This window comes from Streptomyces sp. NPDC044106, assembly GCF_056433985.1.
In genome coordinates this window covers 288,357-490,783 of the sequence record NZ_JBWKFZ010000005.1, presented here as the reverse complement: position 1 = coordinate 490,783, position 202,427 = coordinate 288,357, and the positions used below count along the sequence as shown (strand labels likewise).

154 protein-coding genes, 2 tRNA genes and 7 pseudogenes (1 of these 163 only partly in view) are annotated in these 202,427 nt (G+C 71.0%); 75 read left to right on the top strand and 88 right to left on the bottom strand.

Annotated features, from left to right (window positions below):
- Positions 1–90: 90 nt before the first annotated feature.
- Positions 91–1,986, bottom strand: coding sequence for an O-aminophenol oxidase PhsA (phsA, locus tag AC07DI_RS11710; protein WP_478903965.1), 1,896 nt, complete (start codon positions 1,984–1,986; stop codon positions 91–93).
- A gap of 210 nt (positions 1,987–2,196) precedes the next feature.
- Positions 2,197–4,362: a germacradienol/geosmin synthase Cyc2 gene (gene cyc2 / locus AC07DI_RS11705; protein ID WP_478903963.1), complete on the bottom strand. Its 2,166-nt coding sequence runs from the start codon at positions 4,360–4,362 to the stop codon at positions 2,197–2,199.
- A 215-nt stretch (positions 4,363–4,577) separates the two neighbouring features.
- On the opposite strand from cyc2, the gene AC07DI_RS11700 reads away from it, so the two are divergent.
- The 10 genes from AC07DI_RS11700 to AC07DI_RS11655 are packed head-to-tail and all read left to right on the top strand — an operon-like array spanning position 4,578 to position 23,173.
- Positions 4,578–5,063 (top strand): hypothetical protein, encoded by a 486-nt coding sequence (locus AC07DI_RS11700; RefSeq protein WP_478903962.1) that lies wholly within the window; start codon positions 4,578–4,580, stop codon positions 5,061–5,063.
- Positions 5,064–5,115: 52 nt separating this feature from the next.
- Positions 5,116–7,935: a tetratricopeptide repeat protein gene (locus AC07DI_RS11695; RefSeq protein ID WP_478903960.1), complete on the top strand. Its 2,820-nt coding sequence runs from the start codon at positions 5,116–5,118 to the stop codon at positions 7,933–7,935.
- Positions 7,936–7,939: 4 nt separating this feature from the next.
- The gene (locus tag AC07DI_RS11690) at positions 7,940–14,203 is read left to right on the top strand and encodes a CHAT domain-containing protein (RefSeq protein WP_478903959.1); all 6,264 of its coding nucleotides are present in this window, start codon (positions 7,940–7,942) and stop codon (positions 14,201–14,203) included.
- On the top strand, positions 14,200–14,559 hold the full coding sequence (locus AC07DI_RS11685; protein ID WP_478903958.1) for a hypothetical protein: 360 nt from the start codon (positions 14,200–14,202) through the stop codon (positions 14,557–14,559). Before AC07DI_RS11690 ends, AC07DI_RS11685 begins: the two co-directional genes overlap by 4 nt.
- Complete coding sequence (locus AC07DI_RS11680) at positions 14,552–14,992, top strand: nucleotide exchange factor GrpE (protein ID WP_478903956.1); 441 nt, start codon at positions 14,552–14,554, stop codon at positions 14,990–14,992. The genes AC07DI_RS11685 and AC07DI_RS11680 overlap by 8 nt, the downstream gene beginning before the upstream one ends.
- Positions 14,989–17,130: an Hsp70 family protein gene (locus AC07DI_RS11675; protein ID WP_478903955.1), complete on the top strand. Its 2,142-nt coding sequence runs from the start codon at positions 14,989–14,991 to the stop codon at positions 17,128–17,130. The genes AC07DI_RS11680 and AC07DI_RS11675 overlap by 4 nt, the downstream gene beginning before the upstream one ends.
- Entirely contained in the window at positions 17,127–19,127 is a 2,001-nt protein-coding gene (locus tag AC07DI_RS11670) for an Hsp70 family protein (RefSeq protein ID WP_478903954.1), read from the top strand. The genes AC07DI_RS11675 and AC07DI_RS11670 overlap by 4 nt, the downstream gene beginning before the upstream one ends.
- Positions 19,128–19,181: 54 nt before the next feature.
- The gene (locus tag AC07DI_RS11665) at positions 19,182–20,561 is read left to right on the top strand and encodes a hypothetical protein (RefSeq protein WP_478903952.1); all 1,380 of its coding nucleotides are present in this window, start codon (positions 19,182–19,184) and stop codon (positions 20,559–20,561) included.
- Complete coding sequence (locus AC07DI_RS11660; protein WP_384248559.1) at positions 20,558–21,052, top strand: hypothetical protein; 495 nt, start codon at positions 20,558–20,560, stop codon at positions 21,050–21,052. Before AC07DI_RS11665 ends, AC07DI_RS11660 begins: the two co-directional genes overlap by 4 nt.
- A 3-nt stretch (positions 21,053–21,055) precedes the next feature.
- Positions 21,056–23,173, top strand: coding sequence for a hypothetical protein (locus AC07DI_RS11655; RefSeq protein ID WP_478903951.1), 2,118 nt, complete (start codon positions 21,056–21,058; stop codon positions 23,171–23,173).
- On the opposite strand, the gene AC07DI_RS11650 is transcribed toward AC07DI_RS11655, so the two are convergent.
- The 4 genes from AC07DI_RS11650 to AC07DI_RS11635 form a co-directional block, all read right to left on the bottom strand.
- Positions 23,163–24,512 (bottom strand): protein kinase domain-containing protein, encoded by a 1,350-nt coding sequence (locus AC07DI_RS11650; protein WP_384248562.1) that lies wholly within the window; start codon positions 24,510–24,512, stop codon positions 23,163–23,165. The two genes, AC07DI_RS11655 and AC07DI_RS11650, sit on opposite strands and share 11 nt — an antisense overlap.
- Positions 24,506–25,423 carry a protein phosphatase 2C domain-containing protein gene (locus AC07DI_RS11645; protein WP_478903949.1) on the bottom strand — a complete coding sequence of 306 codons (918 nt, stop codon included), beginning with the start codon at positions 25,421–25,423 and terminating at the stop codon, positions 24,506–24,508. Before AC07DI_RS11645 ends, AC07DI_RS11650 begins: the two co-directional genes overlap by 7 nt.
- Positions 25,420–26,079: a vWA domain-containing protein gene (locus AC07DI_RS11640; protein WP_384248724.1), complete on the bottom strand. Its 660-nt coding sequence runs from the start codon at positions 26,077–26,079 to the stop codon at positions 25,420–25,422. The genes AC07DI_RS11645 and AC07DI_RS11640 overlap by 4 nt, the downstream gene beginning before the upstream one ends.
- Positions 26,080–26,216: 137 nt before the next feature.
- The gene (locus AC07DI_RS11635; RefSeq protein WP_478903947.1) at positions 26,217–28,601 is read right to left on the bottom strand and encodes a GTPase-associated protein 1-related protein; all 2,385 of its coding nucleotides are present in this window, start codon (positions 28,599–28,601) and stop codon (positions 26,217–26,219) included.
- A gap of 202 nt (positions 28,602–28,803) precedes the next feature.
- Here AC07DI_RS11635 and AC07DI_RS11630 point away from each other — a divergent pair, with 202 nt between their 5' ends.
- The 9 genes from AC07DI_RS11630 to AC07DI_RS11590 all read left to right on the top strand — a co-directional run bounded on the left by AC07DI_RS11630 (position 28,804) and on the right by AC07DI_RS11590 (position 40,099).
- Positions 28,804–29,679 carry an alpha/beta fold hydrolase gene (locus AC07DI_RS11630; protein WP_478903946.1) on the top strand — a complete coding sequence of 292 codons (876 nt, stop codon included), beginning with the start codon at positions 28,804–28,806 and terminating at the stop codon, positions 29,677–29,679.
- The gene (locus AC07DI_RS11625; protein ID WP_478903944.1) at positions 29,676–31,010 is read left to right on the top strand and encodes a cytochrome P450; all 1,335 of its coding nucleotides are present in this window, start codon (positions 29,676–29,678) and stop codon (positions 31,008–31,010) included. The genes AC07DI_RS11630 and AC07DI_RS11625 overlap by 4 nt, the downstream gene beginning before the upstream one ends.
- 181 nt (positions 31,011–31,191) lie before the next feature.
- Positions 31,192–32,256 carry a LacI family DNA-binding transcriptional regulator gene (locus AC07DI_RS11620; protein WP_478903942.1) on the top strand — a complete coding sequence of 355 codons (1,065 nt, stop codon included), beginning with the start codon at positions 31,192–31,194 and terminating at the stop codon, positions 32,254–32,256.
- The gene (locus tag AC07DI_RS11615; RefSeq protein ID WP_384248573.1) at positions 32,253–33,833 is read left to right on the top strand and encodes a sugar ABC transporter ATP-binding protein; all 1,581 of its coding nucleotides are present in this window, start codon (positions 32,253–32,255) and stop codon (positions 33,831–33,833) included. The genes AC07DI_RS11620 and AC07DI_RS11615 overlap by 4 nt, the downstream gene beginning before the upstream one ends.
- Positions 33,823–35,769 (top strand): ABC transporter permease/substrate-binding protein, encoded by a 1,947-nt coding sequence (locus AC07DI_RS11610; RefSeq protein WP_478903941.1) that lies wholly within the window; start codon positions 33,823–33,825, stop codon positions 35,767–35,769. The genes AC07DI_RS11615 and AC07DI_RS11610 overlap by 11 nt, the downstream gene beginning before the upstream one ends.
- Before the next feature lie 64 nt (positions 35,770–35,833).
- Positions 35,834–36,757 carry a ribokinase gene (locus tag AC07DI_RS11605; RefSeq protein WP_478903939.1) on the top strand — a complete coding sequence of 308 codons (924 nt, stop codon included), beginning with the start codon at positions 35,834–35,836 and terminating at the stop codon, positions 36,755–36,757.
- A complete protein-coding gene (gene rbsD, locus AC07DI_RS11600; RefSeq protein ID WP_478903938.1) occupies positions 36,754–37,143 on the top strand; it encodes a D-ribose pyranase in 390 nt (129 codons plus the stop codon). The genes AC07DI_RS11605 and rbsD overlap by 4 nt, the downstream gene beginning before the upstream one ends.
- A 196-nt stretch (positions 37,144–37,339) precedes the next feature.
- The gene (locus AC07DI_RS11595) at positions 37,340–38,686 is read left to right on the top strand and encodes a M28 family metallopeptidase (RefSeq protein ID WP_478903936.1); all 1,347 of its coding nucleotides are present in this window, start codon (positions 37,340–37,342) and stop codon (positions 38,684–38,686) included.
- Between the two features lie 255 nt (positions 38,687–38,941).
- Positions 38,942–40,099: a hypothetical protein gene (locus AC07DI_RS11590; RefSeq protein WP_478903935.1), complete on the top strand. Its 1,158-nt coding sequence runs from the start codon at positions 38,942–38,944 to the stop codon at positions 40,097–40,099.
- Positions 40,100–40,346: 247 nt separating this feature from the next.
- Here the strand turns inward: AC07DI_RS11590 and AC07DI_RS11585 are convergent, their stop codons facing one another.
- Positions 40,347–42,818, bottom strand: a complete 2,472-nt coding sequence (locus AC07DI_RS11585) for an ATP-binding protein (protein WP_478903933.1) — start codon at positions 42,816–42,818, stop codon at positions 40,347–40,349.
- A gap of 226 nt (positions 42,819–43,044) precedes the next feature.
- On the opposite strand from AC07DI_RS11585, the gene AC07DI_RS11580 reads away from it, so the two are divergent.
- Positions 43,045–46,092: an AfsR/SARP family transcriptional regulator gene (locus AC07DI_RS11580; protein ID WP_478903932.1), complete on the top strand. Its 3,048-nt coding sequence runs from the start codon at positions 43,045–43,047 to the stop codon at positions 46,090–46,092.
- A gap of 403 nt (positions 46,093–46,495) precedes the next feature.
- On the opposite strand, the gene msrB is transcribed toward AC07DI_RS11580, so the two are convergent.
- From msrB to AC07DI_RS11560, 4 genes are all read right to left on the bottom strand, one after another.
- Entirely contained in the window at positions 46,496–46,900 is a 405-nt protein-coding gene (msrB, locus tag AC07DI_RS11575) for a peptide-methionine (R)-S-oxide reductase MsrB (protein ID WP_478903930.1), read from the bottom strand.
- A 24-nt stretch (positions 46,901–46,924) separates the two neighbouring features.
- Positions 46,925–48,331: a UDP-N-acetylmuramate--L-alanine ligase gene (murC, locus tag AC07DI_RS11570; protein ID WP_478903929.1), complete on the bottom strand. Its 1,407-nt coding sequence runs from the start codon at positions 48,329–48,331 to the stop codon at positions 46,925–46,927.
- Positions 48,332–48,422: 91 nt separating this feature from the next.
- A complete protein-coding gene (locus AC07DI_RS11565) occupies positions 48,423–48,905 on the bottom strand; it encodes an indole-3-glycerol phosphate synthase (RefSeq protein WP_478903928.1) in 483 nt (160 codons plus the stop codon).
- A gap of 133 nt (positions 48,906–49,038) precedes the next feature.
- Complete coding sequence (locus AC07DI_RS11560) at positions 49,039–49,839, bottom strand: pyrimidine reductase family protein (RefSeq protein WP_478903927.1); 801 nt, start codon at positions 49,837–49,839, stop codon at positions 49,039–49,041.
- Between the two features lie 105 nt (positions 49,840–49,944).
- Here AC07DI_RS11560 and zapE point away from each other — a divergent pair, with 105 nt between their 5' ends.
- Positions 49,945–51,036, top strand: coding sequence for a cell division protein ZapE (gene zapE / locus AC07DI_RS11555; protein WP_478903925.1), 1,092 nt, complete (start codon positions 49,945–49,947; stop codon positions 51,034–51,036).
- 136 nt (positions 51,037–51,172) lie between these two features.
- On the top strand, positions 51,173–52,534 hold the full coding sequence (locus AC07DI_RS11550) for a PhoX family protein (protein ID WP_478903923.1): 1,362 nt from the start codon (positions 51,173–51,175) through the stop codon (positions 52,532–52,534).
- Between the two features lie 19 nt (positions 52,535–52,553).
- On the opposite strand, the pseudogene sph reads toward AC07DI_RS11550, so the two are convergent.
- The 3 genes and pseudogenes from sph to AC07DI_RS11535 all read right to left on the bottom strand — a co-directional run bounded on the left by sph (position 52,554) and on the right by AC07DI_RS11535 (position 54,857).
- Positions 52,554–53,514, bottom strand: a pseudogene (sph, locus tag AC07DI_RS11545) (sphingomyelin phosphodiesterase).
- Positions 53,515–53,823: 309 nt separating this feature from the next.
- Positions 53,824–54,033, bottom strand: coding sequence for a DUF397 domain-containing protein (locus AC07DI_RS11540; protein WP_384248598.1), 210 nt, complete (start codon positions 54,031–54,033; stop codon positions 53,824–53,826).
- A complete protein-coding gene (locus tag AC07DI_RS11535; protein WP_384248599.1) occupies positions 54,030–54,857 on the bottom strand; it encodes a helix-turn-helix domain-containing protein in 828 nt (275 codons plus the stop codon). Before AC07DI_RS11535 ends, AC07DI_RS11540 begins: the two co-directional genes overlap by 4 nt.
- 106 nt (positions 54,858–54,963) lie before the next feature.
- On the opposite strand from AC07DI_RS11535, the pseudogene AC07DI_RS11530 reads away from it, so the two are divergent.
- Positions 54,964–55,158, top strand: a pseudogene (locus AC07DI_RS11530) (hypothetical protein); the annotation flags it as partial.
- Positions 55,159–55,719: 561 nt separating this feature from the next.
- The gene (locus AC07DI_RS11525) at positions 55,720–56,532 is read left to right on the top strand and encodes a protein kinase family protein (protein ID WP_478903920.1); all 813 of its coding nucleotides are present in this window, start codon (positions 55,720–55,722) and stop codon (positions 56,530–56,532) included.
- 9 nt (positions 56,533–56,541) lie between these two features.
- Here the strand turns inward: AC07DI_RS11525 and AC07DI_RS11520 are convergent.
- The 3 genes and pseudogenes from AC07DI_RS11520 to AC07DI_RS11510 form a co-directional block, all read right to left on the bottom strand.
- Positions 56,542–56,946, bottom strand: a pseudogene (locus AC07DI_RS11520) (hypothetical protein); the annotation flags it as partial.
- A gap of 18 nt (positions 56,947–56,964) precedes the next feature.
- A tRNA-Ser gene (locus AC07DI_RS11515) sits at positions 56,965–57,038 on the bottom strand.
- Positions 57,039–57,093: 55 nt separating this feature from the next.
- Positions 57,094–57,170, bottom strand: a tRNA-Arg gene (locus AC07DI_RS11510).
- Between the two features lie 155 nt (positions 57,171–57,325).
- On the opposite strand from AC07DI_RS11510, the gene AC07DI_RS11505 reads away from it, so the two are divergent.
- The gene (locus AC07DI_RS11505) at positions 57,326–57,781 is read left to right on the top strand and encodes a hypothetical protein (protein ID WP_384248607.1); all 456 of its coding nucleotides are present in this window, start codon (positions 57,326–57,328) and stop codon (positions 57,779–57,781) included.
- A gap of 413 nt (positions 57,782–58,194) precedes the next feature.
- On the opposite strand, the gene AC07DI_RS11500 is transcribed toward AC07DI_RS11505, so the two are convergent.
- From AC07DI_RS11500 to AC07DI_RS11485, 4 genes are all read right to left on the bottom strand, one after another.
- The gene (locus AC07DI_RS11500) at positions 58,195–59,487 is read right to left on the bottom strand and encodes a recombinase family protein (protein WP_478903918.1); all 1,293 of its coding nucleotides are present in this window, start codon (positions 59,485–59,487) and stop codon (positions 58,195–58,197) included.
- Positions 59,488–59,817: 330 nt separating this feature from the next.
- Positions 59,818–59,997 (bottom strand): hypothetical protein, encoded by a 180-nt coding sequence (locus tag AC07DI_RS11495; protein WP_384248612.1) that lies wholly within the window; start codon positions 59,995–59,997, stop codon positions 59,818–59,820.
- 272 nt (positions 59,998–60,269) lie between these two features.
- Positions 60,270–61,331 (bottom strand): cytochrome P450, encoded by a 1,062-nt coding sequence (locus tag AC07DI_RS11490; RefSeq protein WP_478903916.1) that lies wholly within the window; start codon positions 61,329–61,331, stop codon positions 60,270–60,272.
- Between the two features lie 190 nt (positions 61,332–61,521).
- Positions 61,522–61,884 carry a tryptorubin family RiPP precursor gene (locus AC07DI_RS11485; protein WP_478903914.1) on the bottom strand — a complete coding sequence of 121 codons (363 nt, stop codon included), beginning with the start codon at positions 61,882–61,884 and terminating at the stop codon, positions 61,522–61,524.
- Positions 61,885–61,937: 53 nt separating this feature from the next.
- On the opposite strand from AC07DI_RS11485, the gene AC07DI_RS11480 reads away from it, so the two are divergent.
- Genes AC07DI_RS11480 through AC07DI_RS11470 form a run of 3 tightly spaced genes read left to right on the top strand, consistent with a single transcriptional unit; the run spans position 61,938 to position 63,879 of the window.
- On the top strand, positions 61,938–62,738 hold the full coding sequence (locus AC07DI_RS11480) for an alpha/beta fold hydrolase (RefSeq protein WP_478903912.1): 801 nt from the start codon (positions 61,938–61,940) through the stop codon (positions 62,736–62,738).
- An 18-nt stretch (positions 62,739–62,756) separates the two neighbouring features.
- On the top strand, positions 62,757–63,662 hold the full coding sequence (locus tag AC07DI_RS11475; RefSeq protein ID WP_478903910.1) for a polysaccharide deacetylase family protein: 906 nt from the start codon (positions 62,757–62,759) through the stop codon (positions 63,660–63,662).
- A gap of 10 nt (positions 63,663–63,672) precedes the next feature.
- Positions 63,673–63,879, top strand: coding sequence for a hypothetical protein (locus AC07DI_RS11470; RefSeq protein WP_478903908.1), 207 nt, complete (start codon positions 63,673–63,675; stop codon positions 63,877–63,879).
- A 57-nt stretch (positions 63,880–63,936) separates the two neighbouring features.
- On the opposite strand, the gene AC07DI_RS11465 is transcribed toward AC07DI_RS11470, so the two are convergent.
- Positions 63,937–64,605 carry an ABC transporter gene (locus AC07DI_RS11465; RefSeq protein ID WP_478903906.1) on the bottom strand — a complete coding sequence of 223 codons (669 nt, stop codon included), beginning with the start codon at positions 64,603–64,605 and terminating at the stop codon, positions 63,937–63,939.
- Positions 64,605–65,567 (bottom strand): ABC transporter ATP-binding protein, encoded by a 963-nt coding sequence (locus AC07DI_RS11460; RefSeq protein ID WP_478903904.1) that lies wholly within the window; start codon positions 65,565–65,567, stop codon positions 64,605–64,607. Before AC07DI_RS11460 ends, AC07DI_RS11465 begins: the two co-directional genes overlap by 1 nt.
- Before the next feature lie 90 nt (positions 65,568–65,657).
- On the opposite strand from AC07DI_RS11460, the gene AC07DI_RS11455 reads away from it, so the two are divergent.
- Positions 65,658–66,407, top strand: coding sequence for a peptidyl-tRNA hydrolase (locus tag AC07DI_RS11455; RefSeq protein ID WP_478903902.1), 750 nt, complete (start codon positions 65,658–65,660; stop codon positions 66,405–66,407).
- A gap of 28 nt (positions 66,408–66,435) precedes the next feature.
- Here AC07DI_RS11455 and AC07DI_RS11450 read toward each other — a convergent pair whose 3' ends face one another.
- Both AC07DI_RS11450 and AC07DI_RS11445 read right to left on the bottom strand, forming a co-directional pair.
- Complete coding sequence (locus AC07DI_RS11450; protein WP_478903900.1) at positions 66,436–66,828, bottom strand: darcynin family protein; 393 nt, start codon at positions 66,826–66,828, stop codon at positions 66,436–66,438.
- 101 nt (positions 66,829–66,929) lie between these two features.
- Positions 66,930–67,826: an NAD(P)H-binding protein gene (locus AC07DI_RS11445; RefSeq protein ID WP_478903899.1), complete on the bottom strand. Its 897-nt coding sequence runs from the start codon at positions 67,824–67,826 to the stop codon at positions 66,930–66,932.
- A 246-nt stretch (positions 67,827–68,072) separates the two neighbouring features.
- Here AC07DI_RS11445 and AC07DI_RS11440 point away from each other — a divergent pair, with 246 nt between their 5' ends.
- From AC07DI_RS11440 to AC07DI_RS11405, 8 genes and pseudogenes are all read left to right on the top strand, one after another.
- On the top strand, positions 68,073–68,735 hold the full coding sequence (locus tag AC07DI_RS11440; protein ID WP_478903897.1) for a TetR/AcrR family transcriptional regulator: 663 nt from the start codon (positions 68,073–68,075) through the stop codon (positions 68,733–68,735).
- Between the two features lie 148 nt (positions 68,736–68,883).
- Complete coding sequence (locus AC07DI_RS11435; RefSeq protein ID WP_478903895.1) at positions 68,884–69,564, top strand: TIGR03086 family metal-binding protein; 681 nt, start codon at positions 68,884–68,886, stop codon at positions 69,562–69,564.
- Positions 69,537–70,304, top strand: a complete 768-nt coding sequence (locus tag AC07DI_RS11430) for a DUF4142 domain-containing protein (RefSeq protein WP_478903893.1) — start codon at positions 69,537–69,539, stop codon at positions 70,302–70,304. Before AC07DI_RS11435 ends, AC07DI_RS11430 begins: the two co-directional genes overlap by 28 nt.
- Positions 70,305–70,408: 104 nt before the next feature.
- Positions 70,409–71,749 carry an MbnB/TglH/ChrH family RiPP precursor modification enzyme gene (locus AC07DI_RS11425; protein WP_478903891.1) on the top strand — a complete coding sequence of 447 codons (1,341 nt, stop codon included), beginning with the start codon at positions 70,409–70,411 and terminating at the stop codon, positions 71,747–71,749.
- A gap of 4 nt (positions 71,750–71,753) precedes the next feature.
- Positions 71,754–72,812: a TIGR04222 domain-containing membrane protein gene (locus AC07DI_RS11420; RefSeq protein ID WP_478903889.1), complete on the top strand. Its 1,059-nt coding sequence runs from the start codon at positions 71,754–71,756 to the stop codon at positions 72,810–72,812.
- Between the two features lie 142 nt (positions 72,813–72,954).
- A pseudogene (locus AC07DI_RS11415) lies at positions 72,955–73,692 on the top strand (DUF4142 domain-containing protein); the annotation flags it as partial.
- Between the two features lie 86 nt (positions 73,693–73,778).
- Complete coding sequence (locus AC07DI_RS11410; protein WP_478903887.1) at positions 73,779–74,552, top strand: TIGR04222 domain-containing membrane protein; 774 nt, start codon at positions 73,779–73,781, stop codon at positions 74,550–74,552.
- 111 nt (positions 74,553–74,663) lie between these two features.
- Complete coding sequence (locus tag AC07DI_RS11405; protein ID WP_478903885.1) at positions 74,664–76,265, top strand: alpha/beta hydrolase; 1,602 nt, start codon at positions 74,664–74,666, stop codon at positions 76,263–76,265.
- A gap of 76 nt (positions 76,266–76,341) precedes the next feature.
- On the opposite strand, the gene hemQ is transcribed toward AC07DI_RS11405, so the two are convergent.
- Positions 76,342–77,061, bottom strand: a complete 720-nt coding sequence (gene hemQ / locus AC07DI_RS11400) for a hydrogen peroxide-dependent heme synthase (protein WP_384262423.1) — start codon at positions 77,059–77,061, stop codon at positions 76,342–76,344.
- Positions 77,062–77,065: 4 nt separating this feature from the next.
- Positions 77,066–78,523: a protoporphyrinogen oxidase gene (gene hemG / locus AC07DI_RS11395; protein ID WP_478903883.1), complete on the bottom strand. Its 1,458-nt coding sequence runs from the start codon at positions 78,521–78,523 to the stop codon at positions 77,066–77,068.
- 151 nt (positions 78,524–78,674) lie between these two features.
- Here hemG and AC07DI_RS11390 point away from each other — a divergent pair, with 151 nt between their 5' ends.
- Positions 78,675–79,667 carry a DUF4349 domain-containing protein gene (locus AC07DI_RS11390; RefSeq protein ID WP_478903881.1) on the top strand — a complete coding sequence of 331 codons (993 nt, stop codon included), beginning with the start codon at positions 78,675–78,677 and terminating at the stop codon, positions 79,665–79,667.
- Positions 79,668–79,676: 9 nt separating this feature from the next.
- Positions 79,677–81,062, top strand: a complete 1,386-nt coding sequence (locus AC07DI_RS11385; protein ID WP_478903879.1) for an FAD-dependent oxidoreductase — start codon at positions 79,677–79,679, stop codon at positions 81,060–81,062.
- A 106-nt stretch (positions 81,063–81,168) separates the two neighbouring features.
- Here AC07DI_RS11385 and hemE read toward each other — a convergent pair whose 3' ends face one another.
- On the bottom strand, positions 81,169–82,242 hold the full coding sequence (gene hemE, locus AC07DI_RS11380; protein WP_384262434.1) for a uroporphyrinogen decarboxylase: 1,074 nt from the start codon (positions 82,240–82,242) through the stop codon (positions 81,169–81,171).
- Between the two features lie 85 nt (positions 82,243–82,327).
- On the opposite strand from hemE, the gene AC07DI_RS11375 reads away from it, so the two are divergent.
- The 5 genes from AC07DI_RS11375 (at position 82,328) to AC07DI_RS11355 (ending at position 89,029) form a co-directional block, all read left to right on the top strand.
- Positions 82,328–82,987 (top strand): DUF3000 domain-containing protein, encoded by a 660-nt coding sequence (locus tag AC07DI_RS11375; RefSeq protein WP_384262436.1) that lies wholly within the window; start codon positions 82,328–82,330, stop codon positions 82,985–82,987.
- Between the two features lie 301 nt (positions 82,988–83,288).
- The gene (locus AC07DI_RS11370) at positions 83,289–83,951 is read left to right on the top strand and encodes a response regulator transcription factor (RefSeq protein ID WP_030687574.1); all 663 of its coding nucleotides are present in this window, start codon (positions 83,289–83,291) and stop codon (positions 83,949–83,951) included.
- A 77-nt stretch (positions 83,952–84,028) separates the two neighbouring features.
- Entirely contained in the window at positions 84,029–85,306 is a 1,278-nt protein-coding gene (locus AC07DI_RS11365) for an HRDC domain-containing protein (protein ID WP_478903876.1), read from the top strand.
- Between the two features lie 358 nt (positions 85,307–85,664).
- Positions 85,665–86,891, top strand: a complete 1,227-nt coding sequence (locus AC07DI_RS11360; protein WP_384262442.1) for a thiolase family protein — start codon at positions 85,665–85,667, stop codon at positions 86,889–86,891.
- Entirely contained in the window at positions 86,888–89,029 is a 2,142-nt protein-coding gene (locus AC07DI_RS11355; RefSeq protein ID WP_478903874.1) for a 3-hydroxyacyl-CoA dehydrogenase NAD-binding domain-containing protein, read from the top strand. Before AC07DI_RS11360 ends, AC07DI_RS11355 begins: the two co-directional genes overlap by 4 nt.
- 68 nt (positions 89,030–89,097) lie before the next feature.
- Here AC07DI_RS11355 and AC07DI_RS11350 read toward each other — a convergent pair whose 3' ends face one another.
- Positions 89,098–90,168: a PLL family lectin gene (locus tag AC07DI_RS11350; RefSeq protein WP_478903872.1), complete on the bottom strand. Its 1,071-nt coding sequence runs from the start codon at positions 90,166–90,168 to the stop codon at positions 89,098–89,100.
- Positions 90,169–90,234: 66 nt separating this feature from the next.
- Between AC07DI_RS11350 and AC07DI_RS11345 the strand changes: the two genes are divergently transcribed.
- A complete protein-coding gene (locus AC07DI_RS11345; RefSeq protein ID WP_478903870.1) occupies positions 90,235–90,603 on the top strand; it encodes an NTP pyrophosphohydrolase in 369 nt (122 codons plus the stop codon).
- Positions 90,604–90,615: 12 nt separating this feature from the next.
- On the opposite strand, the gene AC07DI_RS11340 is transcribed toward AC07DI_RS11345, so the two are convergent.
- The 5 genes from AC07DI_RS11340 to AC07DI_RS11320 all read right to left on the bottom strand — a co-directional run bounded on the left by AC07DI_RS11340 (position 90,616) and on the right by AC07DI_RS11320 (position 97,571).
- Positions 90,616–91,686, bottom strand: coding sequence for a C40 family peptidase (locus tag AC07DI_RS11340; RefSeq protein WP_478903868.1), 1,071 nt, complete (start codon positions 91,684–91,686; stop codon positions 90,616–90,618).
- A 16-nt stretch (positions 91,687–91,702) separates the two neighbouring features.
- The gene (locus AC07DI_RS11335; RefSeq protein WP_055564848.1) at positions 91,703–92,185 is read right to left on the bottom strand and encodes a poly-gamma-glutamate biosynthesis protein PgsC/CapC; all 483 of its coding nucleotides are present in this window, start codon (positions 92,183–92,185) and stop codon (positions 91,703–91,705) included.
- Entirely contained in the window at positions 92,182–93,834 is a 1,653-nt protein-coding gene (gene pgsB, locus AC07DI_RS11330; protein WP_478903866.1) for a poly-gamma-glutamate synthase PgsB, read from the bottom strand. Before pgsB ends, AC07DI_RS11335 begins: the two co-directional genes overlap by 4 nt.
- Before the next feature lie 6 nt (positions 93,835–93,840).
- On the bottom strand, positions 93,841–96,078 hold the full coding sequence (locus tag AC07DI_RS11325) for a cache domain-containing protein (protein WP_478903986.1): 2,238 nt from the start codon (positions 96,076–96,078) through the stop codon (positions 93,841–93,843).
- A 293-nt stretch (positions 96,079–96,371) separates the two neighbouring features.
- Positions 96,372–97,571, bottom strand: coding sequence for a CapA family protein (locus AC07DI_RS11320; RefSeq protein ID WP_384262456.1), 1,200 nt, complete (start codon positions 97,569–97,571; stop codon positions 96,372–96,374).
- A gap of 23 nt (positions 97,572–97,594) precedes the next feature.
- On the opposite strand from AC07DI_RS11320, the gene AC07DI_RS11315 reads away from it, so the two are divergent.
- A complete protein-coding gene (locus AC07DI_RS11315) occupies positions 97,595–98,584 on the top strand; it encodes a hypothetical protein (protein WP_478903864.1) in 990 nt (329 codons plus the stop codon).
- On the opposite strand, the gene AC07DI_RS11310 is transcribed toward AC07DI_RS11315, so the two are convergent.
- The 7 genes from AC07DI_RS11310 to AC07DI_RS11280 all read right to left on the bottom strand — a co-directional run bounded on the left by AC07DI_RS11310 (position 98,556) and on the right by AC07DI_RS11280 (position 108,714).
- Entirely contained in the window at positions 98,556–100,076 is a 1,521-nt protein-coding gene (locus AC07DI_RS11310; protein WP_478903862.1) for an ArnT family glycosyltransferase, read from the bottom strand. The two genes, AC07DI_RS11315 and AC07DI_RS11310, sit on opposite strands and share 29 nt — an antisense overlap.
- 84 nt (positions 100,077–100,160) lie before the next feature.
- Entirely contained in the window at positions 100,161–101,687 is a 1,527-nt protein-coding gene (locus AC07DI_RS11305; protein ID WP_384262463.1) for an amino acid permease, read from the bottom strand.
- Positions 101,688–101,814: 127 nt separating this feature from the next.
- Positions 101,815–103,746 (bottom strand): 1-deoxy-D-xylulose-5-phosphate synthase, encoded by a 1,932-nt coding sequence (gene dxs, locus AC07DI_RS11300; RefSeq protein ID WP_384262465.1) that lies wholly within the window; start codon positions 103,744–103,746, stop codon positions 101,815–101,817.
- A 223-nt stretch (positions 103,747–103,969) separates the two neighbouring features.
- Positions 103,970–105,298: a sugar ABC transporter permease gene (locus tag AC07DI_RS11295; RefSeq protein WP_384262467.1), complete on the bottom strand. Its 1,329-nt coding sequence runs from the start codon at positions 105,296–105,298 to the stop codon at positions 103,970–103,972.
- Entirely contained in the window at positions 105,295–106,095 is an 801-nt protein-coding gene (locus tag AC07DI_RS11290; RefSeq protein ID WP_478903860.1) for an ATP-binding cassette domain-containing protein, read from the bottom strand. Before AC07DI_RS11290 ends, AC07DI_RS11295 begins: the two co-directional genes overlap by 4 nt.
- Before the next feature lie 202 nt (positions 106,096–106,297).
- The gene (locus AC07DI_RS11285; RefSeq protein ID WP_478903858.1) at positions 106,298–107,392 is read right to left on the bottom strand and encodes a substrate-binding domain-containing protein; all 1,095 of its coding nucleotides are present in this window, start codon (positions 107,390–107,392) and stop codon (positions 106,298–106,300) included.
- A 122-nt stretch (positions 107,393–107,514) separates the two neighbouring features.
- Complete coding sequence (locus AC07DI_RS11280) at positions 107,515–108,714, bottom strand: ROK family transcriptional regulator (RefSeq protein WP_384262473.1); 1,200 nt, start codon at positions 108,712–108,714, stop codon at positions 107,515–107,517.
- A gap of 377 nt (positions 108,715–109,091) precedes the next feature.
- Here AC07DI_RS11280 and AC07DI_RS11275 point away from each other — a divergent pair, with 377 nt between their 5' ends.
- On the top strand, positions 109,092–110,741 hold the full coding sequence (locus tag AC07DI_RS11275; RefSeq protein WP_478903856.1) for a protein kinase domain-containing protein: 1,650 nt from the start codon (positions 109,092–109,094) through the stop codon (positions 110,739–110,741).
- A gap of 54 nt (positions 110,742–110,795) precedes the next feature.
- Here the strand turns inward: AC07DI_RS11275 and AC07DI_RS11270 are convergent, their stop codons facing one another.
- The 8 genes from AC07DI_RS11270 to ngcE all read right to left on the bottom strand — a co-directional run bounded on the left by AC07DI_RS11270 (position 110,796) and on the right by ngcE (position 121,459).
- Positions 110,796–114,170, bottom strand: coding sequence for a CHAT domain-containing protein (locus AC07DI_RS11270; protein WP_478903854.1), 3,375 nt, complete (start codon positions 114,168–114,170; stop codon positions 110,796–110,798).
- Between the two features lie 30 nt (positions 114,171–114,200).
- Positions 114,201–114,689, bottom strand: coding sequence for a hypothetical protein (locus AC07DI_RS11265; protein ID WP_478903852.1), 489 nt, complete (start codon positions 114,687–114,689; stop codon positions 114,201–114,203).
- 41 nt (positions 114,690–114,730) lie between these two features.
- A complete protein-coding gene (locus AC07DI_RS11260; RefSeq protein ID WP_384257783.1) occupies positions 114,731–115,612 on the bottom strand; it encodes a carbohydrate ABC transporter permease in 882 nt (293 codons plus the stop codon).
- Positions 115,612–116,559 (bottom strand): carbohydrate ABC transporter permease, encoded by a 948-nt coding sequence (locus AC07DI_RS11255; RefSeq protein WP_478903851.1) that lies wholly within the window; start codon positions 116,557–116,559, stop codon positions 115,612–115,614. Before AC07DI_RS11255 ends, AC07DI_RS11260 begins: the two co-directional genes overlap by 1 nt.
- 61 nt (positions 116,560–116,620) lie before the next feature.
- Positions 116,621–117,883: an extracellular solute-binding protein gene (locus AC07DI_RS11250; protein WP_478903850.1), complete on the bottom strand. Its 1,263-nt coding sequence runs from the start codon at positions 117,881–117,883 to the stop codon at positions 116,621–116,623.
- A 149-nt stretch (positions 117,884–118,032) separates the two neighbouring features.
- Complete coding sequence (locus AC07DI_RS11245; RefSeq protein WP_478903848.1) at positions 118,033–118,929, bottom strand: carbohydrate ABC transporter permease; 897 nt, start codon at positions 118,927–118,929, stop codon at positions 118,033–118,035.
- A gap of 20 nt (positions 118,930–118,949) precedes the next feature.
- On the bottom strand, positions 118,950–119,864 hold the full coding sequence (locus AC07DI_RS11240) for a carbohydrate ABC transporter permease (RefSeq protein WP_478903984.1): 915 nt from the start codon (positions 119,862–119,864) through the stop codon (positions 118,950–118,952).
- A 158-nt stretch (positions 119,865–120,022) separates the two neighbouring features.
- The gene (ngcE, locus tag AC07DI_RS11235) at positions 120,023–121,459 is read right to left on the bottom strand and encodes an N-acetylglucosamine/diacetylchitobiose ABC transporter substrate-binding protein (RefSeq protein ID WP_478903846.1); all 1,437 of its coding nucleotides are present in this window, start codon (positions 121,457–121,459) and stop codon (positions 120,023–120,025) included.
- Positions 121,460–121,897: 438 nt separating this feature from the next.
- On the opposite strand from ngcE, the gene AC07DI_RS11230 reads away from it, so the two are divergent.
- Positions 121,898–125,794: a GH92 family glycosyl hydrolase gene (locus AC07DI_RS11230; RefSeq protein ID WP_478903844.1), complete on the top strand. Its 3,897-nt coding sequence runs from the start codon at positions 121,898–121,900 to the stop codon at positions 125,792–125,794.
- Between the two features lie 90 nt (positions 125,795–125,884).
- Here the strand turns inward: AC07DI_RS11230 and AC07DI_RS11225 are convergent, their stop codons facing one another.
- On the bottom strand, positions 125,885–126,400 hold the full coding sequence (locus AC07DI_RS11225) for an ATP-binding protein (protein ID WP_478903842.1): 516 nt from the start codon (positions 126,398–126,400) through the stop codon (positions 125,885–125,887).
- Positions 126,401–126,553: 153 nt separating this feature from the next.
- Between AC07DI_RS11225 and AC07DI_RS11220 the strand changes: the two genes are divergently transcribed.
- From AC07DI_RS11220 to AC07DI_RS11200, 5 genes are all read left to right on the top strand, one after another.
- Entirely contained in the window at positions 126,554–127,339 is a 786-nt protein-coding gene (locus tag AC07DI_RS11220; RefSeq protein ID WP_384257801.1) for a helix-turn-helix domain-containing protein, read from the top strand.
- On the top strand, positions 127,336–127,584 hold the full coding sequence (locus AC07DI_RS11215; protein WP_478903840.1) for a DUF397 domain-containing protein: 249 nt from the start codon (positions 127,336–127,338) through the stop codon (positions 127,582–127,584). Before AC07DI_RS11220 ends, AC07DI_RS11215 begins: the two co-directional genes overlap by 4 nt.
- Positions 127,585–127,672: 88 nt before the next feature.
- On the top strand, positions 127,673–128,056 hold the full coding sequence (locus tag AC07DI_RS11210) for a VOC family protein (protein WP_384257806.1): 384 nt from the start codon (positions 127,673–127,675) through the stop codon (positions 128,054–128,056).
- A gap of 199 nt (positions 128,057–128,255) precedes the next feature.
- A complete protein-coding gene (locus tag AC07DI_RS11205) occupies positions 128,256–128,819 on the top strand; it encodes a hypothetical protein (RefSeq protein ID WP_384257808.1) in 564 nt (187 codons plus the stop codon).
- Between the two features lie 22 nt (positions 128,820–128,841).
- On the top strand, positions 128,842–129,162 hold the full coding sequence (locus AC07DI_RS11200) for a hypothetical protein (RefSeq protein WP_384257811.1): 321 nt from the start codon (positions 128,842–128,844) through the stop codon (positions 129,160–129,162).
- A gap of 92 nt (positions 129,163–129,254) precedes the next feature.
- Here the strand turns inward: AC07DI_RS11200 and AC07DI_RS11195 are convergent, their stop codons facing one another.
- On the bottom strand, positions 129,255–130,409 hold the full coding sequence (locus AC07DI_RS11195; RefSeq protein ID WP_478903837.1) for a S1 family peptidase: 1,155 nt from the start codon (positions 130,407–130,409) through the stop codon (positions 129,255–129,257).
- Positions 130,410–130,896: 487 nt separating this feature from the next.
- Between AC07DI_RS11195 and AC07DI_RS11190 the strand changes: the two are divergent.
- The 3 genes and pseudogenes from AC07DI_RS11190 to AC07DI_RS11180 all read left to right on the top strand — a co-directional run.
- Positions 130,897–130,998, top strand: a pseudogene (locus AC07DI_RS11190) (DNA-binding response regulator); the annotation flags it as partial.
- 105 nt (positions 130,999–131,103) lie between these two features.
- Positions 131,104–132,402 (top strand): tetratricopeptide repeat protein, encoded by a 1,299-nt coding sequence (locus AC07DI_RS11185; protein WP_478903835.1) that lies wholly within the window; start codon positions 131,104–131,106, stop codon positions 132,400–132,402.
- Positions 132,399–133,532, top strand: a complete 1,134-nt coding sequence (locus AC07DI_RS11180; RefSeq protein WP_478903833.1) for a tetratricopeptide repeat protein — start codon at positions 132,399–132,401, stop codon at positions 133,530–133,532. Before AC07DI_RS11185 ends, AC07DI_RS11180 begins: the two co-directional genes overlap by 4 nt.
- A 436-nt stretch (positions 133,533–133,968) precedes the next feature.
- On the opposite strand, the pseudogene AC07DI_RS11175 reads toward AC07DI_RS11180, so the two are convergent.
- Together AC07DI_RS11175 and AC07DI_RS11170 are read right to left on the bottom strand one after the other, a co-directional pair.
- Positions 133,969–134,135: pseudogene (locus tag AC07DI_RS11175) on the bottom strand (S1 family peptidase); the annotation flags it as partial.
- Positions 134,136–134,166: 31 nt separating this feature from the next.
- Positions 134,167–134,958 (bottom strand): MerR family transcriptional regulator, encoded by a 792-nt coding sequence (locus AC07DI_RS11170; RefSeq protein WP_478903983.1) that lies wholly within the window; start codon positions 134,956–134,958, stop codon positions 134,167–134,169.
- Positions 134,959–134,990: 32 nt separating this feature from the next.
- Here AC07DI_RS11170 and AC07DI_RS11165 point away from each other — a divergent pair, with 32 nt between their 5' ends.
- The 3 genes from AC07DI_RS11165 to AC07DI_RS11155 all read left to right on the top strand — a co-directional run bounded on the left by AC07DI_RS11165 (position 134,991) and on the right by AC07DI_RS11155 (position 136,175).
- A complete protein-coding gene (locus tag AC07DI_RS11165; protein WP_478903981.1) occupies positions 134,991–135,458 on the top strand; it encodes a DUF6194 family protein in 468 nt (155 codons plus the stop codon).
- A gap of 94 nt (positions 135,459–135,552) precedes the next feature.
- On the top strand, positions 135,553–135,945 hold the full coding sequence (locus AC07DI_RS11160; RefSeq protein ID WP_478903831.1) for a VOC family protein: 393 nt from the start codon (positions 135,553–135,555) through the stop codon (positions 135,943–135,945).
- Complete coding sequence (locus tag AC07DI_RS11155; protein WP_478903829.1) at positions 135,930–136,175, top strand: hypothetical protein; 246 nt, start codon at positions 135,930–135,932, stop codon at positions 136,173–136,175. The genes AC07DI_RS11160 and AC07DI_RS11155 overlap by 16 nt, the downstream gene beginning before the upstream one ends.
- 80 nt (positions 136,176–136,255) lie before the next feature.
- Here the strand turns inward: AC07DI_RS11155 and acnA are convergent, their stop codons facing one another.
- Positions 136,256–138,970 (bottom strand): aconitate hydratase AcnA, encoded by a 2,715-nt coding sequence (gene acnA / locus AC07DI_RS11150; protein WP_478903827.1) that lies wholly within the window; start codon positions 138,968–138,970, stop codon positions 136,256–136,258.
- A 314-nt stretch (positions 138,971–139,284) separates the two neighbouring features.
- Complete coding sequence (locus AC07DI_RS11145; RefSeq protein ID WP_478903825.1) at positions 139,285–139,734, bottom strand: carboxymuconolactone decarboxylase family protein; 450 nt, start codon at positions 139,732–139,734, stop codon at positions 139,285–139,287.
- Between the two features lie 82 nt (positions 139,735–139,816).
- On the opposite strand from AC07DI_RS11145, the gene AC07DI_RS11140 reads away from it, so the two are divergent.
- Positions 139,817–140,695, top strand: a complete 879-nt coding sequence (locus AC07DI_RS11140) for a sigma-70 family RNA polymerase sigma factor (RefSeq protein ID WP_478903823.1) — start codon at positions 139,817–139,819, stop codon at positions 140,693–140,695.
- 16 nt (positions 140,696–140,711) lie between these two features.
- Here the strand turns inward: AC07DI_RS11140 and AC07DI_RS11135 are convergent, their stop codons facing one another.
- Positions 140,712–141,440, bottom strand: a complete 729-nt coding sequence (locus AC07DI_RS11135; protein ID WP_478903821.1) for a formylglycine-generating enzyme family protein — start codon at positions 141,438–141,440, stop codon at positions 140,712–140,714.
- An 80-nt stretch (positions 141,441–141,520) separates the two neighbouring features.
- Positions 141,521–142,534, bottom strand: coding sequence for a LacI family DNA-binding transcriptional regulator (locus AC07DI_RS11130; protein ID WP_478903819.1), 1,014 nt, complete (start codon positions 142,532–142,534; stop codon positions 141,521–141,523).
- Positions 142,535–142,626: 92 nt separating this feature from the next.
- On the opposite strand from AC07DI_RS11130, the gene AC07DI_RS11125 reads away from it, so the two are divergent.
- The 3 genes from AC07DI_RS11125 to AC07DI_RS11115 all read left to right on the top strand — a co-directional run bounded on the left by AC07DI_RS11125 (position 142,627) and on the right by AC07DI_RS11115 (position 147,421).
- Entirely contained in the window at positions 142,627–144,540 is a 1,914-nt protein-coding gene (locus AC07DI_RS11125) for an amidohydrolase (protein WP_478903817.1), read from the top strand.
- Positions 144,541–144,616: 76 nt separating this feature from the next.
- Entirely contained in the window at positions 144,617–146,146 is a 1,530-nt protein-coding gene (locus AC07DI_RS11120) for a helix-turn-helix domain-containing protein (RefSeq protein WP_478903815.1), read from the top strand.
- 393 nt (positions 146,147–146,539) lie between these two features.
- Positions 146,540–147,421 carry a hypothetical protein gene (locus AC07DI_RS11115; RefSeq protein WP_478903813.1) on the top strand — a complete coding sequence of 294 codons (882 nt, stop codon included), beginning with the start codon at positions 146,540–146,542 and terminating at the stop codon, positions 147,419–147,421.
- 99 nt (positions 147,422–147,520) lie between these two features.
- Here the strand turns inward: AC07DI_RS11115 and AC07DI_RS11110 are convergent, their stop codons facing one another.
- The 4 genes from AC07DI_RS11110 to AC07DI_RS11095 form a co-directional block, all read right to left on the bottom strand.
- On the bottom strand, positions 147,521–147,736 hold the full coding sequence (locus tag AC07DI_RS11110; RefSeq protein ID WP_478903811.1) for a hypothetical protein: 216 nt from the start codon (positions 147,734–147,736) through the stop codon (positions 147,521–147,523).
- A 356-nt stretch (positions 147,737–148,092) separates the two neighbouring features.
- Positions 148,093–148,965: a hypothetical protein gene (locus AC07DI_RS11105; protein ID WP_478903809.1), complete on the bottom strand. Its 873-nt coding sequence runs from the start codon at positions 148,963–148,965 to the stop codon at positions 148,093–148,095.
- A 216-nt stretch (positions 148,966–149,181) separates the two neighbouring features.
- Positions 149,182–149,694, bottom strand: coding sequence for an NUDIX domain-containing protein (locus AC07DI_RS11100; RefSeq protein ID WP_478903807.1), 513 nt, complete (start codon positions 149,692–149,694; stop codon positions 149,182–149,184).
- Entirely contained in the window at positions 149,691–150,950 is a 1,260-nt protein-coding gene (locus tag AC07DI_RS11095; protein ID WP_478903805.1) for an XRE family transcriptional regulator, read from the bottom strand. The genes AC07DI_RS11100 and AC07DI_RS11095 overlap by 4 nt, the downstream gene beginning before the upstream one ends.
- Before the next feature lie 336 nt (positions 150,951–151,286).
- On the opposite strand from AC07DI_RS11095, the gene AC07DI_RS11090 reads away from it, so the two are divergent.
- From AC07DI_RS11090 to fxlM, 5 genes are all read left to right on the top strand, one after another.
- A complete protein-coding gene (locus AC07DI_RS11090) occupies positions 151,287–151,712 on the top strand; it encodes an ATP-binding protein (protein WP_478903803.1) in 426 nt (141 codons plus the stop codon).
- A 146-nt stretch (positions 151,713–151,858) separates the two neighbouring features.
- A complete protein-coding gene (gene fxlA, locus AC07DI_RS11085) occupies positions 151,859–152,008 on the top strand; it encodes an FxLD family lanthipeptide (protein WP_327326638.1) in 150 nt (49 codons plus the stop codon).
- 73 nt (positions 152,009–152,081) lie between these two features.
- On the top strand, positions 152,082–155,096 hold the full coding sequence (locus tag AC07DI_RS11080) for a lantibiotic dehydratase (RefSeq protein WP_478903801.1): 3,015 nt from the start codon (positions 152,082–152,084) through the stop codon (positions 155,094–155,096).
- A complete protein-coding gene (locus AC07DI_RS11075; RefSeq protein WP_478903799.1) occupies positions 155,093–156,244 on the top strand; it encodes a lanthionine synthetase C family protein in 1,152 nt (383 codons plus the stop codon). The genes AC07DI_RS11080 and AC07DI_RS11075 overlap by 4 nt, the downstream gene beginning before the upstream one ends.
- A gap of 11 nt (positions 156,245–156,255) precedes the next feature.
- Positions 156,256–157,467, top strand: coding sequence for a methyltransferase, FxLD system (gene fxlM / locus AC07DI_RS11070; protein WP_478903797.1), 1,212 nt, complete (start codon positions 156,256–156,258; stop codon positions 157,465–157,467).
- Between the two features lie 57 nt (positions 157,468–157,524).
- Here the strand turns inward: fxlM and AC07DI_RS11065 are convergent, their stop codons facing one another.
- From AC07DI_RS11065 to AC07DI_RS11035, 7 genes are all read right to left on the bottom strand, one after another.
- Positions 157,525–158,685: a hypothetical protein gene (locus AC07DI_RS11065; RefSeq protein WP_478903795.1), complete on the bottom strand. Its 1,161-nt coding sequence runs from the start codon at positions 158,683–158,685 to the stop codon at positions 157,525–157,527.
- Complete coding sequence (locus tag AC07DI_RS11060) at positions 158,686–159,690, bottom strand: DNA-methyltransferase (RefSeq protein WP_478903793.1); 1,005 nt, start codon at positions 159,688–159,690, stop codon at positions 158,686–158,688.
- A gap of 758 nt (positions 159,691–160,448) precedes the next feature.
- Entirely contained in the window at positions 160,449–160,742 is a 294-nt protein-coding gene (locus AC07DI_RS11055) for a hypothetical protein (RefSeq protein WP_478903791.1), read from the bottom strand.
- 256 nt (positions 160,743–160,998) lie between these two features.
- A complete protein-coding gene (locus AC07DI_RS11050; RefSeq protein ID WP_478903789.1) occupies positions 160,999–161,277 on the bottom strand; it encodes a hypothetical protein in 279 nt (92 codons plus the stop codon).
- A gap of 201 nt (positions 161,278–161,478) precedes the next feature.
- Positions 161,479–161,685: a hypothetical protein gene (locus AC07DI_RS11045; RefSeq protein WP_478903787.1), complete on the bottom strand. Its 207-nt coding sequence runs from the start codon at positions 161,683–161,685 to the stop codon at positions 161,479–161,481.
- Positions 161,686–161,793: 108 nt separating this feature from the next.
- Positions 161,794–162,111 carry a hypothetical protein gene (locus AC07DI_RS11040; protein WP_478903988.1) on the bottom strand — a complete coding sequence of 106 codons (318 nt, stop codon included), beginning with the start codon at positions 162,109–162,111 and terminating at the stop codon, positions 161,794–161,796.
- Complete coding sequence (locus tag AC07DI_RS11035; RefSeq protein WP_478903785.1) at positions 162,014–162,373, bottom strand: helix-turn-helix domain-containing protein; 360 nt, start codon at positions 162,371–162,373, stop codon at positions 162,014–162,016. Before AC07DI_RS11035 ends, AC07DI_RS11040 begins: the two co-directional genes overlap by 98 nt.
- A 300-nt stretch (positions 162,374–162,673) precedes the next feature.
- Here AC07DI_RS11035 and AC07DI_RS11030 point away from each other — a divergent pair, with 300 nt between their 5' ends.
- On the top strand, positions 162,674–163,453 hold the full coding sequence (locus AC07DI_RS11030) for a hypothetical protein (protein WP_478903783.1): 780 nt from the start codon (positions 162,674–162,676) through the stop codon (positions 163,451–163,453).
- Positions 163,454–163,490: 37 nt separating this feature from the next.
- On the opposite strand, the gene AC07DI_RS11025 is transcribed toward AC07DI_RS11030, so the two are convergent.
- Entirely contained in the window at positions 163,491–163,706 is a 216-nt protein-coding gene (locus AC07DI_RS11025; RefSeq protein ID WP_478903979.1) for a helix-turn-helix transcriptional regulator, read from the bottom strand.
- 162 nt (positions 163,707–163,868) lie between these two features.
- Here AC07DI_RS11025 and AC07DI_RS11020 point away from each other — a divergent pair, with 162 nt between their 5' ends.
- Together AC07DI_RS11020 and AC07DI_RS11015 are read left to right on the top strand one after the other, a co-directional pair.
- Positions 163,869–164,714 carry a hypothetical protein gene (locus AC07DI_RS11020; RefSeq protein WP_478903781.1) on the top strand — a complete coding sequence of 282 codons (846 nt, stop codon included), beginning with the start codon at positions 163,869–163,871 and terminating at the stop codon, positions 164,712–164,714.
- 20 nt (positions 164,715–164,734) lie between these two features.
- Positions 164,735–165,142, top strand: a complete 408-nt coding sequence (locus tag AC07DI_RS11015; RefSeq protein ID WP_478903779.1) for a hypothetical protein — start codon at positions 164,735–164,737, stop codon at positions 165,140–165,142.
- Positions 165,143–165,274: 132 nt separating this feature from the next.
- Here the strand turns inward: AC07DI_RS11015 and mce are convergent, their stop codons facing one another.
- Positions 165,275–165,715 carry a methylmalonyl-CoA epimerase gene (mce, locus tag AC07DI_RS11010; protein WP_478903777.1) on the bottom strand — a complete coding sequence of 147 codons (441 nt, stop codon included), beginning with the start codon at positions 165,713–165,715 and terminating at the stop codon, positions 165,275–165,277.
- Positions 165,716–165,809: 94 nt separating this feature from the next.
- Positions 165,810–166,469 (bottom strand): peptide deformylase, encoded by a 660-nt coding sequence (gene def / locus AC07DI_RS11005; RefSeq protein WP_384257844.1) that lies wholly within the window; start codon positions 166,467–166,469, stop codon positions 165,810–165,812.
- A gap of 107 nt (positions 166,470–166,576) precedes the next feature.
- On the opposite strand from def, the gene AC07DI_RS11000 reads away from it, so the two are divergent.
- Positions 166,577–167,191 carry a helix-turn-helix domain-containing protein gene (locus tag AC07DI_RS11000; protein WP_478903775.1) on the top strand — a complete coding sequence of 205 codons (615 nt, stop codon included), beginning with the start codon at positions 166,577–166,579 and terminating at the stop codon, positions 167,189–167,191.
- Between the two features lie 81 nt (positions 167,192–167,272).
- On the opposite strand, the gene meaB is transcribed toward AC07DI_RS11000, so the two are convergent.
- The 16 genes and pseudogenes from meaB to AC07DI_RS10920 form a co-directional block, all read right to left on the bottom strand.
- A complete protein-coding gene (gene meaB, locus AC07DI_RS10995; protein ID WP_478903773.1) occupies positions 167,273–168,037 on the bottom strand; it encodes a methylmalonyl Co-A mutase-associated GTPase MeaB in 765 nt (254 codons plus the stop codon).
- A 2-nt stretch (positions 168,038–168,039) separates the two neighbouring features.
- A complete protein-coding gene (locus AC07DI_RS10990; protein WP_478903771.1) occupies positions 168,040–168,447 on the bottom strand; it encodes a cobalamin B12-binding domain-containing protein in 408 nt (135 codons plus the stop codon).
- Positions 168,448–168,491: 44 nt separating this feature from the next.
- The gene (gene ccrA, locus AC07DI_RS10985; RefSeq protein WP_478903769.1) at positions 168,492–169,814 is read right to left on the bottom strand and encodes a crotonyl-CoA carboxylase/reductase; all 1,323 of its coding nucleotides are present in this window, start codon (positions 169,812–169,814) and stop codon (positions 168,492–168,494) included.
- A gap of 2 nt (positions 169,815–169,816) precedes the next feature.
- On the bottom strand, positions 169,817–171,676 hold the full coding sequence (locus tag AC07DI_RS10980) for a condensation domain-containing protein (protein WP_478903767.1): 1,860 nt from the start codon (positions 171,674–171,676) through the stop codon (positions 169,817–169,819).
- A complete protein-coding gene (locus tag AC07DI_RS10975; RefSeq protein ID WP_384257859.1) occupies positions 171,673–173,253 on the bottom strand; it encodes an amino acid adenylation domain-containing protein in 1,581 nt (526 codons plus the stop codon). The genes AC07DI_RS10980 and AC07DI_RS10975 overlap by 4 nt, the downstream gene beginning before the upstream one ends.
- Positions 173,250–173,510 (bottom strand): acyl carrier protein, encoded by a 261-nt coding sequence (locus AC07DI_RS10970; RefSeq protein WP_384257861.1) that lies wholly within the window; start codon positions 173,508–173,510, stop codon positions 173,250–173,252. Before AC07DI_RS10970 ends, AC07DI_RS10975 begins: the two co-directional genes overlap by 4 nt.
- Positions 173,511–173,610: 100 nt before the next feature.
- On the bottom strand, positions 173,611–175,062 hold the full coding sequence (locus AC07DI_RS10965; RefSeq protein WP_384257864.1) for a methylmalonyl-CoA mutase family protein: 1,452 nt from the start codon (positions 175,060–175,062) through the stop codon (positions 173,611–173,613).
- Complete coding sequence (locus AC07DI_RS10960) at positions 175,046–189,946, bottom strand: non-ribosomal peptide synthetase (RefSeq protein WP_478903764.1); 14,901 nt, start codon at positions 189,944–189,946, stop codon at positions 175,046–175,048. The genes AC07DI_RS10965 and AC07DI_RS10960 overlap by 17 nt, the downstream gene beginning before the upstream one ends.
- A gap of 81 nt (positions 189,947–190,027) precedes the next feature.
- Positions 190,028–191,212: an NAD(P)/FAD-dependent oxidoreductase gene (locus AC07DI_RS10955; protein ID WP_384257868.1), complete on the bottom strand. Its 1,185-nt coding sequence runs from the start codon at positions 191,210–191,212 to the stop codon at positions 190,028–190,030.
- Positions 191,212–192,054 carry a dimethylargininase gene (ddaH, locus tag AC07DI_RS10950; RefSeq protein ID WP_384257871.1) on the bottom strand — a complete coding sequence of 281 codons (843 nt, stop codon included), beginning with the start codon at positions 192,052–192,054 and terminating at the stop codon, positions 191,212–191,214. The genes AC07DI_RS10955 and ddaH overlap by 1 nt, the downstream gene beginning before the upstream one ends.
- Positions 192,055–192,124: 70 nt before the next feature.
- On the bottom strand, positions 192,125–192,781 hold the full coding sequence (locus AC07DI_RS10945) for an FMN-binding negative transcriptional regulator (protein ID WP_384257873.1): 657 nt from the start codon (positions 192,779–192,781) through the stop codon (positions 192,125–192,127).
- A gap of 2 nt (positions 192,782–192,783) precedes the next feature.
- A complete protein-coding gene (locus AC07DI_RS10940; RefSeq protein WP_478903761.1) occupies positions 192,784–194,076 on the bottom strand; it encodes a lysine N(6)-hydroxylase/L-ornithine N(5)-oxygenase family protein in 1,293 nt (430 codons plus the stop codon).
- A 20-nt stretch (positions 194,077–194,096) separates the two neighbouring features.
- The gene (locus AC07DI_RS10935; RefSeq protein ID WP_384257878.1) at positions 194,097–194,318 is read right to left on the bottom strand and encodes an MbtH family protein; all 222 of its coding nucleotides are present in this window, start codon (positions 194,316–194,318) and stop codon (positions 194,097–194,099) included.
- A 657-nt stretch (positions 194,319–194,975) separates the two neighbouring features.
- Positions 194,976–195,728, bottom strand: a complete 753-nt coding sequence (locus tag AC07DI_RS10930; RefSeq protein ID WP_478903758.1) for a hypothetical protein — start codon at positions 195,726–195,728, stop codon at positions 194,976–194,978.
- Between the two features lie 149 nt (positions 195,729–195,877).
- A complete protein-coding gene (locus AC07DI_RS10925; protein ID WP_478903756.1) occupies positions 195,878–196,279 on the bottom strand; it encodes a RidA family protein in 402 nt (133 codons plus the stop codon).
- Positions 196,276–197,373: pseudogene (locus AC07DI_RS10920) on the bottom strand (acyl-CoA dehydrogenase family protein); the annotation flags it as partial. The pseudogene AC07DI_RS10920 and the gene AC07DI_RS10925, both read right to left, overlap by 4 nt.
- 547 nt (positions 197,374–197,920) lie before the next feature.
- Between AC07DI_RS10920 and AC07DI_RS10915 the strand changes: the two are divergent.
- Genes AC07DI_RS10915 through AC07DI_RS10905 form a run of 3 tightly spaced genes read left to right on the top strand, consistent with a single transcriptional unit; the run spans position 197,921 to position 201,013 of the window.
- Positions 197,921–199,564: an AMP-binding protein gene (locus AC07DI_RS10915; RefSeq protein WP_478903754.1), complete on the top strand. Its 1,644-nt coding sequence runs from the start codon at positions 197,921–197,923 to the stop codon at positions 199,562–199,564.
- Between the two features lie 9 nt (positions 199,565–199,573).
- Positions 199,574–200,389 (top strand): PaaX family transcriptional regulator, encoded by an 816-nt coding sequence (locus AC07DI_RS10910; protein WP_478903752.1) that lies wholly within the window; start codon positions 199,574–199,576, stop codon positions 200,387–200,389.
- A 51-nt stretch (positions 200,390–200,440) separates the two neighbouring features.
- Complete coding sequence (locus AC07DI_RS10905) at positions 200,441–201,013, top strand: HutD/Ves family protein (RefSeq protein ID WP_478903749.1); 573 nt, start codon at positions 200,441–200,443, stop codon at positions 201,011–201,013.
- Here AC07DI_RS10905 and AC07DI_RS10900 read toward each other — a convergent pair.
- On the bottom strand, positions 200,979–202,427 hold the 3' portion of the coding sequence (locus tag AC07DI_RS10900; protein ID WP_478903747.1) for a bifunctional salicylyl-CoA 5-hydroxylase/oxidoreductase. It continues 894 nt past the right edge of the window; 1,449 of the gene's 2,343 nt are visible here — the last part of the coding sequence; the start codon falls outside the window, past its right edge; it ends in the stop codon at positions 200,979–200,981. The two genes, AC07DI_RS10905 and AC07DI_RS10900, sit on opposite strands and share 35 nt — an antisense overlap.

Below are 202,427 nucleotides of genomic sequence, written 5' to 3'. Positions count from 1 at the left end.
ACAGCACGGCCCATTCATCATCGGAGAGTTCATGACGGCGCACCACGGCAAACATGATCCATCACGCAAGACGATCTTTGAAGACGCCCCCTAGGCCGAGTGATCTCCGTGACCGCCATGGCCCGCGCCGTGGTCGAACTTCATGGCCTCCTCCGGCATCACCACGAAGGGCCGCATCATCCCCATGTCCTCGTGCTCCAGGAAGTGGCAGTGGTACATGAAGCGGCCGTACGCCCCCTCGAACTTGCCCATGACGCGCAGCATCTGGCCGCCCGGAACGCGGAAGACGTCCTTCCAGCCGCGCTCGTTCGGTGCCAGGGGGATCGGCCGCCGCGGGTCGACGGCGACCGGGGCGCGGGTGCCGCCGATCGTGACGTCGAAGCCCGATACGTCGTACGTGTCCCGGCCGAGGAGCTGGAAGTCCGCCAGGTGTACGTGCATGGGGTGGGTCACGGGCGGGTTCACGGCGAGGTTCAGGAAGGTCCACTGTTCGTGGCTGCCCTCGGCGATGGTGATGCCGAGGCCGTCGTTGAACGTGCGGGCGATCCGGCGGTACGTCGTGACCTTGCCGCCCGCGTCCCGCAGTTGGATGATCCCCTCGGTCGGGACCTGGATGTCGCCCGGCTTGTCGACCGCGGCCATCTCCCAGATCTCCGGGTGTCCGCCGCCGCCCTTGGTGGCGGGCGGGGTCAGCACGATCAGCCGGTGCCCGTGCTGAATGTCGTGCGTGATCGGCCGGAACGAGCCCGAGAGGATCTCCGGCAGTTCGAAGGTGTCCGGTTCGCCGCCCTCCCCCACCCGGAACTCCATGACCTGCGGATAGCGCACGTCGTTCGCCACGTCGGGCACTCCGGGTGCCTGGGCGCGCCCCTTGTTGACCAGCCGCAGTCGCTGCCCGGCCAGCTCCCGGAAGTCGATGAGGAGGTCCATGCGCTCGGCCGGCGCGACGGTGAGCGTCGGCAGTGCCCCTTCGAAGTCGACCGGCACGGGGCGCGGCAGGAGTCCGCCGTCGCTGCCTATCTGGTGGAGGACGCCCCGCACGGGGTTGTCGTCCTCGTCGATCAGGACCAGGTCGTAGATGCGCGCGTTCGACGCGTTGACCAGGCGGAAGCGGTACCAGGCCGGGTCCACGTCGGCGTACGGCCAGATGCGGCCGTTGACCGTGGTGTACGGGCCGGTGAAGGGCAGCGTGACGGGCTTGCCGGTCTCCGGGTTCTTCGGGTCGATGATGGTGGTCTTGTGCAGGAGGCGGCCGTTCAGCCGGCCGTCGCCCTCGTCCGTGTCGAGGTTCCGGTCGGCGATGAGCAGCGGGATCTCCCGCTCTCCGCAGGGGAGTTGGAGGGCGTACTCCTCGTCGTCCCGGACGAGGTAGCTGCCGTACAGGCCCGCCATCACGTTCCACCGGGTGATGTTCATGGCGTGGTCGTGGTACCACCACTGGACCGCCCGGTGGTCGTTCGGATACTCGGAGAGCTGGGCGTCGCCGTACCCTACGGCGTTGTCCGCCCAGCCGTCGTTGCCGCCGCCGGTCCTGGCGCCGTGCAGATGGGTCACCGCCCAGGCGGGGAGGGCCGCCACGTCCTTGTTCGGCTCGACGCCCGCGCGGCCGGGCACGGTGCTGGGCGGCGGGTCCTTCTGCGGGTCGCCCGGCGAGGCCTCGACGGCCGTGACGGGGAACTCGCCGTGCGGAATGCGGTTGGTCCAGGCGACGCGGATCCGCTGCCCGCGCCGTACCTCGATGGTGGGGCCCGGCACCGAGCCGTCATACCCCCACATCAGAGTGGGCGGCAGCTGCGGGTGCAGGCGCACCCAGGTCGGCCGCAGCGCGATCTCCGTCTCCTCGCGTACGTCCGAGGAGACGGGCCGCAGCACCGGCGGGACGGTCAACGGAGCGACGAAAGGGGCCAGTTCGTCCGCCCCTGACGCCCTCTCCCCCGCTCCGTCACCCGTCACTTCTTCCGCGATGCGCTCAATGATGTCGGTCACGATCGAACACCCCCGTGTTCATCCCCCGTGGCGCGGCCGGTCAGCAGCCGCCTTCACCAAAGAAGACTTCTGGCGCCCCGGCGAAGTTCCGCGAACCCTTCATTCCGGATGAAACCACTCGAAGGGTGCCCTCCGGTCGGTTCCCGCCAGAGCTTTCGCCTGGGATCCCATCAGGGCCCCCGTAAGGGCTCCTGCCAGCCGCTTCGCGGGTCAGCGCAGACCGGTGATCGCCGGCACCCTCGGCGCCCGGTCGGGCACGAAGCCGTGCGCGCGCCGGGCGAGGTCGTCCGCGCCGTAACGCCGGCATTCGCGGTGCCAGTTCACGATGCCCGCCATCCAGTTCCGCAGATCCTCGACGTAACCGTCCATGGTCGTCCGCGCCTCTGCCGACAGGCCGAAGTCGTCGTACAGCACGGGGAATTCGCGCTCCGCGACGAACTCGAACTGCCGCATGCGCTGCGTCGTCAGGTCGTGGACGACGCGCAGTGCCGCCGGATAGTCGCAGCCGAAGAAGTTCTGCACGACCAGGATGCCGTTGTGGATCTCGCCCTCGTACTCGATCTCCTTCTGGTACGAGAAGATGTCGTTCACGAGCATGCTGTAATCCATCGCGGCGTTCTCCAGGGACCGCACCGGGCCGCTCCGGTAGATCTCCGGCGGTACGGAAGGGCCGTGGCCCATCCTGCACAGGCTCATGGTGAGGTCGGAGCCGAAGGTGGCGCGGCGCATCTCCAGGTAGTCGACCGGGTCGGGAATGCGGTTGTTCAGCTGGTTGAAGACCTCCCACACCCAGCTCTCCGTCATGACCGTCACGGCCTGCCGCAGCGACTGCCGCTGCTCGGCGGTCATGTCGCGGGTCGTGCGCACCCAGAGGTCGACGAGGCCGCGCTCCATGGCGTTCACGGGCGCCTGGACGGGCTCGCCCTCCAGGGTGAGGCACGCGACGAGGCGCTCGGTGGAGAGTTTCGCGGCGGCGAGATCGCGGCGGTGGCCGAAGACCAGCGGGTAGTAGTCGTCGCCGTAGGTGCCCCAGGCCAGCCACTGCGAGCTGAGGTCGAGGGCCTCCTGGGTGCCGTCGGGGTCGATTCCCGCGGAGCACAGCGGCAGGTCGTAGGCGTCGAGCTTGTCCTCGTCCCAGACGCCTTCCGCGAGGATTCCCATCGCGTGCGCCCAGCCCGTGAGCTGCCGCCGCGCGGCGTCGAGGCCCGGATTGAGCCGCAGCCGGAACGGCATGTGGAGGTCGGGGATCCGGGAAGGGCCCACCTTCTGGAACGGCACGTGCGTGAAGGCGCGCAGCCGCTCCGCCCCGGCCGCCGACAACAGGGCCCCCACATCGGTACCGCGGGTACCGATGCCGGTGGGGCCCGCGAGCGGCGAGGTGTCGAGCGCGCCCTCGTTCATGTACCGGCTGGAGCGCAGGTGCCATTCGTGGCCGCCGGACTGCCAGTCCACAAGACCTTGCGCGTACGCCGCGACCGCCGCGGCCTCGGGTGCGGTGAGGCCCTTCTCCAGGGCGAGGGCGGGTACTTCGGTGACCGCCGTGTGCTCGAACTGGTGCAGCCGTGAGGTCAGGATGTCGTTGACGGTGTCGGCGGCCTCCTGGGTCGTACAGCCGAAGAAGGTCTCAAGGACGAGCACGCCGTTGCTCAGCTCGCCCTCGTCCTGGACCTCGCGCTGGTACGAGAAGAGGTCGTTCCGCAGGTGGACGCCGTCGGCGAACGTCTCCATGAGGACGCGCAGCGGCCTGGAACCGGCGACGGCGGCGGGCACCTCGGCGGTCGCGTACTCGATGAGACCCGCCGACCAGGGGGCGCCGCCCACCTTGCGGCGCATCTCGATGTACTCCACGGGGTTGGCGATCCGCCCCTTGTCGATGTTGGAGAGCTCCCACATCGACTCGTTCAGCAGGTGCTCCGTCGACTCCGCGAAACGGCGGCGCCAGTCCTTGGACATCGCGGGCACCGTGCGCGCCCACAGGTCGGCGAGGCCCGCCTCGACGGGGTTCCGTGCCTCGGGCACGGGGGTCGAGAGGTCCATCGGCATGAAGAGGGGCAGGCGGTCCAGGTGGGCCTTGCCCGCCGACCGGTCGGGCGTGCGTTTGTACATGTCCAGGAAGTGGTCGTCGAAGAAGAACACCCACACGTACCAGTCGGTGATCAGCGACAGCGCGGGGCCGTCGCAGTCGGGGTGGGTGTACGCGCACAACAGGCCGTAGTCGTGCGCGTCGAGGTCGCTCTGCTCCCAGATGCCGGAGCCCTCCAGCATGCCCATGTCACGGGCCCACTGTGCGGAGTGGGCCCGCGCCTCCTCCAGGTGGGGGTTCAGGCGCGCGACGTACGGCATGTAGAAGTGCGGCAGTTCGAACGGCTGCGTCATGGCCCGGCCCTACCCGGGGCGTTCAACCACCATCCGCGCAGGGGCACATGATCGCACCATCGCGTGAATCGGGGGCGCGCCGCGAATGGTGGGGGCGTGCGGGGGCAGGGGGGCGGCGCGGGCCCGCCCAGTCTGCGCTGAATCACCGGTTTCCCCGCGTACGCATGACTCGCGCCTCTAGGCTGCCGTGCACGCCCCCGGAAGGAAGCACCTCCATGACCGATGCGCCGCTGCGAGCGGAGCTGCTCCTGGACCAAGAGGTCCCCGAGCACCTGCGCCGGGAGCTGGTCGCCGCGTTCGACGGGCTCGGCGCCCCGCCGGTACGGGTCCGCCGCGCCCTCGACCACCGAGGGGCTGCCGACATCCCCTGGATTGTCCTGGCGTCGCTGCCCCTGCAGGCGTTCCTCAGCGGCCTCGGGGCGGAGGCGGTCAAGGACGCGTACGCATCGTTCAGGGGTGTCGTACGCCGGACTGCGCGGCCCGCGACGCCCGCTGATCCCGGCGCCGGGCGCTGCGGGGTGCGGCCGGTCGTGCTGCAGGACGCGGCGAGCGGGCTCGACGTCGTGCTGGAGCCCGACCTGCCCGCCGAGGCGTACGAACGGCTCGTCGCGCTGGACCTGACCGGGTTCGCGGTCGGGCCCGTGCACTACGACCGGGCTCAGGGACGCTGGCGTTCGGTCCCTGACGAGGTCGTCGGCTGACCGGCCGACAGGAGGACGCGGCGGGCCGGCCGCCGCGGATCGGGGGCTGACTGTGACTGTGCGGACCGCGAGTACGGACCTGACCCGTGCCGAAGAGGCGTGCGTCGACGGGGAGGCGGCTCTGGCACGGGGCGACACCGCCGAGGCGGAGAGCCGCTTCGGCGCGGCGCTGGCGCTGGTGGCGTCGGGGGTGGTGGTGTCGGGGGTGGTGACGCCCGATGCCGGGGGCGGGCCCGCGGAGGGGGCGGCCACTGGACAGGAGGGCGCTCGCGGTGGCGCCGAGGATGGTGACCCTCCGGCGGGGGACGGTGGCGCGCGCGTCGCCGCGCGGGCCCGGACCGGTGTGGGGCGGGTGCGGCTCGCCCGTGGGGAGGGCGAGGACGCCGAGGCGGAATTCGAACGGGCACGCGCGCTGCGGCCCGTGGCGGCGGGTCCGTTGCACTGGCTGGGCTGCGCGGCGGCACACCGCGGGGACCTCGCGGCGGCCGAGCGCCACCTCAGCGCGTCCCTCGCCTGCGCCGTCCCGCACCCTCGCAGCCTCGTCCAGCGCGCCTACGTCCGGGCCCGCGCGGGCGACCGGGACTCCGCGCTGAGCGATCTGCGCGCCGCGACCCGGGCCGGGCAGCTGGACGACGAGGCCCGCTGGGTCCTCGCGTCCCTGTCGGACCGCCCCGCGCGCGAGGTGGCCCTGCGGCTGCGCCGGGCGGCGCTCACCGCGCTGACGGATTCCGGTGGCCTGCTTGGAGGAAGGGGTGGGCGACAGGGTCCGGTGGGGCGGGAGCCGGGCCGCCCTGGATGGGAGCCGGGCCGCCCTGGATGGGAACCGGGCCGCCCTGGATGGGAGCCGGGCCGTTCTGGATGGGAGCGGGCCGGGGAGCTGATTGAAGCGGCGTGGCGTCTTGAAGTGGGTTCTGCGGGCGGTGACCTGCGGCGGGCCGAGGGTGGGGAGGTGTGCGGTGCCTCCCCGGGGGCCGGGGGTGGGGAGTCGAGCGGCAGCCCTCGCGGCGCTGCGGGCGCGGAGTCGCGCGGCGCCTCTCGTGAGATCGGGCCCGGAGGGGGCGTAGGCGCCGAGCGGGCGGTGGACACCGGCCGGGGGGACGGAGACGCGCCGCCCGCCGTCGACGCCGTGGAGCCGGTCGGCACCGCAGGTGCGGCGGAAGCCCGGCAACCAGGCGGCCCCGCGCGGCAGCCGGAAGCCCGGCCAGGGGCCGACGCGCCACGAGGGAGCGAACCCGCACAACCGGCCAACGCCCCACACCCGACCCCAGCCCCACACCCGACCCCAGACCCACAACCGGCCAACGCCCCACAGCCGACCCCAGACCCACGACCACCCCAAGCCACCCCACAAGCCACCTCCCAGCCCACCACCACCCACCACACCCCCGCCCGGCCCTACGCCCCCCTGCACGCCGTAGCCCTGCTGCACAGTCGACGGCGTGCCGTTGCCGTCTCCCTGCTCGGGCAAGCCGTACAGCACGACCCCACCGATCACCGAACCACCCACGCTCTTGCCCTTGCCCTCCTCAACTCTCCCTCACAGGGCAGCAGTTCATCCTGGGAGTCATGTGTCGGCGCCTGGGCCTCGCTCCTGCACGACGACCGGTTCTGGGAGCACGTGCTCGGTGCCGCCGCCCGGCGGTACGGCGTCACCGTGGACGCCGGTCTCGTGCCCGTCCTGCGCGCCGGGCTGCACGAGGTGCTGGTGCGCCGCATGCCGGGTGACGACGACGCCGGGACGCGCGTCGCGCCGGGGCCGCTGCTCCAGCGCGAGGCCGACGCCGCGAAACTGCTCGCGGCCGTCGGCGGTTTCCCGTCCGCCGGTCGCGGCGGTGCGCCGCTGGTGTGCGGGCCGCTGCGCATCGCGGAGTTGGGCAAGTCCGCGGAGTTCGGCGCCTTCGCGGCGGCACAGGACGCGGCGGACCCGGTGAACCCGGTGAACCCGGTGAACCCCACGAAACCTACGAACCCCACGAACCCGGCGTACGCCACGGATACGGCGCACCCGCCCGCCACCGCGCCCTCCCCCGCCGCCCTCACCTACGCCTTCTCCGAACTCGGCTTCGCCCAGATCCTGTTGGGACTCGACAAGCCCGCCGACGCCCTCGCTGCCCTCGGCGAGCTCCGCTGCCCCGACTGCCGGGCGCGCGGCGGCCCCGGGGCGGCCGCCGTGTGCGAACCGGGTTGCGCGCGTTTCGACGAGTTGAACCCCGGCTACGCCGGACTCCCCCACAAACACCGCAGGCTCTCCCTCGACGCGCGCGGCCTCGCCTTGGAGGCGCGCCTCCGCATGGGCCGCGCCGCGCTGATCGCCGCCCGGCCGGACTTCGCGGCGGCCGCCACGTACTGGCGCCGCGCACTGGTGCACAGCAGGGAGATCGACCGGTACCGCGAGACCCAGTCCGCCATCGTCGGCATGGCACTCGGCGCGGCGCGCGCGGCGCACCGCGAAGGCCGGCTCAGCCACGCCGTGGCCACCCTCGACGCGACCCGCTCCGTCATCGGCGCCAACGAACGGGCTCGCCTGGAAGGCCAGTTGGCCCGCGTCCTCGCCGACCGCGGGATCTCCGTGGCCAACGACGGAGAGGCGTCGTTCGACCAGCCCGCCGCGGACCTGCGCCGCTCCGTCGCCTTCAACCCGCACCTCCTGCGCGCCCAGGTCAGCCTCGGCATCGTGCTCCGCTCCCTCGCCGCGACCCGCTGGACCTCCGGCAGCCTGTCGGGCGCGCGGACGACCCTGCGCGAGGCCATCGACCAACTGACCGCCGCCCTCGCCCACTTCCCCGACGACCCCGACCTCGAGGAGCAGCGGGAAGCCGCGGTCGCCGACCTCAACCACGTCATGTGGCAGCCCGACGAGAGCGAGCAGTGAGGCCGTGCTCGCCTACGAGGAACTGCGCATCCGGGTCCGCCGCGTCGGCGCGGCCCGCTATCTGCTGGCCGCCAACGGCCCGGCGTGCGGAGCCGAGGTGATCGCGGTCGGCGCTGAGCCCGCGGCGTTCCGTGAGCAGTGGGACCGGCTGATCACGGCGGAGCTCGGGCTCGGCCCGATGGGCGAGCAGCACACCGTGCCCCAGCTGCGGGATCTGGGACGCGGCGTGTTCCGGCTGCTGTTCGGGGGCGACGACGGGGAACCGGCGACGAAGGACGCCGCCGAGGGGGGCGGCACACGGGGAGAGGGACTGGGACGTGGAGAGGACGCGGACGCGGACGCGGACAAGCAAGGCGCCCGGGTCGGCGCGTGCGTCGAGGCCGCGTTCGACCGCGCCCAGCGGATGCGTCCGGCGCGCGGGCTGCGGATCCGCTTCGATCTGCCGCCCGAACTGCGCGACCTCCCCCTGGAGACGCTGTGCGCGCCGCCCGGCAGCCCGCAGCAGACGCTCGCACTCAACCACGGCTATTCGCTTGCCCGTTCGCTCCCCGGAGGGTCGCTGGGGCAGCGGCTGCCGGAAGCCGCCGACGAGCCCAGTGTGATCCGCCTCCTGGTGGCCTGCGCGTCACCCCGCGGCCTTGCCCCGTTGCGGGTAGCCGAAGAAGTGGCCGCGCTCCGCCAGGACCTTCCCGAAGTGGCCGTACAACTCACGGTGTTGGAGCGGACGACACGGGCACGTCTCGACGCGGCGCTCGGCACGCACTCCGAGCTGCCGACAGCCGTGCTGCTGATCGCGCACGGGTCGTACGACGAGGAGATCGGCAAGGGCGTGGTGGCGCTTGAGACGGGGAGCGGTGGCGTCGACCGGGTGCCCGCGGATCTGCTCAGCGCGACTCTGCTGAACGCACGGAGGCTCAGGCTCGTAGTGCTCAACCTCTGCTCCGGGGCGGACAGTTCGCACCTGGAGCCGTTCTCCGGGATCGCGCAGGCCCTGATCGGTGGCGGTGTGCCCGCCGTGGTGGCGATGCGGGGGCGGGTCAGTGACGTGTCGGCGGGCGCGTTCAGCCCCGAGCTGCTGAAGGGCATCGCGGCCAACAAGAGCGTCGACGAGGCGATGGCCGCCGCGCGGCTGCGCATCTACCACCAGCCGGAGCACACGGCCGTGGAGTGGGCGACGCCCGCGCTGTTCCTGCACGAGGGGTGCAGGCAGGGCTGGTTGTTCAAGGCGCGCGAGGTGCGGGACGACGAGTTCGGGGCGGGCGCGGTGGCGGATCCGCTGCGGGAGGGCGCGGACGCGCTGCGGACCTTCCAGAGCCCCGTCGGCCACGTCGGCTCTGCCGTCCTGATCGGCGCGGCCCGCTTCCAGCGCGACCTCGGGCACTGGGAGCAGGTGCAGGGGATCCTGCGGACGCCGACCCAGATCTACGCCGATGAGCAGCGGTACATGCGGGCCGAGGCGGCCTTCGAGCAGGCCTGGCCGGAGCTGGAGAAGCTGTGCGGGCTGCTCGCCGGGGAGCGTGACGCGGCGGGCGCGCGGGCACAGCTCGCCGTGGTGCGGTCGCGGCTGCCGGGCCCGGCGGCCGAGGCGCTCGCGTCGGAGGTCGAGGGGCTGAGCAGGGTCGCCGCGCTCGTCGAGGAGGCGCGGGCCGCCGAGGCGGTGGCCGACTGGACGACGGCCATCGGCCGTTACGAGGAGGTGCTCGCCGCCAGGCCCGGCGGGCTGCGGGACGTGTCCGAGCGGCTCGCGGTGGCGCGCGACGAGCTGCATGTGGCGCGGACGTGCGAGTCCGCGGAGCGGGCGCGGCGGGCGGGCGACTGGGGCACGGCAGCCCGGGCGTACGCCGCCGTCCTCGCGCTGCGCCCCGGCCACGGTACGGCGAAGGCCTGGGGCACCTATGTGGGCGGGCGGGCCGCCGAGGCGAGTGGGGACTGGCGGGCCGCGGAGTCCGCGTACGCCGCCTGCGCCGAGCTCGACGACGCGGTGGCCCGGGGGGCGTACGCGCGGGGGCGGGTGGCCGCGGAGGCCGGGGCGTGGGCCGCGGCGCGGGACGCCTTCGCGCAGGCCGGACCCGGCTGCCGTGCGTGGCAGGGGTACGCCGCGGGGCGGGCGGCCGAGGCGGCGGAGCTGTGGGGCGCGGCGGCGGAGGACTACGCGGTGGCCGACGGCTTCCTGGACAGTGCGGTACGCCTCTTGTACGCGCGCGGCCGGTGCGCGGCCGAGGCGGGCCGCTTCACCGAGGCGCTGACGGATCTGGCGGCGGCGGCCGAGCGGGACTGGGACACCGAACCGTTCCTCGGCGATCTGCGGTACCGCGTGTACGGGGTGGCGCGGGCCGCCGTGGAAGCGGGCGACTGGCCGACGGCGCTCACTCAACTGGCCCCGCTGCCGGAGGACTTCCGGCAGGCGCGGGCTCTGAGGCGTTACTCGGAGGGCCAGTTGGCGGCTGTCGCGGGTGACTGGAGCGCGGCGGCGGAGGCGTTCGGGGAGTGCGGGGTGGCGGCCGGGTGCGCCGTCGCGGGTGACACCGGGCCCCCGAGGAGCGAGGGGAACGGGCTTCGGCCCGGGGACGGCGGGGGCGGGGCGCGGGCAGAGGTGGGCGTTGCGGCGCCGGGCGGGGAGCGGGTGCGGGGCGGACCCGACGCGGTCGGCGCCTCGGCAGGCAACGGTGGACCACCGGACCACGGCCGCGCGCCGCGCGGCCCCGCCGTACCCGGCGCGCGAACACCGGACCCCGCCGGGCAACGGAGGCCGGACGCACCGGGAACACCCCGTGCGACCACCGAGAACGGCATGCCGCCCGACGAAGAGCACGCCTCATACCGACCGGACGCACCCCACCCGCAAACGCAGAACGGCGGACCACCCGACCACGAACGCGCGCCGCGCGGCCCCGCCGTACCCGGCGCGCGAGCAGCGGCCGACAGAGCGGCGGTCGCAACAGACGGTGCCCCGAACCGCGGCCGGGCCCCGGATGCGCCCAGCGGTCCGCCGGACCACGTGCCCGCCGACGCCGGTGACCTGTGCGCGTACTCCCGCGCGCGTCTGTGTCAGGCCGAGCAGCGGTGGGACGGCGCGCACGCACTGTTCGCCGGACTGCCGTCCGAGCTGCTCGACGTGGCCGACCAGGTGCTGTACTCCCGCGGGCGGGCCGCCGACGCGCGAGGCGAGTGGAACGGCGTCATCGACGGTTTCGGGCGGCTGCCCGACACGTACGCGGACGGCGAGGTGGGCGTCCGGCGCCTGTACGCACGCGCGCGCGTGGCCGCCGATCTGCGCGGCGACTGGGCGGCGGTCCTCAGCCTCCTCACCGGCGTACCCGACGCGGCCCGCGAGGGCGCGGTGGCCGCGCTCCGCCGCAAGGCCGAGGGCCGCCGGGCGGAGGAGAACGGCGACTGGGCGGCGGCGTGCGAGATCCACGGCCGCGCCTTCCCGTGCGGCCCGCCGGAACCTGCCGCCGCGACGCCGGATGCCACGACCCCGGACGGCCCCCACTCCGGGTCCGGCGCGGTATCCGCAGGAGCCGAAGCCCCCAGCACCCCCTCAACCGAAACCCCCGACCCCGAACCCCTCCACCTCTACCTCTACGCCCTCGCCCGCACCCACGAGCTGGCCGGGGAGTGGCGGGACGCGGTGCGGGTCTACGGGGCGATGGACGACGGCTGGGCCGATGTCGGTGTCCGGCTGCGGTACGTGCGGGCGCGGCTCGACGAGGAGGAGGCCGGGGACGGCGCGGCGTGGCAGCGTGTCGCCGACGCCTACGCGGCGCTGGAGGGGGACGGCGTGCCGGGCGTGGACGTCGCCGCGCGGGGGCGGTACGCGCGCGTGCGGGCCGCCGAGGCCGACGCGGACTGGGCCGGTGTGGCCGCCGAGGCCGACGCCCTGGGGACGCACCGTGACGCGCCCGCCGTGGCGGCGTACGCACGCGGCCGTCTCGCCGACGCGCACCAGGAGTGGCAGCGGGCCGCCGACGCCTTCCGGCAGTGTCCGGGGCACCGGGACGCCGACGCCCATCTGGCGTACGCGGAGGGGCGGTTGCTGGAGGCGGCCGGGCGGTGGAGCGCCGCTGTCGCCGCGTACGAGAGGGCGGGCGGCGCGCTCGACCGGGCCGACGTGCGGTGCCGCAGGCTGCGGCGGCTGATCGGTCTGCTGCCCTGGGCGGACGGGTTGACCGGCGCTCCGCTGGTCGCCGATCCCTTCGCCGTACGGGACCAGACATTCCCCTACCTCGCCCTGCGGGACGCGGGTGTCGACCCCGGCGCCTCCATGGACGCGGTCAAGAACGCCTCGTACGCCCTGCTCGAACGCGGCGCCATGTCGTGGCACGAGCGCGTCGCCCTGGAGCGGCTGCGGCTGCCGGGGCGGCGCCTCCAGCTCGACGCCCTGCTCTACCGCTGGCACTCCCCCGACGCGCTGCGCGCCGCACTCGCCGAGCTGTCGCCGGACGAGGACCCCGGCCTCCTCGACGCGCTGTGCGAACGCTCCCCGCAGGACGCGCCGTTGCTGCTGCTCCTCGCCCGGGACCGGGAGGCGGCCGCCGCCGAGTGGGAGCGGCGGCTCAGGGAGGCGCCCGGCGACATGGCCGTGCTGCACGGGCTCGCCGCCGCCCGGCTGTGGCAGGCGCAGGAGCTGGAGCAGAGCGGGGCGTGGGAGCACGCGGTACGGGCCTGGGAGTCGGCGCTCGCGTACTGGGCGACGCTGCTCAGCGACGACGAGTACTGGGACGGCTGGCGCGCCGAACGCGCCGCCGCCTACCGGCGCGATCTGACCCACGACGACATGGCGTCCCTGCGCTGGGAGCTCAGCCAGCACCTCTTCAGTCTCATGTCGGCGTACGAGCAGCGGCACACCGAGCAGGACCGGCCCCAACAGGCCGCCTCCTACCAGGCGTTGGCGGCGCTCCTGGAGTCCGAGCTGGGCGGCGCGCGCGTCCTCAAGGACGTGGGCGGCCTGCCGTCCGTGCCGGGCGCGGGCGCCACGCTGGCCTGCGGGCCGCGTTACCTGCGGCTGCTCGCCCTTCAGGAGCCGCTCGCCGAGCTCGCCGCGGGCCTGGACGCGGCGGCGCAGCAGGGCAAGGAGCCCGGCGAGTATCCGGTACGCGAACTGCGCTGGGCGTTCTCGGAGTTGGCCCAAAGCTTCGCCCTCTCCGAAGTACGCAAGTTCGAGGCCGCGCTGCGCTCCCTGCCCGCCTTCCGCACCCTGATCACGCTGCCGGACGACTGCGCGGGACCCGCCTCGCGGGCGGAGCACACCGGGGAGTGCCACCACTGCCGGGACTTCCTGCGGCGCAACCCCGCCTACGTCCGCCTCCCCCGGCGCCACGCGCGCCTTCTCCAGGACGGTGTCGAGCTCGCCGTGCACGTCCGCCTTGCACTCGCAAGGACGGCGCTGACCCGCGGCGACGGCGGCCTCGACGAGGCGCTGACGCAGTGGCAGGAGCTGGTACGGGTCTCCCGCAACGCCGGGATGCAGGCCCGCTCGAAGAAGGCCGTGATCCGCACCGTGCTCGGCCGCGTGGAGGCGCTCACCGACGAGGAGGGCCTCCAGCTCGGCCCCAGCCTGGACGAGGCGGTCACGCTCGTCGAGTCGGTCGTCGCCGCCCTGCACCCGCTCGACCGCGAGCTGCTGAGCCAACTGCACGCGAAACTGTCGGCGTTGCTGTCCATGCGCGGCGTGTGGCGCGGTTACACGCGCACCAAGCACGGCATGCGCTCCGACATGCCGGGCGCCGAGGCCGACCTGCGCCGGGCCCTCGCCCTGAACCCGGAGTCGAGCCACGCCCGCGACAATCTCGCGCGGGCCCTCGTCTTCACCCTCGACGAGCGGACGTACGAGGTGCCCGGGCGGCTGAAGCTGCTCCACGAAGCGCTCGGCCTCCTCGACGTGGGCCTGGGGCAGGCGCTGACGCACCGCTACCGCGAGACGCTCGGCGAGGCCCTCGACGAGATGGAGAAGCTCCTCACCCGGCATCTCGGCGTCGAGGGCATGGGCGACCTGATCCGCAGCGACGGACAGGAGACCCCGCCCGGCGACGACGAACTGCCCGCGTGGGCGGCCGAGTTGACCGGCAGGGCGGAGCGGGCGCTGCTCGGCGGCGACATCCTGTGGGCCCTGCACCACCTGATCCGCGCCACCCGCGCGGAGCCCACCGACAGCCGGATCAGACAGGCCCTGCTCGGCGCGGCGCAACGCTGGCTCGCCGAACTCGCCATCGGGACCGAGGCAGTGACCGGAGCACACGAGAACGAAGAAGGAGGCAGCGTCGCGTGATCGAGGACCCTTCCGGGGGACCCACCCCCTACGAAGTGCTCGCCCCGGCGGGCGTCACCCCCTGGACGTCCCACAAGGACATGCAGGACGTGTCCTTCGAGCTGCTGGCCCGGCATCTGATGACGCCCGTCACCCAGCAGGCGTGGGACGAGCTGCGCGGCGTGCGCCGCAGGCTGCTCAACGACCTGCTCATGTACGACGTGGACCTGGCGGCCGAACTGCCGCCGGCAGCCGCGGACGTCGATCGCGCGCTGGCCGCCGAGCCCCCTTCGCGGGCCCCGGCGCAGGACCCGTCCGGCCCCCTCCCCGAAGCCACCGCACGCCTCCTCGACGACCTGATCCGGTTCGATGTCTGACCCGGCGGCCCGGCTCGCCTACGAGCAGTACGAGCACGCCCGCGCGCTGGCCGCCCGCGACGCCGCCCACCGGGCGCTCACCGAACGGCTGTTGCTGCGCTGCGCCGACGTCCTGGACTCCTTCGACCGGCTCCTCGCCGACGGCGCGGCGAGCGATGTGGAGACGTATCGCGGAAGCATGGCACTGATCGCCGGGCAGTTGGAGAGGGACTTGGCCGAGGAGGGGCTCGAACGCGTCGGGCACGTCGGGGAGCGGGCCGAACCCGCCACGCACCACATCGCCGACGTGCGCCCCGCGCCGCCCGGCACGGACGGCGACGAGGTCCTGGAGGTCGTGCGGCGCGGGTATCGGTACCGGGGGCAAGTGCTGCGCGCCGCCCGGGTGGTCGTCGCCGTCGACGGCGGCACGGAGCAAGGGACGGAACGGGAATGAAGGCCATCGGCATCGACCTCGGCACCACCAACAGCGCGGTCGCCGCCCACGACCCGCACCGCGCGGGCATCGCGGTGCTGACCAACAGCAAGGGCGAGCGGCTGACACCGTCCGTCGTCGGCCTCGTGCACCGCGAAGGCAAGGACCAGCCGCTGGTCGGCGAGGACGCGCTGAACTGGGCGGTCAGGCAGCCCAAGGAGACCGTCGTCTCGGTGAAGCGCCTGATGGGCCGCGACCTCGCCGACACGCCGGTGGTGCAGGCGCGCGACCGGATGAGTTACGACATCGTGGCGGGCCCCGACGACGACCCGCGCGCGTACGTGCTGCTCGGCGGGCGTGCCCGCACTCCCGCGGAGATTTCGAGCGTGATCCTGGACAAGCTGGTCAGGGACGCCTCGCGGGTGCTCGGCGAACCCGTGACGCACGCCGTGATCACGGTGCCCGCCTACTTCAGGGACGCGCAGCGCGCCGCCACGCGCGAGGCCGCGGAGAAGGCGGGCCTGGTGGTGAAGAAGATCGTCGACGAGCCGACGGCTGCCGCGGTCGCCTTCGGCCTGCACAAGCCGGGCGGCGAGCGCAGCCGGGTGCTCGTCTACGACCTGGGCGGCGGCACCTTCGACATCTCGATCCTGAACACGGTCAAGGACAAGGAGGGCAGAAGCCAGTTCCAGGTCCTGCGGGCGGCCGGGGACATCTGGCTGGGCGGGGACGACTTCGACCTGGCGATCGTGGAGCGGATCATCACGTGGATGCGGGAGGAGCACCACGTGGACCCGGCCGGCGACAAGGCGTTCCTGTTCCAGGCGAAGAAGGCCGCCGAGCGCGCGAAGCGGGAGCTGAACGACCTGCCCGAGACGTACATCGTGATCCCGGCCGCGTACCGCAGCGAGAACGGCGTCCTTGACGTCGAGATGAAGCTGACGCGCGGCGAGTTCCAGGCGATGATCGCGCCTCTGGTCTCGCGGACCATGAGCCTGGTGCAGGAGTCCCTGGCCCGCTACGAACTCTCCACGGACGACATCTCCGACGTGCTCCTGGTGGGCGGCGGCACCCTCACGCGGCCCGTGTACGAGGCGGTCGAGGCGTTCTTCGGCGCGGGCAAGGTCCGCAGGAACATCAACCCCATGGAGTGTGTCGCGTTCGGCGCGGGGGTGCTCGCGGAGACGCTGAGCGGCGTCGAGTGCTCGGATCCGGAGTGCGCCAAGGTCAACGAGTACGGGGCGGAGGCCTGCACGGCCTGTGGCCGCAGCCTGGCCGACGGGCGCTCCAAGGGCAGGACAGGGCTGTACGAGTCGACGCCGATGGCGATGGGCATCGCCGCGATCAAGGGCAGCCAGCGCGACGTGTTCGTCGAGATCATCGAGGCGGGCTCGCCCTATCCGCTCTCCGAGCCCCGCAGGCGGACGTTCCACGCGACGGACAGCCGCCGCATCCGGGTGCCGGTCTACGAGGGCGACAGCAAGGTGGCGAGCGAGAACCACGAGCAGGGCGTGGTCGAGTTCGAGCTGCCGCAGGAGATCGAGATCAACCGCCAGGTGGACGTCTCCTTCAACTACTCGGAGGACCGGATCATCACGGTGAGGATCTCCGTGCGCGGCACGGACATGACCCTGGAGGCCACCCCCAACCGGGAGAAGCCGCGCACCCCGCCCCCGGAACCGGTCGAGGAGCTGGACAGCGCGGTGCTGCGCGAGCAGCTCGGCTACGCGGAGCGGGAGGCCGACCACTTCATGAGGCGGTACGGGCCCTACATCGAGCCGGTGCAGGCGATGAAGGTGCGCCGCGACATCGAGCAGGCGCAGCGGGCGGCGGCGATGGGCGACAGCGGCGAGTACAAGCGGCTGACCGAGCTGCTGCTCGACGACATGTACCGGCAGTGCGGCCTGGCGAGCCAGTTCCGGCAGGCGGAGCTCGCCTCGGAGGGCGCGCCGCCCGACACGGTCCGGCAGATCAACGAGGCGGTCGAGTACGTCAAACAGGCCCACCGGCAGGGCAACCGGGTGCAGACCGCCCAGCAGGCCCGCAACCTCGTGAACCTGGTGGCGGTCGCCCAGTCCGAACGGGCCGTGCCGACGCTGCCCGACAGGCCCGACTACGAGGGCATCCTGCGGTTCTCCGAAGATGCGGCGGGCGGATGACGCAGACCCGGCAGGACGGCCGGACCGTGCTGGGGGCGGCGCCCGTCAGCCTCGGCATCGACTTCGGCGCCACGGGCATCCGCGCGCTCCACGCGCTGCCGGACCGGCCGGGGCGGCGCCTGGCGCCGGAGTGGGGCGACGGGCCGTGGCTGCTGTGCGAGCCGGCCGAGGTGGGCGAACTGCCGGTGACGTTCCCGAGCCTCAAGAGCCGTCTCGGCAGCGGGCGTCCTGTGCACCTCGGCGGAAAGCCGGTCGACGCGGACCGGATCGTGGCGCGCCTGCTGCGGTCGGTGCGGGAGCGCGTGGAGGCGGCCGCGCCGGGGCGCGTGACCCAGACGGTGATCAGCGTGCCCGCGCACTTCGGTTCGGCGCAGCGGGCGGCGCTGCGGGACGCGGCGCACGGGGCGGGCCTCGAACCCACGCGGCTGATCAGCGACTCCATGGCCGCGGTGATCGGCCACATGACGGAGCGGGACAGCGGCACGTGCCTGGTCTACGGCATGGGGTACGAGGGGTTCGAGCTGGGCCTGATCCGCAGTGTGCGCGGGCACTTCCGCTCGCTCGGCTACGAGGGCGGGGCGACGTCGGGGGGGCGCGCGTTCGACGCGGAGACGCTGTCGTCGGCGGTCCGGCTGCTGCGCAGGAACCGGGGCGCGGGCTCGGTCACCGGGGTGGACGCGTCGGTGTGGCAGGACTTGCGCGCGCGGGGGCAGGAGGCGCGGGAGGCGCTCGGGGCGCCGGGCGGCCCCTCGGCGGCGGTGCTCGACCTGGAGCTCGGCGGCGGGCCCGCGCTGTGGGTACGGTTCGCGCGGCCCGATCTCGACACGTATCTGGAGCGCCATGTGGGCCGCACCCTGGACCGGGCGCAGGCGCTGCTCGACCAGTCGGGCATGACGTCGTCGGACGTCGACACGCTGCTGCTCGTGGGGGGCAACACCCTGATGGAGCAGGTCCGTTCGCGTCTTGCCGGGCTCGGCAGGCGGAGCGTGCAGGCGCCGCCCGAACTGCTCGCGCTCGGCGCGCTGAAACACGCGGTGCGGCTGGCGGGCGGCGCGGCCTCCTCCGGTCCCGCCGCCCTGGAGGAGGGCCCGCTGGAGCCGGACGCGTCGGCCCACGACACCCTCTCCGACGCCCCGCCGCTCACGGCGACGCTGGTGGTCGGGGAGGAGCGGGAGCCGGGGGGCGTACGGGGCGGGGACCGGGTGGAGACGGGTGTACGGGAGGGGGGCGCCGCGCGTGATCCGCGTGTCGACGCCGGCATGGGTCCCGTACGGGACCCACGGGTCGCGCACGACGGCGCCGGGGTCCGCGACGTGGAGCGGGCGCGGTGGCTCGTCCGGGAGGGGCGGCAGGGGGAGGCCGCGACGCTTCTGCGCGACGTCATCGCCGAGGCCACGGAACTCCTCGACGCCCTGGACCGCCCCGCGCCCCCGCCCGACCACCCACCGTCCGGCCACGCCCCGCCCGGTCCCCTGACGACGGGAACCGTCCCGCCCCAGCAGGACGGTCCCGCCACCGCACCGGCCCTCGACCCCGCCTCGCTGCACCGGCTCGCCCGCGCGCAGACCCTGCTCTCCCTCGGCCGGTACGAGCACGCCGTGCAGGCCGCGCACCGCGCCTGGCAGGATGCGGCGACGCGGCCGACGGGGGCCGACATGCTGGACGCGATGATCGACGTGCACTGTGCGGCCGCGATGGCCGACATGGCGCCCGAGCACTTCGCCGACGCCGAGCGGTGGCTCAACTGCGCGTACAACCACGATCCGACGAACGTACGAGTGCGCGGCCTCCTCGCCGAGCGCACCTTCCGGCATGCCGTGGAACTCGACCGGCGCGGGGAGCGGGATGAGGCGATTGAGACCTTGCGGAAGTGCCTGACATGGGACCCTGAACACGTCGACGCGGAAACGCTGTTGCGGCGACTGAACCGCGACGGCAGGAACCGCCGCGGCAGGGGGGACGTCCTCGGGCAGAGGCCCCTCGATCCGCCCCCGTAGGCACCCCGCGACAAAGCCCGGGGACGCGTCCCGCAAAGCCAGGGAGGGAACCGCTTGACGCCCGCACAACTGCTCGACAAGGCCCTGATCGTCAAGGAGCTGCGGCGCCTCGCGGGCCTGCCCGCGCTGGCGCCGCGCTCCGCCGAACTGACCGTCCTCCACCAGGACCTCGCCGGGTCCAACCAGCTCGACCGGTGGGCGGAGATCGACCTCGTCCGGGCCTACGTACGCCCCGAGAGCGTCCGGGCGGCCACCGGCCGGGCGCCGGGACGGCACGACCGGCTCCTCGAGGCGGCTCTCGGGGTGCTGGTCTTCGTGCCGCTCCTGATCACCTGGTTCGGCCTGCGGGAGGCCGTGCGCGCGTACGGGGAGCTCGCCAAGGACGATCCCAAGGAATCGACGCGCCCCTTCCTGCAACTGTGGCAGTCGGGTTTCGGAGGGCATCTGTCGGCGTTCGGGCGCTTCGAGAACGTCGCGCTGATGGCGGTCGTCCTGATCGCCCTGCTCGTCGCGCTGTCCGTGTGGCACGGGCGCGTACGGGTACGCACCGAACGCCACGAGGAGACACAGGACGCGGACGAGGACCGGCTCCTCGCGGAGCTCGCGTCGGTGCTCACCCGCACCCAGATGCTGCTCGCCCCGCACCGCGCCGCCTCCCCGCAGCAGTTCACCGCGCAGCTCACGAAGGCCGCGCAGACGATGCAGCTGGTGACCCACAAGGCGGAGCAGAGCCACAAGGCGCTCAACGACGCCACGACCTGCGTGGGTCAGGCCGTCAACGCGCTCAGCCAGGCGACGCGGGCCCTCACGACGGAGGTGCCGAAGCTCGGTGACGCGGCCCACCGCATCGACACCTCCCTGCGCGTCGGCACGACGGAGACCGTCAAGGCGGGCCGGGCCAACGCGGACGCGGCCCGCGGGATCGCCGATCACGTCAAGTCGGCGGGCAACACCGTCGAGGCCTCGCTCAAGGCCCTCATCGCGGCCCAGCAGTCGCTCGTCGTGAAGTCCGAGTCGGTGGCGAGGGCGACCGAACTGGCGTCGCAGGCCCTGGTGTCGAGCACCGGCCGCACCGGCGAGGCGGTGGAGGGCATGCGCGAGGCCACGGAGCGGTGGGACGCGGCCGCGGCCCACTGGCAGGACGCCGCGGCCCGTCTCGACGCCCGCATGGACGCGCTGGCGGGCGCGCTCGCCCCGAACGGGAACGGGGCTTACGGGACGAACGGCGGTACGCACGGGTACGCGTACAGCAGCCGCCTTCCCGATGGCAGGGCCGCCAACGGGGGCCCGAACGAGGGGAGTTCCGTCCCCGGGCCGAGCCGCCCCGTCGACCCGCCGGTGGATCCCGCACCCGACACCCCGCTCGATACCCCGCTCGATCCGCCGACGACCCGGCTGCCGCCACCCGCTCCGAGGGGCGGAGGCGCCGCGTGAGCCGAGGCCGGCGTCTGCGGCGGCGCGGCGGACGGCTCGGGATCGTCGTGCTCGCGGGGTGGCTCTTCGCCGATCTGCTGCTCGTGCTCGCACTGGTGTCGATGGGCGACCGCCCGGACCCGAGGGCCGACGACCGCCACGACAAGCCCACGCCGTCGAAGAGCGGTCCGCCCACCCCCACCCCGGTCGGGCCGCGCTCCGTGGACCGCCACCCGCAGGAGTTCGAGGTGGCGGGCGACGACAAGGGCGACATCGTCGAGCAGATCTCGAAGGACACCCGCAAGTGGCCGGGCCGCGAGGCGGCGCTCGTCCTCACCTTCGGCGGCAGCCCGAACGGCAACGCCTACGCCCACCGCGTCAACGGCCTGCTCGGCAGGGCCCGCCCCGAGATGTTCACCAGGAAGACGGCCACTGACGACTACCACAGCCTCGGCAGGCCCGCGGAGACCGCCGTGGTCCGTGTGTACTTCTACACGGCCCCGGGCGACTGAGCCATGGCGGTCCTGCGCCCCGGCGAAGACCCGGGAACGCGCGGCGCCCACGTGCCGCCGCCCGTCCTGCCCCGCTGCCCCGGCATGCGCGGGTATACCCAACTCCACGAAGCGCTACGGCAGTTGCGCTTCCGACACGCGGCGGACGTGCTGCGCGCGCCGGCCCCCGCCCCCGCCCACGACTCCGTCTTCGGGACGCTGCCGAGGGCCACCACGGACGACGGCTTCCGGATCCTCGACGGGCTCTGGTTCCCGGGCCGCGGCGGCATCTGGCACCGCGTCGACCTCGCGTTCGTCCGGCGGGCGCGCGGTCAGTGGCTGTCCTCGTCGGACCCGCGCGCCGACACGGCGGCGGCCCTGGTGGACACGCTGGAGACCCTGGTGCGGGACGACGCGATGGGGCTGCGGCGCCTGGTCCTGTGGGAGCTCTGCTGTCTGCTCAGGGACGGCGGCGAACGGCCCGGCGAGGCCGAGGCCACCGCCCTCGGCGTGCACCGCGCCGACGCGGGCCCGCTCGCCGCCGCCGTCGCCGCGGGCTTCCCCGTGAACGGCCCGGCCCGGCACGCCGCCGAGACCCTCAACGACATCTGGCCCGGGGTGCGGCTGCGCGAGGCCGAGCGGACCATGGCCCGGCTGCCGCGCGCCTCGGAGTACCCGGACGGGCCGGACGACCACCGCCTCGCCGCACTCGTCGACGCCGTCCGCGCGCGGTCCGCCGAGGTCACCCGGCTCACCGCGGAGGGCGCCGCGGCCGAGGCCACCGGCGCGCCGCGCACCGCCACCGGCGCCTGGCTCGCCGCGCTCCGCCTGGCCGCGGACGACCCGGACGCCCGGACGGGCCTGCTGCGGGCGGCCACCCTGCTCGCCGACAGCTCCCAGGCCCCGCCGGGTTCGGCGGTGGCGGCCGTGGCCGAGGAGCGTGCCGTACGCCTGGCCTGGTGCGCGCCGCCGCGCCGCGCGGACGGCGTCTCGTACCGCGTCCTGCGCTTCCCCGACGGCGCCCCGCACCTGGCGGCCGAGACGGTCGCGGCAGGGAGCGACCTCGGCGCCGTCGACGCGGACGCGCCCGTCGGCCGCTCCCTCCGGTACGCCGTAGTCCCGCTGCGCCGGGGCCGCGTCGCCGGCGTCCCGCGCGTCAGTGCCCCCGTGCTGCTCACCCCGGTCGTCACGGAACTGCGCGGCACCGTCGTGCCCGGCGGGGTGCGGCTGAGCTGGCGGCCCGATCCTGCGGCGGCCGAGGTGCGGGTGACCCGGTCGGGCACCCGGGAGGACACCGACGGCTGGGGCGGGTCCTCGCTCGTACGGGTGGACTGCGAGCTCGACCGGCTGCTCGACGTGCCGCTGGCGCCGGGAACGTACACGTACGAGGTGCGCTGCGGCTACCGCGACCCGGACGGCGACCTGGTGTGGTCCCGCGGGGTGACGGTCGCCGCCCGCGCCGAGCGGTGGCCCTCGCCGGTGGAGGAGCTCACCGTGCGCCGGCACGCGGACGGCGGGCGGGTCACCATCGCGTGGCGGCCCCCGCAGCTCGGCGACGGCCTGCTCCTGCCGTGGACCGGGAGCCCGGTCGCACCGGGCACGGACGTCTCCGGGCTCGTCGGCCGGGCGGACCGGATCCCGGCGACCGCGTCGGGCACCGAAGCGTGCGCCGAGCTGCTGCCGCCGCCCCGGCAGCGGGTCCGGGTGACGGCGGTGAGCGTCCTCGGCGAGCGGGCCGTCTCCGGACCGAGCGTCGTCATCGAACACCCGGCGGCCATCGGCCGTCTGACGGTACGTCGGGTTGCCGACGACCGGGCCGAGCTGTACTTCGACTGGCCGGAGCCCGCCGTCCTGGTGCGCGCGGCGTGGACCGACGGGCAGCGCGGCGGCGAACGGCGGGTGGCCCGCAGCGCGCACCGCGCGGAACGCGTCGTCGTTCTCCCGGTGTCCGCCGGGGAGTGCGTCGTCACCGTGACGCCGCTGCCCCGCCCCGACGCCGTGGCGATCGGCACGGAACCGGCCCGCGCGGTCCTGCCCGCGGCGCCTTTGCCACCGCCGCCGCCCGCGCCGACGTGGTGGCGGGCGTGGTGGTGGCGGCGCCGACGCCGCCGCCGACGCCCCTTCCCCGCCCCTACTCCTTGACCACGGCCTCCGTCCCGCCGCCGAACTCGATCAGCAGACCCGACCGCAGCGCGATCGTCTTGCCCGGGTCGACGTCGCGCACCGTCCCGTCGTCCTTGCGCGCCGTCCACACGGACCCGGTGCGGTTGGTGAGGCCGAACCTGCCGCGCTGCTGCGGGTGTTCGGTCACCTCGCCGACCACGGCGGAGAAGTCGTGCCGGTCGGGGTCCTCGCGCAGGTGGTGGGCGTAGACGCGGGCGCTCGGGGCGAGCCGGATGCCGCGCCTGGTGCGGAGCGTGCCGGTGCCGGTGACCAGTTCCAGGCGGGGCGGCAGCGTCAGGACGGTGCGGCACTTCCAGCAGGGCGGAGGCGCGCCGTCGGGCTGTGTCAGGTTCTGCTTGCCGCACACGGCGCACTGGGTGATGGCGTCGAGGACCTGGCTGAGCGCGTCGCGCCACTGCGACTCGCGCACCCGCAGCTTGGGGCTGCGCAGGCCGTCCGTGAACGTCCGGATGAACAGGTCGCGCAGGATCTGCGGCAGCGCGCCCCAGGTCGCCTCGACCGTCGGCTGCTCGCCGGGCACCGGACGGTTGCGGGTGTCGGCCGGATCGTAGACGAAGACCGGGTCGGTGCCGTACAGGCGGCGTTTGGCGGCCTCGTCCATGCAGCGGATGTTGAGCGCGAGGGCGCCGTTGAACGGGTGGTCGTTCATCAGGAGCAGGAATAGCAGCACGGCCAGGGAGTGCAGGTCGCTCTGGGTGCCGGGCTGTGTGCCCTTGTCGCCCCGGACCAGCTCCGGCGCCATGAAGTCCATGGTGCCCGCGACGGCGGCCTCGGCACCCTCGACCACCGCGTTGTCGTTGTCGCAGACCAGGACGGAGCCGTCGCCCGGGTCGAAGAAGATGTTGCCCCAGTTGATGTCGCGGTAGGCGATGCCGCGGGAGTGCAGGGCGCGGTAGGCCTCGACGGTGTGCAGCGCCACGGTCACCAGGGTGCGCATCGTCGCGGAGGCCACGGAGGGGTCGCGGCGGAACAGCGCGGGCAGATCGCGGAAGCGTGCGGGGCGTACGTCCATGAGGTAGCCGAAGCCGGGCTGCTCGCCCTCGGGGTCCATCACGATGGCGGTGGGCCACAGGAAGCGGGGGTCGTCCCAGCCCTTGGCGATGAGGCCTTCGAGGATCTCCCGCTGGCGGGCGTCGGCGAGCTGGGGGTAGTACCACTTCACCGCCCGGTCGCCGGTGGGGGTCTGGACCCGGTAGACCTCGCCCTGGCCGCCGGAGCCGAAGAGCTCCGCGACCTTCAGCGTCTCCCCCGACTCGGCCACCAGGGTCTTTCCGGCGGCGAGCATGCCGTTCACCATTCTGTTCCTCTCTGCCCTTGACGTTCGTCGCTGCGTTTTGAGGACACCGTTATGGCGCCCACGAGGGTGGTGTCGTCCCCGGAGAACTTGGCGGCCCGCCGCAGCCAGTCCGGGAGCTGGGCCTGTACCGCCGCCACGCCCTGTCCGGCGGCGCGGCTGCCGAGGCCGGTGGCGAAGTCCAGGAAACCCTGGTGGTCGGCGAAGCTCTTGGAGAGCCCGTCGGTGGACAGCAGTACGCACGGTGGCGCGCCGCCGGTGAAGGGCTGCCAGTGCAGGCGCATCTTGCGCCAGGGTTCGGGCTCGCAGAGCGAGTCGGTCTCGTCACCCATGTCGGGTCCGGTGGAGAGCGGGGTGTGCGGGGTACCGCCGCCGTCCACGAGCACGAGGTCACCGTCACCCAACTGCCAGCAGAACAGCATGTGTTCGGTGAGTACGGCGCCGATGAGGGTGCTGCCGTAGGCGGCGAGGTCGGGCCGCGGGCGTTCCGGGGTCCCGGAGTGCGCCGCCCGGAGCAGTCCGCGGGCGCCGTGCGCGGGCGAGCTGGCGTCGTACCACCGGGCGCGTTCGTGCCAGCGGTGGCCCACCTGCTGCGGCAGGCGGCGCGCCTCCTCGCGCAGCACGGGCCATCCCGCGGCGTCGTCCCCGACGCGCGCCGCCTCGTGGGCGAACGCCCGCGCGCACGCCGTGAACTCCTCGACCGCCCACTGCGCCCCGAGGTCGCTGCGGAAGTGCGCGGCGCTGCCGTGCCCGTCGGCGACCGCGAGGACGACCGCGTGGCCCCCGGCGGCGGGCAGCGCCGCGCTGCGGTCCTGGCTGTACCTCTTCGCCACGCCCTTGACCGCGCCGTCGAGCAGCGCCCACGGCGCGGCCGGCGCCGGGCCCGGTTCGGTCGTCTCCTCAAGGCCGGTCACCAGATGTCGTCTTCGCCCTTGGTCAGCGACGGGACGTCGATCGGCGTCGTGGGCTTGGTGCCGTCGTCGAGCTTCGGGGTGGAGGCGTTGGTGACGACCGCGGTGGACATCCAGCGGATGGCGGCGGCGAGCTGGCGGGGGTTCTTCGCCTGGAGGGGCTCCAGTTCGGGGTTGCCGAGGAACTCCTTGAGCATGCTCTTGTCCGCGTCGTCGCCGATGGCCACCGCGACGCGCACGGCGCGCTTGCCCCACGGCGTGTTGTCGATGGCACGCAGCCCCGCCCGCCAGTCGTCGGTGGGCTGCCCGTCGGAGGCGAGGGCGAGCACCGGGGGCAGGGCGCGCTGCGGCATCGGCGGGGTCTGCAGGGCGCCCGCCGCGAGCTTGAAGGCGGCGCCCATGTCCGTGCCGCCGTAGATGTGCACGTCCTCCCAGGAGAACTGGTCCACCGGGGTGGGCGCGCCGACGTGCCAGCTGGCACCGCTGGCGAAGGTGATGGCGCGCACGAGGAGGGAGGCAGCGGGGTTGGACTGGGCGGCCTGCTGCATTTCGGGGATGGCCTCGCGGATGGCGAAGTTGAGTTCGCCGATCTTGCCGTTGACGCCCATGGACCCCGAACAGTCGAGCATCCAGATGAAGTGCACGGGGCGGCTCGCCATACTGCCGCCGGGGAAGTTGTCGACGACGGTCTCGCTGGTGTCGCTCACGCTGGTCCTTTCGTGGAGTGAGAGGGATTGGTGGGGCGGCGGGGCCGCCGCGGGCGGCCGGTCCGCGCTCGCCGCGGGGTGGTGCACGGTCAGTTCCGCTCCTGGGCCACCCGGTGGCGCCACGCGGTCCACTCCTGGACGTCCTGCTCCTCCCGCTGGAGGACGGTGGCCACCTGTCCGAGGTGGTGCTCGTCGAGGTGTCCGAGGACGGGTGCGAGGGCCCGGTCGAGGAGCTCTTCGGCGACCGCGCGCCACTCCGCGGTGACGCCGTGCCGCCGACGGGGCCGCCACAGGTAGTAGTACGCCGCCAACTCGGCCGGTCTGCCGGGGAGTTCGCGGGTCATACGCGCGCACCGCTCGTCGTCCAGTGCCTCCGCGCGGTAGGCCTCCAGCAGGTCGGGGCCCGCGACGAGGAGAATCGGCAGTCCGTGCGGGCACGCGTCGAGCGGGTTGGCCCGGGCGAGGGCGCGGCCCACCCGTTCGTCGACGCCCCGGCGCAGCACCGTACCGAGCGGTGACACTTTGCGGCGCAGCTTTCTGAGGCGTTCGGCGGACGTACCGTTCAGGGGCAGCCGGCCGTCGAGGAGGTCCTGGGCGGTCACGAGCAGTTCGGCGGTGTCGCGGTCCTGGGCGCCCAGCTTGGAGTCGTGCCGCATCTTCCGGGCGAACTCGACCAGTTCGACGTCGCAGTCGTCCGGCTCCTTGAGCCAGCCCATGACGCGGCGGCCGAGGTCGGCCTCGATGATCAGGCGGGGCGTGCAGGTGCGGGCCACCCAGGGCTGGTCGGCGCGGTCCGGCGAGCCGTTGCGCCACACGATGCGCCACAGCAGCCGCAGCGTCGCGACGTCCTCGACCCGGTGCCCGGCGAGGAACTCGGTGAGCCGTTCGAAGAGTTCGGCGCCCCGCAGGTGGTCCGGGGGGCCGCTCCAGTGCGCGGCGGCAGCGGCGAGGCGGATGGTGAGCGGCGCGTCCTCGATGTTGCTCCGCAGCCAGTCGCCCTGGGGGGAGTCGGCGAGCGCGAACAGGCGGTCCAGCTTGCGTTCGGTGAAGTCCACGAGGAGGAGCCGGAACACCCGGCGGGTGAAGGCGACATGGCCGAGTGCGGTCAGGACCTCGACGGCCTGCGCGCAGTCGCGCCGCTCGGGGTGGAGCAGGGCGTCCGCGAGCCGGTCCATGGCCTCGGCGAGGCCGGGCCCGCCGTCGGCCCCCACGGCGAGGGCGAGCCGGAGCGGCTCGGTCCAGCTGGTGACGGGGCCGCGGAGCCGGGCGCGCAGGGCGTCGTCGGCACGGCTCCCGTACTCCTCGCGCAGCTCCCGCCACGCCTCCTGGCCGAGCGGCAGGCCTTCGAAGCCGGCCAGGTCGGGCAGGTCGTCGCGGCCGCGGGATGCGTCGAGCCGGTGTCTGACGAGGGCGAGGGCGAGGGGGCGCGCCGCGAGGGCGTGGTCGCCGTCGAGGCCGCGGCAGAGGCGGTCGAGTTCGTCGAGCGTGTGCGGGTCGCTCTCGCCCCTGCGCACGGACCGGGCGAAGGCGTCGAAGACGGCGGCCAGGGACGCACCGCTCAGGCCCGCGAGTTCGGCGCCGGAAGGGGCGCCCGTTCCGCCGGTGCCCGGCTCGCCCTCGTACGCGCCCAGGAGGAGTGGCAGGAGCGCGAAGGGGTCGTCGGGCCGTGCCGTCGCGCCGGGCACCGGGCGCGGCGGGTTCCCCGCGAGCCACCGCTCGGCCGTCAGCCGGGCCCAGGCGTCGGGCTCGGCGGGCGGCGGGCTCTCCGGCCCGCCCGTGCTGTCGTGCACGCGGTACAGGTACTCGACGGTCGCGTCGTCGGAGCGGTCGAACACCACGTCCGGGCCGATGCCGACGATCTGCTGCGGGGCGCGGCGCGGGTCGGTGGTCCACGTCGTGAACGTCAACGCGGGGACGTACGCCTCGGGCAGTGAGGCGCAGGCGAGCGCGACCCAGCGGGCCACGGTCTCCGCGTCCTCCTCCACGAGGACGATCTGCCGCCCCGCCGGGTCCTCGAAGAGCCGGCGCACATCGGTGAGGAAGGGCGCGACGCGGTCGGCGCGCGCCCTGGCGAACTCCACGAGGAGCCCCGGGTCGAAGTGCGCCTGGCGCACGGGCAGCCCGGACTCGACGAACCCGGCGCCCAGCGTGTCGTCGCCGCTCCGCTCCCAGCCGTCGGCGCGCCAGGTGTCGATCGGCCACGCGGGCCCGGGGCCCGGGGTGTCGGCGCTCAGGTGCAGCACTTCCACACGCTGTTCCGGAAGGCCGGTGCACAGGAGCCGTCCGCCGTCCGGGAGGAGGCTGTAGCTCAGTTCGCCGCCCGCGCCCATGACACGCTCGACGGCCGCTCCCAACTCCTGTGTTTCCTCGCACGGTTGCTGCTCGGAGCCGGCCGGATCCGCGAGGATCAGGCGGGGGGCTCCGATGTCGTCCGGCTCCTGCTCGAACCGGTAACTGAGGCGACGGATGGCCATGCCACATTCTGACCACCCGCGGCACCCGCCCGCAGGCCGTCCGCCAAGTTCACCCCCGCACCGGCGCGCACCCGTCGCCCCCGGAGTCGAACGCCCTGCCGAACCACGGGCACCCTTGCGCGCCGCCGGGGTTGGGGACACCGTGGTCACGGTCCCGCACCCGGCCGGGGCCCGCCCCGCCCCGTCGGCGATCGGAGCCACAGTGACCCCCTTCCCGCTCCCCCACACCCTGCTCGGCGAGGGCCCGCACAAGGTGATCGCGGTGCACGGCTGGTTCGCCGACCGGACGGCGTACGGGCCGGTGCTCGCGGATCTCGACGGCGGTGCGTTCCAGTACGCGGTGGTGGATCTGCGCGGGTACGGCGAGGCCAAGGACGCCCCCGGCGCGTACACGACGAGCGAGGGCGCAGCGGACGTGCTCGGGCTGGCAGGACGGCTCGGCTGGGAGCGGTTCTCGCTCGTCGGGCACTCCATGGGCGCCGGCGTCGTGCAGCGCGTCCTGGCCGCGGCGCCACAGCGGGTGCGCCGCCTCGTCGGGGTATCACCGGTACCGGCAACCGGCCTCCAACTGCCGCCCGACCAATGGGAGTTGTTCGCGGGCGCCGCGCACACCCCGGAGAACCGCCGCACCATCATCGACATCACCACGGGTGGCGTACGCCCCCGGGCCTGGCTGGACCGGATGGTGCGCCGCTCCCTCGCGGTCAGCGACGCCAAGGCGTTCCGCGCCTGGCTGGACTCCTGGGCGTGCGACGACTTCCACGCCGAGGTCGCGGGGTCGCCGGTCGCGGCACTCGCCGTCACCGGGGCGCTGGACCCCGCGCTCTCCGCGGACCTCATGCGCGGCACGTGGCTGCGCCACTACCCGCGGGGCGAGCTGGCGGAGCTGCCGGGGGCGGGCCACTACGCGATGGACGAGGCACCGCTGGAACTGATCCGCACGGTGGAGGACTTCCTGCGCGCCGACGAGGGTGCGGGCGGGGGCCCGGACGCGGTCGGTGGGGGCTCGGACGCGGCCGGTGGGGGCTCGCTCGACGAGGGGCGCGCTCCCGACGCCTCCCCGGGCGGCGCCGCATGACCCTGCGCGACCGCGAAGGCGACCGCGACATACCGACGGGCACACCACACGTCCCCGACGTCTTCGATCCCCGGCTGTACGCGGACGGCGTCCCGTACGACCGCTACCGCGTGCTGCGCGACCACCACCCCGTGGCCCGGCAGGAGGAACCGGCGGTGCTCGGCTGGCCCGCGGGCCCCGGCTTCTGGGCGGTCACCCGGCACGCGGACGTGGTGCGCGTCCTGAAGGACCCGGCGACGTACTCCTCGTACCTGGGCGCCACCCAGATCCGCGATCCCGCGCCGGACGATCTGCCGTTCATCCGCCGCATGATGCTCAACCAGGACCCTGCCACGGTCTCCCGCTGCCCCTCGGGCGGAGCGGGCGCCACCGACCACGGCAGGCTGCGCCGTCTGGTCAGCCGCGCGTTCACGCCCCGGCGGACCGCGCGCCTCGGGGCGGGGCTGCGCGAACGGGCCAGGACACTCCTGGGCGCCGCCGTCGAGCAGGCCCGGACGGGCGACGGCACCTTCGACGTCGTCAGCGCCGTCACCGACGAGTACGCCCTGCTCAACCTCGCCGACCTGCTCGGCGTCCCGGCGGCCGACCGCGGCCTGCTCCTGCACTGGACGCGCCGGGTCATCGGCTACCAGGACCCGGACGAGGCGGCGGCACCCGTGCCCGGCCCCGACGGCGAGCCGCTGAACCCGCGCTCGCCCGCGATGCTGCGCGACATGTTCGCGTACGCGCGGACGCTGGCGGCGCACAAGCGCGAGCACCCGGGCGACGACGTCCTGACGACACTCGCAGCCGACCCCGAGCTGACCGGCCCCGAACTGGAGATGTTCTTCTTCCTGCTCACCGTCGCGGGCAACGACACCGTGCGCGCCGCCGCGCCCGGCGGCCTCCTCGCGCTCGCGCGGAACCCGCGCGAGTACGAGCGGCTGCGCGCCGGGGCGGTCCCCGCCGCCTCCGCCGTGGAGGAGCTCCTGCGATGGCACCCGCCGGTACTCAGTTTCCGGCGCACGGCGACCCGCGACACGGAGCTGGCCGGTACGCGTATCGCGGCCGGTGACAAGGTCGTCGTCTTCCACGCCTCGGCCCACCACGACGAGCGCGTCTTCACCGACCCGCACCGCCTGGACCTGTCCCGCTCCCCCAACCCCCACGTGGCGTTCGGCGACGGCCCGCACGTCTGCCTGGGCGCCCACTTCGCCCGCCTCCAGCTACGTGTCTTCTACGAGGAGCTGGCCCGCACGCTGCCGACCCTGCACATCACGGAACCGCCCCGCCGACTCGTCTCGCACTTCATCAACGGGGTGAAGTCGCTGCGGGTGGAGGCGGGCGGCTGAGGGATCGGCGCCCGCGTCGTCCGCCCACCCCGAGCGGGGGCGCGCGCCGCTCCGCCGCATCCCGCCCGCACATCACGATCAGATCTCACTCACTCCCCGCGCCCCTCCCACCCCTTGCCACACCCGCGTGTAATCGTTTCCAATCCTCCGTGTAATCGATTCCACGAGGAGGTGGACCGAGATGGCCCAGGGTTCGGCGGGCATCAAGGACGTCGCGGCCGAGGCCGGTGTGTCCGTCGCCACCGTGTCACGCGTGCTGAACAGCCACCCCTCCGTCAGCCCGGCGTCCCGCGCCCGCGTGCTCGCCGCCGTCGAGGCGCTCGGTTACCGGCCCAACGCCGTCGCCCGGTCCCTGCGCACCGACCAGACCCGGACCCTCGGGCTCGTCATCAGCGACGTACTCAATCCGTACTTCACGGAGCTGGCCCGGTCCGTCGAGGAGGCGGCCCGCGCGCTCGGCTACAGCGTGATCATCGGCAACGCCGACGAGCGGCCCGAGCTGCAGGACCACCACGTACGGACCCTGCTCGACCGGCGCATCGACGGCCTGCTCGTCTCCCCCGCCGACGGCGGCTCGCCGCTCATGCTCGACGCCGTCCGCGCCGGCACCCCGATGGTCTTCGTCGACCGGTGGATCCCCGGCGTCGACGTCCCCGTCGTCCGCTCCGACGGGCGCGGGGCCGTCCGCGACCTCGTCGCCCACCTGCACGGACTCGGCCACCGCAAGCTCGCCATCATCGCGGGCCCGGCCGCCACCACCACCGGCAGCGAGCGCGTCGAGGCCTTCCGTGAGGCGCTGCGCGAGCACGGCACCGCGCTGCCCGACGCGTACATCGGGCAGGGCGACTTCCAGGCCGACAGCGGGCGGCGCGCCACGACGCGCTTCCTCGCCCTGCCCGAGCCGCCCGACGTCGTCTTCGCCGCCGACAACCTGATGGCGCTCGGCGCGCTTGACGCCATCCGCGCGCACGGCCTGCGCGTCCCGCACAACATCGGGCTCGCGGCCTTCGACGACATCCCCTGGTTCGTGCACACCGATCCGCCCGTCACCGCGATCGCCCAGCCGACCGCCGACCTCGGCCGGGCCGCCGTGCGGGCGCTCGTCGACCGGATCGAGGGCAGGCGCCCGCAGTCCGTGACCCTGCCCGCCCGCCTCGTCGTCCGGCGTTCCTGCGGCGAGGAGGACACCCCGCCCCCGCCGCACGCACCCGACGAGACACCCTCCCGACGAAGGAGCAACCCGTGAGCAGCCAGAGCGAGTTGCTGCGCATCGAAGGCATCCGCAAGACGTTCCCCGGCGTCGTCGCGCTCGACTCCGTCGACTTCGATCTGCGCCGCGGCGAGGTGCACGTCCTGCTCGGCGAGAACGGCGCGGGCAAGAGCACCCTCATCAAGATGCTCTCCGGCGCCTACCGCCCCGACAGCGGACGCGTCCTCGCCGAGGGCCGCGAGGTGCGCATCCACGGCGCGCAGGACGCCGAACGGCTCGGCATCGCCACCATCTACCAGGAGTTCAACCTCGTCCCCGACCTGACCGTCGCCGAGAACATCTTCCTGGGCCGCCAGCCGCGCCGCTTCGGTCTCGTCGACCGGAAGAGGATGGAGGCCGACGCGGCGGAGCTGCTCCAGCGGGTCGGCGTACACGTGTCGCCGCGCGCCAAGGTGCGCGAACTGGGCATCGCCCGGCTCCAGATGGTCGAGATCGCCAAGGCGCTGAGCCTGGACGCGCGCGTGCTCATCATGGACGAGCCCACCGCCGTCCTCACCTCCGAAGAGGTCGACAAGCTCTTCCGGATCGTACGCACGCTGCGCGAGGACGGCGTCGGCATCGTGTTCATCACCCACCACCTCGAAGAGATCGCCGCGCTCGGCGACCGCGTCACCGTCCTGCGCGACGGCCGCAGCGTCGCCCAGGTGCCCGCGTCGACGGACGAGGACGAACTCGTACGCCTGATGGTGGGGCGCAGCATCGAGCAGCAATATCCGCGCGAACGCCCGGACCCCGAAGGCCCCGGTCCCGAACGCCCCTCCCCCGGGCCCCCGTTGCTCCGCGTCGACGGTCTCACCCGCGACGGCGTCTTCCACGACGTCAGCTTCGAGGTGCGGGCCGGCGAGGTCGTGGGCCTCGCCGGTCTGGTCGGCGCGGGCCGCACCGAGGTGGCGCGCGCCGTCTTCGGCGCCGATCCCTACGACACGGGCAGCGTGGCCGTGCACGGCGAGCGGCTGCCCCGGCACGACGTGAACGCGGCGATGGGCGCGGGCGTCGGCCTGGTCCCCGAGGACCGCAAGGGCCAGGGGCTGCTCCTGGACGCGTCCGTAGAGGAGAACCTCGGCCTGGTGACGCTGCGTTCGGCGACACGCGCCGGGCTCGTGGATCTGAAGGGGCAGCAGCGCGCGGCGGCCCGGATCGCCGAGCAGCTGGGGGTGCGCATGGCCGGGCTCGGCCAGCACGTGCGCACCCTCTCCGGGGGCAACCAGCAGAAGGTCGTCATCGGCAAATGGCTGCTCGCCGACGTCCGGGTCCTCATTCTCGACGAACCGACGCGCGGCATCGACGTGGGCGCGAAGGTCGAGATCTACCAGCTGATCAACGAGCTGACGGCCGCCGGGCACGCGGTCCTGATGATCTCCAGTGACCTGCCCGAGGTGCTCGGCATGAGCGACCGGGTCCTTGTCATGGCCCAGGGCCGGATCGCGGGCGAACTCACGGCCGAGGAGGCGAGCCAGGACGCGGTGATGGCGCTCGCCGTCACCACCTCGGCGGTACGGAACGAAGAAGCGGTACGGAACAAGGAAGAGGCGGAGGGCACCCGTGGCCACTGAAACCCTGAAGCGCGACGCGGGTGGCGCACCGACGCTCCGCCGCGTCCTGCTCGACAACGGCGCGCTCAGCGCCCTGATAGTCCTGGTCGTGGCGATGTCGCTGCTCTCCGGCGACTTCCTCACCACTCAGAACCTGCTCAACGTCGGCGTACAGGCCGCGGTGACCGCGATCCTGGCGTTCGGTGTCACCTTCGTGATCGTCTCGGCGGGCATCGACCTGTCGGTCGGCTCGGTGGCCGCGCTTTCGGCCACCGTCCTGGCCTGGACGGCGACTTCGCAGGGGCTGCCGGTATGGCTCGCGGTCGTCCTCTCCGTCGCCACCGGCATCGCCTGCGGATTCGTCAACGGCCTGCTCGTCTCGTACGGGAAGCTCCCGCCGTTCATCGCGACGCTCGCGATGCTGTCGGTGGCCCGCGGCCTCTCCCTGGTGATCTCGCAGGGCAGCCCGATCGCGTTCCCCGACTCGGTCTCGCACCTCGGGGACACCCTCGGCGGGTGGCTGCCCGTCCCGGTGGTCGTGATGGTCGCGATGGGCCTGGTGACGGCGGTCGTCCTCGGGCGTACGTTCATCGGCCGCTCCATGTACGCGATCGGCGGCAACGAGGAGGCGGCGCGCCTGTCCGGGCTGCGCGTCAAGCGCCAGAAGATCGTGATCTACGCGCTCTCCGGTCTCTTCGCGGCCGTCGCGGGCATCGTGCTCGCCTCCCGTCTGGTCTCCGCGCAGCCGCAGGCCGCCCAGGGGTACGAGCTGGACGCGATCGCCGCGGTCGTCATCGGCGGCGCGAGCCTGGCGGGCGGCGTCGGCAAGGCGTCCGGCACGCTGATCGGCGCGCTGATCCTCGCGGTGCTGCGCAACGGCCTCAACCTCCTCTCCGTGTCGGCCTTCTGGCAGCAGGTCGTGATCGGTGTCGTCATCGCGCTCGCGGTCCTCCTGGACACGCTGCGGCGCAAGGCGGGCGCGACGCCCGGCGCCTCGTCGGGCACCTCCGGCGGCGTGCGGGGCAAGGGGCCGCAAGCGCTGAAGTACGCGGTCGCCGCCGTGGTCGTGGCGGCGGTGATCGGCGCGGTCTCCTTCTTCGACTCGGGCTCGTCCGGCACGAGCACGAAGATCGGCATGTCGCTCTCCACCCTCAACAACCCCTTCTTCGTCCAGATGAAGGAGGGCGCGCAGGCCGAGGCCGAGAAGTCGGGCATCGACCTGACCGTCACCGACGCCCAGAACGACGCCTCGCAGCAGTCCAACCAGCTGCAGAACTTCACCGGCGAGGGCGTGAAGTCGATCATCGTCAACCCGGTGGACTCCGACGCGGCGGGCCCCGCCGTGCGCGGCGCCAACAAGCAGGACATCCCGGTCGTCGCCGCCGACCGCGGGGTGAACAAGGCGGAGACCGCGACGCTGGTCGCCTCCGACAACGTCGCGGGCGGCAGGCTGGCGGCGAAGACGCTCGCCGAGAAGCTCGGCGGCAAGGGCAAGGTCGTCGTCCTCCAGGGCACGCCCGGCACCTCCGCGAGCCGCGAGCGCGGGCAGGGCTTCGCCGAGGGCATCAAGGCGTACCCCGGCATCGACGTCGTCGCCAAGCAGCCGGCGGACTTCGACCGCACCAAGGGCCTGGACGTCATGACGAACCTGCTCCAGTCCCACAAGGGCGTGGCCGGCGTCTTCGCCGAGAACGACGAGATGGCGCTCGGCGCGGTCAAGGCGCTCGGCGACAAGGCGGGCAGCTCCGTCCCGGTGGTCGGCTTCGACGGCACCCCCGACGGTCTCAAGGCGGTCGGGGCGGGCACGCTGTACGCGTCCGTGGCGCAGCAGCCTGCGGAGCTGGGGAAGATCGCGGTCCGCAACGCGGTGCGGTCGGCGCAGGGCAAGAAGGTGCCGGGGACGGTGAAGGTGCCGGTGAAGGTGGTCACGGCGAAGAACGTGCAGGACTTCTCCTGACCGACGGCCGCTCCGGGTACCGTCACATCGGCACCTCATCGTACGAAAGCAGGAACAAACACCCATGAACGACGACTACGAGCTGCTGGTCGTGGGCTCCGCCAACGCCGATCTGGTGATCGGCGTGGAGCGCCGCCCCGCGCCCGGCGAGACGGTCCTCGGCTCCGACCTGGCCGTCCACCCCGGCGGCAAGGGCGGGAACCAGGCCGTCGCCGCCGCCCGCCTCGGCGCCCGCACCGCGCTCCTCGCCCGGGTCGGCGACGACGCCCACGGCAGGCTCCTCCTGGACGCGCAGCGCGCCGCGGGTGTGGACACCGTCGGCGTCCTGGTGGGCGGCGCGCCCACCGGCGTCGCGCTGATCACGGTCGACCCGTCCGGCGACAACAGCATCGTCGTCTCGCCCGGCGCCAACGCGTGCCTGACCCCCCAGGACATCCGGGCGGCGGGCAGCCTGCTCGCGGCGGCCCGGGTGGTCTCCAGCCAGTTGGAGATCCCCCTGGACACGGTCGCCGAGGTCGTCCGCACGCTGCGGCCGGGAAGCCGCTTCGTCCTGAACCCCTCGCCGCCGGCCCCGCTGCCCGCCGAGGTCCTCGCCTCGTGCGACCCGCTGGTGGTGAACGAGCACGAGGCGCACGTCGTCCTCGGCGAGGACGCGGGCGACGCCCCCGAGGAGTGGGCGCGCGGACTGCTCGCGCTCGGCCCGCGTTCCGTGGTGATCACGCTGGGCGCGCAGGGGGCGCTCACGGCGGACGGCACCGATGTCGTACGGGTCCCGAGCCCGAAGGTCGACGCGGTGGACACGACCGGGGCGGGCGACGCCTTCACCGCGGCGCTCGGCTGGCGCCTGGGTCTCGGTGAGGACCTGGCGACGGCGGCGGCGTACGCGGTGCGGGTCGGTTCGGCCGCGGTCACCCGTAAGGGGGCGCAGGACTCGTACCCAACGGCCTCGGAGCTCGCGGCGACCGTCCCCGAGGTTCCGGCGCCGTGAAGAGGTCGGGCATCCTCAACCGTCATCTGGCGGGCGCGCTCGCCGAGTTGGGGCACGGTGACACGGTGCTCGTCTGCGATGCCGGCATGCCTGTACCGGCCGGGCCGCGCGTGGTCGACCTGGCGTTCCGCGCCGGGGTCCCCTCGTTCGCGGAGGTCCTCGACGGCCTGCTCGACGAGCTCGTGGTGGAGGGCGGCACGGCGGCGCACGAGGTGCGGGAGGCCAACCCGGCGGCGGCGCGGCTGCTGCGGGAGAGCCTGCCCGCGCTCGGCCTCGTGCCGCACGAGGAGCTCAAGCGGCGCTCGAAGGAATCCCGCCTGGTGGTCCGCACCGGCGAGGCCCGGCCGTACGCGAATGTGCTGCTGAGGTGCGGGGTCTTCTTCTGACGCGGCGGGAGCGCGGGCGGGTCGTCCGCTATCCGGACGCGGTGGACCGCAAGGGGACCGGTTCCCCCTCTTGACGGCGGGTCGTCCCGCCCTCAACATCAGGCAACGCACAGCTCCAAAGGCGCCCCGCGGCACCCGCGTCGCAGGGCGCCTCGCACGTTCCGAACCTCCCACTGTCCGGAATCCGGAGCCCCACATGAATCTCTCCAGACCCGCCCTGCCCCGCACCCTCAGACGGGCCGGCGCCGGCGTGGCCGTGCTCGCCGCGGCCGGCCTCCTCGCCACGACCGCGCCCACGGCCCTCGCCTCCCCCTCCTCCGCCGCCCGCCCTTCGCCCACCCTGGCGGCGCCCGACATCCCCCTCGCCAACGTCAAGGCGCACCTCTCCCAGTTGCAGTCCATAGCCTCGGCCAACGGCGGCAACCGCGCCCACGGTCGCCCCGGCTACAAGGCCTCCCTCGACTATGTGAAGGGCAAGCTGGACGCGGCCGGATTCACCACCCGCATCCAGCAGTTCACGTCCAGCGGCGCCACCGGCTACAACCTGATAGCCGACTGGCCGGGCGGCGACGAGACCAAGGTCCTGATGTCGGGCGCCCACCTCGACAGCGTCTCCGCCGGCCCCGGCATCAACGACAACGGCTCGGGTTCGGCAGGCATCCTGGAGACCGCGCTCGCCGTCTCCCGCGCCCAGCTGAAGCCCACGAAGCACCTGCGGTTCGCCTGGTGGGGCGCCGAGGAGCTGGGCATGGTCGGCTCGCGCTACTACGTCAACAACCTGCCGTCCACCGACCGTTCGAAGATCAACGGCTATCTGAACTTCGACATGATCGCCTCCCCGAACCCAGGCTACTTCGTCTACGACGACGACCCCACGATCGAGAAGACGTTCAAGGACTACTACGCGGGCCTGAACGTCCCGACCGAGATCGAGACCGAGGGCGACGGGCGCTCCGACCACGCCCCGTTCGACAGCGCGGGCATCCCGGTCGGCGGCCTCTTCAGCGGCGCCGAGCGCACCAAGTCCAGTGCGCAGGCCCAGAAGTGGGGCGGCACGGCGGGCCAGGCCTTCGACCGCTGCTACCACTCGTCCTGCGACACGTCGTCGAACATCAACGACACGGCCCTGGACCGCAACAGCGACGCCATCGCCTACGCGATCTGGAACCTGGCGGGGGACACGCCTGTCCCGCCCGGCGACACGTACGAGAACACCACGGACGTCGCCATCCCGGACAACGGCCCCGCGGTGACCTCGACGGTCAACGTCACCGGCCGCACCGGCAACGCCCCCGCGACCCTCAAGGTCGACGTCGACATCCGCCACACCTGGCGCGGCGACGTGGTCATCGACCTGCTGGCCCCCGACGGCACCGCGTACCGCCTGAAGAACTCGAGCGGCAACGACTCGGCGGACAACGTCGTCGCGACGTACACGGTCAACGCCTCCAGCGAGCCGGCGAACGGCGCATGGCAGCTGCGGGTGCAGGATGTGGCGGCGCAGGACACGGGCTACATCAACAGCTGGAAGCTGACGTTCTGACGCGCTGAACCCGTCCGGCGCAGACCGCTCCTGCAAGGATCCCGCAAGCGTCGCGCAAGCTTTCCGCCCGTGCTCCGGGGCACCCCCGACCCGAAGCACGTCACCCGACAGGAGACCACAACACCGGGGGGAACAATGGCGGTTCACAACAGAAGCGTCGCGACAGCGGCGTTACCCGGATCCGGAGTCAGCTCCGGATCCGGGGACGCCTCGCAGTGGCGGACCCTGCCCCACTGCAAGCGCGTTCTCGTCGTCGTGCACACCGAGGTGTACGGCAGCCGGCTGCGGGAGCTGCTGCCGCTGCTGGAGTCGGACCTACGCATCCAGACCCACTTCACCGTCGCCCCGCACGCCTTCAACGCCGGGGTGGAGCGCGTCCTGCGCACACTGGGCAACACGGTGCTGCCCTGGGAGGCCGCGCTGCGCATGGAGTTCGACCTCGTCCTCGCGGCCGGCTCCCAGGGCGTCCACCGGCTGCGCGGGCCGTTGCTGCGCATTCCGCACGGCGCAGGACACATCAAGCTGTCCCGACTCGCGGACCACCGTGACCCGGGAGCACCCCGCACCGTCGGCGAGCTGGGGCGGCAGTATCTGACCCGGCACGGGAAGGTGGTGCCGAAAGCCCTGGCACTCGCCCACCGCGAGGAGCTGGCCACCCTGGCCCGCACCTGCCCGGAGGCCCTGCCCGTCAGCGAGGTGGTCGGGGACGCCTGTCACGACCGGCTCGTGGCGAGCCTGCCGCTGCGCGGGCGCTACCGCACGGCGCTGGGCCTGCGCCCCGGGCAACGCCTGGTCCTCGTCTCCTCGACCTGGGGCCCCGGCTCGTCGTTCAACGGCCTGGACGCCCTCCTGCCCCGCCTCCTGACCGAACTCGACCCAGCCCGCCACTTGGTGGCGATCCTGGTGCACCCCAATGTCTGGTCCGGCCACGGGGACTGGCAGGTGCGGTCCTGGCTTGCCGTCGCCCAGCGGCGGGGCATCGTCGTGCTGCCGCCGGACACCGACTGGCGCGTGCCGCTGATCGCCGCGGACTGGGTGATCGGCGACCACGGTTCGGTCACGCTGTACGCCACGCTCACTCCCGCGACCCTCTTGCTGGCCCGTTTCCCGGTCACGGACATCAACCCCGATTCACCCGCGGCCGAGCTGGCCAGGACCGTGCCCGCCCTGTCGCCCGTGCACCCGTTGGCCGAGCAGCTCGCCTATGCGCGTACGGAGTGTCCCACCGAGGAATACGAGCGGATCGGGCGACGCATCTCATCCGAGCCGGGCCGGTTCGCTCGCAACGCGCGAAAGTTGATGTACCGGTTGCTCGGTCTCGGCGAGCCCGCCTACGAAGCGTCGTTGCCGTCGCTGCCGGTTCCGGTGGGCCTGCCTGGCGCGGCGTCCGCCGGTGAGGAGGTTCCGGCATGAGCGCGCTCATTCTTTCCGACGGACCGGTGATCGTCTGCCTCGACTGCCTGCGGCCCTGCCCGGCCACCGGACGGCGAACCGGCGAGACCTGGCGGCAGTGCGCCGACGTGCTGTACGCGGACCTCCCGCGCCCGCGCCGAGCAGCGGCGTCGCTGGCCGTTCGGGCCCTGAAGCGTTATCCGGGATGCGTCTTGGTCGTGGTGCGCCGGGCAGAGGGCGGCTGGTGGTACCGCGCCCGCTCACGGCCTCATCCCGTGCCCCTCAGCCGCTCCTCGAGCCGCCGCGCGTCCGGTGCTCCGGCGGCCCGGTAAAGGGCCAGGGACCGGGCGTACCAGCTCCTGGCCCGCTCCGGCTCGCGCCGCTCCTCGGCCGCCTCACCGAGGAACTCCAGGACGCGGGCCTGCCAGTGCAGGGAGCCGGTGGCCTCGAACTCCGTTAGGGCTTCCGTCAGTTGGGTCTCCGCGGCCACCACGGCGGACGCGTCGTCGCCGGCGCAGCGAAGGGCGGCCTGCCCGAGGAAGGCCAGGGCGCGGGCGGCGTCGTAGGGGTCGCCCTCGGCCAGGAGGTCCGCCCGGGCCGCGGTCAGGTGGGGCAGTGCCTCGTGCGGGCGCCCGTCGGCCAGCGCCACGTCTCCCAGGCAGATCCTGGTCAGGGCGGCGCCGCGCCGGTAACCGATCGCTTCGCGGAGCGGCAGGGCCAGCCGGAAGTAGCCGGTGGCCTCCGCCAGCCGTCCGGCCAGCCGATGTGACTGCCCCAGGCCGTGCAGGGCCTGCGCCTCGGCACGGCGGGCGGCGGACAGCGCCTGCCGGTCCACGGGGCCTGCCACAGGGGTGGCGCCGCCGCTCTCCAGCGAGGCCACCCGCTCCCGTGCCACGTCCAGTGCCCGGCCGAACCAGCCGACCGCCTCGTCGTGCCGCCCCGCGTTGCGCAGCCCGGCGCCACCTGAGGTCAGCATCTGCCCCTCGGCTTCTTTGTCACCTGCGCGACGAGCCGCTTCGAGACCTGTCTCATGTGCCTCGATCCACAGGTCGTACGGGCGCAGGCGAAGGAAGAGCGGGAACATCGCATCGGCGAGCATCCACGCCGTGTCGTCCCATCCGTGCTCCACCGCGGCACGCAACGCGGCCATCAGATGGTCCCTTTCGGTGTCGAGCCAGTGGAGCGCGCCGGGTGCGTCCTCGAACGGCGGACGCTGGGTGGGGGGATGGGCGTAGCGCCGGGCCAGGATGCGGTGGCTCGGCGTCAGCAGAGTCTCGGCCTCGGTCGCGGCGGACAGGTAGTAGTCGATCACGCGCCGTACCGCCGCCTCGGCGTCGGCGGGCCCGTCCCGCTCGACGGCGAGCTGTGCCGCGTGGGCCCGCACCAGGTCGTGGAAGCGGAACCGTCCGGTACCGGTGCGCGGGTCGGGACCCAGGTCCTCCAGGAGATTGACCTCGGCCAGCTCGTCGAGGAGCCGGTCCGCATCCTCCCTTCGCAGCGAGCAGGCCTCCGCCGCGGTCTCGGCGCCGAGCAGGGCAACCGGGGCCAGGCCAAGCCTGCGGTAGCCGCGTGCCTGTTCGGCCGGCAGCAGGCGGTACGACGTGTCGAGGGCGCCGCGTACGGCGTACTCTCCTTCCACCCGCAGCGCGTCCAGGGCACCGCGGCCCCTGCCGCCCAGCGCTCCCGCCATCGCCGCCAGCGGTTGCCGGGGCCGCGCCGCCACATGGGCCGCGGCGACGCACACCGCGAGAGGCAGCCCCGCGCAGGCCCGTGCGACCTTCAGCGCGGCCTCGGGTTCACGGGAGACCCGGTCCCGGCCGATCCGCCTGCGGATCAGTTCCACCGCGTCGTGAGTGGCGAGGACCCCCAGCGGGTGAAAGGACGCGCCGTCCATACCCAGACCGCTCAGGCGCCCTCGGCTCGTCACCGCTGTCAGCGCCCTGGCGCTACCGGGCAGCAGCGGGCGGACCTGGGCCGCGCTGAGCGCGTTGTCCAGCAACAGAGCGATCCGCCCGCCGGCCGTGGCCGATCGCCACAGGGCGGCCTGTTCCCCGAGGTCCGCGGGAACCCGTTCCTCTCCGATGGCCCGCAAGAACTGCCCGAGCAGCTCGCCGGGACGCGCGGGGGAACGGTCGGAGTGCCCTCGTAGATCGGCGTACAGCTGTCCGTCAGGGAAGTCGTCGACCAGCCCGAGCAGCCAACGGCGCGCCAGTGTGGTCTTGCCGACACCGGCGGCGCCGCTGATGACCGCGATCACCGGTTCTCCCGGCGAGACCCGCAACGTGTGATCGAGCGCGGCCAGCTCCCGCTCGCGGTTGGTGAAGTGGGCGGGCACGGGCGGTAGTTGGCGGGGTACTACGCGCGCCCGTGGCGTGGAGTGGATGTGCACCCCGCCGTGGATGCCGTGTGCCTGGACGACGGAGCCCTGCACCTGCGCGGTGCCGCCGATGGAATTGGCGGCCTCGGCCGGAGTACGGGACGGTGTTCCGTCGAGCCAGTACCTCAGCTCCCGGGCCAGCCGCGGCCGGGTTGCCGCCTGTTCGGCCAGGGCGACGGCGAGGCGTCCGATCAGCTCAGCGCTGTCGGCGTCCGGCTGCGGCGTCGCCCATGCATCGACCAGTTCGGCCGCCATCGCGTCCCCCCAGGCGTGCACGGTGACCAGGAGGGCGCGTGCCGCTCGCGGGCGAGCGGCCGCCAGCACCAGGGCGGCCTGCAGCTCCAGGGCCGTCACCTGGTCCATCGCGCCGTCCTTTCCCGAGTCCCACGGCTCACGCCACGTGTCGCGAGTGACTGGGTCCTACCCTCCCGCTGTTCCCGTCAGACCGAATAGCTCGACATGGAGACCAGTTACGCCAAAACAAGCCAATGACATGAACCATCTAGCGCCACTATTTGAACGATATTGACCTCATGCGATTCTTTGACGCCTATTCACAACACGGGCCGACCGGCGGACGGGGGCACTGGTGGAGATCGGAATTCGTGTCCTGGGAACCGTTGCGCTGGAACGTGACGGGCATATCGATCTCCTCGGTTCCGCAAAGGAGCGCCTCCTGCTCGCGGCCCTCTCCCTCGACGCGGGCCGTCCCGTCTCCCTGGACACCCTGATCCACCGCCTGTGGGAGGAGGCCCCGCCCGCCAAACCGCGCGCGGGCCTGCATACGTACGCGGCCCGGCTCCGCCGCCGCCTGCGGACGGCCGGCAGCAGCGATCTGCTCGTCCAGCGGGCCCACACGTACCTGCTCGACGTCGGTCCGGAACAAGTGGACTGCCATCGGTTCGACCAACTGACCGCACGCGCCAGCTCCCTCTCCGACCGCTCCGACGACGGTGCAGCCCTGGACCTCTTGCGGGAAGCGGCCGCCCTGTGGCGCGGCGAGCCACTGGCCGGGCTGAGCGGCCTGTGGGTGGAAAGCATCCGGGCGACCCTGTCGCAGAAGCAGCTGGCGGCGCACCTGACCCGGTTCCGGATCGAACTCCGCAGAAGGCACTTCGCCGAACTCGTGCCGGAGGTGGCCGCGCTGTTCGACCAGTACCCCGGCGACGAGACGCTGGCCGCACAGCTCATGACCGCGACGTACGGCTGCGGACGACAGGCCGAGGCCCTTCGCGTGTACGAAACCGTCCGCCGCCACCTCGGCGAACACCTCGGCACCGACCCGGGCGAGCCCCTCACACGCCTGCACCGCCTCATTCTGAACGGTGCGCCTCTAAGGGAACTACTGCCCCACCGCACCCCGCAGGCCGCCGCTCCCCACACTCTGCCCCGGCACGCCGACCTCGTGGGCCGCCAGGACGAGTTGGCCGCAATAACGCGGGCCGCCGGCCGGTCGACCGGCACCGTGATCGCACTGCAGGCCATCTCCGGGATGGCCGGGGTCGGAAAGACGCTGCTGGCCCTGCACGCGGCCCGCAGCCTGGGACCGCATTTCCCCGATGGTCAGCTCCACCTGGACCTGCGCGCCCACTCACCCGGCCGGGCGCCCCTCACCACCCGGGCCGCCCTGACCTCGTTGCTGCGGATGCTCGGAGTGCCGCCGGGGGACCTGCCCGACGAGCTCGACGACCTTGTCGGTCTCTGGCGCACGCTGCTCAGCCACCGTCGTGCCGTCATCGTCCTGGACGATGTGGCCGATCCCGACCACCTGCGTCCGCTCCTGCCCGGCCCCTCCCCTTCACTGATGATCGTCACCAGCCGCCGTCGGCTCTCCGGGCTACCCGGTGTCCGACCGGTCCTGCTCGATGTGCTCCCCCAGGAAGATGCCGTCGCTCTCTTCCTGGACCTGGTCGGCGAGCCCTGCCGCGCACGGAGCCACGAGGTCACGGCGATCGTCCAGCTCTGCGGCCGACTGCCCCTGGCGGTCGAAATCGCTGCCCGGCGCCTGGGGTCCCGTCCCTCCTGGACGGCCGGCCATCTCCTGCGCCGGCTCACTCACGGACACGGCAGACTACGGGAGATCAGGGACGGCACCCAGGAGATAGCCCGGGCATTCGAGGTCTCCTACCGCACTCTCAGCGTCGAGGAGAGAGCGGTATTCCGCATCCTCGGCCTGCAACTCGGCCCTGATTATGACGCATTCACGACGGCCGCTCTTGTGGATCTGCCGCTCGACCGTACCGAACGTGTCCTGGAAGGCCTCCTGGACGCCCACCTCATCCAGGAACCGGAGCCCGAGCGGTACACCACTCATGATCTCCTCGGTGAATATTCGCGCATGCTGGCGTCCTCCGAACTGGAATCCGTCGAACGGAATCAAGCACTCCACCGGTTGATCGATTTCTACGTACAGGCATCCGACGCGGCGGACCGGTTGATCGCCCCTCGCCGCCCGAGAGCGATCCATTCCCGCCGCCTTTCCGCGCACCGGATGCCCACATGGAACAGCCCGGCCGACGCCCGGCGCTGGCTGGCCGCCGAGTGCTCCGGGCTCATCGCGGCGGAGCGCCACTGCCGGACCCACGGGCGGCCGCACGAGGCGGCGCTCCTCGCCGGTTCGCTGGCGGGCTTCCTCCACGAGGAGAGGTACTCGGCCCACACCCAGGGCATGCACCTCGCGGCCGCGGCGCACTGGCGGGCCCAGGGCGACCCGGAGGCCGAGGTGTACGCGCTGATCGAACAGAGCACCGCGCTGTCCCGCAGCGGCCACCACGACCAAGCCCTGTCCACACTCGGGCAAGCACTGCGGACGGCCCGGACCATCGACGACACGACGGTGGCCGAAGTACTGCACGCCCGGGGGGTGCTGCGGTGGAACCTCGGCAGGCTGGCAAAGGCGCGCGCCGACCAGGAGGACACCCTGGCGCTGCGCACGCGCGCAGGTGATTCCTGGCAGATCGCACGATCCGAGAACAACCTGGGGATCACGCACCTCTATCTCGGGAACTTCAAAGTCGCCCACGAGCACTTTCGATCCGCACTCACGAGATTCCGCGCGGTGGGCGACACTCACGAAGAAGCGCATGTGCTCAACAATCTCGCGGACCTTCACCTGCACACCGAAGAGAGAGAACAGGCGCGAAATCTACTGCAGGAAGCCCGGAAGTTACTCGCGGTATCCGGCACTGCGGCGGAGCACGCCATGGCTCAGGTCAATTTGGCCAACACGATGAATGCGTCGACGGAACTCGATGACATGCTCGACATGTACCGGGATTCACTCACTTCGTTCCACCGTCTCGGCGACCGCAGAAATGCCTCGATCACTCTCCACGGAATGGGGAGCGCCCTGCACACGGCGGCCCGCTTCCGCGAAGCGGCCGAGCATCACACGCGCGCCCTGGAGCTGGCCAGGAGCATCGGCGCCACGCACGAAGAGGCCCAGGCCCTGCACGGCCTGGGGGCGGCCGAGCACCAGTTGGGGCAGTCGGCCTCCGCGGCCGCCCACCTCACCGCGGCGGTGGCCTCGGCGGAGCGCTCGGGGGCTGCTGACGAGGCGGTTCGAGCGCGGATGAGCCTCGCCGAGGTCAAGTCGGAATCTACTGTTCCGGATGCTGGCCGGGAACGGCTTCCGTAAAGGCTCTCGCTCTACCAGATCAGACGCCCCTCAGGGGGCGGATCAAGAAGTTCTTCCGCGGGCTTGCGCCGCCCTTTACCGCTGGGCCAATATCCCGACGGGACGTGGAACCACTTCGTCCGACCGCCTTGCACTTTTTGGAGAAACAGCACAGATGCCGAGCAAGAAGGTACCGGGACCCAGAAAGAACGTCCCGTCACTCTCCACCGTCATGCACGCAGCCATTGCCGTGGGGATATTGATTTGCATGCCGAGCCTGGTCGGCTCCGGCACGGGGAAGATGACCCCGAAGAACACCACTCAGGCCTCGGCTCCCCACCAGGGAACCCTCCGCGCTTGACGGCGATTCGGCACGGCGACGGCGACCCCGCCGCCGTGCCCACGCAGGCCGCCCGCCGGAGGCTCAGTCCTCCGCCGCCAACCGCAACGAAATGCTGTTGATGCAGTACCGCTGGTCCGTCGGCGTCGGGTAGCCCTCGCCCTCGAAGACGTGGCCCAGGTGCGAGCCGCAGCGGGCGCAGCGCACCTCGGTGCGGACCATGCCGTGCGAGGTGTCCTGGATCAGTTCGACCGCGTCCGTGTCCTTGGGATCGTAGAAGCTCGGCCAGCCGCAGTGGGACTCGAACTTCTCCTGCGAGGTGAACAGCTCCGCGCCGCAGGCGCGGCAGGAGTAGACGCCCTTGCTCTTGGTGTCCGTGTACTCACCCACGAAGGCCGGCTCCGTGCCGGCCTGGCGCAGCACCGCGTACTCCGAAGGGGTCAGTTCGGCGCGCCACTGCTCGTCCGGCTTCTCGACGTCGTACGACATGGGTGGAATCCCCTCAACTTCGGTCTACTGCTTCGACAGCTCGGCCAGGATCTGCGGGCCGAGGTCCGTGACGTCGCCCGCTCCCATGGTGAGAACGAGATCGCCGGGCCGGGCCATTCCCGCGATCTCGCGCACCGCCCCCGCCTTGTCGGGCGCCGCCGTCACCGCGGCGCCTGCCTCGCGGGCGGCGTCGATGATCAGGGTGCTGGTGATGCCGGGGATCGGGTCCTCGCGGGCCGGGTAGATGTCCAGGACCACGGAGGAGTCGGCGAGGGCCAGCGCCTGGCCCATCTCGGTGCCGAGCTCCTGGGTGCGCGAGAAGAGGTGCGGCTGGAAGAGGACCAGGATGCGCGCGTCGCCCGCGGCGGAGCGCATCGCCTCCAGGTCGGCCGTCATCTCGGTCGGGTGGTGCGCGTAGGAGTCGATGACCTGGACGCCGGCCGCCTCGCCCTTGAGCTGGAGGCGGCGCTTGACGCCGGTGTACGACTTCAGGGCGCCGGCCAGGTTCCGGGAGGGGATGCCGAGCGCGATGCCCGCGGCGAGGGCGGCGACCGCGTTGTTCGCGTAGTGGCGGCCGGGCACCGAGACCTGGAAGGTGAGGAACTTGCCGTCGAGGACGACCGTGACCTCGCTGGTCAGGCCGCGTGCCGTGATCTTGTGGATGCGCAGGTCGGCGCCTTCGGCCTCGCCGTACGTGACGATCTTCAGCTCGCCCAGGTCCCGCAGGCGCCTCGTCAGCTCCACGGCGCCCGGCTGGTCGGCGGAGATGACCAGCGTGCCGCCGGGCACGACCTTGCCCGCGAAGATCTCGAAGGATTCGTAGATCTCGTCCATCGACGCGTAGTTGGCGTGGTGGTCGAGCTCGACGTTGAGGACGATGGCGACCTCGGGCGTGTACTTGTGGAAGCTGCGGTCGCTTTCGTCGGCCTCGGCGACGAAGATGTCGCCCTCGCCGTGCAGCGCGTTCGTGCCGGGCGCGTCCAGGTCGCCGCCGATCGCGTACGACGGGCCGAGGCCGAGGGTGGAGAGGGTGACGGCCAGCATCGACGTCGTGGTCGTCTTGCCGTGCGTACCCGCAACCGCGATCGGACGCAGCCCCTCCATCAGGGCGGCCAGGGCGTCCGAGCGGTGCACGACGGGGATGCCGAGTTCGGTGGCGCGGGCCAGCTCGGGGTTGTCGGCGCGGATCGCCGAGGAGACGACGACGCAGGTCGCGTCGGTGGCGAGGTGCGCGGCGTCGTGGCCGATGTGGACCGTGGCGCCGAGCGCGCGCAGCGCCTGGGCCGTGGCGGACTCCCGGGCGTCGCTGCCCGCGACCTTGGCACCGCGCTGGGCCAGGATCTTCGCGATGCCCGACATGCCGGCGCCGCCGATGCCGATGAAGTGCGGTCGGTCCATGTCGGCCATGGACTGGGGCAGGCCGGGTGCCATGCGTGTGTCTCCCCTGGTGTTACGACGAGTGAGCGGGCCCCAGCCTATTGCCTCCCGCGACGCGCGAGGCCCGAGGCACCCGGCGCCGTGCCTACGCCTCGTCCGCCAGGCTGTGCGAGAACAGCTTCAGGACCGGCACGCCCACCTTGTGGCGCGCCCGCGAGGCCCAGTCCCGGTGGAAGAACTCCTCCACGTAGTGCGGGTCGGTCAGAACGATCACCTCGTCGGCGTCGGCCTCGCCGACCAGCGTCTTGAGTGCGTCCAGTGGGTGATTCTCGATGAGCCGCCCCTGTGCCGCGCAGCCCGCCGCGCGCAGTGCCGTGAGGGAGACCTGCAGCGCCCGCTCGCCGGGGCCCGCCGCTTCCGCCCCCTCGGGGGTCTCGCCCTCGCGCGCCGCCTCGTCCAGCTCGCCCAGGGCGACGTCGTCGATGGCCCGCAGGAGGCGGTCCGCCTGGTCGCCCCTGGGCTGGAGCAGCACGTGGAAGGCGACCGGCTCGTCCCCGTGCAAAGTGGTGACGAATTCAACGTCGGCGGACGTCAGGGCCTTCTCGATCATCAATACGCTTGTGAACACGCCAGGCGCCCTTCTCATCCGTGGGCCGTGCTGAAGGCCCGTGCGGAAACCATCCTGCCCCGTGACCGCACGGGGACTGCGAGATCTAGTGTGCCCGGCCGAAGACAAACGGAACGGCCGACTCCGCTTTTTGTCAGGTACGGCGGTACCGAGTGAAGAGAAACCCGGCCTCTTCCAGGACGGCTGTCAGGACGAACCGCTCCGGTACCGCGAGCGCGGACCCGCCCGCGATCCGCTGCGCGTCCCCCGCCGTGAGCATCGGCGACACCGTCAGGCAGAGCTCGTCCAGCGCCCCGGCGGCCACGAACTGGCCCAGGAGGCGGGGCCCGCCCTCCGTGAGCAGCCGCGTCAGCCCCCGCTCGGCGAGGGCCGGGGCCACCCGCTCCGGCTCCACCGTCGCGCCCTCCCCGGCGAGCACCACGACGGCGCCCGCCTTCTCCGCCGCGTCGATGCGGTCGGCGGGCGCGGCGGCCCCGGTGACCAGGAGCGTGGGCGTCAGGGGCGCGGTGAAGAGCGGGAGCGAGAAGTCCAGGTCCAGGCCCGCGCTGACGACCACGATGGCGGGCGCCGGTGACTGTCCGGCCGCGGCCCTGTGCCGCTCGAAGGCCGTACGCGCCTTCGCGGGGCGGTAGCCCTCCTTGCGGACCGTCTCGGCGCCCACGATCACGGCGTCGGCGAGGGCCCGCAGCGTGCCGAAGATCCGCATGTCGGTGTCGCCGGAGATCGGGTGGGAGCGGCCGTCGTGGTGGGCGGCGCCGTCGAGCGTGGAGACCATGTTGGCGCGCAGCCAGGTGGCCTCCCCCGCGGGGTAGCGGTAGGCATCCGCCAGCTCGTCGAGGCTCCACTCGCGGTCGGCCGCGCGGATGTCCGGCCCGTGGGCCGCCCGGTCGGTGACGTCGGCTGTCTGATCGGTCACAGGGAACAGGCGTCGCATATCCGCAGTCTCGCATGCCCCTCAAGAGCCTGTGTCGCATCTCCGGCCGGGTGGGCGCCGCCCGGCACGCCCGGGGATATGACACAGGCTCTAAGCTGGGTAACCGTGTCGTCCTCCACCTCCGCGCCCCAGCACGGCCACATAGCCGAAGTGGCCCCGCTCTCCCTGTGCGCCCGTGAGCCCCATGTCCCCGCCGACCGCCTGGTCGCCGAGATGGTGCCGCCGCCGCGCTTCGACTCGGTGCGCTTCGACACGTACATTCCGGACCCGAACCAGCCGAGCCAGACCGAGGCCGTCCGCGTCCTCGGCGCCTTCGCGGCGGGGCTCGGCGGGGCGCACGCCTCCGGGTCGGGCAAGAAGCGGTGGTTCCAGAAGAAGGCCGCCGCCCCGGCGGGCCCGCGCGGCATCTACCTCGACGGCGGCTACGGCGTCGGCAAGACCCACCTCCTCGCCTCCCTCTGGCACGCGGCGCCCGCCGCGCCCGGGCAGAAGGCGTTCGGCACCTTCGTCGAGCTCACGAACCTGGTCGGCGCGCTCGGCTTCCAGCAGACCGTGCGCACCCTCGGCGACCACCGGCTGCTCTGCATCGACGAATTCGAACTGGACGACCCGGGCGACACGGTGCTGGTGTCGTCCCTGCTCAGCAAGCTCGTCGAGCAGGGCGTGGCGCTCGCCGCGACCTCGAACACGCTGCCCGGCAAGCTCGGTGAGGGCCGGTTCGCGGCCACGGACTTCATGCGCGAGATCCAGGGCCTGTCGTCCCACTTCAAGGCGTTGCGGATCGACGGCGAGGACTACCGCCACCGCGGTCTTCCGGAGGCTCCGGCTCCGTATTCGGAGGAGCAGGTCACCAAGGCGGCGTACGCGACCGAGGGCGCCTCGCTCGACGACTTCCCGCACCTGCTCACCCATCTGGCCAAGGTCCACCCGAGCCGGTACGGCGCGCTGACCGACGAGCTCGCCGCCGTCTGCCTCACCGATGTGACGCCCGTGCCCGACCAGTCGACCGCGCTGCGTCTTGTGGTGCTCGCCGACCGGCTGTACGACCGAGAGGTACCGGTGCTCGCCTCCGGTGTGCCCTTCGACCGGCTCTTCAGCGAGGACATGCTGAACGGCGGATACCGGAAGAAGTACTTCCGCGCCATTTCGCGGCTCACGGCGCTCGCACGGGACGCCAAGGGGCTCGTGGGCGAGTAGCCCGTGGCCCCCGACCGCTCAGTGGGGCCGCGACGCGACGCACGAAACGGAAGCTACGCGCGTGGTTCCCGTGCACCAAGGCGCGTGGTACACACATCCGGTCACATTCCTGTCCGCCAGCAGGAGGTCGCCCATCATGTCTGCCACTCGACGTCAGGTTCTCGCCCGCACCGGTGCGCTGGGCGCGGGGATCGCCTTCACCGGCGCTCTGTCGGAACTCTTCGCGGGCACCGCCGCCGCGCACGGGAAGGCCGGCTACGGCCCTCTCGTACCCGACCCCAAGGGTCTGCTCGATCTGCCGAAAGGTTTCCGCTACCGGGTGCTCTCACGGGAGGGCGACGACCTCCGTTCGGGTGAGGGCAAGGTGCCGAGCAACCACGACGGCATGGCCGCCTTCCCGGGCAAGGACGGCGGCGTCCACCTCGTGCGCAACCACGAGAACCGCGTCACCGGCAAGATCGCCGTGCCGACCGTCAAGGGGCTCACGTACGACCCGATGGGCAAGGGCGGCTGTACGGCGCTGTCCCTCGACCGGCGGAACAACGTCCGCGCCGAGCGCGTCGCGATCGCCGGGACCGCCGTCAACTGCGCGGGCGGGCCCACCCCTTGGGGCACCTGGCTGACCTGCGAGGAGACCGAGGACAAGGCAGGCACGAACGGCTACACCAAGGACCACGGCTTCATCTTCGAGGTCGACCCGGTGGATCCGCACCGCACCGGCGCGGTGCCGCTGACCGCGATGGGCCGCTTCCAGCACGAGGCGATCGCCGTCGACCCCCGACGCGGCATCGTCTACGAGACCGAGGACGCCTTCGACAAGCCCTTCGGCCTCTTCTACCGCTTCCTGCCCAAGAAGCCCCTGGGCGGCCGCGGTTCGCTGCGCGCGGGCGGCACGCTGCAGGCGATGCGGGTGCCCGGCGTGCCCGACCTGTCGGCCGTCACCGAGACGGGCGCGCACTTCGACGGCATCGAGTGGGTCGACGTGCCGGACCCGCTCGCCGCCCGGACCGCCATCCGCTTCCAGGACTTCGGCAAGAAGGGCATCACGCACGCGCAGAAGCTGGAGGGCTGCTACTGGGGCGGCTCGTCCGTCTACTTCGTGTCGTCCTTCGCCCACAGCGCGGCCGGCTCCGTGGGCGATCACTACGGCCAGATCTGGCGGTACGACCCGTCCCGGCGCCGCCTCACCCTCGTGATCGTCTTCGGCCCGAGCACCGACATCCAGCTGCCCGGCGAGTCCCCTGACAACATCTGCCTCGCGCCCACCGGCGGCCTGATGGTCTGCGAGGACGGCGGCGGCGCCCAGTACGTGTTCGGCCTCACCCGCCAGGGCGAGGTCTACGCGATGGCCCGCGGCCGGCAGAACATCGGCACCCCGGAGCAGCCCGAGTGGGGCGAGTTCGCGGGCGTCACCTTCTCGCCGGACCACGACACGATGTACGTGAACTGCTACACGCCCGGCACGACGTTCGCGGTGACGGGACCCTGGCACAAGTAGCGCGCCCGGCCGCTCCCGGTCAGTTCCCGGCCACCACCGGGTAGTGGTCCGACAGGTTCGTGTACGTGTACTTCTTGCCCCAGCTGGAGACCGTCCAGGGCGCGCTCCGCTCCTTGACCACGTCGTTCCGCCAGGTGGCGGGGCGGGCGTGGCCCTTGCGGTGGAGGACGAAGTCGAGGTCCTCGCGGGGGTCGTCCGGGTAGCGCTCGGCGGCGATCGAGTTGTCCTTCGTGTCGAAGGAGTACGGGTGGCCGGTGCGGGCGTCGGCGGGGGCGAGGCCCCCGTCGGCGAGCATCGAGGCGTACTCGGAGCTGTGTGAGTCGACGTTGAAGTCCCCCGCCACGACGACCTGTTCGCCCGCCGGGATGTTCTTGGCGTCCAGGAAGGCGTCCATCTCCTTGAACTGCCGGGCGCGGGTGGCCGCGGCCTCGCCGGTGCCGCACCCGGAGTCGGTGGACTGGGTGTGCGTGCCGACGACGTGCGTCCTGGTGCCGTTCACGTCCAACACGGCATAGACGAAGCCCTTGTTGGAGTACGAGTCGGAGCCGCACGCGTCCTTGTAGACATACTGCTCCTTGCGCACGATCGGCCACTTGCTCAGGACCGTCACGCCGCCGTCCTCGGGCGTCGCCGAGGAGTACGCACCGCCGGTGGCGTCCCAGCCGTCCTTGCCGCGGCCCATCACGGGCGTCTGGTGCGGGTAGCGGTCCGCCGCGGCGGCCTTCAGCGCGTCGGACGAGGAGTTGTCGAACGCCTCCTGGAGCACCACGACGTCCTGCCCCTGGAAGAACCCGGCGGCCGGGATCGCCCGGGCGCGGTGGTCCTGGCCCCAGTTGGGATAGAGCGTCTTGCTGGACAGGAGGACAGGTTAAGTGTAGTACGTACAGGCGGGCAAGAGCCTCTTCCGTTCCCAGAGCTTGAGGGGCGGACGGGGCTTCACACGCAGGGACGACAAGACCCCTACTGGTGGCGCTGAACATCACCGGCAAGACAAAGCCCCCGGCAGTGCCGGGGGCCTGCGGCCCTGCCCTCTGTGCAGGGCACGGGCAGTCTTAGCGCTGCGCGTCGGCCACGAAGGCGCCCCAAGCCGAAGCCGGTTGAGAAAGCCCCCCGGCGCCGCCTTGAGGAGAGACTCGCGCTCTCCCTCGGCTAGGCGCGAGAGAGGCCCGGACAGAGAAAGTGTCCGGGCCTCTTATTCGTGGCGGAGGCCTCCTCCGTAGCGTGCGATGGCGCAGCGAAGCCCCACCATGCCTGAGCATGATGGGGCTGCCTTGAACTCTGCGCTCTACTCAGATGGTCCCGAACTCTCCACTCTTAACGCTCATCACGAAGGAAGCGAACGTATCGGCGGGGAAGTCCAGTACCGGGCCGGTTGGGTTCTTGGAGTCACGGACGGGAACCATGCCGCGAGAAGCGACAAGGTTCGTGGCGACCTCGATGCACTGGCCGCCGTTGTTGCTGTACGAGGACGTGAACCACTGCGGGTTGTCGGTCGTCACGAGGTGCCCTTTCGAAGCTGTTCGATCATGGCCACGGAAGCCGCCTGCGAGAGCGCTTCGGCCTGCAACTGATGGTAGGCCGTAAGCGTCGGCAGCACGAATGTGCTTTCCCGTTCCAGGTGGCCCCGTTGGGCGGACTCTGCGTAGGACATGAGGGAGCGGTCAGGCAGCGTCAGCACGGTGATCGGGAGATCGAATGGACGCCGTGCCCCCATGGCGAACGGCGCGACCTGTAGCACGGTGTGCGGCAGCTCGGCGAACTCCACCAGTCCCGCCAACTGTGCGGCCATGGTCGCGGAGTCTCCGATGGGGCGACGGAGACAGCTTTCGTCGAGCACAACCAAAATCAGCGGCGGCGGTGTCCTGGTGAGCGCATCCTGTCGCTCTGCAATGAGCGAGACCCGCTCGTGCGCCTGGTCGTCAGTGATCGCCCCTCGTTTGACTGCGCTGGTGGCAAGGGTCTCGGCGTAGTCCGGTGTCTGTAGCAGGCCAGGGATCACGCCTACTTCGTACAGCCGAATCTCTGCCGCATGTCGCTCGTAGCCGATGTACTCAGGGAACCCCTCTAGTAGCGCGGTGTCCCGTACGGCCCGCCCCTGTCGCTCGAACCGGTCGCCTGTGCCAAACGCCTTGTCAGCACTTGCTGAGAAGCGCGGAGTTGGGGAGCGGCGGCCAGTTTCAACGGCGGAAATGTGTGTCCCCGAGAAGCCCATGCGTGCGCCTAGCTCGTCCTGCGTCCAACCCCGTTCGTCCCGCAACCTGCGCAGACGCTCTCCGAACGCCGCTACGGGTGATGCGCTCGCGTCCAGCTCTTTTCGGTTCAATGGCTCCCGCCCAACTCTTCGTTCAAATCACGCAAGTTGAAGACTGTCTGACTGTAGGCCACGCTGAAGCATCCGAGTAGCGGAAGCACTACGGAGAGGAGCGGCGATGTCTGCGCAGAACATTCCCACAAACAAGACCGACCGCGTTCCCGACGTCGGCACGCTCATGGTGGACACCAGCCGAGACCGAGTTGGAGAGTTCCGCGGAGTCGCCGGCCCGTACTGGGCACTGCGCCCTGTCTGCGGCGGAATTGAGTGGGACGCAGTCCCCGAGCAGGTACGTCCGGTGGACGTCGCAGAGGGGGGCCACGCCCCAAAGCTCCCTCCCGCAGCCTGCGTTGTGGCGGAACTGGTCGCCCTTGTGCAGGCAGGCGGATTCTGGCGACTAGCCCCTGCATGGCCTCCGCGAACGGGCCATGTCGATCCAACCCGCGACGCGCCTCGCGACGTTGAGTCAGGACTACAGCCGCAGTTGCCTCCCCCGCAAAGGGGAGACGGACGAGTGAGCGCCGACCCGGCCCGGATACCGTCGGCAGACCCCGGCCCCTGTACCTGCTCCGACCCCAATTGCCAGCTGAAATACCCGCCATCCGGGCAGCGTGACCTTGCGGGGGCGGCGAGCAAGGCTCTGCTTGAGCTACGCGAACAGGCTCGCGCTGGCATCGAACGGCGGCGCACGTTCGGCTCGTTGGGGTGACTGTTGTGGGCGCGGCAACGCCCGAGAAGCCCACCTTGGGCCCGTACGAGATCAGCCCCACGGAATGGTACGGAGGAGTGTTGGACGTGAAGTCTGGCGGGCCCCACTTCCCGCCCGGTCCTAAACCGGACGCCGACAACGACCAGGACCACGCGCCGACGACAGATGAATTGTTGGCTGACCGGGTGGCGAGGTTGGGGGCAGGAGCTGATCCACCCCTTCACGGGCAAGGTCACTCACGTACGGGTCCCGGATCGTGGATTCAGCTCCGACTTCGCCGCCATCATCGACAGCGAGCAGGGCCAGTTCTTCGTCAAGGCCATGTTCAACGTTCCCGGAGGGCGGAAGGACTCTATCCTCCGGGAACGGGCGATCAACCCGTACGTGCAGCCACTGTCTCCGCGACTGCTGTGGAGCATTGACGGCGACGAGGACGGATGGATCATCCTCGGGTTCAGTGCCGTTGACGGACGGTCGTCTCGCTTCGAACCGGACTCCCCCGACCTCCCGATCATTGTCGGCGCCCTCAACCGCATTGCGGGTGTTCCGCTTCCCCCTGTTGCGCGGGACTGGCCTGAGACGCGATGGAACGACTTCGCTGCGGACGCAAAAGAGGCAGAACTGTTCCAGGGGGACATGCTTCTGCACACCGACATCAACCCCAGCAACATCATTATTGGGGAACGGGATGTGTGGGTGGTGGACTGGTCTTGGCCCACCCGAGGAGCAGCGTTCATCGATCCGGCCTGCCTCGCCCTGCAACTTATTGCGGCCGGTCACACAGTAGAGAGTGCAGAGTCGTGGGTATCCCAGTGCGCTGTGTGGTCGAAGTCCGATCCTGCCGCAATCGATGCCTTCGCCAGGGCCAACCTTCGGATGTACCGCACACAAGCCAAGCGTTTTCCTGATCAGGCGTGGCTCGGCGCCATGGAAGCAACTGCTCAATCATGGGTCGACTACAGGCAGGGACGCGCCTAGGGCTCTTCGGCCGCGCCGTACGAACATCTGCCACGTGTAGGAGCGGTACTGACCGCCCCTCGTCGGCGTGCTGTCACTCGTCGCCGTAGCGTCATAGCCCGTCGACGAGTTCAGCGGGTCGCGCACGAAGCGCGCCCGGTACTCCAGCGTCTTCGCATCTGGCGCCCAGAACACCATGGCGGACAGGACGCCCCACCCGTCGTGTGACGGCCAGATGAGCCCGGAGCGGGCGTCGGGGTACTTCGATGCCTTGGAGCCTCCCCGTGACGCATCGTGCTTCTTCCACGGGTCCTAAGACTCGCCAGCCGTCGTGTAAGGGAAGCGGACGAGGTGATAGCCGTCCTAGTCGTACTGGATCTTCTGCTTCCCTGCGACGCTGGCGTCCCACTTCAGGGAGCAGATAGCGAGGCTCATATGCGCTCCTAGGTGAGTTGGTGTGTCCGGCGGGATTTGAACCCGCGTCGCCCCCTTCACGGGAGAGTTCTAGGCCGCTGAACTACGGACACCGCTACACGCTTCCGGGGAGCAGCCGTAACGCGGAGCCTGCGGGAGCTACCCGCATGGTTGACTCGGCAGGGCTTGAACCTGCGGCCTCGCGATTCGTAGTCGCGCGCTCTGTCCAACTGAGCTACGAGTCATTGGGAGCAGAGTTCGTCCACTCCCACGAAGTACAGCCGCCCACGCTTCAGCCCCGCTCACGGGATCTCTCTTCCGCCGCGGGGCTGCGTGTGGCTCAACTACTATTGCTGAACCGTGGCTTGCCAAGCAGGGGCACCGCCACGACCATCCGGAGATGGACCAGCTCTTTTGGGGAGGTCTCGTTCTTGGGGCTGTATTTGGCGTCGGCGTCGACCTCTGGAAGCGTCCGCTGGACCGGCTCCTGGACCGCAGGCTGGAACACCGTACGGTGACCCGCACGGAGAACCTCGCCCGTCAGCTGCGCCAAGATCGCGGCGCGCTGCGGGACTACCTCGTCGAAGTAATCCTCCAGACCACCCTGATTGGATCGCTGATCGGCCTACTGGCTGGAATCATGTTCAGCGTCGGCACCTTAGCGATCTGGGTGAACCCGGATCCAGCAGCGGACAGTGTCAACATCGCGCTATCCGTCGTAGGGCAGCTTCTCAGTGTGGTCGGTGCGGGTTACATCATCCGTATCGCAGGAGACGCGCTGACGGTCGCCCGCCGGGTGTCCCAACTACGCGCTGAGGATGAGTCAAGGAGGAACCCGCCCTCACCTCCTCCGTAAAGGCTGACGGGCCGACGTCGCTACGACCGCGCTTCAACCCGGAGGGGGGTACGGGGAGCGCAGGAGCGGCGCCGGCCGTCGAAGGAGGGTCGGACCGCTCGCCATTCGCAACGGCCGCGCGTTCCCTCCTACCTATGTAATGGGGCGCGTGTGACGCGGAAGTGATCTTGCTCGTCGTCCTCCCCCGTCAGCTCCCGCGCACAAACCGCCCAACTAACCCCTGTTTTCACTTCTCTCCTTGACGCGTTAGAGAGAGATAGAAATAAGGGGTTGGGTTTGGCACTTTGGCCCCTGAAGCGGCCAAGTAGACTACGCAGCGCAACAGTTCACGGCGCCATAGTCACCCACTGGAGTTACCCACAGCCCCCTGTGGATAATGAGGACGCTCGTCGACGTTGGCGAATTGGCCAGACTTACCTCGACGTGACCTTGAGGGGCACGTCTCCTGCCGATCGGTCCCGAAGAGCCTGGACGGAGGAGGCAATGTCCGCGTCAGGGTCGACGTCTCCAACGAACGGTTGCCACCGTGGCGTGTGCCCGTACGGCCACACCCTCACAGTGACGTCAAACTCAGCCAGGATTGCCCGGCGCTCCCCGTCGTGGGCTGCACCTTCCCACCTGGACCTGACGGTCTCTCCGGTTGGCCGCGTCACCATGCCCGCCGGGCGGATGGGTTCGGCACGAAGCCGTTCAGCCTCCCCAGTCAGTTCGGTGTAACGCGCGCGGTACCACTGGGCGTCGTCCTCGTCCTCGTACAGCCCTGCCGCGCGGTCGTCTCGCAGTCGGTTCCTGTCGTTCAGAACCTCGCTGAGGGCCTCTTCGACACCATTCCCAGGGTCGTAGACCGTCTCCATGTACTGATGGTGGCCGTATGTCTCCAGAAACCAACCGGTGAGGGACTCCTCCAGGTAACTGACGTAGATAGTCGGGGACGGCTTGCAGTCGCTGAGACCCTTCGAGCGCGATTTACAGGTCATCGCGACGGGATTTCCCGTGCGGTACTGGCGGTATCCGCAGACGCCGCAACGGGCCCGGTCGGACAGAAGATGTTCGCCGCTAGGCGCCCGCTTCGAATCCCTCTTCTTCGGTCCGAGTTTCGCGACGAGTGCGACGTGCGTAGCCCTGTTCCAGAGCTGAGGCGCCAAGCGAACGGGGTTTCCGGTGTCACTGTCGAGCACCGGGCGTCCCTTGTGCATGAGGTACCCGAGCGCGGCCTCCGACATCAGCATCTTGGCCAGCGCGCCACCGTCCCACGGCGTCCCACGGGGCTCCTTACTGGCCATGACACGTTCGTGGTCCGCTGGCGAATAGACCTTCTCCCGTGTGAGCCGCGCAGCTTCGCTGTACTCCGTTACGTCACTCGTCTCATCCGCGAGGATCCGGTTAGCTACGCCCCGGAGGATGTCGACGGCTCGCTCCCGATCCTGGACTTCAGGCGGCATATCTTCTCCCCGATCCAACGCCACGTGATCGATGTTGGCCTTCGCATGCAGCCGGACATACCGGTACCCGTAAGAATGCTTGCCCCGCTTACGGCCTTGAGTCCGCGCCTTCACCGTCTCGTCGCGGTTTCGGTGCTGCGTGGCGCGCAATTCCATCTGCGCGCCCCACGCCTCCATAGTGAACCGGTTCTCGTCGACTGGGTCGTCCAGGTCCCACGGGCCGTCGTGACCATAGGTGACGAGGAGCTTCCCCTCATCACGCATCTTGTAGCCCGTATTGAGACAATCGACGAGGCTACGTCCGATTCAGTCGACGGCAGCACCCGCGATACCGTCATACGGGCCGCGCTCACTGCGCAGCCAGGGTCCCAACTTGGGGCGCGCCATAGGATTTGTGGCGCCTGAGATTTCCCAGTCATCAGCCCACGCAATGACGTGGCCATCCACGCTGCGCACGGCCGACAGGACGTTCTCCCGTTGCCGCTCCGGCGACCACGTGGCGTCTGTCTTCCGCGACAGCCGACGTACCCCTACCAGGCACTTTCCGCAGCCGTCATAAGGTCGCTCGATATCTTCGCCCACCCCAACCCCCTACTAGAGTTGACCCACCCTACTGAACAGGAAGGTGTTGTACGTGAGCACTTTGAGCGAGGGAGGAGCGGCGGCGGACGCGTCGGCGGCGGTCGCGGACGGGGCGACGGCGGCGAACGTGGCGGCGGCGAGCACGGCGGTGACGGTCGCCGCGTGGGTCCTGCGCAGCGCGGTGTGCGGCACGGAAACTCCTGAGGGTGGGGGGCTGGTCGCGGCGGTTCCGGCCGCTGACGAAGCGGCGGCCGTTGTCCGAACGCCCGGTCATCCAACCAGCCGCGATTACTTCTGGGGGTGTTTCGCGTGAACTCCCGTCACCCGCACCGACACACACATGACTTCCGGCTGAACTGCGCCTGTACGCACTTCACGCGCTGCGCGGACACCGAGGTACGGGGCCGCCGCGTCCAGGCGTACGAGCGCGGCATCCGGTGTTCCGCCGCCCTGTCGGCCGCTCGCTAGCGCACGCCGCTTCCCTGCCGCACCAGCCGCACCTTGTCCACGCCGAGCAGGCCCGCGAGCGGCACCTTCGCGGTGGTCTGCCGCGGGTCGACGCCCACGCCGTCGGACCGCAGGATGTCGAGCAGCATCCCGGCCAGCGGCATCACCATGTGCCGGCCCCAGCAGCGTTCGGAGACGTGGCCGAAGGGGAGGTAGCCGGGGTGGTCGTCGGGGTCGAGGTCGGCCCAGCGTCCGGCCCTGAACGTGTCGGGGTCGTCCCAGAGGGCGGGGTCGCGGTGGCTGAGCAGCGGGAGCAGCAGGACGTCGTCGCCCGCGCCGATGCGGTCGTCGAGGGCGGGGTACTCGGGGGACGCGTTCCGCAGGATGTTCCAGGACGGTGGCAGCAGCCGCATCGACTCGTACAGGATGTGCTCGTTCGGCGTCTCGTCGTCGAACGGCGCCCCGAGCCAGTACGCGTTGGCGACGAGCGTCGAGACGGTGAAGCAGACCGGGGCGGCGGCCCTGCGGTACAGGCCCATGGCGTAGCGCCGGTCGCTGTACGTCGTGGCGTTCGCGGTCAGGCCCGCGATGCTGGTGACGGGCGCGCCGGGCCGGAGCCTGCCGGGCAGGGCGGCGCCGGTGGCGATGACCGTCCAGGTCAGTTTGGGCGTCAGCTCCAGGGTGCGGTCCATGAGGATGCGCAGCCGGTACGGGTCGGCGCCGAGGATCAGGTCGCGCAGGTACACGTGGCCGACGTGGGGCCACTCGCCGGAGAGGTCGATGCCGCCCGGCGCCGGCTTCTTCAGCGCCGTCCGTACGTCCCGTCCGATGGCCTGCATGACGGTGGACGCCTCGGTGCGCGGGATGGAGCGTCCGTGCAGCGGTTTGAAGGTGGGGCGTTCGCGCTCGGTGGCGGGCCGCGCGGCGAGGATCCGGTCGGTCAGCGCGGCGCCGGCGACGCCGACCGTGTCGTGGTCCAGGCGGAACACGTCCTGGCCGCGGTGGTCGCGCAGCAGGGCGTGGAGTCGCGGCGTGAAGACGGTGGCCCGCGCGATCCTGGCGGTACCGGGTATGGACATCGGGAGTCTCCAGAAGCGGGAGGCCCGCGCCCGGCGGCCGGGTCACGGCACACCGGGCACGAGCCTCGACGGCGCGTTACGTCCCCACGGGGACGTCCTGTCACGTCCCTAGGGCACGTGACGGGTCGTCACATCGGTCCCCGTGGGATGCGCATCCGCGCGGGATGCGCGCGGCGACTGCCTCGTCGGCCTAGTACCAGTGGTACCAGGCGTAGGCCTTGAGGCTCTTCTCGCCGGTGATCTTCTTCTTGAGGGAGCGGACAACCTTCATGTGCATACCTCCGGTCGTTTCCGTTCGCCCGTGCCGGACACGGACCTGCGGAGAATCTCCGCAGCCGATCAACAACCGATAAACGGCCAGGTGATGTGCTATGCCGGGCATATCCGGAGTGCGCTGATGAGTGCCGCGGACGGAGTGCGTGAGCGGGACGTCAGCGGGGCGCGAGAGGTGGGTGCGGCGCGAGGCGTCCGTGCGGCGGCGTGTGCGGCTGCGCACCTGGGAAGAGGGGTCCGGGCGGCCGGGCGTTCCGGCCTGCGGGCAGGATTCGGGCATGCCCTCCGTCCGGTCCGGCGGACCAGCAGGGCGCGTACGAGAGAGGCGCCACCATGAAGCTGCACACCCACGAGTGGGGAACCGGCGACCGCGTCGCCGTCCTGGTCCACGGGATCATGTCGGACCACCGCACCTGGCGGCGCGTGGGGCCCGCTCTCGCCGACAGGGGCTACCGCGTGATCGGCGTCGACCTGCGGGGGCACGGGGCGAGCGGGCGCGGCGAGTACGGGGCGAAGGTCTTCGCGGACGACCTCGTCGACACCCTGCCGGCCGGCGCCGAACTCGCCCTCGGGCACTCGCTCGGCGGCCTCGCCCTGGCCCTCGCCGTCGAGCGGCTCGCCCCGGCGCGCGCCGTCTACTCCGACCCGGCCTGGGCGCTCGGCGCGGAAGGCGCGGTCGACCCGGCGGTGTTCGTGGAGTTCCAGCGGGTCCCCCGCGCCCCTGATAGCGAAGTTCAACCCGCGCTGGGAGGCGGCCGACGTGGACATCGAGGCCGCCACGCTCGCCGCCTGGGACCCGGACACCGCACTGTCGATCTCCGGCGCGAACGCCGTCGACCACACCCCGGCCGCCCCCGTCGTGCCGTCACTGGTGCAGGTCGCGGACCCCAGCATCGTCGTGGACGGCGCGCTCAAGGAGGAGCTGGCGCGGCGCGGCTTCGAGGTGCGGACGGTGCGGGGCGCGGGGCACACCATCCACCGCGACGACTTCGACGCGTTCATGGGCTCGCTCGACGGCTGGGTGTGAGGCGGGCGGGCGCCAGAGGGTGTCAGTGGCGTCGATGGGTGTCAGTCGCGTCGATGGGCGCCGGTGGAGTGAGGCGGCACGGCATGTTGTCCTATTTGACGTATTAATGCCTATATCTTCACCGGGTGATCACTCTCGTACGGAGACCCGCCGCGCTCTGCGCCCTCGGCGCCCTGACCGCCGCCCTCGTCACCCTCGCCGGATGCGCGGGCGACACCGCCACGCCCGGTCACGACCGGCCCGCGGGGGCCACCGCCGCCCCCTCGTCGTCCGCGCCGCCCACCCTCGCGCCAGGCCCCTCCGGCCTGACCCCGGTGTTCACGAACGGGTCGCGGAAGCACGGCCGCACCGTCGCCCTCACCTTCGACGCCGACATGACCGCGGACCAGGGGCCGCGCGCGGCTGCCGGTGAGCGGTTCGACCATCCGGCCCTGGTCGCCACGTTGCGGCGGCTGAAGGTGCCCGCCACGTTCTTCATGACGGGGCGGTGGGCCGAGGAGTACCCGGCGCAGGCCAAGGCCATCGGCCGCGACCCGCTCTTCGAGGTCGCCAACCACTCGTACAGTCACCACGCCTTCACCGGCAACTGCTACGGCCTGCCGACCGTGCCCGCCGCCGGTATGCGCGCCGACATGGAGCGCGCCTTCGCCGCCCTGCGCGGGGCGGGCGTCGAGCACCCGGTGCCGTACTTTCGCTTCCCGGGCGGCTGCTACGACCGGCAGGCCCTGCGCGCGCTCGCGCCCGGCGGCGTCACCGCCGTGCAGTGGGACGTGGTCAGCGGCGACGCCTTCGCAACCGACTCCGGCGCGGTGGCCCGGCAGGTGCTCGACGGGGTGCGGCCCGGCTCGGTCGTCGTCATGCACTGCACGCGCAGCGCGGCGCCCACGACGGAGCGCGCACTGCGCACGATCGTCCCCGAGCTGCGCGAGCGCGGGTACCGGTTCGTCCGGGTGTCGGAGCAGATCCGGTCGGTGGGGGCGGCGGGCACCCGGGGCGGCCGGGAGGGCCGGGACTCCCGGCCCAGGTCGTAGGCTGGCGGACATGGCGGAAACGGCGGACGACGACTACTGCGCTCCGGCATCGGCACCCGCACCGACCCCGGACTCGGCCCCGGCCGCATCGGGCGAGCCCTTCGCCGAGTGCGTCCTGTGCCGCGCGCCCACCGAGTACCCGGAGTCCCACAAGGGCGTCACGCTCTGCCCGGTCTGCGCGTGGCAGGAGGCGCAGCGCTCGGCCTGCTCGGGGTGAGGCAGGGCAGGGAACCGGCACTTCGCCCCCTCCCGTTCCGTACGCCCTCCTCCACCGTCACCCGCGCCGCGAGCTGAGCGCGCACGCCGCCCACATCGCCGCCGCCGCGACGGCCGCCGCGGCCGCCAGTGCGCCCGGCGACGCCGGCACCACGCCGTCCCTCGACCCCGTGGTCAGATCGGTGAGGACCGACTTCGCCGGGGAGCCCGTGGTGACGAGCAGGAACAGCGCGCCGAGCAGCGACGCGGGGACGGCGCGCCCCGCGGAACGCAGCAGGGGCCAGTTGGCGAGCGCCCCGAGCGCGGTGCCGAGCAGCGCGCTGACCAGCATCGCGAGCAGACCGGCCGCGCCCGCGGACAGGCGCGGCACCGGGACCCGCGCGTTCGTGCTCGACGCGTCGCTGATGGCCGTCACGACGAGGACGGCCGCCCCGCCGAGTGCGGACGCCGCAAGGAGCGCGGCGAGCAGCGAGGCGAGGTGGGCCCGCCCCGGACCGGCGGCCGCGGCGACGCAACCGCGGGCAGCGGGCGGCTCGTTGGTCACGCAGATCCGGACCAGCCAGGCGGTCACGGGGAGCAGGCCCCCGGCGGCGTACGCGAGTGAGTCCAGGATGGGCTGCCCGCCCTGCACGCCGATGCCGAGGAACACGGCGTACAGGATGACGGGCGGAAGCCACCGCTGGGACCGCACGAGCAGGGCGGTGCGATAGCGCAGCAGGGCGCGCATCACAGCACCTCCCCGTCCGCCGTTTCCATCGCCTCCACCGCGCCCGCCTCCACCGCGCCCGCCTCCACCGCTTCCGTCACCCTCATCACCTTCGCCACGTGCCACGGCGGTCGCGCCGTCAGGAGTTCCCGCAGGACCCGGTCCGAGTGAGGTGCGGGAACGGTGAGACGCGTGGGCCCGGCGGACGCGTCCGGGCCCGCCGCCACGGCCGAACCCGTCATGGCCGACACCGTCACGGCCGCCGCCGTCACCGCGGCCGGGAGTCCGGCGCCCGGTGGGCCCTGGGTCTCGATGAGAACCGTCGGCCCCTGCCAACACTGTGAAGTCGCCTGCACAGTGCGGCGGTTGAGTGCCGCGCCCGCCAGTACGTACGTCTCCTCCGCCACCCCCTGGAGGCGGCGCGGGTCGTGGTCGACGAAGACCACCGAGCCGCCCGCCGCCGTGCGCTCACCCACCGCGCGGTCGAGTTCGGCGCGGGCGGCGGAGTCCAGGCCGGTCCACGCCTCGTCGAGGATGAGCAGCTCGGGTTCGGCGAGCAGGGCCTGCGCCACGGCGACCTTCTGACTGCTGCCCTTGGAGAGCTCGGACAGCGGGGTGCGCGCGTACCCGCCGGCGCCGAAGCGCTCCAGCCACTGCGCCGCGCTCCGCCGGGCGGCCCCGTGCGCGAGTCCGTGGACGCGGCCCATGTGCGTGAGGTAGCCGAGCGCCGTGAACGGCATTGCGGCCGGGAAGCGTTCGGGCACGAACGCCGTGCGCGGACGCCCCGACACCCGGCCCTCACAGGGCGCGTCGATTCCGGCGAGCAGCCTCAACAATGTTGATTTTCCTGTGCCGTTGCCGCCTTCGACCCGTACCAGGGCGCCCGCCGGTATGCCGAGGTCGACTCCGCGCAGCACCCATGCGCCACGCATGCCGTAGCGGCGGCCCACCCCGTCGAGCCGCACAGCGAGATCACGTTCCATGCGGGTCATCCTCGCGTACGCCCCACGAGCACCGCACGGAGCACGGGGCAGGGCCGATCTCCCGGCCGGGAGGCTGGCAGACTGGCGGGTGTGAGCAGCGACGAGACGACCACCCCCGCAGAAGCGGCCGCCGAGGACACCCCGTTCCGCCATGAGAGCACCTGGCGCGACGAGGCCCCGCAGTTCGTGCTGCCGCTGGTCGCGCGCATCGAACGCGCCGCGCCCCCGGCCCGCACGGACGCCCTGGAGACGGCGGCCCGCGCCGTCCTCGTGATGCTGAGCGACGAGCGTTCGCTCGGTGACGGCGAGTGGGCGCGGGCCATGCGCGACTGGGAGGACGCCCGCATCCGCAAGGTGGTGCGGCGGGCGCGCGGCGCCGAGTGGCGCAGGGCCGAGGCGCTGCCCGGCATCACGGTCACCGGCAAGTCGGCCGAGGTCCGCGTCTTCCCGCCGGTGCCGCTTGACGGCTGGCCCAAGGAGCTGGCCCGGCTCCAGGTGTCCGGCACCGAACTCGACGACCCGGAGCCGCCGCCCGGCGCCGACCCGACGCACCCCGTCCTCTGGATGAATCCCCACGTCGGCATGACGGCGGGCAAGGCGATGGCCCAGGCGGGCCACGGCGCCCAGCTGGCCTGGTGGGAGCTGTCGGACGAGGAGCGCGCGGCCTGGCGCGACGCCGGTTTCCCGCTCTCCGTCCGCACCGCCGACGCGGACCGCTGGCGCGAGGTCACCGCGGGCGGCAACCCGGTGGTCCGCGACGCGGGCTTCACGGAGATCGCCCCGGGGAAGACCGTCGCGGTCGAAGGGGTGAGCCGCGTCGGATCGCTCCCGCGCGCATGAGCCCTGGTGTCGCGCATGAGCCCTGGTGTCAGGTGCTGATGGTGGTGACGGCCTCGACGCCGTACGTGCGGGCGTAGCCGTTCTCGGTGCCGACGAGGAGGTCGACGACCTCGAAGTAGCGGTCCCAGAACGGGGTTTCGCGCAGTGCGTCGATGAGGAGCTGGTAGGCGTTGTGGTCGTCGGCCTCCCAGACCCAGACGTCGGTGACGCGGGTGGAGTAGAACTCCGTGTCGTAGAAGCGCGACCGGACACCGGTGGTCTTGGCCTTGATGGCGGGGATGACCTCGGTCACGAAGGCGTCCACCCTCTTCTGGGGCGTCATGGCGAGCCATTCGGGTGTGGTCTTGACGAGCATGAACGCGGTGACGGGCGGCTGTGCGGCCTGCGTCGCGGGAGCGGTTGCGGTTTCCTGGGTGGTCATGGGATGTGCCTCCGAAGCGGCGGTCGGTGTTCTGGGTTCTGGTGCGGTGGGGTCTGGTGCGGTGGACTCTGGTGGTGCGGCCGTACGCGGGTGACGGGTAGTCAGTCGCCGCGGACGGCGGGCATGAGGGTGTCGGCGCACCACTGCTCGAAAGTGGTGGGCGTCGCGGTGCCCCCGGTACGGGTGACGCCCGCGTCGAGGCCCGCGTCCTTGGCCCGCTTCATGTCGCAAATGCCCTGGACGAAGGCCTCGTTGAGGCCGTAGCCGACGAGGGTGGGGTACATCTCGCCGAGCGACTGGCGTTCGTATCGGACGGGGCGGCCCAGCTGCTCGGTGATGATGCGGGCCAGGTCGTTCGGGGACAGGTCCCGCGGTCCGAGGACCGGGACGTCGTCGGTGCCGGTCCACGAGCGGTCGAGGAGGAGACGGGCGGCGACGGCCGCGATGTCGGCGACGGCGACCATGGGCGCCTTGCGGTCGGGGTCGGTGTTGTCGGTGAAGACGCCCTTGTCCCGGATCGATTCGGCCTCCTCGAGGACGTTCTCGTAGAAGGACGGATTGGCCAGGGCCCGGTAGGCGACACCGGTCCCCGCGATAAGGTCGTCCATGGCGAGGGAGGCCGTGACGAGTCCGGCGCGGTCGGCGAGCGGGGTGCCGCGGCCCAGTGCGGAGACGCCGACCACATGGCCGACGCCGTGCGTGGCGAGGGCCTTCGCGGCGGGTCCCGTGAAGCCGCGGTAGGCCGCGTCCGGCGTCAGTGAGGAGTCCGGCGGAACGAGCCAGAACACGGCGTCCGCACCGTCGAAGGCCCGGTCGACGACCTCGGCGTCACCGTGCGAACCGGTGATCACCTCGACCCGCTCGCGTACCGCGCCGGGCAGCCGGGCGGGATCGCGGACCACCACGCGCAGCTCTTCGCCACGGGCGGCAGCGGAGTCCAGCAGGAGGGGGAGCAGGTGGCTGCCGATGTTGCCGGTGGGGGCAGTGATGACGATCAAGTGAAACCTCGCAGGTGGTGGTGGTTCGGTACGTCACTCATCCTGCGGAGGAGTCCTGCATTGCCACAATGGGAACTTCGGCACGGCATTGTTGCCCGAAGTGGAATTACCGCTTGAGCTGGAGTTACGCCGCCGACCACCACGGCGTTAGGGTGCGGCCAGGACTCGGACATCGGTCAGGATCGGACAGGGGAACACGCGGGTGAGAGCGGAACGCAAGGCACCGGGCGCACGCCGGGGTCGACCGTGACCGGCGGGGCGTCCTCGGCCGGGGGACGGCTCGACGGCCGGGTCGAGCGCGGCAACCAGACCCGCCGCCTCGTGCTGCGCCGCACCGTCGACATCGCCTCCGTCGAAGGGCTCGGAGCGCTGTCGCTCGGGCGCATCGCCACCGAGCTGAACCTCAGCAAGAGCGGGGTGTTCGCGCTCTTCGGGTCGAAGGAGGAACTGCAGCTGGCGACCATCAGGGCGGCGGGGCGCATCTTCCTCGACGCGGTGGTCGAGCCCGCCTGCCAGGAGCCCCCCGGCATCGGACGGGCGTGGCGGCTCTGCGCGGCCTGGCTGGAGTACTCGGAGCGGCGCGTCTTCCCCGGCGGCTGCTTCTTCTACGGGGCGATCGCCGAGTACGACGCCCGCGAAGGGGCCGTGCACGACGCGCTGGCCGACGCCGACCGCGGCTGGACCGCGCAGGTGGAGCGGTGCCTTGGCGAGGCGCGCGACACCGGCGAGCTGCGGGCGGACACGGATGTCGCCCAGCTCGCCTTCGAACTCGTCGCCCTCATGGAGACGGCCAACTCGCACTCGGTCCTGCACGGCGTGCCGGACGCGTACCGGCGGGCGGGCACGGGCATCACGACGCGACTGCGCGCGGCGGCGACGGATGCGGCGCTGGTCCCCCAACTCCCGTGATCTGACGCCTCGCAGGGCGGTACGCATCGGCGGAGGTGCCCCCGAATTTTCTCCGGAAAAAGTCAGCACGATCGTTCGTTTAGTTTTATGCTCACGTCATGCCGCCACGGATCACGCGCCCCGCCCCCACCGAGGAAGCAGGTACGCCATGACCGGTCTCGTCGCCCTCGACCGCACCGCCGTCCACACCTCGCTCCAGGTCCTGTCCCACGTCCGCGACGCGTCGGACTGGGAGTGCCCCACCCCGTGCGCGGGCTGGGACCTGCGCCGCCTCGTGACGCACATGACCGCCCAGCACCACGGCTTCGCGGCAGCGGCGCGAGGGGCGGGTGACGACCGTACGTTCTGGCTCGAACTCAACCTCGGCAGCGACCCGTTGGCCCGTTACGAGGAATCCGTGCGGCACGTCGTCGCCGCCTTCGCCGAGTACGCGGCAGCAGCCACGGAACAGCGGTTCACGCTGCCCGAGATCGGCGGAAGCTTTCCCGGGCGGGTCGCCGTCGGGTTCCACCTTCTCGACTACGTGGTGCACGCGTGGGACGTCGCGGCCACGCTCGGCGTCCCCGTCACCTTCCCCGACGAAGTTCTCGCCGCGGCGCTCGCGGTCGCGCGGCGCGTGCCCGCGGGCCCCGAACGGCGGGTTCCCGGGGCCGCGTTCGCACCGCCGCTGCCCGTACCGGCCGACGCCTCACCCCTCGCCGAGATGCTCACCCGGTTGGGACGCGCGCCGTTGAACGCCCCGCCCGCATCTTCCGTACCTCCTGGTATCACCGGCGACATGGGAGCACCACGGGAGGCACCTTGCGGCGCGTCAACGGCACGGCTCTGATCATCGCGGCACTTGTCGCCACGCTGGGCGCGATCGCGTTCCCGGTGTGGTCGTACGCCGACCGCTCCGGGACCGGGCCCGCCAATCTGGCCGCCGGGTCCGTCGCCACCCGGTGGGGTCCGCTCTCCGCGGCCGACCGGGACCTGCTGGTGAAGGTGCGCCTCGCGGGACTGTGGGAGATACCCGCGGGGCAGCAGGCCGTCGAACGGGCGCCGACCGAGGCCATCAAGGCGGCCGGGGACCACCTCATCGTCGGCCACACCGACCTCGACCAGCGCACCCGTACGGCCGCCGCGCAACTCGGCGTGGAGCTGCCCAACCAGCCCACCGAGCAGCAGCAGGGCTGGCTCGCGGAGCTGACCGCGGCGAGCGGCGAGACGTACCAGCGCAAGTTCGCCAACCTGCTGCGCGCCTCGCACGGCAAGGTCTTCGGCGTGATCGCGCAGGTCCGCGACAGCACCCGCAACTCGCTCGTCCGGCAGCTCGCCACCGACGCCAACCAGACCGTCCTCGACCACATCACGATGCTGGAGGCCACCGGGCTCGTCGACTTCGACGGGATCGCGAACGGCGCCGCGTCGACCGCGACGGCCAGCCCCACCGGGCCCCCGCCGCCGTCCGGTGCCACTCCCCCGGCGCCGGCGCCCGCCGGGCCGAGCGGCGACATCTCCACCACGTCCCGCCCCTCACCCGCGCCGCCCGGACGGATCAACACCGCCCGGCCGGAACCTCAAATGTAGCTCTGAACGTCTCCGACCGAGGGTTCACCGCCGCCCGCCCGGGCCATGGTCTGGGAGCGGAGGACCGGGGGGTCCGGGGGTCCGGGGGACGAAGGGGGAGCGACATGCTCAGTCCGGAGATGAGGCGGGGCCCGGGCGTGGGGCGGAGTTCCGCGTCGCGGCTCGGGACCGGCATCGGGTGGCGGCCCGAGATCGCGGCGGCCGTGGAGGCGATGCCCGGCATCGACTGGGTCGAGGCCGTCGCGGAGAACCTCTGCCCGGGGCATCTGCCCGAGTCCCTGCTGCGGCTGCGCGAGCGCGGGGTGACCGTCGTGCCGCACGGCGTCTCGCTGGGACTCGGCGGCGCGGACCGCCCCGACGAGGGGCGCCTGACCGCGCTCGCCGAGCGGGCCGAGGCCCTCGGCTCGCCGCTCGTCACCGAGCACATCGCGTTCGTACGCGCCGGTGGCGCCCTCACCGCCACCCAGCCCCTGGAGGCCGGGCACCTACTGCCGGTGCCGCGCACCCGCGACGCGCTCGACGTGCTCTGCGAGAACATCCGCGTCGCCCAGGACGCGCTGCCCGTCCCGCTCGCCGTGGAGAACATCGCGGCGCTGATCGCCTGGCCCGGCGAGGAGATGACGGAGGGGCAGTTCCTGTACGAGCTCGTGGAGCGTACGGGCGTACGGCTGCTCATCGACGTCGCCAACCTCCACACCAACCACGTCAACCGCGGCGAGGACCCGGCAAAGGCGCTGGACGAACTGCCGGTCGAGGCCATCGCGTACGTCCATGTGGCGGGCGGCTTCGAGCGGGACGGCGTCTGGCACGACAGTCACGCGCACCCGGTGCCGGAGCCCGTCCTCGCGATCCTCGCCGACCTCGCGTCGCGCGTCTTTCCGCCGGGTGTCCTCCTGGAGCGGGACGAGAACTTCCCCGAACCGGCGGACCTGGAGCGGGAGTTGGACGCCATTCGGGCCACCGTGAAGGCATCCGGAGAGCTGCCGTCGGAGAGTGCGGGCGTCCGGCGCGAGGTGCCGCCCGCGGCCCCCGCCGCCCGGCAGCGCACCGCACTCGCGCAGACCGCCCTGCTCTCCGCTCTCGTCGCGGGCACCCCGGCGCCCGAGGGCTTCGACCACGTGCGGCTGAGGGTGCAGAGCCACGCACTGGCCGCCAAGCGGGCCGACGTCGTGGCGAAGGTCGCGCCCGAGCTGCCGGAGATCCTGGGAGCGGCGTACCGCGCGGACTTCCTCGCGTACGCGCGCTCCCAGCCCATGACGGGCGGCTACCGCCACGACGCGCTGCACTTCGCCGAGCATCTGCTGCTCGCGGGGCGGCCGGACGACGCGGAGGCCAGGCGGCGGCTGAGCGACTGGTGGCTCGAACGGTCCGGCCCGGCGCCGCTGTCGCGGCGGCCCGCAGCGAGACTGCTGCACGCCACCCGCCGGGTCCTGCTGAGGCGGTGACCTTGTGAACACCGTGGACATGATGGGCGCCGGGTACACGGTCGTCGTCTCACTCGCCGCCGCGGAGCTGATCAGGGGTGTGGTGGCCGCCCGCCGCACCAGGTCCCCCCATCGGGCCGGCCCCCCGCCCGACGCCGAGCACGGCGCCTTCGTCCGGGGCACCCTTGAGGCGGCGTTCCTCTCCGGCGGGCCCGCCCGCGCCGCCGACGCGCTGATCGCGGGGCTGCACGAGGACGGCAGGCTGGTCGTCGCCGGGCCCGGCGTCGTCGGCATCGCCCGGCCCGCCGCGCGGAACTCCGGCGAGCAGGCGGTCATCGACGCGCACGCCGCGGCACCCAGCGGCGCGCTGCACTGGCTGCGGGCGGCGGTGATGCGCAGCGCGCCGGTGCAGGAGACAGGGGATGCGCTCGCGCGGCGCGGCCTCGTGGTGCGGCCGGGGCGGCAGCGCAAGTGGCGGGTACGGGCCGGGCTGCTGGCGCTCCTGAGCCTCTTCGGATTCATGGTCGCGGCCATGCTGACCCTGTTCCTCAAACTGGACGCGTACCCCGCGTCGGGAGAACCCGACGCCGCGCTCGACTCCGTCCTCGCGCTGCTGCCCGCCCTCGTCTTCGGCGTCGCGACCGGCCTGATCTGCCTGTCGGTCACGTCGAAACAGCTCACCGTCGCCGGGCGGTCCGCCCTGCGCGAGTACGTCGCCTCGTCGGGCCACCTGACGGGCGCGGCCCAGCTGGTGGCGACCCGCGGCCTCGCGGCGGCCCACCCGGAGCTGCGGTCCCAGCTGATCGCTGCCGCCAGGACCCGCGTGCAGCCAACGGCTCCGGCGGGCCCGTACATCGCGCCCTACCGGAGCCCGGGTGCGGGTGCGGGGAGCGCGGGAGGCGGGACGGCCGTGTGGTGCGGGGCGGGCGGCGGTTCCTCCTGTTCCGGCGGGGGCGGGTCGTCCTGCGGGGGCGGCGGTTCGGCGTGCGGCGGAGGGAGTGGCTCCTCCTGCGGGGGCGGGTCCTCGTGCGGCGGAGGGGGTGGCTCGTCCTGCGGGGGCGGCGGGGGTGGCGGGTCAGGTTGAGCAGCTCGCCCTACTTCTTCTGAGGGCGCACGCCGAGCCCGGCAACCGGCGTCCGCCCTATGGCAGTTGACGTACTCCCGGCCGTATCGGGCCGCACCCCACCGGGCACGCACTAGCGTGCGGTGGCGCAACAGGAGGCGTCATGCGATCCCGAACCGTCAACGGCACCGGCCTCATCGTCGCGGGGCTCCTCGCGACCCTGGCCGCGCTGCTCTTCCCCCTCTGGTCCTACGAGGACCGCTCGGGCACCGGTCTCGCCCGGCTCGACGCCGAGGCCGTGGCGACCGACTTCGGGCCGCTGTCCGCCCTGGACCGGGACTTCATCACCAAGGTGCGGCTCGCGGGCCTGTGGGAGCTGCCCGCCGGACAGCAGGCCGAGGAGCGCGGCACCACCAGGGCCGTGCGCGCCGCGGGCGAGCACCTCGTCGAGGGCCACACGTTCCTCGACGCGCGCGTACGCGAGGTGGCGACCCGGCTCAGCCTCGAACTGCCCAGCCAGCCGAACCCCCGACAGCGCGGCTGGCTCGGGGAGTTGAGCGCCGCCCATGACGAGACGTACGACGGGAAGTTCGCGAACATCCTGCGCCGCGCCCACGGCAAGGTCTTCGCGCTGGTGGCCGAGGTGCGGGCGAACACCCGCAACTCCCTGGTGCGCGCGCTGGCCGACGACGCGAACACGACGGTCCTCGACCACATCAAGGCGCTTGAGGCCACCGGCCTCGTCGACTTCGACGCACTCGCCCGGGACGCGGCGACCTCAGGACCGGCGCCCCCTGCGACCAGTACGCCGCCCCCACCGGGCCCGACGGACACCCCCGGCCCGGCCGCCCCGGTCACTCCGTCGCCCACCTTCCCGCTGCCTCCGGCGGCCTCCCGCCCAAAGCGGAACGTTACCTACCTGTCACCGATTGTCCGCATGGTGAATAAACCATGGCGCGACGCGGCGTCGTCGCATAGAAAACCGCCATGTTCTGGGTCCCTCTGTTCCTCCTCGCCTGGGCCGCGGCCGGCCTGTCCTGCGGCCGGCTCTGCCTCGCCGCGAGCCGCGCCGCCGCACAGGAGAAGGCCGCCGCACGCGGGCACGAACTCACCCTCTACGAGGCGGCGTTCCTGTCCGGCGGCCCCGCCCGCGTCGCCGACGTGGCGCTCGTCGCGATGGCCGGAGCCCGGCGGCTGCTGATCGCGCACACCGGCTGGGCGACCGTCGTCGACCCGGTGGGCCGTGACGAGATGGAGCGTTCGGTGCTGGGTGCCATCGGGCCCGCCGGGCAGTCGCCGATAGCGAGGGTGCGGCGGGGCGTGGCCGCCGCCGACCCGGTGCGGGCCCTCGCGGACCGGCTCGTCACGGCGGGCCTCGCCGTCCCTGACGACGCGGGCTCGGGCGTCGCGGCCGCGGTCCGCCAGGTGCGTGCCGCGACGGTCGCGGTTCTCGCGCTCGGCGCCGTCGCGGTGCTGATGCCGGGGCAGGAGGGGGGCGCCGCCGGGCAGGTGCCCGTCGCGGCCTGGTTCGCGCTGCCGCTGCTGGTGTGCACGGCCTGCCTGCTCATCGCCCGCGTCGAGGTCCATCCGTACACCCGCTGGGCGTCACCGGCGGGCCAGCGGCTCCTGGGCGCCCTGCCCGCACGCGGCGAGGGGCTCACGGCCGTGGCCGTGCGCGGGGTCCGCGCCTCGGGCGACCCCGGGCTGCGGGCGGCCTTCTCGCACCGGCCGCCCCGGGAAGCGGCTCAACGGGGGCATTGAGCCGACACCGGCAGGGCGGTGCTTTACTTCACCAATTACCACACGAATCATCCCTTTTGTTCGAGCACCTTCCGGAACGCTCAGCCGAACAAAAAGGGGAAGACACGCGCGATGAGAGCAGCAGCCGTCCGCTATGGAACCGCCGGATCCCTGGTCCTGACCGCCCTCGTCGCCGCCCCCGCGGGAAGCGCGAGCGGCCCCACCCCCGCCCCCGAGACACGCGGCACCGCCGTCGCGGCCCAGCGCGCCGAGGCCGCCGGCATCCGCTGGGGCGCCTGCGCCAAGGCCGAGGGCCTCCCGCCCTCGCTGCGGTGCGGCACCGTCACCGTCCCCCTCGACTACGCCCGCCCCGACGGCAAGCAGATCAAACTGACCGTCAGCCGCACCCAGGCCACCCGGCGGGCCGCGGGCAAGAAGGTCGGCCGACAGGGCGCGCTGGTCTTCAACCCCGGCGGGCCCGGCGCATCCGGCATGTACTTCCCGCTGGTCGGCGCCATCCCCGAGTGGAAGCGCATCGCCGCGGCGTACGACCTGGTCGGCTACGCCCCGCGCGGGGTCGGCCGCTCGGCGCCGCTGTCCTGCCAGCACCCGACGAAGCACATCAAGGCGCCCACACAGTCGCCGGTCCACCCCGACGCCGCGTACAAGCGGGAGCGCGTCGCTCGGGCGAAGGCGTACGCGCGCGGCTGCGCGGCCCGCAACCCCGGGCTGCGCCACTACACGTCACTGAACAACGCGCGCGACCTGGACGTGCTGCGGGCGGCGCTCGGCGAGAAGAAGCTGACGTTCATGGGAGCGTCGTACGGCACGTACTTCGGGGCCGTCTACGCGACGCTCTTCCCCTCGCACGTGCGCCGCATGGTCTTCGACTCGGCGGTCAACCCCGACCCCGAGCAGGTCTGGTACGGCAACAACCTCGAACAGTCCCTGGCCTTCGAGCGGCGGTGGGCGGACTTCCGCACCTGGGTGGCCAAGCACGACCGCACGTACCACCTGGGGAAATCGCCCGAGCAGGTGCTCCGCAGCTACGAGAGGGTGCGCGCCGAGCTGGCCCACAAGCCCGCTGGCGGCAAGGTCGGCCCCGGGCAGCTGCAGTCCGCCTACCTCCAGGCCGGGTACTACGACGACTACTGGCCGACGCGCGCCGCGGCGCTCTCCGCGTACCTGAAGGGCAACCCCAAGCCGTTGATCGAGATGGCCTCTCCCGAGCCGAGGGGGGCCGCCGAGTCGGAGAACGGGACCGCCGTCTACACCGCGGTCGAGTGCAATGACGCGCCCTGGCCCACCGACTTCGCCACCTGGGACCGCGACAACACGTACCTCGCGCGCCTGGCACCCTTCGAGACCTGGGACAACGCCTGGATGAACCTGCCGTGCGCCTACTGGAAGGCGCCCCGGCAGCGGCCCGTCGACGTGGGCACCGCCGAGGGCGTACTGCCCCCGACACTGATCCTCGCCGCCGAGCGCGACGCGGCGACGCCGTACCGGGGGGCGAAGGAACTGCACCGCAGGCTGGCGGACTCGGTCCTGGTGACCGAGCAGGCCGCGGGCACGCACGGCATCGCGGGCGGCCCCAACAAGTGCGTCAACGACCACCTGGACGCGTACCTCCTGGAGGGCCGGCTCCCCGTCCGGCGCGCGGCATGCGCACCGCACAAGGAGCCGGAGCCGACGTCCGGCGTACGGACGGCGGAACTGCCGAGAGAGCGCTAGTCCGTCACAGCGCGCCGGGCGGGCGCGGCAACCGGATTACGGTCGCCGCGCCCGCCCGGTGCGTGGAACGGGGCGGTTACGCCAGGCCCGCCACCAGCTCCGCGACGGACTTGCGGCGGCCGGTGTAGAACGGCACCTCTTCGCGTACGTGCATGCGGGCCTCGGAGGCGCGCAGGTGACGCATGAGGTCGACGATGCGGTACAGCTCGTCGGCCTCGAAGGCCAGGAGCCACTCGTAGTCGCCGAGGGAGAACGAGGCGACCGTGTTGGCGCGAACGTCGGGGTAGCCGCGGGCCATCTTGCCGTGGTCGGCGAGCATGCGGCGGCGGTCCTCGTCGGGCAGCAGGTACCAGTCGTAGGAGCGCACGAAGGGGTAGACGCTGACGTAGTTGCGCGGCGTCTCGTCGGCGAGGAACGCCGGGATGTGCGACTTGTTGAACTCGGCGGGGCGGTGCAGCGCCATGTTCGACCAGACCGGCTCAAGGGCGCGGCCCAGCTTGGTGCGGCGGAAGAGGTTGTAGGCCTCCTGCAGCTCGTCGGCGGTCTCGGCGTGCCACCAGATCAACAGGTCGGCGTCGGCACGCAGGCCCGAGACGTCGTAGGTGCCGCGGACGGTGATGTCCTTGGCGGCGAGCTGGTCGAACAGGTCCTGGACCTCGTCGGCGTATCCGGCACGGTCCTCGGGCAGCACGTCGCGCAGCTTGAAGACGGACCACAGCGTGTAGCGGATGACCTCGTTGAGGTCCTTGGCCTTCTTGCCCGCGTTCGGGCTCTTGGCGGGGGCGTCGTCACTCATGGCCCTATTCTCCTCCGCCGCCGTGCAGGCTCTGCACCGGGTTGGCGGTGAGCTCCTGCACACCGGTCAGGTCACCGCCCAGCTGGTCGACGGCGGCGTACGCGCTCGCGATGCACGCCGGGATGCCCACCCCGTCGTAGGCCGCCCCGCAGACCGCGAGACCGGGCAACCGCGCGACATGGGCGCGGATGCGGGCCACGCGCGCGTGGTGGCCCACCGGGTACTGCGGGAGGCCGTCGTTCCAACGGGTGACGCGGGTCGCGACAGGCGTGGCGGTCAGGCCGGTGGCCTCGCGCAGGTCGTGCCGGGAGAGGGCGACGAGCTCGGCGTCGTCGCGCTCCAGGATCTCCGTCTCGCGGTACCGCCCCACCGAGGTACGCAGGACCAGCAGGTCCGGGTCCTGCCGGTCGATCCAGCCCCACTTGCGGCTCGCGAAGGTGGACGCCTTGATCGTGTGCCCGTCGACGGGCGGCACGAGGAAACCGCTGCCCTCGGGGAGGTCGGTTTCGGCGCGGCGGTACACGAGAGTGGTGAGGGCCATGGAGGCGTACTCGACGGCGCGCAGCTCGGCTGCCGCGGCGGGTGACTCGGCGTCCAGGAGCTTCGCGGCGGCGGGCGCGGGGAGCGCGACGACGACGGCGTCCGCTTCGTGGCTGCCGCTTCCGGTGCCGACGTGCCAGCCGTCGCCGCGGCGCCGCACCTCCGTGACCGGCGTGTCCGTCAGGATCTCGGCGCCACGCGCGCGTACCGACTCCGCGACGGCGAGCGGCAGCAGGCCGACACCGCCGTCGATGCCCATGAAGACGGGGCCGGTCCGCTGGTTCCTCGCGGCGCGCGCCTGGATGGCGCGGACGCCCTCGGTGAGGGAGGCGTGCGTGCGGGCCGCCTCGAAGAGCTGCGGGACGGCCGAGCGCATCGAGATGCGGTAGGCGTCGCCCGCGTACACGCCGCCGAGCAGCGGTTCCACGAGGCGGTCGACGACCTCGCGGCCGAGGCGCGCGGCGACGTACTCGCCGACCGCGACGTCGTCGCCGACCTCGGTGGGCGGCGGTTCAGGGTCCTGCGCGATGCGGCGCAGGCCTTCTTCGGAGAGGACACCGGCCAGCGCGGACGCGTCGCCGGGTACGCCCATGACGTGGCCCTTGGGCATGGGGCGCAGGGCGCCTCGGGTCCAGATCGCCGCGGTCGCCGTGGCGGGCGGCTGAAGTCGCTCAGCGAGGCCGACCTCGCGGGCGAGGGCGACGGCCTCGGGGCGGCGGGCGAGCATCGACTCGGCGCCGAGGTCGACGGTCACGCCCTCGATCTCCCCGGGGAGCAGCTTGCCGCCGAGCCTGCCGGAGGCCTCCAGGACGGTCACGCGGGCACCGGCGGCGAGCAGTCGGTGCGCGGCGGCGAGGCCGGCGATCCCGCCTCCGATGACGACGACGTGGCCCATCCCCGTACAAGTGTCCGTTTCGTGCATGCCCCCACTCTCTCAGAGCCCGCCGCCGACCCCCTCCCCCGGACCTGCGAGTCCCGACCGTGACCGCATCGGGACCGGTCGGCAACCACCGTTTCACCCCGCTCCGCCGTCCAAGAAGCAACAGCCACCACCACTTTTCGGGGGTACGCCGATGCGCGCGTCCAGCAGCTCCACCCACCGTACGTCCCGCCACCGCACGTCCCGCCACCGCACGGTGCGGGCGGTGTCCGGCGTCCTCCTGGCGGCCTCGCTGGCGCTCGCGGGGTGCAGCGCGAGCCAGGACAGCGGCGCCGGCGGTGACGGCGGCGGCGACCGCGACAAGGCCGCGGGCCTCTCCGCCGGGAAGGACCAGAAGGGCGCGGGCGGCGGGCAGGCCGGCACATCGGCCGGCGGCGGTACCGCGCGACGCAAGCCGCCGGGTCCCGCCGGCACCCACATCATCCGCACCGCGAGCCTGACCGTCCGCGTCAAGGACGTGCCCAAGGCGCTCGACGAGGCCCGCACGGCCGCCCAGGACGCCGGCGGCCTCGTGGGCGACGAGAACACCTCCCGCGACGACGAGGGGCGCGAGCGCTCCCGGATCGTCCTGCGCGTCCCGCAGGCCGCGTACGCGGACGTCCTCTCCTCGCTCGAAGGCACCGGCAGGCTGATCGAGCGCGAGGCCAAGGCGCGGGACGTCACCGAGCAGGTCGTCGACGTGGAGAGCCGCGTCAAGTCGCAGCGGGCGAGCGTGGCCCGCGTGCGGGAGCTGATGGACCAGGCGACGAAGCTGAGCGATGTGGTCGCCCTTGAAGGGGAGTTGAGCACCCGCCAGTCCGACCTGGAGGCGCTCCTCGCCCAGCGGGCCTCGCTGAAGGACCGTACGAGCCTGGCGACGATCACCCTCTCGCTCACCGAGGGTCCCGGGAAGCCGGAGGCGAGGACGGCGGACGACGACCCGTCGTTCGTGGACGCGCTCACGGGCGGCTGGGACGCCTTCGTCACCGCGCTGCGCTGGATCGCGGTCGTCCTCGCCGCGGTACTGCCGTTCGCGGCGGTGGCCGCGCTGCTGCTGGTGCTCTGGCTGCGCGGCATCCGGCCCCGGCTGTCGCGCGGGAGCGCCGGGAACGCCGAGGGCGGGCGGGGCGACGACGGCGGTGCGTAGCGTGTCCGTATGAGCAGCACACGAGAACGACTGGTGGTCATCGGGGGCGATGCGGTCGGCATGTCGGCCGCGTCGCAGGCGCGCAGGCAGAAGGGCCCCGACGAGCTGGAGATCGTGGCGTTCGAGCGGGGCCACTTCACCTCGTACTCCGCCTGCGGGATCCCCTACTGGGTGGGCGGCGACGTCGATGAGCGGGACCGGCTGATCGCGCGGACGCCCGAGCAGCACCGCGAGCGGGCGATCGATCTGCGGATGCGCACCGAGGTGGTGCGGCTCGACATCGCGGGGCGCCGGGTGCTCGCCCGCGGTCTCGAACGGGGCGAGGAGTACTGGACGTCGTACGACAAGCTCGTCATCGCGACCGGCGCCCGGCCGATCCGTCCGGCGCTGCCCGGCATCGACGCGCCCGGCGTGCACGGCGTGCAGACCCTCGACGACGGTCAGGCCCTGCTCGACACCCTGGCGCGGACGCCGGGGCGCAGGGCCGTGGTGATCGGCGCCGGGTACATCGGCGTCGAGATGGCGGAGGCGCTGGTCAACCGCGGCTACGCGGTGACGGTCGTCAACCGCGGCAAGGAGCCCATGTCGACGCTGGATCCGGACATGGGCTGCCTCGTCCACGACGCGATGACCGGCATGGGCATCGAGATGGTGAACGGCGCCGAGGTCACCAAGATCCTCACCGGTGACGACGGGCGGGTCCGGGCGGTGGCCACGGAGGACGCCGAGTACCCGGCGGACGTGGTGGTGCTCGGTATCGGCGTACGTCCCGAGACGGCGCTCGCCCGCGAGGCGGGACTGCCGCTCGGCGAGCACGGGGGGCTCCTGACCGACCTCGCGATGCGGGTGCGCGGCTACGAGGAGGTCTGGGCGGGCGGCGACTGCGTGGAGGTCCTCGACCTGGTCTCCGGACGCGAGCGGCACATCGCGCTCGGCACCCACGCCAACAAGCACGGGCAGGTCATCGGCTCGAACGCGGGCGGCGGCTACGCGACGTTCCCGGGCGTCGTCGGCACGGCCGTCAGCAAGGTGTGCGACCTGGAGATCGCCCGTACCGGGCTGCGGGAGAAGGACGCGCGGGCCGCCGGGCTCCGGTTCGTGACGGCCACCATCGAGTCGACGAGCAGGGCCGGTTACTACCCGGGCGCGGCCCCGATGAAGGTGAAGATGCTCGCCGAGCGGCGCACGGGGCGCCTCCTCGGCGTGCAGATCGTCGGGCGCGAGGGCGCGGGCAAGCGCGTCGACGTGGCGGCGGTCGCGCTCACGGCACGGCTGACGGTGGAGCAGATGACGGCGCTCGACCTGGGGTACGCGCCGCCGTTCTCCCCGGTGTGGGACCCGGTCCTGGTGGCGGCCCGCAAGGCGGTGTCGGCGGTGCGGGCGGACCGGGACTGAGCTGAGCCGACCCGAGCTGAGCCGACCTGGGCTGACCTGAGCCGAGCCGAGCACCCAGCGAAAATGGTCCCCGCCCGACCGGGCAGGGACCATTTTCGGACTTTTTTCAGACAGCCGTGCGCGTGTGCACGTACTCCACGAGGCGGGTCAGCGCCTCCGGGTCCGTGGTCGGCAGGACGCCGTGCCCGAGGTTGAAGATGTGGCCTTCCAGGCCCTTCGCGGCGGCCAGCACCTCGTCCGTCCTGGTCTCGACGGCCTCGCGGGTGGAGAAGAGGACGGCCGGGTCGAGGTTGCCCTGGATCGCCTTGCCGGGTCCGACGCGCCGCGCCGCCTCGTCCAGCGGCACCCGCCAGTCGGCGCCCACGACGTCGGCGCCGGCCTCGCCCATCAGGCCGAGCAGTTCGCCCGTGCCGACGCCGAAGTGGATGCGCGGCACGCCGTAGGAGGCGACGGCGTCGAAGACCTTGGCCGATGCGGGCATCACCGAGCGCCGGTAGTCGGCGGGCGACAGGGCGCCCACCCACGAGTCGAAGAGCTGCACGGCGCTCGCGCCCGCCTCGATCTGGACCTTCAGGAAGGCGCCGGTGATCTCCGCGAGCCGGTCGAGCAGGTCGGCCCAGAGCTGCGGGTCGCCGTACATCAGGGCCTTGGTGTGCTCGTGGTTGCGGCTCGGGCCGCCCTCGACGAGGTAGCTCGCGAGGGTGAAAGGCGCGCCCGCGAAGCCGATGAGCGGCGTCGAACCGAGCTCGGCGGTCAGCATCCCCATCGCCTCGGTGACGTAGTGGACGTCCTCGGGCGTGAGGTCCCGCAGCTGCGCGAGGTCGGCGCGCGAGCGGATCGGGTTCTCGACGACGGGTCCGACGCCCGGCTTGATGTCGAGGTCCACGCCGATCGCCTTGAGCGGGACGACGATGTCGCTGAAGTAGATCGCGGCGTCGACGTTGTGGCGGCGCACCGGCTGCAGCGTGATCTCCGTGACGAGGTCGGGCCGCATGCAGGACTCCAGCATGGCGGTGCCCTCGCGGACCTTGCGGTACTCCGGGAGTGAGCGCCCCGCCTGCCGCATGAACCAGACCGGCGTGTGCGGCACGGCCTCGCGCCTGCACGCCTTCATGAAGGGGGAGTCGTACGTCGCTGCGTTCTGCCGGCCCTCGGGGCCACGGCTGTCATTGGCACTCACGCGGAAAGTCTCGCACGTCGACCGGGAGCGTCCTCACGGGTGTCTCTCCCTGCGCGAAGGCGCCGTTCCCCTTAACCTTCCCCGCATGGCTGCGGCTCAGGGACAACGGTCGGACGGCGCTGGCGAGATGGAGAGTTCGGAGGGGAAGGTGGCGGATTCGGCTCCGGTGCCCTTCCGCGCGGCGGTCGAGGCGCTGCGGGGGGCACGGCTGCGGCCGGAGATCGAGATCGATCCGACGCGGCCGCCGCAGCGGCTCGCGCCGTACGCGTACGCGTTGGAGGCGGCGGTCGTCGACGGCGAGGAGGACCTCGCGGACGGGCGGCTCGTCCTGCTCCACGATCCGTCCGGGCACGACGCCTGGCAGGGCACTTTCCGCCTTGTCACGCTCGTGCGGGCGGAGCTTGAACCGGAGATGGCGGCCGATCCGCTGCTGCCGGAGGTGTGCTGGTCGTGGCTGACCGGGGCGCTGCAGGCGCGGGGCCTCGCCGCGGGTGAGGCGAGCGGCACGGTGACCCGGGCGGGCTCGCACTACTTCGGCGGCCTCGCGGAACGGCCGCCCGCCTCGCAGATCGAGATCCGGGCCTCGTGGACCCCGCGCGAGGGGTCCGGCGGGGTGCCGGACACGGGGGCGCATCTGGCCGCGTGGTGCGATCTGCTCTGCCAGATCGCGGGGCTGCCGCCCGCGGGTCCCGGGGACGGTTCCGTGGTCTCGCTCCCCCAGCGGCGGGGCCCGCTCTCGCCCTGAACCACTGGCTGCACCACCGGCCGAACCATCGGCTGAACCACTGGCCGCCTCCTGCCCCGCGGCGCGATGTCGCGGGGGTCGCGGGGTTTGTACGCACGGGGTCACCCGGAAGAGGGCATGTTCGGTTCGATCTTCGGATGATCGAGTGCATGTCCGAATTGCCCCAATTCTCTCTCACCAAATCGTGATCATTCCCTAAAGGCGGATGCGATTGGTGCCGAAGAGGTTTGTGACCTTGAAAGCACGGTTCGTCCCGGCTTCATCCCCGAGCCGGTTCGCGTCCCGCACCCCAGGAGGCCTGGTGTCCGTTCTCCTCGAGCAGCCCGCAAGCCTGGTCGCCTACCGCCCGAACAAGCCGACCGCCATGGTCGTCGTGGCCGACCCCCGCGTCCGTTCCACCGTCACCCGCCACCTGTGGGCGCTCGGTGTACGCGACGTCATCGAGGCCTCGTCGATCGCGGAGGCTCGTCCCCGCATCGGCAACCCCCGGGACATCTGCGTCGCAGACGTCCACCTCCCCGACGGCTCCGGCCTGACGCTCCTCTCCGAAACCCGTGCCGCGGGCTGGCCGAACGGTCTCGCCCTCTCCGCCGCCGACGACATCGGCGCCGTGCGCAACGCCCTCGCGGGCGGCGTCAAGGGCTACGTCGTCACCGGCACCCGTACGAACGTCGGACTCCCCACCCGCCCCGGCGCGGCCCCGATCGGCTCGGCCGCCGCCCGTATGCACCGCCGTCCTCCGGGCGCCCCGAGCCACCCCGGCGGCTACCGCGAGCTCTCGGGCCGCGAGGTCGAGGTGCTTCGCCTGGTCGCGGAGGGCCAGTCCAACAAGGCCATCGGCGTCTCGATGGGCCTGTCCGCCCTGACCGTGAAGAGCCACCTCGCCCGGATCGCCCGCAAGCTCGGCACGGGCGACAGAGCCGGAATGGTGGCGGTCGCGCTGCGCACCGGCATCATTCACTGACTCATTACATCCCTTTCACGCCCGTCGACGGAACGTTCCGTCGACGGGCGCTGTACATACACAGATACCCTTGACAGGTGACCGACGCCCAAGAGACCGCAGCAGACAGCTCACTGCGAACCACCGGAGGCGGCCCTCCGGACGACGACGGACTCGCTGACGAAGGGCTGCCGATCCCCCTGCTGGAGCCGCGTGACGGCATCCCGCCGGTGATCGCCGACGAGGAGTCCCTCGCCGCGACGGTCGCCGCCTTCGCCGCCGGCTCCGGCCCCGTCGCCGTCGACGCGGAGCGCGCCTCCGGCTACCGGTACGGACAGCGCGCCTATCTCGTCCAGCTCCGCCGCGAGGGCGCGGGCACGGCACTGATCGACCCCGTCGCCTGCCCCGACCTCTCCGGCCTCGACGCGGCCATCGGCGACACCGAGTGGGTGCTGCACGCGGCCACCCAGGACCTGCCGTGCCTGCGGGAGATAGGCATGGTTCCGGCGCGGATCTTCGACACGGAGCTCGCGGGCCGGCTCGCCGGGTTCCCCCGGGTGGGCCTCGGCGCGATGGTGGAGAGCGTCCTCGGCTACGTACTGGAGAAGGGGCACTCCGCCGTCGACTGGTCGACACGGCCGCTGCCCGAGCCCTGGCTGCGGTATGCCGCACTCGACGTCGAGCTCCTCGTCGACCTGCGCGACGCCCTGGAGAAGGAGCTCGACCGTCAGGGCAAGCTGGAGTGGGCCCGCGAGGAGTTCGACGCCATCGCCTCGGCGCCGCCCGCGCCGCCCCGCAAGGACCCCTGGCGCCGCACGTCGGGCATGCACAAGGTGCGCAGGCGCCGCCAGATGGCGGTCGTACGGGAGCTGTGGAACGCGCGCGACAAGGTGGCCCAGCGCCGCGACGTCTCGCCGGGCAAGGTGCTCAGCGACGGCGCGATCGTCGAGGCCGCGCTCGCGCTGCCGCCCAACGTGCACGCGCTCGCCGGCCTCGCGGGCTTCGGGCACCGCATGGGACGGCGTCAGCTCGAGCAGTGGCAGACGGCCGTCGACCGCGCCAAGGCGCTGCCGGACGCGGAGCTGCCGCAGCCGGGCCAGACCCTGACAGGACCGCCCCCGCCGCGCTCCTGGGCCGACCGGGACCCCGCCGCCGCGGCCCGGCTCTCCGCGGCGCGGGCGGCCGTCTCGGCGCTCGCCGAGCAGCTGAACATGCCGCAGGAGAACCTGATCACCCCGGACACGGTCCGCCGCGTCTGCTGGGAGCCGCCGGCCCCGCTGACCGAGGACTCCGTGGCCACGGCCCTCGCCGCGCACGGCGCCCGCCAGTGGCAGATCACCCTGGTGACCCCGGCCCTGGTGACGGCCCTGTCCTGACCATGGGGCCCCGCCCTCTCCCACGCCCACCCGCCGAGTCCGGACGGGTGGGCGTTGCCATGCGTGGGCGGCGCCCCTACGGCACGCGCAGGTGTAGGAAACGGGTGGGCGGGTGGGATCAATCCGCCGCGAAGCGGCGGGCCGGGCCCGCCGGGACACACCCGCGGACGAAGACCCCACGGCCACCCGGAAGCACGCGACCCACCGCGCAGCGATGGCACAGGAACCCGCACCGAAGCCCGCGCCCAAGTGTGACGTTCGCCTCCCGGAGAGGCCCCTTGGCCGCGTAGTTACCGGCAAGTAGGGTGGAGGAGGAAACGCGCCGCGCAGGCGCCCCGCACCCTGGAGGAGAGCCATCGTGCCTCGTACCGTCAGGGACGTCGTCTTCGTTGATGGCGTCCGCACCCCGTTCGGCAAGGCGGGCCCGAAGGGCATCTACCACGAGACCCGTGCCGATGACCTCGTCGTGAAGGCCATCCGGGAGCTGCTGCGCCGCAACCCCGGCCTCGACCCCGCCACGATCGACGAGGTCGCCATCGCCGCGACCACGCAGATCGGCGACCAGGGCCTGACGATCGGCCGCACCGCCGGCATCCTCGCCGGGCTGCCGCAGTCCGTGCCCGGCTACTCCATCGACCGCATGTGCGCCGGCGCCCTGACCGCCGTGACCTCGGTCGCGGGCAGCGTCGCCTTCGGTGCGTACGACATCGCCGTCGCCGGTGGTGTCGAGCACATGGGCCGCCACCCCATGGGCGAGGGCGTCGACCCGAACCCCCGCTTCGTGAGCGAGAAGCTGGTCGACGAGTCCGCCCTGTTCATGGGCATGACCGCCGAGAACCTGCACGACCGCTACCCGAGCATCACCAAGCGGCGCGCCGACGAATACGCGGTGCGCTCGCAGGAGAAGGCCGCCAAGGCGTACGCCGACGGCAAGATCCAGGCCGACCTGGTGCCGATCTCCGTACGGCGGACCAACGAGGAGGCCGGTGAGACCGGTTGGGGCCTCGCCACCGCCGACGAGCCGATGCGCCCGGGGACGACGCTGGAGAACCTCGCGGGCCTGAAGACGCCGTTCCGTACGCACGGCCGCGTCACGGCGGGCAACGCCGCGGGCCTCAACGACGGCGCCACCGCCTCCCTCATCGCCTCCGAGGAGTTCGCGCGGGCGAACAACCTGCCGGTGAAGATGCGCCTCGTCTCGTACGCCTTCGCGGGCGTCGAGCCGGAGGTCATGGGCTACGGCCCGATCCCGGCGACGGAGAAGGCGCTCGCCAAGTCGGGCCTCTCCATCTCCGACATCGGCCTCTTCGAGATCAACGAGGCGTTCGCCGTGCAGGTGCTCGCCTTCCTCGAGCACTACGGCATCGCGGACGACGACGCGCGCGTCAACCAGTACGGCGGCGCCATCGCGTTCGGCCACCCGCTCGCCTCCTCGGGCGTACGCCTGATGACGCAGCTGGCGCGGCAGTTCGAGGAGCAGCCCGAGGTCCGTTACGGCCTCACGACCATGTGCGTCGGCTTCGGCATGGGCGCCACGGTCATCTGGGAGAACCCGAACCACAAGGACGCCGGAGGCGACAAGTGAGCACCACGACCACCGAGCTCCTGAAGGGCGCGGCCGAGCTGTTCCCCGACGAGGTCGTCACGCAGGCGCACGTGCGCCACCTCGACCTCCCCCACGGTGCCGGGCGCTTCGCGCTGATCACCCTCGACAACGGCTTCGACCACACCAAGCCGACCACCTTCGGCCCGCAGTCCCTCGCCAACCTGAACACGGCGATCGACCAGGTCGAGAAGGAGGCGGCCGACGGCTCCATCGTCGGCGTCGGCATCACCGGCAAGCCGTTCATCTTCGCCGTCGGCGCCGACCTCAAGGGCGTGGAGCTGCTGAAGCGCCACGAGGACGCGCTGGCCATCGGCAAGGGCGGCCACGAGGTCTTCAAGCGGCTCTCCGGCCTCGCCGTGCCGACCTTCGCGTACTACAACGGCGCCGCGATGGGCGGTGGCGTCGAGGTCGGTCTGCACTGCTCCTACCGCACCGTCTCCAAGGCGCTGCCCGCCTTCTCGCTGCCCGAGGTCTTCCTCGGCCTGGTTCCGGGCTGGGGCGGCTGCGCGCTGCTCCCGAACCTGATCGGCGCCGACAACGCCGTCTCGGTCATCATCGAGAACTCGCTCAACCAGAACCGCCAGCTCAAGGGCAAGCAGGTCTTCGAGCTCGGCATCGCCGACGCCCTCTTCGAGGGCGCCGACTTCCTGGAGCAGTCGCTCATCTGGACGGCGTCCGTCCTGACCGGTTCGGTCGAGGTCGTGCGTCCCGAGATCGACCGCGGCGAGGGCTGGGACGCCGCCGTCGCGCGCGGCCGTGCCATCGCCGACTCCAAGGTGCACGGCGCCGCCCCGGCCGCCTACCGCGCCCTGGACATCATCGGGGCCGCCAAGGACGGCGACCTCCAGAAGGGCTTCGACGCCGAGGACGTCGCGCTCGCCGACCTCATGATGGGCGGTGAACTGCGCGCGGGCATCTACTCGTTCAACCTCGTGCAGAAGCGCGCCAAGCGCCCCGCGGGCGCCCCGGACAAGAACCTGGCGCGCCCGGTCACCAAGGTCGGCGTCGTCGGCGCCGGTCTGATGGCCTCGCAGCTCGCGCTGCTCTTCCTGCGCCGCCTTGAGGTGCCGGTCGTGCTGACCGACATCGACCAGGCGCGTGTCGACAAGGGTGTGGGCTACGTCCACGAGGAGATCGACAAGCTCCTCCTCAAGGGCCGGATCAACCAGGACAAGGCCAACCGCCTCAAGGCACTGGTCTCCGGCGTCCTGGACAAGGCCGAGGGCTTCTCCGACGCCGACTTCGTCATCGAGGCCGTCTTCGAGGAGATCGGCGTCAAGCAGCAGGTGTTCGCGGAGGTCGAGGCGGTCGCCCCGGCGCACGCGATCCTCGCCACCAACACCTCCTCGCTCTCGGTCTCCGAGATGGCGTCGAAGCTGAAGCACCCCGAGCGGGTCGTCGGCTTCCACTTCTTCAACCCGGTCGCGATCCTGCCGCTCCTGGAGATCGTGCGCGGCGAGCAGACCGACGACGCGTCGCTGGCCACGGCCTTCGGTGTCGCCAAGAAGCTGAAGAAGACCGCGGTGCTCGTGAAGGACGCCCCGGCGTTCGTCGTGAACCGCATCCTGACCCGCTTCATGGGCGAGATCCAGAACGTCATCGACGAGGGCACCCCGGTCGCCGTCGCCGAGAAGGCCGTCGAGCCGCTCGGCCTGCCGATGTCGCCGCTGGTCCTCCTCGAGCTGGTCGGCCCGGCCATCGGTCTGCACGTCTCCGAGACCCTGAACCGCGCCTTCCCGGAGCGCTTCACCGTCTCGCCGAACCTCGCGGCCGTCGTCAAGGCGGGCAAGCGCGGATTCTACGTGCACTCCGCCGAGAACGGCTTCAAGCCGGAGCTCGACCCCGAGGTCGCCGCGCTCCTGAAGCAGGGCGACTCCGTCCTGACCGAGGAGCAGGTCCGCGACCGCGTGCTCGACGCGGTGGCCCAGGAGATCGGGCTCATGCTCGACGAGGGCGTCGTCGCCGAGGCGCAGGACATCGACCTCTGCCTGATCACCGGCGCGGGCTGGCCCTTCCACCTGGGCGGCATCACGCCGTACCTGGACCGTGAGGGTGTCAGCGAGCGGGTGAACGGCAAGCGGTTCCTCGCGCAGGGCGTGGCGAGCGTCCCGGCGTAACACGCACAGCGAGAACCGGTGGGCCGTACGGGACAACTCCCTTACGGCCCACCGACGTTACGCCACAGTCACACCCTGAACCAGGCGGCGAGGGCGAGGCCGGGCTCCGCCTTCTGCCGGGCGAGCCGCAGCGTGCCGTCGAGACCGATCGCCGCCATGACCACACGGCCGCGCGCGTCGAGAGCCAACGAGGGGGCGCCCAGGCACGGTTCGCCGGTCTCGGTCCACCACAGGCCCGCCCCCTCGTCCTCCGTGGGGAACGCGGCGAGCCCCGGGCGCCCGCCGCTCGTGCGGTGCGCGAGGACGGTGCAGTCGTGGCCCTCGACGGTGGCGCGGACGGCCGCCGTGGGGCCCGGTCCCGGCGCGCCGCCGAGCGGGGCCGCGGCCGTGCCGTCGGCCGGGCGGTGCGCGAGGACTCCGGCGCCGAGGGCGTCGGCCGCGTAGTACGTGAGGCGGTCGGGGGCGGTCTCCAGGGCCGTGCCCGAGCCGGGCGCGGAGGCCGGCGCGAGGTCGTCGGCGCGCAGCAGTTCGCCGCCCTGCTTCTCCTGGGCCCAGTGCAGGGTGGCCTTGGTGCCGGGGGCGAAGACCTCGACGCGGCCGGCCGACGTGGCGAGGGCGGCGATGCCGTCCAGGGTGTCGCGGACCTGGAAGTCCTGCCACCCCTCCCACTTGCCGCCCTTGCCCTCGCGGCGCATCCGGACGCTGCCCACCGCGTCCCGCACGAAGACGTGGACGGTGCCCGCGGCGTCCACCGCGGCGGCGGGCGCGCCCAGGGACGGGGCGCGGTCGACGCGCTTGGTGTGCGGGTTGCCGAGCGAGCGCCAGTCCATGAGCGGGCGCCCCGACTGGTACTGGATGGCGTGCACGATGTCGACGACGGCCTCCCCCGCTGCCTCGCGCCGCTCCCTGCGGCCCAGGAAGTGCACGTAACCGTCGCTGCCCTGGGCGAGGGTGAGGTAGGTCAGGCCGGGCGCCTCGAAGAAGTCGGGACCGCTCCAGTCGGGACCGCCCGGCGCCGTCTCGGTCCACCGCAGGAGTCCGCCATCGGCACGGGCGTACGCGGTGAGCCGGCCGTCCCGGCCGCGCAGCAGCCAGCGGGCAGTGTCCGGGGCACCGGTGCTGGTGGACCTCGACGGCATGACTCGGCGCCACCTTTCCACGATCACGGACGCACAGGGTTTTGCCTATTAGTTTACGTTTGCCGCATGACAACTCTCGTCGTCGTCGATGCCGCGAACGTCGTCGGTTCCGTGCCCGACGGATGGTGGAAGGACCGCCGCGGGGCCGCCGAGCGGCTGCGGGACTCGCTGGTGCGCCGCGCGGCGGACGGCCTGCCCGGGCATCCGGGGCCGCTGGACGTCGTGCTCGTCGTGGAGGGCGCGGCGCGGGGCGTCGCGTCCGTGCCGGGCGTACGCGTGGAGTCCGCGCCCGGCAGCGGCGACGACCGCATCGTGGAGCTGGCCGCCGAAGCGGCGGGCCGGCCGTGTCTGGTGATCACGGCCGACCGCGAACTGCGCCGCAGGGTGGGCGAGGTGGGGGCCGAGTGCGCGGGCCCCCGTACCGTGCGCCCCTGACCCCGCGGCCCTTCAGAGCCGCTTCGCGCTGCGCAGGGTGGACGCGTAGTAGCCGTTGCCGTCGAGGCGCGACGTGCCGCCCTTGTCGCCGATGGTCGGGCCGTTGACCTCCTCGCGGCTGGAGATGAAGATCTTGTGGCCGTCGGCGTCGTGGCCGAGGAAGATGCCGACGTGGTCCAGGCGCTGCTTGGTGCGGGCGTCGAGCTTGAAGAAGACCAGGTCGCCGGGTTGCACCACGTCGATCGACTTGGGGCGGTCGGCCGGGCCGACACCCTTGAGCTTGATCACGTCCGTGCCCGCCTTGCCGCGCGCCATGCCGTTGGCGGTACGGGGCAGGCCGTCGCCCGCCTGGTCGTTGGCCATCAGGGGGTAGCGGGCGCGGTAGCCGAAGACCGTGCGGACGAATCCGGAGCAGTCCATGGAGCGGGCCCGCATCTTCTCCGGCTGCTCGGTGGTGCCGTTGCGGAAGGTGTACGGGATGCCGAGGTAGTCGAAGAAGTCGGACTGCTCCAGGCGCAGGTCGTTGCCCGAGCTGCCTTCCGGGTTCAGCGGCCCGAAGTTGGCGTCACCGGCGTACGCGATGCCCTCGTCGTCCTTCTTGACGGGGGCGCCCTCCACGTACTGGAAGGCCATCGCGAAGATGTCGTCCTCCTCGCTGCCGGAGAACTCCTTGTACCAGTCCTTGAACCACTTCTCCTTCTCCGCGCCCTCGCGCCAGATCTCCGGCATCAGCCGCACCCAGTCGTTGGTCACGACCCGGGACTTGGTGTTGGCGGGCTCGGTGAAGGTGCGGCTCGGTCCGGTCAGCGTCGCGGTGCGGGCGCCGTCCGTGAAGGTGGCGAGGACCTTGCCGTTCTCGGTGCGCAGGACGGAGCGGTCGGGGCCCTTCAGCCGCTCCCACTTCAGCTTCCCGCTCTCCTGGCCGGTGCTGCTGTGCAGCCCGGGGGTGTCGGTGACGGCCTGCACCTTCGGCGCCTTGGCCGCTTCGTCCTTGCGCAGTTCCACGGTCAGGTAGGTGCTGCCCGCCAGCAGGGCGAGCACGGTCGCCGCGTGCACGACGGGACGCTTCTTCTTGGGCGGCATGAATGACTCCTGGGAATCAGGCGGACGGCATGAAGCCGAGGAGGATCCCGGCGGTGAGGACGACGTAGGCCATGAGCGTCACCGAGCCCGTGGCGAGCAGGGTGGGGCCCTTGGGCTGGCGGACCAGCTGGTAGGCGATCAGGCCCGGCACGATGAAGCCGAGGGTCTGGTTGCTGTACATGAGCGGGAACTCGAGCGAGAGCACGATCATCACGGTGGCCTGGAGCACCACGCCGGTCAGCACGACCGCGGCGAACAGGCGCTTGCCGTAGAGGATCACGAAGCGCTGCATGAGGAGCGTGCAGACGTAGGTCAGGACGGTGACGCCGACCACCATCGCGGCGCGCTGCAGGTCCTCGACGAGGGTCAGCGCGAGCCAGCCCGGGGTGATCATGCCGCCGGGCGAGAGGTTGGTCGTCAGATAGCAGACCAGGGAGAAGAGCAGCCCGAGCGCGATGCCGACCGCGGCGATCTCGGGGGTGAGGACGGAGGGAATCAACGGGGCTCTCCTGGGCTGTGCCACTGCTGGTCGTCGTCATGGGCGGGCGGTGCGGGCGGCACCCGCGGCTCGAAGAGGCCGCGGGGCGCGGGGGGCAGCTGGGGGCGGGGTTCCTGGGGCGCGTAGGCCTCGGGCACGTAGCTCTGGTGCTGCTCGTACTGCTGCTCGTACTGCTGCTGGTGGTGTTGTTGAGGCTGCTGGTACTGCTGCTGGGGTTGCTGGTGGTGCTGGGATTGCTGGTGGTGCTGGGGCTGCTGGTGGTGCTCTTGCGGTGCGTAGCTCTCGTACGGCTGGTCCGTGGTGCGCTGCACGGGTACGTGGACACCCGGCGGGATCTGCTGGACGACGGGGATCGGCTGGGTCTGGACCGGGGCGTACCGCGTTTCGTACGCCTCCGGGTAGTGCTGGTACGGGTCGACGTGCGGCTCGTAGAACGGCGCGGGCTCCTCGGGGGTCTGCTCCTCGCTCTCGTCGGGCGGCAGTTCGGCGAGGTGCTCCAGGAGCAGTTCGCCCTGGCCGTGGATGTTGCCGATGGCGACGAGCGAGGAGTCGGGGCCGAGCTGCGCGAGCATGTCGCGCATGAACTCCTCCGGGTCGCGCCGGTCGCCGCCGAGGTCGACGGCGCGCGAGCGCCAGTCGGCCGGGATGGCGTCGATGGCGGACTTGGCGGGGTGGCCGATGACGAAGACCTTCTCCGGCTGGAGGTCGGGGATGATCTCGCCCATCTGACCGTTGCGCTCGACGCGGTCGGGGCGGCAGTTGATGACGACGTGCAGCGGCCGGTGGATGGCGCCGAGGTCGAGCAGCTGGTTGATGTTCATCAGCGTCGACTCGGGGTCGTTGGCCGCGAAGACGTTGGCGAAGCGGAGCTTCTTGCCGTCCTCGGTGGCGTACCGCTCGACGGAGAGGACGCCCGGGTCCGGCGGCGCGTCGTACATGCCCTGGAGGGCGACCTCGCGGCCCACGCCGACGAGCTCGGCGACCTTCAGCGCGATCGCCACGTTCTCCTTGAAGGTGAACCAGCTGAAGCCGCGCAGCTCGTCGTCGGTGACCGTCTCGGGGTCGGCGTAGATGAGCTCGCAGTTCCGCGCGTCGGCCTCCTCCTTGAGGATGTCGTAGCGGTCCTTCTCGGCGGTGACGCAGATGCCGCCCTCCGGCATGGAGCGGGAGAGGGAGCGCGCCACGTCGTCGAGGGTGGGGCCCATCTCGGCGAGGTGGTCCTCGCGGACGTTGCAGAGCACGCCGATGGTGGAGCGGATCAGCTTGGACTGGTTGATCTCCTGGAGCGCGGGCATGACCGCCATACACTCGATGACCAGGGCGTCCGGGTCGTAGGCGGCGGCGCGCCGCACGATGCCGATCTGCTCGACGACGTTGGCGATGCCGAACTTGCGGTAGACCGGCTCCTCGGTGGCGTCGGGGTGGATGAACCGGGCCGCGGTGCCGGTGGTCTTGGCGACCGTGGTGAGTCCGCCGCCGCGCAGCGCCCCCGCGCAGAGGCGGGTGATGGAGGACTTGCCGCGGATGCCGTTGACCAGGACCCGGGTGGGTATGTGCTCCAGGCTGGCGAAGTGCCGCCGCTGTTCGACGACGCCGGCCGCGAGCAGGATGGCGCAGCACACCACGAGAACGGTGTAGAGGAAGAGCACGGGGGTTCAGTTCCTTCCGGCGAGGCCGGCCGTGACGCCGTCCCGCTTGCGCTGCGTGGCCGTCGGCAGCTGCTGCCTGATGAGTTCGAGGCTGCGGGTGACGGCGCCGACCTCGTCGTGGTGGCGCGGGTAGAGGACGGTGCGGCGGTCCCCGTCGGCCAGGGCCTCGGCCTGGTCCGCGAGGTGCCGCAGCGGCCGTACGACGACGATGTGCAGCCAGCCGAGGCAGGCCGCGGCCGCGGTGATGCCGAGCAGGCCCGCGAGGACCGTGCGGTTCTGGTAGCTGTACTCGGGGATGGCGAGGGCGGAGGCGGGCTGCCAGCTGACCACGGTCCAGCCGAGCGAGCTCGCCGCGCCGCCGCCGACGAACGGGGCCGCGGCCGCGATCTGGATCTCGTCGCCGTCGCGGTAGAGGACTCCGCTGGGACGCGGGCTGAGGCCGACCTTCTGACCGGTGCCCTCGGCGAGCGCGTTGAGCCTGCCGCCCGGCAGGTCCTCGAACTCGCGGTAGCCGGAGTTGGCGCCGATCACCCTGCGCTCTTCGTCGACGACGCGGATTTGGCCGAGGCCGGGGCGCTTGAGCAGCGAGTTGAGGAAGTCGATGCGGAACTCGCCCACGACGGCGGCCCCCTCGCGGCCCGGCACCTCGGCCGTACCGATGATCACCGGCTCCTTGCCGCCCTCGTCGATGACCCGGATGGGCTTGTTGGAGGGTCCCTTGCCGGACGGGCTGCGGGGGTCGTGGCCCGCCTTGGCGAGGACCTTGCCCGCGGCGTCGAGCACGTACAGGGACTGGTAGCGGCCGTGCTGGTTCATGGTGCTTTCGAGCACCTTGGACATGTCCGACGACTCGGTGCGGTCGCCCATGAGGGAGGCGACCGAGGTGAGGTCGGCGTGGCCCTCGTTGAGGGCGCGGCGGACCCGGTCGGTGAGGGTGTCGGTGCGCTCGCGCTGGTCGTTGACCATCTGCTGCGGTACGGAGACGGTGTCGCCCGCGCGGTTGAGCAGCAGCATGAGCGGCGCGGACCAGGCGAGCAGCAGGACGGCGCAGACGGCGATCAGGGTGCGGGTGCCGAACCTGCGGCGGCGGGCGGGCTTGTCCTGCCGGGTGGCGGGTTCGCCGGTGAGCTGGCGGCGCAGCCGTTCCAGGGCGGTGCCGATGCGGGCGGCCTCGCCGTACCGCGGTACGGAGACGGGCCGGTCGACGTCGCCGCGGGTGAGGCGGCGGCCCTCCAGGAAGAGCCGGATCAGCGGCCGCTGCACGGTCCGCAGGAGCAGGTAGATGGTGAGCCCGCCGATGAGCAGCAGGGCGCCGGCGGCGATCAGGCCGAAGGCGGAGTCGCTCTTGGCCGTCGGGTCCTCGGCGACCGGGACCATGGCGACGACGGTGAGCCCGAGCCGGGTGGCGACGGTCGACTCGCCCGCCTCCGGGCCCGCGAGGGTCGCGTAGCCGGCGACGGCGCGCTCGCCGAGGTAGCGCTCGCCGGTGAGGTGGCCGCTGACGCCGAGGAAGCCGCCGGAGCCCGGCTCCTTGGACATGAGCGGGTGCCGCTTGCCCTTCTTGGCGGCCGTCTCCGCGAACGACTTGAGCTGCTTGTTGGACTGCTTGACCTCGTCGCGCTGCAGATCGGTGAGGACCTGCTCGGGCTCGGGGATACCGTCGGTGCTCAGGACTTGGCCGTCCTGGTCGACGACGGCGATGGAGCGGAACTTGCCGAGGCTGATGCCGGGGAAGCGCAGGCTGCTGGAGGCGATCAGGAGCTGCTGCGGCTGTCCCTTCCAGGTGAGCAGGGCGAAGGAGAGCAGCCGGGTCTCGCCGTTCTCCAGGCGCACCATGCGCGGGGCCAGGCCGTCCTTGCCGGCCAGCTCGCCGCGGTCGATGGCGGTCAGCGGGAGGTTCTCGCCGCGGGCGGCGAGGAGCTTGCCCGAGGCGATCTCGACGATCGCGGTGCCCATCCACTTCTGGTAGACGCTGCCGGTCTTGTCCAGCACGGCGTCGGCGGGCACCGGGTCGCCCGCGCTGAAGAGCTCGGCGGTCCGGGTGAGGTCGGTGACGGACTCGTCGATGGAGGCGCGCAGCGCGATGGCGCCGTCCTCGGCGAAGTGCTGCTGGGACGATTTGACGGCTTTGGGGACGGCTTCCTGGCCCGCCCTGCCGAGAGTCAGGGCGGTGATGCCCGCGAGGGCGAGGAGCAGGACCGACAGTACGGCGATGGGCGGACGAATGCCGCCCAACAGGGACATGTCGGTCCTTCGGCGGACCTTGTGCCGCCGCTTCGAGCGCGAAGCGGCCAAGGGGGGCTCCTCTCCTGGAGTGACGCGGGGTGCGGGAACGCACAGTGATGCGTTCCGGAGAAGTCAGACGTGCGTACCCGGGTGAGGGATGTACGGAGCGAATAAAATGTGAGCTAGATCGCGTCAACCCGGTGTTTGAGCCAAATCCCGTTCACCTCGTCGACCCCTGCCGGACACCTCGCCGCCGCTCCCCGGCCGACCGTGAACCGTCCCCCTCCGACCGGCCGGCACCGGCCTCCGCGTCAGTCGGAGGGCAGCTCCTCCAGCGGTTCGAGCCCGTCCTTGCTCGCGCCGCGGTTGAGCAGCGTGCCCTGGGTGCGCTCGAAGGCGAGGCGGTAGCGGGAACGCTGCTGCTCACTGAGATTCTTGCCGTCACGCAGGGCGGCGGCGACGTCCACGAGCCGGTGATCCTTGACCGCGCCCTTGGGCAGGGCGCCGGTCCCGTCCGGGTCCGGCGGGATCTCCACGAAGGTGGGCACGTACTTGGCGTCGACGTCCCACTTCCCGTCCCGCTTGACGAACTCGAACCAGCCGACGACGCCCTCCTCGGTCAGCCCGTTGGGCACGTCGTGCCGGGCGATCTGGTTGCCCAGGCCGTACGCGATCCAGGTGCCGTCGATCTTCTCCATCGGCTGCACGACGTGCGCGTGGTGGCCGATGACGAGGTTGATCCCGGTCTCCCGCGCGATCCTGCGGGCGAGGTTCAGCTGCGGGCCGCTGGCGTTGGGCTGGTTCTCGCGGCCCCAGTGGATGCTGAGGATCACGACCTCGGCGCCCGCCTTGCGCGCCTTCTTCTCGGCGGCGGCGATCGCGTCGAAGTCGTTCTGGTTGACGATCCACGGCTTGTCCTTGGGGACCTCGCGGCCGTTGAACCCGAAGGCGAAGGCTATCTGCGCGACCTTCACGCCCTTCACCTCGGTGATGAGCGGTTTGGCCGCCTCGGCCGCGCTGCGCGCGGATCCCGTGTGGCGCAGGCCCGCCTTGTCGAGGGTGTTCAGGGTGCGGGTGACTCCGGCCGGGCCGTGGTCGAGGGTGTGGTTGGAGACGGACGAGCACTGGTCGTAGCCGACGTCCTTGACCGCCGTGGCGATCTGCGGCGGCACGAGGAAGTCGGGGTAGCTGCGGAAGGGGCCGCCGGGCTTGCCGACCACCGGCTCGAAGTGGCAGATGCCGAGGTCGGCCTTGCTGATGACCGGCTTGATGCCCGCCATCATCGGACGGAAGTCGAGACCCTTCTCGCCCTTGCCCGTGACCTTGGCGTCCTTGCGCGCCTGCTCGGTCAGCTGCGGGTGGATGAGGATGTCGCCCGCTGCGGCGACGGTGAACGAGGGGCCGTCGGCGGCGGGCTTGTCGTCGCTGCCGAAAGGGCCGCAGGCGGTGCCGGCCAGCAGGAGCGAGGAGGCTGCACAGGTCACGGAAAGCCTGCGGAGGGGGCGTGTCATCACAGGGCTATCTTTATACAACCATGAAGAATTTCCGCACCCGGTCGAAGACGATCATCAGGAAGGCCGGGGTGCTCGGCCTCGTCGCCGCCGCCGTTCTCGCCCTCGCGCAGTGCTCGGGGGAGACCGGCGGATCCGGCTCGGACGACAGCCGCCCCAGTACGGCACCCGGCGGCGGGAGCGGCGCGGACGGCGACGCGCTCACCGAGCTGATCAGCGGATACACCGCCGGATTCGACGAGGACAGCGGGTACCGCCGTCCTTCGCGCACCGACCGCGAGACCGTCGCCGCGGGCGTCGCCCTGCTCCTCGACCACCGCCGCCCGCAGGCCGAGCGGCGCCTGTCCGACGTGGACATGGCGGTGCGCACGGTCACCGACAAGTCCGCGGGGCGGCGGTACGCGGAGATCGCCGACCGCTCCGAGGGCGGCACGGCGCCGCGCGGCTGGGGCCGCGTCTACATCGACCTCGACCATCCGGTCCGCTGGTCCGTGCAGATCCCGCACCCGGTGGCCGACCGGAACACCGAGCGGCTCGGCGCGGAACTGATGCGCCGCTCCCCCGGCGGCGTCCTCGTCCTCGCCGGAGCGCACCGCGACGCGGGGCGCGGGGACGAGGCGGACGTCGCGCACCGCAGGGACACCGTGTTCCACGCCGTCTGCGACGAGCTGGTCCGGCGCGGCCTGCCCGGCCTGCAACTGCACGGCATGGCCGACGAGTCGGCCCCCGACCACGACATCGTCGCCTCCACGGGCAAGGGCAGGCAGGCCCTCACCGAGGGCCGCGCCCTCGCCGACGCCCTGCGCGGGCAGGGCTACGACGTCTGCCGCGCCTGGGCCAGGTCCTGCCCGCTCGCGGGCCGCTCCAACATGCAGGGGCGGGCCGCCGCCGCACACGACGTGCCGTTCCTGCACGTCGAGTTCGGCCCCCGCATCCGGGAGGGCGGCGACCACTGGGGAGCGGTCGCCGGGGCACTGGCGGACGTCACGCGCGGCTGGCAGCGGCGCTCGTAGGGCCCCGCCCCACCCGTACGTACACCACCGCTCCCCCCACCCGCGTCACCGGCTCGTACCCGACCGTGAGGAAGCGGCGCAGCGACGGCACCCGGTCGGGGGCGAACGGCTTGCCCCGGGAGTCGTCGACCACGACCGTCGGCGGGTGCCTGCGCAGCTCCGCGCGGAAGACCGGCCAGGCGCCGTCGACCGCGTACTTCTCGCCCACCTGGGGGCCGTTCCTGCCGCCGCTGTAGTTGGTGAGGAGACCGGCCGTGAGATACCGGCTCGCGGGGGCGCGGGCGGCCAGCCAGTACGCCTCGGGGTGCATCCCCCAGAGCAGCACGCGGTCCCGCGGCCCGGTGTGCGCCCTGACGGCCTCGGCGATGCGGGTGGCGTGGACCAGTTCGGGGCGTGGCGCGAGCAGCCCCCAGGCCAGGAAGAGCGCGCACGCGCAGCCGGAGGTGACGATCGCGCGCACCGTCCGTTCGCGCGGCAGGATCTGCAGCGCCGCCGTCCCCAACAGGGCGAGGGGCGGCATGAGTTGGAGGTAGTAGTGGCCGAAGAAGTGGAAGCCGAGCAGGACCGCGGCGGCCGATGAGGCGAGCCAGAGCCACAGCTCGGCCGCGCCGGTGCGGGCGATGCGCAGGACGCGTACGACCGGCGGGAGGATGCCCGCGCAGGCCGCCGCGAGGACCGTCGCGTTCACCGAACCCCGTAGGAGTACGTGGAGTTCGGATCCGGTGAAGGAGGCGTAGGCGCCCGAGCCCGTCACCGTCCAGAAGGCGAAGCCCGTGGGCGTCGTCAGCAGGGCGGCGGCCAGGACGGGGAGGCCGAGCCCGGCCGCGAGACGCCCGGCGCCCGCGCGGGGCGTCCCGGCCCGCCACAGCAGCCAGCAGACCGGCAGCAGCACCGCACCGCCGGTCTGCTTGGCGAGGAAGGCGCAGGCCACGGCGGTCCCGGCGGAACCCCATCCGCGCCGGTCCGCGCACCACATGGCAGCCGCCGTGCACGGCAGCATGAAGATCTCGAAGGTGGCCGCCTGCGCGTCCTCGGGGTTCAGGCCGATGGAGATCAGCAGGTACAGGACGCCCGCCGTGCGGCCCGCGCCCCCTCCCCAGCGGCGCCGGGCCAGCGAGACCAGGAACACCGCCGTCAGGAGCTGCGCGGCCACCGCCATGACCTTCAGCGGGAGCAGGGAGCCGTCACCGAAGAGCGCGAAGGCGCCCGCGTACAGCCAGGGGACGAGCGGCGGCTTGCGGTCGACGACCGTCTCGTAGAGCGCGCCGCCGCCCGCCAACATCCGTGCCTGGACGGCGAGATAGCCCTCGTCCGGATTCCACAGCGGCCACCGGAAGGAGGGCAGCCGGGTCGCGCACGCCAGGGCGGCGAGCAGCGGGAGCAGCCGGGACCAGTACGGCCCGGCACCCCGGTCGGGGACGTGCTCCTTGCGCGGGCCCGGCACCCGGAGGCCGGGTACGGAGCGTAGTGACGTGGCGGACGGCGCGGGCATACGGTGCACGCTATCCGGCCCCGCACTCCCCGACGGATCGGGACATACGGGGCCGGAGAGGAATGCCTGACGAACGGCGCGTGACTACCGTGCGTCGCGAGCGTGCCGGTCGCGGAGGTGCAGGCGGCTGTGCGAACGCCCGTACACGAAGTAGATGACGACGCCGAGCACCATCCAGACGCCGAACCGCAGCCAGGTCTCCGCAGGCAGGTTCAGCATCAGCCAGAGCGAGGCGAGGACCGAGAGGACCGGTACGAACGGGACGAGCGGGGTACGGAAGGCGCGCGGCAGGTCGGGGCGCTGCCTGCGGAGCAGGATGACGCCGAGGGCCACCACGACGAACGCGAAGAGCGTGCCGATGTTGACCAGTTCGGCCAGCGCGTCGATGGAGGTGAAGCCCGCGACGACCGCCACGACGCCGCCGAGCAGGACCGTCGAGCGGTACGGCGTGCCGAACTTGGGGTGGACCTTGGAGAACGACAGGGGCAGCAGCCCGTCGCGGCTCATCGCGAAGAACACCCGGGTCTGGCCGAGCAGCAGGATCATGCAGACGGAGGTGAGGCCGACGGCCGCGCCGAAGCTGATCACGCCCGCCCAGAAGGGGTGTCCGACGGCCTTGAAGGCGTCCGCGAGCGGGGCGTCCGTGGACAGCTCGGTGTACTTCTGCATGCCGGTGACGACCACGGAGACGGCGACGTACAGGATCGTGCAGATGAGGAGCGAGCCGAGGATGCCGCGGGGCACGTCGCGCTGCGGGTTGCGGGTCTCCTCGGCGGCGGTGGCGACGATGTCGAAGCCGATGAACGCGAAGAAGACGACGGCCGCCGCGGTGAAGACGCCCATCACGCCGAAGTTCGACGGGGTGAAGCCGAAGATCAGCTGGACCAGCGGCGCGGTGATGCCGCCGCCGCCCTCCGGGTGCTCGCTCGGCGGCACGAACGGGTCGTAGTTGGCGCCCGTGATGAAGAAGGCGCCCACGATGATGACCAGGACGACCACGGTGACCTTGACGGCGACGATGACGTTGGTGACCCGCGAGGACAGCTTCATCCCCGCGACGAGGATGGCGGTCAGGATCAGCACGAGCACGCAGGCCAGCAGGTCGAAGCCGAACTTCCCCCCGTGCGTGCCGCTCAGCGCCTGCGGCAGATGCACCCCTGCGGTGTCCAGGAGCGAGCGGAGGTAGCCCGACCAGCCGACCGCGACCACCGCGCAGCCGAGCGCGAGCTCCAGGATCAGGTCCCAGCCGATGATCCAGGCGGGGAACTCACCGAGCGAGGCGTACGAGAAGGTGTACGCGGACCCGGCGACCGGCACGGTGGAGGCGAACTCGGCGTAGCAGAGCGCCGCGAGCGCGCACACGAGTCCCGCGGCCACGAAGGCCAGGGCCACCGACGGGCCCGCCGTCTCCTTGGCGATCTTTCCGGTCAGCACGAAGATGCCCGTGCCGATGATGACGCCGACGCCGAAGACCGTGAGGTCGAGGGCGGACAGCGACTTCTTGAGCGCGTGCTCCGGTTCCTCGGTGTCCTTGATGGACTGCTCGACGCTCTTCGTCCTGAAGAGGGTGCTGCTCACGGGCGTACCTCCCACGCTTGTCGTCCCCGACATGATCGAGAGGGCGAGTACCCCGAAAGCCCCGGCGCGGGCCTATTCACGCGAATGGGCCGGTCCCACCACCCGTACAGGGTGCTGAAACCGGCCCGTCGGCGGTGCGTGTTGACGTGGCGCCCGAACCTCAGTCGCGGGCGGGCTCCACCGAGTCCACGGCCGCGGCGGTGTTCCGCTCGAACCGGCCGTCCAGCTTCGCCACCAGACCCGTGACCTGCCGGGCGATGTCCGGGGCCGTCAGGCCGATCTCCGCGAGGATCTCCTTGCGGGAGGCGTGGTCGAGGAAGCGCGGCGGGATGCCGAAGTCGCGCAGCGGCACGTCGACCCCGGCGTCGCGCAGGGCCTGGGCGATTGCCGAACCGACGCCGCCCGCACGGGAGTTGTCCTCCACGGTGACGACGACGCGGTGCTTCTCCGCGAGCGGCGCCATGGCCTCGTCGACCGGCTTGACCCAGCGCGGGTCGACGACGGTGGTGGTGATGCCCTGCTTGTCGAGCAGGCCGGCGATCTCCAGGCACATCGGCGCGAGCGCGCCGACGGAGACGAGCAGCACGTCCGGCTTGTCGGCGCCCGCCTCGCGCAGCACGTCCATGGAGCCGACCGTGGCGACGGCCTTGACCGCCGGGCCGACCGCGCCCTTGGAGTAGCGCACGACGGTCGGCGCGTCGTCGACCTCGACGGCCTCGCGCAGCTGCAGGCGGACCTGGTCGGCGTCGCGCGGGGCGGCGATCCGCAGGGTCGGCACGCACTGGAGGATCGACATGTCCCACATGCCGTTGTGCGAGGCGCCGTCCGTGCCGGTGACGCCCGCGCGGTCCAGGACGAAGGTGACACCGCACTTGTGCAGCGCCACGTCCATCAGGAGCTGGTCGAAGGCGCGGTTGAGGAAGGTCGCGTAGACGGCGAAGACGGGGTGCAGGCCGCCGGTGGCGAGGCCCGCCGCGGAGACGGCGGCGTGCTGCTCGGCGATGCCCACGTCGTAGACGCGGTCGGGGAACTCCTCGGCGAACCTCTTCAGGCCGACCGGCTGCAGCATGGCCGCGGTGATCGCGACGATGTCGTCGCGCTCCCGGCCGAGCTCGACCATCTCCTCGCCGAAGACGGAGGTCCAGTCCATGCCGCCCGCCGCGACGGGCAGGCCGGTGTCGGGGTGGATCGGGCCGATGCCGTGGAAGTGGTCGGCCTCGTCCTCCTCGGCCGGCTGGTACCCGCGGCCCTTCTCGGTGAGGCAGTGCACGATGACGGGGCCGTTGAAGCGCTTGGCGCGCTGCAGGGCGGACTCCAGGGCCTCGATGTCGTGGCCGTCGATGGGGCCCACGTACTTCAGACCGAGGTCCTCGAACATGCCCTGCGGGGCGATGAAGTCCTTCAGGCCCTTCTTCGCGCCGTGCAGCGTCTCGTAGAGCGGCTTGCCGACGACCGGCGTGCGCCCGAGGAGATCCTTCCCGCGGGCCAGGAAACGCTCGTACCCGTCGGTCGTGCGCAGGGTGGCGAGGTGGTCGGCGAGGCCGCCGATGGTCGGCGCGTACGAACGCTCGTTGTCGTTGACCACGATCACGAGGGGGCGGTCCTTGGCGGCCGCGATGTTGTTCAGCGCCTCCCAGGCCATGCCGCCGGTCAGCGCGCCGTCACCGATGACGGCGACGACGTGGTCGTCCTTGGCGCGCACCTGGTTGGCCTTGGCCAGGCCGTCTGCCCAGCCGAGGACCGTCGAGGCGTGGCTGTTCTCGATCACGTCGTGCTCGGACTCGGCGCGCGAGGGGTAGCCGGAGAGGCCGCCCTTGCTGCGCAGCCTGGCGAAGTCCTGGCGGCCGGTGAGCAGCTTGTGCACATAGCTCTGGTGGCCGGTGTCGAAGAGGACCTTGTCCTTGGGGGACTCGAAGACGCGGTGCAGGGCGATCGTGAGCTCTACCACGCCGAGGTTGGGGCCGAGGTGGCCACCGGTCTTGGAGACGGCATCGACGAGGAAGCCGCGGATCTCTTCCGCCAGCTGGTTCAGCTCCTCGGGGCTGAGCCGGTCAAGATCGCGCGGTCCCGTGATGCGGGTCAGCAGCGGCACCCGTGCCTCCTTGCAGTAGAGCTGAGATGTGCTGTTCGAGCGTTGCCGGGTCTGTCGAGTCTAATGTTCCGCCACCGACAATTTGCGTCCGGGAGCCACATCACCCGCCAAACGGAAGACCCCGCGCCCCTTACCAGGGGCGCGGGGAACCGCGCGCTCAGCCTGCGCCGTCCCGCGGCCGAAAACGCACCACGACCCGGCAGCGATCAACCCGGGGGGAACGCTACGCGCGCCCCGCCGACTTCTGGGTGCGCCGCGAAACGGAGTCGATGACCACCGCCGCGAGCAGCACCGCACCCGTGATCATGAACTGGATCTCGCTCGCCATGCCGAGCATGTTCAGGCCCTGCTGGATGGACTGGATCACCAGCATGCCGAGCAGCGCGGACCACACCTTGCCGCGCCCGCCGAAGAGGCTCGTGCCGCCGATGACCGCCGCCGCGATGACCATCATCAGCGTGTTGCCGCCGCCGAGGCTCTTCGTCGCGCCGCCGGAGAGGCTGGCGATGAAGAGGCCGCCGAAGGCGGCGAGCATGCCGGAGATGGCGAAGACGGTGATGCGGATCCTGTCGACGTTGATACCGGCCCGGCGCGCCGCCTCCGCGTTGCCGCCGACCGCGAAGACCTGGCGGCCGAAGGTGGTGCGGCGCGCCACGAAGTCCGCGATCACCAGGACGGCGAGGAAGAGCACCAGGGCCAACGGCAGGCCGCGGGCGCCCTCGGGCTCGTTCAGCTCGTACGCCGCGCCGCCCGCGAGGACGGCGACGACGACCGTGCGCAGCACGATCTCGCTGACCGGCCGGGACGGCAGCGCGGCGGCCCTGCGGCGCTTGCTATCGAGCAGCAGCGAACCGGCGTACGCGATGATCGCGACGGCCGCCAGACCGTACGCGGCGCCCTTCTCCGCGAAGAAGTGCCCGGTGAGGTCCTCGACGACGCTGCCCTCGGGCGTGTTGATGCTGCCCTCGCCGCCCATCAGCCAGATCTGCACACCGCTCCAGCCGAGGAAGCCGGCGAGGGTGACCACGAAGGCGGGCACGCCGATTTTGGCGAAGAAGAAGCCGTGCAGAGCACCGATGACCATGCCGGTCAGTACGGCGATGAGGACCGAGAGCCAGTCGTTCATCTCATGTGTGACGTTCAGCACGGCCCACACCGCCGCGCCCATGCCGGCCACGGAACCGACCGAGAGGTCGATCTCGCCGAGCAGCAGGACGAAGACGATGCCGACGGCCATGATGCCGAGACCGGAGGTGAAGACCGCGATGTTCGCGAGGCTGCTCGCGTCCAGGAAGTGCTCGTTCTTCAGCTGGAAGATGATCGCGATGAGGATCAGGCCCACGACGACGGGCAGCGAGCCGAGCTCACCGCCGCGCATCTTGCGCTTGAACTCGGTCCAGTAGCCGGCCAGGCCCTCCTCGCGGACGAGCAGGCGCGGGTCGACGGCGGGGACCGGCGCGGCCGACGTGTCCACGGCGCCCGGGGTGCCCGGGGCGGTGTCCTTGCCGGGGGCTTCGGGCGCGGGCTTCGGGTTCTTGGCGAGGTCGCTCACTTCGCGTCCTCCTTCGTGACCGGGGCCGAGCGCGCCTTGCGGCGGGTCACGGCGTTGTCCGTGGCGCCGGTGATGGCGGCGATGATCTCTTCGTTGGTGGTGTCGGCAACGGAGAAGGTGCCGTTGTTGCGGCCGAGCCGCAGCACCGCGACGCGGTCCGCGACGGCCTTCACGTCGGCCATGTTGTGGCTGATGAGGATCACGCCGTGGCCGCGCTCGCGCAGCCGCTCGACCAGGTCGAGTACCTGGGCGGTCTGCTCGACGCCGAGGGCCGCGGTGGGCTCGTCGAGGATGACGACCTTGGGGTCGCCGACCAGCGCGCGGGCGATGGCGACGACCTGGCGCTGGCCGCCGGAGAGGGCGGCGACCGGGATGCGGACGCTGGGGATGCGGATGGAGAGGGTGTCGAGGAGCTGCTTGGCCCGCTTCTCCATCTTGATCTCGTCGAGGACGGTGGCGGTCTTCAGCTCACTGCCCAGGAACAGGTTGGCCACCACGTCGAGGTTGTCGCAGAGCGCGAGGTCCTGGTAGACGGTGGCGACGCCGAGGTTCTGGGCGTCGTGCGGGCGTCCGATGCGGACCCCCTTGCCCTCCCACTCGATGGTGCCGTCGTCGATCGGGTGGACGCCCGAGATCGTCTTGACGAGCGTGGATTTGCCGGCGCCGTTGTCACCCACGAGGGCGACCACCTCACCGGCATGGATTTCGAGGTCTACGTCCGTGAGCGCCTGGACGGCGCCGAACCGCTTGGAGACCCCGCGCAACGCCAGCACGGGCGTAGCGGACACGTGAATCATCTCCTTCGCCGCCTGACCGGCGGGGATGGTGGTGCAGAAGGACAGTCGAGGCGAATCCGGCGCCCCGCCCCCCGGTTGCGGGGCGGTGTGTCGGGGCGGGGCACCGGACCGGTACCCGAGTCCGTCCCGTACGGGCGCCCGGGAGCGCTCTCACGCGCCCCCGGGGCTCATCCCGTACGAACGGGCTTACCGCAAGCGGGCGTTACTTGACACCCGCGGCGTCACAGGCCTTCTTGTACTGGGCCGTGCAGATCTCGCTGACCTTGTAGACCTTGTCCTTGACGATCGTGTCGGCGACCTCGTCCTTGGTGATCGCCTGCGCGTCGTACAGCTTGGCGGGGATGCCCTTGACGTCGCCGCTGAGCGAGTCGACCTCGCGGTCGGTGATGGCGTCGATCTTCTTGTCCTGGAGCAGACGCACCGCGATCTCGGCGGTGGTCTCGGCCTCCGGCTTGATCTGCTTGTAGATCGTGTAGTCCTGCGTGCCGTTCAACAGGCGCTGGATACCGGCGAGTTCGGCGTCCTGGCCGCCGACGGGGACCTTGATGCCGCGGCCCTTGAGGGCGGTGATGGCGGCGCCCGCCATGCTGTCGTTGGCGGCGTAGACGCCCTGGATGCCGTCCTTGCCGAGCTTGTCGATCGCGGAGGACATCTTGCGGCTCGCCTCGTCCGGCGACCAGTCGGGGATGTCCTGCTCGTACGCGATCTTCTTGACCTTCTTGTCGAGCACCGAGTGGGCGCCCTTCTTGAAGAAGGGGGCGTTCGGGTCGGTCGGAGAGCCGTTGATCATGACGACGTTGGCGTCCTTGGCCTTCGAGCCGAGGGCCTTGACCAGGGCCCCGCCCTGCAGGCGGCCGATCTTCTCGTTGTCGTAACTCACGTACGCGGAGATCGGGCCCTCGGCGAGCCGGTCGTACGCGACGACCTTCACGCCCTGCTTCTCGGCCTGCTTGACCCACGACTTCGTCGACTTGTAGTCGACCGCGTCCAGGATAATGACCTTGATGCCCTGCGTGACGAGGGCGTCGAACTGCTTCTTCTGCGTCTCGATGTCCTGCGCGGCGTTGTTGTACTTGACCTTGCAGTCCGAGCAGAGTTCCTTGATCTTCGCCTCCATGATGGGGCGGTCGAAGGTCTCGTAGCGCGTGGTCTTGTTCTCGGGGAGCAGCAGGCCGATGGTCTTGCCGTCGCCGCCGCCGCCCTTGTCGTCGTCGCCGGCCTTGCCGCACGCGGTCATGGCCAGTGCCATCGAAACCGCGGCCGTGCCTATGACGACGCGACGCGTCATTGCGTTCATGGTGGGGTGCCTCCCTGACGAGGCCGCGTCGTTGCGGCCGAGGTGGCTCGAAGTCAACTCGGCCGCCACACCAGCGTCAAGGAGTAAATCCTTAACGAGATGACAACGGTGCCATGCGTTATCTAAGTGAAGGCAGGTGTGCCCGCAGGCAGCGTTCCATCCAAAAGGGTTGAATCGCCCATCTCGCTGAGCGCGAGGGCCAGCGCGCCGAGTACTTCGGCCCGCCCGCCGAGCGCCCCGGGCAGGACGGAGAGCTGACGCGCCGCGCTCGGGATCGCGTACCGCCCGACCGACTCCCTGATGGGCCCGAGCACCAGCTCACCGGCTTCCGCGAGGTCGCCGCCGAGTACGACCCTGGAGGGGTTGAGGAGGTTGCAGAGGTTCGCGACGCCGCTGCCGATGTGCCGACCGACGTCCGCGATCACCCGTCGGCACCCCGGGTCGCCGTCGCGCGCGAGGCCGACCACCCGCTCCATGGTCAGGTCCGTGCCGTGGCTGGACTGGAGCAGCGGCAGCACGTAGCGGGCGGCGGTGAAGGTCTCCAGGCAGCCGCGGTTGCCGCAGCGGCAGACCGGGCCCGACTCGTCGAGCGTGATGTGCCCGATCTCGCCCGCGGTGCCGCCGGGCCCCCGGTAGATCCGCCCGCTGATCACGAGCCCGGCGCCCACACCGCTGGCGACCTTGATGTAGGCGAGGTCCTTGACGCCCCGGCCGCTCCCCCAGACCAGCTCGCCGAGCGCGCCGAGGTTGGCGTCGTTGTCGACGTGCACGGGCACGCCGAGCCGGCCGCCCAGCTCCTCGGCGGGCTTGGTGCCGGTCCAGCCCGGCAGGATCGACGTCGAGCCGAGGGTGCCGGACTCCACGTCGATGGGTCCCGGCACGCCGAGCCCCACGCCCGCGATCTTCGTACGGTCCACTCCGGTGGCCGCGATCAACCTGCTGACCAGCTGCTCGGCCCGGTCGAAGCCCTGCGCGGCGGACGCGTCCACGTCCAGCGGCTCGGACTCCTCCGCGAGCACCTGGTGGGCGAGGTTGCCGATCGCCACGCGCAGGTGGGTGTGGCCGAAGTCGACGCCGATGACAATGCCCGCGTCCCCGCTGAGCGAGACGCTGCGGGCCCGCCTGCCGCCCGCGGAGGTGGGCGTGACCTCGACCGTGCCGCCGTCCTTCAGCTCCCGGACGATGTTGGAGACCGTCGCGGCCGACAGGCCCGTCGTCCTCGCGATCTCCGCCTGCGTGAGCGATCCGGCGAGGCGTACGGCGCGTACGACCCGCTCGAGATTGGCCCGGTGCAGAGACGACTGCGACCCCGGAGTCTCCATTGACTCATCCACCCTTTGCCCTCTTTCGGACGGCTCTGGAGCCCCCCGTGACACCGGCCCCCTGAGCGGGTGCCGGGCCATGTACAAGTTGTGAACTCCAAACTCAGCTGTAGGAGATGCCGCAGTCAAGTCCTTGACGGGGATCCGGCCCGGGTGAGCTTCTCCCTCCTGGGCCGCTCACCGGACGGACCAGCTCCGCACGGCCACGCCGCCGACCGTGGCACGGCCGCCGTCCGCCGTGTCGCGTGAGGCCCTGATGTGTGTAAGAGGTGTCGGAATCGGCCGACCTCGCGCATACCGGGGACACCTGCTTCCTTCGTTCCCTAGGTTGTTGGACGGACCGTCAGATGTAGCGGACAGGGTGGGACGGGGGCGCGATGGAACGGCTGACGGCGGGCGATCCGACCGAGGTCGGGCGGTACCGCACGATCGCGGAGCTCGGCCGGGGCGGCATGGGGCGGGTCCTGCTGAGCAGCGCCCCGGACGGCCGCCTGGTCGCGCTGAAGCAGGTGCACGAGCAGTTCGTCACGGACGACGGCTTCAGGGCGCGGTTCCGCCGCGAGGTGGCCGCCTCCCGCAAGGTGTCGGGCGTGCACACCCCCGCGGTGACCGACGCCGACTCGGACGCGGCCGAACCATGGCTGACCTCGGAGTTCGTGCCGGGCCCCGCACTGCAGGAAGCGGTCGCGTCGGTCGGCGCGCTGCCGGAGGAGGCGGTGCTGCGCATGGCGGCCGGACTGGCCTCCGCCCTGGTGGACATCCACCGGGCGGGACTGGTGCACCGTGACCTGAAACCGTCCAACGTCCTGCTCGCCGACGACGGCCCCCGGGTGATCGACTTCGGCATCGCGCGGGCGGCCGACAGCGAGGACGGTACCGAGCCGACCGGCTCGGGCCTGCTGGTCGGCTCCCCCGGCTTCATGTCCCCGGAACAGGCCGAGGGGCAGCCACCGGGTCCGGCCGCCGACGTGTTCTCCCTGGGATCGGTGCTGGTCATGGCATGTACGGGCAAGGGTCCGTTCACCGGACCCGGCGTGCCCCAGACCCTGTACAACATCGTGCACACCGAACCCGACCTCTCCGGGCTGCCCGCGACGCTCCGGCCCCTCGTCGCCCGCTGCCTCGCCAAGGACCCGCGGGAGCGGCCGACGCCCGCTCAACTCCTCGTGGACATCGGCCGGATCGCGCCGTCGGCACGCCCCTGGCCGACCGAGGTGCACGAGCTGATCGCCGCCCAGCAGGCCGAGATCGCCCGGCTGAGGGCCGAGTTGGCGAGCCGCGTGGACGACCGGGCCACCGAACGGACCACCGCACGGGCCACCGAACGGACCGCCGAACGGGCCGTCGTCATCGAGGCCCCGCCCGCGGAGCCGCCGCGGCGGCCGTCCCGGCGCACGCTCGCCGTCGCCGCGGTGGCGGCCGTGGCCGTCGGCGCGCTGACCGCCACGGCCGTCCACACCCTGACGACCTCCGGACGCGAGAGCGAGCACACCACCGAGACCCGTCCTCGGGCCACCCCGACCGCGGCGCGGGCGACCTCGGGCCAGACCCCGGACACGGCAGCGGAACGGGCCACCGAGGCGCCTCGGCTGCCGACGGAGGACCCGGTCGAAGCGCCGACCACCCCCGAGACCGGACCCTCACCCGACCCCGAGCCCTCGCGGCAGGCCCCGACGAAGGTCCGGACGCGCCCGAGCACCCGCCCCGCGGCGATCGCCGACTGCGGCGGGCAGGCCCTGGACCGGCCCGCCTCGCTGCTGCTCGCCTGCGGCGACGGCGGGTCCGGGCTCGACGCCCTGACGTGGACGGGCTGGGGCACGCCCACCGCCCGCGCCACCGGCCAGGGGCGCGAACAGGTCTGCACCCCGAGCTGCGCGGAGGGCCGTGAGGCCCGCTACCCGGTGACGGTGACCGTCTCGGGCCTTGCCGCGGGGCGCTACACCGTCATGCGGGTCGACGCCCCGCAGGCCCCCGGCAGCTCCGCCGACTACAGCCTCGGCCCGTACGGCCCGACGAGGAGAGGCTGACGGACCGCCTCACAGGCAGGCTCTCAGCTTGTCTTTCAACATCAGACGCCTGTGTCATGTCCCCCACGCCGTGAACGCCCCCCAGTGCACGGCCGAAGCGAAGGGCCGCTCGTCCGCCGGGCTCGCCTGCCCCGCGTACCGCCCGGCCGGCTCCGCGAGATGCGGGTGCGCCCGCGTGTACCGCGTCAGCTCGTCCCGGGTGAGCCTGCGCAGCCAGCCGCGCGAGCGCCGCAGCGCGGGTACGGGGGCGTGGCCGAGGGCGAGGAGTTCGTGGAAGCGGGTCATCAGGAAGGCGGTCGCCAGGTCGTCCACCTGCCACAGGCTCGTCACGGCACAGGCGGCGCCCGCCTGGAGGAACCCGGCGGGTAGCCCGAGGAACTGGTCGGGGGCCTCGATGATGTCGTAGTGCCCGGACTGGCAGGCGCTGGCCACCGCCAGCCTGCACGAAGGGAGTTGGTGCCTAACGAGGGTGTCCATGTCGAGGTGGCCGTCGGCGAGCACCAGCGAACCGCCCCGCCCCTCGGGGCCGGCCCTGCCGTGACAACTCAGGTGCAGGTACGACGCCTCGGCGAGGTGAGCGAGCACCCAGCCCACCGTCGCCTCGTCCCCCACCGCACTGCTGACCTCGCCCCTGGCCACGAACAGCGCGGCGATCTCGGCGCGTTCACCGCGGCTGCCGGGCAGCGAGCCGTCCGGGTCCGTGACGGTCACGAGGCGCGGCACGGCTTCCCGGGGCCGCTCGGCCCGTGCCCGGGACGCGGCGTGGACGGCCGCGGAGGGGGCGAGGGCCAACGTCCCTACGTCGTCGAGGACTTGCACCGCTCCGTCGACACCACCGGGGCCCAGCGGCACGGCGTGCAGGGGCACGAGGCCCAGCAGGCCGGTCGGTACGACGACGGCCTCATGTCGTGCGTCCTGTCCGAGGAGGTCGGCGAGCGGGCGCACGAGTGGTTCCAGGACGCCGAGGCGGCCGAGGGTCGCCGGGAGTTCCCGGCGGCGCGTCAGCCGCGTCCCCTGCTGCACGAGCCACAGGCCCGCTCTCTCGTCCTCCGGGTCGATCACGAGCAGGTGGAGGAGGGTGACGCTGCTGATCTCGGGGACGTGCACGGCCCGTACGGTCGGCCCGCCGCCGTCGCCCGCCCTGCCACCACCGCCACCACCGTGGCCGTCATCGCCGTCGCCGTCGCTGGAGACGATGAGCACGTAGCTCCCCCACGGCGCGTTCACCAGATAGGCGAGCGGCACCCCGCCCGCGGCCCTGGCGATGTCCCGCACCTGCGTGGTGCGCAGGAATTCCTCGAAGCCGGGGATCGCCCGGACCTCCTCGACCACCGTGCGCAGGGCGCGTTCGGCGTCGGCCTGCCCGCGGGTCCCGGGGGTGAGCGGGCCTTCGGCCGCCGCCGCGGGTTCCGTGACCGAGGAGCTGTACCGGGCCCGCGCCCGGGTGTAGCGCTCGGCCAGGAGGGGGTCGGCGCGTTCGAGTCGCGTCAGCTCCGCCGCTCCGCGTCCCGCCACCGCCGAGAGCTCGCAGGCGAGGCCGCGCTCCAGCGCCTCGACCGCGCGCTCGGGGCGGCCCGCCCGCGCCAGCAGGTAGGCGGTCCAGCGGGCGAGCCGGTCCACTTGGAGGAGGACCCCGCGGCGGCTCTCCACGGTGACCTGGGCGTCGTAGAGCGCGCTGACGGCGGTGAGCATGTCCTCGGCGACGTCGGCCGCTTCCGTCCAACGCCCGGTGGCCGCATGGGAGTCCATCAGCTCCTTGGCGATCCTGAGATGCAGGGAGGGCGCGATGGCGGGAGGCGCGGCCGTCAGGGCCGCCTGTCGCAGCCGGACGCTCCCGGGGCTGTCGTGCCCGTCGATCAGATCGGTGGCCCGCGCGAGGAGCCAGGTGACGCGGGCCTCGTCGATCAGGCCGGGGCGCGCCGCCGCCAGGTCGAGCGCCGCGGTGGCGGCGGTCCGGGCTCCGTGGGCGTCCGGGGACTCGCGGTTGAGCAGCAGGTCGGCGAGGTTGCCCTGCGCCACCGACCACAGTGCGGGGGCGTCGTCGGGCCGCAGGTGGCGCAGCGTGTCGCGGTAGCACTCCTCGGCCTGCCGCAGGTCTTCGGGCTCGGCCCTGCGGGCGAGGAGCAGGCCCAGATTGACCTGGGAGTAGGCCCAGTTGACCACCGAACGCTCCGGGGAGCGCTCCGCCAGACCCGCCCTGATGTGCTCGATGCCGAGGGCGAGGTCCGCGGGTCCCCCGCCGGGCCGCTCGGAGAGGTGCAGTCCGTAGTTGGTCTGGAGTCTGGCCCAGTACTCGGGGTGTTCGCGGCGGTCGAGCGTGCTCGCGCGGGCCAGCAGGTCACGGGCGGTCTCCCAGACCTCGAGGCGGTCGCCGTCGTCGCGTCCGTAGTGGGCGCTGGCGAGGTTGTTGGCCGTCCGCACCCAGTCCAGGGTGCCTTCGGGCCGTCGGGACAGGGCGTGTTCGAGGAGCCGGATCCCTTCGGCGAGGTCGGCCGTCGCCCCGGTGGTGACGAGGCGTTCGCCGAGCAGGGCAGCCAGCTCGGTCTCCAGGTCCTCCTCGCCGAGGTCGGCCGCGAGTCGCAGGGCCTCGCGGGCCCGCGCGATGCCCTCGGGCCCCTCGCCGCGAAAGGCGCTCTCGTACAGTTCGTCGAGACGGGCGCGCAGATCGCCGCCGAACCGGCCGAGCGAGTCGAAGTAGCGCCGCATGGCCTCGTCGGGCGGGGTCTGGCCGTCGCAGAGCTCGTCAAGGAGGTCCTGCCGCCGCCGCAGCGCCGATTCGAGTGGGGTGCCGGTGGCCGCACGCAGCTCCTCGCGTCCGGCGTCGCGCAGCTTGGTGCCTTCGGTCAGCTCCGGTTCCGTGCGCACCAGTTCGGCGAGTTCGTCGGGCGGGCTCGCCACTACGGCGTACAGCAGCCGCTCGATCCGGATCTCCTCATGGCTCTCCGCGAGGCAGTGCAGGAAGGTCCCGTAGTTATCGACGGTCGGCTGCCCCTGGGGGGCCAACTCCGCGCAGGCGGAATCGGGTTCGGTCAGGTCGCGTTCCAGATCCCGGGACAGGACGACGGGGACGAGTCCGCGGGGCAGCGGGATCGCGTTGCCGGTGAAGACGTGTCCGTGGAAGGCCCCGTCCCGCCCGGCCTCTTCGAGCAGGGCGACCCCGGACCACTGGGACGGATCCCCCCGCAGCTCCTCGATGGAGAGGCCGAGCAGCATCGGCGCCGTCTCCCCGGGGCGCAGCACAAGCAGCGGGGCGGCGATCTCCGCTCTCTCCCCGCACCCGGGACACTCCACCCACGCCAGCCCCGCGTCCGGCGCCGCCAGGACGTCGGCCCGTTCGCGGGCGTCGACGACGCGCCACACCGGGGCCTCGCACCCCCGGCCGCACTTCTCGCACCGCCAGGCGTACGCCGCCCGCTTCGACACCGCCACGGCGCCCCCGCTCCCCCGGCCGACCGCCGGCTACTTCCCGCCGGTGAGCCGCGTGAGCAGGGCCGTGAAGACCCGGCCCAGGGCGGCGTCCTTCATGGCCCGCTTGTGGAGGGTGAAGCTCCACCTGCCCCGGGTGTCCCGCTTCACGGCGACCTCGGTCTGGAGGAGCACGACGACCAGGACGGTGACCGAGAGCGCCACGGGTTCGAAGCGCTCCATGGGCGAGCGCGCGTAGTCGACGGCCTCGCCGACCGTGCGTGCCATGTCCTCGTCCCGCGACGCCACGTACTCCAGGGTGGCGCGCGCGAGTTCGCCCTCGGTCACCTCCGGGCGGCCCGGCGGCAGGTACGCTGCCAGGTCCCCGGCGGTCGCCGCCTCCGTCAGCTCGGCGTCGCCCCAGGGGCACCGGCCCGCCTCGGCGAGGAGCCCCCGCTCCTCCACCACGACGGCGAGGGCCCGGACGGCCGTCTCCTCGGGGAGCGCCCGGATCTCCCGCTCCAATTGCACTCGACTCGGCATGCCCCCAATTCTGGCCGCATGCCGGCCCTTTCGGGGGCGGTTTACTTCACCGAGCCCGCCGTAAGTCCGCTCACGACGTGCTTCTCGATGAAGGCGAACAGCACGATGACCGGGATGATCGCGACCACGGAGGCGGCGAAGAGGTAGTTCCACTGCACCGTGTAGTTGCCGATGAAGTTGTTGATGCCGACGGTCAACGGCTGCTTCTCCGGCTCGGTCGTCAGGGTCAGGCCCATCACGAACTCGTTCCAGGACGTGATGAAGGTGAAGATCACGGCTGTGACGACGCCCGGCAGGGCGAGCGGCAGCGTCACCTTGATCATGGCCCCGAAGCGGCTGGTGCCGTCGACCATGGCGGCTTCCTCCAGCTCCGGCGGGATGGAGCTGATGTAGGCCGTCAGGATCCACACCGCGAAGGCGAGGTTGAACGCCGCGTTGGTGAGGATCAGGGTCCAGACCGAGTTGAGCATGTCCAGCTCGTGGAACTCGCGGTAGAGGCCGACGAGGAGGGCGGTGGGCTGGAACATCTGGGTGACGAGGACGAGGAGCAGGAAGATCTTCCGGCCGCGGTAGCGCATGCGCGCCGTGTAGTAGGCGGCGGGCAGCGAGACGAGCAGGACCAGGAGGGTCGCGCCGCCCGCGACGAGCAGCGTGACCTGGAGGTTCTGGCCGAGCTCGGACTCCTTCCAGACGTCGATGAAGTTGCCCCACTCCAGGTTCTTGGGCAGGTAGGTGCGGTCGCGCAGCTCCTCCTTGGGGCGGAGCGCGGTGACGATCATCTCCAGGTACGGCGCGAGGAAGACCGCGGCGAGGAGCCAGGCGCAGGCCGTGATGACCAGGGTGCGGGGCCGGAAGGTGCGCCGGGGCCTGTTCGGTCCGCCGTCCTTCCGGGGCGCGGGGCGGGTCGCCGTCGCGGTGGCCATCAGTCCTCCTCGTTCCACCGGCTGACCTTCAGGAAGATCAGCACGAGCACCACGACCATCAGGAAGTTGACGACCGACATGGCCGCGGACTCACCGATGTCGGTCTCCTTCAGCTTGTACATGAACACCATCGACGTGGAGGTGTCGTAGCCCGGTCCGCCCTGGGTCATGGCCCAGATGATCGGGAAGGAGTTGAAGACGTTGATGAGGTTGATGACGACGCCGACGAGGAAGGCGGGCCGCAGCATCGGCAGGGTGATGTGGCGGTACGTCTGCCAGGGTCCCGCGCCGTCGATCCTCGACGCCTCGTAGACCTCCTGCGGGATGGTCTGGAGACCGGCCAGGAGGGTGTACGTGGTGAAGGGGAGGGAGACGAAGACGGCGACGGCCATCATCCACGGCCACGCGGTCTCCGGCCTGCCGAGCCAGTCCTTGGAGTCGTCGATCAGGCCGAGGTCGAGCATCAGCGTGTTGAGCACACCCGCCGTCTGGTTGAGCATCCACTTGAAGCCGATGGCGGTCATCAGGACGGAGGCGGCCCAGGGGGCGATGAGCGCCCAGCGGGTGACGCGGCGGCCGGGGAACTTCTGGTTGAACAGCTGGGCGAGGGCCAGCGAGAGCAGCATCGTCACGGTGACGACGACGACCGTCCACACCACCGTCCAGAGCAGCACGGCCCCGAGGTCGCTCTCCTCGAAGAGCTTCTTGAACTTGTCGGTCCCGGCGCTGCCGCGCACCTTGCCGGCGATGGAGATGTTGAGGAACGAGGTGCGGATCAGCTCGACGACGGGCCAGACGACCACGGCGAGGATCAGCAGGATGACGGGCGCTATCCAGGGCAGCGGGCCAAGCCGGGCGATGCCGCTGCGGCGGCTCACCGGCCCGGGTGCGCGCCCGCCCCGTCCCCGGCCGGAGTCGGCCGGGGACGGAGGGGCCTTCAGGGACACAAGGACTCCTAGCGAACGGGGTGTGGGGTGGTGAGTTGAGCGCACGGCCGTGCCCGTGCGGCTACTTGGCCTCGCTCGCCGCCGTCTCCGCCTTCTTCTGCAGGTCGCCGAGGACCTGCTTCGGGTCGTCGGAGACCGCCTTGCCGCCGGTCTTCTTCATCTCGGCGGAGACGACGTCCCACGAGGTGTCGCCCAGCGGGTAGAACTTCGCCTTCGGGAGCACCGCGAAGAACGGCTCGAGGTCCTTGTGCTTGCCGTTGCTCTGCATGGTCTTGAGGGCGTCCTGGGTGACCGGCATGAGGTTGTACATCTCGTCGAACGCCAGCATCTTCTTGGAGTACGTGAAGTCCAGGAACTTCTTCACGCCCTCCTTCTTCGCGCCGCCGTCCTTGAACGCCATCATCCAGTCGGCCACGCCGAGGGTGCCGTCCAGCGGGCCCTGCTTGCCGGGGACGGGGGCGACGCCGTAGTCGACCTTGCCCTCCTTGGCCATCTGGATGAGGCTCGGGTGGCCGTTGAGCATGCCGACCTTGCCCGCCGCGAAGTCCGCGAAGGCCGTCTTGCGGTCGGTGGAGGCGGGGTTGGCGTACGTCAGGCCCGGCTTGACCAGGTTGGCCTTCAGCCAGTTGAAGGTCTCGACGTTCTGCGGGCTGTCGATGGTGTACTTGCCGTCAGCGTCGGTGTACCCGCCGCCGTTGCCGAGCTCCCACAGCATCGACTCGCCCTGGGTCTCCTCGGGGCCGAGCGGCAGGGCGTAGGGGGTGTCGGCGGCCTTCTTGGCCTTGATCTTCTTGGCGTCGGCGGCCAGTTCGTCCCACGTCTTCGGCGGGCTCTTGATGCCGGCCTTCTTGAAGACGGCCTTGTTGTAGAACATCACGCGGCTGGAGGAGACCCACGGGATGCCGTACTGGGTGCCGTCGACCTCGCCGGCCTTGGCGAAGGTGGGGATGAGGTTCTCGCGCGTCTTGGCGGACATCACCTCGTCCGCCTTGTAGAGCAGGTCGTCGGCGACCTTGTCGGCGTAGCCGCCGGTCTGGAGCAGGTCGGGCTCGTTGCCCGCTTGGATCATGTTCTTGACGGACTTGTCGATCTCGTTCCAGTTGATGACCTGGACGTCGACCTTGTAGCCCTTGTTGGCCTTCTCGAATTCCTTCTTGACCTCGGCCCAGTACACCTTGGAGGCGTTGGAGGCCTTGTCGCCGTAGTCGGCGGCGACGAGCTTGATCGTCTTGCTGTCGCCGCTGTCGCTGTCACCGCCGCAGGCGGTGAGGCCAAGGGCCATGGCGACCGTTGCCGCACCGGTGGCGATTATTCGATTCCTCATGATGGTTCAACCCTTCGACATCGGTGTCGACTTGCGCGCGTCCGGTCGCCCCCCGCGGCGCCGTGGCGCAGAGACTACTCACGGCCCGATTCGCCTCGACAGGCCTAGACCACTTTCGTGGCCAACCTGAAATCACCTGCCTCACCAGGTCACTTGACGGCCCCTGCGGTCAGACCGGCCTGTACCTGTCGCTGGAAGACCGCGTAGACGACGAGCACCGGGAGCATCGCGATCGTCAGGCCCGCGAAGAGCGCGCCCCAGTCGCCCCGGTAGCCCTGCGAGACGGCCAGGGAGGCGAGCCCCTGCGGCAGTACGTAGGCGTTCTCGTCCTCGCTGTTGAGCAGCAGCGGCAGCAGGTACTGGTTCCACTGGCCGAGGAAGTTGAAGATGCCGATGCTGACCAGGCCGGGCTTGGCCATCGGCAGCATGATCTGGAAGAAGGTGCGGGTGTGCGAGGCCCCGTCGACCATCGCCGCCTCCTGCACGCCGGTCGGCAGCGTGCGGAAGAAGGAGGTCAGGAAGAAGGTGGTGAACGGCAGGGAGTACGCGACGTACGCGATCATCAGCCCCGGCCGGGTGTCGAGGAGGCCGAAGTTCTCCATGACCGCGAAGAGCGGCACCAGGGCGAGGATGACCGGGAACATCATGCCGCCCGCGAACAGCATGAAGACGAGGCGGTTGCCGGGGAAGGTGAAGCGGGCGATGACGTAGGCCGCCATCGAGCCGAGCAGCATGGTGCCGGTCAGCGAACCGGCCAGGATGATCAGTGAGTTGAGGGTGTACCGGCCGATGCTCGCCTTGCTCCAGGCGTTGGAGAAGTTCTCCCAGTGGAAGGAGGCGGGCCAGCCCATCGGGTCGCTGAGGATCTCGGCCGAGGGGCGGAACGCGGTGAGCGCGACCCAGATCAGCGGCCCGGCGGCGAGGACGACCCACAGGACGAGGAAGGCGTGCGAGAAGACGTTGAGGGTGGCGCCGCCCGTCTCCTTCGTACCGCGGGGCGCGGCGACGGTCTCGGGACGCGGCGCGGAGGTGGTGGTCGTGGTCATGATGCGTGGCTCCCGCGGTCTCAGTATTCGATCCGGTCGCGGTTCCCGAGCCGCATGACGATCAGGGAGAACGCCATGCTGAGGACGAGAAGGACGACGCCGATGGAGGTGGCGTAGCCGTACTGGCCGTCCCTGAACCGCTCGTAGAGGAAGACCGGGGTCACCTTCAGGACGTGCGGGGGCACCATGACCAGGCAGATCGCGAAGGTGTCGAGCGCCTGGATGCCCATGTAGATCCAGCCGGTGCGCACGGTGTCCCAGATCAGCGGGAGCGTGACGTTGAAGAAGGTGCGGGCGCGGCCCGCGCCGTCGAGGAGCGCTGCCTCGTAGATCTCCTTGGGCACCGATCCCATCGCCGCGGAGAACAGCACGACGTAGAAGCCGATGAAGCTCCAGCTGATCACGGTGAGCAGCGAGATGATGCCGAGGGTCTCGTCGCCGCCGAGCCAGGCGGGCCCCTCGATGCCGGCCTTGTCGAGGCCGCCGTTGATGAGGCCGCTGTTGGTGTTGAAGACGCGCCCCCACACCACGGCGATGATGGCGACGGAGAGCACCTGCGGGAAGAAGTAGACGACCTTGTAGAGCGAGGAGCCCGCGACGCCCGCGATGGCCTGGCCCCTGCGGTGCCGACCGCCCGAGGTGATCATGTAGGCGAAGAACATGCCGAGGACCAGGGTGATCGCGGGGGCGATGAGCAGCAGGAGGGCGCTCACCTCCAGGGAGTCCCAGAAGCGCTCGTCGTTCCACATCTTGCGGTAGTTGTCGAAGCCGACGAAGTTCGCGACCGGGCCGCCGGACCAGTCGGTGAACGAGTAGTAGATCGCCTGGAGGAAGGGCGAGACGACGAACAGCGCGTAGAACGCGAGCGGCACGGCGAGGAAGCCCACGATGAAGCGGTACTTGTCGAGCGTGCGGTAGCGCCGGTCGTAGCGCACCCGCTCGGGGGTGAAGCGGGGCGGCAGCACCACCGCCAGGGCGAACAGCAGTCCGCTCACCGGCCTCGGTCCGGGCCCCGGGTCCGCCTGCTTCTTGGGAGGTGGGGAACCGCCCACCCCGGTGTCGGTCTTCACGCTGCTCAGCCCCGCCCGTCCGGTCACGCCTTCTTGATCTTGGTGATGTCGGGGTCGTTCTTGATCCGGTCCGCGGCCTTCTCCATGGTGTCCATCGCCTGCCTGGCCCCGATCTGGCCCTGCATGAACTTGTGGATCATGTTGTTGAAGTCCTCGCGGAACAGCTCGTTGTACCAGTCCATGAACTGAGGGATGACGATGTTGTCCCCGGCCGCCTTGATCGCCGCCTGGGCGCTCGCCGCGCCCGGGGGCAGCTGCTTCAGACCGTCGAGGACGCCCTTGACGACGGGCAGCGAGCCGGTCTCCTTGAAGAGGCTGACCGCGGCCTCCCTGCTGTACATCATCCGCATCCACTCCAGGCCGCCCTGCACGTTCTTGGCCTTGGCGGGGACGATGAAGGGCTCACCCGCGGGGGCGTAGAGCGTCCCGAAGGGCATCTTGTCGCCCGAGTCGAGGGACGGGGTCGCGCCCACCGTCATCGCGAAGTCCTTGGGCGTGGTGTCCTTGGCCTCGTTCTCCACCCAGGAGCCGTTGGGCACGAAGACGCACTTGCCCTCCTTCGTCCACGCCGTCTGCATCTCGGTGTGGGCCTCGGTGCCGTCGAAGCCGGTGAGCACGTACTTCTTGGCGACCAGTTCCTCCCAGGCCTCGAAGACGTCCTTGACCGCGTCGTTCTTCCAGGCGCCCGGCTCCAGGTAGTCCATCGCCTCGATGACCTCGCGGCCGCCGCGCTGGGCGAACATCGCGTACATGCTGAAGAACATGTAGCGCGGGTGGCCGCCCGGGTAGCTCCAGCCGTGGATGCCCTTGGCCTTGGCCTTCTTGCAGACCGCGAGCATCTCGTCCCAGGTCTTCGGGTACGCGGAGTCGAGCCCGTTCTCAAGGAGCTTCTTGGAGTACCAGTTCCCGTACACCGTCAGCGCGATGTTGAGCTGGTAGCACTCCTTGCCGCCGAAGCGGCCCATCTGCTCGACGATGGGCACCAGGGTCTCGCGCACGGTGACCTTCGGGTCGTCCCACGAGGGCGCGGCGAGCATCTCGCTGAAGTCGGCGACCTGCTTGTTGTGGACGAGCTTGCCGATGTTCATCTGGTCGGCGCCGGAGTTGTTGACGACGTCCGCCGTGGGCTTGCCGCGGACGATCTTCGGCTGGACCTGGGTGGCGATCTTCTCGGTGGGCTTCTGCTCCGGATCGGCCTTGGGATACTTCTTGTCGTACATGTCCGTGACGAACTGGGCGTACTTGTCGCCGTACCCGCCGTTGAAGATGTAGACCGTCAGGCCCGCGTCGTCCTTGACGCCGAGCGGGTTCTTCTTGGTCTTCTCGCCCTTCTCGGCCTTGTTCCCGTCGCCGCCACCGCTTGCGCAGGAGCTCAGCGCCCCGACGGCCGGCACCGCGAGCAGACCGGCGGCTGCCGCCCTCTTCATGACATCACGACGGTTGACGCTGGTGGATCCCATGCTCAAGTCCTCGCCTTCTCGTAGGACTCAGGCGGTGAACCGGACCCTCCCCGGCACCGCGTGGTGTGAAGCTGGGCGCCGACAGGTATAGTCCACTCGCGGCCGGGTGGGCAAGATCGAATACAGCTTTGGTCAGCGGCGTTTGCCGAGTTGAGACCTGCGGTGATCCCCGCTGAGAACCTCTCGCAGATCATCGCCGGAACCCCTGGACTTTCGCGCCGGTTTCCATGGACTTTCCCACAGCGCGCCGCCGTCCGGACGGCGCGCACCGCCGCGACCCGTATGCGCCCGCGCCCCGCACACCCACGCGACACACATACGCCCGGACGGCTCACCACCCCCGTCAACAACCTTGACACCCATCGGCACTTGACTCCCTACTAGAGCTTGCGCAGCGATCGTGACAACGTTGTCCAACTTCCAAGGAGGGTCTCGGGGATGCCGCACTCGGCTCGCAGACCTCGTTACATACTCAACCGTCCACCCGGTCCCGGCCCCCGTTCGGCGGTCGCCGCCGGGACGCTGGCGCTCGCGCTCGTCGTGGCGGCACAGGGAGCCGCCACCGCCGGGCCGGCGCAATCGCCCCGCGCGGAGCGGGAGTTCTTCTCGTCCTTCGAGAAGGGGGAGACACAACCCGACTGGCGCAACACCGTCGAGACGAGCCCCGACGGCGGGAAGAAGGCCTCGGGCGTCAACGGCGAGTTCAGCTCCGGGCTGCCCGGCAGCGTGAACGACCACGTCACCGAGGTGCGGGCCAGCGGCGAGAACACCGGATCGGGTGAGGTGGCGGCGAACCTCGTCGACGGCGAGGCGACCAGCAAATGGCTGACGTTCGCGAAGGACGGCTGGGCGGAGTTCGACCTCGACGAGCCCGCCGAGGTCGTGACGTACGCGCTGACCTCGGCCAACGACCACGCCGAGCGCGACCCGAAGGACTGGACCCTGAAGGGTTCCACCGACGGCAAGGACTGGAAGGTCCTCGACGAGCGCGCGGGGGAAAGCTTCGACGGCCGCCACAAGACGAAGAAGTACGACTTCGAGAATTCCTCGGCGTACGCGCACTACCGCCTCGACGTCACCGCGAACAACGGCGCGAGCGACGCCCTCCAGCTGGCCGACGTGCAGTTGTCGGTGGGCGGGACCGAGGCCCCGGCGCCCGAGGACATGCTGAGCCTGGTGGACCGCGGTCCCAGCGGCTCCCCCACCGCCAAGTCCCGTGCCGGGTTCACCGGGACGCAGGCGCTGCGCTACGCGGGCAGCCACAAGGCGGACGGCCGCGGCTATTCGTACAACAAGGTCTTCGACGTCGATGTGAAGGTGGGCAGGGACACCGAGCTGGGCTACCGGATCTTCCCGTCGATGGCCGAGGGCGACCTGGACTACGCCGCCACGAACGTGGCCGTGGACCTGGCCTTCACCGACGGCACCTATCTGAGTGACCTCAGCGCCGTCGACCAGCACGGCTTCCCGCTGACCCCGCGGGGCCAGGGCGCGGCCAAGGCGCTCTACGTCAACCAGTGGAACAACGTCGACGCGCGCATCGGTGACGTCGCCCGCGACAGGACGGTGGACCGCATCCTCGTCGCGTACGACGCGCCCAAGGGCCCGGCGAAGTTCCGCGGCTGGCTCGACGACGTGTCCCTGAAGGAGAAGGCTCCCGCGAAGCCCAAGGCGCACCCCTCCGACTACGCCGACACGCGGCGCGGCACCAATTCCAGCGGCGGCTTCTCGCGCGGCAACAACTTCCCCGCGACGGCCGTCCCGCACGGCTTCAACTTCTGGACGCCGGTGACCAACGCCGGCTCGCTGAGCTGGCTGTACGACTACGCGCGCGGCAACAACGACGAGAATCTGCCGACGATGCAGGCGTTCGGCGCGAGCCACGAGCCGAGCCCGTGGATGGGCGACCGCCAGACGTTCCAGCTGATGCCCTCGGTCGCCAAGGACACCCCGGACGCGTCCCGCACCAAGCGGGCGCTGCCCTTCCGGCATGAGAAGGAGACGGCGCGCCCGCACTACTACGGCGTGACGTTCGAGAACGGCCTGAAGGCCGAGATGGCGCCGACCGACCACGCCGCGATGATGCGTTTCACCTATCCGGGTGACGACGCGAGCGTCGTCTTCGACAACGTCTCGGAGAAGGGCGGTCTGACCCTCGACAAGGACAAGGGCGTCGTCTCCGGCTTCTCGGACGTCAAGTCCGGCCTGTCGACGGGCGCCACGCGCCTCTTCGTGTACGGGGTCTTCGACGCGCCCGTCACGGCGGGCGGCAAGCTGGAGGGCGGCGGCGGTGGCGACGTCACCGGCTACCTGCGCTTCCAGCCGGGCAAGGACCGCACGGTCGGCCTGCGCCTCGCGACGTCCCTGATCAGCCTGGACCAGGCGAAGGCCAACCTCGCCCAGGAGATCCCGTCCGGCACGTCCTTCGACCGCGTCAAGCACCGCGCCCAGCGGGCGTGGGACGACATCCTCGGCAAGGTGGAGGTCGAGGGCGCGAGCGAGGGACAGCGCACGACGCTCTACTCGTCCCTCTACCGCCTGTACCTCTACCCCAACTCGGGCTTCGAGAAGGTGCGCGGGGCAGGCGGCAGGGCGACGTACAAGTACGCCTCGCCCTTCTCCCCGCAGACCGGCCCCGACACCCCGACCCGCACCGGCGCGAAGATCGTCGACGGCAAGCCGTACGTCAACAACGGCTTCTGGGACACGTACCGCACGACGTGGCCGGCCTACTCCCTGCTCACTCCCGAGAAGGCGGGTGAGCTGGTCGACGGCTTCGTGCAGCAGTACAAGGACGGCGGCTGGACCTCGCGGTGGTCATCGCCGGGCTACGCCGACCTGATGACCGGCACATCCTCCGACGTCGCCTTCGCCGACGCGTACGTCAAGGGCGTGAAGTTCGACGCGAAGGCCGCGTACGAGGCGGCGCTGAAGAACGCGACGGTGGTGCCGCCGAGCTCCGGCGTCGGCCGCAAGGGCATGAAGACCTCGCCGTTCCTCGGCTACACGAGCAGCGACACGCACGAGGGCCTGTCGTGGGCGCTTGAGGGCTACCTCAACGACTACGGCATCTCCCGCATGGGCGCCGCCCTCTTCAAGAAGACGGGCGTCAAGCGCTACAAGGACGAGTCCGAGTACTTCCTCAACCGCGCCCGCGACTACGTGAATTTGTTCGACGACAAGGCGGCGGGCGCGGGCACGAAGCCCGGCTTCTTCCAGGGCAAGGACGCCAAGGGCGGCTGGCGGGTGCCTTCGGAGAAGTTCGACCCACGCGTGTGGGGCCACGACTACACGGAGACCAACGCCTGGGGTTACGCCTTCACCGCGCCGCAGGACTCGCGCGGCCTGGCGAACCTGTACGGGGGCCGCAAGGGCCTCGCCGACAAGCTCGACACGTACTTCGCGACCCCCGAGACCGGTTCCGCCGAGTTCGCGGGCTCCTACGGAGGCGTCATCCACGAGATGACCGAGGCGCGCGACGTCCGCATGGGCATGTACGGCCACTCCAACCAGGTCGCCCACCACGTCGCGTACATGTACGACGCGGCCGGGCAGCCGTACAAGACGCAGGAGAAGGTCCGCGAGGTCCTCTCCCGCCTCTACACGGGCAGCGAGATCGGCCAGGGCTACCACGGCGACGAGGACAACGGCGAGCAGTCCGGCTGGTACCTCTTCTCCTCGCTCGGCTTCTACCCCCTGGTCATGGGCAGCGGCGAGTACGCCATCGGATCGCCGCAGTTCACGAAGATGACCGTGCACCTCGACAATGGCCGCGACCTGGTCGTCAAGGCGCCGAAGAACAGCGCGAAGAACGTGTACGTGCAGGGGCTCGAGGTCAACGGCAAGAAGTGGATGTCGACCGCCCTGCCGCACGAGGTGGTCGCGCGCGGCGGCACCCTCGAATTCGACATGGGCCCGAAGCCCTCGGCCTGGGGCTCCGGCAAGAACGCCCAGCCCGTGTCGATCACGAAGGACGACAAGGTTCCGTCGCCTCGCGAGGACGCCCTCAAGGGTGCGGGCGCGCTCTTCGACGACTCCTCGGCCACCGAGGCCGGTGTGGACTCCGCCGTGACCTTGCCGGTCGACAAGAGGACCAAGGCCGTGCAGTACACGCTGACCTCCCCCGCCGACAAGGCGAAGGCGCCGCGCGGCTGGACGTTGCAGGGGTCGAAGGACGGCGAGAAGTGGAAGACCCTGGACCGCCGCTCGGGCGAATCCTTCGCCTGGGACCAGCAGACCAGGGTTTTCACGGTCGCCCGCCCCGGCTCGTACGCGCACTATCGACTCGTGCCGACCGGTACGGCGACGCTGGCGGAGGTGGAACTCCTGAGCTGAGCCGAGCGGTAGGGCCGAGCCCCTCGCGGGCTCGGCATGTCTGACCAGGGCCGTGCGGTGCCGTGACCTGTCCGGCACCGCACGGCCCTCTCACCTTCCGGCGCCGGCGCGGACCCCCAGCACGCCCTTCCCCGCCTTCTCCGCCGCCGCCTCCCCCTCCTCCGTCACGAACTCGCACCACACCACCTTGCCGGGCACGCGCGCCACGACCCCCCACCGGTCGGCCAGCGCCGCCACGAGCAGCAGCCCACGCCCCGACTCGGCGTCACCGCCCTCCCTCAGATCCAGTTCGGGCCGCCCGCCGCCGCTGTCGTGCACCTCTACGCGCAGTACGTCGCCGCCACGGTCCAGCCGCAGGCTCAGCCGGAAACCGCGTCCGGGCGGGACGCCGTGCAGCAGCGCGTTCGTCGTCAACTCGCTCACACAGAGCGTGATGTCGTCCGCGCGTTCGCCGCGGATGCCCCAGTCCGCGAGGGCGGCGGCCGTGAAGGCGCGGGCGGCGGGGACGGACCGTCGTTCACGCCGGTAGAAGCGTTCGCGCGGATCGTGCGGGTCGCGCCGGACGCGCCGGACGCGTTGAGGCAGGGGTGGAGTTTCGTCGTTCACGGGACGAGGGTCACGCTCCGTACCCATGATGAAGCAGTACGTGAAGCCGTACAGCGACGCTGTACGGGTTTGCCGTGTGAAAACACGGCTTCTGGTGGGGAGTTGCACCGCATGAGCAGCCCAAAGCGACGGTCACGAAGGAACGCCTCAGCGATGAAGATGGTGGGCGCGCTGCTCGCCGTCCACCGCGAGGCGGCCGGGTACACCCAGCGGTCGCTGGCCGAGCGGTGCAGCATCGGTGAGGAGCACATCGCGTCCATCGAGCAGGGTCGGCGGCCGTTGAAGCTGGATCTGGCGATCCGCCTGGACACGCTCCTCGGCACGAACCGGACGTTGGAGACGGCCGTCGAGAACATGCCGGAGGTGGATCTGGTTCCTCGGTGGGCCGAGGAGTATTTGGACTGTGAGCGGGAGGCTATTGCGATTTCCGTGTACGGCGTCCTCGCCGTGCCCGGCCAGTTGCAGACCGAGCGCTATGCCCAGGCAGTCTTCCGGAGCCGAGTTCCCGTATACGACGAGGACGAGATTGAGCAATTGGTAGCGGCGCGCATCGAGCGGCAGGAAATCCTGCACCGCAAGGTCCCGCCGACCACCAGTTTCGTCATCTGGGAAGCAGCGGTGCGTGATCGCCTCGGCGGAAAGGAGGTACACGCTGAGCAGGTACGAAAGTTGTGTGCGTACACCGAACTCCCCGGCCTCGCCGTACAGATTCTGCCGCTCGGCCGCACATCCCACGCCGGTCTCGACGGCCCGTTCGTACTCTTGGAGACCCCTGAGCACCAGCGGCTCGCGTACACCGAGACCCAGCGAGGCAGCCAACTCATCAGCAATCCCGACGAGGTGGGGATCCTCACGCAGAAGTATGCGATGCTGCGGACGCAGGCCTTGAACACTGAGGACACCAGCGATCTGCTGGACCGTCTGCTAGGAGAGCAATGAGCGGCACCGCACTTGAGTGGTTCAAATCGAGCTACAGCGGCAGCGAAGGCGGGGAATGCCTCGAAGCCGCGTACGCCTGGCGCAAGTCCAGCTACAGCGGCGACGAAGGCGGACAATGCCTCGAAGTCGCCGCTCACCCCGCCGCCATCCACATCCGCGACTCCAAGAACCCGGACGGCCCCCACTTCACCGTCGCCCCGGCCGCCTGGACCGCCTTCCTGACGCTCCCCCAGGCCCGCGCCTAGCGACCCGCCTACCCCCAGCCGCTGGCGGACACTGCCTGGCGACCCGCGCCCAGCGGCCGCCGCGCTACCGGATACGTACACTGCGGCCATGGCATGCCGCATCAGCGAACTCGTCCTCGACTGCTCCGATGCCGAGCGGCTCGCCGCGTTCTGGTGTGACGTACTCGGTTACGTGGAGCTCGACCGCGAGGACGACGGAAGCATCGAGATCGGGCCGCCCGGCACCGGGTCCGGAGGCCCGCAGCCCACCCTCGTCCTCAGCCCCAGCAGCGACCCGCGGGCCGGGAAACTCCCCCTGCACATCGACGTCAACGCGACCGACCGCGACCAGGAAGCCGAGCTGGAGCGGCTGCTCGCGCTCGGCGCCAAGCCCGTCGACGTGGGCCAGACCGGCGAGGAGAGCTGGCACGTGCTGTCCGACCCGGAAGGCAACGTGTTCTGCCTCCTGCGCCGCCGCATCGAGCCCGTCTGACGGTGCGCCCGGTGACAGGGCGCGTTCCGGGACAAGGACAACACCTGTCAGACGCATTGCTGCCGTCCCCGGTTGCTTACGCACAGAGTGATGATCCACATGCCCCGCGCGCCACCGCTCGCCGCGCGGCTGGGGAAGGATGTTCTCGCCTCTGACCTCAGAGGTTCTGTGTTGACATCACCAACTGGGGGTTATCTACATGAATCTGTCTGTGCGTCGCGTCTGCTACGGCGTCGGGATGTCCGCCTCGCTCGTGGGCGGCCTTCTCTTCGCCTCCTCCGCCGGTGCGGTGGAGGCCGGGCACGGCGTGGGCGAAAAAGTCCACGCCGCCGACCGCGCGGGGCAGTCGTCGGTCACGAGGGTCACTCTGCCCGCGCCGGCGGGCGAGCGGGGCACACGTGACGTGAAGCAGGCGTACTGCAAGGTCACGGCCGACACGCCGCACTGGTCGAAGGGCGCGAAGAGCGTCATCTACAAGACGCGGGTGCAGTGTTTCGGCAACATCCCCAAGGTGCAGGTGAAGGTGACGGGGAGCCTGAAGTACTACTCCGGCCACTACGAGCAGACCGCGGCGACGTCCAAGCAGACCCGCACGATGGGGACGCTCGGGAACACGGAGACGTTCTACACGCCCGTGGAGAATGGCAAGAAGGTCAAGTACTCGGCGAACTTCTGGGGACACTCGACGGCCCAGATCGTCGCCCCGCACAAGGGCACGAGCGCGAAGGCCGACAGCAAGCAGCGGTACGTGAAGGTGCCGTGACCGCAGGGAAGAAGGTGCGCGCGTGGAAGCGTGGGAAGTACATGTCGAGCTGCTGCTGACCACTCCCGCCCCGGACGGGGCCCAGTTGTGTGACCGGCTCATGGACATCATGGACGGGGCCCACGAGTTCACCGCGACGGCCACGACCCCGAGCCGCGGCCCCGCCGAGGCGGTCGCGGCGGCGGGCGGCGCCTTCCAGATCGAGTCCCGGACCCCGGGCGAGGCCGTGGACCTGGCCGTCGCGGAGACGCGCAGGGCACTGGAAGAGGCGGGTCTCGGCACGCGCGGGGTAGCAGAGGTGAAGCTGCTCCCGGGCGGGGTGGACCCGCGGACGCTGGTGTAGCGGGCGGGCCCACGGACGGCCGGTGGATCGAGCGACAGGGTGCGCTGCCATGGGGCAGCGCACCCTCACCTGTTGGGGCAGGCCGGAAGGGATCAAGCCGTGTGGAGCCTCAGCCCGTACCGCGACAGGATCTCATTCACCGGCTGGAACCACGTCTCGCCGCCGCTGCCGCAGTTGCCCCAGCCGCCGGACGTCACGCCCTGCGCCTGGTCGCCGCTGATGAACGAGCCGCCGGAGTCTCCGCCCTCGGCGCAGACACTGGTCTTGGTCAGCTGGTGGACGGTCCTGCCGTCCGAGTAGTTGACGGTCTCGTTCTTGGCGAGCAGCTTGCCGCAGTGCCATTTCGTGGTGGAGCCGGAGCGGCAGATCGACGCGCCGACCGGCGCCTCCGCGGAGCCGCGCACCAGCTGGTCGGGGATGGTGCCCCAGCCGAGTACGACGGGCACGGTCCACCAGCCGTTTCCGACGGACACCCACGCGTAGTCGTTGTCGGGGAACGAGGAGCCCTGGAACGAGCCGATGGCCGAGCCGTCCCAGCCGCGCACCGCCGCGCCCGCCCCGCCGCAGTGCCCGGCCGTGACGAAGCCGCCGTGCACGGAGAAGCCGATGGAGCAGCGGACGTTGCCGGTGTAGTACGGGTCACCGCCGACGGTTCCGGCGGCGAAGGTGCGCGGGCCCTCGGGGACCGTGGCGACCCGAATGGGCGCGGTGGCGCGGGCGCGGCGCAGGAAGGTTTTGACATCGTTGTCGGCACGGTGGCCTTCGACGACGTCCACCACGACGCGGTTGGCCCGCGCGTCCATGCGCCAACTGGCGACGTTCTTGGGGGCCTTGATCCGGTCGACGCGGTTCTTCGCCGCGTCGAGGGCCGCGGCACTGTGCTCGACGAGGCGGACGTCGGCGCCGACCCCTCGTACACCTCGGGCGGCTCGTCGCTCGGTCACGGCGACGGTGAGCCGCCCCCGCCCGGCGTCGAACCACGACCCGCCGTAGGCAGCGCCGGCCGCCTTGCGCGCCGCGCGCTCGGTCCTGACCGCCCGCCGCTCATCGGCGAGCCGCTCGCGCGCGGCGGCGGGACTCAGGCCGAGATCGCGCCGCATGGCCTGCAACAGGGCGGTGGAGGCGGGGGCCTGGGCGTGGGGATCGACGGCGGGGCGGGCGGCGGCCGGTGTGAAGCCGGTGCCGACGCAGGCGGCGGCCATCAGCAGGGCGGACAGGCCGAGGCGGGTACAGGTCTTGCGTCTCACCGGGGGTCCTCTCGTCGTACCAACGGGGGCGTGGCGGAACGGAGTCGAGCGCGTGAGAGCGCTCTCAGGCGCCGCGGCCGAGCGTAGGGACGCCGGAGGAACAAGTCCAGACCTACCACCGGAGCCGCCGCCTCATGGTTGGTCAACTGCCGTCGCCGCCGGAGGTGTTGAAGCCCCAACCGCGGGCACCCGCACCCTCCGAAGGCCCCGTACGCCTGGAGAAGGGGAGGACCTGTCGTGGGCAACCTGGGCGGCGTCGAGCTGGTGATCATCATCGGCCTTCTCCTCATCGTCGCCGTTCCCCTCGTGCTCATCGCGCGAAAGAAGTAGGTCGACAGCGCGATGTCGCCCGACCGGCAGCCGGGCGAGATCAACCGCTACGCCCGCGAAGGCAAGGTCACCCGCCGCCAGCCCCGAGCAGCAGATGCAGTCAGGAAGCACGCAGAAGCTGCGGGGTCAGCGTGACTTGGGGAAGGCGGCGCGCAGTAAAGAGAGCGTCTTCGACGCCGATCAGTTCATCGACGCCCTGGAACGCGTCGCCGCCGGCGGGACCGCCATGGACCCGGCCGTCATCGCCAAACTACTGTCCCCCTGACGCGCCTCGGCCCCACCGCAAGTCGGAGGGTTGAGCAGGCGAAGTCGGACAACGCGTCCGCTCGCACACCGCTCGCACACGCCCCCGTATCCTCGTCCCATGCCCGATCACTCCCCCTTGATCCAGAGCCTGCGCACAGCCGTCGCGGGCGCGCCCGACGACGTGCACCTGCGTCTGCATCTGGCGGAACTCCTCGTGGAGAGCGGGCACCACGACGAGGCGGTCGCCGAGGTCGCGGTGGCCTTGCAGCACGCGCCGGGCGACGCGAAGGCCCGGGAGCTGATGGGCCGCGCCATGGGCGCACCGCCGGTGCCGCAGGGTCCCTCACAAGCCCCGCAGGGCCCACAAGCCCCACAAGCCCCGCAAGCCCCTGAAGCACCCCCCACCGGCTTCAACTGGAAGGCCGCCGAGGACCAGGTAGGCGATGTCGTGCCGCCCCGGTTCGTCGAGACGCCTCCGACACCCGAGGCCCCCCGGACCGCCGACGGCAGCGGCGACCCGGGCGACGCCGCCGCCTGGGAGGTGGAGGCACCCGACGGCGTGCGGCTCGCCGACGTCGGCGGGATGCAGGACGTCAAGGACCGCCTGGAGGCCGCGTTCCTCGCACCCCTGCGCAACCCCGAGCTGCGCAAGCTGTACGGCAAGAGCCTGCGCGGCGGCCTCCTGCTGTACGGTCCGCCCGGCTGCGGCAAGACGTTCATCGCGCGGGCCGTCGCGGGTGAGCTCGGCGCCAACTTCCTGTCCATATCCATCAACGACGTCCTCGACATGTGGATGGGCAACTCCGAGCGCAACATGCACGAGGTCTTCGAGACGGCCCGCCGCCAAGCGCCCTGCGTCCTCTTCCTCGACGAGCTGGACGCGCTCGGCGCCAAGCGCAGCCGCACCGCGCACAGCGGCATGCGCAACACCGTCAACCAGCTCCTCACCGAGCTCGACGGCATCGACGCGGGCGCCAACGAGGGCGTGTTCGTACTGGCCGCCACCAACGTTCCCTGGGACGTGGACAACGCGCTGCGCCGCCCCGGCCGCCTCGACCGCACGATCCTCGTCCTGCCGCCCGACGCCCCCGCCCGCGAGGCCATCCTCCGCTACCACCTCCGCGACCGCCCCGTCGCAGGCGTCGACCTGCGCAAGCTCGCGAAGGCCACCGACGGCCTGTCCGGCGCCGACCTCGCGCACCTCTGCGAGTCCGCCGCCGAGCGCGCGCTGCTCGACTCCGCGCGCACCGGAACCGTCCGCATGATCGGCATGAAGGACCTGATGGACGCGGCCGCCACGATCGCGCCCTCCAGCGACCCGTGGTTCGCCTCCGCCCGCAACGTGGCGATGTTCGCCAACGAGGGCGGCATGTACGACGACCTGGTCACCTACCTCAAGAAGAAGCGGAAGCTGTGAGCACTGGCACTGTGCACCCCGCCGTGGAGCGGGCCGACGGACTCATCGAGCTCAAGCGGTACGAGGAGGCCGAGACGCTGCTGGGTCAGCGGCTCGCCGAGGACCCCGACGACGTACGCGCCTGGACCAAGCTCGCCCTGTGCCGCGTACGGGCCGAGCAGCACGAGAAGGCGCTCGACGCGACGGACCGGGCCCTCGCGCTCGACCCCGAGGACGTGGGCGGGCTGATCATGCGCTCGCACGCGCTGCGCGGCATCGGCGGCACCCGCTGGCAGGAGTCCGAGGGCGTGCTGCGCGAGGCGATACGCCTCGCACCCGACTACTGGTACGCGTACGCCCTCCTCGCCGACGTCGTCTGGCGCATCCGCCTCGTCCGCATCGCGCAGGCGGGCGCCAGCACGATCACCGCCGAACAGCTGGAAGGCCCCCTGCGGGAGGCGGGCGACCTCGCCATGGAGGCGCTGCGCCTCGGTCCCGAAGAGGTCTACGCGCACGAAGTCGCCTGGCAGATCGCCGACCTGGCGAGCAACAGCACGGTCGCCGACCAGCTGGACCACGCGATCCTCCGCCTCGACCCCAGCCACCCGTACGCGCTCGCCCGCCAGACCCGCAAAGCCGCCTCCGTGCCCGGCGTCAAGCCGCGCGAGGCCGCCGCGCTGTACGCGGACGCGCTGGCGGCCGCGCCGGACTCCCGTGACATGCGGGACGGCCTCGACGACGCGTCGTACCGCATGCTGCGGGGCATTCGGTGGATGGCCCTGCTCTGCCTCGGCGTCATCGCGGCCTCCGGCCTCGACCTCTACCCCACCGACGGCGAGACCCCCCGCGACCTACCGGTACCGCTCGGCCAGCGCCTCTGGTTCCTGGTCCCCATGTCCGCGCTCTGGGCGGTGGGCGCCCTGCTCCGCTACCGCCGACTGCGCGCCGGTGTCCGCATCAACATCCGCTCCCTGATCCGCCGCCGCAAGTGGCCCCGCGTCGTCCTCGCCCAGGCCGCCTGGACCATGCTCTGCACGCTGCTCATCGCGGAGATCCCGTGGACCGAACGGACCGTGCCGCAGGCCCTGTTCTGGGCGGGGCTCGTCCCGACCGTCGCCACGATCTGGTTCGACCGCAACAAGAAGGGGTGACGCGAGCGGCGCCCCGAACTCGCACCACACCCCCTTGCCGGGGTCCTGCCCCTCGACCCCCCACTTGTCGGCCGGCGCGACGACGAGCAGGAGCCCTCGGCCGGACCCGTCGTCATTCCGGTCGTCGAGGTCGAGCCGGGGGCGGCCGGGGCCCTGTCGTGCACGGCGGCTCGGAGCACGCCGTCCTGCCTCCGTACATGGCGCTCACCCTGGCCGGTGCCGCGGCCAACACCACCACCGTGATGTTCCTGTTTTGGACCTGCTCAAGCGGTTCGTGCAGGCGCAGTTGCGCGAAGGGATTCCCTGCTCTGACCGAAAACCGCTCCGTCCACAGACCCACCCCTAAGGGGTACGTCTGCACACGATAACGGGGCCGGTGCGCCCGGCGGTTGCTCGCGCGCCGGGCGCACCTCGGGTCACGCGGTGCGCAGCCGCGCGCCTCCGCCGACCCCTTGACCAGCCGGTCGGGGATGGTGCCCCAGCCGAGCACGACGGGCACCAGCCGTTGCCGACGGACACCCACGCGTAGTCGTTGTCGGGGAACGAAGAGCCCTGGAACGAACCGATGTTGGACCCGTCCCAGCCACGCACGTCCGCGCCCGCCTCGGGGGCCTCAGTCCGAGGTCTCGCTGCATCACTTGGTGGAGGCCCTCGGAGGCGAGGGGGTGCTCGGCGGTTCCCGGTCGGACGTGACGACGGCTGCCAGGTCCGCGCCCGCTCGGAGCAGCGCCACGGCCCGCGCGGCGATGTGGTCGAGACGTTGTTGCAGGATGCGCCGGATCTCTCCCGGGCCGTCGAGCCGGTGCAGGGAGCCCATGATGTCGCGCACCGCGGGAATGCCGTAACCGCTGGCGCGGAGAGCGGCGACGATCCGGGCGTCCCTGATCGCCGGAAGCCCGTATCGACGTGCTCGCAGTGACGTCACTCGCTCGGGGGTGACAAGTCCCTCCTGCTCCCAGAACCGCAGGGTCGAGGGGCGTACGTCGAGCGCCGCGGCCAGCTGCGTGATCGTCATCGCGTCGCTCTCCCCCTCGAACCCGGACGTGTTCGCCTCACCCTGGATCGCGCGCAACGCCTGTTGGGCACGGAGGGCCTCGTCCCGTTCCCGCGCGAGCCGGACGTGCACCGCGCTGATCGCCGAGGCCGCCACGGTGATCGTCGCCGTTCGCAGCTCCGCGAGCAGCTGCCGGGCCTCGACGGGCCCCACAGCGCCTGCGAGTCCGCGATAGGCACGGAGAGCGTGCACGTGGGCCGCCGTGTACGAGCGGTAACCGTTGCTCGATCGAGTGGCCGGGGGAATGACTCCCAGCCGCTCCAGGTCGCGCACCTGTTGCACCGAGTACCCCGACTCCGCGGAGACATCGACTGTTCGCAGCCGCCCTCCTCGCCGACCGCTCGCGGTCTCGTCCACCGTCCAACCCCACATAAGCACTTGAAGGTGATGCTTGAACCATGAGTATGGAACAGATCATCGCGGCCGTGCGGGACGACCTCGACGGCGCGCTCGTGCTCGTCCCGGAGCCGGGAGGCGGCTTCCCCGAGCTCGCGTGGGGGGACGCGTTCTTCTACTACGCCCCCGACGGCCGCATGCCCGAGAACGTGCAGCCCTACGGGACAGTCGTCACCAAGAACTACCCGGACGACACCGCTTGCGACCTGGACCCTCCAGGCCGTTGGCGCGTGAACGTCCGCGTCGACCGCGCGACCTTCCGGGAGCTCACCGGAGAGGAACCGCACAGCATCAGCCGCCCTCGCGACCACACGGCCGCCGACCGTGTGATGCCCCATCCGGTGTACGGCGCGCTCGGCTGGATCTCCGTCGTCAATCCCGGCGAGAGGACGACGGACACGGTGGTGCGGCTCCTGCACATCGCTCACGCGGCCGCTCGCGCCCGGTTCGCGCGACGAAACGAATCGACAGCATGAAGGCGTCGTGCCTATGATCCACGCCGACATCGCGTGTCGGTCACCGGCCGGGTGAGGCATGGAGGTGTCGGGAGATGCCTTCTGGAGGCATTCCTTGTCCGTTCAGTTGAATCACACGATCGTCCACGCCCGGGACAACCGGGAGTCCGCCGAGTTCTTCGCGGAACTGTTGGGCCTCGACATCGGCGAAGAGTGGGGACCGTTCATCGCAGTCGCCCTCAGCAACTCCGTCACCCTCGACTTCGCCACCGTTCCCGCCGAGTCGATCACCCCGCAGCACTACGCCTTCCTGGTATCGGAGGCGGAGTTCGAGGCGGCGTACGAGAAGATCGGCGCACGCGGCATCGAGCACTGGGCCGACCCGCACCAGAAGCAGCCGGGCGCGTTCAACCGCAACGACGGGGGCCTGGGCGTGTACTTCCTGGACCCGGCGGGGCACGCGATGGAGCTCATCACGGTGCCGTACGGCGGGTGGCCGCAGGCGTAGGCACGTCCGGCTATCTGAACCTGCACCAGTGCGCGTACTCCGCGACCAACTTCGACGACCACTTCAACACCGTCGTGACGCCGAGCGGCGACGGCCGCTACTCCACCGGCACGAAGCACTCCGCCACCGCCGACACCACGGCGGCCTGCGGCGCGGGCGGCGGTGACGAGGCCGGAGTCCGGGTGGCGGCCGCGCGGTGTGTTGATCACGACGTGAGCAGCACGACGTGAGCAACACGGTGTGAGCGTGCGGCGAGGGCCGCACCCCGTGCGAAACGGGGTGCGGCCCTCGACTACTGCGTACCGTGCGCCTACTTACGGATCAGGCTGCGCAGCACGTACTGCATGATGCCGCCGTTGCGGTAGTAGTCCGCCTCGCCGGGGGTGTCGATGCGGACGACCGCGTCGAACTCCACGCCGGTGTCGGTCGTGACCTTCACCGTGCGGGGGGTCGAGCCGTTGTTCAGCTCGGTCACGCCGGTGAAGGAGAAGGTCTCCTCGCCGGTCAGGCCGAGAGAGGACGCGGTCTGGCCCTCCGGGTACTGGAGCGGCAGGACGCCCATGCCGATGAGGTTCGAGCGGTGGATGCGCTCGTACGACTCGGCGATGACGGCCTTGACGCCGAGGAGCGCGGTGCCCTTGGCGGCCCAGTCGCGGGACGAGCCGGAACCGTACTCCTTGCCCGCGAGGACGACCAGCGGGATGCCCTGGTCGATGTAGTTGCGCGAGGCGTCGTAGATGTACGAGACCGGCGCGTCCTCCTGCGTGAAGTCACGCGTGAAGCCGCCCTCGGTGCCCGGCGCGATCTGGTTGCGCAGGCGGATGTTGGCGAACGTGCCGCGGATCATGACCTCGTGGTTGCCGCGGCGCGAGCCGTAGCTGTTGAAGTCGCGGCGCTGCACGCCGTGCTCGGTGAGGTACTTGCCGGCCGGGGTGTCGGCCTTGATCGCACCGGCCGGGGAGATGTGGTCGGTGGTGACCGAGTCGCCCAGCTTGGCCAGGACGCGGGCGCCCGTGATGTCGGAGACCGGGGTGGTCTCCATCGTCATGCCCTCGAAGTACGGGGGCTTGCGGACGTACGTCGACTCGGCGTCCCACTCGAACGTGTTGCCGGTCGGGATCGAGAGCGCCTGCCACTGGGCGTCACCCGCGAAAACGTCCTGGTAGGACTTGTTGAACATGTCCTCGCCGATGGAGTTGGCGACGACGTCGTTCACCTCGGCCTCGGAGGGCCAGATGTCCTTGAGGTAGACCGGGTTGCCGTCCTGGTCGGCGCCGAGCGCCTCGGACGTGATGTCGATCTTCATCGACCCGGCGATGGCGTACGCGACGACCAGCGGCGGGGACGCCAGGTAGTTCATCTTGACGTCGGGGTTGATGCGGCCCTCGAAGTTCCGGTTGCCGGAGAGGACGGACGTCACGGCCAGGTCGTGGTCGTTGACGGCCTTCGAGACCTCCTCGGGCAGCGGGCCCGAGTTGCCGATGCAGGTGGTGCAGCCGTAGCCGACGAGGTTGAAGCCGACCTTGTCGAGGTACGGGGTGAGACCCGACTTGTCGAAGTAGTCGGTGACGACCTTCGAGCCCGGCGCGAGGGTGGTCTTGACCCACGGCTTGCGGGTCAGGCCCTTCTCGACGGCCTTCTTCGCGACGAGCGCGGCGGCGACCATCACGTACGGGTTCGAGGTGTTGGTGCAGGAGGTGATCGCGGCGACGGTGACGGCGCCGTGGTCGAGCTCGTACGTCGAGCCGTCGGGGGCGGTCACCAGGACCGGGTTCGACGGGACGCCGTTGGTGGTGGCCGGGGCGTCGGAGGCCGGGAAGGACTCCTTGCCGGCCTCGTCCACGCTGTCGACGTAGTTGCGCACGTCGATCTTGAACTGCTCGGAGGCGTTGGCGAGGACGATGCGGTCCTGGGGGCGCTTCGGGCCCGCGATGGAGGGCACGACCGTGGAGAGGTCGAGCTCCAGCTTCTCGGAGAAGTCCGGCTCGGCGGCCGGGTCCAGCCAGAGGCCCTGCTCCTTGGCGTACGCCTCGACGAGCGCGACCTGCTGCTCGTCGCGGCCGGTCAGGCGCAGGTACTTCAGCGTCTCGTCGTCGATCGGGAAGATCGCGGCGGTGGAGCCGAACTCGGGCGACATGTTGCCGATGGTGGCGCGGTTGGCGAGGCTCGTGGCCGCGACGCCCTCGCCGTAGAACTCGACGAACTTGCCGACGACGCCGTGCTTGCGCAGCATCTCGGTGATCGTGAGGACCAGGTCGGTAGCGGTGGTGCCGGCGGGCAGCTCGCCGGTCAGCTTGAAGCCGACGACGCGCGGGATGAGCATGGAGACCGGCTGGCCGAGCATCGCGGCCTCGGCCTCGATGCCGCCGACGCCCCAGCCGAGGACGCCAAGGCCGTTGACCATCGTGGTGTGCGAGTCCGTGCCGACCAGGGTGTCGGGGTAGGCCTGGCCGTTGCGGACCATGACCGTGCGGGCCAGCTTCTCGATGTTGACCTGGTGGACGATGCCGGTGCCCGGGGGGACGACCTTGAACTCGTCGAACGCGGTCTGGCCCCAGCGCAGGAACTGGTAGCGCTCCTTGTTGCGGCCGTACTCCAGCTCGACGTTCTGCCCGAAGGCGTCCGCCGTACCGAACTTGTCGGCGATGACGGAGTGGTCGATGACCAGCTCGGCCGGGGCCAGCGGGTTGATCTTCGCCGGGTCGCCGCCGAGCTCCTTCACGGCCTCACGCATGGTGGCCAGGTCCACCACGCACGGCACGCCGGTGAAGTCCTGCATGATCACGCGGGCCGGCGTGAACTGGATCTCCTGCGAGGGCTGGGCCTGCGAGTCCCAGTCACCGAGGGCACGGATGTGGTCGGCGGTGATGTTCGCGCCGTCCTCGGTACGGAGCAGGTTCTCCAGCAGCACCTTCAGGCTGTAGGGAAGGCGGGCGGAGCCCTCGACCTTGTCCAGCTTGAAGATCTCGTACGACTCGTCGCCCACGCGCAGCGTGCTGCGGGCGTCGAAGCTGTTCGCCGACACGACAGTCTCCTTCAGATTTTTCGCGCGTTTCGTCACATCCTGCCGCCACGACTCCTCGTCGATCCGCTAAGGTAAGGCTTAGTTAGGTAACCCTTACCGAGTGGCGGCTTCTGGTGCGCCTCGGCAGATATCTCGATGTCGAGATAACTCTAGTACATGAGCCGCGGGTACGACGAGGCACGCCAGCCGTCCGTCGACCTCGAACCGAGCCGTGCCGCGCTCGGCCCGCCCGGAACCACACAACGAAAGAGGGCCGACGGACAAGCCGTCGGCCCTGGGGGCGCTGCGCGGCGCCGGGACGCCGCGCACGTCGTTCACCAGGTCTTGCCCGCCTGTTCCTTGGTCGAGCGGTTGATGCGGTTGTAGAAGTTGGTCAGCGCGATGTTCAGGACGATCGCGGACAGCTGCTTCTCGTCGAAGTGGGCCGCGGCGGCGTCCCAGATCTCGTCGGTCACGCCCGGTGCGCCGTCCTGGAGGCGGGTGGCGGCCTCGGTCAGTTCGAGGGCCGCGCGCTCCGGCTCGGTGAAGAAGGGCGTCTCGCGCCACGCGACCACGTTGTGCAGCCGCTCCTCGCTCTCACCGTTCTTCTTCGCCGCCGCGACACCGCCGAACACGCACGGGCTGCACCCGTTGATCTGGCTGGCCCGCAGGTGGGTCAGCTCAAGGACCCGCGGGTCGACGCCGCCGCCGTGCACCACCTTGTTGAGCTGCTGTATCGCCGTGATCACCGCGGGGTTCCCGGAGTTCTTCAAGCGTGCTTCCATCGGTCTGCTCCTTCATCGGTTACCTGTGCTCTCCCGAGCCCGTCATCACCCATGACGGAGCAGTCCCGAGGAAGGTAACAACATGTCCGAGAGCACCCGGGCGGTCCAGGTGGCCGAGACGTTCGAGGCCCAGCGGGACCGGCTGCGCGCGGTCGCCCACCGCATGCTCGGATCGCACGCCGACGCCGAGGACGTGGTCCAGGAGGCCTGGCTGCGGCTCTCCCGCCAGGACACGGACACCATCGACAACCTCGCCGGGTGGCTGACCACGGTGGTCGGCCGCATCAGCCTCGACGTCCTGCGCTCGCGACAGTCCCGCCCCGAGGCGTCCTACGGTGATCAGCTGTCCGAGCTCGTGGTCACCGTCGACGACGGCCGCGCGCCGGAGGACGACGTGGCCCACACGGACTCCGTCGGGCTCGCGCTGCACGTCGTCCTCGACTCCCTCGGGCCCGGCGAGCGGCTCGCGTTCGTGCTGCACGACCTGTTCGCGGTGCCGTTCGAGGAGATCGGCCAGGTCCTCGGCAAGTCCACCGGCGCCGCCAAGATGCTGGCCAGCCGGGCCCGCAGGAAGGTGCGGGACAGGGAGCGGCCCGCGGCCCTGCGACGGGAGCAGCGCGAAGTGGTCCATGCCTTCCTCGCGGCGGCTCGCCACGGTGACTTCGAAGGGCTGCTGCGCGTACTGGACCCCGAGGTGAAGCTGACCGTCGACACCCCCGACGGCGTCCTCGTCACGCTCGGCGCGACCAGGATCGCCGCCGGTGCCCAGCTGTCCTCCGCCGCGGCGGCGCGCGGGCGTGCGGTGCTCGTCGACGGCCTCGCCGGAATCATGGCGTGGCGCGAGGACGGCTCCCCGCTCTCCGTCGTCTCCTTCGACGTCGAGGACGGCCGGATCGTCCGCATCTCGGTCGTGACCGACCCGGCCAAGCTCGCCGCCGTGGACCTGCCGGCCCCGGAGTGAGCCGGCCCCGGACCGCTCAGCGCGGTCCGGAACGGGCGAGGCGGAAGCCCACGTCGTCGACCCGGTAGCTCGGGTGGCTGCGACGGCGGGCGGACGCCCGGCAGCTCCAGTGCTCGTCGAACCATCCCCCGCCGCGCAGCACCCGGTACGTGCCGTACACCTCGGCGTCGTACACGTCCCAGCACCAGTCCCAGACGTTGCCGAGCATGTCGTAAAGGCCCCACGCGTTGGGCCGCTTGCCGCCCACCTGGTGGAGCCGCTCCCCCGAGTTGCCGCGGTACCAGGCGATCTCGTCGAGCGGGCCGTAGTGCGGGCCCGTCGTACCGGCACGGCAGGCGTGTTCCCACTCGGCCTCGGTCGGCAGCCGGTAGCCGTCGGCCGCCGGGTCCCACGCGACGCCGTCGCCGTGGCCCTCCGCGTCGAGGCGGTACGCGGGCGTGTGCCCGTCGCGCAGGGAGAGCGCGTTGCAGAAGCGGACGGCGTCGAGCCAGGAGACGCCTTCGACGGGGAGCCGGTCGCCGCGGGCCGTGCCGAGTCCCTCGCCGGGGGCGGTACCGAGTCCCTCGTCGGCGGCGGCGCCGGGCCGCTCGCCCGTGACCTCCGCGTACAGCGCCTGGGTGACGGGGAACGCGGCCATCTCGCACGGCGCGACCTCGACCTGCCAACTGCGCCGCGTACGGCGGTCCGACAGCGTGACCCGGCCGGGCGGCACGGAGATCATCTCGGGCTCTGCGCTCGTGTCCATGGGCAGGTGATCCTACTCAGAGACAGGCTCCCAGGCGTCCTGCGAACGCTCCGCGGCGCCCGCCACCGTGCGGCGCAGCTTCACCGGTCCTGGGCCGTCCCCGCGCCGCACGATCCGCGAACCACCAGCCCGGCCGGTACGACGACCGAGCCCCCGCCCGTCGGCGGCGTGCCGTCGTTCTCGATCAGGGTCACAAGGACGGCGACGGCGGCGTGGGCCGTGCGTTCGGGGTTGAGGGTCACCGTCGTCACAGGCGGGGCCGTCGTCGCGTAGGACGGGTCCTCGCTCGCGCACACGATGCGCAGGTCGGCGGGGACGCGCAGGCCGTGGCGGGCCGCGGCGGCGAGGAGTTGGCGCCCTCCGGGGTCGTACGCGGCGTAGACCGCGTCGACCCGGTCGCGGCACGCCAGCAGCGCGTCGAAGGCGTGGCCCTGGTCGTCGGCCTCGTCGAAGGGCACGACCAGCGGGGGCGCGCCGCGCTCCGCGCACCACTGTTCGTAGGCCCTCGTGACCGCGCGGGCGTAGTGCTCGTCGCCGCTGCCGGACTGGAGCGCGGTGCGGCGGGCGCCGGAGGCGGCGAGGTGGTCGAGGACCTCGCGGGTGGTCGCGTCGTGGTCGTTGTCGACCCAGTGGTCGCCGGGGCGCGCGTCGCCGGGAACGCCGTCGAAGACGAGCGGGACGCCGCGGGCGCGCAGGGCGCGGACCATGGGGTCGCCGCGCGGGCTGTCCACGATGAGCATGCCGTCGACGGCGAGGCTGTGCCAGGAGTCGTCGGCGGCACGGGCGGCGGGGAACGTGGTGAGGGCGTAGCCGCGCGCGTGGGCCGCCGATGTGGCCGCCGCGACGACGCGGGCGAAGTAGGCGATGGCGGTGTAGTTCCAGGCGCCGGCGAACGTGGTGACGGCGATGCCCAGGGTGCGTGCGCGCGGGAGGCCGGGGGCGCCGTAGCCGAGCCGCGTCGCGGTCTCACGGACCCGGCGCCGGGTGGCCCCGCCGATCCTGCCGGTGCCGTTGAGGGCGTGCGAGACCGTCGCCGTCGAAACCTCCGCGGCGCGGGCTATGTCGGCGAGAGTCGGCCCTGGCACGCGGCTCATCGTACGGAATCCGTCGTTCGGGGCGGGTTCTGGTTAACGCGTTACTCGTCGAGGGTTCCTCCCACTCGTCGCCGCTACACCTTGGAGTGGACATGCCCCAGCAGCCGCCCGTATCGCCGCCCGCGCCTCGTCCTCGTCCTTCCTTCTCCCGGCGGGGCGTCCTCGCGGCCGCGGGAGCCGTAGGACTCACCGCCACCGCCGCGGGGCCCGTCGCGGCCTCCTCGCCCCGCCGCTCCGCCGCCCTCGTCGTGCACAACGCCCGCGTCTTCACCGGCACTTCGGGCCACGGCCGGCAACCCGAGGCGGTGGCCGTCGGGCGGGACGGGCGGATACTCGCCGTCGGCACGGACGCCGCCGTGCGGCGCTTCGCCGGGCGCGACACGGATGTCGTGGACGCGCGGGGCGGCACCCTGATGAGCGGAATCCACGACGGCCACGCCCACCCGATGGACGCCGCGAACCGCTCGCTGCGGCCCTCGCTCGCGGGCGCCGAGCAGAGCGTCGAGGAGCTGCGCGAGACGCTGACCGGGTTCCTGAAGGACTCCGCCGAGCAGGAGCCCGACGGCTGGCTGGTGGTGGAGGACTGGAATCCGGTCGGCCTGCTCCCGCACGGCACCGCCCCGCACCACTCCCTGCTCGACGCCCTGCCGACCCGGCGCCCCATCGCCCTGCGCGGCGGCGACGGCCACAACCTGTGGGCCAATCAGCGCGCCCTGGACATCGCGAAGATCACCGCGAGCACCCCCGACCCGGTCGGCGGCAAGATCGTCAAGGGTGCCGACGGCGAGCCGACCGGCGTGCTCAAGGACGACGCCCAGCCGCTCGTCTCCCGGCACATCCCCGAGCCCGACGGTGCCATGCTGGCCGACGCCGCCGCGAAGATCCTCGCCGAGGCCGCCGCGTCCGGGATCACCACGTTCATGGAAGCCGTGGTGGGCCAGGACGAGCTGAAGCTCTATCAGCGGCTCGCCGGCTCCGGGCGGCTGCGCCAGCGCATCGTGCCCGCCCTGCGCATCGACGCCGACCTGGCGAAGGACCCGGCCGCCGCGGTCGCGTACGCGAAGGGGCTGCGCGCGGAGTTCGCGGACGTACGCGGACTGCGCTTCGGCACGGTCAAGGTCTTCCTCGACGGCGTCATCGAGTACCCGGCGCAGACCGCCGCGCTGCTCGATCCCTACCTGGACGAGGACGGCAGGCCGACGGACCACCGCGGCGACCTGTACGTGGGCGCCGCCGACTTCGGCCGGCTCAGCGCCGCCTTCAACGCCGAGGGCTGGCAGATGCACGCCCACGCCATCGGCGACCGCGCCGTGCGCACCTCGCTCGACGGGTACGCGTACGCCCTGCGCAGGACCGGCCGCCGCGATCTGCGCAACACCACGGCCCATCTCCAGCTGGTCGACCCCACCGACCTGCCCCGCTTCGCCGCGCTCGGCGTCGTCGCGTGCATGCAGCTCCAGTGGGCCACGCGCAACATCTGGACCATGGAGTCCCTGCTGCCCTACATCGGCGCGGAACGCCACCGGCGGCTGTACCCGGCGCGCAGTCTGCGGGAGCGGCGCGCGGCGCTCGCGGGAGGCTCGGACTGGCCGGTCGACCCCCTACAGGTCTGGAACCAGATCCGCACGGCGATCGACCGCGAGGGCAGGGAGGGCGAGGGCGACCTCTACCGCGCGCAGGAGGGGATCAGCCGAACATCATCCCTGCTCATGCACACCTTGGGCACCGCGCGTCAGCTGCGCTCGGAGCACCTCACGGGGACCGTGGAGAGAGGAAAAGCAGCCGATCTCGTGGTGCTCGACCGCGATGTGACGCGGTGTCCGGTGGCCGATATCAGCTCTGCCGAGGTGCGCCTCACGCTCGTCGGAGGCACAGTGGTGCATGACGCGCAGTCGTCGGCAGGGCGCGCGGCCGCCGCCCGGGTGACGCGGGCGGCGGCGGGCCCCCGGCCCACTGCGTACGCCTCCGTGCACGGCGGGCGGCACGCCTCCTGCGGCTGCGGCTGATCCCTCGGACGGCCCCTCCCCGAATGGCTTACCCCCGGCGCGCACTTCATCTCATATCTGAGATAGCCTGCGACGCATGGCAGACGACTACCTCGTACGCATCGGCAAGCTCATCCGTGATGCCCGGCAGCACCGGGGCTGGACACAGACGCAGCTCGCCGAGGCGCTCTCCACCAGCCAGAGCGCCGTGAACCGCATCGAGCGCGGCAACCAGAACATCAGCCTTGAGATGATCGCCCGGATCGGCGAGGCGCTCGACAGCGAGATCGTGTCGCTCGGCTATGCCGGGCCGATGCACCTGCGGGTGGTCGGCGGGCGCCGGCTCTCCGGCTCCATCGACGTCAAGACGAGCAAGAACGCGTGCGTGGCGCTGCTCTGCGCGTCCCTGCTGAACAAGGGCCGCACGGTGCTGCGCCGCGTCGCCCGCATCGAGGAGGTCTACCGCCTTCTGGAGGTGCTCAACTCCATCGGCGTACGCACCCGTTGGATCAACGAGGGCGTCGACCTGGAGATCGTGCCGCCGGCCCGCCTCGACCTGGACGCCATCGACGCGGAGGCCGCGCGCCGCACCCGCTCGATCATCATGTTCCTCGGCCCGCTGCTGCACCGCCTCGACCACTTCAAGCTGCCGTACGCGGGCGGCTGCGACCTGGGCACCCGTACGATCGAGCCACACATGATCGCGCTGCGCCGGTTCGGCCTGGAGATCGCGGCGACCGAGGGGCTGTACCACGCGGAGGTGGCGCGCGACGTCTCCCCCGACCGCCCCATCGTCCTCACCGAGCGCGGGGACACGGTCACCGAGAACGCGCTGCTGGCCGCGGCGCGCAGCGCGGGCACGACCGTCATCCGCAACGCGTCGTCGAACTACATGGTCCAGGACCTGTGCTTCTTCCTGGAGGCGCTCGGCGTACGGGTCGACGGCATCGGCACGACCACGCTGACCGTGCACGGCGTCCCCACCATCGACGTCGACGTCGACTACTGCCCCTCCGAGGACCCGGTCGAGGCGATGAGCCTGCTCGCCGCCGCCGTCGTCACGGAGTCCGAGCTGACGGTCCGCCGGGTGCCGATCGAGTTCCTGGAGATCGAGCTCGCGGTCCTCGATGAGATGGGCCTCGACCACGACCGCACCGCGGAGTACGCGGCCGACAACGGCCGTACGCGCCTGATCGACCTCACGGTCCGCCCCTCCAAGCTGGAGGCGCCGATCGACAAGATCCACCCGATGCCGTTCCCCGGCCTGAACATCGACAACGTCCCCTTCTTCGCGGCCATCGCGGCGGCGGCCCAGGGCAAGACGCTGATCCACGACTGGGTCTACGACAATCGCGCGATCTACCTGACCGACCTGAACCGCCTCGGCGGCCGCCTCCAGCTCCTCGACCCGCACCGGGTCCTTGTGGAGGGCCCGACCCGCTGGCGGGCCGCCGAGATGATATGCCCGCCCGCGCTGCGCCCCGCCGTGGTCGTACTGCTCGCGATGATGGCGGCCGAGGGCACGTCGGTCCTGCGGAACGTGTACGTGATCAATCGCGGCTACGAGGACCTGGCGGAGCGGCTGAACTCGGTGGGGGCGCAGATCGAGACGTTCCGGGACATCTGACAAATAGGGCAAATCGTCAAAATTGCCACATGCGGCGATAGCCGCCGAACTTGCCTGTTGACCTGGGAAAACACCCTCCGGCACCTTCCCGCGGCTTCCCGTAGTTTCCGGCACCCTGTGCAGTCGATGTGCAAGATGATCAAGGATTGCTGACGGCGCGTCAGGGGCGATTTTCGCGCGACCGAGGCCCCGTCACTCTTTACGGAGAGTAGCGGGGTCTCGATGTGTTCCCAGGTCAGAGCCACGAAGGCTCTCCCGCCCAACAACTCTCTGTGCTAACTTCGCTCGGGCATGAAGGCACCGCCCCATACGGGCAAGCCATCGTGTGCAAACCTCACGGCGCCCTGCGCCCGCCTCGGCGGAACAGGGCGGCGACAACACCGGGCCCTCGCCGTGGCCATCGGACAACAGCAGTACGAGGCCGAGGCCGCCCAGCGGGCGCTCCTGGTGCGCGCGGACCGCTGGGTACGCCGTGCCGGTCGCGGTGGCCAGCGCACTGCCCCGATCTACCGGATGGTCGCCCGCCGCTACGCCGAGGCAGTCCTGAGTCAGGACCCCGCCAGCGTCGATGACATGACCATGCGCGTCCGGGGGTTCGCTCTGCACGACGGTGCTCAGCAGCACCTCACCCCTCCGGCCTTCGAGGTAGCGGTGAAGCGTGATGCCGCCGCCTCTGAGGAGGAGCGACATGCGGTCGCCGATACCCACCCCGAGGAGATCGAGGGGCCTATGGAGCACCCGGCTCTGCCCTCGGGCTCAGTACCAGTCACAGCAGCCCTGGCCGTCAACACCATGGCCTGGAAGGGACCGAACAAGGCCCACCCGACGGTATTCGTCGCTCCTCGGGTAAAACCAATGAGCCCTTACCCGCCAAGCCTGGTGAACCGGGTGGAGAGGAGCACAACGGCCGGGCAGGAAACCGCAGCTCCAGTACCCGCCAAGGAGATCTCGGCTCCCCGTGAGCCGGACACCGCCGAGTTACCCGCCACGGAGTCCTCCCCGCATCCGGCGCGTACCGCCCCCGCCCACCCCGTCACCGCAGCGACGTCAGGCAAGCGACCACAGGCCAAGGCCATACGGAGGCGCCCCACGCTTTCCCACGAAGAGCGCATGACTGCCATTAGGGACGCGTTCCCTGGCAGTGACCCGCTGTCGGTCTACGAGGTTCGGCGGAGAGTCAGCGGCAGGGATCAAGCGATCCGTGTCGCACTTGTCGGGTTGGGGCGCTGGAAGCGCGCCACCGAAAACACCGCGGCTGTCACCCAGAACGAATGATCCCTTCACCATCTCATCCACCGATCGGGCAGGTACACGCAGCCTGTCCGATCGGCGTGCCGCATTGCGGCAACCTGTTCTTGACTCGCCTGCCGCTTACTACGTCCTGTTTCTGAACTGAAGAGCTGGGGATCTCTCAGGCTCAACCGCGTCTCTGTCCGAGACGTTGATGAGCATGTTGAATAGCCACACCAGCCTGATTGACCTAGCCACCCCCAGCGCCAGCAAGGCTTCCGCGAGCCAGCCAATATCGCCGATTGATTTCGTTCGGTCGGCTATTAAGAGCGCCAGACACCCGGCCGAGATGAGAAGCATTCCGGTGAGGATACTCGCCCAATTCTTTCGGAGGCTGCTACCGAAGCGCCTTCGCAACTCACGCATGTCGCGACCATTCGAGCTTGCATATTGCGCTATCGCCGCGGTACCGAACCCTCCAACCAGAGCAGAAATTGACGCTACGGTCGTATAAATATCTTTCCTGCGGTCTGCCGTCAAGCCGTCCATGATGCCAGGCATCGACGTCCAGCGTGAAGCAGCGAAATGTCCCCCAACAACCAACACGACGATCAGCCAATCGATGCTTGGGGTCTCACTCCATAGATCTTTTAGACGGCGCAACGCAGACCTTGCATCCGGCACGACATCACCCCCCTGCTTGGAGGGACCCGACTCTACTGGTCAGCACCGACAGCGGCCTTGAGGTCACGTTGCTTGTCTTGGGCTACCTGCACGATCGCGTCGACGTTCGCCTCGTAGCGCGGCCGGCTGCCTGCCGAGCTGACCTCCACTCGACATTTAGCCGTGATGTGGTGCTTAATGAAGTCCAGAGGCTCATCAGTGGCTTTCCCATCCTCGTCGGGGAGAGTTACGAGAGCCCTTGCACGCTCAACTCCGGTGGGCCCCTCCAGGTACCCCAGCTCCGTCATGAGCGAGTGAATATCGCCCTGCAACCTGCGCTGGCCCCGCAATCTCGCAACTGGGCCTACTCCATCTTTCCGAGGAATCTCAATCTTGAGGGTGACCCTGTGATCAGGGTACCGAGAATCACCTAACCGTATAAAACTTGAGAGACCTTCACCGTCGGGGGGTGCAATCGCCGGACTGGGGCGGTAGCTGAACTCGAAGCTATGGACGGCATCCGCCTTCTCTAGCTTCTCCCACACATTGTTCGCGATCACCGGCCACAGAGCTATCTCATGCTCGGCTATCTGGCATGAGTTTAGCCAGCGCTGGATTGCCGATGCCCGCGGAGAACCGGGCTTCCCTTGGAGAATGCCGATTATATTCCCAAAGTCCAGGAAACAAACGGTAGTTGTATCGATGGTTCCCTTGTTGCCTTCGAGCCTAATATCCTCGATATACCCGTGATCAAGGTCGACCGTTTGAAGCTCGCTCGTACCGATACGACCTACCAACAGATGCAGGCTGCCATCATGCCTAACGGCCTGCCCGATGAAACTATCGCTGCGGTGTGTGCAGATTCTTTCTGCCGCTGGGGTCCGCTCCAAGTTCTCCAGAAAGATCTGCCAATTCGAGCTATCCATGCGCGCATTTAACGCATCCTTGGCACGCACAATCTCGAAAAAGGCCACAGTGCCCACACGGGTAGCCATGGTCCCCCCCCACGCCCGTAAGTTCTGATTACGCAGAAGAGCCCAGGATCCACCCGGTGATCGCGAGGCGCAAGGGTGCGGCAAGCCGAACGTCCCGAATGCCCCCCACTGACCATCGGCACAACACATACGGCCAATCCGCGCCCCCTACCAGGCTGGACCGCCGTCATGCAGATACACCGGCCGTCCTTCGTCCAAGCTCCTGATCGCGGCGTCGAGTCGGTTCCGTAGCCGTTCCCTCAACAACTCCCGCGCCTTGTCCAGAGCAACGAACGCAGCCTCAGATAGCTCTTCATCGTGAGGTCGCATCCCCTGCGCCTGGTGGGCGTCCAGCGTGCCGCCGTCGAAGATGAAGGCTATTTGATCGTCCCAAGGCCCGTGCGGGGCAACCCAGTCGACAACCAGGAGCCCACGCAAGGTGATGTCCAACCCCAGCTCTTCGCCCAGCTCCCGCGTCACCGCGCGTTCCGGCGGTTCGTTCGCTTCGGCCATTCCCCCGGGCAGATCCCAGCCCGGTTTGTACGTCGGGTTCACCAGGAGCACACGTCCAGCCGCGTCGCGCAGCAGCACGTCGGCCGCGACACGCTTGCGGGCCTGCGTGGCGTTGCCCTCGGCGAGATAGGCATTCCATGCTTCCGGGTCGGCGGGTGTGGGCCTCATGTGCGGGTGCCTCCCCTTGGCGTGATGATGTCGGCCAGTAGCAGCATTCTGGCCCTACGGGCGTCATCGAATCTCACCAGGTACTCCCGCAGTGGACCGTAGCCTTTGTGGCGGTCCAGGAGACGACGCAGGTCGTCAAGCTGGTGCACAACACGGATCGATCCGAGCGTCGGGCTCGTGCTGAGCAACTCGTGGCCGACGCTCACCGCGGCATCGAGGTCTCCACGCCGGACATGGATGTCCACAAGGACAATGCGGCTCAGTGCAAGGGACCGGGTTCGCCCCGACTCCCGAAGTGTCACCGCCTGCTCGGCCTGCGTCAGCGCCTGATCATGCTGCTCCAGGTCGCGCAGGATCAGCGCGGATTCACTCGCAAGCGCTGCGGCGTCAAAGGGACTCAGCCAGGGATGCGCGGCATCTGCCGATCCATCGAGCCCGTCCTGGGCCGCTTCGAGAGCGCGTACCGCTGGCGTGCGCTGTGCCCCTGTGGCCAAAGCTCGGGCCTGCATCGTTTGGAGCCGTGCAGTGAGCGAAGGAATTCGCGGACCACGGCCGGCGAGGTCGAGCCCGGTCTGAGCCCAGCGGGCGGCACCCGCTGTGTCACCCGTCTGAAGGGCGAGGTGGCTACTGCTCGCGGCGACGTTGGCGGCAAGCGGTAAGTCCCCGGAGGTGCGGGCCAGCGGCAATGCTCGGCTGAAGTGGCGGGCGGCGAGATCGTCTTGACCGGAGTCATGGGCCATCCACCCGGCCATCTCCGTCAAGGCCGCGGCGACGGCGAATACTTGTGAGCCACTCCCGGTGTCGACCAGACGCGGGGCAACTCGGTCCGCGAGATGCCGTACGACAGCGCCATACAGACGTCCTCCACCGGTCTGCCGATCTGCCGAGCGGAAGGCATCCATGGCCGCCAGGTCGTCACCGTCCGGCGGCAACTCCGGCTCGTGCTTGGTCGGTTCGGCCGCAGCGGGTTCCCAGGCGCGGCGGGCAAGCCCGAGCAGGTGACCAGGGATGTGGAACGCGTCCGCGATCTGCTCGAACAGGGCCAGCTTTTCCACCCGGCTCTTGCCGTTCATGTAGTCGTAGAGCCGCCCTTGGGTGATGTCCACGGCCGCAGCGATCCGACGCGTACTGACACCTCGCGCATTGAGCAGTCGGAACACGACTCCCATGTCCCGCTCGGCGCAGGCATTGAGCAGTCGTTCATCGCCAAGCAGTCCAGCAACGACATCGCGCGGATCTGGTGGCTGACGACTCATCGGCGGCTCCCCCGGCTCGTGTCCTCCGATGCTACGACCGCGCACACACCTCTGACTCCATGTTGGAGTCACCCCTTGGAGTCTCCCTACTACGAGGGGGTGTCGTTGACTGATCACCAGTCGCCCAGGAATCGGGTCGGGGACGTATCGGATCCGTGCCCTCCTCTGGAGCAACAGCCTCGGGCGGCACCGACAAACCGGCGGCTCGGTCCCCGTATCCCCCGTCGGGGACGGAGCCGCCATTCCAATCGCAGAGGAGCAGTCCTCATGACCCGCCGAGCCCGGATTGCCGTAGCCGGTGCCCCGTCCGCTGTCGCCTTCGCAAGAGACCGTGTCATGACGCAGATTCATGCGTGGGGTGTACGACTCGGCGAGGACAACCTGAACGCGGTCAAGCTCGTCGCCTCGGAACTGATCACGAACGCCGTGGTCCACGCCGGGGGCTTGATCAACATCGGCCTCTACCTCGATGAAGACCGGCTGCTCCTGGTCGTCCACGACAGCAGTCCCAAACCGCCCAGTCGGCAGATCACCACGGCGGACGACGAAGGGGGGCGCGGCCTCGTCCTCGTGGAGTTCCTTTCCGCACGGCACGGCTGGGAGCCGACAAGCCACGGCAAGAAGGTCTGGGCCGAGTTTGTCGTACCCGTGTCGGTGCCGGCCGCACGCGGCGGACTTCTGCACCAGCGCCTACGGGCCGCAGCTCCACAGGCGTTTGTCCACGTCATGCCGGAGCGCTTCGCCTTGGCACCCGGACTGTGAGCGCGGCACGGCGCGCGGCGAACAGTCAGCCCGCGGTGTCCGCGCATTCGGCTGCACCGCCCAAGCGGCAGCCGAATGCGGGGGTCCCGCGTTCCCCACGTCCGCGTAGCGCGGACGGTACCGATCACTACTTCGGAGGTACTGGGATGGCCATCCCGACGACCGAGACGACGCCGATCCCTGACGACGAGTGGCAGCTCGACATCTCCATCACCGACTCGCCGCGGCCGGTGGTCAGCAACTGCGACACAAGCGACGGGTGCAAGTCCTCCTGCGCTTCCTCCTGCATCAGCTGACCTCCACCCCGAAGCCTGTGCCGGGCTGGGCACGTCCCCGGCCCGGCACAGGGCCAGCAGAACAGGACCAACGATGACGCGGACCAGTCTTCTCCAGCGCGGCAGCGTGCTCCTCCTGCGGGCCGCTGTGCTCCCTCTGGATGCCCAGCACACCCGATGGCCATCGGTGGACGACCCCGTCGACTGTCTCCGGTGGCTGAGCGGTATCTGGGCCGATCCCGCCTTCGCCGAGGCGGTATGCGTCGCCTCTCCGCAGCTCGCCGCTACCGTCGCCCAGGCCCTCGACGACCACGACGTCTCACCCAAGCGGGTGCGCAAGGCGACAATGGCGACCTCCCGCTATCTCTTGCGAGCTGCTGGACGCCCCACGCCTTTCGGTCTGTTCGCCGGAGTGGTCGGTGCGGAGTGCGGCCCTGCCCTCGTGCAGATCGGTACCGAGCACCGGCCCGTCGCCCGCCCTGACACCCTGTGGCTCGACCACGTTCGCCGGAACCTCCAGTGCCGCCACGACGTTCTGCCCCATCTGACCCTTCAGGCCAGTGACTTGACCGTGCAGCGCGGTGACATGCTGGAGAGGCCGCTTCCCGGAGGCCGTACCGCGAGCGTCCGCGTAACCCGGCCCCTCGCTGCGATTCTTGAGATGGCCGCCCTCCTCCCCATTCCATGCCAGGAGGTCACTGACCGGCTCGTCACGCTGGGTGCCACCACGGAGCAGGCTTCACGGCTTCTCACCCGCGCATTGGAGGCGGGCATTCTTACCAGTGGCCTGGCAGCTCCCATGACCGAGCATGATCCCCTCGGCCACATCCTGAGCACCCTCCGGCCGCTCACGGCCCAACTGGATTCCGGAACCGTCGGCTGTCTCGACGAACTGGCCGACGTGCACCGGCTCCTCACCGACCACGATGCGGCCGAGAGCCAGGCAGCGGCGCAGGAACTCCGGCGTACGGCCGAGAAGCGCATGAGCGGCATCACCGATCAAGGCCGAGTGCGGCTCAGCGTGGACCTGCGTTTCGACGCCACCGTACGCATTCCCGGTCCGGTCCTGGAGGAGGCCGAGCACGCTGCCAATGCGCTGCTGCGCCTGACGCGGAGCCTGGGCGAAAAACCTGTGTGGGCCGCCTACCACAGCCTTTTCTGGGAACGGTACGGCGCCGGCAGTCTGGTGCCCGTTCGCGATGCCGCGGACCTTGCCGCGGGGGTCGGGCTGCCTGCCGATTTCCCGACGTCCTTGTGGGAGGAACCGCCCACGAAGATCCTCCCGCGCGACGAGCTGCTTATCGCCAAGGCGTGGCAGGCAGCCGTCAGCGGCGCCCAGGAGATCCGGCTCACGGACGCGGATCTCGACGAGCTGTGCGCTGGCCCGGACCTCGAAGACACAGCGACCGCTCCTCACGTAGAGATGGGTGTGCGGGTGTACGCGCCGACTCTTCAGGCCGTGGGCCGTGGGGAGTTCACGGTGTCCGTCCGCCCCGCCTGGAGCACTGGAACCCTCACGGGCCGGTTCGCCGCCACTCTCCGAAACAGCGGTCTCGCCGACGCGTATAAAGGGCTGCCCACTCTGGTCGACGGCGCGCTGTCAGCTCAACTCTCCTTCACGCCGGTCTATCCGCACGCCGAGAACGTGGCGCGCACCCCCGCCTTCTTGCCGCATGTCATCCCCGTCGACGAGCACCGGGCCCCGGCCGCCAACCTCATTCCGCTTGACGATCTCGCCGTACTGTCCACCAGCACGCGTCTGTACCTGGTCAGCCTTTCGCGGCGCCGAGTAGTCGAGCCGGTCGTCCTTCATCCCCTCGCCTTGGAGAAACAGGCTCCGCCGATCGCCCGGTTCCTCGCGCTCCTCGGGCGCGGGTTCGCGACGGCGTGGACACAATTCGACTGGGGACCGCTCGCGGCCGGGATGCCATATTTGCCCCGTGTCCGCTACCGCAAGGCCATTTTGTCCCCAGCTCGCTGGCACCTCACGGCCTCTGATCTGCCCACCGGGTCCTTCCGGCCCTCCTGGCACGTAGCCCTGGCGGACTGGGCACAGAAATGGAGGTGCCCGCAGTTCCTGGAGCTGCGCGACGACGACCGCACCCTGCGTCTGGACCTGGCCGAGCCCTTGCACGCGCGACTGCTGCATGCCCACCTTCAGCGCCACGGCAACGCTGATCTACTCGAAGCCCCAGACGAGCGGGATCTCGGCTGGATCGGGCACGCGCACGAGATCGCCCTGCCCCTCACCTCCACCCGGGCACCCCTACCCCACCCCGACGTGGCGACGGCCCCGGTCGTCACCAACCGGATGCTGCCGAACCCCGGCAACGGGCGGCAGCGTTGGGTGCAGGCCAAACTGTTCACCCACCCGACCGCCATGGACCAGATCCTCACCCGCCGCCTGCCCGGCCTCCTCGATGAACTCGGCGGCCCTGACAACTGGTTCGTCCGCTACCGCACCCCGCAGGAAGAGGACCACCTGCGAGTGCGGATCGCCGCGCACGGCCCGGACAGGCATGCCGCGGTAACGCAGGCCATCGCGCACTGGGTCGAGCACCTGCAAGGTGACGCACTCGCCTCCCGGCTCGTTCTCGACGGCTACCGGCCCGAATTCGGCCGCTACGGCACCGGGGCCGTTCTGGAAGCCGCCGAGAACGTGTTCGCCGCCGACAGCGACACGGCCCGGTACGCGCTCACCGACCTGGCGGGCGTGGACCGACGAGTCCTATGCGCACTCAGCATGATCGACATTGCCTGCGGACTCATGGGCGACGAAGACGGCACACGCTGGCTGGCCACCACTCCCGCCCGCGGCAGGGGTCTGCTCGACATCACCCGCCAGACGCTCCAGCACGCCCGCACCGACGCCCTGCCGCAACACCCTGGCTGGACGTCCCGGCTCGGGGACGCGTACGAGCGGCGCCGCGCGGCCCTGGGCGTTTACCGGACCCAACTCGCCGATGGGCAGACTGATTCGGTGCTGGAGTCGCTGCTCCACATGCACCACAACCGGGTGATGGGTCCGGACCGGGAATCCGAGGCGGCATGCCGACATGCGGCCCGGCAGGCATGCCGCTCCTTCCGGGCACGAGCGGCAAGCCAGTGAAAGATCTCGCACACGACTTGGGCCGAGGACTCGCCGGAACCGTCGTCTACCAAGCTGTTCTCGCCCAGGACAACGGCAAGTGGGAAGGCGTGCACACCGCTGCGAGAACCATGGCCGAGCAGCCAGCCGCCGCGCATCCCGCGAGCGCGAGCTTGTACCGCGGGGCACCTGCCATGGCCTACGCGCTGCACACAGCTGGCCACCGCGCCTACAGTTCCGCGCTCGACGGCCTGGACGATGCGCTCGCCACGCTCGTGACCGCGCGACTCTCAGACGCCCACCGCCGCATGGATGGCGGTCTGCCACCGCGCATGCAGGAGTACGACCTGATCGGCGGTCTGACAGGGCTCGGCGCGTATCTCCTGAGCCGCGGGACCCGCCCCGACTTGCTCGACGGCGTCCTGCACTACTTGGTGCAGCTCTTCCAGCAGCCCGTCACCGTCCACGGCGAACAGGTGCCGGGCTGGTGGACTGCGGACAGCCCGTCCGGCCAACCCGATACCGCCTGGCCGAATGGGCACGGCAACTTCAGCACAGCGCACGGCGTTGCCGGGCCCATCGCGCTCCTCGCCCTGTGCGCCCGCGCAGGACACACGGTGCACGGCCAGAGCGAAACCTTGGAACAGGCTTGCAGCCTGCTGGAGGAGTGGTCGCAACGCTGTCCCGGCGGTGGTACCGCCTGGCCGGAAACCGTCACCTGGGACAGGTGGCTCAGCGGACCGCGACCGCTGGCACACCCGGGCAGGCCCTCTTGGTGCTATGGCACCCCCGGTATCGCCCGCGCGCTTCAACTCGCCGCGCTCGCCTGCAACCGCACGGGTACCCAGCGCCACGCCGAAGACGTCCTCACATCATGTGCCGCCGACTCCGAACAACTGGCGCGTATCACCGACGCCACGGTCTGCCATGGCTGGGCGGGGCTCTGTCTCGTTGTTGACCGGGCCGCGGCCGATACCCCTCCCGGGAGCGCGCTCTCCCGCCTTCTGCCGTCCCTGCGGTCCCGCTTTGCCACCCACCTGGCACAGCAGGCGCTACCCGATGCCGCCGGACTCCTCACCGGGGCGGACGGCATCTTGCTCACACTGCACACCCTCAACCCCGCCCGTCCTGTTGCATCAGGGTGGGAGACCTGCCTCCTTCTCAACTGAAAGAGATTTCTGTGAACAACACCCCCGCCGTCGACGACCTACGCAACCAGCTCGTCGACCAGATCGTTGCTGAGAGGCCGCTGCCGGCTGCGGTCGAGCGGGCCTTGCGCACCGTCCGCCGTGAACTCCACCTACCGGGGCTCGACCCAGCTGACGCGTACGCGGACAGGGCTGTCTCGATCAAGGAGAACCCCAACGGACCCCTCCCCCTCTCCTGCGCGTCCGTGCCGACCACCGTCGCGATGATGCTCGCCCAGCTCGACGTGCAGCCCGGTAACCACGTCCTGGAGATCGGCGCTGGCACCGGCTACAACGCCGCGCTCCTCTCCGAACTCGTCGGACCAGACGGGCAGGTCACCACGATCGACATTGACTCCGATGTCGCCCTGCACGCCCGCGATGCGCTGAACCGAGCGGGCTACGAGCACGTCAGGGTGATGGAACGCGACGGCCTGAAGGGAGCACCCGAGCACGCTCCTTACGACCGGATCGTTGCGACGGTGGGCGTCTGGGACGTACCTGCCACCTGGTGGCAGCAGCTCGACGACGGTGGCCGACTCGTGCTCCCGCTGCGCTGGCGCGGGCAGACCCGCTCCGTCGCGCTGACCCGCCACGGCAACACGCTCGTCTCCGACGACATGGAGCTGTGCGGATTCGTTCCCATCATCGGCCAGGGAGGAGAGCGGACCATCGAGCTGGCCGACGGCACCGTCCGCCTCCACCATGACCGGGACCAGCCCGTTGACCCCGATCTCCTCGGTGACGTGTTCTCCACGCCGCTCACCGAACTGTGGTCGGACGCCCGCGTTGGCAGCCAGGAGACGTTCGACGGGATCTGGCTACGCGCCACCGCCTCCGATGACACTGTCTGCCGCATCGAAGTCACCGGGCAGGCCCTGGAGGACGGCGTACGGCGCCCCGCGATTCCCGGGCGCAGCCCCGCCGTCGTCTCCGGCAACTCCCTCGCCTACCTGATCGCCGAACGCGACAACGCCGACCCCGTGCAGCCCGCACGGCTCGGGGCAGCCAGCTACGGCCCCGACGGGCCCGAGCTGGCCCGCAGCCTGGTCGCCCACATCTCCGCCTGGAGCACCGACCGCACCGCCGTACCGCACATGACCATCCACCCGGCAGACACGCTCCTCGACGACCTGCCCACAGGGCACGACATCCTCAAGGAAGACAGTCGCATCGTCCTCGTCTTCGAGCAGAAATCTGAATGACCTCGGGACCGCCATAGGCGGAAGACCCCGGATCAACTTCGGGGCCTTCCGCTTTGGTCAGAGCATCGTCTGGCCCGGCGAGACGATCTTTGCGCCTGTACGAGCTGGCCGAAGTTCAGGGAGATACTTAGCAAGCCGCAACGTTATTGAGTCGCGCAGACGGTCCACAGACCCGCCTGCCTCAAGAGCGGCCTCTGGGGCAACGTCTAACGTGTAGTGGCTGAGCGCTGCCGCATCGGTCCCGATCACACGCCAAAGGTTCAGCGGATTTGGCGTATTTGTTTCAGACAGCTCCGTGTCGAACACGTAGATCCAGGCTGGCGGATTTTCAACCGGCTCATTGCCTGCTTGAACAAGCCGCCAAGTGCCATCTGAGTACTCGACGAGATCGGGGCGCCCAAGATGGCGTTGCCAACTGTCCCAAACGGCCCTCGGGATGGCAAGAATACATCCCGCCGATGCATCGTGTGCACCAATCTGGAACTTGAACATCATTTGATAGAAGGTGCGCTTGAAGGCGTTGGCGATGTTTGGGCCCTCTACGCCTTCAGAGAGCCACTGTGGGTGCGACTCTACACTCTTACCAAACTCGCCTTTGTGCATATGGCGGGCGTTATTTAGGTTCTTGACCGCCTTGGCATATGTGCCGTGGAAATCCATGGTCTGGATTTCAAAGATCCCGTATCGCCCAACGGTGATGGCGCCAGTCGAGTCCGGCAGGAGTTCAATCATGGTGGCGTCGAACGAAAACTCAGGAGAACGCGCCGTAGCGCTGATCGAGATTTCGCCGCCGAGTTTGTTCTGAAAATAGACGATCGTGGGCTTACCTGCGGCGACACGCTCCCGCAAGCCGTCGGCAGTCTTTTGCACCCCAAGCACGGGAACAGCAACGATGCTCACGTCATCGTCAGGGGCGTGCCCGAAAAGTCTGTGGGCAGCATCATCCAGCATGGAGACGTCGAGCGCGCGAAACGGGCAAGCAAGCCAGTCTTGGCGCGCCCCGTTGCTCGTGCTGCTAATCGTGCAGACACCCTTTGAATTCTCCCGCTTGACGCAGCCGGTTTTCTTTCCGGTTACTTCCGTGAGAAACGGGCATCGCTCGGCTTCTTGATCCCTGAGGCTCGCGGCAGTTTCCGCAACGACAGGATAAACTCGGTGCCCGAACCACTCTGCAATGAAGTTGTTCGCCGGCTTCTTCGCCGCGTTCCCCCCGGACACTTAGGCTCCCATCTCCTCAATCTCTTCTTCGATCTTTTCCTCGGGCAGCTCGAAGGTGAGTTGCTCCAGCACTGCGGCAGTGTTCTTCGTGGCGGCCTCGTGGAAAGGTTCGTGCAGTTCAAAACCGATTGCTTTGCGTCCGGACGCAGCAGCTACCGAGAGAGAGCGCCCAGTACCACAGAAGGGATCAAGGACAGTCCCTCCAGGAGGGCAGGAACTCAGGATTCGCGGCTTGATCAAGTCCACTGGGAAAGTTGCCGAGTGCCCGTCGGAGCCGGAACGGGCCATGGTCTTGACGACGTCAAGCGCACCCGGCTCCACTTCCTCAATGTTGTAGTAGTACTTCGGGCGGCCTTCCTTCGGGCGCTTCACGAAGTGGAAGAAGTGTTCATGGCCAAGTCGCAGCCTGTCCTTCTCCGGCCGGGGGGGCACGTTGGGCTTGTGCCAAATCATGTCGTTGCGAACGATCCAACGAAGGTCCTGCATGGCGATAGCGAACCGGGCCGGAATGAGAAGAAGTTGCTTCTCCTGCCGAAAGCCGCCCATCGGAGTTCGCCTGCGAGAGCGCGGATTGTCGCCGAGGCCCTGTCGGCCGTCATGGCGGATGCTCGACCAACGCGCAAAGTAGGTGTCACCGATGTTGATCCACATGCTGCCCCCGGCCTTGAGGGCCCCTGCACCGCGCTGGAGGATCTCCACGAGATGACCGATGTACCACTCAGGCAATGGCTCCAGGCCTAGCACGCCACCATGCTTGCGGTACCACTCGTACGGCGGCACGTCAGTCTGGATTCTACTTTCGTCCTCGGAGAGCCACTCCTTGAGGATGTCCTCGTTGTGCTCCTGGCCGTAGCTACGGAGCCCCCAGTAAGGCGGGGAGGTGATCAACAAGTCGATCGACTCATCCGGAAGTTCCGCCATGAGGTCATAGGCGTCCCCGCAAAGCACCTTGATCTGATCATCGTCGACCGGGGGCCCATCGGGCTCGGAAACTTCCTGGGTCATCTCTGCTACCTGTGTAACCACGGGGAGCAGCCTAGAGGGTTGCTCGGACAGTCACGTAAGGCGCGGCACTTCCTCACGAGTTGACCACCCCCACACGTCACGCCAAGTGTCCGCCTGGTCACAGAATGCAACACCACTGCTCCCCTGCCACCCCTACCGGGACGGGCGTAGCGCAGTCGCGAGTCACCGCCTCCAGCCTGCTGGTTCCCACGTGCATTCGCCCTCGGGCAACTCGTCCTCGTGCCTCCGTTGTGGCGCTGTCCGGTTCCACGGGAGGCCCCCCCCGTCGCTCACGCTCCTGCACGCTCAGGCGGTTGGCCAGGTGACTGACGACCGCGTTGACACGTACGGTGGAGGCGCCCTCGCGGTATCCGTCCCAAGGCTCTTCGGGGTGGAGTCCTTCGCCGGCCGCCCGCAATTGATCGCGCTCGTTCTCGCGCATCAGTTCGTAGGCTGCCCGCCCGCGCCGTGACTCCCATGCCTTTCGCGGAGCGGTGTCGACCCAAGACACCGGCCTTCCTGTCCCGTCCAGTGACACGATCGGATCTACCATCCATGCGGGCGCCGTGGGGTTGTACGGCGCCGAAGGTGAAACCGGGGATGGCTCCATCAGTGCTCTTTCCGCATACTCCCGTACGGCGCTCACCGGCTCGCATACGGGCTCCCCGGGGCTCTCTTCTAGGCTGGGTCTCTGCCACACCGGTCCGGGGGGGGGGCAGTGGGGAGACGGCGCTTGCGCCCTTGGTGCAGTCCCATGCTCAGTCCACCACGTCCGGGATGACCTGCGAGGGCTTTGGCGCGGTCGCCGACGACTTGCGTACGACCTGGAACGTCATCATCGACGGGTCCGGGTAGGGCCGCTCCCGCCACCGAGAACGGATGGGCGGCGGCTCCGGCGGACGGGAGAAGTCCATGACAGGGCGCATCGGCTGGCTACCCCGTTCCTTCGCTTCCAGGAGGTCTAGGTAAGCGCGCTGCGCCTCGGGCGTGGACACGTCGATAACCGGCTCTGCCTCGGGGCGGCGCCGGTGCAGGAAGTTCGTCAGTTTCATGGTCAGCACCTCAGTGGTGTGTGGAGTCGCCCCTCTACTGGTGCTCTCGTAAACCGGTAGCGGTGTCAGAAACACCAGCAGAGGGGACATGCGCGGAAAGGGATCGGCCGGGGATCGAGGGGGCAACTGATGTGCGCCCGAACACGGGGTACGTCCGTCTCCCGGCGACGTTCTTGCAGCCCATGGACTCCGGACGATGGAGTGGCCGTGGCCGCAGCGGGGCACCCCGGAAGACCAGCAGTGGGGGCTTCGCGTGTCATGGGCCCCTCTCATTGAGCTGCTCCGCGAGTTCGTGCCACGCCGTCCCGCCGCTGGCCGGAACCGTTACGGCACGCCAGGGTCGGCGCAGACCATCGCGGATGATGCGCAGGGGCGTCCACTCCCGTAGGGGCTCGACGTCGCGACTCAGGCTGCTGCTGGGCAGGCCGACCGCGTCCAGCTCGGTGCCGTCGGACAGGTAGAGGTCGGCGCGGACCATCCGAACCCATCGGTGCCCGTTGTGCGCCCGCTCGGTGTCGAGGGCACGAAGCAGCACTGTCCCGAGGGTGATCTGCCACCACAGCACTCCGGAAGCCCAGTAGCAGCCGCTCGGCGGCTTCGGATAGGCTGAGACGCCGGGTGGCGTGCGCGCTCCCGATAGTTCGTACGCTGACGGCGGCCCATACCTCTCACGCAGCGTGCGGTACGACGCGGCATACTCCGGCGGCGGGGGGGGGCGGGTGGCGGCGTACATGGCTCACACCACGTCGCTGTAAGCAGACTTCGGCGCGTCTGAGGAGACCGGCCGGCTGGGCATCTCGGCAGCACCCATTCCACGGTCGCGCGTCTTGTTGTTGTGATACCGCTGGATTGCCACTTCGTGTGCCTGACGCCGCAGGTCGGCGAGCGAGGGCGGGAAACAAACGTCGTTGTCGGCGGGGCCGATACGCGCCTGGTCAGTCATTGGAAGCTCCTTGATTGGAAATGGTCCCCTCTTATGGTGCACTGTGATTTTTTGCAGTCGATACTGGGGATAGCGCCTATTCAAGGAGGCCCCTTATGCGTTGGCGTTTCAGTGACACCAAGGTCGACGTTCAGAAGTCAACGACGCCCGGTTGCGCACGGACAGCGGCACCACTTCCTGAAGCGTCATCTGACCCATGGCGTATCGCTCCGAATATCCCGGCATCCAGTATTCGGAGAAATCCGGTCCGTCCGCCCAATCAACGAGATCGTAGTTACGCGTCACGTCCGCCTTGGTCACGAATTCGCGCCCGTTGATAATCGCGGTGTCATACGCGCCCCATCCGCCGAACCGAGCATCGAACGTGCCAGTAACGGCGTGTTCGTGGCAGACCCTTCCGGCTGCAAGTCGATCGGTGATCGGCATCCAACTCCGTCTCCTGGTGCGCTTCGTCGATTTGCGCAAGAGCACTGAGAACAGGGTCAGTCGGGTCCGGCTCGTAGAGGGCGGCTGCGCTGATGCCAAGCGCCCGCGCGAGGAGACCTTCGGCATAGTCGGGCGGTACAACGCGCCCGGATTCGTAGATGTTGACGGCGTTCCTTTTCCCAGTGCGAGTGGCGAGTTCACGCTGAGTCAGTCCGGCCTGGATACGTGCCGCGGTTAGGCGGGCGGGGCTGAACTTGGGCATATCTTGGCTCCCGATTCAGTCGGTGGAGTCGGACCACTTGAAGCGAATCACATTGGATTTTCTGTGCGTTAATACCTGATCTCCAGAGTCTCGATCGTGTCGCGCGACTCTCGAACCTGTCGGATTCCCTCCTCCTCGCGCGGCCAGTGCGGCATCACCGCGAGACCTACTGACTGACCTTGATCAAGCACCATCGTGTAGGGCTGGAACGACGGCAAAGCGATGTTTCTCGGCCAAAACCTCAGGTGCACATCCGTTGTCCACTGCTCGGTGTCGCATCGACGGCGTACAGTCGGCCAAGTGCGCTACAAGCAGAAGGTGTTGCCACCAGCCCCAGGAACGTTCGCCAATGAAAGCGAACTAGCCGCGTTCGTGGTCGCCAAGATGGACCAGTGGTTCCACATCGAGGAGCAGGTTCAAGGGCGTTACTGGACGGGTGAGCAAACGCGAATAGATGCTGTACTGAAGCCCCGCGATCCCGATCCGTGGTTCGACAAGGATCCAGCGTTCGGCGTCGAGTTCAAAAATTTCGCCCCCAACTCCAGCGTGAGTGACCGTTACGGATGGGTGGCGCAAGCAGTGGGATACACCCATTGCGAATGGGAGGGTTACGGAAGGCTGGGGATCTTCTTGTGCCCGTCTCCTCTATCTCCGATCCTGGCCCGTGTCGAAGACATCCCAGTCGAGCGTCAGAGACGGATCAGCCCCGACATGCTGGAAGAGGAACGGCAGCGTGTTCGCGAATACGGGCGACGGTTCGGCAAGGAATATTCTGTGGAATACGTCGAACGGGAAGCTCTGCTCGCTCACAAGCGCCGACTCGGCGAGCTGACCTATGAGGACTTCACGGCGCGGGCTGACGGATACACAGACGCCGACGCACGGCAGCGGGAACTAGACCTTCGAGTTGCGATAGAGCTGACCCATCTTCTTGGGCAGCTAAATGTCGGAGAGCTCATGCCCTATGAGGGCGATGGGTGGATGCTCACCAGGTCCGGCGACAGGTTGTGGAGCGAGCGCAGAGGCGCGTCCCGCATCCCTTACAGCCTGCGGCCCAGGATCGGATCGCAAAGGCGCTAACGCCAACGGGGGCCGCACACCCGCGTCGAGGGCAGTGTCATGGCACCTGCCGCTTCTGATCGGCCCACCACGCTTCGACGTCCTCCCAGTCGTACCGGAGGTACTTCCCCGTGCGGACGCCCTGCGGGCCCGTATTCGCGTACCGCCATTTATAGAGAGTTTCTACTTCGACTCGTAGATACGCTGCGACCTCCTCCGCCGTCGCCTTGGCGCGCGGAGGTTCGCTGCGTGCTCCTGGACGCTTCGAGGCCATGGGGCTCTCCGTCTCCTGCTGATCGTTTCCCACTCCAGCCGACGGTAGAGAGCGGCAGTTTTCCCCACAAGGGATCAATTTTTCATTCGCTCATATGGCGGCCGTATCACCTTATGTACCGCCAATACCATCAAGGCCGCCCGACGTTGAGGAGTTGCCTGCATGCCGTACGACCGTTGGCACAAGTCGCGCCCGAAGGCCGGAGATCCGGTCTGCAAGGAACACGGCAAGGCTCCGACGAGGGATCACGGGGTCGGGAAGCGGTGGCAAGCGCGGTGGCGGGACCCGGAGGGCGTCCAGCAGACGGAGCTGCTCGCGAAGGAAGTCGACGCCAAGAAGCACGAGACGAAAATGCGGGTCGGCGTCGATGACGGGACCTACATCAACCCCAACGCCGAGGAGATCCGGGTGAGCGAGCTGGTCACCCTGTGGCTCGGCGGCCAGACCTTCGACAATCCGCCTACGTACCAGCGTTACGAACAGCGGATACGGCTTCACGTCGTCCCCACACCTCTGGGGAAGATGCGGGTCAAGGACGTGTCAGCCTCGGCCCTGCGGGACTGGCTCAGGGGGAGACGCGATTTGCTGGAGGACTCAACCTTGCGGTTAGTCTTCAACAACCTTCAGTCGGCCTTTGACCTGGCGGTGGACGACGAACTGATCCGGAAAAACCCGTGCCATCTGCGTGCGGTGCAGGCCGTCAAGCCGAAGCGCGGCGGATCAGGTCCCAAGGAACTGGCGCTGAAGTGGGACGACACCGACAAGATCCGTGTCGAACTCCCGAAGCGGTACAAGGCGCTCGTCGGCTGCGGGCGAGGACTCGGGATGCGCCAAGGCGAGATCTTCGGTCTCAGCCCCGATGACATCGACTGGGAGCACCCCGACGGGCCGATGGTCCACATCCAACGGCAGGTGGCGCACGACGGGCCTGTACTGGTATTCGACAGGCCTAAGGGTGGGATGACGACGACCCCAAGGACCGCTGGGTTGAGCTGGACGACGCGGTAGCTCAGGCCCTCAAGGAGCACATGGAGAAGTTCCCGCCGGTCGAAGTGACACGGCCTCACCGCACCAGGGACAGCGAGCCGGTAACGGTGCGGTTGATCTTCTACACCCGGGAGAAGACCGCCATCCAATCGAACTGGTTCAACAGCTACGTATGGAAGCCCGCACTCGCCGCGGTCGGACTCATCGCCCCACTGGACCCCACGGCGAAGGGGCGCCGGTGGGAGAAGTCGCACGACAAAATGATGCATGCTCTCCGGCACCTGTACACGTCCATGATGATCAACGGCGGAGTGGACGTGTACACGCCCGCGGACAGGCTCGGACACTCCGATCCGGCGTTCACTCTCCGTAAGTATGTCCACCGCATCGCGGGCGCCGGGTCGAAGGTCCGTCAGGCGGTCAAGGGCATGTATGCGAAGGCCGCTTGACCTTGATCAACCCGCCTTGTGCAACATTTGTGCAAGATGATCTTCATGTAGCGCCGTCCATGCAGGTCAAGACCATAGTGGTGGAGTTCCGGGACATCTGACGGCGACGCCGCGCCGCCGGAGTCGGGCGGTTCAGTGCTCGGACGGGGCCTGCGGCGCGGCGGTGACGAGTTCGGTCAGGACGCCGTGGCAGTCCTTGGGGTGCAGGAAGGTGATCCGGGAGCCCATGGAGCCGATGCGGGGCTCGTCGTAGAGCACCCGCACGCCCTTGCCCCGGATGGCCTCGGCGTCGCCGTCCACGTCCGCCGTGCCGAAGGCGATGTGGTGCACGCCCTCGCCGTTCTTGGCCAGCCACTTGCCCACCACGGAGTCCTCCCGGGTCGACTCCAGGAGCTGGAGGTAGGAGGCGCCCCCGTCATCGGTTTTGTTGATCCGCAACATCGCCTCACGCAGGCCCTGTTCCTCGTTGGCCTCGATGTGCAGGACCTCGAAACCGTACGTCGCACGGTAGAACTCGATGGTCTCGTCGAGGTCGAAACAGGCGATCCCGATGTGATCGATTCGCGTCAGCATGGCTCAACCTCACCGTATGCGGGGGCGTTTGTGCAACGTGCGCACGGTCACACCGCTTCCGTGCGCGGCGCGGGGCGCCCGGCGCCCCGCGGCGTCACTTGCCCAGCTTCTCGGCGTTGGCGGCCCGCCGGGCGAACATCTTCTCCTTGGAGTCCTCCATCTCGCGCAGCGCGGACTTTCGTTCCCGCTTGCTGAGCCGGTCCAGGTAGAGGTGGCCGTGCAGGTGGTCCGTCTCGTGCTGGAGGCACCGGGCGAAGTAGCCCCTGCCCTCGATCACCAGGGGCTTGCCGTCCTTGTCCTGGCCGCGTACGACGGCACGGTCGAGGCGGGGCACCATGCGGTAGGGGCCCGGGACGGACAGGCACCCCTCCGTCTCCTCCACCAGGACGCGCTCGTCGGTCTCGATCTCGTCGAGGACCGGATTGGCGATGTGCCCGACATGGCGCACCCCCCAGTCGTCCACGATGTCCCACATGAACAGCTGCAGGTCCACGCCGATCTGGTTGGCCGCGAGGCCCGCGCCGTCCGCGACCTGGTTGGTGGCGAACATGTCGTCGATCAGCTGCGAGAGCTCGGGCGTACCGAACTCGGTGACCTCCCGGCACCGCCGGCTCAGGATCTCCTCCCCCACGACGGTGATGCGGCGCACCGAACCCCGCTCGACCTCCGGGGCCAACCGCGGGTAGGAATCGACCGGTTCCCCCTGCACCCGCACCCGGCGGTCCTGTGAGATGTCACCGTTCCGAACAGCCATGGAGTTTCAACGCCTTCCGCACATGCGCGCGCCGACCGGGGAGTCGATCCCCGGTCGGCGGTTGCCCAGCTTGACCGAATGCTTTCCAAAGTAGCAGCCTTTGCAAAGTGAGCGACAAAGACCGTCAAGCAGCCTCCAGGGAGCGTCCGTTGAGTCGTGCCCGACAGTCACTCCCGGACCATCCCCTGCGCGTGGCCCTGCTTGACCTGCTGGCCGAGGTCGGCACCGTCACGTCCACCCAGGCCGCCGCCCGCCTCGGCCACAGCTCCGGTCTCTGCTCCTTCCACCTGCGCCAACTCGCCCGGCACGGCCTCATCGAGGAGGTGCCGCACCAGGGCGGGCGGGCGCGGCCGTGGCGGCTGCGGTGGGAGTCCTCGGACCGGCCGGAGCAGGAGGCGCCGGAGCGGTTCGACGACCTCGCACGCGGGTTGGAGGACGAGAGCTACCAGCACTGGCTGAGCCACCGGGACCGGGCACCGGCCGAGTGGCGCCATGACGAATCCTTCAGCGCCGTCGTCCACCTCACCCCGGCGGAGATGACCGAACTCGCCGCCTCCGTACGCCTCCTGCTTGCCGGATACCGCGAGCGGGATCACGGGTCCGTGACGGGAACCATGCCCGTGGCCGCGGTGACCAGGCTGTTCCCGCTCCTGAACGAGGTCGCCGCGCAGTCACCGCCCGCGGACGTCCCCCCGGAGGCCGGGCGCCCCGAAGATCGGTGACCGGCCGTCCGGGAGTCGCGCGGTCCTCGGGGGGAAGTACGCGGTGCGCGGGAGCGGGTTGAGGGCGGGACGCGGGTGGTGTCAGGCGTGGTGCCCGCCGTCCGGGGCGGCCGGTCCTTCGGCGCCGAGGGCCGCGACGACCTCGGCGGCGCCCTCCCCGCGGCTCGCCGTGGTGGTCACGACCGGGATGTCGCGCGTGCCGAGCGCGACCATGGCCCGCAGTTCGCGGACCATCGCGTGGACTCCGTCCTGGTCCGCCTTGTTCACGACGTACAGGTCGGCGATCTCCAGCACACCGGCCTTGGCCAGCTGGATGCCGTCACCCGCTCCGGGCGCGAGGACGACGACGGTCCGGTCCGCGACCGACGCGATCTCGACCTCCGACTGCCCGGCCCCGACCGTCTCGATCAGGACGACGTCGAACCCGGCCCGGGCCAGGACCGAGATCATGGGCCGGGCGGTGGCCGAGAGCCCGCCGAGATGGCCGCGGCTGGACACCGACCGAATGTACACCCCGGCGTCGTCCGCGTGCTCCTGCATGCGGATGCGGTCCCCGAGCAGCGCGCCACCGGTCAACGGCGACGACGGATCGAAGCAGAGCACCGCCACCCGCTTCCCGCGCCGCCGGTACTCCGCGACGAGGCAGGAGGTGAACGTCGACTTGCCGACTCCCGGCGGACCGGTCAGGCCGATCACCGCGCAGGCCCCGGGGGCCGGTTCCGGAATCTCCGGAGCACTGAGGTCGGCCTCCGTGAGGGCGTGGTTCTCCGCGCGCCCCATGAGCCGGGCCAGCGACCGGACGTCACCCCGCCGTGCGGATTCCAGCCTCGCTCGAAGCGGCCGCACGCTCACTCGGCCACCTCCAGCGGACGCAGGTTGGCGCGCGCCCAGTCGACGATCTCGGGGAGGGAGTCGCGGGAGGTGAAGATCCGGCGTACGCCCATGTCGGTGAGCAGCCGCGCGTCCTCCGGCGGGATGATGCCGCCGCAGAAGACCGGCAGGTCCGCCGCGTCGCTCTCGGCGAGCAACTTCAGTACGCGCGGCACCAGTTCCATATGGGCGCCCGACAGCAGGGACAGGCCGACGGCGTCGGCGCCCTCCTCCAGCGCGGTGCGGACGACGTGCTCGGGGCTCTGGCGCAACCCGGTGTAGATGACCTCCATGCCGGCGTCGCGCAGCGCCCGCGCCACCACCTTGGCACCTCGGTCGTGGCCGTCGAGGCCCGGCTTGGCGACCACCACTCGGACACGTTGCATCTGTTCCTGCGCCTTTCCTGTGTCTGCGGTCGGGGACGGCGGCGTCATGCCGTCCTCAGCGGGGCGATCCGGTCCTCGCCGATCTGCGAGCGCAGCCCGGGGTCGGTGACGCCGAGGCCGCCGGACGGCGCCAGGCAGAGGACGCCGACCTTGCCGAGGTGTTCGTTCAGCTGGATCATGCGTGCGGCCTCGCCCGTCTCCTCGAACGGGTACACCTCGGACAGCATCGGCATCACCCGGCCGCGCTGGATGAGGCGGTTCGCCTGCCACTGCTCGTACAGGTTGGCCCCGTGGCTGCCGACGATCTTCTTCAGCCGCATCCAGAGGTAGCGGTTGTCGAAGGTGTGCTGGTAGCCCGTGCTCGACCCGCAGGTGACGATGGTGCCGCCGCGCCTGGCGACGAACACCGAGAGGCCGAAGGTCTCGCGGCCGACATGCTCGAAGACGATGTTCGGGTCCTCGCCGATCTCACGCCTGATGATCTTGCCGAGCCGCTTGCCCGCCTTCACGGTGACATCCGGATCGGCGGAGATCTCACCGATCTCGCGCCGGTCGATGACCAGCTCGCAGCCGAGCTTACGGGCGAGCTCGGCCTTGTGGTCCGAACTGACGATGCCGATCGGTATGCCGCCGCCGTTGCGGACGAACTGCACCGCGTAGCCGCCGAGACCGCCCGCCGCGCCCCACACGAGCACCACATCGCCCTGGCGCATGTTGGCGCCGCGCTCGCTGACGAGCATCCGGTAGGCCGTGCCGGCGCACAGCGGGTTGCTGGCCGCCTCCTCCCAGGTGAGGTGGGCCGCCTTGGGCAGCAGCTGGCTGGCCCGGACGACCGCGTAGTCGGCGAGGCCGCCGAAGTTCGTCTCGAAACCCCAGGCGCGCTGCTCGTCACCGAGCATGCCGTCGTGCTGGGTGAGCGGTTCCTGGTCGTCGACGTGGGCCGTCGCGACCGCGACGTGGTCGCCGACCTTCCAGTTGCGCACGCCGTCACCGACCCGCACGATCACTCCGGCGGCGTCCGAGCCGAGCACGTGGTAGGGCTGGTCGTGCCGGGCGGCCCAGCCGCCCTGCTTGCCGTAGTGGCGCAGGAAGTTGAAGGTGGGCAGCGGCTCGAAGGTCGCGGACCAGATCGTGTTGTAGTTCATCGCCGCCGCCATCACGGCGACCAGCACCTCGTCGGGGGCCAGTTCCGGCATCGGGACCTTGCCGAGGTGGATCGATTTGCGGACGTCCTTGTCCGCCACACCGGAGAACATGCCGGTGTCCTCGGCGCGCAGGTAGGCCGCGTTGTACTCGCCGGGGACCGGGAGGCGTTCCAGTACGTCGGGCGAGGCGCCCGCGATCACTGCTGCCGAAAGCTCGTCCATGGTCATCCTTCTTCACTGTCAGCGGCGGTGCTGATGTCGGGGTCGGTGCTGATGTCGGGGTCGGAAACGGTGATTCTGATGCGGCCCGGCAAGTCGCTGCCGTGCAGCCAGGTGCGCAGATGGGCGCGGATGTCGCGTGCGCTCGGGGCGTCCTTCGCGGGCCCGGTCACGGTGAGCACCGCGGTCTCCGTCCGGGCCTTCTCCAGCCGCACCTGCGCCTGGCGGACCCAGGGGTGGGTGCGGGCGACGCGGGCCACGGCGGAGGCGTCGATCAGACTGCGGGTGCGGATCCACCGGCCGTCCCGCGGACCGAGGAGCCGCACCCGGCCGTCGGCGGCGACATATCCGCAGTCGTCGGTCAGGACCTCGCGGCCGTCGGGCAGCAGGGCCCGCACCGTACCCGCGATGGAGCGCGGCAGCGCCTGCCCCGACGGGCCGTGCACCGTGAACGCGGCCCCGTCCGTGGGCGCCAGGCCGGGCGGGTGGGGAGCGTCGTCGTCGCGTACGGTCCCCGCGCGGAGGTCTCCGCACAGGTACGGGGTTCCGCCGGTGGCGGGATCCGGGCGGTCCGCGCGCGCCGGACGGACCGAGGACGTCGTGCGGCCGGCGGCGAGGTCGTGTACGGCGGTGCGGAAGTCGGTCAGGAGCTGCTCGGCCTCCGCCGCCCCCATGAGGTCCCCCCGGTAGTCGAGGCGCACCCGGCACCGCGGCCAGTCCGCCCGGATCTGCAGGGTCCTCGCCAGGGCCGCGTTGGTGTTCGGCGTGAAGAAGTCCCAGGCGGAGCGCAGGCCCGGGATGTCCAGGTCCAGCCCGGCGGGCGGCCGGGGGAAGGACAGGCCGAGTTCGGTGCTGAGCCGCGCCATCGGCTTGCCGGGCACACCGGCGACCAGGTCGACGAAGGGGACGCGGCGGTAGCGCGCCAGTTGCGCCAGCGCCTGGCGCGCGGTGGCCACCGACTCCTCGGTCGACGCGCCCCGGGTGATCCGCAGGGCCACCGGGACCACGTTGATCTGGAGCCCGGCGACGTGGCCGGTGTGCTCGTCGCTCACGTCGGAGGCCAGGGCGAGCAGCGGGTCGGTGTTGTCGTAGACCGCCAGTTGCCGGGTGAGCGCCGCCAGGAGCATGGTGAAGGTGCTCACCTTCAGCGTCTGCGCCGTCGTACGAAGGGTGGCGACCGCGGCCGGGTCCAGTTCGACCGTCGGCGATGCGATGACCGTCCGCTGCCCCAGGCGTCCGCCTTCGGGCAGCGCCACCGGCGTCGCCCTGTCGACGGCCGCGCGCCAGAACTCGACGGCCTCCTCGGTCACCTCGCGGGGGGCCACGGGTGTGTCGGGCGCGGCCAGCGGCGCCGGGTTCACCGCCCCGCCCGCTCTCAGCTCCGCCAGGAAGGCGGAGAAGTCGCGGGCCACGATGAACTTGCTGCGCCCGTCGAACCCGGCGTGATGGGCCTCGAACACGACCGAGCAGCGGTCGGGCGCGTGGGTGAGGAGCCGGAAGCGGATGGGCGCCTCGGTGGCCAGGTCCCAGTGGCGGTGCTGTTCGGGCAGCTCGCGCCAGGCCCGGACGGCCGCGTGCTCGGCGCCGTCCTCGCAAGGGAGGTCGCCGCGTTCGAAGGAGCAGGCCTCCTCGGCAGGCAGCACGCACTGGCGCAACTGCCCCTCGACGAGGCGCAGTACCGACCGCAGCGGCTCGTGCCGGTGCAGCACGGCCCGTGCCGCGGCCTCCAGATGGCGTGCGTCGACCGCGCCGTGGAAGGTCGCCACGAAGTAGCCGCCGCCGCTGATCGACGGGTCGATGGTTGCCTCGGCCCACAGCGCGTACTGGCCGGCGTCCGCGGGCCTGTCGTGCAGGATCGTGGTCATGCGCGGCCGCTCCGGTTCCGCCGGCGCCTGCCGCGGTCCTCGTTGATCAGCTCGACGACGGCGTCACGGTCGATCTTCCCGCTCGGTGTCCTCGGCAGCTCGGGCAGTTCCGTCACCGAGACCGGGACCGAGGCCTCCGGCAGTACCTTGCGCAGCCGCTCAAGCGCGGTGGCCTCGACCGGCCCGGCGCACCCCTCGCGCAGGACGACCGCGGCGCGCAGGCTCGCGTGGCCGGACCCGGTCGTCACCATGGCCGTAGCGGCGGCCGCGATGTCGGGGTCGGCGAGCAGCTGTGCGTCGACCTCCATGAGGTCCACGCGGATGCCGCGGATCTTGGTCTGGCTGTCCACCCGGGAGAGGAAGCGCACGCCGTCGTCGGTGAGCTCCACCAGGTCGCCGGTGCGGAAGGCCCGGGTGTGGCCGGCCGGTGAGGGCGCGATGGTGACGTAGCGCTCGGCCGTCAGCTCCGGCCGGCCCAGGTACCCGTCCGACAACGGGTGCCCGGCCACGAGGAGTTCGCCGATGTGGGGCGTCTGCGGAGTCTCCGGGTCGATGAGCAGCTCGCACCCTGGCAGGGGGACGCCGATCGGCGGCAGGTGGGGCCACGCGTACGGGTCGGGGCCCAGGATGTGCGAGGTCACCATCGCGGACTCGCTCTGCCCGTAGTGGTTGACCAGGCGGCAGCCGGGCAGCGCGGCGAACATCGCCCGGATGTCCTCCGAGCAGACGACCTGCTCCCCGGCGGTGTTCACCTCGACCAGGGACAGCTGGGCCAGGATGTCGGCCCGCGCCGTCACAGCCAGCATCTGCAGGGCGACGAACGGCAGGAACAGCCGCTCGACCCGGTGCTCGGCCAGCCAGCGCAGCAGCCGCGCCGGTTCGCGGCGCAGCTCCTCCGGCATGACCACCAGCGTGCCGCCGCCGCACAGCGTGCCCAGGATCTCCTGGAACGAGACGTCGAAGTTGAGCGGGGCGAACTGTGCGGTGCGCAGGTCGGGGCGCGGCGAGTGGGACGCCTGCCACTCCACCATCGCGTCGATGCAGCGGTGGTTCAGGGCCACGCCCTTGGGCCAGCCGGTCGAGCCCGAGGTGTAGATGACATACGCGGCCAGCGCGGGATCGCAGTCGACCGGGCGCGGGTCCAGGGCTTCGGGCACGGCGGGCGCCCGGCCGACGTCCACCATCGGGCCGCTGTAGCGCACGCGCGTGTGCTCGGTGGTGATGACGGCGCGCGGCGCGCAGTCGTCGATCATGAACTGGAGGCGTTCGACGGGGTATTCGGGGTCCAGCGGGACGTAGGTGGCTCCGCGCAGCATCACCGCGAAGAGCGCGGCGACGGCGCCCGCGCCGCGCGGCCGGGACACCGCGACCCGGTCGCCCACGCCCACGCCGGCCGCCGCCAGATCGGCCGAGACCGCCTGCGCCCAGGCCGCCAGTTCCGCGTACGTGTAGGAGCGGCCGGCGTCGACCACCGCCTCGCGGTCCGGGTGTTCGGCGACGCGGCGGACGAACGCCGTCAGGAAGCAGTCCGGCGTCGCCGGGCCGCCCCACAGCGACTTCATCTCGCGCGTGGTCATGCGCCCGCCCCTTGCTGTGCCTTGGCGGACAGCTCCTCGTCGACGGCGTCCACGAACTCCTCGATGGTGGGGTTGTCGAATATCAGGTGCAGTTCCGCTTCGAGGCCGTACTCGCGCTCGATCAGGGCGAGGATCTTCGCGGCCACCAGGGACTCGCCGCCCAGGTCGAAGAAGTTGTCCTCGGGGGTGAGGCCCTCTTCGCCGGTGGCCCGCTCCCAGAAGGCGATGACGGTGTCGGTCAGCTGCTGCTTGTTCATGTTTCTTCGCTATCCACTCGGGTGCCGGGCGCCGGTACGTCCGCGTGCGGTGTGTGCGGTGTGTACGGGCCCGAAAGGAAATCTTGTGCCGCCGCGCCGGTCAGGCGTGCGGCGACGGTGTGTCGAGTCCCGCCGCGACGGCGCGTTGCAGCTGGCCGATGCTGGCCCGCGCCCGCGCCGCCGCGATCATCGACTCCATGACGTTGCGTCCTGCCGCGACGTCCTCGGTCAGGGCGCGCAGCTCCGCGTCGCAGTTCCCGCGCTCGAAGGGGCGGCGGCGCCCGGGGACGACACCGGAGCGCAGCTGCCGCTCGGTGAGCCAGTCCTCTTCCTCGGACTCCTCGGCGTCGGCGACACCGACCGTGGGGCCGCCCCCGGCGTAGGCCATGTCGTCGATGCGCGACTCCAGCCAGCCGCTGCGCAGGCAGCTCAGCAGTCCGCCGCGGGCCTCGATGTCGTCGAGCCAGCCCTTGGCCTCCGCCTCGATCTCGTCGGCGATCCGGGCTATCACCTCGGAACCGCCGAGCGGGTCGACGTACCGGGCCAGGTCGGTCTCCTTCAGGAGGATCTGCTGGACCCGCAGCGCGACGCGCGCCGACAGCTGCCCCGGGGTCTGCGCGGCCTCGTCGAAGCCGCACACGTGCAGCGACTGGACGCCGCCGAGGACGGCCGCCATGGCCTGGACGGTGGTGCGCGCGATGTTGTTGAGCGGTTCGCTGGCGGCCAGGGCGGAGCCGAAGGTGTTGACCTGGATGCGCATGCGGGTCGACTTCTCCTCGGCGGCGCCGAAGATCTCCACCATGCGGGTGGCGTACATCCTGCGCAGCACCCGGAACTTCGCCGCCTCGGCGAGGACCTCCATATGGGTGCCGAAGATGAAGCTGAGCCGCGGCGCGACCTCGTCGACGGTGAATCCGCGCTCCAGCATGCCCTGGAGGTACGTCTCCGCGTCGGCGATGCCGAGCGCCACCTCCATCGAGCGGCTCGCACCGGCCTCGCGGGCGTGCCCGCCGGAGATCGACACGGGGTTGACCTTGGGCAGGTGGCGTACGCAGTACTCGATGACGTCCAGGGAGAAGCGGAAGCTGTCGTCCAGGTCGAACACGAACGCCTTGCGGGCGGCGTGTTCCTTGAGCATCTCGTTCTGCAGCGTGCCGCGCAGCAGCGCGGGGTCGACGCCCGATTCCTCGGCGGCCACGATCCACAGGGCGAGGATCATCGGTGCGGTCGCGTTGATGGTGAACGAGACCGACACCTGGTCGAGCGGGATTCCTTCGAACACCGCGGCCAGGTCGTCGACGGTGGCCACCGAGACGCCGGCGCGGCCGACCTCGCCCACGGCCGTCGGGTCGTCCGGGTCGAGACCCAGCTGCGTGGGCAGGTCGAAGGCGAGGGAGAGCCCCGTCTCGCCGCGGTCGAGGAGGTAGTGGAACCGCTTGTTGGTGTCCATTCCGTCGCCGAGACCGGCCAACTGCCTGATCGTCCACGGCCGGGACGTATATCCCTTGGGATGGATTCCGGCCTCGTAGGGAAACTCACCGGGCTTGGTCATCGTCGCCGCCTTCCAGTTCTGCGTGCAGCCGGTCGCCATAGGTGTTCAACACGTCGGGGCTCAATATGTCGTTGTGTTCGCATTCCACCGTGATCTCGGTGACCGGACCGGCGACGTGGCGCGTCCAGTCACGTGAGTAGCCCGGGTCGAGCTCCTCCCCCGCGGCCTGGAACACCACGGCGGCGCCGCCGAACACGTCCGGAGTGTGGCCGTGCCAGAGTTCCGTGTTGTACCGGAGGTTGTGCACGACGTGGCTGATCATCCAGGCCGGCGGAATGGCCGCGCCGAGGGAGGAATGGCTTTCGATCCATTCCACCAGCTGTTCCTGCGAGGCCATTTCGGGCGGCGCGGGCAGGTCGGCGTTCTTGGAGACGAAGTACCGCAGCACATCGGTCTCGTCGAATTCCTCGTCCGGTGAGCGGGTGGTGCCCGATTCCACCAGGGCCGCGTCGAGGAGCACCAGCCGCCGCACCCGCGCTCCCCTGCGCTCAAGGACCGTGGCCAGCTGGTGCGCGACGACACCGCCGAAGGACCAGCCGAGCAGGTCGTAGGGCCCCTCGGGCTGGGCGGACTGCACGAGGTCGGCGTACTGCTCGGCCATCTCGCGCACCGTGCGCGGGCGTCCGCCGTCGTCGACGGTCTGCTGGATGCCGATGATCGGCCGCCGCACGGCGCTGCCGAGCGCCCGGTAGGCCCAGCTGACGCCGCCGCCGGGGTGGACGCAGAACAGCGGGCGGCCCGTGCCCTGGCGCAACCTCACGACCTGGGGCATCTCGTCCGACGTGGACCAGCTGTAGAGCTGCCTGCTGAGGCCCCGTACCGTCGGCGCTTCCATGAGGGCCCGCACGCCGATCTCGGAGTCGAAGGACTCCCGTACGGCCGCGACGACCCGCATCGCGGACAGCGAGTTGCCGCCCAGGTCGAAGAAGGAGTCGTCGACGCCGACCCGCGGCACCTCGAGGACCCGGGCGAAGACGTCCGCGAGGATCTCCTCCACCGGCGACGACGGCGCCCGGAAGACGCCTCCGGTGAACTCGGGCTCCGGCAGCGCCCGCTTGTCCAGCTTGCCGTTGACGGTCAGGGGCAGCTCGTCGATGACCATGACGGCGGCCGGGACCATGTACTCGGGCAGTCGCACGGCGACCTCGCCGCGCACCGCGCCGCCGTCGACCCGCGCGGCCGGACCGGCGGGCACCACGTAGCCCACGAGTTGCTTGCCCGCGTCGGTGGTGCGCACGGTCACCACCGCACGCTCCACCCCGGGCACCGCCGCGAGCGCGGCCTCGACCTCACCCAGCTCCACCCGGAAGCCCCGGATCTTGACCTGGTCGTCCGAGCGCCCGACGAACTCCAGCTCGCCGTCGGCGTTCCAGCGCACCAGGTCACCGGTGCGGTACATCCGCGAACCCGCCGGACCGAACGGGCACGCCACGAACCGCGACGCCGTCAGACCGGGACGGCCGACATAGCCGCGGCCGACGCTGCGGCCCGCCACGTACAGCTCGCCGACCGCTCCGACCGGTGTCCGCCGCAGCCCGGCGTCGAGCACGAACAGCGCGTCGCCCGGTACCGGCGTACCGATCGGGGCCGCTCCCGTGCCCGGCTTCATGGGTCCGCTCATGGAGGCGTAGAACGTCTCCGTCTCCCCGTAGCCGTTGATCATGGACCGGCCGGGGGCCCAGCGCTCGACCAGCGAGGCCGAGCACGCCTCGCCGCCCACGAAGACGGTGCGCACCCGGTCGAGGCCCTCGGGCGAGAGCATCTCGAGCGCGGACGGGGTCTGGTTGACCGTGGTGACCCGCTCGTCGACGAGCAGCCGGTGGAAGTCGTCGGCGGAGTGCACGGCCCGCTCGGGGACGACGACCAGCCGGCCGCCGTGCAGCAGGGCGCCCCACATCTCCCACACCGACACGTCGAAGACGTAGGAGTGGAACAGCGTCCACACCTCGTCCGGCGCGGGCTTGTAGGCCCGCTCCGAGGGGGCGTACATCTGGGTGACGTTGGCCTGGGTGATGCCGACGCCCTTGGGGACGCCGGTCGTTCCGGAGGTGTAGGTGATGTAGGCGAGCAGCCCGGGGTCCGGCAGCGGCAGCGCCTCGGTCGGCTGCGCGTCCCTCGCGGGGTCCTCGACGTCCACGACCGGGACACCGCAAGCCTCGACGCGGTGGGCGAGGCGGGCCGTGGTCAGGACCGCGGACGGCGAGGCGTCGCCGAGCACGAACCGGACGCGTTCGTCGGGGTGTTTGACGTCGATCGGCACGTACGTGGCGCCCAGCTTCAGGAGCGCCAGGATCGCCGTCACCGTCTGTTCCGAGCGTGGCAGCAGCAGCGCGACGGCGTCGCCGGTCCGCACGCCGCGACCGGCCAGCAGGTGCGCCAGCCTCGTCGACGCCTCGTCCAGTTCCCGGTACGTCCACGACCTGTCCTCGAACACCAGCGCCACGTCACCGGGCCGCCTGCGCACCTGCTCGGCGAAGAGCCGGGGAATCGAGGGATCGGTGGCCGGTTCGTCAAGCACCGACCGCTGGCCCAGGACGTCGAGCCGCGCCAGCTCCCGCTCGTCCAGGAGGTCGACCGAGAGGACCGGGCGGTCCGTGTCGGCGAGCAGCGTCATGAGCAGCCGCTGCCAGCGGGCCACGAGGCGTTCGACAGTCGCCGCGTCGTAGACGTCGGTGCGGTACTCGACCACGCCGCCGATGCCCGCGGGGCGGCCGGAGCCATCGAGCCGCTCACGGAGGCTGAAGGTCAGGTCCATGCGGGCGGTCAGCGTGTCGGCGCGCAGCGGGGAGATGTCGAGGCCGGGCAGGGACAGGTCGGGCAGGGTGACGTTCTGCCAGGCGAACAGCGCCTGGATCAGCGGGTGGTGGGCCTGGGTGCGGACCGGGTTGAGGCGGTCCACCAGCGCGTCGAAGGGCACGTCCTGGTTGGCGAAGGCGTCCAGGCTCCGTTCCCGCACCTGCCCGAGCAGGTCGGCGAAGCTCATCCCGCCCGAGACCTGGGTGCGCAGCACCAGGGTGTTGACGAAGAAGCCGACCATGTCGTCGAACTCGGTCCGCCCACGGCCCGCCGTCGGCACGCCGAACGCCACGTCCGCGCTGCCGCTCAGCCGGGACAGCAGCACCGAGAGCGCCGCCGACATCACCATGAACGTCGTCGCGTTGTGCTCCCGCGCCCTGCGCGCGAGCAGTTCCTGCAGTTCCGCGGGCCACTCGACGACGACCTGACCGCCCCGGTGGTCGGCGACCGCCGGGTAGGGCCGGTCGGTCGGCAGCTCCAGGAGCCCCTCGAACCCGGCGAGTTCCCGCTCCCAGAAGGCCGTCTGGCGGCCGAGACGGGTGTCGGGGTCGGCTTCGTCGCCGAGGAGCCGGTGCTGCCACAGCGTGAAGTCGGCGTACTGGACGGGCAGCGGTTCCCAGGCGGGCGCCGCCCCCGCGCTCCGGGCCCGGTACGCGGTGAGCAGGTCACGGACCAGCGGCGCGAGGGACGATCCGTCGCCCGCGATGTGGTGCACCACCAGGGCGAGGCGGTGTTCCGTGGCGGAGACCTTGAAGAGCCGGGCGCGGAACGGGATCTCGGCGGCCAGGTCGAAGGCGTGGCGGGTGACCGTGCCGACCTCGTCGTCCAGCCGCTCCCCCGTCCAGGCCGTGGCATCACTGACGGCACAGGCGAAGTCCGCCCGGGACACGTCGAGGACGCGCTGCTCGGGCACGCCGTCCACGGCCGGGAACACCGTGCGCAGACTCTCGTGCCTGGCCACGACGTCGGCGACCGCCGCGGCCAGCGCCCCGGCGTCGAGCGAGCCGGTGAGCCGCAGCACCAGCGGGATGTTGTAGGTCGCCGACAGCCCCTCAAGCTGGTGGATGAACCACAGTCGGCGCTGCGCGAACGACAGCGGCAGCCGCTCCGGGCGCACGACCGGCTCCCAGGCCCGGCCGCCGCCCGACGGGTCGCCCACCAGACGGGCGAGGCCCGCCACCGACGACGCGTCCAGCAGCGCGCGCACACCGATCTCGCGGTCGAAGGATTCCCGTACGGCCGCCACGACCCGCATCGCGGAGAGCGAGTTGCCGCCCAGGTCGAAGAAGGAGTCGTCCACGCCGACCCGCGGCAGGTCGAGGACCCGCGCGAAGATGCCGCAGAGGATCTCCTCGACCGGCGAGGTGGGTGCCCGGTGCGCGCCGCCGGAGAACTCGGGATCGGGCAGGGCGCGCTTGTCCAGCTTGCCGTTGACGGTGAGCGGCAGCTCGTCAATCACCACCACGACGGCCGGCACCATGTACTCCGGCAGCCGCGCGGCCACCTCGGCCCGCACCGTCGCGCCGTCCACGCCCGCGGTGGTGCCGTCGGGCACGACATAGCCCACCACCTGCTTGCCCGCGTCGGTCTCCCGCGTCACCACCACGGCGTGCTCCACCCCGGCCACGGCGGCGAGGGCGGCCTCGATCTCGCCGAGCTCGACCCGGAAGCCGCGGATCTTGACCTGGTCGTCCGAGCGCCCGAGGTACTCCAGCTCGCCGTCGGCGTTCCAGCGCACCAGGTCACCGGTGCGGTACATCCGCGAACCCGCGGGACCGAACGGGCACGCCACGAACCGCGACGCCGTCAGGCCGGGACGGCGCACATAGCCGCGGGCCACGCCCCGCCCGGCGATGTACAGCTCGCCGACGACGCCCACCGGCACCCGGCGCAGCCCCGCGTCGAGGACGAACAGCGCGTCACCCGGTACCGGGGAACCGATGGGGGCGCCGTTGCCGGGCCGCATGGGTGCGCTCATCGCGGCGTAGACGGTGCCTTCGGTCGGGCCGTAGGCGTTGACCATGTGACGGCCGGGGGCCCAGCGGTCGACCAGATCGGCCGGGCACGCCTCGCCCCCCACGAAGATCGTCCGCACCGTGTCGAGGCCCTGGGGCGACAGCCTGCCCAGCGCGGAGGGCGTCTGGGTCAGGACCGTGACGCGCTCCTTCACGAGCAGGTCGTGGAAGTCGGGGGCGGAGCGTACGGCGTCCTCGGAGGCGACGACCAATCGGCCGCCGTGCAGCAGGGCGCCCCACATCTCCCACACCGAGACGTCGAACACATAGGAGTGGAACAGGGACCACACCTGTCCGGGCGCGAGCTCCGACGTCCGGGTGGACGCGGTGAACAGTTGCGTCACGTTGGCGTGGGTGACGGCGACGCCCTTGGGGGTGCCGGTGGTTCCGGAGGTGTAGATGAGGTAGGCGATGCGGTCGGCGTCGGGGGCGGGGAGGGCACCGGCCCACCGCTCAAGGTCCGAGCGGTCACTGGCCGACCGGTCACCGCCCGCCGGTTCCGCGACGTCCACCACCGTGACGTCGTGTCCGCGCAGCCGCTCCGACAGCGTCGCCGTCGTCACGGCCGCCGTCGGCCGGGCGTCCCGGAGGACGAACGCAAGGCGTTCGTCGGGGGTGTTCACATCGATGGGCAGGTAGGCGGCGCCCAGCTTCAGTACCGCGAGGACGGCCGTCACGGTGTGCTCCGAGCGGGGCAGCAGCAGCGCGACGACGTCACCGGCGCGCACGCCGCGACCGGCCAGCAGGTGCGCAAGACCCGTCGACGCCTCGTCCAGTTCCCGGTACGTCCACGACCGGCCCTCGAACACCACCGCCACGTCGTCCGGCCGCTGCCGCACCTGCCCGGCGAAGAGGGCGGGCACCGACACCGCGGCGGCCCGCTCCGACAGTGCCCGCCGGTTCCCCAGTACGTCCAGCCGGGCCCGCTCGTCGTCGTCCAGGACGTCGATCGTCGCCAGCGGGCGGTCGGCGTCGGCGGCCATGGCGGTGACCAGCGTCTCGAGCCGGGACAGGATCCGTTCGGCAGCCCGCTCGTCGACGACGTCGGTGCGGTACTCCAGGCGGAGCCTCAACCGCCGTCCGGGCCAGGCCTGCAAGGCGATCGGATAGTGCGTGAACTCGCGGCTCGAGGTGATCCGGATGCCCAGCTCGTCGCTGTCGAGCTGCCCGCCCGACGCCTTCAGCGGGTAGTTCTCGTACACGAAGACCGTGTCGAAGAGCTGCTGGTGGCCCGCGGCGCGCTGGATGTCGGACAGCGCCATGAACTGGTGGTCGAGGCCGTCGTGGTAGGCGTCGCGCAACGTGCCGATCAGCTCGGCGGCGGTCGTCGCGGTGGTCGTCCGGGCGCGTACCGGGACCGTGTTGATGAACATGCCCACGGCCGACTCGCTGCCGGGCAGGTCCGCCGGGCGGCCCGAGACGGTGGTGCCGAAGACGATGTCCTGGCCGCCGGTGAGCGCGCCGAGCAGGCGCGCCCAGGCCGCCTGCAGCACGATGTTCACCGTCGTGTTCCGTGCGCGGGCGAGGCGCTCCACGGCGCGGGTGACGCCGGCCGGGAGGTCGGCGCGCAGCACCGCCCGCGCGGCCGGGCCCGAGCGGTTGACCGGGTCGACGAGGGTGGGGGTTTCGAGGCCGGCGAGGAGTTGCCGCCAGTGCTCCCGCGCCGCGCTCGCGTCCTGTGCGGACAGCCACTCGACGTAGCCGCGGAAGGCGGGGGCGGGCGCCAGGGACTCGCGCCGGTAGCACGCGAAGATCTCGCGGAGCAGGATCTGGATCGACCAGCCGTCCACCACGATGTGGTGCACGGAGAGCACCAGTTCGTGCCGGTCGGGTCCCGTCTCGCGGATCAGGAAGCGCAGCGGTGACTCTTGTGTGAGGTTGCTGCAGGCGGCGAGTTCCGCGTCGAGCAGCGCTTGTTGGTCGCCGCCGTCGCTGTTGCCGCTGCCGCTGCCACTGCCGTTGTCGCTGCCGTTGTCGCTGTCGCTGTCGCTGTCGCTGTCGGCGAGCACGGTCCACGGCACGTCCGGCCGCTTCGGGATGATCTGTACCGGCTCGGTGAGCCGCTCGGAGACGAACCGGGCCGCCAGGTTGGGGTGGCGCGCGACCACGGTGTCCACGGCCTCACGCAGCCGCGCCACGTCCAGCGCGCCGGTGATCTCGATGCCCAGCTGCACGGTGTACAGCTCGGTGGGCTCGGCGCCGTCGGAGCGGCGGTGGAAGAGCAGACCGGTCTGGAGGGGGGTCAGCGGGAGGATGTCAGCGGGCTCCACGACCTGGGCGAGCCGGGCCAGCTGCTGCTGGGTGACGGCCGCGGGCAGGACGTCGGAGGGCGTGAGTGCGCCGCCGCCGCTGCGCACGTACGCGGCGATTCCGGCGAGGACGTCGTGCCAGCGCGCGTGCAGCTCGGTGATGTAGGAGCGGTCGACCCGGGCGCCGGCCCAGCTCCAGGTGGCGTGGAGTTCCGACCGCGCGCCGTTGCCGAGCACGGCCGCGTTGATGTCGACCGTGTGCGGAAGGAGCATCGTCCTGGAACCGAAGCGCCGGGCGTCGGGCGATTCGAGCGGCCCGAGGATCCGCCAGTCGCCGGGGCTCTCGCCCGTGGGCGGCAGGCCGCGGCGGCCGAGGTAGTTGAAGCCGACCGCGGGGTCGGCGCCGGGCAGGTCCGCACCGTCGTTGAGGTACTTGAGCAGGCCGTAGGTGATCCCGTCCGGGACGGCGCGCAGCTGTTCCTTGGCGTCCACGAGCCATGCGCCGAGGGCAGGGCCCCCGGCCAGGACCGTCTCCCGGTCAAGGGGCGCCGCGGTCAGCGCGACCGGGTACTTCGCGGTGAACCAGCCGACGGTCCCGGTCAGGTCGGTCCCCGTGCCGAGCTCGTCGCGGCGCCCGTGGCCCTCCACGTCGATGCGGAAGGGGGAGCCGAAGTGCTGGTGCTGCTGGGCCAGGGCGGCGCCGAGCGCGATGAGCAGCAGCTCCTGGACGTTGACGCGCAGGGCCGCGGTCGCCTCGGTCACCAGCACGTCCGTCAGCGCGGCGTCGACCGAGACCGAGAGCTGCTCCACGTCCTGCCAGGTGTCGGTGTCCGGACGCGGCGTGGGCAGCAGGGCGGCGGCCGACTCGATGCGCCGCCAGCTCGCGAGCCGGTCGGTGACGTCCGCGGTGGTGGCGTGGTCCGCCAAGGTCGCGGCCCAGCGCCGGAACGAGGTGCCGCCGGTGTCCAGCTCGATGTCCCGGCCCTCGGTGAGGTGCCGCCAGCCCGCCGCGAGGTCCCGCTGGATGATGCCCCAGGAGACGGCGTCCACCGCCAAGTGGTGAACGATCAGGAGCAGTTGGCGGGCGGGGGCGGCCCACAGGGCGTGGACCACGGCTCCGCCGCGCGGGTCGAGCCGCCCGAGCGCGGCGGTGAACGCGGCGTCGGTGAACTCCTCGACGACGGTGACGCAGTCGGCGGCGGCGACCGAGCCCGCGGGCGGGACCGTGAGGCTCGCCGGCCCGTCCTCTGCGGCGTCGGCCACGTGGAGGCGGAGCATCGCGTGCCGGTCGAGCAGTGCCTGGAGGAGGGCGACCACGTCGTGGTGCCCGGCCTCGGGCGGCGCCTGGAACAGCATGGTCTGGTTGAACCGGTCCGTCGGCGCGCCGAGGGAGTCCAGCCACCGGATGATCGGCGTCGGCGTGAGCGGGCCGGTGTCGTCGTCCGGCCCGGGGCGCGTCTCGTCCGGAGCCGCGAGCCGCAGTGCGCGGGCCACGCGCGCCACGGTCTGCTCGACCAGGATGTCGCGGGGCTTGCAGTGCAGGCCGGCCTCCCGGGCCTGGGACACCACCTGCATGGAGGAGATGCTGTCGCCGCCGAGATCGAAGAACGAGTCGTCGGCACCGACGCGTTCGACGCCGAGGACGCGCGCGTAGATGGCCGCCAGGCTCTTCTCGACCGCGGTGACCGGCGCCCGGTAGCCCTCCGCGTCCCCGTGCCCGGGCTCCGGCAGCGCGCTCTTGTCCAGCTTGCCGTTGCCCGTCATGGGCAGTGCGTCGACCACCACGACCGCCGTAGGCACCATGTACTCGGGCAGCCATTCGCCCGTCAGGCGGCGCAGCCGGGCACCGTCGAGCTCGCCCGCTCCCCCGGCGTCGGGGACGACGTAGCCCACCAGCCGCTTGTGCCCCGGCCGGTCCTCGCGGACGACGACGGCGGCCTGGTCCACGCCGGGGGCCGCGCGCAGTACCGACTCGATCTCGCCGGTCTCGACCCGGTACCCGCGGATCTTCACCTGGTCGTCGGCGCGCCCGACGTACTCGAGTTCGCCGTCGTGGTTCCACCGCACCAGGTCACCGGTGCGGTACATCCGCGAACCCGCCGGCCCGAACGGATTGGCCACGAACCGCGAAGCCGTCAGGCCCGGCCTGCGCACATAGCCGCGCGCGACACCGCGTCCGGCGACGTACAGCTCACCGGCGACGCCCACCGGCACCCGGCGCAACCCGCCGTCCAGCACGAACAGCGCGGTGCCCGAACCGGCGGCACCGATCGGCACCGGCCCGCCGGGGGCGAGCGGCGCGCTCATCGACGCGTAGACGGTGCACTCCGTCGGGCCGTAGGCGTTGATCATGGCCCGCCCGGGGGCCCAGCGTTCGACCAGCTCGGCCGGGCACGCCTCGCCCCCGACCAGCAGCACCGCGATCGAGGTCAGCCCCTCCGGCGACAGGCGGGCCAGGGCGGACGGCGTCTGGGTCAGTACCGTCACCTGTTCGGCGACGAGCAGGTCACGGAAGTCGAAGGGCGAGTACACGACCTCCTCGGGGACCACGACCAGGCGCCCGCCGTGCAGGAGCGCACCGCACATCTCCCACACCGCGAAGTCGAACGCGTAGGAATGGAACAGCGTCCACACCTGGTCGTGCGGCGCCGGGGCAGCGGCGCCCGGTCCGCCGGACGCGGCCAGCCGCCGGACGTGCGTGACGATCAGGTCCGCGATGCCGCGGTGGGTGACCGCGACGCCCTTGGGGGTGCCGGTCGTTCCCGAGGTGTAGATGACGTAGGCGGCCTGGTCCACGTCGGGGTACGGCAGCGCCGCGGCGGACTGCCGGGCGAGGGCCGGGTCCTCCGCGTCGACGACCGTGAGCCGGTCCCCGGCGACCCGGTCCGCGAACTCCCCGGTGGTGACCACGGCCACCGGCGCGGCGTCCTCGATCACGAACGCCACGCGCTCGTCCGGGTGGTTCACGTCGATGGGCAGGTAGGCCGCGCCCAGCTTCAGCACCGCGAGCACCGACGTGACGGTGTGCTCCGAACGCGGCAGCAGCAGCGCCACCGTGTCCCCGGCGGCCACCCCGCGCCCGGCCAGCAGACGCGCCAGCCGCGACGACGCCTCGTCCAGCTCCCGGTACGTCCACGACCGGTCCCGGAACACCATCGCCACGGCGTCCGGGGCCTTGGCCACCTGCCGGGCGAACAGCTCCGGCACCGACACGGCGGCGGCCCGCTCCGAGAGCGCCGACCGGTTGCCCACCGCGTCCAGGTGCGCCTGCTCCGCCTCGTCCAGCACGCCGAGCGAGGCCAGCGGGCGGTCCGGGGCGCCCGCCATGGCGGTGAGGAGCCGCTCCCAGCGCGCCGTCATGCGCTCGACGGTCCCGGCGTCGAAGAGGTCCGTGCGGTACTCGACGACGCCGCTGATGCCCCCGGGCCTGCCGCCGTCCGTGAACCGTTCACGGAGGCTGAACGCCAGGTCCATGCGGGCGGCGCCGATGTCGACCGAGGCCGTCTCCACGTCGAGGCCCGGCACCGCGATGTCGGGGACCGTGTCGGTCTGCCAGCCGAACAGCACCTGCACCAGAGGGTGGTGGGCCTGGGTGCGGACCGGGTTGAGCCGCTCCACGAGCGCGTCGAAGGGCACGTCCAGGTTCGCGAACGCGTCCACGCTCCGCTCCCGTACCTGCCCGAGCAGCTCGGCGAAAGTCTGCTCGTCCGAGACCCGGGTGCGCAGCACCAGCGTGTTGACGAAGAAGCCGACCACGTCGTCGAACTCGGTCCACCCCCGGCCCGCGGTCGGCACACCGAACGCCACGTCCGCGCTGCCGCTCAGCCTGGACAGCAGCACCGAGAGCGCCGCCGACATCACCATGAACGTCGTGGCACCCCGTTCCCGGGCGATCCGCTGCACCAGTTCGTGGAAGTCCGCGGACAGCTCGACGGCGATCCGGCCCCCGCGCTGGTCGGCCTCGGCCGGATACGGCCGGTCGGTGGGGAGTTCCAGCCTGCCGGGCAGCCCCTCCAGCGCCCGCTCCCAGTACGTCGTCTGCCGGCCGAGCACGCTGCTCGCGTCCGCCTCGTCACCCAGCAGCGCGTGCTGGCGCAGCGTGTAGTCGGCGTACTGGGCGGGCAGCGGCGGCCAGGCGGGTGCGTGAGCGGCGGTGCGCGCCTCGTACGCGCTCCAGAGGTCCCGCAGCAGCGGTGCCAGTGACCACCCGTCGACGGCGATGTGGTGCATGACGAGGACCAGCCGGTGTTCCGTGGGCGAGACGGTGAAGAGCGTCGCGCGGAAGGGGATCTCGGCGGCCAGGTCGAAGGCGTACCGGCCCCGGGCGCCGACGGCGTCGGTGAGCCGGGCCCGCGTCCACGCGGTGGCGTCGACGACGTCCCAGCCGAAGTCCGCCTCCGCCGCGGCGAGGACACGCTGCTCCGGCACCCCGTCCACGGCCGGGAAGAGTGTCCGCAGGCTCTCGTGGCGCGCGACGACATCGGCGAGCGCCGTGCCGAGCGCCCGGACGTCCAGTTCACCGGTCAGGCGCGAGACCAGCGGAATGTTGTACGTGGACGACGGCCCCTCCAGCTGATGGATGAACCACAGCCGGCGCTGCGCGAACGACAGCGGCAGCCGCTCCGGACGCTCCACCGGCACCCGGGCCGCGCCGGTGTCGGTGCCCACCCCGCCCACCAGCCGGGCGAGCCCCGACACCGACGGCGCCTCCCACAGCGCCCGCACACCGATCCCGGAGTCGCAGGACTCCTGCACCGCGGCGATGACCCGCATCGCCGAAAGCGAGTTCCCGCCGAGGTCGAAGAAGGAGTCGTCCACCCCCACCTGCGGCAGGCCAAGCACCCGCGCGAAGATCCCCGCCAGGATCTCCTCCACCGGCGACGACGGCGCCCGGTACACCCCACCGGCGAACTCCGGCTCCGGCAGGGCCCGCTTGTCCAGCTTGCCGTTGACCGTCAGGCGCAGATCGCCGACGACCATCACCACCGCGGGAACCATGTACTCCGGCAGGTGCGCGGCCACCTCGCCGCGCACCACCGCACCGTCCACGCCCGCCGCGGCGTCGGCCGGCACCACATAGCCCACCAACTGCTGACCGGCATCGGAGGACCGCACCACCACCGCGGCCCGCTCCACTCCGGCGACGCCCGCGAGGGCGGCCTCGACCTCACCGAGCTCCACCCGGAAGCCACGGATCTTCACCTGGTCGTCGGAGCGCCCGACGTACTCGAGCTCTCCCTCGCGGTTCCACCGCACCACGTCGCCCGTGCGGTACATCCGGGAGCCCGCGGGGCCGAACGGACACGCCACGAACCGCGACGCCGTCAGGCCCGCGCGGCCCAGGTAGCCCAGGCCGACACCGGGGCCAGCCACGTACAACTCGCCGAGCACGCCCACCGGCACCTGGCGCAGGCCCGCGTCCAGGACGAAGAACGCCAGGTCGGCGAGGGGTACGCCCACGGGGCTCACGTGGCTGTCCAGGTCGGCGGCGACGATGCTGCGGAACGACGCGTGCACGGTCGTCTCCGTAGTGCCGTACATGTTGATCAGGTGGGGCCAGGTCTCCCGCCGGTCGAGCCACGCCCGCAGCTTGGACGGTTCGAGCGCCTCGCCCGCGAAGACCACGGCTTCAAGCGCGTCGAGCCGGGCCCCGTCCCGCTGCCGCAGGTCTGCGGCCTGCAACGCGTAGAACGCCGACGGCGTCTGGCTCAGGACACAGACCTTCTCCTCGACGAGCAGCCGGTGGAAGTCGGCGGCGGACCGGGCCACGTCCTCGGGGACGACGACCAGGCGCCCGCCGTGCAGCAGCGCGCCCCACATCTCCCACACCGACACGTCGAACGCGTACGAGTGGAAGAGCGACCACACCTGGCCGGGGCCCGGCACGAACCCCGGGGCCGTCGAGGTGAACAGGCGCGTGACGTTCGCGTGGGTGACCGCGACGCCCTTGGGCACACCGGTGGTGCCCGACGTGTAGATGATGTAGGCGATCCGGCCGGCTTCGGGCAGGGGGAGAGGTGTGACCGGCTGCGCCGGCAGGCCGGGATCGTCGACGTCCACCACGTCGAGGCCGAAGCCGTCGACCCGGTGGGCCAGCCGGGCGGTGGTCACGACGGCTGCCGGAGCTGCGTCGCGGAGGATGAACGCCACCCGCTCGTCGGGGTGCTTGACGTCGACCGGCACGTAGGTGGCGCCCAGCTTCAGCACGGCCAGGATCGCGACAACGGTCTCGGCGGAGCGCGGGAGCAGGAGGGCGACGGTGTCCGACGCGCCCACTCCGCGGCCTGCCAGCAGGTGCGCAAGGCGCGCCGATGCCTCGTCCAGCTGCCGGTACGTCCACGGGCGGCCCTGGAACACCAGCGCCGTGGCCCGCGGCGTCCGCGCCGCCTGAACCGCGAAGAGCTCGGGTATCGACGCGCTGTCGCCGGGCTCCGCGAGGACCGGCCGGTTGCCCAGGGCGTCGAGGTGTGCGCGCTCGCCGTCGTCGAGCACGTCGATCGCGAGGACCGGCTTGTCCATGTCGGCGACCATGGCGGCGACGATCCGCTCCAGCCGGGCCACCAACAGCTCGACCGTCGTGGCGTCGTACACGTCGGTGCGGTACTCGACCACCCCGGCGATGCCCGCGGGATCGCCGGACTCGGTGTACCGCTCGCGCAGGCTGAACGTCAGGTCCATACGGGCCGCGCGGGAGGTCGTGGGCACGATGTCGGCCCGTACACCCGGCAGCTCCAGCTCCGCGGAGATGTTGTTCTGCCAGCCGAGCATGACCTGCACCAGCGGGTGGTGCGTCTGCGAGCGGGCGGGGTTGACCAGGTCGACCAGGGCATCGAACGGCGCGTCCTGGTGCGCCGACGCGTCCAGGACCCGGCGCCGCACCTGCGAAAGGAGTTGACGGCACGTCAGGTCGGTGGAGACGTCCGCTCGGAGCACCAGCGTGTTGGCGAAGAAGCCCACCAGGTCGGCGAGGTCGGCGTCGCGCCGGCCCGTGGTCGGGACCGCGAAGGCGACGTCGGGACTGCCGCTCAGTTCGGAGAGCAGCAGTGCCAGAGCCGCCGAGACGACCATGAAGCCGGTCGACCGGTTCTCCCGCGCCACCCGCCGCACCTGCTCCTGCAACGACGCGGGCCACTCGACGGCGATGCGGTCGCCCCGGTGATCGGCCACCGCCGGGTAGGGCCGGTCCGTGGGCAGCTCCAGCCGCCCTTCGAAGCCGGCGAGCGCCTCCTCCCAGTAGCGCAGGTGGCGGCTGAGCGCACTGTCGGGGTCCGACTCGTCGCCGAGCGCGGCGCGCTGGCGCAGCGTGTGGTCGCTGTAGCTCAGGGGCAGCGGCGCCCAGCCGGGAGCCTCGCCGGCGAGCTGCGCGCCGTACGCCAGCTCGATGTCCCGCAGAAGCGGCGCGAGCGACAGCCCGTCCGACGCGATGTGGTGCATGACGAGCACCAGCAGGTGATCGTCGTCCGACAGCGCGAAGAGGCGCGCACGGAACGGGATTTCGGCTCCCAGGTCGAACTCGTACCACGCCGTCCGCGCGACCGCGTCGTCCAGGGCGCCCGCCGGCCACTGCGAGGCGTCCACGACCTCCCACCCGAAGTCGGCCTCCGCCGCCTTCACCACGCGCTGTTCGGCCACGCCGTCCGTGGCCGGGAACACCGTCCGCAGGCTCTCGTGCCGCTCCACGACCCCGGCGACGGCCGCGCCGAGCGCCCGGGTGTCGAGCCCACCGGTCAGACGCAGCACCAGGGGAATGTTGTACGTCGACGACAACCCTTCCAGCTGGTGGATGAACCACAACCGACGCTGCGCGAAGGACAACGGGATCAATGCTCAAACCTTACTTCCGGCGGGCAGCGGAAAAACTGCCGGCGAACTACGGGGGCGGGTCGATTCGCGGTCGACGGCGACCTACAACAAGTCCACGACGTCGGCGGTCATGAATTCGCGCATTCCGATGACGCCCGAGACCAGGGCGAAATAGCGAGAGGTGAGTTCGGGCGACCCGGCGACCGCGTGCAGCATTCGGAGCCTCGCCTTCGTCGGGCGGAGATTCGCCAGTTCGAGCGTGCTCTGGTACGGAGCCTCGAGCGTGTCCGCCATCGTCTTCTCGAAGCCCGACAGCGTCTCGTCGACGGCAGCCGTGTCCTCGATCTCCACCCCGGAGAGGGAATCGGAGATCAGATCGGCCTGAATGAACGCATTGGTGATCCCGCGGGCGCTGATCGTGTCGAGATGGTGTGCGGCGTCCCCGACGAGCGCCCAGCCAGGGCCGTGGGCCTTGCGGAAGTAGTTCCGCTGGTCCCCCGTCCCCCGCCACCGGTCGGCACGTTCGGCGGACATCAGCTGTTCGTACAGTTCCGGCGCGGTCGATCCGACCGCAGCCAGGTACGCCTCGCCGGGGTCGCGGCGCGCGACCGGGAATTCGGCCTGCGGCAGGTAGGCGGCCACGATCGTGAGGTCGTCGTGGGTCGGGATCCGGGCGATCCAGCGGCCCACTCGTTCGTGGAATCCGAATCCGGTGCGCAGACCGCGCCAGAACGTGTAGTACACGCAACTCGCCAGGGGGGCGGACCGCAGGACGGGCGCGTCGACCAGACCGGCGATCGTCGAGCGCATGCCGTCGGCTCCGACGACCAGTCCCGCCGAGACGGTCGTCGTGGTGTCGCCGACCTTGATCCGGACGCCGGCGACCCGGCCGTCGCGCCATATCAGTTCCCGCACCCGCGCCCGGTCGAGGAATTCGGCGCCCGCCGACACGGCGGCCCGCACGAGCAGGTCGTCGAGGACGTACCGCCTGGGCGCGTACGCGGCGGACACTCCGTCCACGGACGGCAGCGCCGCGGTCAGCCGGAGACCGTCGATGTCATGGCTGATGGTGTCCAGAGGCGGGCAGCCGGAGGCCACGACATCGTCGAGCACTCCCCATCGCGCGAGTCGCGTGACGCCCGGCTGGTGGATGTAGAGCGTGGACATGGTGTCCGCCGGGAACGACGCCTTGTCGACAAGGAGGACCCGCCGCCCCTGCCTTGCCAGCAGCAGAGCGGTCGACGCACCCGCGCAGCGCGCGCCCACCACGACGACGTCGTAATCCATTACCGCAGTTCCAGGGTGCAGCATTTGGCGCTTCCGCCGGCCTTCAGCAGTTCTGAGAGGTTCACACCGATGGGATTGAAGCCGCGCTCCGCGAGCAGGGCCGCGAGACCGGTGGCCGCCTCGGGCAGGATGACGTTGTAGCCGTCGCTGAACGCGTTGAGACCGAATACCGCGGCGTCCTCGGGTGACGCCAGGATCGCGTCGGGGAACATTTCCCCGAGAACTGCACGGCTGCCGGGCGAGAAGGCGTCGGGGTAATACATGATCTCGTCTTCGGACAGCACCGAAAGGGCGGTGTCGAGGTGGTAGTGACGCGGGTTGACCAATGTCAGACCGGTCACCGGGAGTCCGAAGAACTCCTGCGCCTCGGCGTGCGATCGCGGGTCGGTACGGAATCCGGTGCCCGCCAGAATGCGCCGTCCGACGACCAGGTAGTCGCCCTCGCCCTCATTGATGAACTCCGGCCACAGGCACGCGTCGAATCCCTGCTCCTGGAACCAGGAGAGGTAGGCGGGCCCCTCGGCCGTCCGCTCCGCGTGCCGGAAACGCGCCCCGAGCACCTTCCCGTCCACCACCGTCGCACCGTTGGCGGCGAACACCATGTCGGGCAGTCCGGGTATCGGGTCGATCACGTCCACGCGGTGGCCGAGCGACGTGTAGAGCTCGTACAGCTGCTCCCACTGGGCGAGCGCCAGATCACGGTCGCAGGGCTTCTCCGGGTTCATCCACGGGTTGATGGAGTAGACGACGCCGAAATGGCTGGGGCGGCACATCAGAAGGCGACGCGGGGTCGCCACCCTGGGGCGGCGGTTCGCGGCGGGGATCACTTCGGTGGGGGGCACGGGCAGTCTCCTCCGAGGGGGACGTAGGGCTTTCGGGACTGGATGGGGCACGCGGGGGGCGTCGGTCGCCTCAGGCGCTGTCGATGCCGGAGTGGTCGAACTCGCGGATGAAGGCGGCGAGTTCACCGCCGCGTCCGGTGACGTCCGCGCCGAAGTGGTCGGCGACCCGCTTCCGGATCTCCGGTTCCTGCTCCTGGCTGAGCTTGAACATGCCGTCGGCCGACTCCACCTCGAAACGGAAAGCCCCCACGGCCGGGCCGATGCCCCGGAAGTACTCCAGTGAGCTGTCCATCTCCCACCCGACGCCGAAGTCCTTCTCGTACGCCAGGACGGTCCGCTGGACGACTTCGAGCGTCTCCTCGAAACCGGGGATCGGCCGCAGCTTTCCCTGGAGGTGCACCGAGACGAAGTTCCAGGTGGGCGCCGCCGGTGTCGTCCCGTAGACCGCGGGGGTGACGTAGCCGTGCGGGCCGGTGAAGATCAGCTGGGCGTCCGCGCCGTCGGTCAGCGAGTCCCAGTGGGAGTTGGCCCGGTTCATGTGGCCGAGCAGCGTCACGCCCTCGGGGCCACCGTCGCCCGGGGAGGCGTCGGGGCTGAAGATCACCGGCAGATGCGTGGCGTACGGCACCCGCGGACCGTTGGTGACCAGCGTGGCGAGGGGGTACTGCTCGACGACGCGGCGAAGCCACACCCGGTCTTCCGCCCGATAGATCGGTGGAACGTACATGGTTACCTCGTGAGGATGGACTGGGCGATCTCGCCGGACCGGACCGCGGTGTTGGACAGGAGGCCGGCCGACAGGCCGTGGGAGTGTTCGGTGCTGGCACCGTGGACGTAGATCCCGCAACGCACCGCGTCGGAGGTGATCACGCGGTAGTCGCGCTCCACGCCGAGCCGGCCCTGCTCGTCCCGCTTGCACTCGCGTATCAGGTCCTGGAGCAGTGGCTCCGGGTCGCTCGGCCGGTATCCGGTGGCGTAGACGATCACGTCCGCGTCGATGGTCCGCACCGCCCCGGAGGACGTCGACTCGACCACGACCCGCACGCCGTCCGCGTGTTCCTCGACCGATGTCACGCGCGAGGTGTTGAGCATGTGGAGCCGCTGCTTGCCGAGGACCTTCTCCTGGTAGCTCCTGCGGTACAGGTCCTGCGAGACCTCCAGGTCGACCACCGAGTAGTTGGTGTTCGCGTGGTAGTCGAGGAGCCGCTGCTTCTCGTCGGCCGGGGCGGCGTAGAACTGGTCGACCGCCTCCGGGTCGAAGATCCCGTTCGCGTACGGGCTGTCGTCGGCGACGCTGTAGCCGTAGCGCGAGAGCACGGTGTGGACATCGGCACCGGAAAACGTGCGGTGCAGGTAGTCGGCGGCCTCGGCGGCGCTCTGGCCGGAGCCCACGACGACGAAATTGCGCGGGGTGCCGGTGAAAGCGGCCGCCCGGGGCAGCAGTTGAGAGCTGTGCCAGATGCGCGCGGATTCCTCGACGCCCGCGGGCAGTCGCGGCGTCAGCCCCATCCCGAGCACGACATTGCGTGCGCGCTGGACGACGGTCTCCTGACCGCCGGACCCGGCGCGGGCCACCACGTCGACGTATTCCACCACACCGTCCTCGACGACCGGCCGGACGGCGGTGATCCGGGAGTCGTACGACACGTACGACCTCAATTGCTGCGCCGCCCACTCCAGGTAGTCGTGGAACTCGACACGCAACGGGTACAGGGTCTTGCTGTTGATGAATTCGGCGACCCTGCCCTTCTCCTGGAGATAGGAGACGAACGTGTACCGGCTCGTCGCGTCACGCATGGTCGCCAGGTCCTTGAGGAAGGAGACCTGCATCGTCGCGTCTTCCATCAACATGCCGCGGTGCCAGCCGAATCGGGGCTGCCGCTCGAAGAACCGCATGGTGAATTCCGGTGCCACCGCTCCGGCCTTGGCGATGTCTTCGAGAGCGATCGCCAGTGCGAGATTGGAGGGGCCGAAACCGATCCCCACTACATCCGCGATGCTGGATTCTGATTGTGCCGTCATGAACTGGGCCACTTTCCCCTTCAGTGCTTACCGCTGTTTGCCGTCGCCTCGACAAGTGAACTCGGCCGCAGGTCGGTCCAGTTCGTGTCGACGTACTCCAGGCACGCCGCCCGGTCGGCCTCACCGAAGACCACCGTCCAGCCTGCCGGTACGTCGGCGAAAGCCGGCCAGAGGGAGTGCTGGCCCTCTTCGTTGGTGAGCACGAAGAACCTGCCGTCCTCGTTGTCGAACGGGTTGCTCATGGTTGTCCTCGACTTCCCGAAAATTGCATGACGACTTGACCCCGACTTCGCTGATTCGGCTGCGTGTTCAGACCGTGGCGGTCACATGGAGGCAGCGCGGGGCGGAGCGGCGGCCGACCACAGAAAGGAGAGTGGTGGGGCGTCGCCCGGGAAAGCGGGGAAGCATGGCGGTGCACTGCCGAACAGGGCTGCGGGTCCGCGGAGTTAAGCTGCTCAACCTGCACGCACCGGGCCCGCAGGGATACACGCTGATGTGTCAGAAGACGTCTGTCTGCAAGGTCTCAAGTCCCCACCCCCCGATAGGCGCACTATGTGCCGCTCGGCCGCCCATAAGCAACCGGAATGGCCTCCGGACGTCGTCCGCCCGGCAAAGCCAAGATCTTTCGTGAACCTACCTGATGCGCTCCGACTAAGCCAACCTTGACTTGAAGTACCGCTTCCCATACTGGGCGGTATCGTATATGCGGGCTGGATCCCGGACGCGCGAACACCCGCGCCGTCACAGCGGGTTCACCGCACGGCCGCTCACCGTCCCGCATACGGGCACACGAAAGCCGCCCCTGCTTCCGGCGGCTCCGGCAACAGGGGCGGCAAACAGTGCAAATGACGTCGCGTCAGGATATGTTTTTTTGCGGGAGTTTTACTTCTCGGCGCCAATCACCGGCCCGACGCGGCCAGTTCCTTCAGGTCCACCGTCTCGCCCTTGTCCGGGGCCTTCGGGCTCACGGGCTTGTTGTAGTCGCTGAACGTCGCCTCGTTGGGCTTGTCGCCGCCCTTGACGGAGCTGCGCAGGACGTACGGCTTGCCCTCCGTGGCCACATACATGGTGTGCGTCTCGCCGCCGGAGGCCTTCTTCGTCAGCGCGATGGCCTCCTTGCCGTCGACGGTCGTCGTGTCACCCTTCTTCAGGCCCTTGCGGCTGGACTTGTCCTCGTCCATCGACGCGACCAGGCCCTGCTTGTCGCACATGCCGGACGTGGAGGCGTCGTCGGCGGGCATCTTGACCCACTTGTCGGCGATCTTGTCCATGACCTTCTGCGAACCCGGCCGGTTCTTCAGCGCGCCCTTCCAGTACTGGTCGTTGCCGCGCACGTACAGCGTCCCGTTCGTGTGCCGCAGGTCGGCCTTGGCGCCCGCGGTCTCGACGGTTCCTTCGCAGTTTTTCTCCTGGTCGACCGCGAGGTCCAGGCTCACCGACTTCCCGTCGGCCTGCTTCATGTCGCCCTTGAGGCGCATCGAGTCGGCGCCCTTGGTGGCCGCCACCGCCTTCGCGGCGATCTGGTCGGCGCTGTCCTTGGCGAACGGTTTGTCGGAGCCGCCTCCGTCGTCGTCGCTGTCGCCGCAGCCGGCCAACAGGGCGGCCGTGAGTCCCACCATTGTGATGACGCCCGTAACCTTGCTCGCACGCACGTGGTCACCCTCCTGCAGAACGTTTGAACGTCCCGTTCCCCGCGACCCCGGTGGCCGCGGTCGTGACCAAGTACCCCGAGACCCTCCGGCCTCACCCGGTAGCGGAGACTCCGCATTCCGGCAGGGGCGCTCACCCCTCGCCGGGCCGGTCAGTCGAGTACGGCCACTCCGTCGAGCTCCACCAGCGCGGCGTCGTCCCACAGGCGGACCGCGCCGACCACTGCCATCGCGGGATAGTCGCGGCCCGCCGACCTCCGCCAGATTCGCCCCAGTTCCGCAGCGCAGGCACGGTAGTCGGCGACGTCCGTGGCGTAGACGGTGACGCGGGCGAGATCCGCGGGTGTGCCGCCCGCGTGACGCAGGGCGGTGAGGAGATTGGTCAACGCCCGCTCGAACTGCTCGGGCAGCGTGGCCCCGGTGACCTTGCCCTCGCTGTCCAGCGCGGTCTGCCCGGCGAGGAAGACGAGGCGGGAACCGGTGGCGGTGACGGCGTGCGAGAAGCCGGTGGGCGGGGAGAGTTCGGCGGGGTTGACGCGGTGCAGGCTGCTCATGCGGAGGGCTCCTCGGCGGGAGGTGGCGTGGGAGTGGGGGTGGGGGTGGGAGCGGGGGTGGGGGTGGGAGCGGGGGTGAGCCTGTCGCTCGGGTTCGTGTCCGGGGCCATGTCCAGCTCTTCGTGCGGCGCAAGGTCCAGGTCCTTGTAGAGCTCCTTGGCGATCACCGTGCGCTGGACTTCGCTCGCTCCCTCGTAGATGCGGGGTGCGCGCACCTCGCGGTAGAGGTGTTCCAGGAGGTGGCCGCGGCGCAGGGCGCGGGCGCCGTGCAACTGGACCGCCGCGTCGACCACGTACTGCGCGGTCTCCGTGGCGATGAGCTTCGCCATCGCCGCGCGCCGGGCGATGCCGGGGCCCTGGGGGCCCTCGCGGTCGTACGCCTCGGCCGCCGCGTACACCATAAGGCGGGCCGCCTCCGTGCGCGTCGCCATCTCGGCGACCTGGTGGGCCACGGACTGGAGGTCCTTCAACGCGCCGCCGAACGCGGCCCGTTCCGCCGTGTGGGCCAGCGTGGCGTCCAGGGCGGCCTGCGCCATGCCGACCGCGAACGCGCCGACGCTCGGCCGGAACCGGTTGAGCGTGGTCATCGCGACCCGGAAGCCGCGGTCCACCTCGCCGAGCACGTCGTCGCGCCCGACCCGCACGCCGTCGAAGGCGAGTGCGCCGATCGGGTGCGGGGAGAGCATGTCCAAGGCGGTGCCGGTGAGGCCCGGACGATCGGCGGGGACGAGGAACGCGGTGACGCCGCGGGCGCCGGCGCCGGGTGTCGTACGGGCGAAGACGGTGTAGAAGTCGGCCTCGGGGGCGTTCGAGATCCAGCACTTCTCGCCGGTGAGCCGCCAGCCGTCGGGGCCGTCCGGTCGTGCCGCGAGGCGCAGGGCCGCGGCATCCGAGCCCGCGTGGGGCTCCGAGAGGGCGAAGGCGGCGATGGCTCGGCCTGTGCGGACGAGGGGGAGCCAGTGGCTTCGCTGCGCGGGCGTGCCGTGGGTGTGGACGGGGTGGGCGCCCAGGCCTTGCAGGGCGAAGGCGGTTTCTGCCTCCGTGCAGGCGTATGCGAGGGCCTCTCGGGTGAGGCAGAGGTCCATGGCGCGGGATCCTCCGTCGGTTGGGCGGTGTTGCGGGTGCGGGTCCGATGTGGCCGGTCGCGCAGTTCCCCGCGCCCCTGGAGGGGACGGGCTGTGTTGCGGGTGCGGGTTTGATGTGGCTGGGTGCGCAGTTCCCCGCGCCCCTGAGGGAGCGTCGCCTGGGCCCGCGCCCTGGACTGGGGCCACGCCTTCGCCTGAGTCCGCGCCCTGGCCTGAGCCCGCGCCTTCGTCCGAGCCCGCTCGCTCGTCTCGTCCCGCTTCTTCCTCTCCCCCACCCCCCTCGAACAACGTCTCCAGCAAGCCCAGTTCGCCCAGTGCCGCCACCAGTGGCCGGTTCACGTGGCCCGGGGTGCCCTGGTCCGCCAGGGGGCGCAGCCGCTCCTCGGCCAGGGTGCGGAGTGCTGCGCAACGGGCGGTTTGTTCGGGATTGAGCGAGAATGCCGTCACCGCGGACCTCTCCTTTATCGCGCACCGTTGACTGTCGTCACCATCACGATACGCTCGTCGAGCGAGCCCACCACAGCGCCCGACCGGCAGGCAAGGGGGCAGAGCCGCCATGGAATCCACCGGCCATCGAGGACTGACAGCATCCGGCCACGTCGACACGTTCGCCCGGGACCATCTTCCGCCCGGCGAGCGGTGGCCCGTGCTGGTGCACGACCGCCCCGAACTGCACTACCCCGCCCGCCTCAACTGCGGTGCCGAGCTGGTGGACCGGACACTGGAACGGTTCGGCGCCGGACGCCCCGCCTTCCACGCCGCGTCCGGCGAGACCTGGACGTACGGCACGCTGCGGCAGCACGTCGACCGGATCGCGCACGTACTGAGCGACGGGCTCGGCGTGCTGCCCGGCCAGCGCGTCCTGCTGCGCGGGCCCACCTCGCCGTGGCTGGCGGCGTGCTGGCTCGCCGTGATGAAGGCGGGCGGCGTCGCCGTGACCGTGCTGGCCCAGCAGCGCTCGCAGGAGCTGGCCACCCTTTGCGAGATCGCTGAGGTGCGGCACGCGCTGTGTGACATCCGTTCGGTGGACGACCTGGTCAAAGCCGGTGCGCCGGGGCTCGGCGTCACCACGTACGGCGGGGGCGGGCCCGACGATCTGCTCGTACGCGCCGCGCGGCAGCCCGAGCGCTACGAGGCCGTGGACACGGCCGCCGACGACGTCGCGCTGATCGCGTTCACCTCCGGCACGACCGGCCGCCCCAAGGGCTGCATGCACTTCCACCGCGACGTGCTCGCCATCGCCGACACCTTCGCGCGGCACATCCTGAAGCCGGTGCCCGACGACGTCTTCGCGGGCAGCCCCCCACTCGGCTTCACCTTCGGGCTCGGCGGTCTCGTCATCTTCCCGCTCCGCTTCGGCGCCTCGTCGGTGCTGCTCGAACAGGCCGCGCCCAAGCAGCTGTTGCCCGCCATCGGCCGGCACGGGATCACGGTGCTCTTCACCGCCCCGACCGCGTACCGCACCATGCTCGACCAGCTCGACGGGCACGACGTCTCCTCGCTGCGCCGTTGCGTCTCGGCCGGTGAGAACCTGCCCGCGGCCACCTGGCGGGCCTGGCACGAGCGCACCGGACAGCGCGTCATCAACGGCATCGGCGCGACCGAGCTGCTGCACATCTTCATATCCGCCGCCGACGACGCGATCAGACCCGGGACGACGGGGCGCGCCGTGCCGGGGTGGCAGGCGCGCGTGGTCGACGAGTCCGGCGTCCCGGTGCCGGACGGCGAGCCCGGGCTGCTCGCCGTGCGCGGCCCGGTGGGCTGCCGCTATCTCGCCGACGACCGCCAGTTGCAGTACGTGCGCCACGGCTGGAACATCACCGGGGACACCTACCTCCGGGACCCCGACGGCTACTTCCACTACGTCGCCCGCGCGGACGACATGATCATTTCGGCGGGGTACAACATCGCCGGTCCGGAGGTGGAGGACGCCCTGCTCCGCCACCCGGACGTCGCCGAGACGGCGGTCGTGGGGCGCCCCGACGAGCTGCGCGGCCAGGTGGTGGTGGCGTACGTGGTGCCGCGCGAGGGGGTGCGGCGGGACGACGAGGAGGCGGCGCGGCTGCGCGAGTTCGTCAGAGCGGAGCTCGTACCGTACAAGTGCCCGCGCGAGTTCGTCTTCCTCGACGCGCTGCCGAGGACGGCCACCGGCAAGCTGCAGCGGTTCCGGCTGCGGGCGGGCGCGCCCGGACGCCCGTAGAGTGATCACGTGTCCGAGCAGCACACTCCACGGTCCCTGATCGTCACCTTCTACGGCGCCTACGGGCGGGCCGCGCCGGGCCCGGTCCCGGTGGCCGAACTGGTGCGCCTCCTCGCCCCGGCCGGCGTGGACGCGCCTTCGGTGCGCTCCTCGGTGTCCCGGCTGAAGCGGCGCGGCCTCCTCGTGCCCGCGCGCACCGAGGCGGGCGCCGCGGGGTACGCGCTCTCGCCCGACGCCCGCCAGCTCCTGGAGGACGGCGACCGCCGCATCTACGGGACGCAGGCCGCGCGACAGGAGGGCGGCTGGGTCCTCGCCGTCTTCTCCGTGCCCGAGGCGGAGCGCAACAAGCGGCACGTGCTCCGCTCCCGCCTCGCGGGCCTCGGCTTCGGCACGGCGGCACCGGGCGTCTGGATCGCCCCTGCCCACCTCTACGAGGAGACCAGGCACACCCTGGACCGGCTCCAACTCGCCCCGTACGTCGACCTGTTCCGCGGCGCGCACCTGGGTTTCGCGGCGACGTCCGAGGCGGTCGCGCGCTGGTGGGACCTCGCGGCGCTCGCCAAGCAGCACGAGGCGTTCCTCGACCGCCACGAGCCGGTGCTGCGTTCCTGGGAGTCCCGTGCGGACGGGCCGCCGCCCCCGGAGGAGGCCTACCGCGACTACCTCCTCGCTCTCGACTCCTGGCGCCAACTCCCCTACGCCGACCCGGGCCTGCCCGCCGAGCTGCTGCCCGCGGACTGGCCGGGCGCCCGCTCCGCCGCGGTGTTCGCGGCGCTTGACGAGCGGCTGAGGGAGGCCGGGGCCCGGTTCGTGTACCCGGCATAGGCTGACCCCCGGTGCGGCTGTGCTGATCATGCGTCCGGGAGGAAGTGGCTGATGGACGGGGATGTGCTGCGCTGGAGCGCGTACCGCGGCATGCCGTGGAGGAACGGCGGCGGTACGACGAGGGAGGTCGCGGACGGCGACGGCTGGCGGGTGAGCGTCGCGGACGTGGACGCGGACGGCGCCTTCTCCCGCTTTCCCGGGGTCGACCGCGTGATCACCCCGGTGGAGGGCGAGGGGATGGTGCTGACGGTGGACGGCGTACCGTGCCCGGTCGGACCGTTGAGCCCCTTCGCCTTTCCCGGTGACGCCGCGACGGACTGCCTGCTGAAGGACGGCGCGGTGCGCAACTTGAACGTGATGACCCACAGGGGGCGGGCGACGGCGCGGGTCCGGATCGTCGCCAAGGCCGCGGCGCGGGGCGCGGAGGCCGTCTGCGCGGCGGGCGAGATCCTCTTCGTCATGGCCCTCACCGAGGGGCTCTCCGTCGGCGGGCCCGGCGGGCGGGAGACGTCGCTCGGCCGTCTCGACTGCGTACGCCGGGACGGCCCGGGGGCGGTGGCCCTGCGGGGCGAGGGCACGGTGGCAGAGGTCAGGATCGGGGCCGGCGCGGCGGACAGGCTCTGAGTCTCGGCTTGGGGGCGTCGGTGCGGCCGGTCTGCGGACGTCGACTGCCCGCGCGGTACTGGAGCGGCCACGTGGCGCCCGGCCCCACGTAGCCCTGCTCGGCGGCGGCGTGCAGCGTCCAGTGCGGGTCGTAGAGGTGCGGGCGGGCCAGCGCGCAGAGGTCGGCGCGGCCCGCGAGGAGCAGGGAGTTGACGTCGTCCCAGGAGGAGACGGCGCCGACCGTGATCACGGGGATGCCGGTCAGGTTGCGGATGCGGTCGGCGTACGGCGTCTGGTAGGAGCGGCCGTACGCGGGGTGTTCGTCCGGGACCACCTGGCCCGTGGAGACGTCGATCGCGTCGGCGCCGTGGGCCGCGAACGCCCGCGCGATCCCGACGGCGTCCTCGGCCGTGGTGCCGCCCTGCGCCCAGTCGGTGGCGGAGATGCGGACCGTCATGGGTTTGCCGTCCGGCCACACCTCCCGTACCGCGTCGAAGACTTCGAGCGGGAAGCGGAGACGGCCCGGCAGGTCCCCGCCGTACGCGTCGGTGCGGCGGTTGGTGAGCGGGGAGAGGAAGCCCGAGAGCAAGTAGCCGTGCGCGCAGTGCAGTTCGAGGAGGTCGAAGCCGGCCTGCTCGGCGCGCCGGGCCGCGGCGACGAACTGGTCGCGGATCCGGGTCAGCCCGGCGCGGGAGAGTTCGCGCGGAATCTGGCTGCCCTGCTTGTACGGGAGCGGTGAGGCGGCCTCCAGCGGCCAGTTCCCTTCGGGCAGCGGGTCGTCGATGCCCTCCCACATCAGCTTCGTCGAGCCTTTGCGGCCCGAGTGGCCGAGCTGGAGGCCGATGGCGGTGCCGGGCGCCTGCGCGTGCACGAAGTCGGTGACGCGGCGCCAGGCCTCGGCCTGTTCGGCGGTGTAGAGCCCGGCGCAGCCCGGTGTGATGCGGCCGCGCTCGCTGACGCACACCATCTCGGTCATGACCAGGCCCGCGCCGCCGAGCGCCCGTGCGCCCAGGTGCACCAGGTGGAAGTCGCCGGGGACGCCGTCCAAGGCGGAGTACATGTCCATCGGGGAGACGACGACACGGTTGCGCAGGGTCAGTTCGCGCAGCCGGAAGGGCGTGAACATCGGTGGCGTACCGTCCGGGCAGCCGAACTCGCGCTCCACGGAGCGGGTGAAGCGGGCGTCGCGCAGCCGGAGGTTGTCGTGGGTGACGCGGCGGCTCCGGGTGAGCAGGTTGAACGCGAATTGCAGCGGCGGCTGGCCGAGGTGGTCGGGCAGCCGCTCGAACCACTCCAGGCTGGCGCGGGCCGCGCGCTGCGTGGAGGCGACGACGGGGCGGCGCTCCGCCTCGTACGCCCGGAGCGCGGCCGGGATGTCCGGCTGCTCCTCCAGGCAGGCGGCGAGCGCGAGGGCGTCCTCGACGGCGAGCTTGGT

What these genes read in the sequence shown, in the direction of transcription:
- cyc2 (WP_478903963.1), bottom strand. Translation starts at nt 4,362, where the DNA reads ATGACGCAGCCGTTCGAACTGCCGCACTTCTACATGCCGTACGTCGCG.
- AC07DI_RS11700 (WP_478903962.1), top strand. Translation starts at nt 4,578, where the DNA reads ATGACCGATGCGCCGCTGCGAGCGGAGCTGCTCCTGGACCAAGAGGTC.
- AC07DI_RS11680 (WP_478903956.1), top strand. Translation starts at nt 14,552, where the DNA reads ATGTCTGACCCGGCGGCCCGGCTCGCCTACGAGCAGTACGAGCACGCC.
- AC07DI_RS11675 (WP_478903955.1), top strand. Translation starts at nt 14,989, where the DNA reads ATGAAGGCCATCGGCATCGACCTCGGCACCACCAACAGCGCGGTCGCC.
- AC07DI_RS11670 (WP_478903954.1), top strand. Translation starts at nt 17,127, where the DNA reads ATGACGCAGACCCGGCAGGACGGCCGGACCGTGCTGGGGGCGGCGCCC.
- AC07DI_RS11655 (WP_478903951.1), top strand. Translation starts at nt 21,056, where the DNA reads ATGGCGGTCCTGCGCCCCGGCGAAGACCCGGGAACGCGCGGCGCCCAC.
- AC07DI_RS11650 (WP_384248562.1), bottom strand. Translation starts at nt 24,512, where the DNA reads ATGGTGAACGGCATGCTCGCCGCCGGAAAGACCCTGGTGGCCGAGTCG.
- AC07DI_RS11640 (WP_384248724.1), bottom strand. Translation starts at nt 26,079, where the DNA reads ATGGCGAGCCGCCCCGTGCACTTCATCTGGATGCTCGACTGTTCGGGG.
- AC07DI_RS11635 (WP_478903947.1), bottom strand. Translation starts at nt 28,601, where the DNA reads ATGGCCATCCGTCGCCTCAGTTACCGGTTCGAGCAGGAGCCGGACGAC.
- AC07DI_RS11625 (WP_478903944.1), top strand. Translation starts at nt 29,676, where the DNA reads ATGACCCTGCGCGACCGCGAAGGCGACCGCGACATACCGACGGGCACA.
- AC07DI_RS11620 (WP_478903942.1), top strand. Translation starts at nt 31,192, where the DNA reads ATGGCCCAGGGTTCGGCGGGCATCAAGGACGTCGCGGCCGAGGCCGGT.
- AC07DI_RS11605 (WP_478903939.1), top strand. Translation starts at nt 35,834, where the DNA reads ATGAACGACGACTACGAGCTGCTGGTCGTGGGCTCCGCCAACGCCGAT.
- AC07DI_RS11595 (WP_478903936.1), top strand. Translation starts at nt 37,340, where the DNA reads ATGAATCTCTCCAGACCCGCCCTGCCCCGCACCCTCAGACGGGCCGGC.
- AC07DI_RS11585 (WP_478903933.1), bottom strand. Translation starts at nt 42,818, where the DNA reads ATGGACCAGGTGACGGCCCTGGAGCTGCAGGCCGCCCTGGTGCTGGCG.
- msrB (WP_478903930.1), bottom strand. Translation starts at nt 46,900, where the DNA reads ATGTCGTACGACGTCGAGAAGCCGGACGAGCAGTGGCGCGCCGAACTG.
- murC (WP_478903929.1), bottom strand. Translation starts at nt 48,331, where the DNA reads ATGGCACCCGGCCTGCCCCAGTCCATGGCCGACATGGACCGACCGCAC.
- AC07DI_RS11560 (WP_478903927.1), bottom strand. Translation starts at nt 49,839, where the DNA reads ATGCGACGCCTGTTCCCTGTGACCGATCAGACAGCCGACGTCACCGAC.
- AC07DI_RS11550 (WP_478903923.1), top strand. Translation starts at nt 51,173, where the DNA reads ATGTCTGCCACTCGACGTCAGGTTCTCGCCCGCACCGGTGCGCTGGGC.
- AC07DI_RS11525 (WP_478903920.1), top strand. Translation starts at nt 55,720, where the DNA reads ATGAATTGTTGGCTGACCGGGTGGCGAGGTTGGGGGCAGGAGCTGATC.
- AC07DI_RS11505 (WP_384248607.1), top strand. Translation starts at nt 57,326, where the DNA reads ATGGACCAGCTCTTTTGGGGAGGTCTCGTTCTTGGGGCTGTATTTGGC.
- AC07DI_RS11500 (WP_478903918.1), bottom strand. Translation starts at nt 59,487, where the DNA reads ATGCGTGATGAGGGGAAGCTCCTCGTCACCTATGGTCACGACGGCCCG.
- AC07DI_RS11490 (WP_478903916.1), bottom strand. Translation starts at nt 61,331, where the DNA reads ATGTCCATACCCGGTACCGCCAGGATCGCGCGGGCCACCGTCTTCACG.
- AC07DI_RS11485 (WP_478903914.1), bottom strand. Translation starts at nt 61,884, where the DNA reads ATGCCCGAATCCTGCCCGCAGGCCGGAACGCCCGGCCGCCCGGACCCC.
- AC07DI_RS11480 (WP_478903912.1), top strand. Translation starts at nt 61,938, where the DNA reads ATGAAGCTGCACACCCACGAGTGGGGAACCGGCGACCGCGTCGCCGTC.
- AC07DI_RS11470 (WP_478903908.1), top strand. Translation starts at nt 63,673, where the DNA reads ATGGCGGAAACGGCGGACGACGACTACTGCGCTCCGGCATCGGCACCC.
- AC07DI_RS11465 (WP_478903906.1), bottom strand. Translation starts at nt 64,605, where the DNA reads ATGCGCGCCCTGCTGCGCTATCGCACCGCCCTGCTCGTGCGGTCCCAG.
- AC07DI_RS11460 (WP_478903904.1), bottom strand. Translation starts at nt 65,567, where the DNA reads ATGGAACGTGATCTCGCTGTGCGGCTCGACGGGGTGGGCCGCCGCTAC.
- AC07DI_RS11450 (WP_478903900.1), bottom strand. Translation starts at nt 66,828, where the DNA reads ATGACCACCCAGGAAACCGCAACCGCTCCCGCGACGCAGGCCGCACAG.
- AC07DI_RS11435 (WP_478903895.1), top strand. Translation starts at nt 68,884, where the DNA reads ATGACCGGTCTCGTCGCCCTCGACCGCACCGCCGTCCACACCTCGCTC.
- AC07DI_RS11425 (WP_478903891.1), top strand. Translation starts at nt 70,409, where the DNA reads ATGCTCAGTCCGGAGATGAGGCGGGGCCCGGGCGTGGGGCGGAGTTCC.
- AC07DI_RS11410 (WP_478903887.1), top strand. Translation starts at nt 73,779, where the DNA reads ATGTTCTGGGTCCCTCTGTTCCTCCTCGCCTGGGCCGCGGCCGGCCTG.
- AC07DI_RS11405 (WP_478903885.1), top strand. Translation starts at nt 74,664, where the DNA reads ATGAGAGCAGCAGCCGTCCGCTATGGAACCGCCGGATCCCTGGTCCTG.
- hemQ (WP_384262423.1), bottom strand. Translation starts at nt 77,061, where the DNA reads ATGAGTGACGACGCCCCCGCCAAGAGCCCGAACGCGGGCAAGAAGGCC.
- hemG (WP_478903883.1), bottom strand. Translation starts at nt 78,523, where the DNA reads ATGCACGAAACGGACACTTGTACGGGGATGGGCCACGTCGTCGTCATC.
- AC07DI_RS11390 (WP_478903881.1), top strand. Translation starts at nt 78,675, where the DNA reads ATGCGCGCGTCCAGCAGCTCCACCCACCGTACGTCCCGCCACCGCACG.
- AC07DI_RS11385 (WP_478903879.1), top strand. Translation starts at nt 79,677, where the DNA reads ATGAGCAGCACACGAGAACGACTGGTGGTCATCGGGGGCGATGCGGTC.
- AC07DI_RS11375 (WP_384262436.1), top strand. Translation starts at nt 82,328, where the DNA reads ATGGCTGCGGCTCAGGGACAACGGTCGGACGGCGCTGGCGAGATGGAG.
- AC07DI_RS11350 (WP_478903872.1), bottom strand. Translation starts at nt 90,168, where the DNA reads ATGCCGTCGAGGTCCACCAGCACCGGTGCCCCGGACACTGCCCGCTGG.
- AC07DI_RS11345 (WP_478903870.1), top strand. Translation starts at nt 90,235, where the DNA reads ATGACAACTCTCGTCGTCGTCGATGCCGCGAACGTCGTCGGTTCCGTG.
- AC07DI_RS11340 (WP_478903868.1), bottom strand. Translation starts at nt 91,686, where the DNA reads ATGCCGCCCAAGAAGAAGCGTCCCGTCGTGCACGCGGCGACCGTGCTC.
- AC07DI_RS11325 (WP_478903986.1), bottom strand. Translation starts at nt 96,078, where the DNA reads ATGTCCCTGTTGGGCGGCATTCGTCCGCCCATCGCCGTACTGTCGGTC.
- AC07DI_RS11320 (WP_384262456.1), bottom strand. Translation starts at nt 97,571, where the DNA reads ATGACACGCCCCCTCCGCAGGCTTTCCGTGACCTGTGCAGCCTCCTCG.
- AC07DI_RS11315 (WP_478903864.1), top strand. Translation starts at nt 97,595, where the DNA reads ATGAAGAATTTCCGCACCCGGTCGAAGACGATCATCAGGAAGGCCGGG.
- AC07DI_RS11310 (WP_478903862.1), bottom strand. Translation starts at nt 100,076, where the DNA reads ATGCCCGCGCCGTCCGCCACGTCACTACGCTCCGTACCCGGCCTCCGG.
- AC07DI_RS11305 (WP_384262463.1), bottom strand. Translation starts at nt 101,687, where the DNA reads ATGTCGGGGACGACAAGCGTGGGAGGTACGCCCGTGAGCAGCACCCTC.
- AC07DI_RS11290 (WP_478903860.1), bottom strand. Translation starts at nt 106,095, where the DNA reads ATGATTCACGTGTCCGCTACGCCCGTGCTGGCGTTGCGCGGGGTCTCC.
- AC07DI_RS11285 (WP_478903858.1), bottom strand. Translation starts at nt 107,392, where the DNA reads ATGAACGCAATGACGCGTCGCGTCGTCATAGGCACGGCCGCGGTTTCG.
- AC07DI_RS11280 (WP_384262473.1), bottom strand. Translation starts at nt 108,714, where the DNA reads ATGGAGACTCCGGGGTCGCAGTCGTCTCTGCACCGGGCCAATCTCGAG.
- AC07DI_RS11275 (WP_478903856.1), top strand. Translation starts at nt 109,092, where the DNA reads ATGGAACGGCTGACGGCGGGCGATCCGACCGAGGTCGGGCGGTACCGC.
- AC07DI_RS11265 (WP_478903852.1), bottom strand. Translation starts at nt 114,689, where the DNA reads ATGCCGAGTCGAGTGCAATTGGAGCGGGAGATCCGGGCGCTCCCCGAG.
- AC07DI_RS11260 (WP_384257783.1), bottom strand. Translation starts at nt 115,612, where the DNA reads ATGGCCACCGCGACGGCGACCCGCCCCGCGCCCCGGAAGGACGGCGGA.
- AC07DI_RS11250 (WP_478903850.1), bottom strand. Translation starts at nt 117,883, where the DNA reads ATGAGGAATCGAATAATCGCCACCGGTGCGGCAACGGTCGCCATGGCC.
- AC07DI_RS11245 (WP_478903848.1), bottom strand. Translation starts at nt 118,929, where the DNA reads ATGACCACGACCACCACCTCCGCGCCGCGTCCCGAGACCGTCGCCGCG.
- ngcE (WP_478903846.1), bottom strand. Translation starts at nt 121,459, where the DNA reads ATGGGATCCACCAGCGTCAACCGTCGTGATGTCATGAAGAGGGCGGCA.
- AC07DI_RS11230 (WP_478903844.1), top strand. Translation starts at nt 121,898, where the DNA reads ATGCCGCACTCGGCTCGCAGACCTCGTTACATACTCAACCGTCCACCC.
- AC07DI_RS11220 (WP_384257801.1), top strand. Translation starts at nt 126,554, where the DNA reads ATGAAGATGGTGGGCGCGCTGCTCGCCGTCCACCGCGAGGCGGCCGGG.
- AC07DI_RS11215 (WP_478903840.1), top strand. Translation starts at nt 127,336, where the DNA reads ATGAGCGGCACCGCACTTGAGTGGTTCAAATCGAGCTACAGCGGCAGC.
- AC07DI_RS11210 (WP_384257806.1), top strand. Translation starts at nt 127,673, where the DNA reads ATGGCATGCCGCATCAGCGAACTCGTCCTCGACTGCTCCGATGCCGAG.
- AC07DI_RS11205 (WP_384257808.1), top strand. Translation starts at nt 128,256, where the DNA reads ATGAATCTGTCTGTGCGTCGCGTCTGCTACGGCGTCGGGATGTCCGCC.
- AC07DI_RS11185 (WP_478903835.1), top strand. Translation starts at nt 131,104, where the DNA reads ATGCCCGATCACTCCCCCTTGATCCAGAGCCTGCGCACAGCCGTCGCG.
- AC07DI_RS11170 (WP_478903983.1), bottom strand. Translation starts at nt 134,958, where the DNA reads ATGTGGGGTTGGACGGTGGACGAGACCGCGAGCGGTCGGCGAGGAGGG.
- AC07DI_RS11165 (WP_478903981.1), top strand. Translation starts at nt 134,991, where the DNA reads ATGGAACAGATCATCGCGGCCGTGCGGGACGACCTCGACGGCGCGCTC.
- AC07DI_RS11145 (WP_478903825.1), bottom strand. Translation starts at nt 139,734, where the DNA reads ATGGAAGCACGCTTGAAGAACTCCGGGAACCCCGCGGTGATCACGGCG.
- AC07DI_RS11140 (WP_478903823.1), top strand. Translation starts at nt 139,817, where the DNA reads ATGTCCGAGAGCACCCGGGCGGTCCAGGTGGCCGAGACGTTCGAGGCC.
- AC07DI_RS11135 (WP_478903821.1), bottom strand. Translation starts at nt 141,440, where the DNA reads ATGGACACGAGCGCAGAGCCCGAGATGATCTCCGTGCCGCCCGGCCGG.
- AC07DI_RS11130 (WP_478903819.1), bottom strand. Translation starts at nt 142,534, where the DNA reads ATGAGCCGCGTGCCAGGGCCGACTCTCGCCGACATAGCCCGCGCCGCG.
- AC07DI_RS11125 (WP_478903817.1), top strand. Translation starts at nt 142,627, where the DNA reads ATGCCCCAGCAGCCGCCCGTATCGCCGCCCGCGCCTCGTCCTCGTCCT.
- AC07DI_RS11120 (WP_478903815.1), top strand. Translation starts at nt 144,617, where the DNA reads ATGGCAGACGACTACCTCGTACGCATCGGCAAGCTCATCCGTGATGCC.
- AC07DI_RS11110 (WP_478903811.1), bottom strand. Translation starts at nt 147,736, where the DNA reads ATGCTTCTCATCTCGGCCGGGTGTCTGGCGCTCTTAATAGCCGACCGA.
- AC07DI_RS11105 (WP_478903809.1), bottom strand. Translation starts at nt 148,965, where the DNA reads ATGGATAGCTCGAATTGGCAGATCTTTCTGGAGAACTTGGAGCGGACC.
- AC07DI_RS11100 (WP_478903807.1), bottom strand. Translation starts at nt 149,694, where the DNA reads ATGAGGCCCACACCCGCCGACCCGGAAGCATGGAATGCCTATCTCGCC.
- AC07DI_RS11095 (WP_478903805.1), bottom strand. Translation starts at nt 150,950, where the DNA reads ATGAGTCGTCAGCCACCAGATCCGCGCGATGTCGTTGCTGGACTGCTT.
- AC07DI_RS11090 (WP_478903803.1), top strand. Translation starts at nt 151,287, where the DNA reads ATGACGCAGATTCATGCGTGGGGTGTACGACTCGGCGAGGACAACCTG.
- fxlA (WP_327326638.1), top strand. Translation starts at nt 151,859, where the DNA reads ATGGCCATCCCGACGACCGAGACGACGCCGATCCCTGACGACGAGTGG.
- AC07DI_RS11080 (WP_478903801.1), top strand. Translation starts at nt 152,082, where the DNA reads ATGACGCGGACCAGTCTTCTCCAGCGCGGCAGCGTGCTCCTCCTGCGG.
- AC07DI_RS11060 (WP_478903793.1), bottom strand. Translation starts at nt 159,690, where the DNA reads ATGACCCAGGAAGTTTCCGAGCCCGATGGGCCCCCGGTCGACGATGAT.
- AC07DI_RS11055 (WP_478903791.1), bottom strand. Translation starts at nt 160,742, where the DNA reads ATGAAACTGACGAACTTCCTGCACCGGCGCCGCCCCGAGGCAGAGCCG.
- AC07DI_RS11045 (WP_478903787.1), bottom strand. Translation starts at nt 161,685, where the DNA reads ATGACTGACCAGGCGCGTATCGGCCCCGCCGACAACGACGTTTGTTTC.
- AC07DI_RS11040 (WP_478903988.1), bottom strand. Translation starts at nt 162,111, where the DNA reads ATGCCGATCACCGATCGACTTGCAGCCGGAAGGGTCTGCCACGAACAC.
- AC07DI_RS11035 (WP_478903785.1), bottom strand. Translation starts at nt 162,373, where the DNA reads ATGCCCAAGTTCAGCCCCGCCCGCCTAACCGCGGCACGTATCCAGGCC.
- AC07DI_RS11025 (WP_478903979.1), bottom strand. Translation starts at nt 163,706, where the DNA reads ATGGCCTCGAAGCGTCCAGGAGCACGCAGCGAACCTCCGCGCGCCAAG.
- AC07DI_RS11020 (WP_478903781.1), top strand. Translation starts at nt 163,869, where the DNA reads ATGCCGTACGACCGTTGGCACAAGTCGCGCCCGAAGGCCGGAGATCCG.
- AC07DI_RS11015 (WP_478903779.1), top strand. Translation starts at nt 164,735, where the DNA reads ATGGAGAAGTTCCCGCCGGTCGAAGTGACACGGCCTCACCGCACCAGG.
- mce (WP_478903777.1), bottom strand. Translation starts at nt 165,715, where the DNA reads ATGCTGACGCGAATCGATCACATCGGGATCGCCTGTTTCGACCTCGAC.
- def (WP_384257844.1), bottom strand. Translation starts at nt 166,469, where the DNA reads ATGGCTGTTCGGAACGGTGACATCTCACAGGACCGCCGGGTGCGGGTG.
- AC07DI_RS10990 (WP_478903771.1), bottom strand. Translation starts at nt 168,447, where the DNA reads ATGCAACGTGTCCGAGTGGTGGTCGCCAAGCCGGGCCTCGACGGCCAC.
- ccrA (WP_478903769.1), bottom strand. Translation starts at nt 169,814, where the DNA reads ATGGACGAGCTTTCGGCAGCAGTGATCGCGGGCGCCTCGCCCGACGTA.
- AC07DI_RS10980 (WP_478903767.1), bottom strand. Translation starts at nt 171,676, where the DNA reads ATGACCACGATCCTGCACGACAGGCCCGCGGACGCCGGCCAGTACGCG.
- AC07DI_RS10975 (WP_384257859.1), bottom strand. Translation starts at nt 173,253, where the DNA reads ATGACCACGCGCGAGATGAAGTCGCTGTGGGGCGGCCCGGCGACGCCG.
- AC07DI_RS10970 (WP_384257861.1), bottom strand. Translation starts at nt 173,510, where the DNA reads ATGAACAAGCAGCAGCTGACCGACACCGTCATCGCCTTCTGGGAGCGG.
- AC07DI_RS10965 (WP_384257864.1), bottom strand. Translation starts at nt 175,062, where the DNA reads ATGACCAAGCCCGGTGAGTTTCCCTACGAGGCCGGAATCCATCCCAAG.
- AC07DI_RS10955 (WP_384257868.1), bottom strand. Translation starts at nt 191,212, where the DNA reads ATGGATTACGACGTCGTCGTGGTGGGCGCGCGCTGCGCGGGTGCGTCG.
- AC07DI_RS10945 (WP_384257873.1), bottom strand. Translation starts at nt 192,781, where the DNA reads ATGTACGTTCCACCGATCTATCGGGCGGAAGACCGGGTGTGGCTTCGC.
- AC07DI_RS10940 (WP_478903761.1), bottom strand. Translation starts at nt 194,076, where the DNA reads ATGACGGCACAATCAGAATCCAGCATCGCGGATGTAGTGGGGATCGGT.
- AC07DI_RS10935 (WP_384257878.1), bottom strand. Translation starts at nt 194,318, where the DNA reads ATGAGCAACCCGTTCGACAACGAGGACGGCAGGTTCTTCGTGCTCACC.
- AC07DI_RS10925 (WP_478903756.1), bottom strand. Translation starts at nt 196,279, where the DNA reads ATGAGCAGCCTGCACCGCGTCAACCCCGCCGAACTCTCCCCGCCCACC.
- AC07DI_RS10915 (WP_478903754.1), top strand. Translation starts at nt 197,921, where the DNA reads ATGGAATCCACCGGCCATCGAGGACTGACAGCATCCGGCCACGTCGAC.
- AC07DI_RS10905 (WP_478903749.1), top strand. Translation starts at nt 200,441, where the DNA reads ATGGACGGGGATGTGCTGCGCTGGAGCGCGTACCGCGGCATGCCGTGG.